At 67.3% G+C, this 208,631-nt stretch carries 193 protein-coding genes and 6 tRNA genes; 55 read left to right on the forward strand and 144 right to left on the reverse strand.

Going from position 1 to position 208,631, the window contains the following annotated elements:
• Positions 1-56 precede the first annotated feature (56 nt).
• From ABD683_RS00415 to ABD683_RS00455, 9 genes are all read right to left on the reverse strand, one after another.
• Positions 57-129 (reverse strand) — tRNA-Asn (locus ABD683_RS00415).
• Positions 120-710, reverse strand: a complete 591-nt coding sequence (locus ABD683_RS00420) for a sigma-70 family RNA polymerase sigma factor (protein ID WP_344766313.1) — start codon at positions 708-710, stop codon at positions 120-122. Before ABD683_RS00420 ends, ABD683_RS00415 begins: the two co-directional genes overlap by 10 nt.
• Positions 711-782: 72 nt before the next feature.
• Positions 783-2,663, reverse strand: a complete 1,881-nt coding sequence (gene dnaG / locus ABD683_RS00425) for a DNA primase (RefSeq protein ID WP_344766314.1) — start codon at positions 2,661-2,663, stop codon at positions 783-785.
• Positions 2,664-2,704: 41 nt separating this feature from the next.
• The gene (locus tag ABD683_RS00430; protein ID WP_344766316.1) at positions 2,705-3,937 is read right to left on the reverse strand and encodes a deoxyguanosinetriphosphate triphosphohydrolase; all 1,233 of its coding nucleotides are present in this window, start codon (positions 3,935-3,937) and stop codon (positions 2,705-2,707) included.
• The gene (locus ABD683_RS00435) at positions 3,934-4,404 is read right to left on the reverse strand and encodes a GNAT family N-acetyltransferase (RefSeq protein WP_344766317.1); all 471 of its coding nucleotides are present in this window, start codon (positions 4,402-4,404) and stop codon (positions 3,934-3,936) included. Before ABD683_RS00435 ends, ABD683_RS00430 begins: the two co-directional genes overlap by 4 nt.
• Before the next feature lie 88 nt (positions 4,405-4,492).
• Entirely contained in the window at positions 4,493-5,344 is an 852-nt protein-coding gene (gene mutM / locus ABD683_RS00440; protein WP_344766319.1) for a bifunctional DNA-formamidopyrimidine glycosylase/DNA-(apurinic or apyrimidinic site) lyase, read from the reverse strand.
• 5 nt (positions 5,345-5,349) lie between these two features.
• Positions 5,350-6,057, reverse strand: coding sequence for a ribonuclease III (rnc, locus tag ABD683_RS00445; protein ID WP_425548524.1), 708 nt, complete (start codon positions 6,055-6,057; stop codon positions 5,350-5,352).
• The gene (gene rpmF, locus ABD683_RS00450; RefSeq protein WP_344766321.1) at positions 6,057-6,242 is read right to left on the reverse strand and encodes a 50S ribosomal protein L32; all 186 of its coding nucleotides are present in this window, start codon (positions 6,240-6,242) and stop codon (positions 6,057-6,059) included. The genes rnc and rpmF overlap by 1 nt, the downstream gene beginning before the upstream one ends.
• Positions 6,243-6,245: 3 nt before the next feature.
• Entirely contained in the window at positions 6,246-6,791 is a 546-nt protein-coding gene (locus ABD683_RS00455) for a YceD family protein (RefSeq protein ID WP_344766323.1), read from the reverse strand.
• Positions 6,792-6,946: 155 nt separating this feature from the next.
• Here ABD683_RS00455 and dinB point away from each other — a divergent pair, with 155 nt between their 5' ends.
• Both dinB and ABD683_RS00465 read left to right on the forward strand, forming a co-directional pair.
• The gene (dinB, locus tag ABD683_RS00460; RefSeq protein ID WP_344766325.1) at positions 6,947-8,146 is read left to right on the forward strand and encodes a DNA polymerase IV; all 1,200 of its coding nucleotides are present in this window, start codon (positions 6,947-6,949) and stop codon (positions 8,144-8,146) included.
• Between the two features lie 87 nt (positions 8,147-8,233).
• Positions 8,234-8,620: a hypothetical protein gene (locus ABD683_RS00465; RefSeq protein WP_344766327.1), complete on the forward strand. Its 387-nt coding sequence runs from the start codon at positions 8,234-8,236 to the stop codon at positions 8,618-8,620.
• 12 nt (positions 8,621-8,632) lie between these two features.
• Here ABD683_RS00465 and coaD read toward each other — a convergent pair whose 3' ends face one another.
• From coaD to ABD683_RS00495, 6 genes are all read right to left on the reverse strand, one after another.
• Positions 8,633-9,106: a pantetheine-phosphate adenylyltransferase gene (gene coaD / locus ABD683_RS00470; RefSeq protein WP_344766329.1), complete on the reverse strand. Its 474-nt coding sequence runs from the start codon at positions 9,104-9,106 to the stop codon at positions 8,633-8,635.
• Between the two features lies 1 nt (position 9,107).
• A complete protein-coding gene (gene rsmD / locus ABD683_RS00475; protein WP_344766330.1) occupies positions 9,108-9,653 on the reverse strand; it encodes a 16S rRNA (guanine(966)-N(2))-methyltransferase RsmD in 546 nt (181 codons plus the stop codon).
• The gene (gene recG / locus ABD683_RS00480; RefSeq protein ID WP_344766332.1) at positions 9,650-11,788 is read right to left on the reverse strand and encodes an ATP-dependent DNA helicase RecG; all 2,139 of its coding nucleotides are present in this window, start codon (positions 11,786-11,788) and stop codon (positions 9,650-9,652) included. Before recG ends, rsmD begins: the two co-directional genes overlap by 4 nt.
• Complete coding sequence (locus tag ABD683_RS00485; RefSeq protein ID WP_344766333.1) at positions 11,788-13,374, reverse strand: DAK2 domain-containing protein; 1,587 nt, start codon at positions 13,372-13,374, stop codon at positions 11,788-11,790. Before ABD683_RS00485 ends, recG begins: the two co-directional genes overlap by 1 nt.
• A gap of 64 nt (positions 13,375-13,438) precedes the next feature.
• Positions 13,439-14,272: a S8 family serine peptidase gene (locus tag ABD683_RS00490; protein WP_344766334.1), complete on the reverse strand. Its 834-nt coding sequence runs from the start codon at positions 14,270-14,272 to the stop codon at positions 13,439-13,441.
• Positions 14,269-14,775, reverse strand: coding sequence for a GAF domain-containing protein (locus ABD683_RS00495; protein ID WP_344766337.1), 507 nt, complete (start codon positions 14,773-14,775; stop codon positions 14,269-14,271). Before ABD683_RS00495 ends, ABD683_RS00490 begins: the two co-directional genes overlap by 4 nt.
• A gap of 88 nt (positions 14,776-14,863) precedes the next feature.
• Between ABD683_RS00495 and ABD683_RS00500 the strand changes: the two genes are divergently transcribed.
• The gene (locus ABD683_RS00500; protein WP_344766340.1) at positions 14,864-15,097 is read left to right on the forward strand and encodes a hypothetical protein; all 234 of its coding nucleotides are present in this window, start codon (positions 14,864-14,866) and stop codon (positions 15,095-15,097) included.
• A 133-nt stretch (positions 15,098-15,230) separates the two neighbouring features.
• Here the strand turns inward: ABD683_RS00500 and ABD683_RS00505 are convergent, their stop codons facing one another.
• The 3 genes from ABD683_RS00505 to ABD683_RS00515 form a co-directional block, all read right to left on the reverse strand.
• A complete protein-coding gene (locus tag ABD683_RS00505; RefSeq protein ID WP_344766343.1) occupies positions 15,231-15,929 on the reverse strand; it encodes a Crp/Fnr family transcriptional regulator in 699 nt (232 codons plus the stop codon).
• A gap of 112 nt (positions 15,930-16,041) precedes the next feature.
• Positions 16,042-19,587: an ATP-binding protein gene (locus tag ABD683_RS00510; RefSeq protein ID WP_344766346.1), complete on the reverse strand. Its 3,546-nt coding sequence runs from the start codon at positions 19,585-19,587 to the stop codon at positions 16,042-16,044.
• Entirely contained in the window at positions 19,584-21,251 is a 1,668-nt protein-coding gene (locus tag ABD683_RS00515) for an MFS transporter (protein ID WP_344766348.1), read from the reverse strand. The genes ABD683_RS00510 and ABD683_RS00515 overlap by 4 nt, the downstream gene beginning before the upstream one ends.
• A gap of 369 nt (positions 21,252-21,620) precedes the next feature.
• Here ABD683_RS00515 and rpmB point away from each other — a divergent pair, with 369 nt between their 5' ends.
• The 3 genes from rpmB to ABD683_RS00530 all read left to right on the forward strand — a co-directional run bounded on the left by rpmB (position 21,621) and on the right by ABD683_RS00530 (position 23,880).
• Positions 21,621-21,806: a 50S ribosomal protein L28 gene (gene rpmB, locus ABD683_RS00520; protein ID WP_309972351.1), complete on the forward strand. Its 186-nt coding sequence runs from the start codon at positions 21,621-21,623 to the stop codon at positions 21,804-21,806.
• 62 nt (positions 21,807-21,868) lie between these two features.
• Positions 21,869-23,287 carry an amidase gene (locus tag ABD683_RS00525; protein ID WP_344766351.1) on the forward strand — a complete coding sequence of 473 codons (1,419 nt, stop codon included), beginning with the start codon at positions 21,869-21,871 and terminating at the stop codon, positions 23,285-23,287.
• 95 nt (positions 23,288-23,382) lie between these two features.
• Positions 23,383-23,880: a GNAT family N-acetyltransferase gene (locus ABD683_RS00530; RefSeq protein WP_344766354.1), complete on the forward strand. Its 498-nt coding sequence runs from the start codon at positions 23,383-23,385 to the stop codon at positions 23,878-23,880.
• On the opposite strand, the gene ABD683_RS00535 is transcribed toward ABD683_RS00530, so the two are convergent.
• Positions 23,868-24,743 (reverse strand): class I SAM-dependent methyltransferase, encoded by an 876-nt coding sequence (locus tag ABD683_RS00535; protein ID WP_344766356.1) that lies wholly within the window; start codon positions 24,741-24,743, stop codon positions 23,868-23,870. The genes ABD683_RS00530 and ABD683_RS00535 overlap by 13 nt on opposite strands.
• A 45-nt stretch (positions 24,744-24,788) precedes the next feature.
• A complete protein-coding gene (locus tag ABD683_RS00540) occupies positions 24,789-25,745 on the reverse strand; it encodes a thiamine-phosphate kinase (protein ID WP_344766358.1) in 957 nt (318 codons plus the stop codon).
• A gap of 85 nt (positions 25,746-25,830) precedes the next feature.
• Here ABD683_RS00540 and ABD683_RS00545 point away from each other — a divergent pair, with 85 nt between their 5' ends.
• Both ABD683_RS00545 and ABD683_RS00550 read left to right on the forward strand, forming a co-directional pair.
• Entirely contained in the window at positions 25,831-26,067 is a 237-nt protein-coding gene (locus ABD683_RS00545; protein WP_344766361.1) for an Lrp/AsnC family transcriptional regulator, read from the forward strand.
• Positions 26,068-26,070: 3 nt separating this feature from the next.
• On the forward strand, positions 26,071-26,505 hold the full coding sequence (locus ABD683_RS00550; RefSeq protein WP_344766363.1) for a DUF3515 family protein: 435 nt from the start codon (positions 26,071-26,073) through the stop codon (positions 26,503-26,505).
• A gap of 137 nt (positions 26,506-26,642) precedes the next feature.
• Here ABD683_RS00550 and ABD683_RS00555 read toward each other — a convergent pair whose 3' ends face one another.
• The gene (locus ABD683_RS00555; protein WP_344766365.1) at positions 26,643-27,701 is read right to left on the reverse strand and encodes a D-alanine--D-alanine ligase family protein; all 1,059 of its coding nucleotides are present in this window, start codon (positions 27,699-27,701) and stop codon (positions 26,643-26,645) included.
• Between the two features lie 50 nt (positions 27,702-27,751).
• On the opposite strand from ABD683_RS00555, the gene ABD683_RS00560 reads away from it, so the two are divergent.
• A complete protein-coding gene (locus tag ABD683_RS00560; protein WP_344766368.1) occupies positions 27,752-28,822 on the forward strand; it encodes a trans-sulfuration enzyme family protein in 1,071 nt (356 codons plus the stop codon).
• Positions 28,823-28,919: 97 nt separating this feature from the next.
• On the opposite strand, the gene ABD683_RS00565 is transcribed toward ABD683_RS00560, so the two are convergent.
• Both ABD683_RS00565 and ABD683_RS00570 read right to left on the reverse strand, forming a co-directional pair.
• Positions 28,920-29,921, reverse strand: coding sequence for an NAD(P)H-dependent glycerol-3-phosphate dehydrogenase (locus ABD683_RS00565; RefSeq protein WP_344766370.1), 1,002 nt, complete (start codon positions 29,919-29,921; stop codon positions 28,920-28,922).
• 2 nt (positions 29,922-29,923) lie between these two features.
• Positions 29,924-30,661, reverse strand: a complete 738-nt coding sequence (locus tag ABD683_RS00570; RefSeq protein ID WP_344766372.1) for a lysophospholipid acyltransferase family protein — start codon at positions 30,659-30,661, stop codon at positions 29,924-29,926.
• A gap of 43 nt (positions 30,662-30,704) precedes the next feature.
• Between ABD683_RS00570 and ABD683_RS00575 the strand changes: the two genes are divergently transcribed.
• Positions 30,705-30,890 carry a hypothetical protein gene (locus ABD683_RS00575; protein ID WP_344766374.1) on the forward strand — a complete coding sequence of 62 codons (186 nt, stop codon included), beginning with the start codon at positions 30,705-30,707 and terminating at the stop codon, positions 30,888-30,890.
• Between the two features lie 74 nt (positions 30,891-30,964).
• On the opposite strand, the gene leuD is transcribed toward ABD683_RS00575, so the two are convergent.
• Together leuD and leuC are read right to left on the reverse strand one after the other, a co-directional pair.
• Positions 30,965-31,564 (reverse strand): 3-isopropylmalate dehydratase small subunit, encoded by a 600-nt coding sequence (gene leuD, locus ABD683_RS00580; RefSeq protein ID WP_344766376.1) that lies wholly within the window; start codon positions 31,562-31,564, stop codon positions 30,965-30,967.
• Between the two features lie 2 nt (positions 31,565-31,566).
• Complete coding sequence (leuC, locus tag ABD683_RS00585; RefSeq protein ID WP_344766378.1) at positions 31,567-32,988, reverse strand: 3-isopropylmalate dehydratase large subunit; 1,422 nt, start codon at positions 32,986-32,988, stop codon at positions 31,567-31,569.
• A gap of 59 nt (positions 32,989-33,047) precedes the next feature.
• Between leuC and ABD683_RS00590 the strand changes: the two genes are divergently transcribed.
• On the forward strand, positions 33,048-33,764 hold the full coding sequence (locus ABD683_RS00590; RefSeq protein WP_309970699.1) for an IclR family transcriptional regulator: 717 nt from the start codon (positions 33,048-33,050) through the stop codon (positions 33,762-33,764).
• Here the strand turns inward: ABD683_RS00590 and ABD683_RS00595 are convergent.
• Genes ABD683_RS00595 through ABD683_RS00605 form a run of 3 tightly spaced genes read right to left on the reverse strand, consistent with a single transcriptional unit; the run spans position 33,761 to position 36,101 of the window.
• A complete protein-coding gene (locus tag ABD683_RS00595) occupies positions 33,761-34,135 on the reverse strand; it encodes a Rho termination factor N-terminal domain-containing protein (protein ID WP_344766383.1) in 375 nt (124 codons plus the stop codon). The genes ABD683_RS00590 and ABD683_RS00595 overlap by 4 nt on opposite strands.
• Before the next feature lie 56 nt (positions 34,136-34,191).
• Positions 34,192-34,659: a methylated-DNA--[protein]-cysteine S-methyltransferase gene (locus ABD683_RS00600; protein ID WP_344766385.1), complete on the reverse strand. Its 468-nt coding sequence runs from the start codon at positions 34,657-34,659 to the stop codon at positions 34,192-34,194.
• Positions 34,656-36,101, reverse strand: a complete 1,446-nt coding sequence (locus ABD683_RS00605) for a DNA-3-methyladenine glycosylase 2 family protein (RefSeq protein ID WP_344766387.1) — start codon at positions 36,099-36,101, stop codon at positions 34,656-34,658. Before ABD683_RS00605 ends, ABD683_RS00600 begins: the two co-directional genes overlap by 4 nt.
• 133 nt (positions 36,102-36,234) lie before the next feature.
• Here ABD683_RS00605 and ABD683_RS00610 point away from each other — a divergent pair, with 133 nt between their 5' ends.
• Positions 36,235-36,654 carry a RidA family protein gene (locus ABD683_RS00610; RefSeq protein WP_344766389.1) on the forward strand — a complete coding sequence of 140 codons (420 nt, stop codon included), beginning with the start codon at positions 36,235-36,237 and terminating at the stop codon, positions 36,652-36,654.
• A gap of 130 nt (positions 36,655-36,784) precedes the next feature.
• Here the strand turns inward: ABD683_RS00610 and ABD683_RS00615 are convergent, their stop codons facing one another.
• The 7 genes from ABD683_RS00615 to ABD683_RS00645 all read right to left on the reverse strand — a co-directional run bounded on the left by ABD683_RS00615 (position 36,785) and on the right by ABD683_RS00645 (position 42,082).
• Positions 36,785-37,186, reverse strand: coding sequence for a DUF1761 domain-containing protein (locus ABD683_RS00615; protein ID WP_344766391.1), 402 nt, complete (start codon positions 37,184-37,186; stop codon positions 36,785-36,787).
• A 94-nt stretch (positions 37,187-37,280) separates the two neighbouring features.
• Entirely contained in the window at positions 37,281-38,192 is a 912-nt protein-coding gene (locus ABD683_RS00620; RefSeq protein WP_344766393.1) for a hypothetical protein, read from the reverse strand.
• A 279-nt stretch (positions 38,193-38,471) separates the two neighbouring features.
• Positions 38,472-38,547, reverse strand: a tRNA-Glu gene (locus tag ABD683_RS00625).
• A 63-nt stretch (positions 38,548-38,610) separates the two neighbouring features.
• Positions 38,611-38,682, reverse strand: a tRNA-Gln gene (locus ABD683_RS00630).
• Positions 38,683-38,932: 250 nt separating this feature from the next.
• Positions 38,933-40,408, reverse strand: coding sequence for a glutamate--tRNA ligase (gene gltX, locus ABD683_RS00635; protein ID WP_344766395.1), 1,476 nt, complete (start codon positions 40,406-40,408; stop codon positions 38,933-38,935).
• Complete coding sequence (locus ABD683_RS00640; RefSeq protein WP_344766398.1) at positions 40,401-41,198, reverse strand: fumarylacetoacetate hydrolase family protein; 798 nt, start codon at positions 41,196-41,198, stop codon at positions 40,401-40,403. Before ABD683_RS00640 ends, gltX begins: the two co-directional genes overlap by 8 nt.
• Positions 41,199-41,254: 56 nt before the next feature.
• Positions 41,255-42,082, reverse strand: coding sequence for an NAD(P)/FAD-dependent oxidoreductase (locus ABD683_RS00645; protein ID WP_344766400.1), 828 nt, complete (start codon positions 42,080-42,082; stop codon positions 41,255-41,257).
• A 51-nt stretch (positions 42,083-42,133) separates the two neighbouring features.
• Between ABD683_RS00645 and ABD683_RS00650 the strand changes: the two genes are divergently transcribed.
• Positions 42,134-42,553, forward strand: a complete 420-nt coding sequence (locus tag ABD683_RS00650; RefSeq protein ID WP_344766402.1) for a MerR family transcriptional regulator — start codon at positions 42,134-42,136, stop codon at positions 42,551-42,553.
• A 70-nt stretch (positions 42,554-42,623) separates the two neighbouring features.
• On the opposite strand, the gene ABD683_RS00655 is transcribed toward ABD683_RS00650, so the two are convergent.
• From ABD683_RS00655 to ABD683_RS00665, 3 genes are read right to left on the reverse strand one after another with little or no spacing between them, the layout of a single operon-like run.
• Complete coding sequence (locus ABD683_RS00655) at positions 42,624-43,379, reverse strand: isoprenyl transferase (RefSeq protein WP_344766404.1); 756 nt, start codon at positions 43,377-43,379, stop codon at positions 42,624-42,626.
• Positions 43,376-44,104 (reverse strand): DNA repair protein RecO, encoded by a 729-nt coding sequence (gene recO / locus ABD683_RS00660; protein ID WP_344766406.1) that lies wholly within the window; start codon positions 44,102-44,104, stop codon positions 43,376-43,378. Before recO ends, ABD683_RS00655 begins: the two co-directional genes overlap by 4 nt.
• A gap of 47 nt (positions 44,105-44,151) precedes the next feature.
• Positions 44,152-45,186, reverse strand: coding sequence for an SGNH/GDSL hydrolase family protein (locus tag ABD683_RS00665; protein WP_344766408.1), 1,035 nt, complete (start codon positions 45,184-45,186; stop codon positions 44,152-44,154).
• A gap of 86 nt (positions 45,187-45,272) precedes the next feature.
• On the opposite strand from ABD683_RS00665, the gene ABD683_RS00670 reads away from it, so the two are divergent.
• A complete protein-coding gene (locus ABD683_RS00670) occupies positions 45,273-45,665 on the forward strand; it encodes a DUF3052 domain-containing protein (protein WP_344766411.1) in 393 nt (130 codons plus the stop codon).
• On the opposite strand, the gene ABD683_RS00675 is transcribed toward ABD683_RS00670, so the two are convergent.
• The 8 genes from ABD683_RS00675 to ABD683_RS00710 form a co-directional block, all read right to left on the reverse strand.
• Positions 45,662-46,096, reverse strand: coding sequence for a VOC family protein (locus tag ABD683_RS00675; RefSeq protein WP_344766413.1), 435 nt, complete (start codon positions 46,094-46,096; stop codon positions 45,662-45,664). The genes ABD683_RS00670 and ABD683_RS00675 overlap by 4 nt on opposite strands.
• Before the next feature lie 36 nt (positions 46,097-46,132).
• Positions 46,133-46,930: an MBL fold metallo-hydrolase gene (locus tag ABD683_RS00680; protein WP_344766416.1), complete on the reverse strand. Its 798-nt coding sequence runs from the start codon at positions 46,928-46,930 to the stop codon at positions 46,133-46,135.
• Positions 46,931-47,017: 87 nt separating this feature from the next.
• The gene (amaB, locus tag ABD683_RS00685; protein ID WP_344766418.1) at positions 47,018-48,520 is read right to left on the reverse strand and encodes an L-piperidine-6-carboxylate dehydrogenase; all 1,503 of its coding nucleotides are present in this window, start codon (positions 48,518-48,520) and stop codon (positions 47,018-47,020) included.
• Position 48,521: 1 nt separating this feature from the next.
• The gene (locus ABD683_RS00690; protein ID WP_344766420.1) at positions 48,522-49,601 is read right to left on the reverse strand and encodes a saccharopine dehydrogenase C-terminal domain-containing protein; all 1,080 of its coding nucleotides are present in this window, start codon (positions 49,599-49,601) and stop codon (positions 48,522-48,524) included.
• Positions 49,602-49,742: 141 nt separating this feature from the next.
• Positions 49,743-51,473, reverse strand: coding sequence for a 2-isopropylmalate synthase (gene leuA, locus ABD683_RS00695; protein WP_344766422.1), 1,731 nt, complete (start codon positions 51,471-51,473; stop codon positions 49,743-49,745).
• 130 nt (positions 51,474-51,603) lie between these two features.
• Complete coding sequence (locus ABD683_RS00700; RefSeq protein WP_344766424.1) at positions 51,604-53,751, reverse strand: transglutaminase TgpA family protein; 2,148 nt, start codon at positions 53,749-53,751, stop codon at positions 51,604-51,606.
• Between the two features lie 40 nt (positions 53,752-53,791).
• Entirely contained in the window at positions 53,792-55,012 is a 1,221-nt protein-coding gene (locus tag ABD683_RS00705; protein WP_344766426.1) for a DUF58 domain-containing protein, read from the reverse strand.
• Positions 55,009-55,947, reverse strand: coding sequence for an AAA family ATPase (locus ABD683_RS00710; protein WP_344766427.1), 939 nt, complete (start codon positions 55,945-55,947; stop codon positions 55,009-55,011). The genes ABD683_RS00705 and ABD683_RS00710 overlap by 4 nt, the downstream gene beginning before the upstream one ends.
• 91 nt (positions 55,948-56,038) lie before the next feature.
• On the opposite strand from ABD683_RS00710, the gene ABD683_RS00715 reads away from it, so the two are divergent.
• Positions 56,039-56,764 carry a hypothetical protein gene (locus ABD683_RS00715; protein ID WP_344766429.1) on the forward strand — a complete coding sequence of 242 codons (726 nt, stop codon included), beginning with the start codon at positions 56,039-56,041 and terminating at the stop codon, positions 56,762-56,764.
• Here the strand turns inward: ABD683_RS00715 and ABD683_RS00720 are convergent.
• Positions 56,747-57,766: a PHP domain-containing protein gene (locus tag ABD683_RS00720; protein WP_344766431.1), complete on the reverse strand. Its 1,020-nt coding sequence runs from the start codon at positions 57,764-57,766 to the stop codon at positions 56,747-56,749. The genes ABD683_RS00715 and ABD683_RS00720 overlap by 18 nt on opposite strands.
• A 311-nt stretch (positions 57,767-58,077) precedes the next feature.
• On the opposite strand from ABD683_RS00720, the gene ABD683_RS00725 reads away from it, so the two are divergent.
• Both ABD683_RS00725 and ABD683_RS00730 read left to right on the forward strand, forming a co-directional pair.
• On the forward strand, positions 58,078-59,352 hold the full coding sequence (locus ABD683_RS00725) for an HNH endonuclease signature motif containing protein (RefSeq protein ID WP_344766433.1): 1,275 nt from the start codon (positions 58,078-58,080) through the stop codon (positions 59,350-59,352).
• Positions 59,353-59,457: 105 nt separating this feature from the next.
• Entirely contained in the window at positions 59,458-59,856 is a 399-nt protein-coding gene (locus ABD683_RS00730; RefSeq protein WP_344766435.1) for a hypothetical protein, read from the forward strand.
• A 335-nt stretch (positions 59,857-60,191) separates the two neighbouring features.
• On the opposite strand, the gene era is transcribed toward ABD683_RS00730, so the two are convergent.
• From era to ABD683_RS00760, 6 genes are read right to left on the reverse strand one after another with little or no spacing between them, the layout of a single operon-like run.
• Positions 60,192-61,109 (reverse strand): GTPase Era, encoded by a 918-nt coding sequence (gene era, locus ABD683_RS00735; RefSeq protein WP_344766437.1) that lies wholly within the window; start codon positions 61,107-61,109, stop codon positions 60,192-60,194.
• On the reverse strand, positions 61,106-61,444 hold the full coding sequence (locus ABD683_RS00740) for a cytidine/deoxycytidylate deaminase family protein (RefSeq protein WP_344766439.1): 339 nt from the start codon (positions 61,442-61,444) through the stop codon (positions 61,106-61,108). Before ABD683_RS00740 ends, era begins: the two co-directional genes overlap by 4 nt.
• A complete protein-coding gene (locus ABD683_RS00745; protein WP_344766441.1) occupies positions 61,431-62,714 on the reverse strand; it encodes a hemolysin family protein in 1,284 nt (427 codons plus the stop codon). Before ABD683_RS00745 ends, ABD683_RS00740 begins: the two co-directional genes overlap by 14 nt.
• Entirely contained in the window at positions 62,714-63,190 is a 477-nt protein-coding gene (gene ybeY / locus ABD683_RS00750) for an rRNA maturation RNase YbeY (protein WP_344766443.1), read from the reverse strand. The genes ABD683_RS00745 and ybeY overlap by 1 nt, the downstream gene beginning before the upstream one ends.
• Positions 63,168-64,163 carry a PhoH family protein gene (locus ABD683_RS00755; RefSeq protein WP_344766445.1) on the reverse strand — a complete coding sequence of 332 codons (996 nt, stop codon included), beginning with the start codon at positions 64,161-64,163 and terminating at the stop codon, positions 63,168-63,170. The genes ybeY and ABD683_RS00755 overlap by 23 nt, the downstream gene beginning before the upstream one ends.
• 44 nt (positions 64,164-64,207) lie before the next feature.
• Positions 64,208-64,687 carry an RrF2 family transcriptional regulator gene (locus tag ABD683_RS00760; protein WP_344766447.1) on the reverse strand — a complete coding sequence of 160 codons (480 nt, stop codon included), beginning with the start codon at positions 64,685-64,687 and terminating at the stop codon, positions 64,208-64,210.
• A 90-nt stretch (positions 64,688-64,777) separates the two neighbouring features.
• On the opposite strand from ABD683_RS00760, the gene ABD683_RS00765 reads away from it, so the two are divergent.
• Positions 64,778-65,512, forward strand: a complete 735-nt coding sequence (locus ABD683_RS00765) for an SDR family oxidoreductase (protein ID WP_344766449.1) — start codon at positions 64,778-64,780, stop codon at positions 65,510-65,512.
• Positions 65,513-65,517: 5 nt separating this feature from the next.
• Here ABD683_RS00765 and ABD683_RS00770 read toward each other — a convergent pair whose 3' ends face one another.
• The 3 genes from ABD683_RS00770 to hrcA are packed head-to-tail and all read right to left on the reverse strand — an operon-like array spanning position 65,518 to position 68,067.
• The gene (locus tag ABD683_RS00770) at positions 65,518-65,868 is read right to left on the reverse strand and encodes an HIT domain-containing protein (RefSeq protein ID WP_344766451.1); all 351 of its coding nucleotides are present in this window, start codon (positions 65,866-65,868) and stop codon (positions 65,518-65,520) included.
• Complete coding sequence (gene dnaJ / locus ABD683_RS00775) at positions 65,865-67,010, reverse strand: molecular chaperone DnaJ (RefSeq protein WP_344766453.1); 1,146 nt, start codon at positions 67,008-67,010, stop codon at positions 65,865-65,867. The genes ABD683_RS00770 and dnaJ overlap by 4 nt, the downstream gene beginning before the upstream one ends.
• 40 nt (positions 67,011-67,050) lie before the next feature.
• Entirely contained in the window at positions 67,051-68,067 is a 1,017-nt protein-coding gene (gene hrcA, locus ABD683_RS00780) for a heat-inducible transcriptional repressor HrcA (RefSeq protein ID WP_344766455.1), read from the reverse strand.
• A gap of 58 nt (positions 68,068-68,125) precedes the next feature.
• On the opposite strand from hrcA, the gene ABD683_RS00785 reads away from it, so the two are divergent.
• On the forward strand, positions 68,126-68,542 hold the full coding sequence (locus ABD683_RS00785; protein WP_344766457.1) for an MBL fold metallo-hydrolase: 417 nt from the start codon (positions 68,126-68,128) through the stop codon (positions 68,540-68,542).
• Entirely contained in the window at positions 68,535-69,374 is an 840-nt protein-coding gene (locus ABD683_RS00790; protein WP_344766459.1) for a DUF3097 domain-containing protein, read from the forward strand. Before ABD683_RS00785 ends, ABD683_RS00790 begins: the two co-directional genes overlap by 8 nt.
• Positions 69,375-69,486: 112 nt before the next feature.
• Here ABD683_RS00790 and hemW read toward each other — a convergent pair whose 3' ends face one another.
• From hemW to lepA, 4 genes are all read right to left on the reverse strand, one after another.
• Entirely contained in the window at positions 69,487-70,677 is a 1,191-nt protein-coding gene (hemW, locus tag ABD683_RS00795; protein ID WP_344766461.1) for a radical SAM family heme chaperone HemW, read from the reverse strand.
• A 3-nt stretch (positions 70,678-70,680) separates the two neighbouring features.
• Entirely contained in the window at positions 70,681-72,513 is a 1,833-nt protein-coding gene (locus ABD683_RS00800; RefSeq protein WP_344766463.1) for an AMP-dependent synthetase/ligase, read from the reverse strand.
• Positions 72,514-72,576: 63 nt separating this feature from the next.
• Positions 72,577-73,212, reverse strand: a complete 636-nt coding sequence (locus tag ABD683_RS00805; RefSeq protein ID WP_344766465.1) for an MOSC domain-containing protein — start codon at positions 73,210-73,212, stop codon at positions 72,577-72,579.
• 151 nt (positions 73,213-73,363) lie between these two features.
• Positions 73,364-75,217 (reverse strand): translation elongation factor 4, encoded by a 1,854-nt coding sequence (gene lepA / locus ABD683_RS00810; protein ID WP_344766467.1) that lies wholly within the window; start codon positions 75,215-75,217, stop codon positions 73,364-73,366.
• 278 nt (positions 75,218-75,495) lie between these two features.
• Here lepA and ABD683_RS00815 point away from each other — a divergent pair, with 278 nt between their 5' ends.
• The 4 genes from ABD683_RS00815 to ABD683_RS00830 are packed head-to-tail and all read left to right on the forward strand — an operon-like array spanning position 75,496 to position 79,073.
• The gene (locus ABD683_RS00815) at positions 75,496-76,656 is read left to right on the forward strand and encodes an efflux RND transporter periplasmic adaptor subunit (RefSeq protein WP_344766469.1); all 1,161 of its coding nucleotides are present in this window, start codon (positions 75,496-75,498) and stop codon (positions 76,654-76,656) included.
• Positions 76,653-77,339, forward strand: a complete 687-nt coding sequence (locus ABD683_RS00820; RefSeq protein ID WP_344766471.1) for an ABC transporter ATP-binding protein — start codon at positions 76,653-76,655, stop codon at positions 77,337-77,339. The genes ABD683_RS00815 and ABD683_RS00820 overlap by 4 nt, the downstream gene beginning before the upstream one ends.
• Positions 77,336-78,529, forward strand: coding sequence for an ABC transporter permease (locus ABD683_RS00825; RefSeq protein ID WP_344766473.1), 1,194 nt, complete (start codon positions 77,336-77,338; stop codon positions 78,527-78,529). The genes ABD683_RS00820 and ABD683_RS00825 overlap by 4 nt, the downstream gene beginning before the upstream one ends.
• Positions 78,530-78,557: 28 nt before the next feature.
• Positions 78,558-79,073, forward strand: coding sequence for a hypothetical protein (locus ABD683_RS00830; protein WP_344766475.1), 516 nt, complete (start codon positions 78,558-78,560; stop codon positions 79,071-79,073).
• Between the two features lie 11 nt (positions 79,074-79,084).
• Here the strand turns inward: ABD683_RS00830 and ABD683_RS00835 are convergent, their stop codons facing one another.
• On the reverse strand, positions 79,085-79,423 hold the full coding sequence (locus ABD683_RS00835) for a hypothetical protein (RefSeq protein ID WP_344766477.1): 339 nt from the start codon (positions 79,421-79,423) through the stop codon (positions 79,085-79,087).
• A 210-nt stretch (positions 79,424-79,633) separates the two neighbouring features.
• Between ABD683_RS00835 and rpsT the strand changes: the two genes are divergently transcribed.
• Positions 79,634-79,894 (forward strand): 30S ribosomal protein S20, encoded by a 261-nt coding sequence (rpsT, locus tag ABD683_RS00840; protein ID WP_344766479.1) that lies wholly within the window; start codon positions 79,634-79,636, stop codon positions 79,892-79,894.
• Positions 79,895-79,909: 15 nt separating this feature from the next.
• On the opposite strand, the gene ABD683_RS00845 is transcribed toward rpsT, so the two are convergent.
• The 10 genes from ABD683_RS00845 to ABD683_RS00890 form a co-directional block, all read right to left on the reverse strand.
• Positions 79,910-81,085: a heparan-alpha-glucosaminide N-acetyltransferase domain-containing protein gene (locus tag ABD683_RS00845; RefSeq protein ID WP_344766481.1), complete on the reverse strand. Its 1,176-nt coding sequence runs from the start codon at positions 81,083-81,085 to the stop codon at positions 79,910-79,912.
• Positions 81,085-82,056 (reverse strand): DNA polymerase III subunit delta, encoded by a 972-nt coding sequence (gene holA, locus ABD683_RS00850; RefSeq protein ID WP_344766483.1) that lies wholly within the window; start codon positions 82,054-82,056, stop codon positions 81,085-81,087. Before holA ends, ABD683_RS00845 begins: the two co-directional genes overlap by 1 nt.
• Positions 82,057-82,065: 9 nt before the next feature.
• Positions 82,066-84,279, reverse strand: coding sequence for a ComEC/Rec2 family competence protein (locus ABD683_RS00855; protein WP_344766485.1), 2,214 nt, complete (start codon positions 84,277-84,279; stop codon positions 82,066-82,068).
• The gene (locus tag ABD683_RS00860; RefSeq protein WP_344766487.1) at positions 84,279-84,977 is read right to left on the reverse strand and encodes a helix-hairpin-helix domain-containing protein; all 699 of its coding nucleotides are present in this window, start codon (positions 84,975-84,977) and stop codon (positions 84,279-84,281) included. The genes ABD683_RS00855 and ABD683_RS00860 overlap by 1 nt, the downstream gene beginning before the upstream one ends.
• A 185-nt stretch (positions 84,978-85,162) precedes the next feature.
• A complete protein-coding gene (locus tag ABD683_RS00865; RefSeq protein WP_344766489.1) occupies positions 85,163-86,011 on the reverse strand; it encodes a DegV family protein in 849 nt (282 codons plus the stop codon).
• Positions 86,012-86,020: 9 nt separating this feature from the next.
• Entirely contained in the window at positions 86,021-88,804 is a 2,784-nt protein-coding gene (gene leuS / locus ABD683_RS00870; protein WP_344766491.1) for a leucine--tRNA ligase, read from the reverse strand.
• Positions 88,805-88,821: 17 nt separating this feature from the next.
• Entirely contained in the window at positions 88,822-89,088 is a 267-nt protein-coding gene (locus ABD683_RS00875; RefSeq protein WP_344766493.1) for a hypothetical protein, read from the reverse strand.
• Positions 89,089-89,097: 9 nt separating this feature from the next.
• On the reverse strand, positions 89,098-90,792 hold the full coding sequence (locus tag ABD683_RS00880; RefSeq protein WP_344766495.1) for a sodium:solute symporter family protein: 1,695 nt from the start codon (positions 90,790-90,792) through the stop codon (positions 89,098-89,100).
• Between the two features lie 78 nt (positions 90,793-90,870).
• Positions 90,871-91,548: a potassium channel family protein gene (locus tag ABD683_RS00885; RefSeq protein ID WP_344766496.1), complete on the reverse strand. Its 678-nt coding sequence runs from the start codon at positions 91,546-91,548 to the stop codon at positions 90,871-90,873.
• Complete coding sequence (locus ABD683_RS00890) at positions 91,541-92,896, reverse strand: TrkH family potassium uptake protein (RefSeq protein WP_344766498.1); 1,356 nt, start codon at positions 92,894-92,896, stop codon at positions 91,541-91,543. Before ABD683_RS00890 ends, ABD683_RS00885 begins: the two co-directional genes overlap by 8 nt.
• 51 nt (positions 92,897-92,947) lie before the next feature.
• Between ABD683_RS00890 and ABD683_RS00895 the strand changes: the two genes are divergently transcribed.
• The 4 genes from ABD683_RS00895 to ABD683_RS00910 all read left to right on the forward strand — a co-directional run bounded on the left by ABD683_RS00895 (position 92,948) and on the right by ABD683_RS00910 (position 98,267).
• Entirely contained in the window at positions 92,948-94,771 is a 1,824-nt protein-coding gene (locus ABD683_RS00895) for a CDP-glycerol glycerophosphotransferase family protein (protein ID WP_344766500.1), read from the forward strand.
• Positions 94,772-94,884: 113 nt separating this feature from the next.
• Positions 94,885-95,859, forward strand: coding sequence for a glycosyltransferase (locus ABD683_RS00900; RefSeq protein WP_344766502.1), 975 nt, complete (start codon positions 94,885-94,887; stop codon positions 95,857-95,859).
• Positions 95,849-97,066: a UDP-galactopyranose mutase gene (gene glf, locus ABD683_RS00905; protein ID WP_344766504.1), complete on the forward strand. Its 1,218-nt coding sequence runs from the start codon at positions 95,849-95,851 to the stop codon at positions 97,064-97,066. The genes ABD683_RS00900 and glf overlap by 11 nt, the downstream gene beginning before the upstream one ends.
• Entirely contained in the window at positions 97,056-98,267 is a 1,212-nt protein-coding gene (locus ABD683_RS00910) for a CDP-glycerol glycerophosphotransferase family protein (RefSeq protein WP_344766506.1), read from the forward strand. The genes glf and ABD683_RS00910 overlap by 11 nt, the downstream gene beginning before the upstream one ends.
• On the opposite strand, the gene ABD683_RS00915 is transcribed toward ABD683_RS00910, so the two are convergent.
• Genes ABD683_RS00915 through ABD683_RS00925 form a run of 3 tightly spaced genes read right to left on the reverse strand, consistent with a single transcriptional unit; the run spans position 98,245 to position 101,718 of the window.
• A complete protein-coding gene (locus ABD683_RS00915) occupies positions 98,245-99,633 on the reverse strand; it encodes a DUF6716 putative glycosyltransferase (protein ID WP_344766507.1) in 1,389 nt (462 codons plus the stop codon). The two genes, ABD683_RS00910 and ABD683_RS00915, sit on opposite strands and share 23 nt — an antisense overlap.
• On the reverse strand, positions 99,630-100,523 hold the full coding sequence (locus ABD683_RS00920; protein WP_344766508.1) for an N-acetylneuraminate synthase family protein: 894 nt from the start codon (positions 100,521-100,523) through the stop codon (positions 99,630-99,632). Before ABD683_RS00920 ends, ABD683_RS00915 begins: the two co-directional genes overlap by 4 nt.
• The gene (locus ABD683_RS00925) at positions 100,516-101,718 is read right to left on the reverse strand and encodes a cytidylyltransferase domain-containing protein (protein WP_344766510.1); all 1,203 of its coding nucleotides are present in this window, start codon (positions 101,716-101,718) and stop codon (positions 100,516-100,518) included. Before ABD683_RS00925 ends, ABD683_RS00920 begins: the two co-directional genes overlap by 8 nt.
• 246 nt (positions 101,719-101,964) lie before the next feature.
• Between ABD683_RS00925 and ABD683_RS00930 the strand changes: the two genes are divergently transcribed.
• Complete coding sequence (locus ABD683_RS00930) at positions 101,965-103,215, forward strand: DUF6716 putative glycosyltransferase (protein WP_344766512.1); 1,251 nt, start codon at positions 101,965-101,967, stop codon at positions 103,213-103,215.
• Between the two features lie 87 nt (positions 103,216-103,302).
• On the opposite strand, the gene ABD683_RS00935 is transcribed toward ABD683_RS00930, so the two are convergent.
• Both ABD683_RS00935 and ABD683_RS00940 read right to left on the reverse strand, forming a co-directional pair.
• Positions 103,303-104,727 carry an SDR family NAD(P)-dependent oxidoreductase gene (locus ABD683_RS00935; protein WP_344766514.1) on the reverse strand — a complete coding sequence of 475 codons (1,425 nt, stop codon included), beginning with the start codon at positions 104,725-104,727 and terminating at the stop codon, positions 103,303-103,305.
• A gap of 29 nt (positions 104,728-104,756) precedes the next feature.
• On the reverse strand, positions 104,757-105,599 hold the full coding sequence (locus ABD683_RS00940; protein WP_344766516.1) for a siderophore-interacting protein: 843 nt from the start codon (positions 105,597-105,599) through the stop codon (positions 104,757-104,759).
• A 17-nt stretch (positions 105,600-105,616) separates the two neighbouring features.
• Between ABD683_RS00940 and ABD683_RS00945 the strand changes: the two genes are divergently transcribed.
• Both ABD683_RS00945 and ABD683_RS00950 read left to right on the forward strand, forming a co-directional pair.
• A complete protein-coding gene (locus ABD683_RS00945) occupies positions 105,617-107,566 on the forward strand; it encodes a M13 family metallopeptidase (protein WP_344766517.1) in 1,950 nt (649 codons plus the stop codon).
• Positions 107,567-107,743: 177 nt separating this feature from the next.
• Positions 107,744-108,958, forward strand: a complete 1,215-nt coding sequence (locus ABD683_RS00950; RefSeq protein WP_344766519.1) for an MFS transporter — start codon at positions 107,744-107,746, stop codon at positions 108,956-108,958.
• Between the two features lie 52 nt (positions 108,959-109,010).
• On the opposite strand, the gene ABD683_RS00955 is transcribed toward ABD683_RS00950, so the two are convergent.
• The 7 genes from ABD683_RS00955 to ABD683_RS00985 all read right to left on the reverse strand — a co-directional run bounded on the left by ABD683_RS00955 (position 109,011) and on the right by ABD683_RS00985 (position 115,481).
• A complete protein-coding gene (locus ABD683_RS00955) occupies positions 109,011-110,090 on the reverse strand; it encodes an HTTM domain-containing protein (RefSeq protein ID WP_344766520.1) in 1,080 nt (359 codons plus the stop codon).
• 1 nt (position 110,091) lies between these two features.
• Positions 110,092-110,835, reverse strand: a complete 744-nt coding sequence (locus ABD683_RS00960) for a DUF5819 family protein (protein ID WP_344766521.1) — start codon at positions 110,833-110,835, stop codon at positions 110,092-110,094.
• A 76-nt stretch (positions 110,836-110,911) separates the two neighbouring features.
• A complete protein-coding gene (locus tag ABD683_RS00965; RefSeq protein ID WP_344766523.1) occupies positions 110,912-112,243 on the reverse strand; it encodes a hypothetical protein in 1,332 nt (443 codons plus the stop codon).
• A gap of 163 nt (positions 112,244-112,406) precedes the next feature.
• Positions 112,407-113,336, reverse strand: coding sequence for an HTTM domain-containing protein (locus tag ABD683_RS00970; RefSeq protein ID WP_344766525.1), 930 nt, complete (start codon positions 113,334-113,336; stop codon positions 112,407-112,409).
• Positions 113,333-114,082 carry a DUF5819 family protein gene (locus ABD683_RS00975; RefSeq protein WP_344766527.1) on the reverse strand — a complete coding sequence of 250 codons (750 nt, stop codon included), beginning with the start codon at positions 114,080-114,082 and terminating at the stop codon, positions 113,333-113,335. Before ABD683_RS00975 ends, ABD683_RS00970 begins: the two co-directional genes overlap by 4 nt.
• A 72-nt stretch (positions 114,083-114,154) precedes the next feature.
• Positions 114,155-114,427, reverse strand: a complete 273-nt coding sequence (locus tag ABD683_RS00980; protein WP_344766529.1) for a hypothetical protein — start codon at positions 114,425-114,427, stop codon at positions 114,155-114,157.
• A 355-nt stretch (positions 114,428-114,782) separates the two neighbouring features.
• A complete protein-coding gene (locus ABD683_RS00985) occupies positions 114,783-115,481 on the reverse strand; it encodes a hypothetical protein (protein WP_344766531.1) in 699 nt (232 codons plus the stop codon).
• A gap of 157 nt (positions 115,482-115,638) precedes the next feature.
• Between ABD683_RS00985 and ABD683_RS00990 the strand changes: the two genes are divergently transcribed.
• Entirely contained in the window at positions 115,639-117,162 is a 1,524-nt protein-coding gene (locus tag ABD683_RS00990; RefSeq protein ID WP_344766533.1) for a sigma-70 family RNA polymerase sigma factor, read from the forward strand.
• A 293-nt stretch (positions 117,163-117,455) separates the two neighbouring features.
• Here ABD683_RS00990 and ABD683_RS00995 read toward each other — a convergent pair.
• From ABD683_RS00995 to ABD683_RS01055, 13 genes are all read right to left on the reverse strand, one after another.
• Positions 117,456-117,528, reverse strand: a tRNA-Ala gene (locus ABD683_RS00995).
• A 61-nt stretch (positions 117,529-117,589) separates the two neighbouring features.
• Positions 117,590-118,237, reverse strand: a complete 648-nt coding sequence (locus ABD683_RS01000; protein ID WP_344766535.1) for a histidine phosphatase family protein — start codon at positions 118,235-118,237, stop codon at positions 117,590-117,592.
• Complete coding sequence (gene rsfS, locus ABD683_RS01005) at positions 118,234-118,584, reverse strand: ribosome silencing factor (protein ID WP_344771550.1); 351 nt, start codon at positions 118,582-118,584, stop codon at positions 118,234-118,236. Before rsfS ends, ABD683_RS01000 begins: the two co-directional genes overlap by 4 nt.
• Positions 118,581-119,168: a nicotinate-nucleotide adenylyltransferase gene (nadD, locus tag ABD683_RS01010; protein WP_344766537.1), complete on the reverse strand. Its 588-nt coding sequence runs from the start codon at positions 119,166-119,168 to the stop codon at positions 118,581-118,583. Before nadD ends, rsfS begins: the two co-directional genes overlap by 4 nt.
• Positions 119,169-119,203: 35 nt before the next feature.
• Complete coding sequence (locus ABD683_RS01015; protein ID WP_344766539.1) at positions 119,204-119,347, reverse strand: hypothetical protein; 144 nt, start codon at positions 119,345-119,347, stop codon at positions 119,204-119,206.
• A 10-nt stretch (positions 119,348-119,357) separates the two neighbouring features.
• On the reverse strand, positions 119,358-120,614 hold the full coding sequence (locus tag ABD683_RS01020; protein WP_344766540.1) for a glutamate-5-semialdehyde dehydrogenase: 1,257 nt from the start codon (positions 120,612-120,614) through the stop codon (positions 119,358-119,360).
• Between the two features lie 10 nt (positions 120,615-120,624).
• Positions 120,625-122,223 carry a helix-turn-helix transcriptional regulator gene (locus tag ABD683_RS01025; RefSeq protein ID WP_344766541.1) on the reverse strand — a complete coding sequence of 533 codons (1,599 nt, stop codon included), beginning with the start codon at positions 122,221-122,223 and terminating at the stop codon, positions 120,625-120,627.
• 23 nt (positions 122,224-122,246) lie between these two features.
• Positions 122,247-123,335 carry a glutamate 5-kinase gene (gene proB / locus ABD683_RS01030; protein WP_344766543.1) on the reverse strand — a complete coding sequence of 363 codons (1,089 nt, stop codon included), beginning with the start codon at positions 123,333-123,335 and terminating at the stop codon, positions 122,247-122,249.
• Positions 123,335-124,843 (reverse strand): GTPase ObgE, encoded by a 1,509-nt coding sequence (gene obgE, locus ABD683_RS01035; protein ID WP_344766545.1) that lies wholly within the window; start codon positions 124,841-124,843, stop codon positions 123,335-123,337. The genes proB and obgE overlap by 1 nt, the downstream gene beginning before the upstream one ends.
• 88 nt (positions 124,844-124,931) lie before the next feature.
• Positions 124,932-125,195 (reverse strand): 50S ribosomal protein L27, encoded by a 264-nt coding sequence (gene rpmA / locus ABD683_RS01040; protein WP_309968506.1) that lies wholly within the window; start codon positions 125,193-125,195, stop codon positions 124,932-124,934.
• 9 nt (positions 125,196-125,204) lie between these two features.
• Entirely contained in the window at positions 125,205-125,513 is a 309-nt protein-coding gene (gene rplU / locus ABD683_RS01045; RefSeq protein WP_309972304.1) for a 50S ribosomal protein L21, read from the reverse strand.
• A gap of 93 nt (positions 125,514-125,606) precedes the next feature.
• Complete coding sequence (locus tag ABD683_RS01050) at positions 125,607-128,078, reverse strand: Rne/Rng family ribonuclease (RefSeq protein WP_344766547.1); 2,472 nt, start codon at positions 128,076-128,078, stop codon at positions 125,607-125,609.
• A 165-nt stretch (positions 128,079-128,243) separates the two neighbouring features.
• Positions 128,244-129,008 carry a TIGR03936 family radical SAM-associated protein gene (locus tag ABD683_RS01055; protein ID WP_344766548.1) on the reverse strand — a complete coding sequence of 255 codons (765 nt, stop codon included), beginning with the start codon at positions 129,006-129,008 and terminating at the stop codon, positions 128,244-128,246.
• Positions 129,009-129,049: 41 nt separating this feature from the next.
• On the opposite strand from ABD683_RS01055, the gene ABD683_RS01060 reads away from it, so the two are divergent.
• Positions 129,050-130,237: an MFS transporter gene (locus ABD683_RS01060; protein ID WP_344766549.1), complete on the forward strand. Its 1,188-nt coding sequence runs from the start codon at positions 129,050-129,052 to the stop codon at positions 130,235-130,237.
• On the opposite strand, the gene ABD683_RS01065 is transcribed toward ABD683_RS01060, so the two are convergent.
• From ABD683_RS01065 to ABD683_RS01110, 10 genes are all read right to left on the reverse strand, one after another.
• On the reverse strand, positions 130,234-130,758 hold the full coding sequence (locus tag ABD683_RS01065) for an HIT family protein (protein ID WP_344766551.1): 525 nt from the start codon (positions 130,756-130,758) through the stop codon (positions 130,234-130,236). The two genes, ABD683_RS01060 and ABD683_RS01065, sit on opposite strands and share 4 nt — an antisense overlap.
• A gap of 86 nt (positions 130,759-130,844) precedes the next feature.
• On the reverse strand, positions 130,845-131,036 hold the full coding sequence (locus ABD683_RS01070; RefSeq protein WP_344766553.1) for a hypothetical protein: 192 nt from the start codon (positions 131,034-131,036) through the stop codon (positions 130,845-130,847).
• Between the two features lie 152 nt (positions 131,037-131,188).
• Positions 131,189-134,056, reverse strand: coding sequence for a helix-turn-helix transcriptional regulator (locus ABD683_RS01075; protein ID WP_344766554.1), 2,868 nt, complete (start codon positions 134,054-134,056; stop codon positions 131,189-131,191).
• A gap of 40 nt (positions 134,057-134,096) precedes the next feature.
• Positions 134,097-134,291, reverse strand: coding sequence for a hypothetical protein (locus tag ABD683_RS01080; RefSeq protein ID WP_344766555.1), 195 nt, complete (start codon positions 134,289-134,291; stop codon positions 134,097-134,099).
• A 100-nt stretch (positions 134,292-134,391) separates the two neighbouring features.
• A complete protein-coding gene (locus ABD683_RS01085; RefSeq protein WP_344766557.1) occupies positions 134,392-136,323 on the reverse strand; it encodes a TIGR03960 family B12-binding radical SAM protein in 1,932 nt (643 codons plus the stop codon).
• A 34-nt stretch (positions 136,324-136,357) separates the two neighbouring features.
• A complete protein-coding gene (locus ABD683_RS01090; protein ID WP_344766559.1) occupies positions 136,358-137,326 on the reverse strand; it encodes a carbohydrate ABC transporter permease in 969 nt (322 codons plus the stop codon).
• Positions 137,323-138,246, reverse strand: a complete 924-nt coding sequence (locus ABD683_RS01095) for a carbohydrate ABC transporter permease (protein WP_344766560.1) — start codon at positions 138,244-138,246, stop codon at positions 137,323-137,325. The genes ABD683_RS01090 and ABD683_RS01095 overlap by 4 nt, the downstream gene beginning before the upstream one ends.
• 64 nt (positions 138,247-138,310) lie before the next feature.
• Positions 138,311-139,678: an ABC transporter substrate-binding protein gene (locus tag ABD683_RS01100; protein ID WP_344766562.1), complete on the reverse strand. Its 1,368-nt coding sequence runs from the start codon at positions 139,676-139,678 to the stop codon at positions 138,311-138,313.
• Between the two features lie 37 nt (positions 139,679-139,715).
• Positions 139,716-141,356 carry a glycoside hydrolase family 13 protein gene (locus ABD683_RS01105; protein WP_344766563.1) on the reverse strand — a complete coding sequence of 547 codons (1,641 nt, stop codon included), beginning with the start codon at positions 141,354-141,356 and terminating at the stop codon, positions 139,716-139,718.
• Between the two features lie 122 nt (positions 141,357-141,478).
• Positions 141,479-142,492 (reverse strand): LacI family DNA-binding transcriptional regulator, encoded by a 1,014-nt coding sequence (locus ABD683_RS01110; protein ID WP_344766565.1) that lies wholly within the window; start codon positions 142,490-142,492, stop codon positions 141,479-141,481.
• Between the two features lie 154 nt (positions 142,493-142,646).
• Between ABD683_RS01110 and ABD683_RS01115 the strand changes: the two genes are divergently transcribed.
• From ABD683_RS01115 to ABD683_RS01135, 5 genes are read left to right on the forward strand one after another with little or no spacing between them, the layout of a single operon-like run.
• On the forward strand, positions 142,647-143,636 hold the full coding sequence (locus tag ABD683_RS01115) for an ABC transporter ATP-binding protein (RefSeq protein ID WP_344766566.1): 990 nt from the start codon (positions 142,647-142,649) through the stop codon (positions 143,634-143,636).
• Positions 143,633-144,397, forward strand: a complete 765-nt coding sequence (locus tag ABD683_RS01120) for an ABC transporter permease (RefSeq protein ID WP_344766568.1) — start codon at positions 143,633-143,635, stop codon at positions 144,395-144,397. The genes ABD683_RS01115 and ABD683_RS01120 overlap by 4 nt, the downstream gene beginning before the upstream one ends.
• Before the next feature lie 11 nt (positions 144,398-144,408).
• Positions 144,409-145,515 (forward strand): sensor histidine kinase, encoded by a 1,107-nt coding sequence (locus ABD683_RS01125; protein ID WP_344766570.1) that lies wholly within the window; start codon positions 144,409-144,411, stop codon positions 145,513-145,515.
• Positions 145,512-146,165 carry a response regulator transcription factor gene (locus ABD683_RS01130; protein WP_344766572.1) on the forward strand — a complete coding sequence of 218 codons (654 nt, stop codon included), beginning with the start codon at positions 145,512-145,514 and terminating at the stop codon, positions 146,163-146,165. The genes ABD683_RS01125 and ABD683_RS01130 overlap by 4 nt, the downstream gene beginning before the upstream one ends.
• A gap of 24 nt (positions 146,166-146,189) precedes the next feature.
• Positions 146,190-146,816: a hypothetical protein gene (locus tag ABD683_RS01135; RefSeq protein ID WP_344766574.1), complete on the forward strand. Its 627-nt coding sequence runs from the start codon at positions 146,190-146,192 to the stop codon at positions 146,814-146,816.
• A 2-nt stretch (positions 146,817-146,818) separates the two neighbouring features.
• Here ABD683_RS01135 and ABD683_RS01140 read toward each other — a convergent pair whose 3' ends face one another.
• A complete protein-coding gene (locus tag ABD683_RS01140) occupies positions 146,819-147,466 on the reverse strand; it encodes an NADPH-dependent F420 reductase (RefSeq protein WP_344766576.1) in 648 nt (215 codons plus the stop codon).
• Positions 147,463-147,873 carry a nucleoside-diphosphate kinase gene (gene ndk / locus ABD683_RS01145; protein WP_344766577.1) on the reverse strand — a complete coding sequence of 137 codons (411 nt, stop codon included), beginning with the start codon at positions 147,871-147,873 and terminating at the stop codon, positions 147,463-147,465. Before ndk ends, ABD683_RS01140 begins: the two co-directional genes overlap by 4 nt.
• Positions 147,874-148,029: 156 nt before the next feature.
• Between ndk and ABD683_RS01150 the strand changes: the two genes are divergently transcribed.
• From ABD683_RS01150 to ABD683_RS01165, 4 genes are read left to right on the forward strand one after another with little or no spacing between them, the layout of a single operon-like run.
• The gene (locus ABD683_RS01150) at positions 148,030-149,322 is read left to right on the forward strand and encodes an extracellular solute-binding protein (protein WP_344766579.1); all 1,293 of its coding nucleotides are present in this window, start codon (positions 148,030-148,032) and stop codon (positions 149,320-149,322) included.
• A gap of 16 nt (positions 149,323-149,338) precedes the next feature.
• Positions 149,339-150,256: a carbohydrate ABC transporter permease gene (locus ABD683_RS01155; protein ID WP_344766581.1), complete on the forward strand. Its 918-nt coding sequence runs from the start codon at positions 149,339-149,341 to the stop codon at positions 150,254-150,256.
• A 1-nt stretch (position 150,257) separates the two neighbouring features.
• Positions 150,258-151,085 carry a carbohydrate ABC transporter permease gene (locus ABD683_RS01160; protein WP_344766583.1) on the forward strand — a complete coding sequence of 276 codons (828 nt, stop codon included), beginning with the start codon at positions 150,258-150,260 and terminating at the stop codon, positions 151,083-151,085.
• A 3-nt stretch (positions 151,086-151,088) separates the two neighbouring features.
• The gene (locus ABD683_RS01165; RefSeq protein WP_344766585.1) at positions 151,089-152,252 is read left to right on the forward strand and encodes an ABC transporter ATP-binding protein; all 1,164 of its coding nucleotides are present in this window, start codon (positions 151,089-151,091) and stop codon (positions 152,250-152,252) included.
• Between the two features lie 174 nt (positions 152,253-152,426).
• Here ABD683_RS01165 and ABD683_RS01170 read toward each other — a convergent pair whose 3' ends face one another.
• The 4 genes from ABD683_RS01170 to ABD683_RS01185 are packed head-to-tail and all read right to left on the reverse strand — an operon-like array spanning position 152,427 to position 155,645.
• Positions 152,427-153,278 (reverse strand): ParB N-terminal domain-containing protein, encoded by an 852-nt coding sequence (locus ABD683_RS01170; protein ID WP_344766587.1) that lies wholly within the window; start codon positions 153,276-153,278, stop codon positions 152,427-152,429.
• Complete coding sequence (locus tag ABD683_RS01175) at positions 153,278-153,892, reverse strand: metallophosphoesterase family protein (RefSeq protein ID WP_344766589.1); 615 nt, start codon at positions 153,890-153,892, stop codon at positions 153,278-153,280. Before ABD683_RS01175 ends, ABD683_RS01170 begins: the two co-directional genes overlap by 1 nt.
• 39 nt (positions 153,893-153,931) lie before the next feature.
• Complete coding sequence (locus ABD683_RS01180; protein ID WP_344766590.1) at positions 153,932-154,285, reverse strand: DUF4233 domain-containing protein; 354 nt, start codon at positions 154,283-154,285, stop codon at positions 153,932-153,934.
• Positions 154,286-154,307: 22 nt separating this feature from the next.
• The gene (locus tag ABD683_RS01185; protein ID WP_344766591.1) at positions 154,308-155,645 is read right to left on the reverse strand and encodes a bifunctional folylpolyglutamate synthase/dihydrofolate synthase; all 1,338 of its coding nucleotides are present in this window, start codon (positions 155,643-155,645) and stop codon (positions 154,308-154,310) included.
• A 131-nt stretch (positions 155,646-155,776) separates the two neighbouring features.
• Between ABD683_RS01185 and ABD683_RS01190 the strand changes: the two genes are divergently transcribed.
• Together ABD683_RS01190 and valS are read left to right on the forward strand one after the other, a co-directional pair.
• Positions 155,777-157,891 (forward strand): MMPL family transporter, encoded by a 2,115-nt coding sequence (locus tag ABD683_RS01190; RefSeq protein WP_344766593.1) that lies wholly within the window; start codon positions 155,777-155,779, stop codon positions 157,889-157,891.
• 99 nt (positions 157,892-157,990) lie between these two features.
• Positions 157,991-160,552, forward strand: coding sequence for a valine--tRNA ligase (gene valS, locus ABD683_RS01195; protein ID WP_344766594.1), 2,562 nt, complete (start codon positions 157,991-157,993; stop codon positions 160,550-160,552).
• An 8-nt stretch (positions 160,553-160,560) separates the two neighbouring features.
• On the opposite strand, the gene ABD683_RS01200 is transcribed toward valS, so the two are convergent.
• The 12 genes from ABD683_RS01200 to ABD683_RS01255 all read right to left on the reverse strand — a co-directional run bounded on the left by ABD683_RS01200 (position 160,561) and on the right by ABD683_RS01255 (position 172,833).
• Entirely contained in the window at positions 160,561-161,565 is a 1,005-nt protein-coding gene (locus tag ABD683_RS01200; protein WP_344766596.1) for a cytochrome d ubiquinol oxidase subunit II, read from the reverse strand.
• Positions 161,562-162,962, reverse strand: coding sequence for a cytochrome ubiquinol oxidase subunit I (locus tag ABD683_RS01205; protein WP_344766598.1), 1,401 nt, complete (start codon positions 162,960-162,962; stop codon positions 161,562-161,564). The genes ABD683_RS01200 and ABD683_RS01205 overlap by 4 nt, the downstream gene beginning before the upstream one ends.
• Before the next feature lie 87 nt (positions 162,963-163,049).
• Entirely contained in the window at positions 163,050-164,201 is a 1,152-nt protein-coding gene (locus tag ABD683_RS01210; RefSeq protein ID WP_344766600.1) for a saccharopine dehydrogenase family protein, read from the reverse strand.
• Positions 164,202-164,227: 26 nt separating this feature from the next.
• Positions 164,228-165,502, reverse strand: coding sequence for an ATP-dependent Clp protease ATP-binding subunit ClpX (gene clpX, locus ABD683_RS01215; protein ID WP_344766602.1), 1,275 nt, complete (start codon positions 165,500-165,502; stop codon positions 164,228-164,230).
• Between the two features lie 152 nt (positions 165,503-165,654).
• Positions 165,655-166,257 (reverse strand): ATP-dependent Clp protease proteolytic subunit, encoded by a 603-nt coding sequence (locus ABD683_RS01220; protein WP_344766604.1) that lies wholly within the window; start codon positions 166,255-166,257, stop codon positions 165,655-165,657.
• Positions 166,254-166,829: an ATP-dependent Clp protease proteolytic subunit gene (locus ABD683_RS01225; RefSeq protein WP_344771551.1), complete on the reverse strand. Its 576-nt coding sequence runs from the start codon at positions 166,827-166,829 to the stop codon at positions 166,254-166,256. Before ABD683_RS01225 ends, ABD683_RS01220 begins: the two co-directional genes overlap by 4 nt.
• 109 nt (positions 166,830-166,938) lie before the next feature.
• The gene (locus ABD683_RS01230) at positions 166,939-167,415 is read right to left on the reverse strand and encodes an SRPBCC family protein (protein WP_344766606.1); all 477 of its coding nucleotides are present in this window, start codon (positions 167,413-167,415) and stop codon (positions 166,939-166,941) included.
• Positions 167,415-167,876, reverse strand: coding sequence for an SRPBCC family protein (locus ABD683_RS01235; protein ID WP_344766608.1), 462 nt, complete (start codon positions 167,874-167,876; stop codon positions 167,415-167,417). Before ABD683_RS01235 ends, ABD683_RS01230 begins: the two co-directional genes overlap by 1 nt.
• 19 nt (positions 167,877-167,895) lie before the next feature.
• Entirely contained in the window at positions 167,896-169,155 is a 1,260-nt protein-coding gene (locus ABD683_RS01240) for an esterase/lipase family protein (protein WP_344766610.1), read from the reverse strand.
• An 87-nt stretch (positions 169,156-169,242) separates the two neighbouring features.
• Entirely contained in the window at positions 169,243-170,682 is a 1,440-nt protein-coding gene (tig, locus tag ABD683_RS01245) for a trigger factor (protein WP_344766612.1), read from the reverse strand.
• A gap of 204 nt (positions 170,683-170,886) precedes the next feature.
• On the reverse strand, positions 170,887-172,524 hold the full coding sequence (locus tag ABD683_RS01250) for an alkaline phosphatase D family protein (protein WP_425548525.1): 1,638 nt from the start codon (positions 172,522-172,524) through the stop codon (positions 170,887-170,889).
• A gap of 235 nt (positions 172,525-172,759) precedes the next feature.
• Positions 172,760-172,833, reverse strand: a tRNA-Pro gene (locus ABD683_RS01255).
• A gap of 31 nt (positions 172,834-172,864) precedes the next feature.
• Here ABD683_RS01255 and ABD683_RS01260 point away from each other — a divergent pair.
• Positions 172,865-173,410, forward strand: coding sequence for a nucleoside/nucleotide kinase family protein (locus ABD683_RS01260; protein WP_344766616.1), 546 nt, complete (start codon positions 172,865-172,867; stop codon positions 173,408-173,410).
• 302 nt (positions 173,411-173,712) lie between these two features.
• Here ABD683_RS01260 and ABD683_RS01265 read toward each other — a convergent pair whose 3' ends face one another.
• From ABD683_RS01265 to ABD683_RS01275, 4 genes are all read right to left on the reverse strand, one after another.
• Positions 173,713-175,224: an SIR2 family protein gene (locus ABD683_RS01265; RefSeq protein WP_344766618.1), complete on the reverse strand. Its 1,512-nt coding sequence runs from the start codon at positions 175,222-175,224 to the stop codon at positions 173,713-173,715.
• Between the two features lie 116 nt (positions 175,225-175,340).
• Positions 175,341-176,273: a restriction endonuclease gene (locus ABD683_RS01270; protein ID WP_344766619.1), complete on the reverse strand. Its 933-nt coding sequence runs from the start codon at positions 176,271-176,273 to the stop codon at positions 175,341-175,343.
• A gap of 724 nt (positions 176,274-176,997) precedes the next feature.
• The gene (locus ABD683_RS18580) at positions 176,998-177,129 is read right to left on the reverse strand and encodes a hypothetical protein (protein WP_486303576.1); all 132 of its coding nucleotides are present in this window, start codon (positions 177,127-177,129) and stop codon (positions 176,998-177,000) included.
• Between the two features lie 116 nt (positions 177,130-177,245).
• A tRNA-Gly gene (locus ABD683_RS01275) sits at positions 177,246-177,319 on the reverse strand.
• Positions 177,320-177,457: 138 nt separating this feature from the next.
• On the opposite strand from ABD683_RS01275, the gene ABD683_RS01280 reads away from it, so the two are divergent.
• Positions 177,458-178,303 carry an oxidoreductase gene (locus ABD683_RS01280; RefSeq protein ID WP_344766621.1) on the forward strand — a complete coding sequence of 282 codons (846 nt, stop codon included), beginning with the start codon at positions 177,458-177,460 and terminating at the stop codon, positions 178,301-178,303.
• Here the strand turns inward: ABD683_RS01280 and ABD683_RS01285 are convergent.
• The 6 genes from ABD683_RS01285 to ABD683_RS01310 form a co-directional block, all read right to left on the reverse strand.
• Positions 178,236-179,399, reverse strand: a complete 1,164-nt coding sequence (locus ABD683_RS01285; RefSeq protein WP_344766623.1) for a PP2C family protein-serine/threonine phosphatase — start codon at positions 179,397-179,399, stop codon at positions 178,236-178,238. The two genes, ABD683_RS01280 and ABD683_RS01285, sit on opposite strands and share 68 nt — an antisense overlap.
• A gap of 10 nt (positions 179,400-179,409) precedes the next feature.
• Positions 179,410-180,222 (reverse strand): Fpg/Nei family DNA glycosylase, encoded by an 813-nt coding sequence (locus ABD683_RS01290; protein WP_344766625.1) that lies wholly within the window; start codon positions 180,220-180,222, stop codon positions 179,410-179,412.
• Positions 180,215-180,673, reverse strand: a complete 459-nt coding sequence (locus ABD683_RS01295; protein ID WP_344766626.1) for a ribose-5-phosphate isomerase — start codon at positions 180,671-180,673, stop codon at positions 180,215-180,217. Before ABD683_RS01295 ends, ABD683_RS01290 begins: the two co-directional genes overlap by 8 nt.
• 12 nt (positions 180,674-180,685) lie before the next feature.
• Positions 180,686-182,272, reverse strand: a complete 1,587-nt coding sequence (locus ABD683_RS01300; RefSeq protein WP_344766628.1) for a CDP-glycerol glycerophosphotransferase family protein — start codon at positions 182,270-182,272, stop codon at positions 180,686-180,688.
• A 12-nt stretch (positions 182,273-182,284) separates the two neighbouring features.
• Positions 182,285-182,908, reverse strand: a complete 624-nt coding sequence (locus ABD683_RS01305; RefSeq protein ID WP_344766630.1) for a mycothiol-dependent nitroreductase Rv2466c family protein — start codon at positions 182,906-182,908, stop codon at positions 182,285-182,287.
• Between the two features lie 80 nt (positions 182,909-182,988).
• Positions 182,989-184,131 carry a glutamate--cysteine ligase gene (locus tag ABD683_RS01310; RefSeq protein ID WP_344766632.1) on the reverse strand — a complete coding sequence of 381 codons (1,143 nt, stop codon included), beginning with the start codon at positions 184,129-184,131 and terminating at the stop codon, positions 182,989-182,991.
• A gap of 184 nt (positions 184,132-184,315) precedes the next feature.
• Here ABD683_RS01310 and pepN point away from each other — a divergent pair, with 184 nt between their 5' ends.
• The gene (gene pepN, locus ABD683_RS01315; protein ID WP_344766634.1) at positions 184,316-186,835 is read left to right on the forward strand and encodes an aminopeptidase N; all 2,520 of its coding nucleotides are present in this window, start codon (positions 184,316-184,318) and stop codon (positions 186,833-186,835) included.
• Here the strand turns inward: pepN and ABD683_RS01320 are convergent, their stop codons facing one another.
• The gene (locus ABD683_RS01320) at positions 186,836-187,351 is read right to left on the reverse strand and encodes a DoxX family protein (protein ID WP_344766636.1); all 516 of its coding nucleotides are present in this window, start codon (positions 187,349-187,351) and stop codon (positions 186,836-186,838) included.
• A 1-nt stretch (position 187,352) separates the two neighbouring features.
• Positions 187,353-187,634: a hypothetical protein gene (locus ABD683_RS01325; protein ID WP_344766638.1), complete on the reverse strand. Its 282-nt coding sequence runs from the start codon at positions 187,632-187,634 to the stop codon at positions 187,353-187,355.
• 32 nt (positions 187,635-187,666) lie between these two features.
• Between ABD683_RS01325 and ABD683_RS01330 the strand changes: the two genes are divergently transcribed.
• Together ABD683_RS01330 and ABD683_RS01335 are read left to right on the forward strand one after the other, a co-directional pair.
• Positions 187,667-188,584: a mechanosensitive ion channel family protein gene (locus tag ABD683_RS01330; protein ID WP_344766639.1), complete on the forward strand. Its 918-nt coding sequence runs from the start codon at positions 187,667-187,669 to the stop codon at positions 188,582-188,584.
• The gene (locus ABD683_RS01335) at positions 188,581-188,961 is read left to right on the forward strand and encodes a globin (protein ID WP_344766641.1); all 381 of its coding nucleotides are present in this window, start codon (positions 188,581-188,583) and stop codon (positions 188,959-188,961) included. The genes ABD683_RS01330 and ABD683_RS01335 overlap by 4 nt, the downstream gene beginning before the upstream one ends.
• A 76-nt stretch (positions 188,962-189,037) precedes the next feature.
• On the opposite strand, the gene ABD683_RS01340 is transcribed toward ABD683_RS01335, so the two are convergent.
• The 3 genes from ABD683_RS01340 to ABD683_RS01350 are packed head-to-tail and all read right to left on the reverse strand — an operon-like array spanning position 189,038 to position 191,545.
• Entirely contained in the window at positions 189,038-189,772 is a 735-nt protein-coding gene (locus tag ABD683_RS01340) for a thioesterase family protein (RefSeq protein ID WP_344766642.1), read from the reverse strand.
• Between the two features lie 25 nt (positions 189,773-189,797).
• Positions 189,798-190,025 carry a biotin/lipoyl-binding carrier protein gene (locus ABD683_RS01345; protein WP_344766645.1) on the reverse strand — a complete coding sequence of 76 codons (228 nt, stop codon included), beginning with the start codon at positions 190,023-190,025 and terminating at the stop codon, positions 189,798-189,800.
• Complete coding sequence (locus tag ABD683_RS01350; protein WP_344766647.1) at positions 190,025-191,545, reverse strand: acyl-CoA carboxylase subunit beta; 1,521 nt, start codon at positions 191,543-191,545, stop codon at positions 190,025-190,027. The genes ABD683_RS01345 and ABD683_RS01350 overlap by 1 nt, the downstream gene beginning before the upstream one ends.
• 207 nt (positions 191,546-191,752) lie before the next feature.
• On the opposite strand from ABD683_RS01350, the gene fabG reads away from it, so the two are divergent.
• The 4 genes from fabG to ABD683_RS01370 all read left to right on the forward strand — a co-directional run bounded on the left by fabG (position 191,753) and on the right by ABD683_RS01370 (position 195,334).
• Positions 191,753-192,508 carry a 3-oxoacyl-ACP reductase FabG gene (gene fabG, locus ABD683_RS01355; protein WP_344766649.1) on the forward strand — a complete coding sequence of 252 codons (756 nt, stop codon included), beginning with the start codon at positions 191,753-191,755 and terminating at the stop codon, positions 192,506-192,508.
• The gene (locus tag ABD683_RS01360) at positions 192,508-193,536 is read left to right on the forward strand and encodes a phosphotransferase family protein (protein WP_344766651.1); all 1,029 of its coding nucleotides are present in this window, start codon (positions 192,508-192,510) and stop codon (positions 193,534-193,536) included. The genes fabG and ABD683_RS01360 overlap by 1 nt, the downstream gene beginning before the upstream one ends.
• Before the next feature lie 10 nt (positions 193,537-193,546).
• Positions 193,547-194,167 carry a TetR family transcriptional regulator gene (locus ABD683_RS01365; protein WP_344766652.1) on the forward strand — a complete coding sequence of 207 codons (621 nt, stop codon included), beginning with the start codon at positions 193,547-193,549 and terminating at the stop codon, positions 194,165-194,167.
• Positions 194,168-194,341: 174 nt separating this feature from the next.
• Positions 194,342-195,334, forward strand: a complete 993-nt coding sequence (locus ABD683_RS01370; RefSeq protein WP_344766654.1) for a type IV toxin-antitoxin system AbiEi family antitoxin domain-containing protein — start codon at positions 194,342-194,344, stop codon at positions 195,332-195,334.
• Between the two features lie 84 nt (positions 195,335-195,418).
• Here ABD683_RS01370 and acpS read toward each other — a convergent pair whose 3' ends face one another.
• The 5 genes from acpS to ABD683_RS01395 all read right to left on the reverse strand — a co-directional run bounded on the left by acpS (position 195,419) and on the right by ABD683_RS01395 (position 208,140).
• A complete protein-coding gene (acpS, locus tag ABD683_RS01375) occupies positions 195,419-195,814 on the reverse strand; it encodes a holo-ACP synthase AcpS (protein ID WP_344766656.1) in 396 nt (131 codons plus the stop codon).
• Positions 195,805-204,804: a fatty acid synthase subunit beta domain-containing protein gene (locus tag ABD683_RS01380; protein WP_344766658.1), complete on the reverse strand. Its 9,000-nt coding sequence runs from the start codon at positions 204,802-204,804 to the stop codon at positions 195,805-195,807. Before ABD683_RS01380 ends, acpS begins: the two co-directional genes overlap by 10 nt.
• A gap of 193 nt (positions 204,805-204,997) precedes the next feature.
• Positions 204,998-205,753 carry an SDR family oxidoreductase gene (locus ABD683_RS01385; protein ID WP_344766660.1) on the reverse strand — a complete coding sequence of 252 codons (756 nt, stop codon included), beginning with the start codon at positions 205,751-205,753 and terminating at the stop codon, positions 204,998-205,000.
• Positions 205,750-206,970, reverse strand: coding sequence for an acetyl-CoA C-acetyltransferase (locus ABD683_RS01390; protein ID WP_344766662.1), 1,221 nt, complete (start codon positions 206,968-206,970; stop codon positions 205,750-205,752). Before ABD683_RS01390 ends, ABD683_RS01385 begins: the two co-directional genes overlap by 4 nt.
• 24 nt (positions 206,971-206,994) lie before the next feature.
• The gene (locus ABD683_RS01395; RefSeq protein WP_344766663.1) at positions 206,995-208,140 is read right to left on the reverse strand and encodes an acyl-CoA dehydrogenase family protein; all 1,146 of its coding nucleotides are present in this window, start codon (positions 208,138-208,140) and stop codon (positions 206,995-206,997) included.
• Between the two features lie 96 nt (positions 208,141-208,236).
• Here ABD683_RS01395 and ABD683_RS01400 point away from each other — a divergent pair.
• On the forward strand, positions 208,237-208,631 hold a 395-nt coding region (locus ABD683_RS01400; RefSeq protein ID WP_344766664.1), incomplete at its 3' end, for a TetR/AcrR family transcriptional regulator.

The following is a 208,631-nucleotide window of genomic DNA, read 5'->3' on the forward strand; positions in this document are numbered from 1 at the left end:
GAGGTCGCACACATCAGCATGTGTGTACTAATGTGTGGACCTACCCCGGATTCTTGCTCCCCCGATTGGACTCGAACCAATAACCTGCCGATTAACAGTCGGCTGCTCTGCCAATTGAGCTACAGGGGATCGGCCCCACGGTGTGGAGCACGGTGCACAACCTTAGCAAGTACCAGGCGCAGATGCCGCATCGCCTTCGCCTCTCGCAGCCTGACCTGTGCGACGCTCAGCCCGCAGGTGTGCGCGACCTCGCTGAGCGTCATCGGTATGGGGTCTCCAGCGCCCAGCCCGTAGCGAAGTCGGAGCACCTCGGCGAGCTCGTCGGGCAGTCCGTCGAGCAGGTCGTCGTGGTATTCGATCGGCTCCTGAGCGGAGACACCGGCCGGCGCCGTGACCGGCTCGGGACGGCGCGACTGCCTCATTGCGGCACCGATCCAGTGCCATGCGTACGTCGCCAGACGCGTGCCGCAGTCGGGGTCGAACCGGTCGACGGCCCGGATGAGGCCGACCGCGCCCGACTGCACGGCGTCACGCATCTCGTCGCCGCGGAAGCCCAGCAGCATCGCTCGCAGAGCCACCGCGCGCATCCCTGCGGTGATCAGCTCGTCACGCGCCGCCTGGTCGCCGCCGCGCGCCCGTCGCGCCAGCGTCCGCTCATCGGCGAGGGCGAGCTGGGGCTGGTCGAGCAGGCTCTTGATGAAGGCGTCCACCACGCCAGCCTGCGATGCGTCGCACCGAGTGCGCACGAGGCTGCGGCCGGTTGTGGACGCACCGGCGCAGAATCAGAGGGTGGGGATGCCGATCGACCGGTCACGCAGCGAGCGGTGCTGCTGCTCCAGAGCGATGAGCTCACCGAACATCCGGTTGTAGGGCTCAGCCTCGTCGATCGGGTTGGTGCGCTGCAGCTTGGACTTGACCTCGTTGATGCGCCGTGCCGTGGTGAGGAGCTGGAGGCGTACGATCACCGACTCGACGACCGCCGCGGTGTTGCGCTCGCCCGCGCGCATCGGTTCGACCGCAGCGACGGCCAGGACACGCTTGAGCTCGTCGCTCGCGACCGAGTCAGACAGCTTGGGCAGCCAGTTGGCGTCGGGACCGTCGGGCCACGGCATCGCCTTGATGAATCCCCAGAGCTCTTGGGAGATCGGATGCGTGAAGTCGTTCTCGTCGAGGTCGTCGATCAGGCTCTTGGCCAGGTGTGGATGCTGCACGATCGCCTTGAGTGCCTCACGCTCGTCGAAGAACTGGGGAGCGCCGAAGCTCGAGACCTGGATGGTCGGCACGTCGCCGGTCGGCGCCGCGGCGCGCGTCGACGTGGTGGGAGTCGCCTTGGGAGCGGCGGCACGCTTGCGGTGCTCGGCGCGTACCTGCTCGATGTCGACGCCGACGCGCCCTGAGATCTCGCGGAGCAGCTCATCGACCTTGGACTTGTCGCGGATCGACGAGGCCAGCGTCACGGCCTCGCGCACGGCGTCGACGCGCTGGTCGCCGCGGTCGAGGTCGTAGCGGCTCAGCATGTTGTCGAGAACGAAGCGGTAGAGCGGGATGCGAGACGCGACGAGCTCGCGTACGGCGGCGTCACCGTCGGCGAGGCGGAGGTCACAGGGGTCCATGCCGCGCGGCTCGACGGCGACGTAGGTCTGGGCGACGAACTGCTGATCGCCGCTGAACGTCTTGAGCGCCGCACGCTGGCCGGCTTCATCACCGTCGAACGTGAAGATGACCTCGCCGTGGAACGCGTCGTGGTCAAGCATGAGACGTCGCATGACCCGTGCGTGGTCTTCGCCGAACGCCGTGCCGCAGGTCGCGACGGCGGTCATGACACCGGCTTGGTGGCACGCCATGACGTCGGTGTAGCCCTCGACGATGACGGCCTGGCTCGACGACGAGATCGCCTTGCGGGCCATGTCGAGGCCGTAGAGCACCTGGCTCTTCTTGTAGATCGGGGTCTCGGAGGTGTTGAGGTACTTGGCCTCGACCCGGTCGTCGTCGAACATGCGACGGGCGCCGAAGCCGATGATCTCGCCGGTCATCTCGCGGATGGGCCACAGCAGCCGCCCCCGGAACCGGTCGTAGAGCCCTCGCGAACCCCGGGCCGCGAGTCCGCCGATCGTCAGCTCGTCGTCGGTGAATCCCTTGGCCTTGAGGTGGGAGACGAGCGCCTCTCCCCCGCGCGGCGCAAAGCCCATGCCGAATGTCTCGGCGGCCGCCTGGTCGAAGCCGCGGTCCTTGACGAACTGACGGCCGACCTCGGCGTCGGCCGACGACTGCAGTGCGGCGGCATAGAACGCGCCGGCCTCGCGGTGCGCCTCGAGCAGCCGGTTGCGCTGCTGCGGGTCGCGGCGGGGGCCGGAGTCGCCGTCCTCGTAGCGAAGCGTGATGCCGTACTTGGCGGCCAGACGCTCGACCGCCTCGACGAACGTCAGGCCCTCGATCTCCATGAGGAACTTGTAGACGTCGCCGGACGCGTCGCAGCCGAAGCAACGGTAGAAGCCCTGCACCGGCCGTACGTTGAACGACGGCGACTTCTCGTCGTGGAACGGGCACAGGCCGATGCGGTTGCCGCCCGCGTTGCGCAGCGTGACGTATTGCTCGATGACCTCGTCGATGCGGGCGCGTTCGCGAACGAGCTGGATGTCCTCGTCCTTGATCCGCCCTGCCATGTGGTGAATGTTAGTCGGCCGGTCCCACACCCATGCGGCGGTCAGCTGAGGAGGCGCAGGCCCCAGGAGCGGGCCGAGACATCCGTGAGGCTGGCGACCTGGTCGATGATGGCCCGGCGGCGACCGGCGTCATCGGCGGCGCGGGCAAAATCGGCGGCGAACTCCGGCTCAAGGTCACGCCCTTCGCCGCGGTCCAGCACCTCGACCAGGGCGTGCAGCAGCTCACGCTGTCGGCCCTGCGGTCCGACGCGGTCCTCCGCCCGCATGACGTAGTGCGCCGCGATCGACTTGAGCACGGTGATCTCGTCGCGGGTGTCACCTGGCACCTCGAGGTCGGCGTCGAACCGTATGAGGGGCCCTTCGCCCCACCGCTCCTTCGTCGCGAGCTCCGCGGCGTGGGCGAAGCGACCGATCAACGCACTCGTCAGGCTCTTGAGGACGGCGCCTTCGACACGGCTGCCGTCGAACCGCGACGTCGGCCACTCCGGCATCTCCTGCAGCCGCAGCGATGCGGCGTCGAGGCGGTCGTCGGTGACGGTGGCGTCGTACCAGTCACGTGCCACCTCGTGGATCGCCGTACGGTCGAGCTCACCCGTGCCGAGCGCGAACCAGCCACCCACGACCCCGTCCTCGACGTCGTGCACCGAGTAGGCGATGTCATCGGCAAGATCCATGACCTGGGCTTCGATCGGGCGGCGCTTCGCGGGCGCGCCGTCGCGGAGCCACTCGAACACCGGTAGGTCGTCGGCGTACGCGCCGAACTTCGCACCGCCGTCGGGTGCCTCGCCGCGAGCCCACGGGTACTTCACGCACGCCGACAGCGTCGCCCGTGTCAGGTTGAGCCCGACGCTGGAGCCATCGGCGTCGAACGCCTTGGACTCGAGCTTGCTCAGGATGCGCAGGGTCTGGGCGTTGCCCTCGAAACCGCCGCACGACGCCGCTGCGTCATCGAGCGCGACCTCCCCGTTGTGGCCGAACGGTGGATGACCGAGGTCGTGGGCGAGAGCGGCCGAGTCGACGATGTCGGGATCGCAGCCGAGCGCCTTGCCCAGCTCACGGGCCACCTGGGCAACCTCGAGCGAGTGCGTGAGCCTGTTGCGCACGAAGTCGTCGAAGCCTGCACCCAGCACCTGCGTCTTGGCCGACAACCTGCGCAGCGCGGCCGAGTGCACGACACGGGCGCGATCACGCTCGAACGGCGTACGACCCGCACGCTTCGGTGGCTCGTCGACGAATCGCTCGGACGCCTCGGGACCGTACGGCGCGTCGGTCAACGGATGACCTTGGCCATGTTGATGTTGGTCGCCTCGAAGCCGGCGGACTCGTACAGGCTCACGGCGGTCGTGTTGTGGGCGAACACGTGGAGCTTGAGCAGGCCGATGCTGTGGTCGGCGCACCACTCCTCGGCGGCGGTCAGGAGCTCTCGACCGAGCCCCTTGCCGCGGTGCTCCTCGGCGATCTCGATGTCGTAGATCATGGTCTCGGGCACCTGGTGCGCGGGATCGGTGAACAGCCACAGCACGCCCACCTCCTCGCCGTCGACGAGGCCGACGAAGATGTCATGGCCCGGGGTCTCGAGACCCCGCGGCAGGTCGGCGGCATTCTCCCTGGCGGAGCGTTCAAGGGCGCCCTCGGCGGGCCAGTTGCCCGAGTCGACCTTCTCCTTGGCGAACTCGACGATGAGTCGCTCGTTCCACGACACGTACCGCTCGGCGGTCATGGGCTGCAAGGTGACGGGCACGGGGATCAGGCTATCTCTGGTTGTCAGCGGTGCCTGAGCGTCCACCGTAGATCGTCCGGTGGACGCTCAGGCACCGCTCCCGGGTGGGCTAGAACTTGCCGTTGCGTGGCCGGGGCTGGCAGGACGGGCACCAGTAGGACGAGCGGTTCATGAACGCGTCTCGGCGCATCGGCGTGCCACAGCGCTGGCACGGCTTGCCCTCCTGCCCATAGGCCTGCAGCGAGCGGTCGAAGTAGCCGCTGGTGCCGTTGACGTTGACGTAGAGCGCATCGAACGACGTGCCGCCCTGCTGCAACGCCTCACGCATCACCTGGGTGATGTTGCCGAGCAGCGCCTCGACCTCTCGGGCTCTGAGGTGGCGCGTGTTGCGGGCGTAGTGCAACGGCGTGCGCCAGAGCGCCTCGTCGGCGTAGATGTTGCCGACCCCCGAGATCAGGGTCTGGTCGAGGATCGCGCGCTTCACGCCGGTCTCACGCCTGCCGAGGCGTACGGCGAACTCCTCCGCGTCGAAGGCAGGGTCCAGCGGGTCACGGGCGATGTGGGCGATCTCGTCGGGCAGCTCGGCGCCGTCCTCGCTGAACGACATGCCGCCGAAGATCCGCTGGTCGGCAAACCGCAGCTCGCGCCCGTCGTCGAGCGCCAGCGACACACGCAGGTGGCGGGGTGGCTCGTCACCGGCGTCGGCGATGAGGAACTGCCCGCTCATGCCGAGGTGGCAGAGCACGGCGTCACCGTGGTCGAGCTGCATCCAGAGGTACTTGCCACGACGGGCGGCGCCGACGACGGTACGGCCCTCGAGCCGGGAGACGAAGTCAGCCGGTCCGGCGAGGTGGCGGCGTACGGAACGGACGTCGAAGACCTCGGCTCCCGTGATGGTGCGACCAACCACGTGGTCGTGGATGCCGAGGCGGACGACCTCGACCTCAGGCAGTTCGGGCATTGCGCTCAGGCACTGGCTTCGAGGTCGGCGGTGATGGCGCGCCAGGCGATCTCGGCGACCATCTGCTCGGCTTCCTTCTTGGACGAGCCGGTGCCACCGTCGAACAGCCGCTCGCCAACGTGCACCTTGGCGGTGAAGGTCTTGTCGTGGTCGGGACCCGTGCCCTCAAGCACGTATTGCGGGACTCCGAGATCGTTGTTGGCGGCGATCTCCTGCAGGGACGTCTTCCAGTCGAGACCCGCACCGAGCTTGGCGGCCTCGGCGATCACCGGGTCGAAGATGCGGTGGATGACCTCGGCGGAGCGTTCGATGCCGAACTGTACGTAGATCGCGCCGAGCAGGGCCTCGACGGTGTCGGACAGGATCGAGGCCTTGTCACGGCCGCCGGTGGCCTCCTCGCCGCGACCCAGTCGTACGTGCTCGCCGATCCCGAGCGTACGGGCGACGACGGCCAGCGCCTTGGCGCTCACGACGGCAGCGCGGAGCTTGGCCAGCTGGCCCTCGGGCAGATCGGGGTGATTGGTGAAAAGTGTGTCGGTAACGACGAGCCCCAGCACCGAGTCGCCGAGGAACTCGAGGCGCTCGTTGTTGGGCACACCGCCGTTCTCGTAGGCGAACGAGCGGTGCGTCAGGGCGTGCTGAAGGAGCCCGGGATCAAGATCCTGGACACCCAGGATCTCCCGGAGCGCGTCAGTGTCGACTGACGCGGATATTAGAGAACCTGGCGGCTCTCGCCGCGAGCTCCGTACTGACCGCACTTGGGGCACGCGTGGTGCGGCTGTGTCTTGGAGTCACACGCCGGGTTGGCGCAGTCGACGATCTGGGTTGCGGTCGTCTTCCAGGCTGAACGGCGGTGGCGCGTGTTGCTGCGCGACATCTTCCTCTTCGGGACTGCCACGATCTACTCCTTGCTGTCGTCGGGAGTGTTGCCCGACTCTGATGTCTCGGCTGTGCTGACCGGTTGGTCCGCCAGCTGGCTCAACGCCGACCAACGAGGGTCGATCGCCTCACCGTGTGTGTGATCTGGATCGTCCGCGAGCCGTGCGCCACACTCGGCACACAATCCCGGACAGTCCGGACCACACAGTGGGTTGTGCGGCAGTGCAAGCACCACTGCGTCCCGCAATGCGGTTTCGAGGTCGAGTAGCTCTCCCTCGAGGATGAAGCTGTCTTCAGATTTTTGATCCTCGGGCGCATCGTCGTAGAGGTAAAGCTCCTGGAATCCCACGGCAATCTGGTTGTCGATCGATTCGAGGCACCGTACGCACTCACCTGTTGCTCGCGCCGAGGCGGACCCTGTTGCCAGGATGCCTTCCATGATGGCCTCGAGCCGGAGCTCGATGTCCACCGGGGAACCCTCGGGCACGCCGTAGACGTCGTACCCAAGATCTGCCGGTGCTTCGATCGTGACGGTGAAGCTGCGTTCGGCGCCCGGTTTGCGACCCATCTCATGGGTATCGAAAACCAGAGGTCCCGACAACACGTTTGACCATCCATCCAGATGCACGACAAATCTTCGACCTGCAAGCAGGCCGAAGAGAATCCTAACCCGCGGAGCCACACCGAGGCCAATCGGTCAGACCCCGCTGGGACGATTCGATCATGGCTGACAGCACCGTGACCGAGGGCACCGTGCTGCACGCCGACCTCGACGCGTTCTTCGCCTCGGTCGAGCAGCGTGACGACCCCTCGCTGCGGGGCCGTCCGGTGATCGTCGGAGGCGGTGTCGTGATGGCCGCGTCCTATGAGGCCAAGCGTGCCGGCGTACGTACGGCCATGGGCGGGCGTCAGGCACTGCGCATCTGCCCCGACGCCATCGTGGTGCCACCTCGGATGCATGCCTACACGCAGGCGAGCCGTGACGTGTTCGACGTCTTCCACGACACCACACCGATGGTCGAGGGCCTGTCGATCGACGAGGCGTTCCTCGAGGTCGGCGGGTTGCGGCGCATTCGCGGACTGCCCTCCTCGATCGCCGCCCAGCTCCGGGTCGACGTGATGCACCGGGTCGGGCTGCCGATCTCGGTCGGTGTGGCGCGTACGAAGTACCTCGCCAAGGTCGCCAGCGCCGTGTCCAAGCCGCAGGGGTTGCTCGTCGTGCCGATCGAGCAGGAGCTCACGTTCCTGCACGCGCTGCCCGTCGAGCGGCTGTGGGGCGTCGGCAAGGTCACCTCCGGCAAGCTCCGCGCGGCACGCATCAACACCGTCGGTGACGTCGCGGCGATGTACGAGCAGGAGCTCGTCCAGCTCCTGGGCCCCGGCAGCGGCCACCACCTCCACGCACTCGCCCACAACCGTGACCCGCGGCCGGTCGTCACCGGCAAGCGCCGCGGCTCCATGGGAGCCCAGCACGCCATCGGCCGTGGCCATCACACCGCGGAAGAGCTCGACCTGACGCTGCTGGGTCTCGTCGACCGCGTCGCCGGCCGCATGAGGTCGGCCGGTCGTACGGGCAGCACCGTCACGATCCGGCTCCGGTTCGGCGACTTCACCCGATCGACGAGCTCTCACACGCTGCCGCGTCCGACCTCCCACACGCTGACGATCCTCGACGTCGCGCGTCACCTCCTGGCGTCGCGGGCGGGCGTGATCGCCGAGAAGGGCATCACGTTGATCGGCGTCTCGGTGGGATCGCTCGACGACAACCCGATGCAGCTCACACTCCCGCTCGACGTCGTCGGCGGGGCAACGATCGACGACGCAGTCGACGCGATACGCGACAAGTTCGGCTCGAAGGCGCTTCGCCGCGCGGTCCAGGTCGGTCGGACGGAGCGAGACGCCATGCCCATCCTGCCCGACTGATCCCTGCCAGTGCTTGTGTCGATTTCTGCGCGACGATACGAGCCCAAACGCCGATATCGTGGGTTCAACGCGTCCTACCCTTGGTCGATGGAGGCCGAGGACGGCGAGCTTCTGGCAGCAGAGGGAGCATCACCCAGCATCGAGGGCATCGTCCTTGCCCTGCGTCGCGTCATCTACCGCTGCGAGCTCCTGCAAAACGCTGAGTTCTCCGACGGTGATCGTCAGGCCCTGTGGGAGTCGATCGTCGTCGCCCTGGCTGACATCAAGCAGCTCGACGGATGCAATCGAGCAACGCACGACGTGATCGTCCATGAACGCAGCCGCCACGGCGCCCAACCCGGCGCCATGTCCGTCATCCCTGATGGCGTCTCGCTGGAAGATCTGGAGACGGGTTGCCTCGCACCCCCGTACGTCGATCCAAAGGCAGCAAGATCACTCGCCGAAGCCCTGATCGAACAGCTCACCGGGCGCTAGGCCGCGGGCGGCTCAGGCGAACTTGGCCTTGAGCTTGTCGAGGACGAAGTCGGGGACGAGGCCCGAGACGTCGCCGCCGTGCTTGGCGACTTCCTTGACCAGGCTGGAGGCGAGGAATGAGTACTCGGGAGTCGTGGGGATGAACACGGTGTCGACCTCCGTCAGGCTGCTGTTCATCTGGGCCATCTGCAGCTCGTAGTCGAAATCCGTGACGGCGCGCAGGCCCTTGACGATCGCCGAGATGGCGTTCGCGCTGCAGAAGTCGACCAGCAGCCCGTTGAAAGACGAGACCGAGACATTGGGCAGGTGCTGGGTGGCCTCGGCCAGCAGGTCCTGACGCTCATCGATCGTGAAGAGGCCCTTCTTGGCCTCGTTCACGAGCACCGCCACGACGACTTCGTCGAACAGGCGCGCAGCACGCTCGATGATGTCGAGGTGACCGTTGGTCACGGGGTCGAACGAGCCGGGACACACGACCTTCGTCATGTCAGCGACCGTACCAAAGCGATGTCTCGCCGTACGCCTTGCTCCTGAGAGGTTCGACACCCTCCGGCCACGTGAACGGATCCCGGGTGGACCGCTCGACCACGAACAACGCATCGGGTGCGGTCCACCCGTCAGCCAGGGCAGAGACCTGGGCGGAGACATTGTCGGTCGATAGGGCGTACGGCGGGTCGAGGAACACCAGGTCGAATGGTCTGCCGGGCGTGGTGCCCAGGAATCGCTCGACCGTCGTACGCAGGACGACCCCGGCTGCACCGAGGGACGTCACGTTCTGCTTGACGACGTCTGCCGCCCGCGAGTCCGACTCGACGAACGTCGCATGATCCGCACCGCGCGAGAGTGACTCGAGACCGAGTGCACCCGAGCCCGCGTACAGGTCGAGCACCCGCAGTCGGTCGAAGCCGCCGAGCTCGGACTGCAGCGACGAGAACAACGCCTCGCGCACCCGGTCGCTGGTGGGTCGGGTGCCGTCGCCCTTGGGTGTCTTGATCTGCCGGCCGCCGTACTCCCCCGCGATGATCCGGGTCATGTGCGCTCCAGGTAGTCGGCCTGCTCGGAACGTTCGAGCTCGGCGACGGCATCCGCCAGTGCCGGATGGTTGGCCAACAACGGGTCCGCCGCGACGATCAGCTCGGCGGCAGCACGTGCCTCATCGATGACCTCGCCATCGCGTACGACCGACAGCAGCCGCAGGCTCGAACGCACCCCCGACTGACGGGCACCGAGCACGTCGCCCTCGCGGCGGAGCTCGACGTCCAGGCGTGAGAGCTCGAACCCGTCGTTGGTGCCGGCGACGGCATCGAGGCGCTCCCTCGTCGGCGTGCCCTCCTCCGCCGAGGTCACCAACAAGCACAGGCCCTTCTCGCTGCCTCGGCCGACGCGGCCGCGCAGCTGATGGAGCTGGGACATGCCGAACCGGTCGGCGTCCATGATGACCATCACGGTGGCGTTGGGCACGTCGACGCCGACCTCGACGACGGTCGTTGCCACGAGCACATCGAGGGTGCCGCCGCCAAAGGCATTCATCGCCGAATCCTTCTCCTCCGGCGTCATGCGCCCGTGCAGCGTCCCGACCCGCAGGCCCTGCAGCGGGCCGGCGATCAGCTCGTCGGCGAGCTCGACCAGCGAGCGGGTGTCCTTGTCATCAGCCGCACCGTCGTCGCCGATGCGCGAGACCACGACGTACGCCTGGCGGCCGTTGCCGACCTCCTCGCGCACGCGTTCCCACGCTCGGTCGAGCCACGACCGTCGATCGGACGGCACCACCGTGGTCTGGATCGGCTGGCGGCCTGCCGGCAGCTCACGCAGCGTCGAGACCTCCAGGTCGCCGAACACGCTCATCGCGATCGTCCGCGGGATCGGGGTGGCCGTCATGACGAGGACGTGCGGCGTCACCTCGGCGCGGTCGACCAGTGCCGAGCGCTGCTCGACGCCGAAGCGATGCTGCTCGTCGACCACCAGCAGACCCAGCTCGGCGAACTGCACGTGGTCCTGGATCAGCGCGTGCGTGCCGACGACGATCCCGGCTTCACCAGACGCCGCATCGAGGAGTGACTCGTTGCGCGCCTTGGCGCCCATCGAACCGGTGAGCAGGCGTACGCGGGTGGCTCCGTCTGCGCCGCCGAGCATGCCGCCCTTGGCGAGATCTCCGAGCAGGCCCGTGATGGCGCGGTAGTGCTGCGATGCGAGGACCTCCGTCGGCGCGAGCAGTGCTGCCTGACCACCGGAGTCGATGACCTGCAGCATCGCCAGCAGCGCCACGATCGTCTTGCCGGAGCCGACCTCGCCCTGCAGCAGCCGGTGCATCGGGTGCGGCTTCTCCAGATCGGCCGCGATCTCGTCGAGCACGGACTGCTGCCCAGCGGTCAACCTGAAAGGCAGCTGCTTCTCGAAGCGTTCGCGCAGCCCACCCGCGGCGACCGGCCGAGCCTTGGCGCGCTCGTTCTCGACCGCGAGTCTGCGCTGCGCGAACACGGTCTGCACGACGAATGCCTCCTCGAACCGGAAGCGGTCGCGTGCGCCCTGCCAGTCACGGGAGTTGCGGGGTCGGTGGATCGCCTCGAAGGACCCCACCAGGTCGTAGAAGCCGCGGGAGTCGCGCACCTCGGCCGGCAACGGATCGGCCATCGGGTCGATCGCGTCGAGGCACATGCCGACGCAGCGCTCGATCTTCCAGGTCGCCATCTTGGCGGTGGCCCGGTAGATCGGGATGATGCCGCGACTCAGCCGGCTCGACTCGGTCGGGTCATCGGAGGCCTCGATCGACTCCCAGTCGGGATGCGTCAGCTGGAGCTTGCGGTTGAACTCCGTCACTTCTCCAGCCGCGAGGCCGAGCGTGCCGGGGATCATCGACTTGAGCCGCCAGGCCTGCTGGAAGAACGTCAGCGTGAGCTGGCCGGTGCCGTCGGTCACGACGACCTCCGTACGGGTGCGCCGTCCTCCCGGCCCGAACGAGTGGTTCTTGACCGAGGCGATGCGAGCCATGATCGTCACGTGCTGGCCGACGACCAGCTCAGACAGGTCCGTCAGCTTGCCCAGCTCGGCATAGCGGCGCGGATAGTGCCGGAGCAGGTCGCCGACGGTCGTGATCTCGAACGCCGTCGCCAAGGGCTTCGCGGTCTTGTCGCCGAGGACGTTGACGAGCTTGGTGTCGAGATCGACCATCACTCGACCGCGATGAAGAGCGGGTAGTTCTCCTGGCCCCCGTCGTAGACCACGAGATCGACGTCCGGGCGGGCCTGGCGCAGGTGCTCGGTCAGGTGCGCCTCGACGCCTTCGGCGCCACCTTCGCCGAGCACGACGGTGACCATCTCGCCGCCGGGCGACAGAATGCGATCGAGCACCGCGACGGTCACCTCGAAGACGTCGTCACCGACGACGGCGAAGTCGCCGGCGATCACGCCGAGCACGTCGCCGGGCTTGCAGGGTCCGACCATGGTCATGCCGGGCTCGGTCGCGATCGTCACGGCGCCGTGCTGCGTGTGGGCGGCGGCGCTCGACATGGCCACCACGACCTCGTCGAAGCCGAGTCCGGGATCGTGAACCGCCAGTGCGGCGAGGCCCTGCACCTGCGCCGTCGTCGGGATCACCGCAACGCGTACGCCGTCCTGGCGTGCAGCCTGCGCCGCGGCCTCGAACTGGCCGATGTAGCGGTGGTTGTTGGGCAGCACGATGATCTCGTCGGCGCCGGAGTCCTTGAGGGAGGCGCCCATCGCGGCAACCGTCAACGGCTCGTCGCGGGTGAACGCGAGGGCCAGCGCACCCGCCTCCTCGCACAGAGCCGTGAGCCCGGTGCCCGTCGTGGCCGCGATGACGACGCGACCGCCCTGGGGGCGCTGGGCGATCTGGTCGGCGAAATGGGTGACCGTGATGCGGTAGGGCCGCCCGGCCGCGATGCCCGCCTCGATCGCGGCACCGACGTCGTCGACGTGCACGTGGATGTTCCAGAGCCGATCGCCGCCCACCACGACGAGCGAGTCCCCGAGCGGCAGGAGGCTGGCTCTCAGGGCCGGGATCGCCGTGTCGTCGGCCTCGAGGAGGTACATGACTTCGTACGAGGGCCCATCGGCGCTGAGATCGTCTCCTGGCACCAGCACCGGCACCGGGACCGGGGCCGTGACGCGTTCGGGCACCCGTCCCGTGAGCGCCTGCTCCGTGGCGTCGAGCACCACGACGAGGGCTCGCCCTCCGGCGTCGACGACTCCCGCTCGGGCCAGCACCTCCATCTGCTGCGGCGTGCGGGCAAGGGCGACACGGGCTGCGTTGGCGGCCTTGCCGAAGACCGTACGACCATCGATCCCGGCCTCGGCGGCCTCCGTCGCACCGACCGCGGCGGCGCGGGCCACCGACAGGATCGTGCCCTCGACGGGTATGCCGACCGCGGCGTAGGCCGCATCGGATGCCGCGACGAACGAGGCGGCGACATCGGCGGCCGTCACCTCGCCTGCCAGGTCGAGACGGGAGAAGCACGCCCGCACGAGCTGCGACAGGATCACGCCGGTGTTGCCCTTGGCGCCCGTCAGCAGTCCGTCGGTGTAGGCCTTGACCAGCTCCGGGAGATCGGTCCCCCGGGGAAGCCCGCTGACGGCGTCGGCGCCGGAGACGAACGTCAGGTAGGCGTTGGTGCCGGTGTCACCATCTGGCACCGGGAACACGTTGAGCGCGTCGATCTCGGCACGGGCGACCGACAGCGCCTCGGCACACAGCTGGGTCCACGCCCGAAACGCCGTGGAGTTGAGGGTGAGGCCCATGTGGCGAGGTTATCGGTCGGCGACCCACACCCGGCGGACCCACGGCGCGTGGCCGGCACGGCAGTCATGCATCGTGCGCACTGCCGGTCCTGCTGCTGTTGTCGCTCACAGCCTGCAGCACGGCTTTGACCTGATAGGGCACCAGACCCGGATGCTTGGCGAGGATCAGCGCGGCCATCGCGGTGACGTGCGGAGCCGCAAAGCTGTTGCCGGTTGCGACGGTGCTGCCGCCGTCGAGCCACGCCACCTCGAGGTCGATCCCCCGAGCACCGAACTCGACGGGTGGCTGGGGATTCGCCGACAGCGTCCAGGGGTCGTCGCTGGGCCTGCACGCGACCGAGACGACCGACGCGAACTCCGACGGGTACGTCGGACCGGGCTGGTTGTTCGCCGCACAGACCAGCAACGTACGGGCGAAGTAGGCGATGTCGGCCACCTCGTGCAGCGGCGCGTACATCGACTCGCTCTTGCTCGACAGCGACAGGTTCGCGACATGGAAGCCGTGATCCACTGCCCAGAGGAGACCGGCATGGAACAGGAGCCCGCGACCCTTCAGGTTCGAGCCGAGGACCCGGATGCTGTGCAGCTCGACGTCGGGCGCCATGGAGCGGACGATCGCCGCGCACGCGGTGCCGTGGCCGTACAGGTCCTCGTGCGGCCCCTCGACTGCCCGATAGCCCTCGCTGCGGGTGTCGTCCGACTCCATGGCGACGGCGGAGGCCACGCCGCCGACATCGGGGTGATCGGCGTCTATGCCGCTGTCGACGATCGCGACAGACACGCCGGCGCCGGTCGAGCCGCCGAAGGCCCATTCCCGCGCGTCCTCGAGCGGAAGCGAGGGAAGATCAGGGAGGTGGTCCGAGGCGAACGCCTCCGACCAGGCCGGGAGCCCGCTCATCCGCGGTTGTTCTCCACCAACTGGGCGACTCGGCGACCGAGGTCCAGGAACCGTCGATCGGACTCTGACGGCCCATCACCTGCAACGATCGCCCCGAGCTGCGAGGCGAGTGTGCCCAGCACGGCCAATGGCCAGTCACCCGAGAGGTCGATGCCCGGATCGAGGACCTCCATCACTCCGATGACCTCGCCCCCCGAGTCGAAGAACGGCGCAGCCAGAATCGTCGTCGGCACGTAGCCGGTGCTCTCCGCGATGTCACGAGCGAACCTGGCATCGCTGCGGACGTCTCGTACGGCAATCGGCTGGCCCGACATCGCCGTCCAACCCACCAGCCCGCGCCCGACGGGCACCTCGATGCCGATCACCTCGGCGGACCCGACACCGTCGGCCGCCGTGAAGGTCAGGCTCGCACCGTCCGGGCTCGCCAAGGCGCAGGAGCACGCCGCGGCGTCGAACAGCACGCGTACGGCTGCCACCGAACGGGTCAGATCCTCAGTGCTCACAGTCCGTGCCTCCGGTCATCGGTGACAACGGTACGAGGCCCCACCCGAGCCGGGGCCTCGTACCGCAGAGCAATCAGCGGAGAACGCGATGGCCCTCGGTGTCGTCCCCGTCGTCCTTGTTCGGGGCGCGGAGAACGCGGTGACCCTCAACTTCGGAGTCCTCGTCAGGGCTGACTCGAAGGACGCGGTGCCCCTCGACGTCGTCGTCGCCGGGCTCCTCGTCAGAGCTGGCGCGCAGTACGCGGTGCCCCTCGACGTCAGTCTCCTCGCCGAGCTCCTCATCAGTGCTGTCACGCAGTACGCGGTGGCCCTCGACGTCTGAATCGTCGGGTCGTCGTGGATTGACCATGATGTTCTCCTGGGGTTGTGGGAGATCGGGACTCTCCCGCTGGTTGATACCTTCCTCGGACTTCTCGGGTGGTTCCGTCGGGCAGCCGACACAAGAACCGTCGACTTCATGACGCTAGTTGGCCCAGGCTGCTGGGCTGGTGGACCACGATCCGGCCACGCCCCAACTCGACGACGCCGCGGCGGGCCAGCCTCTGGAGTACTTCGTTGACGCTCGGCCGGGTCCCACCCACGAGTCCGGCCAGCTGTTCCTGCGTCAACGGCACAGTCACCGGATGCCCGGGATCGCCGTCGCCGTAGACCCTGACCAGGTCCAGCAGCCGGCGGTGTACGCGCCGGTCGAGATTGTCGTACATCGTCTCCACCAGCCGGATGCTCAGCTCCTCGACGCGGCTCGACAGCAGCGAGAGCAGAAGCTCTCCACTCGCGGGATAACGCTGGCGAAGATCGGCGAAGGCGGAGGTCGTCAACGCCCGCGTCGTCGCGGGTTCGAGCGCGACGACGGTTGCGGTACGCGTTGGATTGCCGTTCCCGAGCAGGGAGAGCTCTCCGAACCAGTCACCTGGACCGATCACGTTCAGCAGTGCGGTGTCCCCGGCGGCTGTGTCGACCCGTATGGCGAGCCGACCCTGCTCCACGAGGTGGAGGCTGTCAGATGGGTCGCCTTCGCGGACCAGCACCTCGTTGCGCGCGTAGCCACGCCGACGGGTCCGGGCGAGCAGCTGCTCGCGCTCGACCTCGGGCAGTGATGCGAGGAGCGCCCAGTCGATCGATCGCGGTATGGCGCCAACGCTCGAGACGGCCATCGTGCGCTCCCGGAAGTCGGAGTTTCCCGGCTGCCCGGGTTCGGTGTCGTGCTGTGCTCAGTTCTACGCCTGCGCCGTTCCCCTGTCGTCCGTGCTGGCACGGATGCTGGACTCAGAATCGCTGAGGGAGGTCGTCCCGCCACCGTGTTGCGCCGATCCGCCGGTAGACCTCACGGGCTTGATCCACCAGGTCGTTGCTCTCGTCGTGTCGCCCCTGGCGTGCCACCCACCTCCCCAGATCGGCAGCGACGTGCGCCTCGAACAGCGATGCGCCCCATCCGCGCGCGCTTGAGAGCGCGTCCCGATAGGCCTCTTCGACCGCTTCGTCGGTGAGCGATCCGTCTTCACCGGCGAACGCACGGAGGCGGGCATGCTGCGCGCGAACACCTTGCGGCAGCGGGCCGCCGCGTACGGTGGCGAGCTCCAGCAGTGCAACAGCGGACTCCCGATCCCCCTGCGCCCTGACAACCTCGGCCGCGATGATCCAGATCAACCAGATGTCGATCGAGGTGGACGCCGACTCGACGATGCGGCGTACCCCCTCCATGGCCAGCCGAGCGGCATCAGCGCGACCGGCTCCGAGCGACTCGAGAGCCCTGTCGGTGTAGTACTCGGCGAGAACTGTCGGGTCCTCGATGCCTTCCGGCGCCTGGTCTGCCATCTCGACGACCGGCGCTCGGTCCTCGCCGCGGGCGATCGCCTGGTAGCGCAGGGCGATGTCAGACGTGAATGCGAGGAACTTCTGTACGTCCTCGCGCCCGGCCAGAAGTGCGGCCTCCTCCCACTCACCGTCGAGAAGCAGAGCCGTGGCGAGGTTGCTGGTGGCGAAGGCGAGCACGATCTCCTCACCGATCTCCCGACCGCTCTCCATGGCCTCCCGGCCGGTCAGGATCGCCTCCGACACGTCCTCGAACGTCTTGAGGGCCGTGAGGTTGAGCAGCGCCGCGCTGCGTTCGCGAACTGCGCGGTGCTCCCCGGCCAACGTCGCGGCCTGTTCAAACAGCAACGCCGCCAGGTGCGGCATGGAGTCACTGCAGCTGAGCGCCTGCACCGACCAGCTGTCCGCAATCCTGCGCGGATCCCCTGTCAGCTCGCCCAGGGTCAGGGCTTCCTGCGCCACCGCCGCGAGACCCGAGCCGCCCGTGCTGAGCAGCACGGTTGCCAGCGCGCCCACCAGGTCGAAACGAGCCTCGAGCACCGGTGGGTCCGTGGGCACCTCCGGCAGCCGCTCGAGCATGTCGCGCACCAGCTGTTCGGCACGGCCGAGGTCGCCCTCGTCGTAGACGAGCGCTCGGGCGAGATCCTCGGTCGCGGTTGCCATGCCGAGGAGGTCTCCGGCCGCCTCGAAGCCGATGACGGCCTCCCCCGCGTGCTCGATGGCTGCGCCGTGATCGCCACTCAACCGGAGCTGGCGGGCCAGCCGGCTCTGCACCGCGAGCCGACGTTCGGGCGCGCATCGCTCCAGCGCCAGCGCCAGATAGGCAGCCGCCTCGCGCGGCGCCCCGAGACCGGCGGCCCGATCAGCGGCAAGCTCGAGGTGCTCGGAAGCCGCCTGGGTCAGCTCGGGCACATCAGGATCGCCGGGCACCGCGTCGATCGCGTCGAGGTAGTGCTGGGCGATGATCGGAGCGAGCTCGTACGCCTCGCTGCGCACTGCCAGCTCCGCAGCGAGCTTGGTGGCGACGTTGAGGTGGCTTGCCTTGCGGTCGCGCCGGGCCAACATCCCGTACGCAACCTGCCGTACGACGCCCTGCACGAACCGGTAGCTCCCGAACTCAGAGTTCATCCGATCCGTCTCGCGGCGCAGCACCTCGCGTCGGAACAGGTTGGCGAGGGCGTGCTCGAGGTCGGGTACGTCCTCGCAGATGGCGGTGATCCCCTGATCGGTGAACACCAGGCCCAGCACGCTTGCGCGGTCCACCACGCGGCGCTCGTCCTCGGGCAGTGTGTCGAGCCGGGCAGCGATCAGGGCCTGCAGGGTCTTCGGCGCGGCCAGCGTCGTCAGGTCGACGCCATCCGGATCTGCGAGCACGTGCGCGCCGTCACGCAGCACGACGACCTCCTGGTCGATCAGTGAACGCACGGTCTCGATCGCGAACAGCGGCACACCCTCGGCGCGAGAGACCAGCTCTGACCGGATCTCGTCCGGCACGCCGGTGACGAGCTCGTCCACCAGCTCAGCCATCTCGGCGTCGGACAGTGCCTCCAGGTGGACCACCGTGACACGCCGATTGCCGACCAGCCCAGCGTGCTCGGCGAGCAGCTCCGGCCGAGCGAGGACCAGCACGAACACGGAGAAGTCCGCGGCGGTGAGCAGGTGCTCGAGGAAGTCCACCAGCGCGTCGTCGGCGTACTGCGCGTCGTCGACGACCAGCACCACCGGCGCGTCCGCCGCCTCGCCGGCGTACCTGAAGAACGTCGTCCAGGCCAGGAAGAGGTCGTCTCGGGTGAACGCCGTGCTCGTGTCCTGCCCGAGGAGGGCGGCCAGGCGCGGTTCGAGCCACTCGCGGTCGGACTCCTCGTGCACGCAGGCCACGAGCGCCTCGTGCAGCGGCGGGCGTCCGTCCGGGTCCTCCGCGCCCGAACCCGCCAAGGCGCTGATCCGGCTGCGAACGGCTTCGGCAAGCGCGTAGTAGGCCACACCCTCCCCGTACGACAGGCAGCGCCCGCGATGCCAGAGCACGTCGGCGTCGAGGCCGTCGACATATTTCTCGAACTCCCAACCCAGTCGTGACTTGCCGATCCCGGCTTCGCCGTCGACCACGAGCATCCCGGGGCGCAACGAGGCCTGGATCCCGTGGAAGACCTCCTTGACGAGCCGGAGCTCGCGGTCGCGACCGATCAGTGGGGCCTCGAGCCCGTCGTCGCGTCGATCCCCGCCGATGTTCGCGACCACCGCGCGTACGGACCAGAGCGGGACGGGCTCTGCTTTGCCCTTCATGGCGTGCGAGCCGGCGTCGTCATACGTGATGGCCGATGAGGTGAACGTACGCGTGGTCTCGTCGATCCACACCTGGCCGGGCGCGGCGGCGGCCTGGATCCGGGCGGCGGTGTTGACCGGATCGCCGGCCACCATCCCCTGACCCGTTGCGCCGAGGGTGACCGCCACCTCGGCCGTGGTGATGCCGACCCGCATGGACAGCCCCGGCACGTTGATCCGCTCGCCGAGCGCAGAGACTCGCTCGACCAGCTCCAGGCCGGCCCGGACGGCGCGCTCGGCGTCGTCCTCCCGGGTCACCGGCAGGCCCCACACCGCCATCACGGCGTCGCCGATGAACTTCTCCAGCTCACCGCCGTACCGTGCGACGACGGCGCGGCACTCCTCGAAGTAGTCCGTCAGCAGCTCGCGGACCTCTTCAGGGTCCCTGCTCTCCGACAGCGTCGTGAACCCGACGAGGTCACCGAACAGCACGCTGGTGATCTTTCGCGCCATGCCCTGCGGCTGAGCCGGCTCGCGCGTCGCCTCGGGAGCGCCGGCAGGTGCGCCGCTGGGCGTGCCGCAGGCCGGGCAGAACCGAGCACCCGGGGGCAGATCGGCACCGCATGACACGCAGGCCGCCGCCGGGAATGCCGTTCCGCAGGAAGAGCAGAAGGCGGCATCGGCCTGACCGGTTGCGCCGCACGCCTCACACGTCCTCGACGCGTCTCCAACGCTCACGCGCGGAGCCTACGCGCAATCACGTCGTCGAACGCGCTGATCGAATCGGCTGTCTGACTGACCGCCGCAAGGAGGTCCTCGCGCTCGATGACCAGGAACTCTGAATCCACCGTGGTCTTCACGGTGGCCGTACGCGGGACGTCCCGAAGCAGGCCGATCTCGCCGAAGAACTCCGACGGTCCCTCGGTACGCAGCAGCCGTCCCTGTTGGGTGACCTCGACCTCGCCGGTGACGATCAGGTAGAACCGATCGGACGCATCACCTTCAGCGAGAACCGTTGTCCCGGCGGCCTCCCGTACGCGATCCGCGGCGTGTGCGAGAAGCTCGAGTGCCGGTGCCGGCAGCTCGGCGAATGCGGGGACGTCGCGCAGCAGGGCCATCTCCGCCGGCGCCGTCAGTCGCTCGTCGAGAGCGCGCATCCGCGACTGCCGTGTCACGCCGACCACCAGGGGAATCGCAGCGGTGACGGCCAGCGCTCCGCGCAGTCCGAGCCAGTCAACGAGCGCCGGCGTGACGAACGCACCGGCCGCCATCGGAGCAACCAGGCAGGTGTCGATCGCCGAGAACACGCGAGAGACCATGGCCGAGGGCGTGAGCCGCTGCGGGATGGTGTCGATCCCGAGTGAGCCCAGTGGTTCGCACAGGCCGATCACCACGATTGCTGCGACGGCGGTGACGGCCGACGGGAACGCAGCCAGCGCGAGCAGGGGCAACCCCCAACCCACGACGACTCCCAGGACCAGGTCCTGGCCGAGACGAGAGCTGCTCAGTCGACCGAGGATCAGGAGGCTGCCCGCCACGGTGGCGACACCGAGCACCGAGTTGAGATAGCCAAGCCCCTTCGGTCCCGAGTCGAGCGTGTCGATGGCGATCAGCACCATGAAGACGGTCATCGCGCCCCACGCGTACCCGATCGAACCGGCGAGGATCGCCACGCTGCGCAGGTCCCGGTCGCGCCCGATCAGCCCGAACCCGGACGACAGCTGCTTCCAGAAGCCCGCCTTGGCCTCCCCGTCCTCCGGATCCGCCGGCCCTGCACTGATGTCGCTCGGCTTGGCCCGTACGCCGAGGAGCATCACGGTCGACCAGACGAACGTTGCCGCGTTGAGCCAGAACACCTCCTCCACGCCGGACACGCCGATGATCACGCCGGCCAGCGCGGGCCCGACGAAGATCATGACGCTCTCGATGTTCGAGGAGAGCGCATTCGCCGTCGTGAGCTGCGAGGGCGACTCGACCAGCTCCGTCAGCAGCCCAGCCTCCGCGGCACGGAAGGGAGCACCGATGATGGCGGCCGTGATCGCCAGGACGTACACGGCCCAGGACGGTCCGTCGGCCACCACGATCAGCCCAGCCCCGCCGACCAGGACCGCACGGAGCACGTCGGTCGTGATCATGAAGAGTCGCCGCGACATCCGATCGGCGAGCACGCTCCCGATCGGCCCGGCCACCGCGAGGACGATGAAACGCACGGCCTGGTAGACGCCCACCGCTGTGGCGCCACCGTCCTGGTAGGCCCAGACGACCATCGCCGTCGCGAAGGCCCAGTCGCCGAGCGTCGAGCCCAGGAAGGCGAGCTGCAGACGACGTACGCGCGGGTTGCGCAGGACAAGCATGATCCGCTGACGGTTGGTCTCCGCCTTGGCCTCAGAGGTCTCGGTCATCGACGCCCCCACAGACAGACGGGGTGTTGTCCACGAGGATCATCCGGAGCACAGCCACGAGCCGATTGTCTCGCGAGATCCGACGGCCCCGCAGCGGAACTCGAGCGTTGGATGGCGACCTCACCACGTTTCGCCGTCCACGGACCGTGGATCCTGAGGCGCGTCGGGGAATCATCTTCACGAGGTTTCACGGTGGCGGTTTCGCCGCGGGACGCTCAACCCGCGTCAACGCTCGGCCGCGGGCGGCCTCGGCTTCGGCGGATTCGCGTTGGCGTTGGGTGATCGGCTATTCTTGAGCGGTTGTCTTCCGACGGACTCGTCAAAGGCACCCTCAAACGTCCAAGCAATCTGATTCAACAGGAGTTCGCCGTGGCTGCGGTCTGTGATGTGTGCGGCAAGGGACCTGGCTTCGGCCACAACGTCTCCCACTCGCACCGACGCACGAAGCGTCGTTTCGATCCCAATATCCAGCGTGTTCGCGCTGTCGTCGAGGGCACCCCGAAGCGCGTCAACGTCTGCACGTCGTGCCTCAAGGCCGGCAAGGTCAGTCGCTAAAGGCCGACCTGCCCTTCGTACGAACCCGGACGGCGTGCGGGATCGCCGTCTAGAGTCTTCTCGTGACCAACGAGACCAGCTCCCGCATCCACGCTTTCACCGATGACGCACTCGGCGACCTCGACGCGGTCGGGGTCGCCGCTGCCATTGCAGCCGGCAGCATCAGCGCGCGTGAAGCCGCCGAAGCCGCGATCGCCCGCGCCGAGGCCGTCAACCCAGCCATCAATGCGATCCAGGTCCCGGACTTCGACCGCGCCCTGAAGGCGTCCGAGGCGCCGCGCCCCGGGCCGCTGTCGGGCGTCCCCAGCTTCGTCAAGGACAACACGGAGTACGAGGGCCTCACGACCGACCAGGGATCCCTCGCGGTCAAGTCGCGAGTCGCCACCGCCAACGAGCCGTTCACCGACCAGTTCCTCGCCGCTGGCTTCACCGTGCTGGGCAAGTCGACGATGCCGGAGTTCGGTTTCAACGCCAGCACCGAGTACGCGACCCTGCCGCCGACTCGCAACCCCTGGAACACCGCCTACTCCGCCGGGGCGTCCTCCGGTGGCTCCGCAGCACTGGTGGCCGCCGGCGTCGTGCCGATCGCGCACGCCAACGACGGCGGTGGCTCGATCCGCATCCCCGCCGCCGCATGCGGCCTCGTCGGCCTCAAGCCGACGCGGGGTCGTGTCGTCCAGGCTCACGCAGCGGCCGCCCTGCCGGTCGACATCATCTCCAACGGGGTGGTGTCCCGCTCCGTACGCGACACCGCGTACTTCCTGGCCGCGACCCAGACCCATCAGCCGGCCGCCGGGATGCCGGAGCTCGGTCTGGTTGAGGGCCCGTCGGATCGCCGGCTCAGGATCGGCCTGATCCTGGACTCAGTCACCGGGGTCGCCACCGACGACGAGACGCGCAAGGCGGTCGAGCACACTGCCGGGCTGCTCACGTCGCTCGGCCACGACGTCGTCGAGGTCGGCCTGCCGGTCGACCAGAAGTTCATGGACGACTTCAAGCACTACTGGGCATTGCTGGCGTTCTCGACGCAGCACTTCGGCAGACGCGTCATGAGCCCCGACTTCGACAAGACCCTGACCGATCCGTTCACCCGCGGCCTGGCCAAGACGTTCAAGCGCAACGCGTGGCGGACACCGGCGGCGATCCGCGGGCTCAAGAGGTCGGAGCAGATCTACCACCAGGCATTCGCCGACGTCGACGTCATCTTGTCGCCGACCCTCGGCTACGTCACGCCGGAGCTGGGCCACCTTTCCCCCGCCGTCGACTTCCCGGTCGTGTTCGAACGTCTCATCCAGTACGCCGCGTTCACGCCGCTCAACAACGCCTCGGGCGGTCCCGCCGTCTCGCTGCCGCTGGGTCGCTCGTCCGCCGACATGCCGATCGGCATCCACATCTCGGCCGACCACGGCGACGAGCAAACCCTGCTGGAGATCGCGTACGAGCTCGAAGCCGCCCAGCCGTTCGCACGGATCCAGGCTTGACCGACGACCGAGCGAGCTCTGCTGGGGATACCTCCCGCTTCCTGAGGTCGCTGGCGAAGCGGGAGCGTCCCGCGCCGAAGGCGCCATCTGGCGAAGTGATCCTTCGACGCATCGAGGTCGGCGACGAAGCGCAGATTCGTGCCGCGATCAGCGAGTTCGAGGCCGAGGGCGGCCACTGGTCCTATCGCTTCCGGCCCGACCTGCCATGGGACGAGTACGTATCCCTCGTGCACGGGTGGGAGGACGGCATCGACCTGCCCGACGGCTTCGTGAAGCATGCCGAGCTGGTCGCCGTCGAGGGCGACGTCATCGTCGGCCGTACGTCGATCCGGTTCGAGCTCAACGAGTTCCTCCGCACGCTCGGTGGACACATCGGCTATGCCGTACGGCCACCGTTCCGGCGGCGCGGCCACGCCACCGAGATCCTGCGACAATCGATGGTCGTCGCCCGCGCCCACGGCATCGACCCCGTGCTGGTCACCTGCGACGACGACAACATCGCGTCGGCCAAGGTGATCGAGGCCAACGGCGGCGTGCTGGACGACATCATCCCCGGCGAGTCCGACGTGCCCAAGCGTCGCTACTGGTTGTAGTCAGCCACCACGACCCGACCGTTCTGCAGGCTGCTGCGCTGCAGGACCGTCATGTCGGTGTCGCCTGCCAAGGTCAGCAGATCGTGGTCGGACGTCACGGGGAATCCGTGGGTCGACAGCTCTGCGGCCATGTCGTCAGGGCTCCAGGTCGATCGCGTCGGCTCGCCGGCCAGCGGATTGTGCTGGCGCGTGATCGTCGTGAGCGCGCCCACCACCCAGCGTCCGACTGATGCCTTCAGCGACGGCGCCTGGTAGTTGATCACCACTCGACTGCCGGGCGCCGACCGAGCCGTGATGACGGCCATCGTGCTGATCACGTCTGCCCGTGCGAGGTAGGAGACCACGCCCTCCCAGATCCAGGTCGTGGCGACTGCCGGATCGTGTCCGGCGGCGGTCAGCTCGGCGGCCAGGCCGTCACGCCCGAAGTCGACCGGCACGAAGCGCAGACTGGCGGCCAGCGGCGTCAGCGCGGCAGCACGCTCCCGCTTGTCCTGCTGCGACGCCGGATGGTCCACCTCGAGCACATTCGTCAGCTCCGGCATGCGCCAGGCCCGTCCGTCGAGACCAGCGCCGAGGATCACGACCTGCGGATTGGCACGCTCACGTACGGCGTCATCGATTGCGATCGTGCGCGGCACCATGACCTCTGCCGTCGCGCGCAGCATCTCCCACTGCATGCGTGAGCGGGCGCCGTCCGGTGGGGTGTCGGACCGGGCCTCCTCGACGGCCACGCGCTCGTCGTCGTTCAGGAGCCGCGCGGCGACCGGATCATCGAACCGGCCGGGTGCCAGCCGCCCATCGGCCACGGCTCGCGCCTGGCACACCAGCACAGCCGTACGGCTGGCGACGTTCCCCGATCTCATGGCTCGACGCTACGTCGACCGACCGGATGTCGACCATGACATTCGTCAGCGCCAGTGCTGGTGACCGGCAGGACCGTCGTACGACTTGCCGTCAACCGTCACCCCGGACCCGTCGTCGACGACGCCGATGCGGGTCCAGCCCTTCGGCACGGTCGTCTCGGAGCTGAAGGTCGCGACCAGCGCGTAGTCGTCACCCCCGGTGAGGACGAACGCCAGCCCGTCAGTGCCAAGCGCCTCCCCGACCGTCACGACGGGCTCGGGGATCGTGAACGCCGAGGACTCGAGGTTGATCGCGACCCCGCTGGACTCCGCGATGTGGCCCAGGTCGGCGAGCAGACCGTCGCTGACGTCCGTCATGGCGGTCGCGCCCACGTTGGCAGCCTGCGGACCGGCGGCGTACGGCGGGCTCGGGATCCGGTGGGCGTCGACAGCAGCCCGGGGAGACCGGAACCCGCGGCTGAGCGCGGCGAAGCCCGCACCCGCCAGACCCAGGTGCCCCGCGTACGCGACGACGTCGCCCGGCAGAGCACCGTCGCGACGCACGGGGCGTACGGCATCGCCCATCGCCGTGACCGCGAGGATGACCAGGTCGGAGGAGGTGACGTCGCCGCCGACGATGTGCGCGCCGACCTTGGCGCACTCCTCCTCGAAGCCACGCACCATGTCGACCGCCCACGACACTGGCAGGCTCGCCGGTGCCCCGAATCCGATGGTCAGCGCCGTCGCGACGCCACCCATTGCGTTGATGTCGGAGAGGTTGCATGCAGCGGCCTTGCGGCCGATCTCGTAGGCGCTCGACCAGTCGCGGCGAAAATGCCGGTTCTCGACCAGGAGGTCGGTCGACACCAGCATGTTGCCGTCGTTCGTGGCGACGTGCGCGGCATCGTCGCCGGGGCCGATCAGGATGTGGGGATTGGTGCCGATCCCCTTGCGGATCAGCTCGATCAGACCGAACTCGCCGACCTCGCCAACCGTCGGCTCACCGCCCGTACCTGAGTTCATGAAGGCATTGTCGCGCAGGTACCGGGTCGCATGGTGCATCCCATCCGTTACGTTGGGGTTCTCGCCCACACGAAGGAGTTCCACGATGGCTGTTCAGGCCTACATCCTCGTCCAGACCGAGGTCGGCAAGGCCGCCGACGTCGCCCGGGCGATCTCAGACATCGAGGGTGTCACGATGGCCGAGGACGTCACCGGCCCGTACGACGTGATCGTCCGCGCCGAGGGCGCCAGCGTCGACGAGCTCGGCGCCATGGTCGTCACCAAGGTGCAGGGCGTGCCCGGCATCACCCGCACACTGACCTGCCCGATCGTGCGCATCTGAGCCGTGAAACGACTCCTGCCCGCGCTGCTCCTGCTGGCGGGCTGCAGCTCGGGGCTCGTCGTCGACACCTACCCGACGGCACCTGACACCGAGGACGACTGCAAGGCGTTGTACGCCGACGGCGCGCAGAAGGTCGCCGGCCAGTCGCAGGTGCTCGTCAAGGGCACCAAGGCGACCGCGTGGGGCGACCCGGCCATCATCCTGCGCTGCGGTGTCACGCCACCGGCCGACCTCCAGCCCACCTCACGCTGCGACATGGTCGCCGACGTCGGATGGTTCACCGAGAAGATCGCCGACGGCTATCTCTTCACCACGATCGGCCGACGGTTCTACATCAGCGTCGAGGTCCCGAGCGACTACGATCCCGCTGCCGACGCCCTGGTCGACATCGCGCCGTCGGTGGAAAAGCACGACCCGGTCGTCAAGCCCTGCGTCTAGGGCGTGCCGCTTCACTCCAGGTCGATCAGAGAGTGCGGCATCCGCGCCCGATCCGGAAAGGCAGAGCAGGGAGACGCACCGGGGTTGTGCGGCGTCGTCCCCTCAGACCGCGTTCACAACCTCACTGGGAACCACACCTAGCGGAGTCCGGTGTCGCGGTTGAGTGCCAGCTGGATCAGCCGGTCCACCAGCTCCGGGTAGGACACACCGCTCGCCTCCCACAGCAGGGGGAACATCGAGAACGGCGTGAAGCCGGGCATCGTGTTGATCTCATTGATGATCAGCCCGTCCGACGTGTCGAAGAAGTCGACACGGGCCAGCCCTTCGGCGTCGATCGCCTCGAACGCCTGCACGGCGTACGTACGGATGCGCTCGCTCAGCGTCGTCGGGATGTCTGCCGGCACGATGTTGACGCTGGTGCCGTCGAGGTACTTCGCCTCGAAGTCGTAGAACTCGTGGCTGGACTCCTCGGCGACCGTGATCTCGCCGACCACCGAGGCGACGGGGGTGCCGTCGGGCTGCTGCATGACGGCGCACTCGAGCTCGCGCTTGTTCTTGGCGGCTGCCTCCACGACGACCTTGGGGTCGAAGTCGCGGGCCTTGGATATCGCCTCGCCGAGCTCATCCCACGACTCGACCATCATCACGCCCGAGCTGGAGCCGGCACGGGCCGGCTTGACGAACACCGGCAGGCCCAGCGCCTTGATGCGGGCCACGACGCGGTCGCGCTGGCCGTTCCACTGCCACGGCTGCACCGTGACATAAGGGATCTGGGGTAGCCCCGCAGCCGAGAACACGGCCTTGGTGAACGGCTTGTCCATGCCGACGGCACTGGCGAGAACGCCGGCACCGACGTACTTGACGTCGGCCATCTCGAACAGGCCCTGGATCGTGCCGTCCTCACCCCATGGGCCGTGCAGCAAGGGGAACGCGACGTCGAAGCCGTGCAGGTCCTCCCACTGGAACGCGGGAAGGCCCTCACGCACCTCGGGCAGGGTACCGGGACCGAGGCCGGTCCAGTCGGCCGTCTCGACGACCCAGTCGCCGTCGCGCGTGATGCCGATCGGCTGCACGTCGTACTTGTCGCGGTCGATCGCGGCGAGCACCTCACGTGCTGTGAGGCACGAGACGCCATGTTCGCTGGAACGGCCGCCAAAGATCACTGCCAGGCGGGGCTTGTCGACTGAAGGGTCCATCGAGAGGCTCATTGCCGAGCACGATACCGGTCAGTGTCACAATGGGGCGCATGCACGGACACGAACTCTCGCCCTCGACCATCGCGGTCGGCGCGGGACGTCCCAACCGCGTGCCCGGGGGACCACTCAACGCCCCGATCACGATGGCCAGCGCGCTGATTCCCGGCGGCCAGTCCGAGTACGCACGCCACGGCAACCCGACATGGGACTCCTTCGAGCAGGTGCTCGGTGCCCTCGAAGGCGGACGCGCCCTGGCGTTCGCCTCCGGTATCGCCGCCACCACTGCGCTTTTCGACCTGGTGCCCGCCCATGCGACGGTGGTCGCGCCGCGCGGCGCCTACTACGGCACCGTAGGCCAGCTGCAGGAACGCGCCCGTCGAGGCCAGATCGACCTGCGCCTGGTCGACATGGACAACACCCCCGAGATCATCAGCGCCTCCGAGACCGCCGCGCTCGTGTGGCTGGAGTCGCCGACCAACCCCGGGCTCCAGATCGCAGACATCGAGGCCATCACCCGAGCGGCCGCCCGTGCGGGCACGGCCGTCGCGGTCGACAACACCTTCGCCACTCCCCTGCGTCAGCGACCGCTCGAGCTCGGCGCCGACTTCGTCGTCCACTCGGCGTCCAAGCTCCTCTCCGGCCACAGTGACGTCGTCCTGGGCGCGATCGTCACCAACAGCGAACGTGCCCACAAGGCCATCGAGCAGCGGCGTTCGACGCTCGGTGCCATCCCGGGCGCCATGGAGACCTGGCTAGCCGCTCGCGGCATCCGCACGCTCCACGTACGGCTCGACCGCGCGGAGGCCAACGCGAAGGAGCTGCACAAGCGGCTCTCGGCGCACCGCCTCGTCGCGTCGTCACGCTATCCCGGGTTTGGAACGATCATCGGGCTCGAGGTCGTCGCCGGAGCGCAGGCTGCGCAGAAGATGACCGAGCAGAGCGACATCATCACCTATGCCACCAGCCTCGGCGGTGTCGAGTCGACGTGGGAACGGCGTCGCAGGCACCCTGGTGAGTCCGAGACGGTCCCCGAGGGGCTGATCCGGCTCTCGGTCGGCATCGAAGACGTCGAGGATCTCTGGGACGACATCCAGAACGTCCTCGCCGCCACCAGCGCCTGACCCAACCGCGAGCGGTGCAGATTCGGGGTTCCGGGACGGCGTGTTGCGCAGATCTGCACCAGTCGCGCTCCGGTTTGCACCGGTCGACAAGTGGCGGCTAGACCTTCTCGGGCTTGGCCTGGCGTGAGATGAGGGCCGACACCAGCTCGCTCGGCGTCGTCTTGCCGGCGATCAGGGCGGCGACATGCTCGACGATCGGCATCTCGACGCCATGCATCGCCGCCAGCTCGCTGACCGACTGGCACGACTTCACGCCTTCGGCGACCTGGCGGGTCTGGGCAGTGACCTCCTCGACCGACATGCCCTCACCGAGCTTCTCGCCGAACGTACGGTTGCGCGACAGCGGCGACGAGCACGTCGCCACGAGGTCGCCCATACCGGCAAGGCCCATGAACGTGACCGGGTCGGCGCCGATCGCGACGCCGAGGCGTGCGGTCTCGGCGAGCCCGCGGGTGATGACGGAGGCCTTGGTGTTGTCGCCGAAGCCGAGGCCGACGCAGACACCGACGGCGAGGCCGATGATGTTCTTGGCCGTGCCGGCGAGCTCGCAGCCCACGACATCGGTCATCGAGTAGGGGCGGAACGCGGCGGTGTGGCAGGCCTTCTGGATCCGCTCGGCGACGGCTTGGTCGGCACACGCCACGACGCTGGCGGCCGGCTCGCGGTTGGCGATCTCCTTGGCGAGGTTGGGGCCGGAGACGATGGCGATGCGCTCGGGCCCGGCACCCGTGATCTCGGCGATGACCTCGCTCATGCGCTTGTGGGTGCCGAGCTCGACGCCCTTCATCAGGCTCACCATGACGGCGTCGTCCGGGATGTGCTCGCTCCACGACTCGAGGTTGGCCCGCAGCTGCTGCGACGGGACGGCCAGGACGACGATCTCAGCGCTCTCGAGCGCCTCAGCCGGGTCATGCGTGGCCGAGATGGCGTCGGGCAGCTCGATGCCCGGGAGGTAGTCGGTGTTCTCGTGCTTGGTGTTGATCGTCTCGCAGAGCTCTTCGCGGCGGCCCCACATACGGACGTCGTTGCCGGCGTCGGCGAGCACCAGAGCGAACGCGGTGCCCCAGGACCCTGCACCCATCACGGCTGTCTTGGCCATTGTCAGGAGTCCAATCGCTTGTAGTTCGTCTTGGGCTTGCTCAAGGTATGTACATCGATGCGCGGCGTCGAGGGAAGCTCTCCGCGGACCTCCGCCATCATGGCAGTCAGCGTGTCCATCAGCTCGTCGGTTGCCGCGTGGAGCAGCTCCTCCGTCAACGGCTTGCCCTCGTACGCGCTCAGGTCCATCGGTGGGCCGACCCGCACCTGGAAGGTCTTGCGCGGGAAGATCTTGGGCCATTTCGTGTAGGGCCAGAGGATCGCCTGCGGGCCCCACTGCATCACAGGGACCAAGGGCTTGCCGCTCGCCAGAGCCACGCGTACGGCCCCTGTGCGGCCGCTCATGGGCCAGGCGGCCGGATCGCGGGTGATCGTGCCCTCGGGGTAGATCGTGACGACCTTGTCGTCGTTGACCGCGGCGATCGCTGCGCGAAGTGACTCGGCTGCGCCCTCGGTGCTGCGGTAGACCGGGATCTGTTCGGCGTTGCGCAGGATGCGGCCACCAAGGGGCAGCGACATCAGCGTGTCCTTGGCGAGGAACCGCGGCGGCACGTTGTTGTCGAGCATGAACAACGAGATCAGGAACGGATCAAGGTGAGAGAGGTGGTTGGGGGCGAGGACGAAACCGCCTTCGGGGAGGTTGTCCATGCCGCGCCAGTCACGCTTGGTGATCGCGAGGAGGAACGGGCGGAGGAAGAACCGGATGACCCGCGTGGTGCGCGGGACGACGCGTTTCTGCATGAGGGGGAGTCTATGACTGCACGGCGCCACTACTGTGAAGGCCATGCAAGGCACTGTCTCCCAATTCGACCCCGCTGTGCGATCTGGTCAGCTGCTGACCGATGAGGGCATGCCGCTGGAGTTCGGCGCCGACGCCGTGGCCGAGCACATCCGGCACCTGCGGGTCGGGCAACGCGTGTTCGTCGAGACCGACGGCGACACCATCACCAGCATCAAGATCTGGCGCTGATCCCCGCGATTTGTGTCCTTATAGGCGTCAAATCGCGTCGATGACGCTCACAACGACACAAATCGCGGTCGGGGTCAGAGCGTGACGGGCTTGAAGCTCGGACGGGTCGATTCGTACGCCACGATGTCGTCCTCGTGGCTCAGCGTGATGCCGACGTCGTCGAGTCCTTCAAGCAGGCGCCACCGCGTGTAGTCGTCGATCGTGAACGAGTCCTCGATCGCGTCGACGCCCTCGCCCGCCTTGACCGTACGAGTCTCGAGGTCGAGCGTGATCGACGCGCCGGGGTTGTCGTCGAGGTAGTCCCACAGCCGCGCCACGACCTTCTCGTCGACCTGTGCGGCGAGCAGCCCGGCCTTGCCCGAGTTGCCGCGGAAGATGTCACCGAAGCGCGGCGAGATGACGGCCTTGAAGCCGTAGTTCTGCAGCGCCCACACGGCGTGCTCACGGGACGAGCCCGTACCGAAGTCAGGACCCGCGACGAGGATCGTCGCGTTCTTGTACGCGTCCTGGTTGAGCACGAAGCTGGGGTCGTTGCGCCAAGCCGAGAAGAGTCCCTCTTCGAACCCGTCGCGGGTGACCTTCTTGAGCCACACGGCGGGGATGATCTGGTCGGTGTCGACGTTGCTGCGACGCAGCGGAGCGCCAACGCCTGTATGACTCGAAAACTTCTCCATGATCAGGCTCCTGCCTTTTCGAGCTCGGCCAGGTCGGCGGGGCCGGCGAGGTGTCCGAGGATTCCGGTGGCGACCGCGACGTCGGGCGAGACGAGGTGCGTACGACCGCCCTTGCCCTGACGGCCCTCGAAGTTGCGGTTGGAGGTCGACGCGCTTCGCTCGCCGACCGCAAGCTGGTCGGGGTTCATGCCCAGGCACATCGAGCAGCCTGCACCGCGCCACTCGGCTCCCGCGTCCTTGAAGATGACGTCGAGACCTTCCTGCTCGGCCTGCAGGCGTACGCGAACGGAGCCGGGCACCACGAGGATGCGGGTGTCAGGGGCGACCTTGTGGCCCTCGATCAGCGAGGCGGCGACGCGGAGGTCCTCGATGCGGCCGTTGGTGCAGGAACCGATGAACACCGTGTCGACCTTGATGTCCTTCATCGGCGTGCCGGCCTCGAGGCCCATGTAGCGCAGGGCGTTCTCGGCGGCGATGCGCTCGTTGTCGTCCTCGAACGACGCCGGGTCGGGAACGTTGCCCGACAGCGGCACGCCCTGGCCGGGGTTGGTGCCCCAGGTGACGAACGGCGTGATGGTCGAGGCGTCGATCGTGATGACCTTGTCGAACTCGGCGTCGTCGTCGGTGACCAGGCTGTCCCAGTGCGCCACGGCGGCATCCCAGTCGGCGCCGGTCGGCGCGCTCGGCCGACCCTTGAGATAGTCGTACGTCGTCTGGTCGGGCGCGATGAGCCCCGCCTTGGCGCCCCACTCGATCGACATGTTGCAGATCGTCATGCGCGCTTCCATCGACAGCTTGCGGATGGCCTCGCCGCGGTACTCCACGATGTAGCCCTGGCCGCCACCCGTGGTCTCCTGCGTGATGAGCGCGAGGATCAGGTCCTTGGCGGTCGAGCCCACCGGCAGGTCGCCGACGACCTCGACGGCCATCATCTTGGGCTTGGCCTGCGAGAGCGACTGGGTGGCGAGCACGTGCTCGACCTCGGACGTGCCGATCCCGAACGCGATCGAGCCGAACGCACCGTGCGTCGAGGTGTGCGAGTCGCCGCACACGATCGTCATGCCGGGCTGGGTCAGACCGAGCTGCGGGCCGACCACGTGCACGATGCCCTGGTCGATGTCACCCATCGGGTGGAGCCGTACGCCGAACTCTTCACAGTTCTTGCGCAGCGTCTCGACCTGCGTGCGCGACACCAGGTCGGCGATCGGCTTGTCGAGGTCGGTCGTCGGGATGTTGTGGTCCTCGGTGGCGAGTGTCAGGTCGGGCCGACGGACCGTGCGACCGGAGAGCCGGAGGCCATCGAATGCCTGGGGACTGGTGACCTCGTGAATGAGGTGGAGATCGACATAAAGGAGGTCGGGCTCGCCTTCATGGCTGCGTACGACGTGCTCATCCCAGATCTTCTCGGCAAGCGTCTTGCCCATGACTCTCCTCGGCTGTTCTCAGACTTGCGTCTCACTATGCGATACGGCAGTATCAAGACATGGACAACTCTAGCGGAGTCGGCGTTCTCGACAAAGCGGCACTCGTCCTGGCTGCGCTGGAGCCAGGACCCGCCACGCTGGCCGGGCTCGTCACGAGCACCGGTCTCGCCCGCCCGACGGCCCACCGACTCGCGGTCGCCCTCGAGCACCATCGCCTCGTCGCGCGCGACATGCAAGGCCGCTTCATCCTCGGCCCGCGCCTCGGTGAGCTTGCCGCTGCTGCCGGTGAGGACCGCCTCCTCGCGGCCGCCGGCCCCGTGCTCGCCCGTCTGCGCGACATCACGGGTGAGTCGGCCCAGCTGTTCCGTCGCCAGGGCGACTTCCGCGTGTGCGTCGCCGCCGCCGATCGTCCGACCGGCCTGCGTGACTCGATCCCCGTCGGCGGCCAGCTGACGATGAATGCCGGCTCGGCAGCGCAGATCCTGCTCTCGTGGGAAGACCCCGAGCGCATGAACAAGGGGCTCCTCAAGGCCACCTTCTCGGCAGCGGAGCTGTCGGCCGTACGACGTCGCGGTTGGGCACAGAGTGTCGGCGAGCGCGAGAACGGCGTCGGCTCGGTGTCAGCGCCCGTCCGCTCCCCCTCCGGCAAGGTCGTCGCCGCGGTGTCGGTGTCCGGCCCGCTCGAGCGCCTCACGCGTCAGCCCGGACGCATGCACGCCCCAGCGGTCGTCGCTGCCGCCGAGCGACTGTCGCAGACGCTCCGCCGCAGCAGCTAACCGTCGAGCGCGGCGACCAGCTGGTCCTTGCGCATCGACGAGTAACCCGCGATGCCCTTGGTCCTGGCAGCTGCCCGGAGCTGAGCGACCGTACGCGGATCGCCTGAGGGCGCTGCCCTCTTGGCCGGTGCAGCCTTGACGGCTGCCGGCTTCGCTGCGGCGGGCTTCGGCGCGATCGTGGTGGCCTTGACCGTCGGCGCCTTGGCCTTGGTCTTCTTGGAGGACTTCGCCGCCTTCTCGAGCTTGGCGATCGTCGCCTTGAGCTTCTTGATGGTTGCCTTGGCGTCCTTCAGCTCTGACTTCGCCTTGTCGGGCTTGTCTGAGTTCTTGGTCTTCTTGTCGGCTTTCTTCGCCGGCTTCGACTTCGCCATGAGGCTCCTTCGCTAGGAATGGCCGAGATCATGGCACGTCAAGATGAACAGCGACGTCAGAACAGTCCCGGCTGCTCCAGATCGAGCAGGGTCTTCTTGCGGTCGAGCCCGCCGGCATACCCGGTCAGTGAGCCGTCCGCGCCGATCACGCGGTGACACGGGACGATGATCGGGATCGGGTTGGCGCCGTTGGCGGCGCCGACCGCCCGCGAGATCACCGGCTCGTAGCCGAGACGTCGGGCAATGTCGCCATAGCTGGCGGTCTCACCGTACGGGATGCGCCGCAGCTCGGCCCAGACCTTCTTCTGGAACTCCGAGCCCTCGCTGGCGAGCGGGAGGTTGAAGTCCTTGAGCTCGCCGGCGAAGTACGCCGTGAGCTGCGCCTCGGCCTCGTCGAGCAGCGAGTCGCTGACCCGCTCCTTGCGAGGCTTGGTGGCGCCGAAGTCGATCGCGGTGATCAGACCGGCCGACGCGTGAATGCGCAGACCGCCGATCGGTGAGTCCATCCATCGTGTGGAGGTCATGCTGGTGTCCTTTCGTAGGCTGCGGAGGCACGCCACAGGTGCATGCCGGCGTAGGAGCGCCATGGGCGCCAGGCTTCGGTGTGCTCGGCCGAGATGCCACGTCGGTCGAGCTCGCGCTGGAGCACGAGGTCGGTGTCCAGGAGGATGTCGGGGTGCGCGAGGGCTCGCATTGCGATGTAGTCGGCGGTCCACGGGCCGATGCCGCGCATCTCCAGCAGCTGCTCGCGCACGGCCTCGCGGTCGACGCCCGGATCGAGCTCGAGCTTGCCGTCGGCAACGGCCTGCGACAGGTCGATGATGGTGCGGGCGCGCGACTGCGGCATGCCCATCCTGGCGGAGTCGGCCTCGGCGAACGCCTCGGCCTCCGGGAAGGCGTGGGTGAGTCCGTACGTCTGCGCCATCGCGAAGTCGACCTCCGTGCCCTTGGTCGGGATGTGACGCCCGAGAACCGTGTTGGCACCGGACACCGACACCTGCTGGCCGACGATCGTGCGTACGGCGACCTCGAAGCCGTCGACGTGCGACGGGACCCGCAGGCCCGGGGCCTCGGCGACCATCGCGCTGAGCGCCGGATCTGCGCCCAGCACCGTGTCGATAGCGACCGGATCGGCGTCGAGGTCGAGCATCCGGCGGGCTCGACCGATCGCCACTGCGGTGTCGCGCAGGTCGGCCAGCTCGAGCTCGCAGTCGACGCGGTCGTCGTGGAGCGTCAGGGCCATGACGCCAAGCCCGTGCGGCAGGCGAAGCACGCGGGCGTACGTGCGGTCGCGCACCGCCTCGACGCCTGGCAACACGTGGGCGGCCAGGAAGTCGATCAGCGCCTCGGCGTGGAACGGCTGGCGTACGGCCAGTCTCACCGTGACGCGCCCGGTCGGCGTACCGCGGCGCCTCCCCCGCATCTCGGTCGGTGACAGCGCATATGCGTGACGCACCGAGTCGTTGAACTGTCGGATCGAGGCAAAGCCCGAGGCGAACGCGATGTCGGACATCGGCATGTCGGTGGTCTCGATCAGCACACGTGCCGCGTGCGAGCGGTTGCTGCGGGCCAGCGCGAGCGGGCCGGCGCCGAGCTCCTGGGTCAGCATGCGGGTGACGTGGCGCTGGCTGTAGCCGAGACGGCTCGCGAGTCCCTCGACACCTTCACGTTCCACCACCCCGTCGCCGATGAGCCGCATCGCCCGGCCGACGGCATCGGCGCGTACGTTCCACTCCGGCGAGCCGGGTGTCGTGTCGGGCCGACAGCGACGACAAGCACGGAAGCCGGCGTCCTGCGCGGCGGCGGCCGTGGCGTAGAACAACACGTTCTGCGGTTTCGGGGTCACGGCCGGGCAGGACGGACGGCAATAGATGCCGGTCGTCTTGACGCCGGTGTAGAAGACGCCGTCGAACCGTGCGTCGCGGGACTGAACTGCCCGATAGCAGCGTTCGTGGTCGGTGTGCATACGTCCATCATGACCGCTGGTTCAGACACTTACTGGCGGCTTTCAGACATGGACAGATGCCCGACCTCAGCAGGTAGCTCCCGCCGTAGTATGTCGGAGCCAAAGCCGTTGACACCAAGCGCGGGAGCGACCTGTGGAACGCAACGTGATCTTCACTCCGGATGCACCGTCAGATCCCGAGAGCGCCAGCCAGGCGATCGCCTACAACGGTCTGCTGTACACATCGGGCCAGCTCCCGATCGACCCAACGACCGGGCAGATGCTGCCTCGACCGCTGAACCCATCGTTCGGCGGCGGCGACCAAGCGATCAGCGATCAGACGAGACAGTGCTTGAAGAATCTGAACGCAATCTGCAAGGCCGCAGGGACTGACCTGTCCAACGCGATCAAGCTCACCATCTACACGCCTGTGCTGATCAAGTTCGGCCGCGTCATCGATCGTGTCTGCCTAGAGTTTTTCACCGATGTGCCGCCCGCGCGCACGATCATCGGCGTCGCGGTGCTCGAGGGCAACGCCCTGGTGCAAATAGAAGCCATCGTCCCCCTCACCTGACCCCTCCGTCCGCTAACGAGGCCGCCCGCGGCCGAGTTGGATGGGCCTTGGGGGTCCCCCAGCGAGCGCAGCGAGCGAGGGGCGGAACGAGGGCCCCGAAGCGACGCAAGCCGAAAGACTCGCGCGACCCCTAAGCCGCCTGGAACGCTCCAATGATGGTGCCCATGACTCCGAGGCCGACGATCACGTAGCCCGCGTTGATGAGCCAGAACTTGAGCGACTTCGACTCATACACGTAGTTCTGGGCGAGGATCGCGGCTCCCACACCAGCGCCGACTCCCAGGCCGACCTTCAGGCCATAACCCACACTGGATTCGCTGATCAGCTTCGCGAGGGTGAATGCAACAACGAGCGACACGAGGATCGAGTAGACGAACATGAGTGGGTTGGGGCTAGCGCCCGCCGCCTCCTCCTCGGAGATTCCCATCTCGGCGCGCCATTGCTTGCCGAACAGGAAGGTGTACCAGGCACCGCCGAGGAAGAAGAACGCGAGTGCCGCAACGATGACGCCGACGATCGAGATGTTGTCCATGCGCTGAACGTACTCCCGCAGGGACTCGGAATGGCCGAAATCAGAAGGAGGGCCAGCGCAATCCGCGCTGACCCTCCCCCTGCTCATGCCTGGATCAGGAAGCGCCCTGAAGGTCCTTCACCGCGTCCTTGAGCGTGTCGAGGTCACCACCGGTCGGCGCTCCTTCAACGCCGGACCAGTCGGGCGACGGGAGCACCTGCTCGGTGGCGTTGCCCTGCTGAACCTCACGGATGGCGGCGACGATCTCGTCGAGGTTGTTGGGCACGGCGCGACCGCACTTCTCGAGCTCCGATCCGAGTTTGAGGGTCAGACGGGGCTTGCCTGCAGCGACGGCATCCGCGGTCGTACCGGACGTGACCTCGCTGCCCGAGAGGTCGGAGACGTCGCCACAGACGTGGTAGACCTCGCCACCGCCGGCGTAATAGACCTTGTCCTCGCCGAGGAGCTGGATCACGGCCTGCTTCTCAGCGGTGTACTTCTCGACCGATGCCGGGTTGAAGTCGACGCCCGCGACGGCGGCGAGCAACGCGACCACGATGGCGACAGCGCCGGCGATGCCCTTCTGCGTCTTGCCCATGTCCTTGTTGAGGAAGATCAGGATGATGATCGGCAAGAAGGCGACAATCGGGATGAAGGCACCGAGCTGGTTCTGGATGAAGAACTTGACCTTGTCCTTCTCCGATGCCGGATCGAGGTGGTTGGCCTTCTTCCACAGCTGCGAGCCGATGATCACGAAGATGGCGTCGAGAACCAGCAGGCCGATCAGCAGTGCGAAAGCCCAGGTCGGGAACGAGTTGTCGGTGACCAGCACGCCCTTGGAGTCGACGGAGGCCTTCTCCTCGAGGATCGACTTGTTGAGCAGCAGACCGAAGATCGCCCCGATCTCGACCGCAATGCCGAGCACCCACAGCAAGACGGCGTAGAGGCGCAGCTTCTTGGCTTTTGACTCCGACTCCGCGGAGGCCTTCCAAGCGCCTGTGTCGGCACCCTTGTCCGAGCTGGTCATGAAATCTCCTAGTGATCGAGGATCGGCGATCCGAATGCTATCGCTACACGCACCTCCGCCGCGCAACCGTCGCTTCGCATCGTGAAGATGCCGACAATCCTGATGGAGCCCAGTCATCGTCAGCGAGTGCCGCACGGTCACCGACGGCGGAATGACCCGCCGCGATGAGGGATGTCGGTCCAGAACACACAGACTGTCATCGACGGCGCGCCGGCACGACCAACGACAAAGAGCGACCCTCCGACCGGCATTGCTGCTGGTCAGAGGGTCTTTTGTCCATGGTAGCCCCGACGGGATTCGAACCCGCGCTACCGCCTTGAGAGGGCGGCGTGCTAGGCCGCTACACAACGGGGCCATGGGTGGTCTTGCGACCGGAGACACCATATCGTGCGCAACATTCACACCCGAAATGGCCTCGCTGGGATACTAGGACTCGAACCTAGAATGGCGGTACCAGAAACCGCTGTGTTGCCAATTACACCATATCCCAATGGCTCTGCCTGGGGCCGAGCCGATCACCGACTTTACCCGACTCCCCCGCCTGCGCCCAAACCGGGATGGCCGTTGAGCGAGTCGGGTTGCGTGGTTTCGATACGGGCTCGTTCCTCGCCCTACTCAACCACCAGGTGGGCGCGTTGATGAGTTCAATCACTACGCTTCGGTCGCTCGTTCCTCGCTCCCTCCCAGTCGGCCGCGGGCGGCCTCCTTAGCGAGCGGAGGGTGGGCTCCTCGGCGGGCGGTTAGGCGAGTGCGGCGTCCAAACGAGCCAGTGACTTCTCTTTGCCCAGCAGCTCCAGGGACTCGAACAACGGCGGGGAGATGCGGCTGCCTGTTACGGCAACACGTACGGGGCCGAATGCCAGACGCGGCTTGAGCTCGAGACCTTCGATGAGGCTCGTACGCAGGGCCTCTTCGATCGCCGACGTCGACCAGTCGGACAGGTCGGCGAGCGCTGAGCGAGCAGCTCGTACGACATCGAGACCCTTCTCGTCGAGGTTCTTGGCGGCATCCGCCTCGTCGATCGAGAAGTCATCATCGGCGATGAACAGGAAGCGCAGCATGTCGACCGCTTCGGTCAGCAGCGCCATGCGCTCGTGCACCAGTGGCGTCGCTGCGGCGAGCGTCGAGAGCTGCTCGGGGGTCGGCGGATCGGCGATCAGCCCGGCGTCCTGGAAGTACGGCACCAGCCGCTCGCGCAGGTCGTCCTCGGCGAGCAGGCGGATGTGCGATCCGTTGATTGCCTCGGCCTTCTTGATGTCGAAGCGTGCGGGGTTGGGGTTGACCCGGGTGACGTCGAACGCCTCCACCATCTCCGGGATCGTGAACACGTCACGATCATCGGCGATCGACCAGCCCAGCAGCGCCATGTAGTTGAGCAGCGCCTCAGGCAGGAAGCCCTTGGGCTTGTAGTCGAGCAGGTTGGACTCGGGGTCACGCTTCGACAGCTTGCGGTTGCCCTCGCCCATCACGAACGGCAGGTGACCGAACTCGGGCGTGAACCCGCCGCCGATGCCGATCTCGGCGAACGCCTCGTACAGCGCGATCTGGCGCGGGGTCGAGCTCAACAAATCCTCGCCGCGCAGCACGTGGGTGATGCCCATCATGGCGTCGTCGGTGGGGTTGGTCAGCGTGTAGAGCGGCTGGCCGTTGGCGCGCACGATGACGTAGTCCTGCACGTTGGCCGAGTCGAAGGTGATCTCACCGCGCACGAGGTCATTGAACGTGTAGGTCTTCTCCGGCATCTTGAACCGGATCACCGGCTCGCGGCCCTCCGCCTCGTACGCAGCCTGCTGCTCGGGCGTCAGGTCACGATGCAGGCCGTCGTAGCCGCTGGGCTTGCCGGCGGCTCGGGCGGCGTTGCGGCGTTCCTCGAGCTCCTCGGCGGTGTCGTACGCCTTGTAGGCGTGCCCGGAGTCGAGGAGCTTCTGGGCGACGTCGGCGTAGATGTCCATGCGCTCGGACTGCCTGTACGGCCCGTGGTCGCCGCCGACCTCTGGGCCCTCGTCCCAGTCGAGGCCGAGCCAGCGCATGACGTCGACGAGGAGGTGATAGGACTCTTCGTTGTCGCGCGAGGTGTCGGTGTCCTCGATGCGGAACACGAACGTGCCGCCGTTGTGGCGGGCGAAAGCCCAGCTGAACAACGCCGTACGGGCCATGCCGACGTGCGGGTTGCCCGTTGGTGAGGGACAAAAGCGGGCGACCACTGGCCTAGTCATTGGCGTTCACCACCGGATTCGTGAGTGTGCCGATGCCCTCGACGGCGACGCTGACCGAGTCACCGACGTGCATCGGGCCGACGCCGTCGGGTGTGCCCGTCAGGATCACGTCGCCGGGCAGCAGCGTCATGAAGGACGAGATGTATTCGATGATCTCGGGCACCTTGAAGAACATGTCGGACGTGTTGCCATTCTGCTTGAGCTCGTCGCCACCACCGAGGCTCTCGAGCCGGGTCGTCACGTCGACGTTGCCGGGATCGAAGTCGGTCTCGATCCAGGGCCCCAGCGGGCAGAACGTGTCGAAGCCCTTGGCGCGCGCCCACTGGCCGTCCTTGGCCTGCAGGTCACGGGCGGTGACGTCGTTCGCCACGGTGTAGCCGAAGATCACCTTGGCCGCGTCCGCCGCGGAGATGTCGCGGCAGATGCGGCCGATGACCACGGCGAGCTCGGCCTCGTAGTGCACGTCCTCGCTCTGCGAGGGGTAGAAGATCGGGTCGCCGGGGCCGATCACGCTGGTGTTGGGCTTGAGGAAGATCAGCGGCTCTGCCGGGACCTCGCCACCCATCTCGGCGGCGTGTGCGGGGTAGTTCTTGCCGACGCACACGACCTTGCTGCGCGGGATCACCGGAGCCAGCAGTCGTACGTCCGCCAGCGGGATCTTCTGGCCACTCAGGTTGAGCCCGGCGTACAACGGATCACCGTTGAGCACCGCGATCGTGGGGACCCCGTTGTCGTCTCCGATGACTCCAAAACGGGGATCGTCGTCACCCGCGAACCGTGCAATGCGCATATGCCCCATCCTATGGGTCGTGCGCTGACCGCCCGGCGGCACGCCTTGCCGCCCGCTCAGGTCTGGGCGAGCTCCATGTTGCAGACGGAGCCGGCGATGGCTCCTGCAGCAATGGCGGTCGCCACCGACGGCATGGGTCCCGGAAGAGCCGCGATGTGGGCCAGGTCGCCGGCGGCGTAGACCCCCGGCACGTTCGTACGGCCCATTGGGTCGACCTCGACGAAGCCTGACTCGTACCGGGTGACGCCGAGCTGCTCGGCGAAGGGCGCCGACTGCGTGACCTCCGTGCCGATGAACATTCCACCGACCCCGATCGTCTCGTCATCGAGCATGATGCGGAGCCCGAAGCCGGTGCGCTCGACCTCGCGTACGGTGTCCCGCTCGAGCACGATCAGCTCGCTCGCGATGTTGCCGAGCAGCGCGCCGAGGTGCTCGGCACGCTCCGTACCCAGGATCGCGACGCGCTCGCCGGCGAACTCGTGGCCGTGGCAGTAGGGGCAGTGCGCGATCTCGCGCCCCCAGGCCTCCGCGATGCCCGGGATGTCCGGGAGGGTGTCGCGCACGCCGGTGGCCAGGATGATCCTGCGCGCGGCAAGCACCTCATCACCGACGAGCACCTCGAAGGTGTCGCCGGTGCGACGTACCTCGTCGACCGTGGCCTCGCGGATCTCAGCGGTGTCGTACGCGGCGATGTCCTTGCGCGCGAGCTCGCGCAGCTCGGCGGGGTCACGGCCGTCGTGCGTGATGAGGTTCTGCATGTGCTCGACCGTGGCGTTGCGGTAGGCGCCTGAGTCGAGCAGCAGGACGTCGCGATGCATCCTGCCGAGGGTGAGGGTGGCTTGCAGTCCGGCGGGACCTCCGCCGACGACGATGGCGTCGAGCATGATTTCTCCTTCAGATTTGTGTTCGCCTCCATCGTGCGACTTAATGTCAACATGAAGTCAAATCTGCGATCCATCGGGGAGACCGCCGCCCGTTTCGGCCTCGACACACACGTCCTGCGCCACTGGGAGAGCGTCGGACTGCTCGCACCCGAACGTGACGGCGCAGATCGGAGGTTGTACGGCGACGACGACCTCGTACGCATCGCCGTCATCCTGCGCAGCAAGGCCGCCGGGATGAGCCTCGAGCAGATCGCGGTGCTGATCGACGACGATCACGGGCCGAAGCGGCACGCCGTCCTCCAGGAGCACATCGCCGACCTCGACCGGCGGATGGAGGACATGAGGCGGTCCCGAGAGATGACGGTGCACGCGTTCGAGTGCCGGGCGCACGACATCACGACCTGCCCGCATTTCCGCGCCAACATCCAGGACGTGCTCGACGGCACCCGCGACTGGTCGCTGACCAGCTAGCCCCGCGATTTGTGACCTTGAGGGCGTCATCGCCGAGATTTGACGCTCTTTAGGTCACAAATTGCGGTCGTCAGGCCGATCCGTAGCGGCGGTTGCGGGCGGCATACTCCTCGATCGCGGCCCACAGGGCGCGCCGGTCGACGTCGGGCCAGGCGATGTCGGAGAACACCATCTCGGCGTATGCCGACTGCCACAGCAGGAAGTTGCTGGTGCGCTGCTCCCCCGAGGTGCGCCAGAACAGGTCGACGTCGGCCATGTCGGGCTCGTCGAGATAACGGGCGAACGTACGCTCCGTGACCTTGTCGGGGTTGACCTTGCCTGCGGCGACATCACGGGCCAGGGCGGCAGCGGCATCGGCGATCTCGGCCCGGCCGCCGTAGTTGACGCACATCGTCAGGGTGAGGACCGTGTTGTGCTTGGTCATCTCCTCGGCGACCTCGAGCTCCTTGATGACGCTGCGCCACAGCCTCGGTCGGCGGCCCGCCCAGCGGACGCGTACGCCGAGCTCGTGCATCGAGTCGCGCCGACGCCGGATCACGTCGCGGTTGAAGCCCATCAGGAAGCGCACCTCGTCGGGCGAGCGCTTCCAGTTCTCGGTCGAGAACGCATAGGCCGACACCGCCTTGACGCCGACCTCGATCGCGCCCTCGACGACGTCGAACAGCGCCGCCTCACCCATCTCGTGGCCGGCAGTACGCGGCAGGCCCCGGGCCTTGGCCCAGCGGCCGTTGCCGTCCATCACGATCGCCACGTGCCTGGGCACCTGCTCGACGGGGATGGCGGGCGGCTGGGCACCCGACGGGTGCGGCGTGGGCTTGCTGGTCATCGATCGACGTGACTGAGTGATCGGAGACCTCGCTCGAGGTGCCACGAGAGATAGGTGCTGACGATGCCGCTGGCCTCGCGGCGGCTGCGGTCGTCAGAGGCCCCGACGGTCTCCCAGTCGCCGCTGAGCAGCCCGGCGAGCAGCGTCACGGTGAACGGGGACGGAGCGGCCGAGCCGGCGACGCGGCAGTCATCGCACAACATGCCACCAGAGGCGGCATTGAAGTTGCGGTGTGGACCCTCGGCGCTGCAGCGGGCGCAGCCGTCGAAGGTCGGTGCATAGCCGGCGATCGACAGCGCCCGCAGCTGGTAGGAGTCGAGGATCAGGCTGGGTGTCATCCGGCCCTCGGTCAGGGCGCGCAGCGCACCCGTGAGCAGCTGGAACTGCTGGATCGCGGGTTCGCCGTCCTCCTGCACGAGCCGCTCGGCGGTCTCGAGCATCGCGGTGCCGGCGGTGTAGGCGGCGTAGTCGGCGCCGAGATCCTTGGCGAACGCGTTGACCGTCTCGACCTGCGTGATGATGTCGAGCGACCGGCCCTCGGCCAGCTGCAGGTCGACGTGCATGAACGGCTCGAGGCGCCCACCGAAGCGTGAGGTGGTCTTGCGGATGCCCTTGGCGACAGCGCGTACGAGTCCCCGTTCGCGGGTCAGCAGCGTGATGATGCGGTCTGCCTCGCCGAGCTTGTGGACGCGCAGCACGATGCCAGCGTCGCGGTAGAGACTCACCCCCTCATTGTGCCGTGTGGGGACGACGAAAGCCGTACGCGGCGCGCCTAGCCAGCCGCCTGAGCCTCCGCGTACAGACGATCGAACCGGTCGATGCTGGCGCGACTGGTCAGGTCAACGCCGGCACGCCTGGCCGCCGCACGGATCTCGGGGCTGGACAGGTCCGGCACCACGAACACCTCAGGTCGGATCCTGGCGTCCTTCGTCGCGTACGTACGTTGCTGCGCGGCGAGCTTGCCGCTTGCGGCCTCTGCCCGGGTCATGACTGCCGCGTTGACCAGGACCGCCGCACCGACCAGCTTCGTGCTCACCAGCGGGGTGTAGCCGCTCGAATGGCCGAGCTTGTTGGGGTGATAGGACTCCGAGATCGGGTTGGACAGGCCATTGAGCCACTCGGTGCTGTCGCACACCGCGTGCCCGACGAACGCGCTGACAGGGTTGACGAAGGTGAAGCCCTTCGCGGTTGCTGCCGCTGAGATCTTGGTGTTGATCAGGTCGGCCGTGGCGTTCAGACGCGACTCGTCGTCGGGTGAGAACCAGGTGAGGGCATTGCAGTCCTCGCCGTTGAACAGCCGCGGATAGCCGACCGCCACGACCTTCGCGTTGGGCGCCTTGGCCTTGATGCTCGCGTAGAGCGTCGCCAGCGACCCCGGCAACGTGTTGTTGATGTAGCTCTGCGCCGTGGCGACCCTCCCGGAGCAGTTGCTGGCCCACGCCGGCTTCGCGCATTCGGTGAGGACACTGGTGAATCCGGCATCGTTGCCGCCGACCGAGATCGTCACGTAGTTCGTGCTCGTCGACAGGGCGCTCAGCTGGCTGCTCGTGACATCGGAGACCTTGGCGCCAGAGCAGGCCCGGAAGTTGAGCGCATAGCCCTTCGCCGAGGCGATCAGGGACGGGTACGCGTACACGGACCGCTGACAGCTCGTGCCGTCGCTGATGTAGGTGCGGGTGCCGACGCCGGACGAGTACGAATCGCCGAGCGCCACGTACGAAGCGGCTGCTCCGCTCGCTCCCGGTTGCCAGCCGAATGTTGGAAGGACCGCTAGGACGACAGCAGCAAGACCAAGACGACGAAACATGAACGGAACCCCCGTGATGTGACCTGTGTCACTCGGGATCAACGTAGGGGATCTACGCGTATGCGTCCACCACTACGCTGCTGGCCATGACCGAGGGCTACTCCGGCACACCGCAGCTCAAGAAGCTCGGCATCAAGCCGGGTCTACGGCTGGTGATTGAGGGACGACCGGACGACTGGGAGTTCGCCGAACCGCTTGAGGGCGTGGAGCTGGTCGAGGCGGGCCCGACGGATATCGCGCTGGTGTTCGTGAGATCTGCTTCGCAGATCGACTTCGACCGCTGGGGCCAGTGGATCTTCCCATCCGGCTCCGTATGGGTCGCGTGGCCGCGCAAGGCCGCGGGTCACGTCAGCGACGTCGACGAGAACGCGATCCGTAATGCTGCGCTCGAGCTCGGCCTGGTCGACGTCAAGGTCGCGGCGATCGACACAGACTGGTCAGGGCTGAAGATCGTCTGGCGCAAGGAGAACCGCGGCTAATCGAGGCAGAACTCGTTGCCCTCTGGGTCGTACATCACGATGATGCCTTCGTCCATCGCGTTGCCCTCCAGCCGATACCACTCGCTCGCACCAAGCGCCTTGAGACGCTCGGCCTCCACCGATAGCGCTGCCATGCGTTCGTCGCCCTTCAAACCGGGCGCGGCACGTACGTCGAGGTGCACACGGTTCTTGGCAGTCTTGCCCTCAGGCACCCGCTGGAAAAAGATCCGTGGTCCATCGCCATCGGGGTCGATCAGAGCTGAACGAGAGTTGCGTTCCTCGGGCGGAACACCCCATGCGTCGAGGGCCTCGTCCCAGGTCGTGAAGTCGCCTGGCGGAGGCTGCAGCACATAACCCAGCACCTCGGCCCAGAAGGCCGCTAGCGCCGCGGGGTCGGCGGCGTCGAACGTGATCTGAACTTCTCTGGACATGCCGCAAGTCTGGCTCACGCCACCGACAACGGCGACCTACGAGGCCGGGCCGAACTGCGCGCGGTGCCACTCATAGATTCCGGGCACCCAGTCCTGGCCGTACGTCGTGTCGGGCCCGATGCGCGGGTCGTCAGGACGCGTGCCTCCCTGGAGCGCGTCGACGTACGCACGATCCAGCTCGATCCGAGCACGTACGTCTGAGCCCACCGACCCGTGCCCCGGAACGACCCGGTCGACCTGGTCGGCGACGTCCTCGAGCATCTGCAGACCCGCACGGTAGTCGCCCAGGGGATCTGCAGCTGCCGGCGAAGGAAACGGCATCAGGATGTCGGACAGCATGTCGCCCGCGACGAGGACGCGGTCGACCAGCAATGACGCGTGGCCGCGTTCATGAGCCGAGTGCTCGATGATCTGCACCTCGGGCCCGTCCCAGGGCACCCGGTCGGCGCCGGATGGCAGTGCGGTGATGAGTCCGTACAGGTCCATGGGTACGTCGTCGGCGATCTCCGGCGGGAGGTCCTCGGCCTCCTTGGTCCTCCAGTCGGGGTCGGACATCTGCTCACGCAACGCCTCGGCGCACGCGACGGTGCCATGGCGCGGCGCATCGCCGAGCTCGTCGATCCAGAGCACGTGGTCCCAATGGGGATGCGTGGCAAACCCGGCGACCACGGTCTGGCCCAGCCCGCGGATGTCGCCCGCCAAGCACGCCATCTCGTCGCGCGTGATGCCGGGATCGACCACAAGCACCCCGTCCCGGCCCTGGATGACGACCGAGTTGTTCTGCAGCACCGGGCTCTGGTGGACCCAGATGCCGTCTGCCACCGTCGTCAGCATCAGACGAACTCGCAGCGCAGCGGCTTCGCCGCGTCACGCTCACGCTTCGCTGGCATGCCTTCGCGCTCGGCCGCGGGCGGCCTCGGCTCAGACAAACTCGACGCCTTGGGCGAGGGGCAGCTCGGTCGAGTAGTTGACCGTGTTGGTCGACCGGCGCATGTAGGAACGCCAGGCGTCAGAGCCCGACTCACGACCGCCTCCGGTCTCCTTCTCGCCGCCGAACGCCCCGCCGATCTCGGCGCCAGAGGGGCCGATGTTGACGTTGGCGATGCCACAGTCCGAGCCGACGACCGACAGGAACGTCTCGGCCTCACGCACGTTGAGCGTGAAGATCGACGACGAGAGACCCTGGGCCACGTCGTTGTGCAGCGCCAGCGCCTCGTCGAAGTCGGAGTAGGTCAGCACGTACAGCAACGGCGCGAAGGTCTCGGCCTTCACGATCTCGGTCTGCTTGGGCATGTCGATGATCGCGGGGTGCACGTAGAAGCCGCCCTCGCTCTCGGCCTGCGAACCACCCGTGACCAGCTCGCCACCGTCAGCCTGCGCCTGCGACACAGCGGCGCCGAACGCGAGAAACGCCTGCTCGTCGACGAGCGGGCCGACCAGTGTCGACGACTCCAGCGGCGAACCGATCGGGAGCGTCTCGTACGCGGCCTTGAGGCCCGCGACCAGCTCGTCCTTGATCGACTCGTGCACGATGATGCGGCGCAGCGAGGTGCACCGCTGGCCGGCGGTGCCGACGGCGGAGAACACGATGCCGCGTACGGCGAGATCGAGGTCGGCCGACGGTGCGACGATCGCGGCGTTGTTGCCGCCGAGCTCCAGCAGCGATCGACCCAGGCGCGCAGCCACGCGCGGCGCGACCTCCTTGCCCATGCGGGTCGAGCCGGTGGCGGAGACGAGCGCGACACGTGGGTCGTCGACCATGGTCTCGCCGACAGCACGGTCACCGATCAACAGTGCCGACAGGCCGTCGGGCACACCGGCGCGGCGTCCAGCCTCGGCAGCCAGCGCCTGGCAGCCGATCGCGGTGAGGATCGTCTTCTCCGACGGCTTCCACACGACCGCGTCTCCGCACACGAACGCCAGCGCCGCGTTCCAGGACCAGACGGCGACCGGGAAGTTGAACGCGGAGATGACCCCGATGACTCCCAGCGGGTGCCACTGCTCCATCATCCGGTGTCCGGGACGCTCGGTGGCGATCGTCAGACCGTGCAGCTGGCGCGAGAGGCCGACGGCCAGGTCGCAGATGTCGATCATCTCCTGGACCTCACCGAGGCCCTCCGACACGATCTTGCCGGCCTCGATCGAGACCAGGGCGCCGAGATCGTCCTTGTGCTCGCGCAGCAGCTCTCCGAGCTCGCGGACGAACTGACCGCGTACGGGAGCCGGCACCGTGCGCCACTGCTCGAACGCCGACTGGGCGCGACCGATCAGGTCGGACGTCTCGGCAGCGCTGTGCGACGTCAGGCGGCCGATCTCGCTGCCGTCGATCGGGGAGTGGCAGATCAGGTCGCCGTCGGCGGTGAACGGGTCACCGACGCCGAGGCGGCCGAGGATGTCTTTCGTACGAGTTGCGATGTCAGTCATGTCAGATCCGTCCCTGCTCGGCGAAGTGCCGGCCAGCCTTGGTCGAGTAGAGCTGCTCGAGCGTGATGTCTTCCTGCTTGATGAAACCAGAAGAGGGCAACACGCCCTCCGCGACCAGCTCGACGACGCTGACCGCCGAGGCGGCGGTGGTCCACGAGATCGCCCGCCAGATGCGCCCGGAGATGTCGAGCGGCTTGTAGCCACGTACGTAGTTCTCGCGGAACGGCTGGCCGTTCTTGCGTCCCTCGACGGCGGCGTGGATGTAGACGACGTCGTCGTTGACCGGCGGCTTCGCGTCGACCAGCATCTTGCCGACGAGCTCGCGCTGGTCACGCAGGTTGAGCTCGTCGAACAGGAAGTGCATCTGGTCGAAGTGGCCGGGATAACGCAGCGTCTTGTAGTCGAGGCGGTGCACAGTGCCCTCATACGTCGCGCACATCGTGCCGAGGCCGCCCGACGTCAGCGCCGCCTCCAGCTCGATGCCGCCGATGAACACCCGTTCCTTCTCGGTCATGGCCGGCACCATCTGCCGGTTGCCCGAGCGGAGGACCTCGCAGTCGTTGATGTATTCGTTGACCACGCCCTCCGGCGACCAGTTGATGGCGTAGCCGAGCAGGCCGGTCGGGTTCTGCGGCAGTGCGCCGACCTTGAGCTCGATCGAGCGGATCTCGTCGAACGTCGTGGCGATCGAGGCGCCGATGATGCCGATCAAGCCCGGCGCGAGCCCACACTGCGGCGCGAACGCGACGGCAGACCCCTCGGCGAGCTCGATGACGCGGTTGGTCGTCGGCACGTCCTCGGTGAGGTCGAAGTAGTGCACGCCGGAGTCGGCGGCGGCCTCGGCGACCGGCACGTTGAGGTTGTAGGGCAGGCACGAGATGATCGCGTCGACCCCGCGCAGCGCCTCGCGCAGTGCCGCGTCGTCCTTGACGTCGAGAGCGCGTACCTCAAACCCCAGGTCGTCGCGTGGCGCCGAGTCAAAGCCGATGACCTTGAAGCCCGACTCCCCCAGCATGACGGCCACCAGCTCGCCGACCTTGCCCAAACCGAATACGGCCACCTGATTGATGATGCGCGCCACGGATCCTCCTCAACCTGGTCGCGATGGGTCGCACCGCAACGTCATGATGCGCCGAACGGTGATCGGCGTCACGTCGAGCGTATCGCGTGACCGGCTCATTTACTGTACCGGCGGGTACAGTAAATGAGCCGAGTCGGCGGATCAGTCGGGAAGCGTCGTCGCGACGGCACGGTTGGCCGCCGACACCACCGCCCGCAGCGACGCCGTGACGATGTTGGCGTGGATGCCGACACCCCACACGGTCTCCCCCGCCACGTTGCACTCGACATAGGCGGCAGCGAGCGAGTCGCCTCCCGTCGAGAGCGCGTGCTCGGAGTAGTCGAGGACCTGGATGTCGGCGCCGGCCTGGCGCATGCCGTCGACGAACGCCGCGACGGGACCATTGCCCTCGCCCTTGAACGAGCGCACCTGACCACGTACGCGCAGGTCGACGACCTGTTGGTCACGACCGTCCTCGGCCGTGATCGAGCTGAAGCTCTGCAGCTCGTAGGGCTCGTCGCGGTCGAGGTACTCGCGCTGGAACGCCGCCCAGATCTCCTGCGGCTCGATCTCGCCGGCCTCACCCTCGGTGAGCTCCTGCACGACCCGGCTGAACTCGATCTGCAGACGGCGCGGCAGGTCGAGGTGGTGGTCGTTCTTGAGGATGTAGGCGACGCCGCCCTTGCCCGACTGGCTGTTGACCCGGATCACGGCCTCGTACGTGCGGCCGACGTCCTTGGGGTCGATCGGCAGGTAGGGCACGCCCCACTCGTGCTCGTCGACGTCGTGGCCGGCCTCCGCCGCGTCCTTCGCCAACGCCTCGAAGCCCTTCTTGATCGCGTCCTGGTGTGAGCCGCTGAACGCGGTGTAGACCAGGTCGCCGCCGTACGGGTGACGCTCCGGCACGGGCAGCTCGTTGCAGTACTCCACCGTGCGGCGGATGCCGTCGATGTCGCTGAAGTCGATCTGCGGGTCGATGCCCTGGCTGAACAGGTTGAGGCCCAGCGTCACCAGGCACACGTTGCCGGTGCGCTCGCCGTTGCCGAACAGGCAGCCCTCGATGCGGTCGGCTCCGGCCATGTAGCCCAGCTCGGCCGCGGCAACCCCGGTCCCGCGGTCGTTGTGCGGGTGCAGCGACAAGATGATGCTGTCGCGACGGGGCAGGTTGCGGTGCATCCACTCGATCGAGTCGGCGTAGACGTTGGGCGTCGCCATCTCGACCGTCGCGGGCAGGTTGATGATCAGCGGCCAGTCGGGGGTCGGGTCGATGACCTCGATGACGGCCGAGCAGACCTCGAGCGCGTAGTCCAGCTCGGTGCCGGTGTAGGACTCCGGCGAGTACTCGTACGAGATCTTCGTGTCAGGTGTGTGGATCTCGGCGTACTTCATGCACAGCCGCGCACCCTGTGTCGCGATGTCGGTGATGCCGTCCTTGTCGAGGCCGAACACGACACGTCGCTGCAGCGTCGAGGTCGAGTTGTAGAAGTGCACGATGGCCTGCTTGGCGCCGACCAGCGACTGGTACGTACGGTCGATCAGCTCCTCGCGACACTGCGTCAGCACCTGGATCACGACGTCGTCGGGGATGTGGTCGCCCTCGATCAGCTGGCGTACGAAGTCGAAATCGGTCTGGCTGGCGCTCGGGAAGCCGACTTCGATCTCCTTGTAGCCCATCTCGACGAGCAGCTTGAACATCGCCAGCTTGCGCGGCGGGGTCATCGGGTCGATCAGGGCCTGGTTGCCGTCGCGGAGGTCGACAGCGCACCAGCGGGGCGCCTCCGTGATCACGGTGGAGGGCCAGGTGCGGTCGTCGAGCGCGATCGGCACGAACGGTGTGTAGCGGCCGTAGGGCATGCCACTGGGTTGCTGCGGGGTGTTGGCGTAGGTCGTCATCGGAGATCCTCGTGAAGTTTGTCGGGGGCTGTCAGGCGGCCGGTACGTGACAAACTCCGCGCCGAGGGGTCCGACCTAGAGGACCTCGACGCGGCAACGAAGGAGCAGGCTCTTCATCCGCATGATGGATTCAGGCTAGCACCTCAGGTCGGAGCACCACATAGGCTCTCCGGCCCGCGAGCGAACGAGGCAGCGCTGCGGCCCTCAGGCGCTCCCCCCGCGAGGCCGAGGCCGCAAGCGAGTGGAGGACGGACCGCAGGTCCGCGACATCGGTGCTGTGCTCGCCGGTGCGCGAGAACCGGGCCGCCTCGACCTGCCGGAGCAACCGGTCGAGCGCCTCGACGTCGACGCCCTGGCGCGCCCGCAACCGGGCGGCGAAACCACGCGGGGTGTCGCCGCGCGAGGTCGGGACTCCGTAGTCCTGCGCGGTGTCCTCCAGCTCGCGCCACAACGCGTCCGGGGCCGAGCCGCGCATGCGCCACATGCGGCGAAGGCGGCGCAGCAGCAGGGGCGCGAGTCCGAGGAACAGCAGGCCGGAGCCCGTGGCGATCAACGTGCGGGTCGTCGTGGTGTCCTCGGGTGCCGTCGTCGGGGTGCCGGCCGATCCGAACTCCTGGCCGTCGAGACCGCCCGGACGCTGGGTCGCGTCGCTCTCGTTGCCCGTCGACTCGGTGGGGGTGCCGTTGGCCTCGGCGAACGCGGTGGCGGAACCCACGCCGGGAGTCGGCTCGAAACCGACCCAGCCGGCGCCCTCGAAGTAGAGCTCGGTCCAGGCGTGCAGGTCGTCCGACGTGTTGCCGTAGACGTTCCGGCCGCCACGGGTGTCGACGACGTCGCCGGGGGCGTAGCCGACCGCGATGCGCGACGGGATGCCGAGCGTACGGGCCATCACCGCCATGGCGGACGAGAAGTGCACGCAGTAGCCCTGCTTCTTGTCGAGGAACTGGGCGATGACGTCGACACCATTGCCGTCATAGCCGTCGGCAACCGGTGCGGTCTCGGAGTAGCGGAAGCTGCCGTTGCGGAGGAAGTTCTGCAGCGACATCGCCTTGTCGTAGTCGGTCGAGTCGTCTTTGGTGACGTCGAGGGCCGTGTCGGCGATGACGTCGGGCATCTTGTCCGGAAGGACCAGGTAGGACTCCAGTGACGGCCGGAACTTGCTCGAGAACTCCCGCATCTGGTCGGCAGTTGGTGCGATCTTGATGCTGTCGACGGTGTAGGTCTGGCCGCGGGTGTCGTCGCGCGCGGAACGGATCGTCAGCCCCATCCGCTGGATCTGCCACGGACCCTTGAGGCCGGAGATGCCCAGCGCGGGATAGGGCGCCGGGACCAGCGAGCTGCGGAGGTTCTTGATCGTGATTCGCGTGCTCGTCTCGGTGGTCTTGACGTCGGGGTCGAGGCCGATCTGCCCCTCGAAACGGTCATTGGCGATCGACTCGCCCGGCTTCCACGTCTTGCCGGAGAAGTCGCGCAGCGTCGAGACCTTGAGGTAGGACGCGGACCCTGAGTTGGTCGTGTAGGTGAGCGCCAACGACGTGCTGTTGCGGCGGAGATTCTGCCCAAGCTCGAGCATCGGGTTGATGCCGCGGCCGAACACCGGGGTGGGCGCCTTGCCCCACGACGCGGCGACGGCGCGGATGTCGGGTAGCACCGGCGGCAGCAACGCACTCACGACCAGCGCGAGCGTGGCGACGATGAGAGCCGGCGAAAGACTCCTCCAGCCAGGGCCGGTGCGCTGACGGGTGCGCGTACGGAGGAAGACGAGCCACAACGCCGCGACGGCCAGGAAGATCCACAGAGCCGGGGTGTCGCCGGCCGTGAGCGCCGGAGCCACGAAGATCGCCGTGAACATCACGCCGATCGTCTGGGCGGCGCGCGCATGCTCGAGCAGCCAGTCTCCAAGGATCGCCAGCAAGCCGAACGATGCGGCGATCACCAGGATGACCGGCTCGGCGGCGGCCACCGGGGCACGCTCCTCGACCATGATGGTCTGGGCTCGCCCCAGCATCCGCCCCAGCTCGACGAGCGTGTCAGGCGTGGGGATGAAGCCGATCACGGTCGACGGGACGAAGATCCACGCGAGTGCCAGCAGCTCGACCAGGATCGCGACCGGCGCGACGCGGCGCACCCCGACCGACCGGAGCACGGCACACGTCGCGCCCGTGAGGGTGGCGACCAGGAGGGCCGAGACGTACCACTCACGTCCTTCGATGACAGTCGTGAATCCCCAGAGCAGCACCGCGAGCGCAACGGCGAGCAGGACATGATCTGTCCACACCGCACGGACCGTACGGCGGGCCGTCGTCCTGGCAGCGGGCCTAAGCACGCGCCCTCGCAGCGTCGAACAGCATCCACATGGCGGCCAGGTCGTCGTTGGGACGGTATGTGACGACCTTCCACCTGGCGCCGTCGAGCACGTCGAGCGCGGCCGCGGACGTGCCGGACGCCACGAACGCGTGCACGTCGCGGGCTCCGCCCACCGCGTGGATCCAGTGCTCGGCGCGCGGGATGTCGAGTCGTCCGAGGATCGCGAAGGCGGCCCGCTCCGGCGCCATGTACCTGTTGTGCTCCGTCTCGTCGGGCTCGAGCACCGCCAGGTCGACCATGGCGTCCTCGACGGAGTCCTGGCCGTCGGAGATCTCACGATCGATCGCCGGGCTGCTGGTCTGGAACGACACGACATAACCGTTGCGGGCGAGGTGGTGGACGATCGACGCCGCCGCGACGATGCCCCACTCGAACGTCGGCGAGTGCTCCCACACGCCCTTGCCGTCGCGCGCGGTGCCCTGCGAGCGCGGCTCGCAGTCGAGGAAGACGCCGGCTCGCGGGTTGATCTGCTGCTCCTCCTGGCGAACCATCAGCTGACCGCGGTGGGCCGTGGCCTTCCAGTGGAGACGCTTCATGGCGTCCCCGGGGAGGTAGGCGCGGGCGATGACGTCGTCGTCTCCGACGCCGACGTGCTGCGGAGCGGGCCGGGTCGCCCCGTCGTCACTCTCGCCACGCGGCGCCAGGGCCAACAGGTCGATGCGCCTGGGCAGCACGATCAACGGCTCCTCAGCGCCGAACGAGTGCTTGCGGTAGACGAGGCCGAACGGGTCGAGCACCTGCACCTTCAGCGGCCCGATCGGGTGACGCCCGCGTCGCAGACCCTGCAGGGCGTACGAGAACGAGACCCGCGAGTCGGACTGGCGACTTCCGCCCAGCGCCGGGAGCGTGCCCGAAGCGTCACCCGAGATGCCCGACGGCAGCACATCGGCCCATTGCGCCTCGAGGCACGGGATCATCGAGAGGTTGGTGACGCGTACGGTCGCCTTCGCCGTGAGACCCGGGCCGACGACCTGCGGCGAGAACGACCGCTCGATGCGGACGTTGGAGTGGCCGCCGAACACGAAGATGGTCGAGAACACCACGAGCCCGACCAGCAGCACCGTGACGTACAGCAGCGCGGGCAGCGACAGGATCGGTGCGGCGACGAAGCAGACCACTGCGGCAACCAGGAAGCCGATGCCGCGACTCGTGAGGACGACCGATCTGTTCACGTCGGCTGGACAGCCCCAGCCGGCACCGGCGTCTCGGCCACGATGCGTTCCATGACATCGGCCGCACTGGCCACTCCGCGCATCGGGATCAGGCGGTGCGGCAGCACGACCGGGATCAGCACGTCGATGTCATCGGGGAGGACGAAGTCACGCCCCTGCACCGCGGCGCGGGCCTTGGCGGCGCGGACGAGCTGCAGCGTGGCACGGGGACTGGCGCCCAGACGCAGCTCGGCGTCATCGCGCGTCGCCTGGGCGATGTCGACGGCGTACTGCTCCACTGCGGGCGACACGTAGATCGCACGCGCGGCGGCGATCATGCTCTGCACGTCCTCGATCGACGCCACCGAGTCGAGCAGGTCGAACGGGTTGGCGGTGTCGCGACCCTGCACCATCTCGAGCTCGGCGGCCGGCGACGGGTAGCCCATCGAGATGCGAGCCATGAAACGGTCACGCTGCGCCTCGGGGAGCGCATAGGTGCCCTCCATCTCGAAGGGGTTCTGCGTCGCGACGACCGTGAACGGGCTGCCCAGCTCGTACGTCGTGCCGTCGACCGTGACCTGGCGCTCCTCCATGGCCTCGAGCAGCGCCGACTGCGTCTTGGGCGAGGCGCGGTTGATCTCGTCGCCGATCACGATGTTGGCGAACACCGCGCCGGGCTTGAACTCGAACTCGCGATCGGCCTGGTTGTAGACCGAGACACCCGTGATGTCGGAGGGCAACAGGTCGGGCGTGAACTGGATGCGGCGCACCGAGCAGCTCACCGACCGGGCGAGCGCTTTGGCGAGCACGGTCTTGCCGACTCCGGGGACGTCCTCGATCAGCAGGTGGCCTTCGGCGAGGAACACGACGAGCGCGGCTTCGGCCGCTTCTGGTTTGCCATCGATGACCTTCTCGATGTTGGCGAGAATGGCTCGAGAGGCTGTCTCAAACTCCATACGTGATGGTAGTCACACCGGGTCAAACCCGCACCAAACGCACGGCGAATTATCAGGCTGACGTCAGGCTGCCTGGGAGATAATCGATGGCATGCAGATCCCCGATGCCCTGCCGACCCTGTCGGCCGGATCCCACGACGCCCAGCACGGCGAGGCCTGCGTCATGGAGTACGTCTCCCTGCTCGCCGGCGAGGAATGGAGCGACCGCCCCGAGTGCACGCATCCGCTGCTGGCCCACGAGGCGCGTACCGCCAACGACCTGTTGCGTGAGAGCGACCGTGCGCGGCTGGTGCCCCTGATCGGGCGGCTCTTCGGCACCGCCGACGACTCCCCCGAGATCCGCGCCCGGCTCCGTATCGCGCAAGCCCGCCAGCTCATCTCGCTGCTGGAGCCGGCTTCGCGCGCCCAGGCGCTGGCCGCTGTCGAGCGCGCCGAGTCGTGGATCGGTCGCACCGGCGACGAGAACGACGTGCGCCAGGCGTTCGCGGAGGCCATGGCGTTCCCGCTGTCCTCCGGTGACCTCGATCCCGATCACGTCGACTTCCACGTCGGCGCAGCCCGCATGTTCCCGTTCGCGCTGTCGCCCGAGCTCGAGGCCGCAGAGGCGTACGCACTCACGGCCTTGGTGATCGCGCACCGCATCGCGGGGTCGGGCGAGTGCCGAGCCGACTGCGGCAACGGTCCAGCCCGGGCTCGCCGCATGGTCAAGGACCTGGGTGGCCTGATCGACGTCTACGACGAGGTCACGGGTCGTACGGCGAGCGAGATCACGATCGATGACGTGCGCGAGCTCGCAGCATCAGCGCTTGGCGTGTGACCAGTCGAGGAGCTTGTCGACCGGCCAGGTCGTGACGATGCGATCGGCCGGTACGTCGTTGGCGTCGGCGCGCTCGGCCCCGTAGTCGAGGAAGTCGAGCTGCCCCGGTGCATGGGCGTCGGTGTTGATCGCGAACAGGCAGCCCGCGTCGAGCGCCATGGCGATCAGCTTGTCGGGAGGGTCCTGGCGTTCGGGCCGCGAGTTGATCTCGACCGCGACGTCGTTGGCGGCACAGGCGGCGAACACCTTCTTGGCATCGAACCTCGACTGGTCGCGCTTGCCCCGCGAGCCCTGGACGAGGCGCCCGGTGCAGTGGCCCAGCACGTTGGTGTGCGGATTCTTGACCGCGTTGACCATCCGCCGCGTCATGCCGATCGAGTCCATCTTGAGCTTGGAGTGCACGCTGGCCACCACGACGTCCAGCCTGTCGAGCATGCGGTCCGTCTGGTCGAGGCTGCCGTCGTCCAGGATGTCGACCTCGATGCCGCTGAGGAGGCGGAAGTCGTCGTACGACGCGTCGACCTTCGCGACGACCTTGAGCTGCTCGGCGAGGCGTTCGGCAGTGAGACCGTTGGCGACGGTCAGCCGCGGTGAGTGATCCGTCAGGACTTGGTACTCGCGGCCGCGCCAGTGCGCAGCACGCGCCATCTCCTCGATGGGTGATCCGCCGTCGGACCAGTCGGAGTGGCTGTGCAGGTCACCGCGGAGCTTGGCCCGCAGCGCCGTTCCACCCTGGGCGAGCGGCTCGGTCGAGCGCGATCGCAGGTCGGCGAGGTAGTCGGGCACATCGCCCTCGACGGCCTGCCTGATCACGGCGAAGGTACGGTCGCCGATGCCCTTCGTACGTTTGAGGGCGCCGCTCTCGAGCCGCCTCTCCAGCTCCTCGGCCGAGAGGCCGTCGATGATCCCTGCCGCCTTGCGGAACGCCTCGACCTTGTAGCTCACGGCACGCTCACGCTCGAGCCAGAACCCGATCTCCTTGAGGGCCTCCGCCGCGTCCATGTCGCCAGTCTGCCCCAGGCCCTCGCGGCGGGGTGTCACGTTGTCGCGGGGTTCGCCGTGAGGTCGGAAGGCTTGCCGCAGGAGGGCGCCGAGCTCAGTAGGTACTTCTGGACCATCGCCCCCGATGGGATGTTGGTTGGTGACACGCTGCGGCCTCCGTTCCGTGGTTCCACAAGCCCGAATCGTCCGGCGAGTTATCCACAGGTTTTCACTGTTATTTCAGTGAAATAGTTGGGTCATCCTCTTGCGTCCGGTGGGCGTTTCTGGATAGAATCGAACATACGTTCCAAAGACTGACCGGGGGGTCGAAGATGCTGATCGAGCAGCTTGAGTCGTTGACCGACGACCTCGCCACGTTCGAAGCATGGACACTCACCGGTTCTGAGGTTCGTGAGGTTGCGATCGCTCTGCAGAAGGCCCGCACCACCATGGATGCGGCCCTGGCCCGGGTGGCTGGTGCGGCCGAGGACATGGGTCTCGCCACAGATGACGGCGCCACCTCGACGACCGCGTGGTTGGCCAACCTGACCGGGATCCACAAGGGTGAGGCAGCCAGGCTCGTGGGCCTGTCGAAGGTGACGACCGAGCTGACGGGTGCTGCGTGGATGCGCGGTGACGTCACCACGGAGCAGGCGGGTGTGATCATGAAAGCCATCCACGCGCTTCCTGAGTGGGTTGGTGACGAAGAACGCGCCGACGCCGAACAACACCTGATTGAGCTGGCGGGTGAACACAACCTCGACGACCTCAAGAGGTTGGCCAACCACGTCATGGAGGTCATCGACCCCGACGGTGCCGACGAACTACTCGGCAAGAAGCTCCAGGCCGAAGAAGCCCGCGCGTGGGACGCCACCCGGTTGACGATGCGTCGTTGTGGTGATGGCACCACGGACGGCAGATTCAAGCTCCCCGACGCCGACGTCCTGCAGGCTGCGATCGAAGGGATCATCGCCCCCAGACGGTCCAGTCTGAACGAGACCCGCCACGGTGTGGATGACTTCAACGCCCTGCCCCGTGCCCAGCGGATGGGGCTCGCCTTTGCTGAGCTGATCACCCACCTGCCCACCGAGTCACTGCCCAAAGCCGGTGGACTGGCCGCCACCGTCGCGGTCACGGTCGACATCGATGACCTCCGCACCGGGCGTGGTGTTGCGACCAACACGTCAGGCACCACCATCAGCTCAACCAAAGCCCAGCGACTGGCGTGCAACGCGCACCTCGTCGCCCTGTACCTCGACTCCGAGTCCCGGGTCCTCGACCACGGCATGACCAAAAGGTTGTTCGACCGCCACCAAAGACTTGCACTCGCCGTCCGCGACGGTGGTTGCGTCTGGCCCGGCTGCGACAGACCACCCGCCTGGTGCGAAGCCCACCACCTGAACTTCTGGTCTGAACAGGGGTCCACAGACCTCGACAACGCGACCCTGTTCTGCCACTTCCACCACGTCAAGCTCCATGAGGGCGAGTGGACAGCCCGAATGGCAGCTGACGGAGTCATCGAAGTCATCCCACCCCGAAGAGTCGACCCCAACCAACAACCCAGACGCCACACCAGATTCACCAAACAACAACCCCGCGCCGCCTAAAGTCGGCGGAGCGTGAACACATGCCGGCTTGCCCAATGCAGCCAGCTTTGGGTAGAAGTTCGTGCAATCCCAGCCGCACACGCAGGCGGTGAGTACATTCGATCCATGAGCATCGCTCCGACCGAGCAACTACGGCCAGCAAGGCATGTTTGGGCATTGGGGGGTTTGACTGCTCTCGCGTTCGCGAGCATCGTCCAGTTCGCTTTGCAGGTCATCGGGCTCGCGTATTCGCTGCTGTTTGGGTTTCAGGGACTCGCAGACGAGTTGGGTGCGACCGAATTTACGTTCAACCGAGCGCGTGTCGCTCTCGTGCAAGATGTCTTGCCTTTGCTCCTGACCACGCTGGCTATCTCGGCCGCCTGCTCGTTCGTGATCGTTCGAAGGCATGGTTGGAGAGCAGTGATGGAGGAACGGGCAATAGCGCGAGCAGCAATTCTTCTCGTGCCCGCCTTCGTCATCGTAGGACTGCTCAGTACCGGCGTTGCCTATCTATGGTCCCGCTGAGATTCGGCACAAACCCGACTAGGTGTATTAGGAGTTTGCGGGCTTGCCGTCTGCCGTTGGTCCCTGCGGTCTACGGCCCGACGTGCGGGCGTTCGATCGCCAACGGTCCGATCGCCGTAGAAGGTACCCTGATCTGTGCGCATGTCGGGTCCAAGGCGGGACCGCCCCAAGCGGCACGGGCGTCGCCCGTGAGTGCCAGGCGTGGCGCTGGCCGGTCCACCGTACAGGCCCGGCATGTCGCGCGACTATCCGCATCTACCGCACTCAGGGCCTCACGTCACACTAGGTGTACCGGGAGTTTGCGGGCTTGCCGGCCTGCGGACACGGCACAAGCGCTAGAAGCCGAGCTTGCGGAGCTGCTTGGGGTCGCGCTGCCATTCCTTGGCGACCTTGACGTGGAGGTCGAGGTAGACCGGCGTTCCGAGGATCGCCTCGATCTGGGCGCGCGAGTTGGAGCCGATCTCCTTGAGACGGGCGCCCTGCTTGCCGATGATGATGCCCTTCTGGCTGTCGCGCTCGACGTAGACGTTGACGCGTACGTCGATCAGCGGCTTGTCCGCGGGGCGATCGGGCCTCGGCACCATCTCGTCGACCACGACGGCGATCGAGTGCGGCAGCTCGTCACGTACGCCCTCGAGCGCAGCCTCGCGGATGATCTCGGCGATCAGGGTCTCTTCGGGCTCGTCGGTCAGCTGGCCCTCGGGGTAGAGCGCAGGGCCCTCGGGCAACGTCTTGACCAGCAGCTCGGCGAGCAGGTCGACCTGCTCGCCGGAGACTGCCGACACCGGGATGATCTCCTGCCACTGCAGGCCCGCATCGGCGCCGGCCTGCTGGATCGACAGGAGGTGGTCGCGCAGCTTGTCACCCTTGACCAGGTCGGTCTTGGTGGCGATCGCGAACACCGGCTTGCGGCTGATCTGCGCCAGCTCGCGGATGAGGAACTTGTCGCCCTCGCCGACCGACTCGTTGGCCGGCAGGCACATGCCGATCGTGTCGACCTCGGACCACGTGGTGCGCACGAGCGCATTGAGGCGCTCGCCCAGCAGCGTGTGCGGCTTGTGCAGGCCCGGCGTGTCGATCAGCACGAGCTGACCGTCCTCGCGGTGCACCAGTCCGCGAATCGCATGACGCGTCGTCTGCGGCTTGGACGAGGTGATCGCGATCTTGCCGCCCACCAGCGCGTTGGTCAGCGTCGACTTGCCGGCGTTGGGCCGGCCGACGAAGCAGGCGAATCCGGAACGGAACGTGCTCACGTCACTCCCACGCGGATGACGTCACCGTCGGGATCGGCGATGTAGACGTTGATGCCGTGCCCGGACAGGTCACGTACGGCGGTGCCGTCGACGATCGGCTCGGGGTGCCGCTCGGCGACCAGTGCGGCCGCCTCGATGTCCTTGGAGCCGGACGACACTGCCATCGCGACGGCGAGGTCGAGGGCGTCGAAACGCATCGCGCCGAGGACCACGGTGGACGCGGCGTACGTACGGCCGTCCTGGTCTCGCACCGCCGCACCGTGCTGGGCGTTGGTGCGCGCCCTGGCTGAGCGCGCCAGCGTGATGAGCTTGGCGTCCTCGTCACTGAGAGTCATGGTCGTTCCCTTCCGCGGCTTCCAGCCGGCTGACCAGCACGCGGCCGATGCGGTTGCGTCGGCCGGTGGGTCCTTCGGCCTCAAACCGTAGGCCCTCCACCTCGACGACGCTCCCCCGGATCGGCACCTTGCCGAGGTGCTTGGCCATCAGGCCGCCCACCGAGTCGACGTCCTCGTCCTCGATCGGAATGCCGAACAGGTCCTCCAGGTCGTCGACCTCGAACCGCGAGCTGAGTCGCCACGACCCATCGGCGAGCTCCTCGTCCTCCTCGGGCTCGGAGTCGTACTCGTCGGTGATCTCGCCCACGATCTCCTCGAGGATGTCCTCGATCGTGACCATCCCCGACGTGCCGCCGAACTCGTCGACGACAATCGCGACGTGGGTGCGCTGCGCCTGCATCTCCTTGAGGAGGTCGTCGATCGGCTTGGTGTCGGGGACGTACAGCACCTCTCGGGCCAGTGACTCGATACGTTCGGTCGTCTCGGCGTCGTGGTTGTCGAAGACGCGCTTGGTGACGTCCTTCAGGTAGGCCATGCCGACGATGTCATCGAGGTTGTCCTCGATGACCGGCATGCGGGAGAAGCCGCTGCGCAGCGCCAGCGACATCGCCTGGCGGAGGGTCTTGTTCTTCTCGACGAACACCAGGTCCGTACGCGGCACCATCACCTCGCGGACGATCGTGTCGCCCAGCTCGAAGACGGACTGGATCATCTTGCCCTCTTCGGACTCGATGACCGAGCTGGCCGCGGCGAGGTCGACGAGCTCGCGGACCTCGACCTCGGAGGCGAACGGTCCCTCGCTGAATCCCTTGCCGGGTGTGACGGCGTTGCCCAACAGGATGAGCAGCTTGGGCAACGGACCCAGCAGCTTTGTCAGCGCGATCACGGGCAGCGTGGAGCGCAGGGCGATCGACTCCGCATGCTGGCGGCCGAGCGTACGAGGTCCGACACCGATCAGCACGAAGCTGACGACGACCATGATCGCCACCGCCACCGTGAACCGGGTCCAGAGCCCCTCGAGGTCGTCAGCGACGACCAACGCCACCAGCACGATGCTCGAGGTCTCGGCGAGCACACGCACGAGCAGCACCGAGTTGAGGTAGGGCGCGGGGTCCTGGAGGATCTGGACCAGCCGGGCCGCACCGCCACGACCTTCGTCCTCGAGCTCCTCGGCGCGCGCCTTGGAGAACGACGACAGTGCGGCGTCGACGCTGACCAGCAGGCCCGCAACCACCGCCAGCACGGCTGACACGACGATCGGCAGGACCATCAGGCGCTCTCGGGGTCGACGCCCTCGGCGGCCTGCTGCCATTCCAGGAGCACGCGGCCCTGGATGCCGAACATCTCCTTGTGCTCGGCAGGCTCGGCGTGGTCGTAGCCCAGCAGGTGCAGGATGCCGTGCACCGTCAGCAGGTTGACCTCGTCCTGCGTCGTGTGGCCGGCGGCGGGTGCCTGTTGCTCGGCGACCTGCGGGCAGAGCGCAATGTCGCCGAGGTAGCCCTCGGGGCTCTCCTCGCCCTCACGACCGGGCGTGAGCTCGTCCATGGGGAACGACAGGACGTCGGTCGGGCCGTCCTTGTCCATCCACTGCTTGTTGAGCACGGCAATGGTCTCGGGGTCGACGAGACGCAGGGTCAGCTCGGTCGCAGGGTGCAGACGCATCCGCCGCATGGTGAACCGGCAGAGTCGGGTCAGCGCGACGACGTCGACGTCTGCGCCGGACTCATTGAGTACGTCGACGTTCATGCGTCTCTGCACCCGCCTCGTACTCGCCGTAGGCGGCGACAATGCGACCGACGAGCTTGTGACGTACGACGTCTGACGCCGTGAGCACGGAGAAGTGGATGTCGCGGACGTCTTCGAGCACGTCCTGCACGATGCGCAGACCGCTCTTGGCGCTGCTCGGCAGATCGACCTGCGTCACGTCGCCGGTCACGACCATGCGCGAGCCGAAGCCGAGTCGGGTGAGGAACATCTTCATCTGCTCCGGCGTGGTGTTTTGCGCCTCGTCGAGGATGATGAACGCGTCGTTGAGGGTGCGACCGCGCATGTAGGCGAGCGGTGCGACCTCGATGACGCCCGAGGCCAACAGCTTGGGGATCGTCTCGGGGTCGATCATGTCGTGCAGCGCGTCGTAGAGAGGGCGGAGATAGGGGTCGATCTTTTCGCCGAGCGTGCCCGGCAGGAAGCCCAGGTGTTCACCGGCCTCGACCGCGGGGCGCGTGAGGATGATGCGGGTGACCTCTTTGGCCTGCAGGGCCTGCACGGCCTTGGCCATCGCCAGGTAGGTCTTGCCGGTGCCGGCAGGGCCGATGCCGAAGACGATGGTGTGCTTGTCGATCGCGTCGACGTACTTCTTCTGGTTGACCGTCTTGGGACGGATCGTGCGGCCACGGTTGGACAAGATGTTGAGGCTGAGGACCTCGGCGGGCTTCTCCTCCGTCTCGGTCTGCAGCATCGTGATGCTGCGCTCGACCGTCTCGGGGGTCAGGTGCTGGCCCGTACGCACGATGGTCACGAGCTCGTCGAGCAGGCGCTCGACCATGGCCGCCTCGGCCGGCGATCCGGTGACCGTGATCGTGTTTCCGCGCACGTGAATGCGCGCCTCGAAGGAATCTTCGATGAGGCGCAAGAATTCATCGGCAGGCCCGAGCAGGGAAACCGCCGGAACGCTCGACGGAATCGTGAACGTGTGGGCAGGTGCGGTGTCATCAGTCATGTGGCGTCAATCGTACGCAACGCGTGCGACCCCGCGCGAATTCCTCAGACGGCGGCACCCGAGAGCCACTGACGCACGGTGTCCCACGTGCCCGGCAGGTCGGCGTCGACCGTGGCCGAGAGATCGGCGATCGTGACCGACCGCAGGGAGTCGCGCCAGGCCCGCTCAGCCGCGGCCATGACCTTCGCGATGCCACATGGGACCTTGCATGCCTCACCGGTCGTGGGCAATGGACCCTGCTGCCGGATCTCGGTGCAACGAAATGCGGCCTCTGGACCGTCTATGGCACGGACGATGTCGTAGACCGTCACGTCCGTGCTCGGGCGCGACAGCTGGTAGCCGCCATCACGTCCTTCAACAGCATGGATGATCCCGGCTCGCGACATCGCCTGCATGTGCTTGGCGAGGTAGGTCCGTGAGACGCCGTGCAGCTCGGCCAGCTTGTTGACGGGAACGGGTTCGCTGGACGTGCTGAGCACGGTGCACGAGTGCAACGCCCATTCAACGCCCGCTGACATCTTCATGCACCCGACTATACCCGGACAAGAGTTATCTGAGTATGATCGGATCCACTCGGACAAAAGTTGTCTTAGTTACGGAAGAGGAGCTAGAACATGCGCATTGCAATTGCCGGGTCCACCGGCTTGGTCGGACGCAACGTCGTCGCAGCAGCAACCGCCGCCGGGTACGAGGTCGTGGGGCTGGCCCGCGAGAACGGTGTGGACCTGCTGAACCCCGAAGGCCTGGCCGAGCGCCTCGCCGGCGTCGACGCAGTCGTCGACGTCACCGCAAGCCCCGGGATCGACGGGGATGAGGCGCGGACGTTCTTCACCACCGTCGCCCGCAACCTCGGCGAGGCCGCGAACCAGGCAGGAGTCTCCCGCAGCGTCGTGCTCTCGATCATCGGGGTCGACACCATGCCCGACTACGGCTACTACGTGGCCAAGCTGGCACAGGAGCAGGTCGTCTCCGACGTCGCCCCCGGCGCTCGCATCCTCCGGGCCGCTCAGTTCCTCAACTTCCCGGCACAGATGCTGGAGTGGAACCGGCAGGGCGACACCGTCAGCCTGCCCGCCATGAAGACGCAGCCCGTGGCTGTCGAGGAGATCGCCAAGCTGCTGCTCGCCCTGGCTGACGGCAGCGAGACGCGTACACGCCTCGAGCTCGCCGGCCCGAAGGCGGAAGACCTCGCGGACCTGGTTCGTCAGGTCGCGGCACACCGCGGTGACGACGTGACGATCGAGACCTCCGTGCAGAGCGAGGCCATGGCGGCCGGCGCGTGCCTGCCGGGTCCCGATGCGGTGATCGCCGGACCCGACTTCGCCACCTGGCTCGCGGCGCAGGACTGAACGAGCTAGCCGGGGGGCCAGCCCATGGACCGGCCGGCCAGCACGTGTCCATGGCAGTGGAACACGGTCTGGTTGGCATCGGCCCCGGTGTTGAACACCAGGCGGTAGGTGCCGTTGCCCTCGGTGTCGGCGATCGCCCTGGCCTCGTGGAGCAGCGCGAGCGCGGCATCGGGGTCGGCCGCGGCCAGGCTGCCGATGTCGGGCTCGTGACGCTTGGGGATGACGAGCACGTGGGTCGGCGCCTGCGCGTTGATGTCGCGGAACGCGATCGTGTGCTCCGACTCGCGCACGATGTCGGCCGGTATGTCGCCCGCGACGATCTTGCAGAACAGGCAGTCGGGATCGGTGCTGGTCATTTGAACGCATCCTTGATCTTGCCGAAGACACCCTTGTGGTTGACACCCATCAGCGCCTCGGGCCGTTCTTCGTCGCGGAGCCTGGCGAGCTGTGCCAGCAGGTCGCGCTGCTCGTCGTCCAGGCGGGAAGGCGTCTCGACGATGACCTGCACGTTGAGGTCGCCACGTCCCGACCCGCGAAGGCGCGGCACCCCCTTGCCCTTGATCGTGATCGTGTCACCCGACTGCGTACCGGCGGCGACGTCGAGGGCGACGGTCCTGGCACCCTCGTCGGCGTCGGCGATGTCGGCCTCGAGCGTCGGCAGATCGAGGTGCGCACCGAGTGCAGCAGCGGTCATCGGCAATGTCACCTGGCAGAACAGCTGGTCACCCTTGCGGGTGAACATCGGGTGTCGCGTCACGTTGATCTCGAGGTAGAGGTCTCCGGCCGGTCCGCCACCGGGACCCACCTCGCCCTCGCCGGAGAGCTGGATGCGGGTGCCGTGGTCGACGCCCGGAGGGATCGAGACCGAGATGGAGCGACGCGAACGTACGCGACCCTCGCCGGCGCACTCGGCACACGGCTCGGGGATGACGGTGCCGAAGCCGTGGCACGTGGGGCACGGCCGGGACGTACGGATGTCACCGAGCAGCGAGCGCTGGACGTGCTGCACGTCTCCGTGGCCGTGGCACGTACGGCAGGTCACCGGCTCGGAGCCGGCCGCGGCACCGCTGCCGTTGCAGGTGCTGCAGGTGACCGCCGTGTCGACCTTGATCTCCTGCTCGACGCCGAACGCGGCCTCGGCGAGGTCGATCGTCAGACGCAGCAGCGCGTCCTGGCCGCGCTGCGTGCGCGGACGCGGTCCGCGGCCGGTGTTCTGGCCGAAGAACGCATCCATGATGTCGTCGAACGAGAACCCTTGGCCGAAACCGGACGGGCCGCCACCGCGCAACGGGTCGCCGCCACGATCGAACGTCGCGCGCTTCTGCGGATCGGAGAGTACCTCGTAGGCGACCGTGATCTCCTTGAAGCGTTCGGAGGCGTCAGGTGCATCGTTGACGTCGGGATGCAGCTGACGCGCCAGCTTGCGGTAGGCCTTCTTGAGCTCTTCCGCAGTCGCGTCGCGCCCGACGCCGAGTGTTGCGTAGTAGTCCTGTGCCATGAGTCCTGGGTTCTTTAGTGGGTTCAGTCTGTGTGGTGATTTAGGTGTCCGCCAGCGATCGCCCGACGTAGCGGGCGACGGCGCTCACGGCGGCCATGGTTGCGGGGTAGTCCATGCGAGTGGGTCCGACCGTGCCCAGTGTCGCGAGCGCCTGGTCGTCGGCGCCATAGGCGGTCGAGACCACGGCAGTGCCGACGAGGCTGTCGTTGCCGGTCTCGGCGCCGATGCGGACCGTCAGGCCCGAGGTCGCCTCGCCGAGCAGCTTGAGCAGCACCACCTGTTCTTCGATCGCCTCGAGCACCGGCCTGATCGCGGTGTCGAAGTCGCTGCCGAACCGTACGAGGTTGGCGGCGCCTCCGACGGCGATGCGCTCGTCGGAGCGCTCATTGGTGAAGGTCTGCGACAGGGTCGTGACGATCGCGGTGACGACGGGTCGGTCGTTGACGTCGAACGTCTCGATCATGTCGGCAAGTCGCAGCGACGCCTCGGGGAGCCGCTCGCCGAGCGTGGCCCGGCCGATGCGCGCGCGAAGATCGGACAGCAGCTGGTCGCTGGGGGTCTCGACGAGCTCGACGATGCGCTGCTCGACGCGTCCACTGCTGGTGATGACCACCAGGAGCACGCGTGAGCCCTCGAGCGCAACGACCTCGATGTGCCGGACGGTCGAACGGGTCAGCGAGGGGTATTGCACGATCGCGACCTGGTTGGTGAGCTGCGCGAGCACTCGTACGCTCCGCTGCACCACGTCGTCGACGTCGACCGCTCCGGTCAGGAACGTCTCGATCGCGCGGCGCTCAGCCGGCGACAGGGGCTTGACCGTGGCCAGCCGGTCGACGAACATCCGGTAGCCCTTGTCGGTCGGGATGCGACCTGCGCTGGTGTGGGGCTGGGTGATGTAGCCCTCGTCCTCCAGCGCGACCATGTCGTTGCGGATCGTGGCCGGCGAGACACCGAGATGGTGGCGTTCGACGAGCGAGCGGGAGCCCACGGGCTCCTGGGTCGCGACGTAGTCCTCGACGATGGCGCGGAGCACGTCGAGGCGTCGATCGTCAGACATGTCGCTCCTTCCGCGCGTCGCGTTGGCACTCCCCTGGGTCAAGTGCCAGTCTACTGATGTGACAGACAATGCCGAATCTCCATACGAGGTCAGCGGCACGGATCACACCCTGAGCTACTGGCCGCGTCGCGTCACGGTCGACGACGGCACCGAGCTCATCCACGAGTCCCTCGGCGGCACGCTGTCGTCGGTCTGGGCCGGCGACCTGGGTGACCAGTACGTCGAGGTGCTCCACGTCGGCGACGGCCCGAGCGGCGGTGAGCTCGTCCTCGTCGTACCCGGACTCGACACCATCGCGGTCGGTGACCTGTACGCGCCCAGCCCCGACGGCGCCACGCCGACGTGGGCGGAAGCCGTCGACCTGACCCTCGGACTCACTACTCTCACCACGACGATCCTCTCGAGCGCCGGCCCCGTCACACGGGACGAGCTCGAGGCCTTCCATCAACGACTTCTCGGGGTTCTGCATGGCTGACAGGTACGGCACCGACGTGCTCTCGGGCGACTGGCGCAGGCCGCCGCGTGGCCGCTCCGTCGAGGTGGTCGCCGAGCGCGGCATGGTCGTCGAGGACGCCACCACCGGCTTCGTCGGCGAGATCATGGTCGTCGAGAAGGATCTCGGCATGATGGTGCTCGAGGACCGCCGCAACACCCGCCGCTCGTTCCCGTTCGGCCCGGGCTTCCTGCTCGATGGAGCACCCGTCGTCCTACGCCCCTCCGCCGCCAAGGCACCCAAGACCAGCTACCGCACCGCCTCAGGCTCGATCATGGTCGAGAACACCCGCGCCCGTGTGGCCTTGCCGAGTCGCATCTACGTCGAGGGCCGTCACGACGCCGAGCTCGTCGAGAAGGTGTGGGGCGCCGACCTGCGGGTCGAGGGGGTCGCCGTGGAGTACCTCGGCGGCATCGACGACCTCGTCAGCGTCGTCGACGAGTTCGATCCCTCGTACGACCGCAGGCTCGGAGTGCTCGTCGACCACCTCGTACCGGGCTCCAAGGAGACCCGGCTCGCGCAGCAGGTGTCCGACCGTGAGCACGTCCTCGTCGTCGGCCACCCGTACGTCGACGTGTGGCAGTCGATCAAGCCCGACCGGCTGGGCCTCAGCGCCTGGCCCGTCATCCCGCGCGGCACCGACTGGAAGCACGGCATCTGCGAGGCACTCGGCTGGCCGCACGCCGACCAGGCCGACATCTCCCGCGCCTGGAAGCACCTGCTGAGTCGCGTCGACTCCTACGCCGACCTCGAGCCGTCCTTCCTCGGCCGGGTCGAAGAACTCATCGACTTTGTGACGACTGCGGGCGCCTAGCGCCCGAACGTCGTCGCACGCCAGGGCGAAGCCCGTGACGGGAACACGCCGAAGGCGTCGGACTCGGAGGCGTCGTGAGTTGTCCCGACAACGTGACGGTGCCGTCCTGCAGCTAGTCCACCAGTTCGCGAATGACCGCGTCGGCGAGGAGCCGGCCCCGGAGAGTGAGCACGAGGCGGTCGGCCGCGACATCGGCGAGCCCACGGGACACCAGGTCCGGTATGGTCACCGTCGCGCTCGGGCTGAGCGCATCGAGGCCGAGGCCGCCGCGAAGCCTGGTCTCGAGCATGATCCGCTCGACCCGAGCCGTCTCGGTGTCGATCGTCTCGCCGTCGTGACGCGGCGACTCCCCCGCCGCCAGCCGTTGCGCATATGCCGCAGGATGCTTCACGTTCCACCAGCGCTCGCCGTCGACGTGCGAGTGCGCTCCTGGCCCGATGCCCAGCCAGTTGTCGCTATGCCAGTACAGGACGTTGTGACGGCACTGCGAGGTCGCATCGCGCGCCCAGTTGGACAACTCGTACCAGCTGAGGCCCGCAGCGCCGAGCAGCTCGTCGGCGAGGAGATACTTGTCGGCGGTCTCGTCGTCGTCAGGCATCACCACCTCGCCGCGGTTGACCTTGCGCGCGAACGCCGTGCCCTGCTCGACGATCAGCGCGTACGCGCTCACGTGGTCGGGCTGCAGCGCAATCGCCTGCTCGACGCTCGTACGCCAGTCGTCCATCGACTCGCCCGGCGTGCCATAGATCAGGTCGACGCTGAGCTGGTCGAACCCGGCCTCGCGCGCCCATTTCACGGCTTGCGGCACGTTGGCAGGGTCGTGCGTACGGTCGAGCGTCGCCAACACGTGCGGCACCGCGGACTGGACGCCGAACGAGATGCGGTTGAAACCGCCCTCGCGCAGGGCTGCCAGTGACTCCGGCGTCACACTGTCGGGGTTGGCCTCCGTCGTCACCTCGACGCCGTCAGCCAGCCCGAACGTGTCACGCAGGGTGCTGAGCATGCGTACGAGGTCGGCCGCCGGCAGCTGCGTCGGCGTTCCCCCGCCGAAGAACACCGTCTCGGCCTCAGGCAGGTCGGAGAAGGCGCGGCGCTGCAGCCCGATCTCGCTGATCGCAGTGTCGGCGTACGACGCTCTCGTCGCTCCGTCACCCAGCTCGTCGGCGGTGTAGGTGTTGAAGTCGCAGTAGCCACAACGCACCGAGCAGAACGGGATGTGGACGTAGACGCCGAAGGCGGCCGGCGAAGGCTCAATGACGCCGAAGGGCCGATCACCTCGGGAGGTGATCGGCCCTGTCGTCATCTGCTAAGCGTAGAAGCCGTCAAGGATCGCCTTGTTGTTGGCTTCGACGACGTTGCGCTTGACCTTCATGCTGGGCGTGATCTCACCGTTCTCGACCGACAGGTCGTGGTCGAGGATCGCGAACTTCTTGATCGTCTCCCAGCGGTTGACCTTGGAGTTGAGCTCCTCGATCTGGCTCTCGATCAGGTCGTGGATCTCCTGGGAGCTGACGACCTCGGCGTACGACTTGCCGGCCATGCCGTTGTTGGCGGCCCACTCGGCGACTCCGTCGGGGTCGAGCGTGATCAGCGCGGAGCAGAAGTTGCGCTCGTTGCCGTGCACCAGGATCTGGCTGGTCAGCGAACTGATGCCCTTGAACATGCCCTCGATGTGCGGCGGAGCGACGTACTTGCCGCCCGATGTCTTGAAGAGCTCCTTCTTGCGACCCGTGATGTAGAGGAAGCCGTCCTCGTCGATGCGGCCCTCGTCGCCGGTGTGCAGCCAGCCGTCCTCGAGCGACGACGCGCTCTCGCCCTCGAGGTTGTGGTAGCCGCGCATGATGTGCGGGCCCTTGATCAGCACCTCGCCGTCGGCGGCGATGCGTGCTTCGCTGCCGGGGAACGGGAGGCCGACCGAGCCGAGCTTGAAGTTGTCGGGCTGGTTGACGAACGCGCCGGCCGACGTCTCGGTGAGGCCATAGCCCTCGAGGATCAGCACACCGGCCGCGTGGAACCACTCGGCGATGTCGGGCGACAGCGCCGCGGCGCCGGAGATGAAGAAGCGGACGCGGCCGCCGAAACGGTCACGGACCTTGGAGAACACCAGCTTGTCGGCGACGGCGTGCTGCGCCTTGAGCACCGGCGACACCGACTTGCCCGAGCGAACTGCCCGGGAGTATTCGATGCCGACCTTCTCCGCCCAGCGGAAGATCTTGAGCTTGGCTCCGCCCTCGGCCTCGGTCATGCCGACGATCCGGCCGTAGGCCTTCTCGAAGATGCGAGGCGCCGCACCCATGAACGTGGGCTTCACGATCGCGAGGTTGTCGACGATCTTGGGCACACGTCCGTCGATCGCGGTGGCGAAGCCGACCGCCAGCTGCGTCGTGAGGAGCACCTTGCCGAACGAGTGCGCCATCGGCAGCCAGAGGAACTGCAGGTCGTCGATGCTGAGGAACCCGCCGGCAACCATCACGGCACCTTCGTACGTCCAGCCGTCGTGGCTCAGGCGCACACCCTTGGGGCGCCCCGTCGTGCCCGAGGTGTAGATCAAGGTCGCGAGCGAGTCGCCCGTCGTCGCGGCGACTCGCTCCTCGATGACCGTGGGGTGGTCGAGGAGGTAGGCCTCGCCGGCCTTCTCGAGGTCGTCCAGGCCGATGACCCAGTCGCCGTCAGTCGTGCCGTCGAACACGACGACCTTGCTGATCGAGGGCAGCTCGGAGTGCTTCTCACGCAGTTTGGCAACCTGATCGTCGTCCTCGGCGAACACGATGCGGCTGTCGGAGTCGGCCAGGATGTAGGCGACGTCGTCGGACATCGTGCTGGGGTAGACCGTGGTGGTCGCGGCGCCGGCGGCGTTGATCGCGAGGTCGGCCAGGATCCACTCGAGACGCGTGCCGGAGGCGATCGCCACTCGCTGTTCGGGCTCGATGCCGAGCGAGACGAGTCCTGCGGCAAGGTTGGTCACCCGTACGCCGGTCTCGGCCCAGGTGAGCGAGTGCCACTTCTCGTTCTCGTCGGGGTAGCGGTAGGCCTCGTGGTTGCCCGATTCGTTGACGCGGTTGTAGAACATCGCGGCGACGCTGCGAGCACGATTGTTGACGATCTCAAGCTGTTCGGGGGTGGCAACTACGGCACTCATGAAAGTCCTTCACACGGGCATACTGACGGGATGTGGTGCGGATCACCCTAACCTACCCGCAGGTCACATGCTGAGGGCTTCGTAGCGTTCACCAAGACGTCTGCGGACAAATGGTTCGAGCCTCGGTTCGGCGCTCAGCGCCGGGAGCAGATGACGCTCGGTGGTGAGTGCGCGGAACAAGAAGTCGATCGTGATCTGGTGGTTGCGTTGTTCAACGATTTCTATCGTGTCACCTGCGGCGATGTCACCTTCTTCGATGACGCGGAAGTAGGCTCCCGGAAGGCCTCCCAGGGTGAATCGCTTGACCCACTGGGGCTCGTCGAGGAACCCCTGGAACACCGAGCACGGGATGCGTACACCGGACACTTCCAGCAGGGTCGTGCCGACCCGCCACCGGTCCCCCGCATGGACCGAGTTGAGGTCGATTCCCTGCGTCGTGAGGTTCTCGCCGAACTGCCCTGGCACGAGCTCGCGGCCGAGCTGATCGGCCCACGCGTCGAGGTCCTCGCGGGCGTACGCGTAGACCGCCTGGACCTCGGTGCCGTGGTTGACCAGATCGGCGATCTCGTCGTCACCCACACCCAGCGTATGGACACGTACCGGACCCTCGACGGGCCGCTTGTCGATCGCGGTGCGCTTGAGCTGCCCCCACGGGACGTCAACAGCGGTTCCGACATTGACCGACTCGACGATTGGCACATCGCCAAACGTAGCCGGGACCGGCGTCAGCATCCCAGGTTGGCGGTGAAGATTTCGGCAGCCAAGGCCATCCGAGAGCGGCATACCTCTTCCGAACGCGGGAAGTTTCCCCCGCCCGGACGGGGTTTACCACGCCGACGTGGTAAACCGCCTACTTCTTGGCGTCGTCGCCGGTGGAGAGGGCGGCGATGAACGCCTCCTGCGGGACTTCGACGCGGCCGACCATCTTCATGCGCTTCTTGCCCTCTTTTTGCTTCTCGAGCAGCTTGCGCTTGCGGCTGATGTCGCCGCCGTAGCACTTGGCGAGGACGTCCTTGCGGATCGCCCGGATGTTCTCGCGGGCGATCACGCGGGCACCGATGGCTGCTTGGATCGGCACCTCGAACTGCTGGCGTGGGATGAGCTCCTTGAGCTTCGAGGCCAGCGAGACGCCGTACGCGTACGAGTTGTCGCGGTGCACGATCGCGCTGAACGCGTCGACCACCTCTCCTTGAAGCAGGACATCGACCTTGACCAGGTCGGAGGCCTGCTCGCCGGTCGGTTCGTAGTCGAGCGAGGCGTAGCCCTTCGTACGGCTCTTGAGCGCGTCGAAGAAGTCGAACATGATCTCGCCCATGGGCAGGGTGTACTTGATCTCGACGCGGTCCTCCGACAGGTAGTCCATGCCGATGAGCTGTCCACGGCGTGCCTGGCAGAGCTCCATGATCGTGCCGATGTAGTCGGTCGGGCTGAGCACGGTGGCGCGTACGACTGGCTCGTAGACCTTGTCGATCTTGCCGTCGGGATACTCCGACGGGTTGGTGACGACGATCTCCTTGCCGTCCTCCATCTCCACCCGGTAGACGACGTTGGGCGAGGTAGAGATCAGCTCGAGGTTGAACTCACGCTCGAGGCGCTCACGCACGATCTCGAGGTGGAGCAGACCGAGGAAGCCGATGCGGAAACCGAAGCCCAGCGCTCCCGACGACTCGGGCTCGTAGACCAGCGCTGCGTCGTTGAGCTGGAGCTTCTCGAGGGCATCGCGCAGCGTCGGGTAGTCATCACCGTCGAGCGGGTAGAGCCCGGCGAACACCATCGGCACGGGGCTCTTGTAGCCACCGAGCGGTTCGGTGGCGCCGCGAATGTGTGAGGTGACGGTGTCACCGACGCGGGACTGGCGGACTTCCTTCACACCGGTGATCAGGTAGCCGACCTCACCGACCCCCAGATCGGCTGCCTTCACCGGTTCGGGCGAGATCACGCCGACCTCGAGCATCTCGTGCACGGCACCGGTCGACATCATCTTGATCTTGTCGCGGTGCGACAGCTTGCCGTCGAACACCCGGACGTACGTGACGACACCGCGATAGGTGTCGTAGACCGAGTCGAAGATCAGCGCCCGCGGCGGAGCATCGGGATCACCCTTGGGTGGCGGGATCTCGTCGACGATCAGGTTGAGGAGCTCCTCGACGCCCTGTCCCGTCTTGGCCGACACCCGCAGCACGTCGTCGGGGTTGCCGCCGATGATGCCGGCGATCTCCTCGGCGTACTTCTCGGGCTGGGCGCCCGGCAGGTCGATCTTGTTGAGGACCGGGATGATGTCGAGGTCGGCATCGATCGCGAGGTAGAGGTTGGCGAGCGTCTGCGCCTCGATGCCTTGTGCCGCATCGACGAGCAGGATGGCGCCTTCGCACGCCTCGAGGCTGCGGCTGACCTCGTAGGTGAAGTCGACGTGACCCGGCGTGTCGATCATGTTGAGGATGTAGACCTTGCCGGCGTCATCACCGCTGGACTTGGTGAACGGCATGCGTACGGCCTGGCTCTTGATCGTGATGCCGCGCTCGCGCTCGATGTCCATGCGATCGAGGTATTGCGCCTTCATGTCGCGACCGTCGACCACGCCGGTGTGCTGCAGCATGCGGTCGGCCAACGTCGACTTGCCGTGATCGATGTGCGCGATGATGCAGAAGTTGCGCAGGATCTGCGGATCGGTGGCCCCGGGCTGGGGTACGGGGCTGGTGCTCATGGTGCTCCCATTGTCCCATCTCACGGGGCAGGTCTCCCCATTGGCCGCCGATTGCGAGCGCGGCATCCGTGCCCGTCTGACACGGCCGAGGACTGAGGCGCACCGGGGTTGTGCGGCGAAGGACGAGAACACCGTCAGGCGGGATGCGGGGGCGTGCTCGTCGGTGGTGAATGGGGAGGCCTGCCCCCGGGGGGCAGGACAGGACACCCTTCACTCTCACAGGCGTCTGACAGGTCCAGCACACGATCCCCTCATGCGGCGACCCGAGCATCATCGCCATGCCCATGATCTTTCGGCGCCGCATCAGCGCGCTCAACCTGATACTCGCGGCCGTGCTGGTCGCACTCGCGGGAACCGGCTCGTGGCTCCTGTGGGGTCCAGACGGTGCGGCCGCCGACGCAGCCACCACCACGACCAAGGTCACCTCGACCGACGTGACGGCCACCGTCACGGCGTCGGGCACGGCCGCCGCCAAGACGGTGCGCGACGTGACGTTCGAGAGCGAGGGCACGGTCGACGACATCGAGGTGAAGGTCGGTGACACGGTCAAGAAGGGTGACACCCTCGCCACGGCCAGCAGCCCCGGTTCGGGTACGAAGGTGGCTTCGGCGCAGGCGTCCTACAACGCAGCACAGGCGAACTACTCCGCCGTCGTCAAGAAGACCAAGAAGGCCAGTGCCACCGACAAGAACCAGCAGCGCACCTCCGCGTACGCCCAGGTGGAGCAGGCACGACTGTCGCTCGTCGAGGCGCAGAACGCGTACGCGGGTCTCACCCTCAAGTCGCCGATCAACGGCACGGTCACCGCGGTCAACGGAACCGAGGGCGGCAGCACCACCGTCAGCGGCTCAGACGGTGCGTCGAGTGGATTCATCACGATCTCCAACCTGTCGAAGTTCGTCGTGACCGGGTCGTTCTCCGAGGCGGACGTGTCGAAGGTCAAGGTGGGCGACACCGCCTCGATCACGTTCAACGCGGTCGCTGGCCAGACGTTCACCGGCAAGGTGAGCGCGATCGACCTCACGGCGACGTCCACCGACGGCGTCACCAGCTACGGCGTCACGATCTCGATCGACAAGCCCCCGTCGAACCTGCGTGACGGGGCCACGGCGACCGTGACCGTCACGACGGCCAAGGCCGAAGGCGTCATCGCCGTACCGGCTTCCGCTGTCACCACGTCCAACGGCGTCTCGACGGTCAAGGTCGTCAAGAACGGCAAGAGCAAGGCCACGACGGTCACGATCGGCGTCGAGGGCGACACGTACACCGAGATCAAGAGCGGCTTGAAGGTCGGCGACACGATCGAGCTCGGCGCGGTCAGCAGCTCCTCCGGCAATGGCTCCCGGTTCCCGGGCGGTACGTTCCCCGGCGGCGGCGTGCAAGGCGGCGGCCCCGTCATCCGCATGGAGGGCCCTTCGATGAGCAGTGGCAAGGGATGAGCACCGTCATCGACCTGCGCGGCGTGTCGAAGGTCTACGGATCGGGTGATGCGGCCGTCACAGCTCTCAACGGCGTCGACCTCACGATCGGCCACGGGGAGTATGTCGCGATCATGGGTGCCTCGGGATCGGGCAAGTCGACCCTGATGAACATCATCGGTTGCCTCGACCTCGCCACGACCGGCAGCTACACGCTCGACGGGCACGACGTGTCGGACCTCGACGAGGACACGCTGGCGCTGGTGCGCAACCGCATGATCGGCTTCGTGTTCCAATCGTTCCACCTCATCTCGCGCATGACGGCACGCGCCAACGTCGAGATGCCACTGATCTACGGCGGCACGCCGGCCACGGAGCGTCGCGAGATCGGCGCGGAGCTGCTCGAGCTCGTCGGCCTGAGCGATCGCGCCGAGCACCGGCCCAACGCCCTGTCCGGCGGTCAGCAGCAGCGCGTCGCGATCGCACGCGCCCTGGCGATGAGTCCGTCGCTCCTGCTTGCCGACGAGCCGACCGGCAATCTCGACAGCACCTCGAGCCAGGACGTGATGGGACTCCTCGACGACCTCAACGCGCGTGGTCGCACGATCGTCCTCATCACGCACGAGCCTGACGTTGCGGCTCACGCATCCCGTGTCATCCGCGTCATGGACGGACGCGTCACCGAGGATGCGTACGCATTGTGAACCTCCTCGACACGTTGCGAGCCGCCTGGCAGGGCGTCACCGCCAACCTCATGCGCTCGGTGCTGACCACGCTCGGCATCCTCATCGGCGTCGCCGCCGTCATCGTGCTCGTGGCGGTCGGCAACGGCTCAGCCAAGGCCGTCGCCGATCAGATCGAATCGCTCGGCACCAACACCCTCACGGTCACAGCAGGGCGCGGCAGCTCGACCTTCACGCTGACGACCGACCTCGCGCGCCAGCTCACCGACAAGACCCTGGCCCCCGATGTCGCCAGCGTCTCCCCCACGACGACGACGTCCGGCACCGGGGCCGCCGACCAGAAGAGCACGACGATCCAGCAGGTGATCGGCACGTACCCGAGCTACTTCAAGGCGACCAACTCTCCCGTGTCGTCGGGTACGTACTTCACCAACGACGACGTGCTCAGCAACGCCAAGGTCGTCGTGCTCGGCAAGGCGACCGCGGAGGACCTGTTCCGTACTGCAGACGCCGCGGTCGGCAAGACCGTCATGATCGGTGCGACCAACTTCACGGTGGTCGGCATCCTCAAGGACCAGGGTTCTGAGGGACCCGGCAGCTCCGGCAGCATCGCGGTCGCGCCACTGTCGACGATCCAGGCATCGCTCGCCGGCTATGGCGCCTTGTCCTCGATCATCGTCGAGGCGTCCTCGTCAGACACCGTCGATGCGGCGCAGGCCCAGATCGAGACGGTGCTCAACAACGCCGGGCACGTCACCGACACCACCAACCTCCCCTACAACGTGCAGAACGCCTCCGCGCTCCTCGAGACACAGGAGGAGTCGGGCCGCACGTTCACGATCCTGCTCGGCGTCGTCGCCGGCATCAGCCTGCTGGTCGGCGGTCTCGGAATCACCAACATCATGTTGGTGACCGTCACCGAGCGGACGCGGGAGATCGGCGTGCGCAAGGCGCTCGGTGCGCCGCGGCGATCCATCCTCGGACAGTTCCTGGTCGAGTCGAGCCTGCTGAGCCTGGCCGGCGGCATCCTCGGCGTCGTCGTCGGGCTGATCGTCAGCCAGGTCACGATCATCGGCATCGAGCCGGTCGTCGTACCCGCCTCGGTCGCCGGCGCCCTCGTCGTCTGCCTGCTCATCGGCGTGTTCTTCGGCAGCTTCCCGGCGAACCGCGCTGCGGGATTGCGTCCCGTCGAAGCCCTCCGCCACGAATGACCTCATCACCCACCACGAAGGAAATGACATGACCGAATCCCCCACTCCCGATCCCACCCTCGACGCCGCGCTGCAGCGGGCCCGACCGTCAGGACCCGAAGGACGGAGCCCGGCCAAGGCCACACTGGTGCTCGGCGGGGCCGTGCTCACGGCGGCCGGCTTCCTCGGCGGCTACCTCGTCAACGGCGGCGATGACGCATCCGCGGCCGGCCCCCGGTTCGACGGCTCCGGTCCCACCCGCGTGGAGGGCGGACCCGGCGGCGTCAACGTCGATCCGGGCAACATCACGTTCGGCACCGTGGTCTCGGTCGATGGCACCACCGTCACCGTCAAGACCCAGGACGGCAAGACGGTCAAGGTCGAGACCAGCTCCGACACCGACATCACGGTGACCGACAAGGGCACGGTCGACGACCTCGCGAAGGGCGACAGCGTGGTCGTGAACGGGGAGACGGACGGTGACACGGTCGATGCCGAGTCGATCACGGAAGGCGGGATGCGTATCGGTCGCGGCGACGAAGGTCCGAAGACCAGTGGGAAGTGACGGCGGTCAGGTCACCAGAGGTAGGCCAACGCGACGTTGACCAGGACCAACGCGGCGATCACGTGCGCGACCGGGTTGGGCGCCGGCTTCTTGCGCGTCGAGTGCGCGAGACCCACGGCGACCAGGGCGATCACGAGCTTGACGCCCACCTTGGCGTTGTTGGGGTCGGCCACGTCGTCGCTCATCGAGGCGATGGCAGTGAGCGTCAGGCCAAGCACGAACGCCGCCGTGAGGCCCTGCGCCATCCACTGGTTGACCTTCGGTCCGCTGATGTCCTTGAGGTAGCCGAGGAGCACCACCACCCAGCTCGCCACATGGATCCACACGAGAACGTCATAGAGCGTCTGCATGCGAGCAGGATAGTGGTTGCGTGGGGCAGCGTGGCGCCCCCGGTGCGGCGCGCTCCCACGTCGTCGGCGCGCCTCGCTGTTTGGCCATTGGCGGCCTCAGCTTCGGCGATTTGGGCTGACCGCGGCTGCGCTGATAGAGTTGGTGGTCGCGTGCTTTGGCACGTCACCCACACTTTTCACACGATCCTTCAAGAGAAACAGGTTTGCCCCGTGGCGAATATCAAGTCGCAGATCAAGCGCAACCGGCAGAACGAGCTGGCTCGCGAGCGCAACAAGTCGGTTCGCTCCGCCCTCAAGACCTCGATCCGTCGTTTCACCGAGGCCGTCGAGGCCGGCAACACCGACGACGCCAAGCGTCTCGCGGGTGAGGCCACCAAGAAGCTCGACAAGGCAGCCTCCAAGAAGGTCATCCACAAGAACCAGGCAGCCAACCGCAAGTCGGCCATTGCCAAGAAGGCCGCGTCGCTCTGACCTACGGTCCCTGGATCAAGCGCCCTTCGGGGCGCTTTTTTCATTTCTGCCCAGGTAACTGCTGACCCAGGGCCAGGCGGAGACCGAGACCAGGCGAACGAGCCACTCGAGAGGTCCCTTGCCGATCGTCAGGCTCCAGATCGTCGCGGCGGCACCCAGCGCCACGACCTGCACCAGCCAGTCGCCGTAGTCGTGCGGCTGGAAGACACCCGGGTGCGCATCCTCGTAATCGACTCGCGCCCGCCACGACCACAGCACGTGGACCGTGTAGAGCGTCAACGTCATGGCGCCTGCCGCCCGCACGGGCATCAGGGCGATCCGCGACCACGGCATACGCACGAGCAGCGCGCACAGGCCGATCACAAGGGCGGCGGATCCGATCGTGCTGAGCATGCCGAGGGGACGTGACGTGTGCTGGCCGACGAGCCACAGCTCGTCCCATGACGGGCGCTGACTCGGATAGGACGGCCCCGCGAACAGGATGCGCCACCCGCCCTCGAGCCGGTCGTCGAACACGCCCCGGTTGATCGCGACCAGGCCTGCGGCAAGCGTCAGGGCAACCAATGCCGCCCCGGCCGTCACGAGCCGCCAGGCCACGACGATGCGGTGAAGATCCAGCCGCCCGATCGCCATGCCGACCAGGACGTACGCGATCCACACGCCGACCGGATAGATGCCCCAGACGACGACCTCCATGAAGAGCTCCCCCGGGTGTTGCAGGTCGGACCACTCGGTCTGCAGCGCGTGGACGGTCTCGTGCTGTCGCTGGGCCCAGAGCAGGCCGATCGGGGCGACGACGGCCCACACCGCACCGAGCCCGAACAGCGACGCGGTCGACAAGCGCCGGAACGGCAGGACGATCACGATCATCACGCCGTAGTAGGCGAGGATGATGTAGACCGGAACCCGGTCGAGTGACCCCAGGGCCAGCCCCAGCAGCACCAGGAGGACGGCCCGGATCCACGTGGCACGCACCGATCCGGCTCCGCCTCGATCGCGTCGTTGGACGATCGTCAGGGCGACTCCGGCCAGCATCGCGAACAGCGGTGCTGCTCGGCCGCCGGCGAGCATGTCACCGACCGGCGGGTTGTCACCAGTCCAGCGTGGGCCGATGTGGGTGAACATCATCCCGATCAGCGCGAATCCGCGGGCGAGGTCGACCGCCTCGATGCGACCGCCGGTGCGTGGCATCAGCGGCGCCGTTGGGCGGCGACCTTGAGCACCATCCGCTCAACGGCGTAGGCGGGATCGGCAGCGCCACCCTTGACGTCGAGATCGGCCTGGGCGACGGCGTCGAGAGCCTCGGCCAGCCCGTCGGGATCCCACGACCTCAGCTGCTGCCGCATGGCACGGAGCTTGAACGGGGGTGCCCCGACACGAGCCGCGAGCTCGTTGTCGCGCAGGCCGGCGGGCGCACTGGCCAGCTTGGCGAGTGATCGCAGCCCGCTGGCGAGGGCGCTGGTGATGAGGACGGGGGCCACCTTGGCGGCCTCGGCCCAGCGAGCCTGCTCCAGCGCGACGTTGATGCGGCCCTCGATCGCGGCGTCGGCGATCTCGTAGCCGCGTACGTCAGCACGCCCCCCGAAGTAGCGGCGAACGGTGCTCGCACCGATCTCGGTGCCCTTGTCGATGCTGGCGACCAGCTGGTCGGCGGCGCCGGCGAGGGCCCGCAGGTCCTGCCCGACCGAGGCGACGAGAAGGGCCGCAGCCTCCTGGTCGATGCGAACGCCGAGATCGCGGAACTCGTTGTGCACCCATTGTGCGTAGTCGCGCTCGTACTTGGGCGCCTCGAGCTTGACCTCGCTGACTGAGGCCTGCTTGCGGAGCTTGTCGAGGAGTCCCTTGCCCTTGGCGCCACCACTGTGCACCAGCACGAGGGCGATCTCGGGCGACGGGCCCTCGGCGTACGCCAGCAGCTCGGCCTGGGCGGCATCGCCGAGCTCCTGGAGGTCGGTGATGACGAGCAGGGTGTTGTCGCTGAAGAGCGAGGCACTCGTCAGCCCGGCCAGCTCACCGGCCTGGAGTCCGCTGGCGCTCGCCTCAGACAGCTCGCAGTCGGGGTGCTCGGACGTCACCGCGGCGACGGCGCGCCTCCTGGTGCGCTCGGCGAGGAACTCGGCGTTGCCGGAGATGAGGAGGATCTTGCCGAATGCCGAAGCCACGTGGACACACTAGTCACTTGTGGCCACAAGAAGGTGCCCGTCGCGGAGCACCACGGCGATGTCACCGTCGGTGTCGGTGCGCCACCACTGCGCACCCCTCGCTCGCAGCATCGACAGCGCGGACGCCGCCGGATGTCCGTAGTCGTTGTCGACGCCCGCGCTGACCGTGACGATGCGGGCACCGACGGCATCGAGGAACGCCTCAGACTGATGGGCGCTGCCGTGGTGCGGCATCTTCATGACGTCCGCGGCGACGTCGGGGTGCTGCAGCAGCAAACGGGTCTGCGCCTCAGGCTCGATGTCGCCGGTCAGCAGGATGCGGGCTCCCTTGATGCGTACGGCCAGCACGATGCTGGCGTTGTTGGCCACCGAGCCGTCGGTGGCGGGCCGAGGCGGTGAGGCCGGCGGCCACAGCACCTCCGCCGACACTTCGCCGAGCGTAAACGACTCCCCCGGCACGGCGACGTGCGGCGCAGGACCCGGGCCTCCCGTCGGTCCGACCGCGACCTGATCGACCCTTCGTCCTCGGGCGACGCCGGGCCAGCCGTCGATGTGGTCGGCGTGTCCGTGCGTGAAGACCATGAGACGCACGCGGTGGACATCCAGCCGGTCGAGGCACCGATCGACCGCCGCCGGCTCGGGGCCGGCGTCGACCACCACCGCCGTGCCGTCACCCACGTTGAGCACGGTGGCGTCGCCCTGGCCGACGTCGCAGGCGACCATGAGCCACGACTCTGGAGGCCAGCCCGGATGGGGTGGCCTCCACATCGCGGCCATCAGGCCCAGCCCGAGCCCGGCGAACAGCACGGGCCGCGCCGAGATGCGCACCAGGGCCCACGCGATGAGCGGTGTCAGGACGACGAGCAGCTGCCAGGGTGCCCGCCACCCGAGCGATGCCGCCTCGAGGGACGCCGCTCGGTGACCGACCGCCAGGATCCAGCTCGCGCAGGCTCCGGCGACCCACCCGATCAGCTGGCCAACAGGCTCGACGACGAGCGTGACCAGCCCACCCAGCAGTCCCGCAACCGTCGCCGGCGCCACCGCTGGTCCGGCCAGGAGGTTGGCGACCACTGCCACGAGCGAGACCTGGCCTGAGATGGCAGCGATAGCGGGTGTGCAGGCAAGCTGGGCAGCAAGCGGCACCGCGATGGCCAGGGCACACCAGCGCGGCATCCATCGCAGCAGCGGCCGGACGAGCATCGGCGCGAGCAGCAGGATGCCCGCGGTGGCGCACACCGACAGCACGAAACCCGCCGACCGCGAGAGCCAGGGGTCGATGAACAGCAGCGCGATGATCGCCCACGCCAGCGCTCGTACGCCTCCGCGCTGGCCGTAACCGAGTGCAGCCACGCCAACCGCCCCCATCGCAGCGGCACGGACGACGCTCGGGTCGGGTCGCGCCAGCACCACGAACCCGACGATCGAGAACGCTCCGAGGATCCAGAGCCCACGCCGCCGCACGCCTGTGGCGCGACCGATCACGAGCACCACTGCGAGCACGATCGTGAGGTTGGTGCCCGACACCGCCATCAGGTGGGTCAGGCCCGACCGGCGGAAGTCCTCCTCGACCGCGTCGCTGATGCGGCTGTCATCACCGTCGACCAGCGCAGGGACGAGGGCACGCGGTTCGGTGGGGGTGTGCTCGACCGACGTACGTACGCCTTCGCGCACGGTCTCAGACACCTCCCACCACCACCCCGCCCGATGTGTCGGGCCACGACGAACGACATCGATCAGTGCGACCTCGTCGGTCGCGTCCGACGGTGCGAGCCGGCCGAGGACCGTCAGCCGTCGGCCCACTACGAGGTCGTCGGCACGCCCGTCGACAAATGCGGTGGCCCGGCCGCGGGTTCGCAGGTCGACGTCGCGGGTGACGACACGGCGTACGAGAACCTCGACCACCACGGATTGCTGGCCGTGCTGCTGGAACGACGAGGCGTCTCGGCGCACCTCGAGCTCGAGCGTCGCGAGCCGGTGGTGGTCGGCAAGTGTCGTCACCGGCGAGCTCTGGATCGCGGCCAGTCGCCATGCACACGAGGCCGCCACGGCCGCGAGCGCGATCATGCCGACGGCGATCGCGGTGCGTCGCAGCCCGACCGCCAGACCGCTGAGGAGCACGGCGACCAGCGTGACGACCAGGGCCGTACGTGCACCGCACAGGACCAGTCCAGCGGCCGCCAGCCAGCAGGACACGGCCGCGGGGACCATCCGCAGGTCGTGCATCACACCGTGACGAGATCGCGCAGCTCCGCCAAGGTCGCCTCGCCGATGCCCTTGACGTCGAGGAGGTCATCGACCGACGAGAACCGCCCGTTCTCATCGCGCCAGCTCAGGATCGACTGGGCGGTGACGGGCCCGACCCCGGGCAAGGTGTCGAGCTGCTCGACGGTCGCGGTGTTGAGGTTGACCTTGGACGTGCCGGTGCCTGATGCCCCCGCGCCCGGGACTGCCGCCGGCTCGAGGCCGACGAGCAGCTGTTCGCCGTCGGTGAGGACACGCGCCATGTTGAGCCCTGTCGTGTCGACCTTGCCCTTCACTCCCCCGGCCGCCTTGATCGCCTCGTAGACCCGCGAGCCCTTGGGCAGGGTCACGATGCCGGGCTTGGCGACCTTGCCGACGACATCGATGACCAAGTCTTCGGCAGGCGCCTTTGCCGTTGCCGAGCTTGTCGCGAAGGCGAGCGGTGCGTCCGGATCGGTCGTCTGCGGGCGCGACGACAGCAACCACCACACGAGCAGCACCGAGGCTGCGATCGCCAGCGTGGCCACGACCTTGACGTGCGGGACCTCGAGACGCCGGCGCGGAGTCTCGACGTCCGGTGGGTCGTCGGCTGGTGGCAGCTCGGCGTCGAACGATGCCGCCAGCTGCGCGAGTCGACGCCGGGCGATCTCGGCTCGCGTCTCTTCCCGCTCGACTCTCACATGATGACGCTAGGTCGGTGCATCGCGCCTTCGGCGCGTGGAAAGAGCGGCTGTGGAGGAGGGCGCCTGGTCCAGCGGGCGTGGAAAACCCCTTCCTGCGTGGAGCGGTGACCTGGCGTCCAGAACCCCGGACGGAGTGGACGCCAACTCACCGCCCTACCAGGGAGTGGACGCTAGGTCACCGCTCAGCAGCGCGGAGTGACGGTCACGGAGATCATTCCGGGACCGACGTGGGCACCGATCGACGCGCCGACCTCGTCGACGCCGATCGTGTCGAGCTCGAGCGCGACCGCCAGGCGGTCGGCGACGGCATGGGCGACCGCGGGGTTGGCGAGGTGCTGCACGCCGATCTGGAAGCCGTTGTCGCACGCCTGAGCGCCCTCGACCGCCAGCGCCTCGACCCGCGCCAGCGCCTTCGCCGCGGTACGCACGCGTTCGAGCGGCACGACGACGCCGTCCTTGATCGTGAGGATCGGCTTGACGGCGAGCGCGGAGCCGATCAGCGCTGCGGCGGGACCGACCCGACCACCGCGCTTGAGGTATTCGAGGGTGTCGACGTACAACAGGATCGTCGACGACTCCCCCGCACTGCGGGCTGCATCGGCGATCTCGGCCGCACCCTTGCCGGCATCACGGGCCTCCGCGGCCCTGCCAGCGGCGAATCCGGTGGCAATGCCGACCTGCGCCGAGTCGACCACCGTGACGGGCACGGGTGACTCCTTGGCCGCGAGCAGCGCCGAGTCGTACGTGCCCGACATCTTCGAGCTCAGGTGCACCGAGACGATCGCCTCGGCCCCCTCGTCGGCCAGGTCGTTGTAGACCCGCAGGAAGTCGTCGGGCGTCGGGCGGGACGTGCTGACGGGTACGAACGCGGCCAGCGCCTCGGCGATCATGTCGGCCGTGACGTCGACGCCCTCGGTGTGCACCGCCGCGCCGATGATGACCTGCAACGGCACGACCGTGATGCCTTCGCGTGCGGCGTCCGTGGGATCGAGCGAGGCCGTCGAGTCGGTGACGATCGCAACGTTGGACATGCCGCGACTCTAGACGACGATCGAGACCAGCTTCGGCGCCCTGACGATCACCTTGCGCACCTCACGACCGTCAATCGACTTCACGACGTTGGGCTCGGCCAGGGCCAACGCCTGCAGCTCCTCGTCGCTGATGTCGGGGCTCACCTCGAGCTTGCCGCGCACCTTGCCCAGCACCTGGACGACGCAGGTGACGGACTGCTCGACCAGGTGAGCCGGGTCCGCGACCGGGTAGGGGGCGCGGGCCAGCGACTCGGCGTGACCGAGCTTGGCCCACAGCTCCTCGGCGACATGTGGTGCCAGCGGCGCCGTCATCAGGACCAGCGGCTCGAGCGCGTCACGGCTACGTACGCCGGCCTTGGTCAGGTGGTTGGTCAGCTCGATCAGCTTGGCGATGGCGGTGTTGAACCGCATCTCGTCCATGTCGGCACGGACGCCCTCGATCGTCCTGTGCAGGACATGGAGCGTCTCGGCATCCAGCGCGTCGTCCGAGGCCAGCGACTCGCCGCTGTCCTCGTCGACCAGCAGGCGCCACACACGCTGCAGGAATCGCTGCGCACCGACGACGGCACGCGTCTCCCACGGGCGGGACACGTCGAGCGGCCCCATCGACATCTCGTAGACCCGGAACGTGTCGGCACCGTAGGCGTCGTACATCTCGTCGGGCGTGACGATGTTCTTGAGGCTCTTGCCCATCTTGCCGTACTCGCGACTGACGGGCTTGCCGTCGTACGTGTAGGTCGTGTCGGAACCATCGACGTGCTCGATGACGTCCTCGGCGGGCACGTAGACACCGCGCGAGTCGGTGTAGGCATAGGCCTGGATGTAGCCCTGGTTGAACAGGCGGCGGAACGGCTCCTCGCTCGACAGGTGCCCCAGGTCGAACAGCACCTTGTGCCAGAAGCGGGCGTAGAGCAGGTGCAGCACGGCATGCTCGACGCCGCCGATGTAGAGGTCGACTCCGCCGGTGTCGCCCGCCTGGCGCGGGCCGAGCCAGTAGGCCTCGTTGGCGGGATCGACCATGGCCTCGGTGTTGTGCGGGTCGGCGTAGCGCAGCTCATACCAGGACGATCCGGCCCAGTTGGGCATCGTGTTGGTCTCGCGGCGGTACTTCTTGAGGCCGTCGCCCAGGTCGAGCTCGACGTTGACCCAGTCAGGCACGCGGGCCAGCGGAGGTTCGGGCTCGCTCTCGGCGTCGTCGGGCTCGAACGTCTTGGGGAGGTAGTCGGGCACCTCGGGCAGCTGCACCGGCAGCATCGAGTCAGGCAACGCGATCGGCGACCCGTCCTCGTCGAAGACGATCGGGAACGGCTCGCCCCAGTAGCGCTGGCGGCTGAACAGCCAGTCACGCAACCGGTACGTGGTGGTGCCGTGTCCGGCCCCGTGCTGCTCCAGCCAGGCGATCACGGCAGCCTTGGCCTCGGCGATGCCCAGTCCGTTGATGTCGAGATCGCCGTGCGAGGAGTTGATCGCCGGCCCTTCACCCTTGTAGGCGTCTCCGTCGAAGCCGTCGGACGGCTGGACCGTACGGATGATCGGCAGGTCGAACTTCTCGGCGAACTCCCAGTCGCGGTCGTCCTGCCCCGGCACCGCCATGATCGCGCCCGTGCCGTAGCCCGTGAGGACATAGTCGGCGATGAACACCGGGATCGACTCGCCGTTGACCGGGTTGACCGCGTAGGAGCCGGTGAAGACGCCGGTCTTGTCCCTGTTTTCCTGGCGCTCGACATCGCTCTTGGAGGCGGCAGCAGCACGGTAGCCGGCGATCGCCTCGGCGGGCGTCGCCGCTCCACCGGTCCACGACGGTGTGACGCCCTCGGGCCAGGCGTCGGCCGTCAGGGACGCCACGAGCTCGTGCTCGGGGGCCAGCACGACGTACGTGGCACCGAACAGCGTGTCGGGACGCGTCGTGAACACGTCGATCCGCGAGCCGGAGCCCGCGACCGCAAAGCTGACCTCGGCGCCGTGCGAACGGCCGATCCAGTTGCGCTGCATCAGCTTGACCGACTCGGGCCAGTCCATCCGGTCGAGGTCGTCGATCAGGCGGTCGGCATAGGCCGTGATGCGCATCTTCCACTGGCGCAGGTTGCGCGGGAACACCGGGAAGTTGCCCCGCTCGCTGCGTCCCTCGGGCGTGACCTCCTCGTTGGAGAGGACGGTGCCGAGTGCCGGGCACCAGTTGACGGGCGACTCGTCGATGTAGGCCAGCCGATGCTGGTCGATGACGTGGGGGTCGCTGGTGCCGAGCTTCTCGATCAGCTCGCTGATCGGACGTGCCCTGCCGGCCTCGACGTCGTACCAGGACTCGAAGATCTGGATGAAGATCCACTGCGTCCAGCGCATGAACTCGGGGTCGATCGTCGCGAACGAACGCCGCGGGTCGTGGGCCAGGCCGAGGCGGCGCAGCTGGCGGCGCATGTTGACCATGTTGGCCTCGGTGTTGGTGCGCGGGTGCTCGCCGGTCTGCACCGCGTGGATCTCGGCGGGCAGGCCGAACGCGTCATAGCCGAGCGCATGCAGCACGTTGTCGCCCTGCATGCGGCGGTAGCGGCCGATCACGTCCGTCGCGATGTAGCCGAGCGGATGTCCGACGTGGAGCCCCGCCCCGGAGGGGTAGGGGAACATGTCCATGATGAAGAACTTCTCGCCGGTGACATCACCCGCGAGATCGCCCGTGGGGTTGGGGGCCTCGAACGTGCCCTCGGCCTCCCAGCGGTCCTGCCAGCGACGCTCGATGTCGCCTGCGAGGTCGCTGGAGTAGCGGTAGGCGGACGGGCTCGGTTCGGGCGTGCTCACTGCCCGAATGTTACCGGTCAGGCGGGCGGTGCCGTGGAGGCGGCATCAGGCGGTACGACGAGGGGTCGCCAGCGTGCCCATGCGGCGAACAGCAGGCCGACCACGAGCATGCCGATACCGGCCCAGAGGTTGATGTTGAACCCGTCGCCGCGGGCCAGCTCCTCGTCCGTCGCGTTGAAGATGCCGAGCAACGTCAGGATCAGTCCGTAGACGGTCAGCAGTCCTCCGATGATGAATCGCAGGTCGAACAAGCCCGCTACTGCCGCCTTCTTCTCGTGAGCCATGTGCGTCTCCTAGAGGAACAACAGGTTGAGGACGATGACCATCACCAGCGCGATGCCGGCGAGCTTGGTCGGTGACTGGTACCACGAGGTGTCACCCTCGTCGGGGTCGATTCGCTGATCCTTGGGCGTCAGCGAGTAGACGAGACCCTTGAGGTCTGCCTCGGCCTTGGGTCTCGTACGCAGCGACACCAGGACGCTGACGACGATGTCGACGACGAACGCCGCGCCCGCGGCGACGAAGCTCGCTCCCTGCCCCGATATGCCGAGGACCCCGGTGCTGGCTGAACCGAACGAGTCCTCGCTGAGGAACGCGACCGCCACGGCGGCGAGCGTTCCGGAGATCAGGCCGACCCAACCGGCGGTGGCCGTCATGCGCTTCCAGAACATGCCGAGGATGAACGTGGCGAACAGCGGAGCGTTGAAGAAGCCGAACAGCGTCTGCAGGTAGTCCATCAGGTTGGAGTAGTTGGACGCGATCGCGGCGGTGCCGATCGCCAGCAGCGTCGCCGCGACGGTCGCCAGGCGGCCGATGCGCGTGTAGTAGCCGTCCTCGCGGTCCTTGACGACGTACTGCTGCCACAGGTCGTACGAGAACACCGTGTTGAACGCCGAGATGTTGGCGGCCATGCCTGCCATGAAAGCAGCGAGCAGACCGGCGATCGCGACGCCGAGCATGCCGTTGGGCAGCAGGTCTCTCATCAGCAGCAGGAGTGCGTCGTTGTACTTCACGTCTCCCCCGCCCTGACCCGACTTGAGGTCGGCGATCTCGGGGATGATGATCGCCGCGATGATGCCGGGCACGATCACGATGAACGGGACGAACATCTTGGGGAAGGCGCCGATGATCGGCGTACGACGCGCGGCCGACACCGACTTGGAGGCCATGGCGCGCTGTACCTCGACGAAGTTGGTCGTCCAGTAGCCGAAAGAGAGCACGAAGCCGAGTCCGAACACGATGCCGATGACCGAGAGCACGGGGTTGTCGATGCCGGTCAGGTCCGTGGCGGGCCAGGACGAGAGCTGCTCCTGGTTGGGCTGGACCTTGTCCTTGATGCCTTCCCAACCGCCGACCTTGTGGAGCGCGATCAGGGTCAACGGGAGCAGGGCAGCCACGATGACGAAGAACTGCAGGACCTCGTTGTAGATCGCCGCCGACAGTCCACCGAGTGCCGTGTAGGACAGCACGATCGCCGCCGCGACGACCAGCGAGACCCACAACGGCCATCCCAGCAGACGGTTGACGATCGTGGCGAGCAGGTAGAGGTTGATGCCGGCGATCAGCAGCTGCGCCACGGCAAAGCTGATGGCGTTGACCAGGTGCGCGCCCGTACCGAAGCGTTTGCGCATGAACTCGGGCACGCTGCGCACGCCGGAGCCGTAGTAGAACGGCATCATCACGACGCCGAGGAACAGCATCGCGGGAATGGCACCGACCCAGAAGTAGTGGACCGTGGCGATGCCGTACTGCGCGCCGTTGGCAGACATGCCCATGATCTCGACGGCACCGAGGTTGGCCGAGATGAAGGCCAGGCCCGTCACCCACGCGGGCAACGAACGGCCCGAGAGGAAGAAGTCGAGGCTGGTCGAGATCTGCCGTCTCGCCATGACCCCGATGCCGAGCACGACACCGAAGTACAGCGCGATGATCGTGTAGTCGAAGACGTCGGCGTCGAGCCTGAAGGTGCCGTCAGCTGCAGGAAGCACGTCCCACTCCGTTCACCGGCCACCCCCCTGGCGACCCGTTTCGGAGGCTACTCCCGGTTGTCGGGACCCGCACCCTGGTCAGTGCATCGCGCAGAAGGCCTCGACCTTGGCGGTCGGACCCGAGACGACCAGCTCGTCGCCGGGCGAGATGTAGGTGTCGGCCTGACCGTACGAGAAGTCGTGGCTCCCGTGCGCCTTGACCGCGACGATCGTGACCCCGAACTCGGCGCGAAGTGCGGCGTCCTTGAGCGTCTTGTCCTGCGCCCGCTCGGGTGCGCGCGTACGGGCGATCGCGAAGCCCTCGTCAAACTCGATGAAGTCGGTCATGGTGCCGGTGACCATGTGTGCCACCCGCTTGCCCATCTGCGACTCGGGGCGGATGACGTGCGTGGCACCGACCCGTTCGAGGATCGCGGCGTGCTTGCCGCTGATCGCCTTGGCCCAGACCTCCTTGACCCCCAGGTCGAGCAGGCCCAGCACCGTGAGCACGCTGGCCTCGATGTCGGTGCCGATGCCGACGACGGCGACCTCGAACTGCTCGGCGCCGATCTGCCGGAGCGCCTCGGTGTCGGTCGTGTCGGCCGTGACGACGTGGGTGAAGTCGCTGGCGTACTTCTGCACGATGTCGGGCTGCTCGTCGACCGCGAGCACCTCGTGACCGAGCGCGACGAGGGAGCGGGCGACGGCGTAGCCGAATCGACCAAGCCCCAGCACGATGACCGGGGTGGTCGGAGAGGTCTTGCGATCTCTAGCCAATGATCGGTTGCTCCTCAGGAAGGTGATAACGCGGAATCCTACGCCGGAGCACCAGGGCGCCCGCCGCGGCAATCGTGCCGACACGCCCCAGGAACATCAGCACGATGATCACGAGCTGGGCGTCGGCCGGCAGCCGGGGTGTGAGGCCCGTGCTGAGGCCGACCGTGGCGAACGCCGACGTGCACTCGAAGAGCACCTCGTCGAACTCGAAGTCGGTCATCAGCATGACGAGGAACGTCGTCACGGTCACCAGCATCACCGCGAGCAGGGCGATCGTGATCGCGGTGCGCACGACGCGGGGTCCGATCGAGCGGGTGCCGACCGTGATGTCGGGATCGCCGCGCAGCTCGGCCCAGATGACGTAGGCCAGCAACAGGAACGTGGTGATCTTGATGCCGCCGGCGGTGGACGCACTGCCTCCACCGATGAACATCAAGATGACGCCGATGTTGAGCGTCTCGGGTCGTACGGCTCCCCAGTCGAAGCTGTTGAGGCCTCCGGATCTGGGCATGATGCCGCCCTCGATGCCGGTCACGAGCTTGTGCCCGAAGGCCGAGCCGCCCAGGGTGTCGGGGTTGTTCCACTCCAACAGCAGGAAGGCGGCCGCGCCGATCAGCAGCAGCCCGAACGAGCCCCACACGGTCAGCCGGGTGTGGATCGTCCACCGCGCGGGCGTACGCCATTCCTGGAACAGCTCGGCGAGCACGGGGAAGCCGATCGCGCCGACGAACACCGCGATCGAGATCGGGATGATGATCAGCCCGTCTCCGGCATAGCCCGTCAGGCTGTCGCGGTTGAGCGAGAAACCGGCGTTGTTGAACGCCATGATGGCGTCGAACACGCCGTGCCAGATCGCCGTCGGCAGGTCGCTGAAGTAGGCGCCGCGATAGCGGATCGTCAGCACCACCGCAGTGATCGTCTGGAAGAACAGCATCGTGATCGCGACACGACGAAACAGTGGACGCACCTCGCCGATGTTGACGACGTGCATGTCGGCCTGGGCGACCAGTCGCGTACGCAGCCCGAGGCGCCCGCCGATGAACAGACCGAGCACCGTGGCGAGGGCGATGATGCCGAGGCCGCCGATCTCGACCAGCGCCAGGATGATGCCCTGACCCGTCGGCGACCAGTAGGACGATGTGTCGACGGTGGCGAGGCCCGTGACCGTGACGGCCGACGCCGAGGTGAACAGCGCCGCCATGAAGCTCGGCGATCCTTCACCGGCGCGTGCCACCGGGAGGAGAAGCAACAGCGTGCCCACGACGATCAACGCGGCGAACGTCAGCGGCAGCAGACGCACGGGATGGGAGATCGAGGCCGGGATCTTCAGCCTCAGCGGGCGGAGCACGGCACGACGTTACCGCAGGGGGTCGTGCGCACCCCGTGTAAATTCGCCCCCATGGTCTCGCCCGTCAGCACTGCCAAGGCAACCCTCGACAGACTGGGCAAGACGGAAGAGCTTCCCGGTTTTCTCCTCACGGTCGGCACCCTCTTCCTCGCCATCGGGTGCGCGGTGGTCGGCCTTGAGATCGCCGCGATGGCGATGCTGTTCGTGTCGGTCATCGGCGAGCTGGTGTTCGAGCAGCGCTCGTCCAAGGCCTCCGAGCTCCTCGACCAGGGAGCACTCGGCATGCCGATGCGGTTTGCGTTGCGGGTGATCGCCGGACTGGTGGTCGCCGCCGACCAGATCGACGGCATCGCCGCCTGGCGCTTCTTCACGCTGATGTGCGTCGTCTATGCGCTCGCGCTCTGCGCACGGGCGTTGCACCAGGAGTACCGGCGCGTGGGCCCGCTCAAGCCGATGGAGACCCGCAACATCCCCGGCGACCCCCAGATCCATGACGCCCCCCGCCGCCGCAGCGTCCACGTCGCGGCGACCCAGCTGCTGGTGCTCGCGCCTGCCCTGCTCGGCTGCCCGTGGGTCGTGGTGCTCCTGCTCGGCATCGGGGCGGTGGCGATCCTCGCAAGCGTGACGATCCCCGACATGAGGGTCTCGTGGGCCCTGCGCCAGCAGAAGCGCGCGACGGGGTTCACGGCACCGTTGCGTCAGGTCCAGGACTTCATCGACGACTACCGGCCCGAGGTCATCGTGCACCTCAGCGGCCCCGAGACCGCTGCCTATCAGATCAACACGTGGCTGGAGAGCCTCGAGTCGCTCGATCGGCGCGTCTTCATCGTGATCCGCGACCACGCGTTGTTCACCAAGATGGGATCGACCACCATTCCGTCACTCGAGCTCTCCGATGCGGGCGAGCTGCTGATGCTCGACTTCTCCGGCGCCAGGATCGCGCTCTACCCGTCCAACACCGGCAACAACATCCATCTGTTGCGCCTGCCCACCCTGATGAGTGCGTTCATCGGTCACGGCGACTCCGACAAGAGCGCCTCCAACAACCCGTTTTCACGCGCGTACGACGAGCTGTGGGTTGCGGGAGCCGCCGGTGCCGACCGCTACAGGAGGTCCGGGCTCGGGATCCACGAGGACCAGTACCGATTCGTCGGGCGGCCGCAGGTTCACGCGATCTCACGTGAGCCCGGGCTGGGTGACGCACCGGTGCCCACCGTGCTCTATGCGCCGACCTGGGAGGGCGTCAACCTCGAGCAGGAGTATTCCTCGGTGTCCGCGGTCGGCCAGAAGATCGTCGAGTCGCTGCTCGCCGCCGATCCACCCGTGCGCATCGTCTTCAAGGCGCACCCGTTCACCGGCCAGCGCGACGCGAAGTACCGCGCCGACCTTGCCCGCATCGCCGACCTCATCGACGAGGCCGCATCCCGTACGGGAGTCGACCACCGCGTCATCAAGGGCGGCTCGATCAACGAGTGGTTCAACCGGGCCTCCGCGATGATCACCGACATCTCCAGCGTCGTCAGCGACTTCCTCGCCAGCGAGAAGCCGTACGCCGTGTTCAATCACACCGATCTCGACGACGCGGCGTTCCGTGAGGACTACCCCTCGACCAGCGCCGGCACGATCATCGGCCGCGACGGCCGAGGTATCGCGGAGTTCATCGCAGTCGTGACCCAGCAGGTCGCCGACGAGCAGGCGAGCCGACGAGCCGAGCTGGCGACCTATCTCCTGGGGCCGCAGGAGCAGCGAAGCCTCCAGGCGTTCCGAGAGGCCATCGACGCGTTCATCGAGCGCTCCGACACCGACCGCGCGTCCTACCGCGACGGCACCTCCACACCTGAGCAGGAGATGCCGTCGGCCGAAAGCGAGCAGTAGCAAGCAAGGCGTCCCGGCGACAGCTGGGACGCAGTGAGGAACGAGCCGCACGCCGCACGGACGTAGTCTGAGCGCGGTCAGGCCGTGTGCGCAGACCCGGTAGACTTGCTCGGGTGAATTCGGCTCCTGGCAAGATCGCCATCGCGATCGTGACGTACAACCGATCGACGTTTCTCAAGGAGCTCCTGGCCAGCGCGGCGACGATGAAGTCCGTGCCGTTCGCGATCGTCGTGGTCGACAACGCCAGCACCGACGACACGCAGCAGGTCATCGAGAACGCGCGCGAATCCTTCCCCGACGGAGTGCTGATCAACCACCGTCTCGACACCAACACCGGCGGTTCCGGCGGGTTCAGCGAGGGCACCCGCGTCGCGCTCGAGCGGGGCGCTGACTGGGTGTGGCTGATGGACGACGACGTCGAGATCCTCCCCGACGCGATCGGCCGGTTCGCGCCCTGGATGGAGCGATTCAAGGTCATCCACGGCCGGCGCTACGACTTCGACGGCACCCCGTTCTACTGGCAGGCCAAGTTCAACGAGTTCCTCGGAGTGCCGCTGCCCTACAGCGGCCGGCAGTTCAACCGCGAGGGATTCGCGATCACCAACTCCGGCACGTTCGAGGGGATGCTGATCCACGCCGACATCGTCCGTCAGATCGGCCTGCCCGACCCGCGCTTCTTCATCTCGTGGGACGACGCGGCGTACGCCTGGCTCGCCGCCCAGCACACCGAGGTCGCGTACGTCGACGCGTTCGTGCTCAAGCGCAAGCGTGAGCAGAAGCAGGTCAACCTCGGCATCCGCCACCTCAATGACGGCAGCCCCCTGTTTCGCTTCCACGTGATCCGCAACCGCGCCTACGTCGGCAAGTACTTCGCGGAGTACGGCAAGCTCAACCGGCTCGGGTTCGGCCTCGGCACGGCGCTCACGTTCGCCAAGGAGATCTTCCGCCTCGTGGTGGTCCAGCACACGCTCAAGGGCATCGGTGACCTCCTACGCGGGTTCCGCGCCAACCGCGCACTCTGGCGCGACAAGACGTGGCGCCCGATGGATCCGGCCGACGTTCCGGCACCATTGACCCATGGACGCTGACTCTGCAGGCTCGGCAGAGCCGGATCTGTTGGTCGTGGGCTCGGGCTTCTTCGGGCTGACGATCGCCGAACGTTGCGCCACCCAGCTGGGACTTCGTGTCCAGGTGATTGACCGACGAACCCACATCGGCGGCAACGCCTACAGCGAGGTCGACCCCGAGACCGGCATCGAGGTCCATCGCTACGGTGCGCACCTGTTCCACACGTCCAACAAGCGCGTCTGGGACTACGTCAACCAGTTCACCGACTTCACGCCGTACGTGCACCACGTCTACACGAACTACCTCGGTGAAGTGTTCCCGATGCCGATCAACCTCGGCACGATCAACCAGTTCCAGCGCGCCGCCTACACGCCCGACGAGGCGCGCGCCTGGGTCGCCGAGCAGGCCGCGGTGCTCGACGGCGAGCCGACCAATCTCGAGGAGAAGGCGATATCGCTGATCGGGCAGCCGCTCTACGAGGCCTTCATCAAGGGCTACACCGCCAAGCAGTGGCAGACCGATCCCACGGAGCTGGCCCCGGAGATCATCAGCCGCCTCCCGGTGCGCTACACGTACGACAACCGCTACTTCTCAGACACCTACGAGGGGTTGCCGACGGGCGGTTACACCGCCTGGCTGGAGAAGATGGCCGAGCACCCCAACATCACGGTGACACTCGGGACCGACTTCTTCGACGAGTCGCAGCCATACAACAAGGCCGGCGTCGTGGGCCGGATCCCGGTCGTGTTCACGGGCCCGATCGACCGCTACTTCGACTTCAAGCACGGCGACCTGTCGTGGCGCACGCTCGACTTCGAGTCCGAGGTGCTGCCGATCGGAGACTTCCAGGGCACCCCTGTCATGAACTACGCCGACGAGTCGATCGACTACACGCGCATCCACGAGTTCCGCCATTTCCATCCCGAGCGCGACTATCCCGCCGACAAGACGATCATCATGCGCGAGTACAGCCGCTTCGCCGAGACCAACCTCGACGGGTCCGGCGACGAGCCCTACTACCCTGTCAACACCGCGCAGGACCGTGAGCGGCTGCTGTCATACCGGGAGCTGGCCAAGAACGAGTCCGACGTGCTGTTCGGCGGTCGTCTCGGCACCTACCAGTACCTCGACATGCACATGGCGATCGGATCGGCCCTGAGCATGTACGACAACAAGCTCGCCCCGCACTTCACCGACGGCGCCACCTTGGTCGACGATGGCGTCTGAGCCCAGGGTCGGCCTCACCCGTCGCCTGCAGCTGTGGGCGATCAAGCGCCTGCGCCGTTCGCGCTTCCTGCCGGCCGGAATGCCCGACAAGGTCACCGACGAGGACCGGCTCGGCAAGCGGTTCGACCAGCAGGTGATGGTCTACTTCCCCACCACCAAGGACAGCCTCTACCAGCTGCGCCCCTGGTACCACGCACTCAAGGCGCTGAGTGCGGTCCACCCGATCGTGATCGTGTTCAAGGACTCCCGCACCGCCAAGGTCGTGCGCAAGGAGACCGACTTCGAGTGCGTGACCCTGGCCCGCTACGGCCAACTCGACGAGATCCTGTCGCTGAGCGAGGTCAAGCTCGCGCTCTACGTCAACCACGATCCGGTCAACTTCGAGTCGCTGCGGTTCAGCTCGATGGTTCACGTCTACCTCGGGCACGGCGACAGCGACAAGGGCGTGTCGGTGTCCAACCAGGTCAAGGCCTACGACCTGTGCTTCCTCGCGGGCCAGGCAGCGCTTGACCGTACGTTGTCCGCCGTGATGCAGTACGACGCGGAGGCCCGCAGCGTGCTGATCGGTCAGCCGCAGCTCGATGGCGTCGAGAAGTTCGAGCCCGAGCCGTCCCCCGACGGTCGCAAGACGGTGCTCTACGCCCCGACGTGGGAGGCCTCACAGCCGTCGGTGTCCTACGGGTCGCTCGAGACGCACGGCGAGAAGATCATGCGGGAGCTGGTCGGCCACTACCGGGTGATCTACCGGCCCCACCCGCTCAACGGTGTCATCAGCGCGTCCTACGGCGAGGCCGACAAGGCCGTACGCCTGCTCGCCGAGCGCATCGACACCGACGTGCCGCTGGAGAAGTCGTTCGCAGACGCCGACCTGTTGATCACCGATGTGTCGGCGGTGACGCTCAACTGGCTGCCGACGGGCAAGCCGATGCTGGTCACCACCCCGCAGGTGCCCTATCCCCCGAGCCGGCTGATGATCATCGTCCCGCAGCTGGCCGCCGTCGACGACGTCATGGCCGCGGTCGACGAGCAGCTGACCAAGGACCCGACCAAGACCCAGCGCAAGAAGCTCATCACCTACTACCTCGGCAACCCCAGGCGCGGCGTCGCCACCAAGAACTTCGTGAAGGCGTGCAAGGACGCCATGGCCGTACGCGACCGCGAGTGGGCCGAGAAGCAGATCACCGGCGCCACCGGCCCCTGACCCCCGAGATTTGATGGGTTTTGGCCCATCTCTCGCGCTCGAACGGGCCAAAACCCATCAAATCTCGGCAGTGGTCAGCGGCGCGGATGAGCTCGCCGCGGCGACGGTTGCCCCAGATGCCTATCGCGAGCAACCGGGACTCCATGATCTCGACCCTGCTGCCCTGCTCCGAGGCGAATGCGAAGTGCCGGTAGAAGAACTCCCTCGTCCTGTTCAGCAGCGTCGCGGGCAGCTCCGGATAGGGCGAGAGGCCGTACGTCGCGCGCTGCTCCAGCAGCCGCTCGACGGCCGCGAGCCAGGTGTTGTCGGCGAGGTCGTGGAAGTAGTTGTCGTCGAGCCATTCGGGCTCGGGGTGCTGGAACGACCCTGCGACCAGGTCACGCGCCGTTCCGAGGAGCCCGCTCCTGAGCAGGACGAGGTTGATCTGGTCGGCACCCACGCCGAAGTCGGTGAGACCGAGCACCGGGACGCCCTCCGCGATGGCCTCGAGGAGCGAGGTCGAGCTGACCGAGACGAGGCCGACCGCACGCTGCAGGTGGCGGCTCATGGCACCGCTCTCCACCACGAGGTTGGCTGGGATCAGCTCGCCCTCGTGTGCCAGCCCGGCGAGCAGCTCCTCGTACGAGAAGTGCTCGGCATGCGTCTGTGGCTCGCCGGCGCGGGCGCGAACCTTGATCACGACCTCGAGGTGCGGATGAGCACGTGCCGTCTCGATGAGCTGGCGCAGCAGCCAGGTGCGCTGCTTCCTGGGCGCAGGGACCAGTGCTTGCGCGGCGAAGATGATGCGATCGCGTACGGGTTCGACCCGATCGCGCCGACGCATCGAGTCGGACTCGGCCGGCTTCGGCGCCGATGCGAGGAACGGCAGCGTCGCGAGCTCGTACGTGTGCGGGATGCCGAGCCGCTCACTGGCCTCGGCGAACTCACGGAGCTCGCGTTTGCTGTGCAGGACGAACAGGTCGACGGCGCGCCGGAAGCCGAGCCCGTACGGGATCACCGGAACGGCGATCCCGGCGAGGCCACTGACGATGACCGGGCGATCCGGCTCGTTCGCGATCAATCCGATCATCGCCTGAACGGCCGGGCCGCGGGTGGCCGCGACCAGCACGTCGGGCTGCCACTCGCTGAGCAGCCGGCGAAGGTCGGCAAGACCCACGCGGGTGGGCTCGTCACGGTCGAACCGCGAGCCCTCCAGCGCCTCGGCGAGCTGGCGCCGGCTCGGCTCGGCGTTGCTCCGCGCCAGCACGAGGCGCACCGACCAGTCCTTGGGAATCTGGTTGGCCAGCGACGCACCCCACTTGACGTAGGAGTCGGAGTCGGTGACGACGAGGACACGCGGGGTGTCCCCGTCGTCCCCTCGACTCATGCGGAGATGACCGTCGCGTCCGGGTCACGGCGCAGGCGCTGCATCGGCTTCAGCTCGCCAGGCATGACGCGCTTCACGCCGTCGCCGAGAGCCTTCTCGATGACGCGTACGTCGCGTACCAGGCTCATGAACCCGTGCGGCTCCAGGCTTGCCGCCTGGTCCGAGCCCCACATCGTGCGATCAAGCGTGATGTGGCGCTCCACGGCCACGGCGCCGAGCGCGACCGCGGCGACCGAGATCTGCAGGCCTCGCTCGTGTCCCGAGTAGCCGATCGGCACCCGGTAGCGCGCTGCGAGCACCGGGATCATCAGGAGGTTGGCCTCCTCGGGCGGCAGCGGGTAGGTCGACGTCGCGTGCATGATGACGAGGCGCTCGGTGCCGAGGATCTCGACGGCACGGTCGATCTGCTCCATCGTGCTCATGCCGGTCGACAGGATGATCGGCTTGCCGGTGCCGGCGAGCTCGCGGAGCAGCGGCAGGTCGGTGACGGAGGCCGAGGCGACCTTGTGGGTGGAGACGCCCATCGACTCGAGGAACTCGACCGAGGGGATGTCCCACGGTGACGCGAACCAGTCGACGCCCTGCGACGACGCATACGCGGCGATCTCGGTGTACTGCTCGCGCTCGAACTCGACCCGGTAGCGGTAGTCGAGGTAGCTCATCTCGCCCCACGGCGTCTCACGCCGGGTGTGCTTCATGTCCTCGGGTGTCGAGATGTGCGGAGTGCGCTTCTGGAACTTGACGGCCTGCGCGCCGGCGAGGGCCGCGACATCGATGAGCTTCTTGGCGACGGCGATGTCACCGTTGTGGTTGATGCCGATCTCGCCGATGACGTACGTGGGTCGGCCGTGCCCGACGATCTCCTCGCCGATCTGGATCCATTCAGCCATGATCATGCCCCTTCGTTGGTGCGATGGAGTCGAGCACGCGGTCAGCGAGCTCGCGGACTGCACCTTCGCCGCCGTTGCGACGAAGGACGATGCGGGAGGCGGCACGCGCCTCGTGGTGGGCGTCGGCGACCACCACGGGCCAGCCGACGCTGTTGAGGCACGCGACGTCGTTGACGTCGTTGCCGAGATAGGCGATGTCGCCGAGGTCGATCTGTCGTCCGGCGGCCCAGCGGGCGAGGGCGGCACGCTTGTCGTCACACGCCGCGATGACCTCGACACCGAGCTTGGTGCCGCGAGCAGTGACCACGGGATTGCGTTCGGTCGACAGGATCAGGACGGGTATGCCGGCGCGACGCAATCGGGCGATGCCCATGCCGTCGGAACGGCTGACCGTGACCGACTCGATGCCGAATTCGTCGACCGTGACCCGGTCGTCGGTGTGCACGCCGTCGAAGTCCGTGACAACGGCCCGGGCGCCGATCGGTGCGTCCGTGGCCGCGGCGAGGAGCCTGGCCAGCCGCAGGTCGTGCTCGGTGTCGATCTCCAGCGCACCGACCGGGTCGACCTCGACCATCTCGACGCGGCCGAAGAACCGGTGCCCGTGCTCGAGAAACCCGGTCGTGCGCATCACGTAGAACGCACCCGTCTCGGCGTACTCCGGTGCACGGTCCTGGCGCCGCAGCCGGCCGCTCGCGTCGTGGTTGACTCCCTCGGGCCCGTTGACGCCGGCTCGCCACAGGTGGACGTCCGAGCGGGTCACGCTGAACGCCACGTCGCACTCGTCGGCGCGGACCAGGTCGATCGCGCCTTCCAGCGCCTCCCGGTCGATGAACGGGCTGGTGGCCTGGACGAACACGGTGACCTCGGGAACTGCCTCCAGCTTGCCGAGCGCGTGCTGCAGAGCCGCTTCCGACGAGGCGGTGTCGCCGGCGATGTCGGTTGGACGGTCGATGACCCGTGCTCCGGCATTCCTGGCGGCATCGGCGATCTCGGCGTCGTCGGTCGACACGTACACGGCGTCGACCGTCGACACACCGGCGACCGCACGTACGGCCCGCGCGATCAGCGACTCACCGCCGACGAGCCGGAGGTTCTTGCGTGGCACCCCCTTGGAGCCACCGCGCGCAGGGATCACGGCACACACGCCACCGAGCTCCACGAGCTCGCTCTGCGGGTTCATGAGGTCCTGGCTCACGCGGTTCCTTTCGCGTCCATCTGGCGGTTGCCGAGTCGATGCATCTCGCTGCCTGCTGTCCTTCTCGACGCTAGGAAGCGACAACGACCGGCCGATGAACACGACACCTCGTGTCAGGGAACGTCGTGGGTCCTGACAGGGACATCCGGGTCCTGCGGCGACGAGGGCGGGAACGACGAGCCAACAGTCGGTGAACTGGCATACGACACCGCGTTCGAGGCGGTTTCATCCGGTTACGGTCGTGGGGTGACCCGATCAGCGCTGCTCATCGCTGCGTTCGACTCGCAGCTGAAGTGGTGTGCTGGCATACGCGACGAGCTGGTCCAGCGGGGCACCGAGTGCCGTGTCGTCGTGCCCGACACTCGATCGGCGTTGTCGGTCCAACAGATCAAGGACGCCGGTTTCGAGCATGTCGACCACCTCGCGTGGGACGACCTGGTCGCCGAGGCGCTCCGCAGTGACATCGTGGTGTGCTCGTTGGCCGGGCCGATGACGCAACGCCTCAGCATCGACATGGCCACGGCGCGTCGGCCGGGCGTGGCAGGACCGATCGTGGTGTCGGGATGGGTCGGCATCATCATCGAGAAAGTCACGGCGGGCTACCTCGACCGGGCCGGCACGGATGTCATCGCGGTCAACTCCGCGCACGACCTGGAGTACTTCCGCGACACCGCCGGCACGCTTGGACTGCCCAGCGACAACCTGGTGCTGACCGGGCTGCCGTTCCTGTCGTCATCTCCGCAGCCCGAGCGAGGCGGCGAGATCAAGCGCGTGCTGTTCGCCGACCAGCCGACCGTGCCGTCGACGCCGGTCGAGCGGTTGCACGTCTACCAGCGGCTGATCGCGTATGCACTCGAGCACCCGGACCGCGACGTCATCCTCAAGCCGCGACACCGGCGGGGCGAGGACACGTTCCACCGGATGGCCCACCATCCCGCGGACCTGCTCCGGGGTCGGGAGCTGCCGCCGAACTTCCACCTCGACTACACCCCCATCACCGAGCAGCTGCCGACGACCGACCTGCTGCTCACGATGTCGTCGACGGCGTGCCTCGAGGCTCTCGACCGGGGCTGCCGGGTGGCGCTGGTGCTCGACCTCGGCGTGCACGAACGCTTCGGCAACCACGTGTTCCTCGACAGCGGCCTGCTGCGCACGTTCGAGGAGATCAGCAAGGACGAGATCGGTACGCCGTCTGCCGAGTGGATGAGCGGCTACTTCGGCGGCCGTACGCGGCCCGCGAACCAGACGATCGCCGACCGCATCGAAGCCTTGATCGTCTCGGGCGAGCGACCGTCACACGCCGTGTGGGACACGTCGTACTTCCGTGGCGCCACCGACGTGTTCCTGGCCCGTGAAGCCGCGCAACCCGCGTTCATCTCGGCGCCCTGGGCGCGACGCATCCGCCAGCACGGACGCGTGTTCGGCACGGCCGCCCAGGCGGGCCACTACTTCCTGCCACCAGTCATCCTGCGCCCGATCCGCCGCTTGTTGCGCTGACCTTGGCCGGATCGGTGGAATCACAACCGAATACGCCACCTTTCGGTTGCGACGTCACCGCCAACCAGGTGGTCAGCTGCCCGCGAGCTAGCTGCCGCCGCCGATCGCAGCGGGGCCGTCTTCGCGGCGGATGTCGATGATGTGCCCCGTCTGCTGGGCCAGCAGGATGTCGATCGACTGGCGGGCGACCTCCATCGAGCTGAGCAGCGTGCCCTCGGGCTCGTCGCCGAACGCCTTGGTGCGCATCGGGGTGCCCGTACGTTCGGGGTTGATGCAGTTGACCCGCACCTCCCCCGCCCACTCGTCGGCGAGCGCCTGGGTCAGGTTGACGACGGCGGCCTTGGCCGAGCTGTAGAGCGAGTAGCCCTTGCGACCGCGCGTGTAGGAGGACGAGGTGAACAACAGCAGTGATCCGTTGGACGCCGCGAGGTGCGGGTAGAACTCCTGGGCGATGAAGATCGGTGCGAGGTAGTTGATCTCGGTCGCCGCAAAGATCGTCTCCTCCGTCGTGTCGGCGAGATCGCCGATCGGGAGCACGCCGGCGGTGTTGACGACGAAGTCGATCGTGTCGGAGTCCTTGAGCACCGTCTGGGCGGCGGCAGCAATGTCGTCGCGGCGGTCGACGTGCGTGTTGGTCGTCGAGCGCGAGAACGAGTGCACCGTCGCGCCGAAGCCACGGGCCAGCTCGGCGATGTCGCCACCAATGCCGTACGAGCCGCCGAACACGACCATCGTCTTGCCGGCGAGAGCCGCACGGTAGTCGTCATCGCTCAGCTGGTCGGGTGCATCGGCGGAGTGCAGCTGGAAGAGCTTGTCGGCGATGTAGACGTCGATCGGCTCGGTGACCTTCATGTTGCGCTCGTGGCCGAGCACGACGGCGATCGGCACGTCAGGCAGGTAGCGCAGCACGACGGTGCAGTCGTCGGTCGCGGTGAAGTCGGGGTCCTTCCACGCCAGCTCGTAGGCCTTGCGGATCACCGAGAGGCGAAAGGCCTGCGGCGTCTGTCCGCGGCGCAGCAGCGAGCGCTGGAGGACGTCCTCGATGACATCATGCCCATCAGCCCCGGGCTCAGGGTGGACCTGGACGATCGTGTCGGCCGACGGGATCGCCGTGTCGACAGCCTCGTGCGTACGCAGTGCCTCCACGCAGTCGGCGATGATCGTCTGCGACACCAGCGGGCGAACGGCGTCATGGAACAGCACGTTGCACTCGTCGGTGCCCAGCGCCTCGAGCGCCCGGCTCGTCGAGTCGTTGCGGGTGACGCCACCCTCGACGATCTGGGTGACCTTCTCGTAGCCGCCAGCCGTGACGATCGCGCGTACGGGATCGAGGTGGCCCGGGGTCATCAGGACCACGATCTCGTCGATCACCGGCGAAGCCTCGAAAGCCGCGATGGTGTGCTCGATGATCGTCTTGCCGGCGATCTTGATGAGCTGTTTGGGGATCGAGAGACCGACCCTCGTACCGGTGCCACCGGCAAGGATCACGGCCACATTTCGCAGTTCAGTCACCCGTAGAGGTTAGCGGCACGGCGGGCTGCTCAAGCCCCCGGCCGGACGACCGCCTCGGTCTGCTGCGACTTCCAGACCCGGAAACCCTCCTCAGTCGTGCCACGTCGCCAGTAGCCCGAGATCGAGGCATCGCTGCGTGGCACGCCACGGTCGTTGAGGACGTACGGGCGCACGCTCTTGAGCAACGCCGACTCACCGTGGACGAACACGTGCGCGCGTCCCTCACGCCACGGCCAGGCACGCAGGGCGTCGTCCAGCAGGGTCGTGGTTCCCGGTCCGGCGCTGCCGCGGTGCAGCCAGTGCATCTCGAGGTCCGCCGCGGTCGTGAGCAGCAGCTCGTCGTCGGGACCGTTGACCTCGACGAACGCCACGGCCCGGGCGCCCGGCTCCAATGCCTCGAGCGCCGAGCTGATCGCGGGCAGCCCTGCCTCGTCGCCGACGAACAGGTGCCAGTCGGCGGTCGGGTCGGGAGCGTACGCGCCGCTCGGGCCGCGCAGGTGCAGCACGTCTCCGGGCTGAGCCGCAGCGGCCCATGGTCCGGCGAATCCCTCATCGCCGTGGATCACGAAGTCGACGACAACCTCCCGGGCCCCGTGATCGACCTTGCGGATCGTGTAGGTGCGAAGCACCGGCCAGGCCTCTTGCGGCATCGTCTCGCGCACCTGCTCGAGGTTGAGCGGCTCGGGATAGTCGAACTCGTCGGAGAGGAAGACGAGCTTGACGTACTTGTCGGTGAAGGCTCCCCCGTTGAGGGCGAGATCTCGCTCGGCGAACTCGCTGAACCCGTCGCCGCCGAACACCACCCGGCGCAACGTCGGCGTCAGCTGCGAAGTCCGGAGCACGGTCAATCGGGCGGGAAGAGTCTTGCTCACCTGTGTAGCCTACTGGCGTGACCCACGGCATCGACACGACACAATTCGACCCTGAGATCCGCGCCCAGGACGACCTGTTCCGATACGTCAACGGACCCTGGCTCCGCACCGCCGAGATCAAGCCGGACCGGGCCACCGCCGGAGCTTTCGTGGTGCTCGTCGACGAGGCCGAAGCCAAGGTGCGCGAGATCATCGAGGCCGCCAGCAAGGCGCCGGAGGACGACGAGCAGCGCAAGATCGGCGACCTCTATGCCAGCTTCATGGACGAGGAGCGCGCCGAGGCCCTCGGCGCCGCACCCCTCGAGCCGGAGCTCGCCAAGGTCGACGCGATCGCCGACATCGCCGCATTCGTCTCGACCCTCGGCGAGCTCGACCGCCAGGGCGTCGCCAGCGTGTTCGGCATGTACATCGGCCCGGACAGCGGCAATCCTCATCGCTATGTCACGCATCTCAACCAGGGTGGCACCGGACTGCCCGATGAGTCCTACTACCGCGAGGACGCGACGGCCGACATCCGCACGGCGTACGTCGCCCACATCACGACGATGCTCGGACTCGCCGGGCTCACCGATGCGGCAGACCGCGCGGCACGGATCATGGACCTCGAGACGCGTCTCGCCAGTCACCACTGGGACCGGGTTGCGTGCCGCGACGCCCAGAAGACCTACAACCTGCTCAATCGGGACGACCTTCAGGCGCTCGCCCCGACGTTCGACTGGACGACCTGGTCGACCGGCGCCAAGGTGCCCGTTCCCGTTCTCGCCGAGGTCGTCGTCGGTCAGCCCTCCTTCCTCGAAGGGCTCGAGACCCTCCTGGTCGCCGACGAGCTCGAGGGCTGGAAGGACTGGCTGCGCTGGCAGGTCGTCCGCAGCGGCTCGCCCTACCTCTCGTCCGACTTCGTCGACGCCAACTTCGAGTTCTACGGCCGTACGCTGAGTGGCACCGACGAGCTGCGTCCCCGCTGGAAGCGTGGCGTCGGCTTCGTCGAGGGCGCGATGGGTGAGGCCGTCGGCCGCATCTACGTACGCACCGAGTTCCCGCCCGCCTCCAAGGAGCGGATGACCGAGCTGATCGACAACCTGATCGAGGCCTATCGCTCCAGCATCTCCGCGCTGCCGTGGATGAGCGACGAGACCAAGAAGCGCGCCCACGACAAGCTCAACTCGTTCGACCCCAAGATCGGGCACCCCGAGAAGTTCCGCGACTACTCGGCCCTCGAGACGGCGCCAGATGACCTGTTGGGCAACGCCCGCCGCGCGCTCGCAGTCGCGACCGACCGTGAGCTGGCCAAGATCGGATCTCCGATCGACCGTGACGAGTGGTACATGACGCCGCAGACCGTCAATGCCTACTACAACCCCACGATGAACGAGATCGTCTTCCCGGCCGCGATCCTGCAGCCCCCGTTCTTCCACGCCGATGCCGACGACGCGGTCAACTACGGAGCCATCGGTGCCGTGATCGGCCACGAGATCGGCCACGGCTTCGACGACCAGGGCTCGCACTACGACGGCACAGGTGCACTCAACAACTGGTGGACCGATGAGGACCGGACCGCCTTCGAAGAGCTCACCTCAGCCCTGATCGCCCAGTACGACGCCCTCTCACCCGAGGGGGCAGACGGCAAACCTGTCAACGGTTCATTGACGATCGGTGAGAACATCGGCGACCTGGGTGGCCTCGGCATCGCCTACAAGGCGTTCAAGATCGCGCAAGGCGCCTCGGCGGGCGAGCCGATCGATGGTCTGACACCCGATCAGCGGTTCTTCATCTCGTGGGCCCAGGCCTGGCAGTCCAAGGTACGTCCCGCCGAGACCGTGCGCCGCCTCACGGTCGACCCCCACTCTCCGCCGGAGTTTCGCTGCAACCAGGTCGTCCGCAACATCGACGCGTTCTATGACGCGTTCGGCGTCACGGCCGACGACCAGGCCTGGCTCGACCCGGCGCAACGCGTGAGCATTTGGTGAAGCGCGACTCGCCTGTCCGCCAGTGAGGCCGCCCGCGGCCGAACGTGAGCGAAGCGAGGCGAACCACCGTCCATTCCCAACACTGGGAGCACCTCACCCCGCCTCGGCCTTCGGCCCCACGGTCGCTCAGCTCCCTGGCGAGCAGGATCGCGTGGTCGGCTCCGCTACGTTGCTCTGGTGAATGACCTGACGACAGACCCGGCGCAGAAGCGGATTGTCACGATTCTCTCGCTGGTGCAGGTGATCGGCGGCATCGGCAATGGCGCGGGGCTCGCGGTCGGCGCACTGCTGGTCAAGGACGTCAGCGGATCGTCCGGCTGGTCCGGCATGGCCGTCGTCATGCTGACCCTTGGGGCGGCGGCGTTCACGATCCCGATGGCCTCGATCGCAGCGCAGAGGGGCCGTCGGCCCGCCCTGACCCTCGGCTGGCTCAGTGGTGCCTCGGGCGCCGCAGTCACGGTGCTCGGCGCCACGGCGGACTCGTTGCCAATCGTGCTGTTGGGTCTGGTCCTGTTCGGCGCCAGCACGGCCGCCAACTTGCAGTCCCGATTCGCTGCCGTCGACCGGGCCGATCCCGCCCAGATCGGACGTGCGCTCTCACTGGTGGTCTGGTCGACCACCGTGGGCGCCGTGATCGGGCCCAACCTCACCGACCCCGGCGCCGCGGTGGCCGACCGCGTCGGCATCCCTGACCTCGCCGGCCCCATGTTGTTCTCGGCGGCCGGTTTCGCCATCTCGGGCGTGATGACGTTCGTGCTCCTCCGCCCGGACCCCCTGGTCCACGCGGCCGATGCGGCTCCCGTACGGCGTGGCGTACGGGCTGCGCTCCCCCACGTACGCGGCACGACGCTCACCGCGATCCTGGCCATTGCCGCCTCGCACGCCGTCATGGTGTCGGTCATGGCGCTGACCCCGGTCCACATGCAGGACCACGGCTCGGCGCTGAAGATCATCGGACTCACGATCAGCCTGCACATTGCCGGCATGTTCGCGCTGTCGCCGCTGATGGGCGTGCTCAGTGACCGGTGGGGTGCTGGCCAGACGATCCTGCTCGGACAGTCGATCCTGCTGCTCGCCACGTTCGTCGCCGGGACCTCAGGCCACTCCGAGGGACAGATCATGGTGGGCCTCACCCTTCTGGGCGTCGGCTGGTCCGCATCGGTGATCGCCGGCGCGGCGATGCTGAGCGCCTCGTTGGAGCCGTCGGTCAGACCGCTCGTCCAGGGCTTCTCCGACTTGTCGATGAATCTCGCCGGCGCCTTCGGCGGGCTGCTGGCCGGTGTCGTCGTCGCGACCGCCGGCTACGGCACCCTCAACGCCGCCGCCGCGATCCTCACGCTCCCCGTGATCGCGCTCATCGCATCAGGGCGGAGAGTCGCTGCACGCGTCTAGGCCATGCCTCCCAATTCGATGGTCGGCTCGCGCACCAATGGAGAGACACGGCCTAGCGCCGGAAGATCGTGAAGCGCACCCAGTCCGTCACCGGGTAGACCAAACGGTGCAGGCCACTGTCCACCACGTCGGCGACACTCGCGCCGCGTCGCCCGATCCATCTGGTGATCGGGCGGAACCGATCCCTGATCCACTCATCGATCGACTCGAACGCCTCATCGGAGGCGAACAGGCACGTCACCGCAATCACGGCAAGCGATGACCATGGTGCGGCGAACAGGATGGCGAACACGACGTTGACCGCGATCGCCAGTCCGATCACGGCGCGGCGCGATGACGGGTTGAGGAGAAGTGGCGCAAAGAACAGCTGCACCAGCAGCACGGTGTAGGTCACGATCGCGAGCACCACCGTGCTCGAGCTCAAGAGGTCGGACAGCGATGGGAACGGACGAAACTCCGGGAGCTGCATCGTGTAATAGAGCGCAGTGCCGTGCTGCCACGTCTGCTGCGAGATCTTGTCGAGCCCTGCGGCGGTGTAGACGAGGATTGTCTGGACGGCCAGTGCCACCAGAGCGAGGTTGTGCAGGCTCGTCGACAACCAGCGAGGCAGCGCCTCTTCACCCCTGGACCGCTTGGATGCGCGCGAGAGCCGACGCGAGTCGAGCGACCAGTGCTCGGCGGTGCGCATCAGCAGGAGCCACAGCAGCGTGAGCCGGATCAGGTTGTCGCCCTGACCGCCGACCACGGGATTCTGGCCCACGATCGCGATGAAGCCGACGAACGTGATCACGTTGGCCGCCTTGGTGCGCCACCCCAGGACGAAGGCCAGCGCCGCCAGCATCGTGACGACGTAGACGACGGTGAGCACGTCAGAGCTGACGTCCTTGAGGATCGCGAGCTCGGGGAAACGGCTGATCGCGCGCGCCGGCTCCGCCCAGATCGAGGCCTGACCGACCCAGAGGTCACGGGTCGTGAAGTTGGCGATCAGCAGCCCGAGCACCGCGAGACCCGTCCCGATCCGGCAGGCCGCGGCGGCATACAGCGAATGCTTCCTGGTGAGCACCCACTCCTCGATCTGGTCGCGGAGCACCGCGACCGAGTCGATGCGGTTCCACACGAAGTCGCGCAGCATGTCAGCCCTTCACGAATGAGTCGAAGGGAGCCTGAGCCTCGAGGGACCCATGAAAGGCCGGATGCCAACCAAAGCTGAACCACAGGTAGGAGACGTCCTGGATCGTGGTGTCGTGCCTCTTGGAGAATGCCGGAACACTCCGACGACCGACCTTGAACTGCACTTGCAGGACCGTACCCTTCCATTTCGATGCGGCATACAACGAGGCGAACTGCGTCGCCATCTGGTCGTACGCGAGGTAGTTCTGGACCACGGCCGAGCTGTCGCCAGCGGCGTTGAGGGCCGCCGCCCGGTCCGAGGTGGTGTCAGTGACCTTGGACTCGCGCACGATCTTGCGCTGCGCCGGCTCGAGCGCGAACATCGACCGGTTGAGGTTGGTTGCGAGCCGCCGTGCGATCAGGTGGACGCGAGCCGGGTTGGGGTCGTAGCGCACGTCCTGCACGTCGTCCTTCGTCAGGTCCACCCACTCGGTGACCTGGGACTTGGGCGTGCCCTCCTTCACGAGCGCACGGACCTGGAACGACTCGTCAACGAACTGGACGCTCGGATCGACCGTGTCGACGTCCTGCTGGAAGTAGGGGTCGACGTACGACGCGAGGTTGCGCGAGCCGACCAGGTCACGGATCGGGCTGGACGGCGCCAGCCACAACATCAACAAGGCCGAGTGCACCAGCACGAGAAATCCGAGCGTCAGCACCACTCGCCGTTGCCACGGACGCACGGGCTCGAGGTCGGCGTCAGGCATGGGCTCCACTCTAGTAGCCGGACGAACAACTGCCGGTGACCCCAGGGGCCACCGGCAGTTGTTTTAAGCGTTGCTATCAGACCTGAAGGCGACGCTTTTCGTTCAGCAGGACCGTTGCGCCGAAGAGCAGCAGTCCGAGACCCAGCATCCAGAACGGAAGCAGGTTGGGCGAGCCCGTGGCCGGCAGCGTGGTGGTCACGTCTGCATCGGCCTGGCTGTCGGCGTCAGCGGCTGCGTCAGCATCCGCCTGCGTGTCGACATCAGCCTGGTTGTCGACGTCAGCCTGCGTGTCGACGTCAGCCTGCGTGTCCGTGTCGGTTTCGACGTCAGCCGGTGCATCTTCATCGGCCTGAGCCTGGGCATCGTCGTCATCAGCAGCGGCGAGCGTGTTCGGGCCACAGCTGGTGCGTGCCAGAGCGAGGTGAGCACCCGAACCGAGGACGTTCAGCTCCAGTGCGGTGACCTCGATGGACTCGCCACCGTCGCCGGCGACCTGCTTGTTGACGGTGCCGTTGACGAGCGGAGTGAGGGCCTCGCCCACCGGATCCAGCAGAGCCGGGCCGATCGCATCGAGAAGAGTGTCGACGACCTGCGCCTTGACGGTGTCCGTCAGAAGGGCGATCGGTCCGAGGACACCGTTCAGGCTGTTCGTCAGCGTGTCCGAGAGACCATCGAGGAGTCCGTCAACTAGCTGCTTGGGAGCAACCGAGCCCACGACAGCGGAGTTGGGATCCGTGGCCAGGGCGATCGGGATCACGATGTCGTTGTCGCCCGGAAGCACGACCGTGATGTCGATGCTCGAGACGGTGGCGTTGCCAGTCGCGCCTTCACCGGCAGTGGCGTCGCACGTGCTGGTGACTGCACCGATCTTGGCAGTGACCGGGATCGCACCCTGCAGGGCAGTGGTGAGCGGTCCGACGAGGGCCGTCTGGAGGTTCGTGAGAAGCGGGTCCAGGAGGGGACCCAGCAGCTGCGCGAGCGGTCCGAGGATCGGGTCGAGGATGGTGCCGGTGTTGATGGCGTCGAGCTCGTCCACCACGGACGAGAGGTCGATCGTCGTCAGGGCGGCGATGTCGGTGCCGGCAACCTGCGCGTCGGCAGTGGAGACACCCTTGTTGCCGTCGAGGCTGGTCGAAGCCGTCTGGTCGAACGTGCCAACCGCAGGCGCGCTGGCGGTCAGGCCAGTTCCGCAGACTTCACCGGTGCCGTCAGTCGGCGTGCCGGTCGGCGAGGACGCGGTGCACTCCTTGCTGTCGACGATGCCAGTCAGGCCCGAGGCCGTGATGGCGCTCGCGTTGGACTGTGCGACGTCACCAGGCGCACCCTGGGCGGAGAACGAGAGACCAGCGGTGATGATCAGGGTGACCAGACCAACCGCGATCGAGTTCTTGGCGAGCTTGTTCCTCATCCGAGATGACTCCTTGTTGATGAACGTTCGGGCGCCCAGAAGGACGCCCGAGTAAAAACATTGGGACAGCGACTGGGAGATCGCTGAGGATAGTCAACCACATTCTCAGGTTGTTTAGGACAACACGGCCTGTTACGAGACGGTAAATCCACGCTTTTTCCCATCATGAGGCGGAAACCGGCGTCCTACGGCGATTTTTGAGCCACTCGAATCCGCGGATCCACGACCGGTCGCTCACCAGGATCATGTCGACCGCGATCATCACGAGGGAGAAGTACAAGATGCCCATGAAGATGCCGATTCCCAGATGCATGCCCGTGATGAGCACGAGCGCCACCATGCGGGTCGGCCGGTAGATCAGCAGCACGGGAAAGAACAGCTGCACGACGACGGCCATGTAGGTCGCGCCGGCAATGATCGGCGCGATCGCGTACACCGGGTGCAGCAGGTCGTGCCACGGCGAGTACGCGTCGGTCTGCAGCGGGTAATAGACCGCCGTGCCGTCGCGCCACACCTCGCTCTGCACCTTCCAGAACGCCGAGCCGACATAGACCATGACGACCTGGTGGATGATCAGGATCACCGCAAGGTTGTGCAGCGTCGCGCTGAACCAGTCAGGCATCAGCGGCCGGACGTCACCGCGGTCGGCCCGCAGCCGCGCATCGACCGACCATCGCTTGCCCGCGTCGGTGAAGCACAGGTAGAGCAGCACCATTCGGAGCACGGCGTCGCCACCCGAGCCGACGAACGGATCGGAGACATACAGCGACAACCACAGGAACAACGTCATGACGGCAGAAGCCCGGGTGTAGAGCCCGACCATCAGCAACAGCCCGAACACGATCGTGACGACGTACACGAGATCGAACACGTGTCCGTCGACCTGCTTGAACAGTCCCAGGAAGGACGGCCAGCTCTTGGACTCGCGGACCAGCTCGGTCCACGCGGCGCCGTCGCCCCACGTGTAATGACGGTCGGGCCAGTTGACGATCAGCTGGCTGGCGACGATGAAGCCCAGGATCATCCGGGTGACGGCCAGCCCGTACGTGGACCGCTTGTCACCCGTGAGCCAGTCCCACGCCTGCCGGATCATCGGTGCCTCCGGTCGAAGTCGGCGATCGCGGCACGCTCGGCGGCATCGCCGACCTCGGGCGTGCGCCACCCGCTCACCCGCTTGATCTCCGCGGGTCGGGCAGCCTCACGCTCGCGCTCGGTGCCGTTGCGCGCGTCGTACGGCGTGACTCGTTGGCGGTTGAGGGAGTAGCGGACGGCGGTGAACGTACGGTCGGGCCAGCGCGCCTCCAGCACCTCGGTGGCCAGGCGGATGGTTGCCCGCTCGTAGCGCAGGAACGTCGCGGTCGACACGGGTCGGCTCGGACCGGCCTTCAGCAGCAGGTCGCTCAGCTCGGCCCAGCTCGGCGGGTCCTTCTCAGCCGTCGTGGTGGCGGCTTCACGCTGCGCCGGCAGCAGCGAGCCGTACCTGGCGCCGAGCGGGCTGAACAGCTTGTTGGTGACATATCCAGCGCGTCCGCCGATCAGGCGGTGATGCACCAGGTCGAGCTCGACCTCGGTCCAGTCGACCCAGTCGGTCTGCTTCAGGGTGCCGTCGGGGCCGACGTACGAGCCCTGGAACAGGATGCGGCGGTCCTCCGCGATGGGGTTGGGCGCGAAGAGCCGCCAGTTCTGCGTGAACATGGGGCTCAGGTACGTCGTGTGCGGTGCCGCGGCGTCGGAGTAGCGGTTGGGGGGCAACGCGGCCAAGGTGACGGCGACCAGCTGGAACAGCGCGACCGCCGTGACGGCGGAGACGAAGAACGTCTTGAGCGTCAGCCGGGGCACGCGGTTACGGTACAACGCCGGCGTTCTGACGTGCTGGTGGCGCGGCACCGCGGGTGACTCACCGCCTCGATGTCACGATCCACCGAGTGGTCCCCCACCTGCCAGGAGGCGGAGCATCCGCTCTTCCGGCACGTCGAGGGCCCGACTCACCTGAGCAAGTCCGTGCAGATCCACCAGTTCTGCCAGCGTCTCGCGACGGACGCGCTTCACGAGCTGCGCGAGTGCCGCGACGCCGTCATGAACATCGGAAAGAGCGTCGATCCGATCGGCAGGATCCATTGAGGCAAGCCAACGGTCCAGGCGCTTGTTCAGCGTGGCCAGATGTTCGACAAGTTGATTCGCCATGGTCGTCAAACCTGGCTTGCTCTGACATGTGAGGAGACCTCGCGGCGCGACCGGGAGGGACAGCCATGTTCCAAGGCCTGGGTAGCCCCGGCACGGACATTCCCCTGCCGAGCCGGGGCTACCCAGACCTTGGAACACGGACCCCGAGATTCATCCGAGCAAGTCCGTGTCTGGTTGTGGCGCCGAGGTTTGGTTGTTCCCGCCAACGCCGAGTGCCCGGACTCCGGGATTGCAGAGGCCGACACGGTGACATCACCAGCGGAACGGCTCATGCATGTTGAGACAGTTGACTGTCCGATGCATAACGCGCGGCGACGTACCTTTTTTTTCAGAATCTGACTCCTGATGCTTCGCGTCAGCGGCTGAGCTCGTCGATCAGCGCCGCAGCCTGCGCCGGCTCATCAGGGAGCCGCTCGATCCAGATTCGATTCTCGCCGGCACGGTTGCCAATCCGTCGGTCCATCCGGGTGGCGAGCCCCGACGCCTCGGCCTGCGGCACAAGGGCGGCGCAGCGTCGCGAGGTGAGGCGAGCGGCCGTGACGTCAGCGCTCAGCTCTCGTGCCATGAGATCGGCAACGTCTGACAGGTTGATCAGCTCGAGCATGACGGGAGGGACCGGTGCCGCGCCGAGCAAGCTCATCTTCGATGCGACCTCGACGACGACCAAGGCCCACGCGTCTGACGTGCGCGTATGGACCAGGCCGACCACCTGCGTCTGAAGGTGCTGAGCCGTGGCGAGCCCCGTCAGCGGATCGGTACAGGTCAATCGCACATATCGGCTGAGGGCCGCCTCGGACCACGCCAACGCCAGCGCGCGCACCAGGTCGACGTCAGGTGGCGGAAGGCGGCATGCCGTGCGTGTCATGTCCACGTCGTCCAGCAGCACCTGCAAGCTCTCACCGTCGAGCGCGTACACGCTGCCGGCGTCCCAGACTGCTTCGTCAATGTCGCCATCTTCTGTCCATGCGGCCCACAGACCGGCCATCCTCAATGGCAGGACCTGACCGTGCATGGCGTCAGTCGACGCGTTGGGCGCATGCTTCTCGCGAAACACCTCACACTCCATCCAGCAGCCCGGGCCGCAACGGGTCACTCATCTAGAGACAACGTGCGGGTCGATCCATGACGTACCGGCGCCGCCACCTTCGAAACTTGGCATCGATTCCCCGTCATCGTGTCCACATAAGGTTGTCCCTCGTTAGGGAGGCATCATGCACACCGACGACGAGGTCACGGACGCGGAGCTCATCACGCGCTACCGTGCGGGCGATGACCGGGCCGCGTCGGTGCTGTTCACCCGGCACCACGAGGCCGCCGTCCGTTTCGCGGCCAGGCTCGCGGGTCGCAGCTCGGCTGACGACCTCGCGGCTGAGGCGTTCAGTCAAGTCCTGGCAGCGCTCCGGAACGGGCGAGGACCTGATCTTGCATTTCGCGCCTACCTGATCACTTCGGTTCGCAACGCCCACATCAACTCCGGCAAACGCGACGGGCGCCTCACCTGGGTCGATGACTACGAGAACATCGGCACCCTGGCCGCCGCGGCGGACGAGTCCGCGTTGCGGTCGGAGTCAAAGCTGCTGGCACAAGCGTTCGCGTCGCTGCCCGAACGCTGGCAGACGGTCTTGTGGCACACCAGCGTCGAGGACGACTCGTCCACCGAGGTCGGGCGCCTGCTCGGCATCACGCCGTCCGCGGTGGCTGCCCTCGCCTACCGAGCCCGCGAGGGGTTGCGCCAGGCCTACTTGTCAGCCCACGTCGCAGCCACCAACGATCACACGTGTCAGCAGACCCGCGAAAGTCTTCCGGCGTACTCCCGCGGCCGGCTCGGCCCACGCGACACGGAGGCGGTCGAGCAGCACCTGGACGACTGTGCTGCCTGTACGGCCGTGCTCGCCGACCTGCGCAGCATCACCAGCGACCTGCCCGCGCTGCTCATCCCAGCCCTCCTCGGCGGCACCGGTGTAGCGATCCGCGGCGACGGGTCCCGCAAGGAGAAGCGGCGACGACCACGCAACAACGATCCCGCCGGGACAACATTGCGTCGCAGCCTTGGGCGCGGTCCTGGACGTCCCACCGACCTCGGCTCTCGATTGCTGGCAAGCACTGGAGCGGTTCGGGGCATCGTCGCCGTCACCGGGATCGCTGCGATCTGCCTCGTAGCCGTCATGCTCACCCATGGTTCGAGCAGGGGCCACGACGATGGCCCCTTCTCGGCCCTCGGCAGCGGTGAAATTCTCACCCTGATCGACCAGCAGCCCACTGTGCCAGTCGTGCCCCCCGTCGAGGAGGACGCAGCCGCTCCCGCACCGTTGGTCGAGCTGCCGATACCAGCTCGCAAACCCGCGAAGTCCACGCCGCCGCCGGTTCCAGATCCCGACCCGGGGACGACATACGACCTCGTCCTCGGCCTCGCGAACATCAACGACCTGGGCGACGACATGAGCTTCGACCTGGACGTGTCATCGCCCGACGCCGCATCGACACTCGTCATCGACATCACCTCAGGCGGCGCCTGGAACTTTTCCGCCGCCCCTCCAGAAGGTGCGGAATGCTCGGCACCGTCGGGAGCGACACCCGTACAGATCACCTGCGAATTCACGGCACCCTTCACCGGAACGCTCAGCCTTCTCCTCCTGGACACCGGCGGCACGAAGGCGTTCGCCGCGTCACTCACCGCCGTTGACAACACCGACCCCACACCAGGCGACGCCGCCGTCTCGTACGCTTCGCCCTGACCTGCGCGAGCCGTGGCTGAACCCGAACGACACAAGACCGGGAGACGGTTCGCGCACTCCTCCTCGCATCACCCGCTTGATAGACAACGGAATGGCCCGCGGCAATCAGGAAAGACGAACGGCCCGCAGAAAGTCCGCGGGCCGTTCCATCATCTGTGGAGCATAGGAGACTCCGTCGCTCGCCAGGGCTCGCTCCTCCCCGAATCACCAATCTTGATTCGAGACCTGAGGGCCCCGCACATCCCGAAACGACGAAAGGTCCCGCCTCGATGGCGGGACCCTCAGTTCTCGAGTGGAGCATAGGAGATTCGAACTCCTGACCTCTTCCATGCCATGGAAGCGCGCTACCAACTGCGCCAATGCCCCGCTGTTGCCCGTGAAGGCCTCGCCAATGTTAGCCGTTCAAGCCGTTCGATCCCAAACCGGGTCACTCGTCGTCGGACATCACGGGCTCTGGCAGCGTACCGGCGTTCCACTCGGTGAGGCGCCACTGCGACCAGTCGTCGCGGCTCCACTCCTCCAGCACCGACCACGAGCAGTTGCCGAGCCCGCCGAAGGTGCCCCAGTGGTCCTCGGGGATGTCGAGGAACGCGCACGCGCCCGTACGAAGAACCGCCCCGTGCGCCACGACGACCAAAACGCTCTCGGGCGGCAGATCCTCCAACAGGTCGTGCAGGGCGGCGGCAAACCGCTCCCCGGCCTGGCGGTGCGTCTCGCTGTCGGGGATCTGCGTCTCGTCGCCATCGATCCACGCCTGCATGCCGTCGGGGAACTGTGCCCAGGCTTCGTCCCACGTGAGTCCCTCGCGGGCACCGAAGTCCATCTCGCGGAGCCGTACGTCGAGCTCGACCTCCTGGCCCGTGAGCCCACCGAGGATCTGCGCGGTCTCGGCAGCCCGCATCAAGTCGGAGCTGACGATCCGGTGGGGCTTGAGTGCGGCAAGTCTCGCCGCTGCCTCGCGGGCCTGCTGGCGGCCGACGTCGTCGAGGGGTACGTCGCTTTGACCCTGGACGCGGCCGGCGACGTTCCACTCGGTACGGCCGTGGCGCCACAGGACGACCTGCCGCCAGCTCACAGCTCCACGACCGGGCAGTCGCTCCAGAGCCGCTCGAGCGCATAGAACGCCCGCTCCTCCTGATGCATGATGTGCACGACGATGTCGGCGAAGTCGAGCAGGACCCAGCGACCCTCGCGCATGCCCTCGCGGCGAACAGCCTTGGCGCCGAGATCGATCATCTTGTCCTCAACGGCATCCTGCACCGCGCGCACCTGACGCGGGTTGGCCGCCGAGCAGAGCAGGAACACGTCGGTGATCGCCAGCTGGTCGGACACGTCGAATGCGATGATGTCGACCGCCAGCTTGTCCTCGGCGGCCATCGCCGCTGCACGCGTGAGCTCGACCGCCCACTCGGTCGCGCTCAGGAGGCTGACTCCGGCTTGGCGTACAGGCGGTGCTTGCCGATGTACTGGACGACGCCGTCAGGCACGAGGTACCAGACCGGCTCTCCGCGGACGACCCGGTCGCGGCAATCGGTCGACGAGATCGCGAGGGCGGGGATCTCGACCAGGGTGATGCGGTCCTTGGGCAGGCCCTCGAGCGTCGACTCGTCCATCTCGTGGCCAGGACGCGTACAACCCACGAAGTTGGCGAGCGTGAACAGCTCGTCGTGGTCGCGCCACGTCAGCAGCGCAGCCATGGCATCGGCGCCGGTGATGAAGTAGAGATCAGCATCCGGGTGCAGCGCGGCCAGGTCACGCAGCGTGTCGATCGTGTAGGTCGGCCCGTCGCGGTCGATGTCGACGCGGCTCACCGCGAAGCGCGGGTTGGCAGCCGTCGCGATGACGGTCATCAGGTAGCGGTCCTCGGCGGGCGAGACATCGCGGTCGGCCTTCTGCCAGGGCTCGCCGGTCGGAGCGAAGATGACCTCGTCGAGGTCGAACCACGACTGGACCTCGCTCGCCGCCACGAGGTGACCGTGATGGATCGGGTCGAATGTGCCACCCATGACGCCGATCCGGCGACGCGGAGTGTTCACGTTGCTCAGGAGTGCTCGCGACCCTTGCCGAACTGCAGCAGCGCCAGCATCGAGAGAGTCAGGATGGCCAGGGCGATCGCGCCGACAGCGTAGGGATCGATGCCGATGTCACGCAGGTGCTCTTCGGCCGTAGCAAGGGTGTTCAGCATGGGCCTCAATCTACCTGACGTGCCCGTTGCCCGTGACGACGTATGTCGTCGTCGTCATCTCGGGCAGTCCCATCGGGCCACGAGCATGCAGCTTCTGCGTCGAGATTCCGATCTCGGCACCGAACCCGAACTCGCCGCCGTCGGTGAACCGGGTCGACGCGTTGACCATCACGGCCGCCGAGTCGACGCCCATCGTGAAGCGGCGTGACGCCGCCAACGACGAGGTGACGATCGCCTCGGTGTGGCCTGACGAGAACGTACGGATGTGGTCGACGGCGTCGTCGAGGGACTCCACGACCTTGGCGGAGATGTCGGCCGAAAGGTATTCGGTGGCGTAGTCGTGGTCGGTTGCCGGCACGACCTCACCGTCGATCGCGCAGAACGCGGGATCACCGTGAACCGTGACGCCCTGCTCGTGCAGTGCAGACACGACGCGCGGCAGAAACGCGTCCGCGACTGCCTTGTGCACCAGCAGGGACTCGGCGGCGTTGCAGACGCTGTTGCGTTGGGTCTTGGCGTTGAGGACGATGTCGAGCGCCATGTCGAGGTCGGCATCGGCGTCGACGTACACGTGACAGTTGCCCACCCCGGTCTCGATGACGGGGACCGTCGATTCGCTCACGACCGCGTTGATCAGGCCCGCTCCCCCGCGTGGGATCACCAGGTCGACGAGCCCGCGGGCCTGCATCAGGTGCGTCGCGGACGTACGGTCGTCCGCCGCGATCTGCTGGATCACGTCCGGCGGGATCGAGGTGCCGGCGAGTGCCCCGCGCATCACGGTGATGATCGCCGCGTTGGACTCCGACGCCGACGACGAGCCGCGCAGCAGCACGGCGCTGCCCGCCTTGAGGCAGATCGCGGCGGCATCGGCGGTGACATTGGGGCGGCCCTCGTAGATCATGCCGATGACTCCCATCGGCACCCGGACCTGCTGGAGGATCAGGCCGTTGGGAAGGGTCGAGCCGCGTACGACCTCGCCGATCGGGTCAGGCAGCGCCGCGATGTCGCGCACACCGTTGGCGAAGTCGCGAACGCGCGCGTCGTCAAGGCTCAGCCGGTCGATGACGTTCTCGCCGGTGCCGGCGTCTCTCGCGGCGGCGACGTCCTTGTCGTTGGCGGCGATGATGTCGGCGGACGCGGCGACCAGCGCGTCTGCCATGGCGTGCAGCGCCTCGTCCTTGGCTGCCCTCGGCGTCAGCGCAAGAGCCGCGGCGGCCACCCGCGCGCGCCGGGCCGCATCGTGCACCTGCTGCTTCACGTCGGTCATGCCGTCAATCCTAGGGCGCGTGCTCAGAGCCGATCGACGCGGAGACACCGCGTACGCGGGCAGCGAGCGCCGAGCGACTGCGCACCTGCAGGCGGGCGAACAGGTCTCCGAGATGCTTTTCGACGGTCTTCTCACTGATGGCGAGCTCACGGGAGATCGCACCGTTGGACATCCCGCGAGCGACCAGCAGGGCCACATCGCGTTGCCGCGGCGTCACCTGGGCGGCGAACACCGGATCAACCTCGTCGCCTCCAAGCTCACGTCCGATGCCGACGCGGTTCGTCGTGCCGAGTGCGCCGAGGACCGCAGCGACGTGGCTCTCGACGGTCTTCTCCGACACGTACAGCGCCGTGGCGATCTCGCGGTTGCGCAATCCGGCGGCGGCAAACCTGGCAATGACCTTCTGGGTCGGGGTGAGGGAGTCCCAGCCGATACCCGGCACGTTGCGCAGCCGTCGGCCGTGCGCCGCGAGCTCACGCTCGGCCCAGGCCTTGACGGCGGCCGCACCCGTCGTCTCGGCACGACGCGCCGCCTCCTCCAGCTCGTCGATCCCCCGCGCACGGTCACCCGACGCCGCTCGCGCGGATGCCTCGATGATGCGGGCGCGGACGACCTCGAGATCGCCCCCGACGAGGGCCGCGAGCATTCCGGCATCGGCCGACTCGCGAATACCGGACTCGTGATCGCTCAACGCGTTCGCGACACGCGCTTTGATACGGCCGAGCGCCGCGCCAGCCATGTTGTGGCCGTGGATGGGGAGAGAAGCGGCCTTTTCGGACCACGTGAGCGCCAGTGCCGCATCGTTCTCGGCGAGTGCCGCTTCGACGAGCATCTCGTAGCCGTACACGCGATCGACCACCTGCAGGCGGGGCAGGTTGTCACCTCCGCCACCATGCAGCATGAGCTTCGCCGCATCCTCGAGGTGGCCCAGTGCGTTGACCCCAAAGGCCGCGAGGACATAGGCCCCGGCATGGACGTAGTCGGGCTTGACGGTCTGCGGGTATGAGTCCGCGAGCCAGGCCAAGCCCGCGTCGACCGCATCGACGCGACCGAGGTGCCCATCGACGAAGATTCGCGTGCCGCGAACCAGCAGGACCAGCTGAGGCAGGCCGACCAGCGCGGGTGCCGTCTCGATCCGGGTCAGCAGGTCATCGGCATCGGTGAATCGTCCGGCAAATCCTCGCGCTCGCACCAGCGCGATGCCCGCCCAGATCTGCTCGATCGAGGCGGGCACCTCGTCAGCACCGATACGGGTGGCAATCTCGCTGGCGGCTGCGATCTGGCCGCTCGACATTGCCGTCTCCAGCTCCAACATCGACGTGAGACCGGAGAACCGGTCGGCTGCGGGCACGTCGTCGGGAAACTGCCATGCCAGGCCGGTGCCGACGGCGCGAGCCATCGCAACCGCAGCGGCCGCCAACCGGCCAGTTGCACGCATCGCGTCGGCACTGTCGAGCGCATCGTCGAACCGGCAGCTCAGGATCTGCAGGAAGATCGCAGCCGCTGCCGCGTCGTCGTCATCCCGGATGCCTAGAAGTGCCGCGAGCGCCGTATCGGCATCGTGCGTGAGACCGCGCAGGGTGACGCGCACGACCTCGTCGGGATGCATGACGAACAGACTACGGCCTGTTGTCAGGTCAGCATCAGGTCGTCGCGGTGAATGACTTCGCGCTCGTACTCCTCGCCGAGCTCGGCAGCGAGATCGCGGGTCGATCGTCCCAGCAGCGACGGCAGCTCGGCACTGTCGTAGTTGACGACGCCGCGGGCGATGACCACTCCGTCGGGACCGATGACGTCGATCGGGTCGCCGGCCTTGAACGATCCGGTGACGTCGGTGATGCCGGCAGGCAGCAGCGACGCCTTGCGCGTCGTCAGCGCACGTACGGCGCCCTCGTCGAGATGCACGCCGCCCTTGGTCTCACTGGCATGGGCCAGCCACAGCAGACGGGTGGGACGGCGGCGACCGGTCGGCTCGAACCTCGTGCCGACCTTGCCGCCCTCGAGAGCCGTCGCGGCATGGGCGGCCGACGTCAGGATGACCGGGATGCCGGCCGCCGTGGCGATGCGTGCTGCCTCGACCTTCGTGACCATTCCGCCGGTGCCCACCTTCGACGCGCTGACGCGGGCGATGTCGAGGCCCTCGACATCGGCGGGATCCGTGACGACCTCGATGAGCGTCGCGCCGGGCTTGTCGGGCGGCCCGTCATACAACCCGTCCACGTCGGACAGCAGGACGAGGCGATCGGCGTGGACCAGGTGGGCGACCAGCGCCGCGAGCCGATCGTTGTCGCCAAAACGGATCTCGGTCGTCGCGACCGTGTCGTTCTCGTTGACGATGGGCACGACGCCGAGCTCGCTGAGCCTGGCGAACGTCTGGTGGGCGTTGCGGTGATGGCTACGCCGGGTCACGTCATCGACCGTCAGCAGCACCTGACCCACGAGGAAGCCGCGGGCGGCGAACCGCTCGCTGTAGCTGGCGATCAGCGCACCCTGGCCGACACTCGCAGCGGCCTGCTGCGTGGGCAGGTCGCGGGGGCGCGTCCTCAGGCCGAGCGGACCGAGACCTGCGGCGATCGCGCCGGAGGAGACGAGAACGACCTCGTCACCCCGGTCACGTGCATCGCAGATCGCGGTGACGATGCCATCGAGCCGTTCGGGATCGATGTGGCCTGCCGAAGTGGTCAAGGACGACGAACCGACCTTGACGACGACGCGAGACATCAGTCGTCCTCGGCCAGGGGATCGTCTTCGGGGAACGTCCAGTCCGGCTGCGGGTCGCGGCCCTCCGCACGGGCCTCGCGGGCACCGGCCTCGAACGCACGCTTGGCGGCGAGCTCCTCGCGGCGCTGCACGTTCGTACGGCGATCTGACTGGTCGATGCGGAGATCCTCACCGCGCCGGCCGAGCACCTCGGCGCCGGCGGAGACCTGCGGATCGAAGTCGAACACGACGGCATTGTCCTCGTCGCCGATGACGACGTCGTCGCCTGCCTTGGCGCCGAGCTTGAGCAGCTCGTCCTCGACACCGAGACGGTTGAGTCGGTCGGCGAGGAATCCGACGGCCTCGTCGTTGCTGAAGTCCGTCTGGCGTACCCAACGCTTGGGCTTCTCGCCGCGTACGACCCACTGCTCGTTGATCAGCGTGATCGTGAACTCGCGGCCGACACCAGCCTCCGCCGGAGGCCGCAGCACGATGCGCGTGGCCTCGGACACCGGAGTCTCCGCGCGGCGCGAGGCGACGATCTCGGCCATCGCGAACGACAGCTCCTTGAGGCCGGCCTGGCTGGCCGCCGAGACCTCGTAGACGTCGAGACCGCGTGCCTCGAGGTCGGCGCGGACGAAGCCGGCGATTTCCTTGGCGTCGGGGACATCGGTCTTGTTGAGCGCCACGAGGCGGGGGCGATCTTCAAGGCCGCCGTACGCCGCGAGCTCGGCCTCGATCACGTCGAGGTCGCTGAGCGGGTCGCGGCCGGGGTCGACCGTCGCGCAGTCGATGACGTGGACGAGCGCAGCACAGCGCTCGACGTGGCGCAGGAAGTCGTGGCCCAGACCGCGCCCCTCGCTGGCGCCCTCGATGAGCCCGGGTACGTCGGCGACCGTGAAGGTCGTCGAGCCGGCCGTGACGACACCGAGGTTGGGGATCAGCGTGGTGAACGGGTAGTCGGCGATCTTGGGCCGGGCGCGCGAGATCGACGCGATGAGGCTCGACTTGCCGGCGCTCGGGAACCCCACGAGGCCGATGTCGGCGACGACCTTGAGCTCCAGCGTGATGGTGAGCGCGTCTCCGGGCTCGCCCTTGAGCGCGAATCCGGGGGCCTTGCGCTTGGCCGACGCCAGCGCGGAGTTGCCCAGGCCGCCTCGACCGCCGGCAGCGATGACGATCTCGGTGCCGTGCCCGATCAGGTCGGCCAGCACCTCGCCCGACTCGTCACGTACGACCGTGCCGTCGGGCACCAGGAGCACGAGGTCTTCACCGTGCCCGCCACTGCGGTTGTTGCCGGCACCCGGAGCGCCGTTGGTGCCCTTGCGGTGCGGCTCGTGGTGGTAGTCGATCAGCGTCGTGACATCGGCGTCGACCTTGAGGATGACGTCACCGCCGTGACCGCCGTTGCCGCCGTCGGGACCCCCGAGCGGCTTGAACTTCTCACGGTGCACCGAGGCGACGCCGTCGCCGCCGTTGCCGCCGGCGACGTGGAGCGTCACCTGGTCGACGAAGCTGGGAACAGCCACGGTGTCGCTCCTTTCGGTGAGTGTCGAAAACAAGAGATGGGACAGCCCGCTGCTGCGGACTGCCCCACCTGCGTGAGTGTGCGCCTGGTCAGTCCGCCGGCGTGCCGGGGACGATGTTGATGACCTTACGGCCGCGACGGCGGCCGAACTCGACGGCGCCGGCCGACAGGGCGAACAGGGTGTCATCGCCACCGCGACCGACGTTGGTGCCGGGATGGAAGTGGGTGCCACGCTGGCGGACGATGATCTCGCCGGCGTTGACGAGCTGACCGCCGAAACGCTTCACGCCGAGGCGCTGAGCATTGGAATCGCGGCCGTTCTTGGTGGACGCTGCGCCCTTTTTGTGTGCCATGTCAGTCCCCTACTTCTTGATTCCGGTGATCTTGACCTGGGTGTACTTCTGGCGGTGACCCTGGCGCTTCTTGTAACCGGTCTTGTTCTTGTACTTCTGGATGACGATCTTGGGGCCCTTGGTGCCGCCAAGCACCTCGGCCGTGACCTTGACCTTGGCGAGCGAGTCGGCGTCAGCCGTCACGGTGTCGCCATCGACGAAGAGCACAGCGGTCAAAGACAGGGTCTCACCCTCGGCCTGCGTCACCTTGTCGATCTCGATGACGTCGCCGACTGCAACCTTGGTCTGGTTGCCGCCACTGCGCACGATTGCGTACACCACGGGAATCCTCACTCATTTCACAGCTGGGGCGCTCCCACCGATGGGCAGGACACGCGAATATCGGCGCGCGAGGCGCACCAAGGGACTAGTTTACGGAGCCTGACCCTCGCTGGTCAAAACGGGGCCCGTGCTGCCGTCTGCTGACGGTGCTGCTGCGGTGGTCTCGGCGGTCGTCACGACCGCTTCGGCGCCCACGGCGGGGGGTCCGGCAGGCTTGGAGGCCGAGCGCTTGCGCGTGGCCTTCTTCACGCCGGTGGGGGCACCTCCCGCGCCGGTTTTGCGCGAGGGATTGTCGGTAGCCGGCGCAGCCTCGGGATCGTTCGCCGCCGGCTGCAGGTCGGCCACGACGTCGTCCTTGGCCTCGGCCTTGGCGTCGTCGGCGGGCTTGGAGCCACCCTTGGCGTCGTTGGCGTCGTCGTTCTTGCGACCTCCGCTGCCACGACCGCCGGGACCGTTGGCGGCACCCCCACGGCCTCCGCCGGCGCCGCCCCCGTTGCCGCTTCCGCCACCGCGGCCACCACGGCTGCCGCGACGCTGCTCGTCCTTCTTGGGCTCGACCGGCGCGTCGGCGATGACGACTCCGCGGCCGTTGCAGTGCTCGCACTCGTGGCTGAACGACTCGAGCAGACCCGTGCCGATGCGCTTGCGCGTCATCTGGACCAGACCGAGCGAGGTCACCTCGGCGACCTGGTGACGCGTACGGTCACGGCCCAGGCACTCGACGAGACGACGCAGCACGAGCTCACGGTTGCTCTCGAGGACCATGTCGATGAAGTCGACGACGATGATGCCGCCGATGTCGCGCAGCCGGAGCTGGCGCACGACCTCTTCTGCCGCCTCGAGGTTGTTCTTGGTGACGGTCTCCTCGAGGTTGCCCCCGGAGCCGGTGTACTTGCCGGTGTTGACGTCGACGACCGTCATGGCCTCGGTACGGTCGATGACCAGTGAGCCACCCGACGGCAGGAAGACCTTGCGCTCGAGCGCCTTGTGGATCTGCTCGTCGAGGCGGTAGGACGTGAACGCGTCCGTGTCGTCATCGCTCCAGCGCGTGACGCGCTCGGCGAGATCAGGTGCGACGTGGTCGATGTAGCCCTTGATCATGTCCCAGGCGTCGGCGCCTTCGACGACGAGTCCGTGGAAGTCCTCGTTGAAGAGGTCACGGACGACCTTGATCATCAGGTCAGGCTCGGCGTAGAGCAGGTCGGGTGCCTTGCCTGCGGCGACCTTGCGCTCGATGTCTTCCCAGCGGGCCGTCAGCGCGGTGACGTCACGGGTGAGCTGGTCCTCCGTGGCACCCTCGGCGGCGGTACGCACGATGACGCCGACGTTCTCGGGCAGGACCTCCTTGAGCAGCGCCTTGAGGCGGGTGCGCTCGTTCTCGGGCAGCTTGCGGGAGATCCCGGAAGTTTGCCCATTGGGCACGAGCACCAGGAAGCGGCCGGGAAGGCTGATCTGGCTGGTGAGACGCGCACCCTTCTGCCCGATCGGGTCCTTGGACACCTGGACGAGGATCGTCTGGCCGGGCTTGAGCACCTCTTCGATCTTGCGAGCCTTGCCGTTGCCGAGCGTGGTCCAGTCGACCTCGCCGGCGTAGAGGACGGCGTTGCGCCCGGCCCCGATGTCGACGAAGGCGGCCTCCATGCTGGGCAGGACGTTCTGGACCTTGCCCAGATAGACGTTGCCGATGATCGAGACCTGCGACTCGCGGGCGACATAGTGCTCCACCAGGACGTTGTCCTCGATGACGGCAATCTGCGTGTAGTCGTCGCGCTGACGCACGACCATCTCGCGTTTGACCGACTCGCGGCGGGCCAGGAACTCGGCCTCCGACACGATCGGCGCGCGGCGGCGACCGGCTTCACGGCCCTCGCGGCGGCGCTGCTTCTTGGCCTCGAGGCGGGTCGAGCCGGCGACGCCGGTGATCTCGTCCTCAGGGCTGCGACCGCTGCGTACGCGGACCACCGTGTTCTCGGGATCGTCAGGCGAGCCGTCGACGCCCTCGCCGGCGCGCGCACGGCGGCGACGGCGGCGGGTGTTGCCGCTTCCGTCGTCGTCGGACTCGTCACCGTCGTCGTTGCTGTCGTCGTCGTTGCCGTTGTCGTCGCCAGCACCCTTGCTGCGGCGGCGGCCTCCACGACTGCGGCGGCGGCGTTTGGGTGCGTTGGGATCGTCGTCGTCATCGCCGTCGCTGTCGTCGTCGTGCGACTCAGGGGCGGGCTTGGGACGAGCGGGGGCCAGACCTGGTTCAGGAGCCTTGAACATCGCGGCCGTCGCGGACGCGGCAGGTTTCGCAGGAGTCTCGTCAGCCGCATCGTCCTTGTTGGTCGCGGCCTTCTTGGCTGCAACCTTCTTGGCTGTGGCCTTCTTGGGAGCCGGCGCCTCGGAGGCTGCTCCGTCCTTGGAATCGTCCTCGGCCTCAGGCGCGGCGGTGGCCTTCTTCTTGGGTGCTTCAGGTGGCGCGAAGCTCACCGCTGCTGGCGGTCCGGCGGGACGACCGGCAGCGCGGCGTCGAGCGGGAGCGGATTCGGTGTTTGCCTCGGATGATTCGTTGTCGTCGAGCATGTGCTCTCCTTCGCCCGGGCCGATCGAGATCGTTCCGGACACGTCTGCGGCCCGCACGCGGACCTAAAGCCTTCGGTCATCCCCGGCGCCACGCGTCGGGGTGTTGACGACGATCAGCGGCTTGTCACATCAGCTTTCGCACCCGCCGCCGCGGTCAGCTTCCGGTCAGGAAGCGTCGCGGTCGAACGCAAGTGGATCGCCTACCGTGCCGGTCTCTTTGTCCAGAGGACCCTGGGCCAAACGAGTCGCCATGGGCGTCTGCTTGAGCTCGAGGCCACCGCTGGACGCGAGTCCGGCGAGAACGTCATCTGGTCGAACTGACGGTGTCACGTGCAGCACAACCATGGCCAGTATCGCACATGGCACCCCATTGCTCACATCCGAACGCGCCACGAGATCGACGACGGGCTCGCGGCAGTTGAGGGTTCGCGGGCCCTGTTTCATCATCCGTTGGATCGGTACGTCGTCCTCAGCGAGGAACGTCCGCACCGCGTTCTCGGCGTCCTCGAGCCCCACTCCCGGCAGCAAGATGTCCCACGTGCTGGCCTCCAGACGGTCGGCCAGGGCGCCGGGCCGGGCGACCACCACGTCGACGATGTCGAGGCCGTCCGGGAGCGCCGAGTCGAGCAGCGTACGCACCTCGTCGGGGTCGCACTCGCGGGTCATCCCGATCTCGAGGTACTCCGCCTCGCTCGCCGCACCCGTCGGTGAGGCGTTGGCGTACGAGATCTTGGGGTGAGGCGTGAAGCCCGACGAGTGGCCGATGGGAATGCCGGAGCGGCGGATGGCTCGCTCGAAGGCGCGGGCGAAGTCGCGGTGGCTGGTGAAGCGAAGCCGGCCGCGCTTGGCGTAGCGCATCCGCAACTTCTGCACGATCGGCAGCTGCGGATTGGGGGCCTCCGGATTGGGCGTCCCCTCGAGCGTCGTCACCCGACGAGACTACCCGCGAGGGCGACACGCAGAATGGTTCGGTGCCGACTACCAGCAAGTCAGGACGCTGGCTCGTCGGCGTCGCGATCGTCCTCCTCGCCGTCAACCTCCGACCCGCCGTCGGCAGCGTCGGCGTCGTGCTCGACGCCCTGCGCGGCGACCTCGGCATGTCGGTCACCACGGCCGGGCTCCTGACCACCCTGCCGGTGCTCTGCTTCGCCGCCGCCGGCATCGCCGCGCACAGTGTCATCGCCAAGCTCGGCCTGCACGTCACGACGGTGCTGGTGCTGGGGCTCGCCGTGACCGGCATCGTGGTGCGATCGGTCGTCGACTCCCCCGCCCTGTTCCTGGTGTTCTCGGTCGTGGCGCTGTCAGGCTGCGCGATCGGCAACATCCTCCTTCCACCGCTGGCCAAGCGGCACTTCCCCGACCACATCGCCGGAATCAGCGCCGCGTACGGCGCCGCACTCATGGGCGGTGGCGCGATCTCCTCGTTCACGACGGTGCCGCTCTCGTCGGTCCTGGATGACTGGCGGTGGGGCACGGCGGCGTGGGCCCTACCGGCACTCCTGGCACTGCTGCTGTGGCTCCCCTACCTGCGCGACTCGGTGCACGTCGATCCGGTCGCCGACTCGCACCACAGGCTGCGGGACCTGGCGAGGTCACGCTTCGCGTGGACCATGGCGCTGCTGTTCGGCGTGCAGTCGGCGCAGGCGTACGCACAGTTCGGATGGCTCCCGGCGATCCTGGTCGACGCGGGTCTGAGCGACTCGTACGCAGGCGCGATGCTCGGTCTGCTTGGCGCGGTCGGCGTGCCGCTCACGCTCTCGCTGCCGTACCTCATGATGCGCGTCGGCGATCGGGCCTGGCTGCCGTGGGCGTTCTCAGCCGTCACCGTCTGCGGTTGGCTGGGTCTGATGATCTGGCCGGAGCAGGCGCCGTGGCTGTGGGCGGTACTGCTGGGCCTCGGCGGAGGAGCGTTCACCTGGACCCTGACGATGATCGGCCGGCGCTCCCGGACGCCGGGTGGCACCGCAGCGCTCTCGTCGTTCGTCCAAGGCACCGGCTACGCGATCTCAGCCATCGGCCCGTTCGGCACCGGACTGCTCCACGACCTCACGGATGACTGGCACGCCTCGATCTCGCTGATGATCGTGCTGGCGGCGCTCATCGCGGTCTTCGGCACTATCGTCGCGAGGCCGGCGTACGTCGAGGACACCCTTCACTAGTCGGCGAGGGCGCGAGCGATGGCGAGGTGCGCCTGGTCGACCTGGTCCTCGTCGAGGGGTGGGAGTGCATCCATCCAGGCCATGAGGGCTGGCCCTCGCATCTCCATCACGCCGAGCGGCCGAGGCATGATCCACGTGTGGAAGTGTGCGATGCCCTCACCCCAGCGCGACACATGCACGCGGCCGACATCACCGATCGAGAGCACGGCCTTCTCGATGCGGGCGAGCACAGGCCCGTACGCCGCGGAAACGTCACGCGGGAGGTCGGAGAACGAGTCGACGTGGGTGCGGCTCTCGAGGATCACGCACCCGCGGAGCGGAACGCCCTTGTAGGGAAGGAGCCGCCAGTGCTCATCGGTCCAGAGGTAGGCGGCGTCGGTCTGGAGGCAGAGCGGACAGATCGCGCGCTCGACGCCGCCACGGGTGGGTTCGGGCACCACCGGGGCAGCAAGGCTCTTGGGATGGAGCTCGCGGGTCCACGGGAATCGGGGATCTGCCACCAGCTCGTCTGGCGTCGGCATGGGACCACCCTAGGGTTCAGGACATGAAGAAGCTCCCCTCCTGTGCCCGATGTCTCAGGGGCTGGAGGGGAGCTTCTGTGAGGCCCTCAATGGGCCGGGTGGGCAACCGCGCGAGTTGCGCGAGCCTGGCGGGCGATGTGTGCCATCAGTGCGAGACGGTCGCCGTTGAAGTTCTTGGCGGCGGCACGCTCTGCGGCGACCCGGCGACGCTCGGCTGCGGTGACGAGCTCGCGCTCACGGTTGTGGATCTCCTGCTGGGCGATGTATTCGCTGATCATGTCGGTTTCCTTTCGAGTGGTCGTGCTGACATGACCCAATCTCGTCGATGAGGTAGCCCCCACACATCGGGCGGATGCCCTAACTTCCGCTCGGGTCCTACCTCAGAAACCCGTCTGAGGTACCTCACTCCGACAGGGACGTCTTAGACGCCTCAGACCCCTTGGCGGGACCTGCCGGCGATCACGGCCGCCTCGGTGCGACTCGACGCCCCGAGCTTGCGCAGGATCGCGGAGACGTGCACGCTCGCGGTCTTGACGCTGATGAACAGTCGCTCGCCGATCTGGCGGTTTGTCAGCCCCTCCGTGATGAGCTCCAGCACCTGCTGCTCGCGGGCGGTCAGCTCGACGGATCCTGCCTCGCGCCGCGCCGCTGTGCCTTCGAGGGCGAGGCCCGCTCGCTCGGCGAATGCCCGCGCCTGGGAGGTGACCAGGCCGGCTCCCAATGTCTCAGCATCCTCGATCGACCGGGCCAGCGTTGCGGTGGCGTCGGACCGCATGCCCGAGGCGTGCTGTGCCGCGGCCAGCCGCATGAGGGCGTAGGGGCGTACCTGCGCCGGCAGGACGTCTGAGGCCTCGAGCGCTCGCTCCCACTCGGCGACCCCGTCTCCCGTACGCGCCGTGCCGCCGAGCTCTGCGTCGGCCACCGCTGCCCATGGGGCGGCGGTGGGCCAGAACGCGTCGGCGCGGATCCTCTCGCGCAGGCGCTTCTCCGCGTCGTCGACGTCGACCTCGGTGGCGGAGTCGGCCCGGAGGCGGGCCAGAGCCCGGGCGGCCTGCGCGTAGATCATCACCGAGTGGCCGGGGAGCGAGTGGAACTCCTCGGAGATGACGTGGGAGAGGTGGCCCCACGCCGCGGGGACGTCGTCGCGGGCCAGGGCGAGCTCGCCTGCCACGCGTACGTACTCGAGCCGCGACTGGACCTCGACCTCGGCGAGAGCGAGCAGGTGAGGTCCGGAGTGCTTGAACAGCCTCTCGGCGTCCTCCAGGTCACCGCGCCACAGGGTCGACCAGACCTTGGCACGCTGGAGATAGATGCGGAACGTCAGCGGCGGTGAGAGGGCGATCACCCGGTCGAGCAGCCGTGACGCGCGCTCCCACTCACCCAACGCGAAGAGCGGGTCGATCATGTTGGAGGCGAGGACGGCTCCCGAGCTGCGCTCAACTCCGAACTCGCGTGCCCGGTCGAGGCCCTCGTCGGCGACCGCGACCGAGTCGGCGTAGCGCCCCAGCAGGTTGAGCATGTCGGAGTAGTTGACCCGGAACCGCAGCATGGCGTCACGATCGCCGTCGGCGAGGTCCTTGGCGCGCTCGAGATCGGCGACGCCGTCGTCGACCTCGCCGGAGTGCGCGCGCGAGACACCGCGGATGTTGGACGCCACCGATGCAGCCGCCCGGAAGTCCAGCCGGAGCGCGAGCTCAAGGGCTTGACCGGCCATCTCGGCGCCGAGGGTCAGGTGTCCCTCGAGCATGTAGCGGGCCGCAAGCCGATGGAGCGCCCGCGCTCTCAGCGGGTCGTCCGCACCCGGCGGAAGCATCGACAGCGCCTGCTCGAGCAACGGGATCGAGCCGGGTCTCGCCGCGTTGTCGATGCATCGTCCCTTGAGCAGCAAGTGGCGGGCGAGCTCGGGTCCCGGCTCGGCAGACATCCCGATCGCCAGGTCGATCGTGGCGAGGGCTCGCTCCGGCTCACCTGCGGCCAGCAAATAGGCGGACACCTTGCCCGTCAGCATCGACCGCGAGATGCCGGCGAGCTCCTCGGCGCCATCGACGGCATCCCAGAGCTCGAGGGCGCGCTCCCCCATCTGGGCAGCCGTGAGGAAGGCATAGGACCCTGCAGCGTGATGCATCGCCGCCAACATGGCGGGAAACGCCTTGGCATGGTTGCTGGCGGAGTGCCAGTGGTAGGCGATCTCGGTGACGTTGCCGGGCTCGTCGGCGGCGGCGAGCACCTCGGCGTAACGCGCATGGAAACGGGTTCGCTCACCCGGCAGCAGGTCACCGTGCACCGCTTCGCGTACGAGCGCGTGGCGGAAGGCGTAGGCACTGTCGTCGACGACCAGGACGTTGGCGACCAGCGCTGCGCGGGCCGCGACGTCGAGCTCCTCGGTACCGCGGTCGAAGACCTCCTCGACGAGCTCGTGCTCGATGCGCACACCGCCGGCAGAGAGCACACGGAGGAAATAGCGGGTGCCTTCGTCGAGTCGTTCGTAGCGAGCCAGGAGCACGTCACGGAGCGTCTCGGGCAGGACCTCCCCCTCGCACTCCACGAGCTCCTCGACGAAGAACGGCACGCCTTCGCTTCGCTCGAAGACGCTCTCCACCAGGTCGAAGTCAGGCGTGCGCCCGAGGATCGAGTGGGCCTGCTTGCGTACTTGGGCGCGGCTCAGCCGACGCAGCTCGAGGCGCTTCGCCAGCCTGCCACGCTCGATCTCGGTGAGGAAGACGCGCAAGGGGTGACCGCGGTGCACATCGTCGCTGCGATAGGTGAGGACGATCATGATGGGTCCGGAGGCCACGGCGCGCAGGAGGAACTTCAGCACCGTGAGCGTCGCATCGTCGGCCCAGTGCAGGTCTTCGATCACCACGATCAGCGGACGTTCGCGGGCGAAGTGCTCCAGCAGAATCGCGACAAGCTCGTGCAGACGGTTGGCGCTGGCACCACCGGCCGAGTCGCCACCGAGCTCGGGGAGCAGGACGCCGATCGCCTCCCGCCCGGGTCCGGCCGCCTCGATCACGGCGTCGGCGCCCGCCTGGTCGACCAGCTCGCGAAGCAGCGCCGCGATCGGCGCGTAGGGCGGAGCCACCTCGCCCAGGTCGACGCATTGTCCCCGGAGAATGCGGGCCGACATGGATGCGCGAGTGGTGAACTCCGTCAGCAGCCTGGTCTTGCCGATGCCGGCCTCACCTGCCACGACGACGGCCCGGGGCTCCCCCTCCACGACCTGGGCGTAGACCGCATCAAGCTCCCGGAGATCGGCATCGCGACCGATCATCGTGGCGCTCGACGCTGGCTGGTGCACCCCCTCATCGTGCCACTTGGCCCCGACGACTCGCCGCGCGTCACCCACGTACGGGGACCCGCGTCACCAGCGTGTTGAGGCGGGCCCGAAGCGATCGAATCAGGTGTGTGCGCGGGTCACGGCCTTCCGCGCCTGCAAGGCGCTCGAGGGTGACCCGACGACGCTCGTTGTGGAGCATCATCGCCCGCTCCCGCTGCTGGTGGAGCACGACGTGTGTGTAGTCCGATGCGGTCATGGTGGCCACTCCTTCAATCTCGATGTCTCCATCGTGATTTCTGAGGTGGGGTGCCTACATCCGGCACCTGCCCTATCTTTGCGCCCGCCCGCGGCCTAGGTCAGACGACGCTGAGCGGCAGCAAGGTCTTGCCAGTGGGGCCGATCTGGATCTCGGTGTCCATCTGCGGGCAGACGCCGCAGTCGAAGCACGGGGTCCAGCGGCAGTCCTCGACCTCGAGGGCTCCGTCGGGGTTGAGCGAGTCCTGCCAGTCCTCCCACAACCAGTCACGGTCGAGACCCGCGTCGAGGTGGTCCCACGGGAGCACCTCGGCGTACTCACGCTCACGGACGGTGTACCAGTCGAGGTCGATCGGCTCGTCGGCCAGGACTTCGGCGGTCTGGGTGGCCCAGCGGTCGTACGAGAAGTGCTCGCTCCAGCCGTCGAAGCGGCCGCCATCACGCCAGACGGCCTCGATGATCCGGCCGACGCGGCGATCGCCACGTGACAGCAGTCCCTCGATGATTCCGGGCTTGCCGTCGTGGTAGCGGAAACCGATCGCCTTGCCGAACTTGCGATCAGCGCGCACCTCGTCACGGAGCTTCTTGAGGCGCTCGTCGGTCGTCTCGTGGTCGAGCTGGCTGGCCCACTGGAACGGCGTGTGCGGCTTGGGCACGAACCCGCCGATCGACACGGTGCAGCGGATGTCGTTGCGACCCGAGACCTCACGGCCGGTCTGGATGACGCGTTTGGCGAGCTCGCCGATCTGCATGACGTCTTCGTCGGTCTCGGTCGGGAGACCGCACATGAAGTAGAGCTTCACCTGGCGCCAGCCGTGCGAGTACGCCGCGGCGACGGTGCGGATCAGGTCTTCCTCCGTCACCATCTTGTTGATGACCTTGCGGAGGCGCTCGCTGCCCCCCTCGGGCGCGAACGTCAGGCCCGAGCGGCGGCCGTTGCGGCTGAACTCGTTGGCGAGCGTGATGTTGAAGGCGTCGACGCGGGTCGACGGCAGCGACAGCGAGGTGTTGGTGCCTTCGTAGCGGTCGCCCAGCTGCTTGGCGACCTCACCGATCTCGGTGTGGTCGGCGCTCGACAGTGACAGCAGGCCAACCTCCTCGAAGCCGGTCTTGTCGAGGCCGTTCTGCACCATCGCCCCGATGCCCGCGATCGAGCGCTCGCGTACGGGACGCGTGATCATGCCGGCTTGGCAGAAACGACAGCCACGGGTGCAACCGCGGAAGATCTCGACGCTGAAGCGCTCGTGCACCGTCTCCGCGAGCGGGACCAGCGGGTTCTTGGGGTAGGGCCACGAATCGAGGTCCATCAGCGTGTGCTTGGCGACACGCCACGGGACACCCGGACGGTTGGGAACGACACGCTGGATGCGGCCATCGGGGAGGTAGGTGACGTCGTAGAACTTCGGGACGTAGACACCGCCGGACTTCGCGAGGCGCATCAGCACCTCGTCGCGGCCACCGGGACGGCCTTCGTCCTTCCACTCGCGGACGACCTCGCTGATCGCGAGGACGATTTCCTCACCGTCGCCGAGCACGGCAGCATCGAGGAAGTCAGCAATCGGCTCGGGGTTGAACGCCGAGTGGCCACCGGCCAGCACGATCGGGTCGTCATCGCCGCGGTCGACCGCGTGCAGCGGGATGCCGCTGAGGTCGAGCGCGGTGAGGAAGTTGGTGTAGCCGAGCTCGGTCGAGAACGAGATCCCGAACAGGTCGAACGCCTTGACGGGGCGATGGGCGTCGACAGTGAACTGCGGGATGTCGTTGTCACGCATCACCTTCTCCATGTCGGAGAAGACGGCGTACGAGCGCTCGGCAAGGATCCAGTCACGCTCGTTGAGCACCTCGTACAGGATCTGCACGCCCTGGTTGGGGAGGCCAACCTCGTAGGCGTCGGGGTACATCAGGGCCCAGCGGACCTTGGCGGAGTCCCACGGCTTGGTGGTCGCGTTGAGCTCGCCGCCGACGTACTGGATCGGCTTGCCGACGGACGGCAGCAGCGGTTCGAGGCGGGGGAAGAGGGACTCGACGGACATGGCATCAAGGGTAACAACGGCCGGAGGAGCCGATTTACCCCTTCACCGCGCCGTCGAGGCCGCCCCCTCGGAGGAAGAACCGCTGGAAGATCAAGAAGAACGCGATCGGGATCGTCGTCGAGATCAGCAGGGCAGCCAGGAAGATGTCGAGCTCGGTGACCTGTGACAGTGCCGGCAGCCGTACGGACAGCGGCTGCTTGGCCGGATCGGGCAGCACGAGCAGCGGCCAGATGAAGTCCTTCCACGCTGCCAGCACCGCGAAGACCGACACGACACCCAGGACGGGCTTGGACATCGGCAGCACGATCGACCAGAACAACCGGAAGTCGCCGGCACCGTCGATGCGGGCCGCCTCGATGATCTCGGTCGGCAGGTTGTCGAAGAACCGCTTCATGATCGCGACGTTGAACGCGCTGGCACCCGCAGGCAGGAACGCCGCCCAGTACGTGTTGATCAGCGACACATTGGTGAGCGGCATGTCGAGCACCGTGAGGTAGAGCGGTACGAGCAGCACCACCGTCGGCACGAACATCGTCGCGAGCACGGCGCCGTAGAGGAAGCGCCCGTAGCGCGGCTTGAGGATCGACAGGGCATAGCCCGCGGTCGTCGCGACGATCATCTGGACCAGCCAGGAGCCGCCCGCGATCACGAGTGTGTTGACGAAATAGCGGCCGAGCCCGAGGTCGACCCAGGCGGTCCTGAGGTTGGCCCAGTCGGCACCGTTCGGCCACAGGTCCAGCGGGTGGCGCAGCGTGTCCTGCGTCGGCGTGACAGCCGACTTCGCGAGCCACAGCAGCGGGCCAAGTGCGCCGATGATGAGGAACAGAAGGAGACCGACCAGGACGGCTCGCCGTACCCATCTGACGACGGGGCGGCGATGATCGAATGCGGAGACGTAGCCGCGGTTGTCGGGCTCCTGGGGTGCGCGGCGGTGCTTCTGCGGCGCACCCTGGTCGCCGGGCTCGATGACGACCATCGGCCGCGATGTCACGTCGATCGTCATGAGTCGCTCCAGGAACGGGTGACCCGGAAGTAGATGAGAGACAGGATCGCCAGCGTGCCGGCGAGCAGCAGGCTGAGAGCCGTGGCGTCGCCGTACGACGAGTTGCCCGTCGTGCTGCCGAATGCGTAGTTGTAGATCAGCAGCAGCACCGTGAGTGAGGAGTTGTCGGGGCCGCCGTCGGTGAACAGGTAGGGCTCGAGGAACACCTGGGCCGTGCCGATGATCTGCAGGATCAAGGTGATGAGCATGATGCCGCGCAGGTGCGGCAGCGTGACGTACCGAATCTTGCGCAGGATACCGGCACCATCGACCTCCGCGGCGTCATACAGCTCAGCCGGCACGCTCACCAGCGCAGCAAGGTAGATGATCACGGTTCCACCAGCCGCGGCCCAGGTCGCCTCGAGCACCAGCGACGGCATGACCGCGTTGGTCGACTCCAGCCACGGCACGGGGCCGATGCCGATCCACCCGAGGACCGTGTTGAACACGCCATCCGGCGACGGCTCGTAGAACACCCGCCAGAGCAGCACCGCGACGGCCGGCGGCACGACGACCGGAAGGTACGCCAGCGCCGTGTAGAGGCCCTTCATCCGCCGTACGTCGCTCATGATGACCGCCATGACCAGCGGCACCGGATAGCCGAACACGAACGCCAGGAGTGCGAAGTACACCGTGTTGCGGATCGCCGTGAGCAGCAGCGGATCGCCCAGGACGTTGCGGAAGTTGTCGAGGCCGACCCACGTCGCCGGTTCGACGAGGTTGGTCTCCTGGAAGCTCATCACGATCGTTCGGACGATCGGCCACCACGAGAACAGGCCGAAGACGAGTAGCAACGGCAGCAGGAACGCCAATGCTCCCGCTCCTCCGCGTCCCCGCGCCAGGAGACGGCGAGGACTCGAGACCGGTGGAGCGAGAGTCATGGGCGTCCTTTCGAGGTTTGAGCGGACCGGCCGGTGCTGGAGACCACCGGCCGGTCCGAGACTGTCACGACTTGTCGAGGATTCCCTGGACGTTTTCGTTCGCCGTCTTGAGCAGTGCGTCGATGTCCGCGTTCTTGTCCGCGAGCACCTTCTGCACCGCCGGGTCGAGCGCGGCGTACAACGCCTGGGTCTGTGCCGCGGGCTCTGCGATCAGCTGCTGCTCGAACATCCCGGTCAGGAACGAGCTCATCTGCGCCGTGGGAACGTTGACGTACGGCTTGAGCCAGGCCTGCTGCTTCTGCCACGTCTCCTCGTCGAACTGCGGGAACGTCGGCGTACCGATGGGCTGCTTCGAGGCCGCCAGGGTCTTCGCGTCCTCGATGCCGCGCTTCTCGTCGACCAGCTTGCTGACCCGGAAGAAGTCGATCCACTTGACCGCGGCCTTCTGCTGGGCCTTGGTCGCCTTGGCGCTCACCAGGTTGATCGAGCCGCCGCCGAGTGCGCCGACGTCGGCACCGCCGTTGGTCGGGATCGCCGCGAGTCCGTACTCGTCGGGGTTGATCTTGTTGGTGGTGACGAGGGCGTTGTAGACGTCCGAGCCACTGACGTACATGCCGATCTTGCCGGCGGAGAACGCCTCGTTGATCGTGCCCCAGTTGTAGGACGTGTTGCCCGAGATCGACTTGTCCTCCCAGCGCATCGCCTTGATGAGCTCGAGGGCCTGCTTGGTGGCGTCGTTGTCGACCGTCGCGGTGAACTTGTCACCGTCCTGCTCCTCCATCCGTCCGCCCATCGCATAGCTGAGCGTCGTGAGGATCCAGCCGCCCTGGTTCTCCTTGGTCATCGTGGCGTACCCGGTCTGACCCGTCTTGTCGTGGATCGCCTTGGCCGCAGTACGGACCTCGTCCCAGGTCGTCGGGGGCTTGTCCGGGTCGAGACCTGCCTTGGTGAACAGCTCACGGTTGTAGTGCAGGCCGTTGGCGTAGACGTCGCTCGGCAGTCCGTAGACCTTGCCGTCAGTGCCCTTGGCCGCCTCCATGACAGTCGGGTTGAGCTGTTTCGCGTACGGCAGCGCCATGATCTCGTCGTTGACGTCGGCGACCTGCTTGCGCGCGACCAGTCCCTTGGTGTCGGTGAACGGCACGCGGAACGTCGTGGGCAGGGTGCCGCCGGCGAGCTGCGCGGGGAACGTATCGGACTTCCACTGCCATTCCTTGGGAACGACCTTGATGTCCGGGTTGGCCTTCATGAACTCGGCGGCCTGCGCCTTGACCGAGTCGATCGTGGCCTGCTGGTCACCAGGGCGCCAGCCCTCGACCGTGATCGTGACCTTGCCGGACCCCGAGTCGCCCGAGCTGTCGGACGAACAGGCCGTGAGGACACTGAGTGATGCGACGGCGGCGATCGCTGCCGCCAGGCGGTTGGTTCTCATGGTGATTCTCCTACGTGATGGTGGGTTCAGGTCCTGGTCACGACGCCAGTCGGAGCCAGGCTGTGGCATCAGCCGGAAGTCGTCCTCCTTCGTGCATCGCGCTGGCAAGCCAGACCTGGTCGTGTGGTGGTAGCTCGACGGCGTGGTCCGTCAGGTTGGTGACGCAAGCGAAGCTCGCTCCACGCCGGAAGGCGATGACGCCCGGCCCGGCGTCGAGTCGCGCCATAGGCCCGTCGCCCAGGTCAGGGTGCGTACGACGGATCAGCAGTGCCATCCGGTAGAGCGAGAGCATCGACTGCGGATCGGCCGACTGCGCCTCGGCGGTGAACGCCGCCCAGTCCTTGGGCTGGGGCAGCCAGGTGTCGACCTGCCGCGGGCTGAACCCGTACGGCGGCTCGGTGCCCGACCAGGGAAGAGGCACACGGCAGCCGTCACGACCGGGGTCGATCCCGCCGGAGCGGCCATGCATCGGGTCCTGGAGCTTGTCGAGCGGGATGTCCTCGACCTCCGGCAGGCCGAGCTCCTCGCCCTGGAACAGGTAGTACGACCCCGGCAGCGCCATCGCCAGCATCGCCGCCGCTCGGGCACGGCGACGGCCCAGCTCGAGGTCGGTCGGCGTGCCGAACCGCTTGGTCTCGAACGCGAACGCGGTGTCCGCCCGGCCATACCGGGTGACGGGACGCGTGACGTCGTGGTTGGACAGCACCCAGGTGGCGGGGGCGCCGACAGCGCTGTGGAGCCTGGTCGTGGTCTCGATCGAGGACCAGAGCCGATCGGCGTCCCACGCCGCGGCAAGGAAGTCGAAGTTGAACGCCGAGTGCAGCACGTCGGGTCGCAGGTAGCGCGCGAACCGCTCGGCGTCGGGCAGCCAGATCTCGCCGATCAGCGCGCGATCGCCGCCGTACGACTCGGCGATCCGGCGCCAGGACCGGTAGATCTCCTGGAGGTCCTCGCGGTCGATGTACGGGTGGCCGCCGGGACCGTGCGTCGGTTGCAGGTCAGGCAGCTCCGCATCCTTGGCCAGCAGAGCCGCGGAGTCGATACGTACGCCCGACACCCCGCGGTCGAACCAGAAGCGCAGGATCTGCTCGTACTCCTCGCGCACGTCGGGGTGTCCCCAGTTGACGTCGGGCTGGCCGGCAGCGAACAGGTGCAGGTACCACTGCTCCGGTACGCCGTCGGGACCGACGACGCGAGACCACGGTGTGCCGCCGAACTCCGAGATCCAGTTGTTGGGCGGCTCGTCGCCACGACCGTCCCTGAACCAGAATCGCTCACGCTCGGGTGAGCCGGGCCCGGCGGCCAGCGCCTCCTGGAACCAGCGATGGTTGGACGAGATGTGGTTGGGGACGATGTCGATGATCGTGCGGATGCCGTACTCAAGAGCGTCGGTGATGAGTGCCTCGGCCTGGGCGAGTGTGCCGAACATCGGGTCTATCGCGCGGTAGTCCTCGACGTCATATCCGCCGTCGGCCATGGGCGACGGGTACCACGGCGTGAACCAGACGGCGTCGATGCCGAGATCCCGGAGGTAGGGCAGCTTGCTGCGCACGCCGTCGAGGTCTCCGGTCCCGTCGCCGTCAGCATCGGCGAAGCTGCGCGGGTAGACCTGATAGATCGCGGCATCGCGCCACCACTCGGTGGTCGCCCGGCGGGGCGTTGCCAATGTCTCGCTCACGCGTTCCTCACGGTTGGCTGCCTGGGTGAGGCAGGTCACAAATGGTGGAGGGAACGTTACGCAGCGTTAACAGATGATTGCAAGAAATGAACAGATGTAATTAATTGCATGACTTTTCAGAGTCATGACTCCTTCTTGCAAGGGCCGGTGGATCGCCGGACCACCAGCTCGGGCTCGAACAGCAGCTCCTCGACCGCAGGAGTGTCGCCCGAGATCTGGGTCACGAGGAACGACACGGCAGCCTGGCCCATCGCCTCGATCGGCTGGCGGACCGTGGTCAGTGGCGGCTCGGTGCAGCTCATGAATGCCGAGTCGTCGTAGCCCACCACGGACACGTCCTCCGGCACGCCGAGCTGCGAGCGTCGTACGGCCCGCACGGCCCCGAGCGCCAACGGGTCACTCGCACAGATCAGTCCCGTGGCACCGCGGTCGATGAGCTTCTGAGCGGCCGCCTGGCCGCTCTGCAGCGAGTAGAGACCACGTACGACGAGGTCCTCGTCGAGCATCGTGCCGTGGCGTGCGGCGACGGCGTGTGCCGAGGCGAGCTTCCGTTCGGACGGCACGTGGTCGGGCGGGCCCAGGACCAGACCAATTCGCTGGTGTCCCAGTGAATACAGGTGCTCCAGCGACTGCTCCATGGCAATCGCATCGTCGCAGACCACCCGTGGGAACGGAAGGTCGTCGATAGCCGCGTTGATGAGCACGGCCGGCAGGTTGCGCTTGACCAGCCGCTCGTAGTGGCTGTGGTCGGCGTCGGCCTGGCTGTAGAGGCCGCCCGCGAACACGACGCCGGCGACCTGCTGCTCGAGGAGCAGGTCGATGTACGCCGACTCGGGCACGCCGCCGGTCGTCTGCGTGCAGAGGACCGGCGTGAGGCCATGCTGCGCCAGGTTGGCACCGAGCACCTCGGCCAACGCCGGAAAGATCGGGTTCTGCAGCTCCGGCAGCACCAGGCCGACGAGTCGCGCCCGCTCCCCGCGCAGCTTGGTCGGGCGCTCGTAGCCCAGGACGTCCAGCGCGGTGAGCACCGACGACCTCGTGGAGTCCGAGACTCCGGGCTTGTCGTTCAGCACGCGGCTGACGGTTGCCTCGCTCACCCCGGCGCGGGACGCCACCTCAGCCAGTCGTCGTGTCATGGACCCACTCTAGAGCGCGAGGCTGCAAATTGCTGCAAGAACTGTGCAAGAACTTGCGGCTGCGGGCCCATCGCCACCCTCCCTCCACGGACAGAGACGAAGTTCTGCCCAGGGGTCGATGTGCCGGGCCGTCGATCTCACCAGCATTGAGGTCATGAATCGACTCCACGAAGTCCCCGCCGACGCAGACATCGTCACGGTCCGCGGGCTGTCCAAGTCCTACGGCGATCGCGTCGCCGTGGACCACCTCGACCTGGATGTCGCCGCCGGCGAGGTCCTTGGCCTGATCGGTGCGAACGGCGCCGGCAAGACCACCACGGTCGAGTGCATCCAAGGTCTGCGCCGTCCCGACGCGGGAACCGTACGCGTCCTCGGTCTCGATCCCGTCCGCGACGCCGACCGCGTCCGCCAGCTCGTCGGCAGCCAGCTGCAGAGCTCGGCGCTCCCCGACCGGTTGCGGGTCAGTGAGGCCATCGAGCTCTTCTCCACCCGACGTGCGAAGGACGCCGACGGGCTGGTCGAGCGTTTCGGCCTGTCCACCAAGTTGACATCGCACTTCGGCTCGATGAGCGGCGGCGAGCAGCAGCGACTGTTCCTCGTGCTCGCGCTGCTCAACCAGCCGCGGCTCGTCATCCTCGATGAGCTCACCCAGGGACTCGACCCGGCAGCGCGTCGGGAGGTCTGGGCCTCCGTCGCGCAGCTGCGCGACGCCGGCACGACAGTCCTCCTCGTCACGCATGAGCTGGATGAGGCCGAGGTGCTGTGCGACCGCGTCGTTGCCATCCGCTCGGGGCGAGTCCTCGACGCCGGCACGCCCGCCGAGCTCGTGGCACGTCACGCCGGGATCGCCACGACCCGGTTCGGCGTACACACCGCTGACCCTGCGCCGATCGTCCGGGAGCTGCTGGGCGTACGCGGGGTGCATGACGTGACCGCCGCGCCAGGAGGCTCGAGCACGCAGATCACAGTCCGCGGCGAACGGTCGAGCATCGCCCATGTCGGTGCCTGGCTCGCCGATCGCGGCGACATCCCGGCGGACCTGCGAGTCGACGTACCAGACCTCGAAGCCGCCCTGCTGACCCTGCTCGACGGGCCCGACGTCCTTGAGCCTGCAACCTCCGTACTGACAGGAGCACACCGATGACCACCATGACACAGCCCGTTCGCACTCATCGATCGGCGACCCGCCGACTCGTGACCTCGGAGCTCCGGCTGCTGCGACGCGACCCGTTGACCCTGACGTTCGTCCTCGCGTTCCCGATCGTGTCGATGCTGATCATCGGTGGATCGTTCGGCACCGAGGCCGACGAGGCGTTCCCGGTCAACCCCACACACTGGTACGTCGCGTCGTACTTCGCGACCGTGATCGGCGCAACCGGGCTGATCATGCTGCCGGTCCACATCGCGTCCTACCGCGAGCGCGGGGTCCTGCGTCGTCTCTCCGCGTCCGGCTTCCCCCGGTGGTCGTTCGCGCTGGCCCAGCTCGTGATCGGTGTCTCCGCGATCGTGGTGTCCGGAATCCTGCTGCTCGCGGTGGCGGCACCCGTCTACGGCGTACCCGCCGTCGAGGATCCCGCTCGAGTCGCCGCGGGCATCCTGGCCGGCTCGGTTGCCTTCGTCAGCATCGGCATCCTGCTCGGCACGCTGTTGCCGTCGGCGCGTGCAGCCCAGGCGGTCGGCCTGATGCTGTTCTTCCCGTCATTCCTGCTCGGTGTCGGAGGTCCCCCGCCGGCTGTCCTGAGCGACGCGCTGCGATCGATCGCCGACGTCCTGCCGCTCAAGCTCGTCACCGACGCGGTGCGTGAGCCGTGGCTGGGCATCGGCGACGGCACGGGTCCGTTGCTCGTCGTCGTCGCGATCGCCGTTGTTGCGACAGCTCTCGCCGCCCGGCGTACGGCTCTGTGACAATTGCGGCCATGACGGTACGAGCAGGGCGTGTCGCAGCTCCGGCCGCGGTCGCCCTGTTCGTCGTCATCGGGATCATCGGTTCGGAGCAGCGGCTCTCCCTCTCTCTCGTGGCCGGCGCCGTCACGGTGGGCACGTGCATCCTCCTCGTCGCAGCGTCCGTACGAGGCTGGCTGCTGGTCGCTGGCCTCGCAGTGGCCGCGGCCGGCATCACGGTCATCTGCAACGCCAGCTCGTCCAACCTCGGCTGGTTCGGGATGTGCGTGCTGGCCGGTTGGTGTGTTCTGCGCGCATCGACCCTGCACGCGATCGTCCTGGCCGCGGGAATCATCGTCGTCCAGTGCGTCGAGTGGCTCGTCATCAACGACGACGCCGGCGGTGGCGCCTGGGCCGCCGGTACGACCTTCACCGTGATCGTGTGCATCCTGACGCGGCGCCAGGGCGAGCTGATCGACCAGCTCCGCGCCGCCCAGGCCGGCCTCGCCGAGCGATCCCGGGCCGAGGAACGCAATCGGATCGCCGGCGAGATGCACGACGTCATCGGGCACGCGCTCACCGTCTCGCTGCTCCACGTGACGAGCGCACGCCTCGCCCTCGACGAGGATCCCGACGAAGCACGCGCTTCGCTTGCCGAGGCAGAGCGGCTGGGCCAGCAGAGTCTCGCCGAGGTCCGTCAGGCGGTCGGCCTCCTGCGCGCCGACGCAGCGCGTACGACCGCGCCCAAGCCTGATGCGGCACAGGTGCCGGAGCTCATCGAGTCATTCCGCCGGGCCGGACTGGATGTGTCGCTCGAGGTCGAGGGCGACCTCGGGACCTTGACCGCGGCCGCGGGCCTCACGGTCTATCGGATCGTCCAGGAGGCACTCACCAACATCGCACGGCACGCGCCGTCAGCTCGTGGCCTGATCCGGGTGCAGGCCTTGCCGGATCAGACCCGACTCACGATCGAGGACGACGGCGGCGGCAGGGCCGCCGGTGGCGGCGACGGCACCGGCGTCGGCGTCATCAACATGCGTGAGCGGGCCGAGGCGGCCGGAGGACGGCTGCGGGCCGGTCCGACCCGCGTTGGCTGGCAGGTCGAAGCCGTGCTGCCGACCACGCGTCGGGAGGCCGGATGATCCGCGTGCTCCTGGTCGACGACCAGGAGCTGATCAGGGCGGGTCTGCGTGGCATCCTGCGCAGCAGCTTCGGCTTCGAGATCGTCGGCGAGCTCGGCGACGGCACGGACGTGGTCATGAGCGCCGAGGAGCTGCGGCCGGATGTGGTCGTGATGGACGTACGCATGCCCGGCACCGACGGCGTGACCGCGACCCGGCTGCTGCGTGCCGAGGCCGACGCGCCGCCCGTGCTGGTCCTGACCACGTTCGAGGACGACGAGATCCTGGCCGCTGCCCTTCGCGCCGGCGCGGCGGGATTCCTCCTCAAGGGCGTACCCGCCGAAGACCTCCAGCGGGCTGTCCGAACCGTGGCTGAGGGCGGCTCGTGGCTCGATCCTGCGGTCACCGGGCGGGTCCTCACGGCTTATCGCGAGGGCACCGCGTCACTGCCTTCCGGTGCGCTCGACGTCCTGACACCACGCGAGCGCGAGGTGCTCGAGCTGATCGGCAACGGGCTGAGCAACACCGAGATCGCCGAGCGGCTCACGCTGGGCGAAGGGACGATCAAGACACACATCGGTCACGTGTTCGCCAAGCTCCAGCTGCGCGACCGGTCAGCCGCCGTGGTGTTCGCGTTCGATCACGGCCTGGTACGCCCCGGGCCACGCTGAGGGTTCCTCCCCTAGGCTTTTGGGGTGGCCCGCCGATCTCGCACCAAGCGTCCGTTCTCGATCAAGTACGTGCCCGTCGCCACCGACGGCGGGCCCGACCAGGTCCTCACGATCGAGAACCACACCGACGTCTCGGTGCTGCCGACCCTGGCGTTCACGACCCGCGACATCTGGGGCCGTGAGCTGCCCCGCGTGGTGACCCAGACGGTGCACGGCTCGCACCGCGGGGGCCCGCTCCTTCCAGCCGGAGGAACGTTGCGCGACATCCTGCGCTTCGACGGTCCCGGCGCCAGGGACGTACGCGTGGTCGACGTGACCCTTGCCGACGTCGAGGAGATCGAGCACCCCGCCCTCGAGGCCGACATCAAGAGCGTGATGATCGACCTCGAGCAGAAGGCCACCGACGAGCCGGCCGACTTCTGGGGCATCGGCCTGGTCAACCCCAACCCGTTCGGTGTCGCCGTACGCATCTCGCTGCTGGAGTTCGAGGAACGCGAACGCGACTACCCCCGGCAGGTCGTCGACGTGGCGACGCTCGAGGAGGACGTCGACCTCGCCTCGATGTCCAACCACGTCATCTGGCTGCCGGAGGACGTACGCGGGCAGTTCCACGAGGTGAGCCACCACCTGCGGCAGGTCACCTACACGTAAGGTCAGCGCGAGTTGATCGCCCAGTTGAAGCGTGGCGCATCGTGCCCACGCGCCACGGTGACGCGCATCCACAGCGCCATCGTCATCTCGACCGCAGCGGCGGTGTCGATGCCACCGAGGTCGATCATCTGCTCGGCACGCCAGCCCATCAGCGCCAGGAGCTCGCGCGTACGGTCCTTGGCGGCCGCGTCGTCACCGCTGAGGAAGACCACGTGGTCACCGGGCACGATCGACGGATCCGCCATGACGGTGCAGTTCATGGTGTTGAGCGACTTCACGACGTAGAGGTCGGGGAACGCCGCCTGGATGCGCTGACCCAGCGAGTTGTCGGCCGACGCCACCGGCTTGGGGAATCCGCCATCGACGGGCTCGAGCTCGTTGGACACGTCGACCAGTGTCTTGCCGGCGAGCGGCCCGGCACTCTGCAGCGCCGCGATCGAGCTGCTGCCGTTGGTCGCGTTGATCAGCAGATCGGCGTGCGCCGCGGCGTCGGCGAACGATCCCGTGTCCACGCCGAGGGCGGTGAACGGCTCGAGACTGTCGGACCGTGCCGTACGGGCACCGACCATCACGTCGGCGCCCACCTCGGCCAGCCGTGCCGCGAGCGTACGACCGACGATGCCGGTGCCCAGCACGCCGACCGCGGTCATGGCAGGGCGGGGAACCAGAGGGCGATCTCGCGGGCCGCCGACTCCTCGGAGTCGGAGGCGTGCACGAGGTTCTCGCGGTTGGAGAGCGACAAGTCGCCGCGGATCGTGCCGGGTGCGGCCTGACGCCCGTCGGTTGCGCCGTTGAGCAGGCGGACGACGGCGATCGCCTCGTCGCCCTCCAGCACCAGCGAGACGAGCGGACCCGAGATGGCGAACTCACGCAGCGGCGGATACCACGGCTGCTCGGTGTGCTCGGCGTAGTGCGCATCGGCCTGGGCCGCATCGATCGAGCGGTGCTCCATCGCCACGATCGTGAGTCCTTTTGACTCGAAACGGGACAAAACCTCACCCACGAGACCACGTCGTACGGCATCGGGCTTGATCAGGACGAGAGTGCGTTGAGCCATGCTCCACAACCTACTGTGCGGTGGCGTGCACGCGGAGGAGGCACCCGTTCGCTCTGTTGCGTCATCTCGATGGCGGTGGTTAAGTTCGAACCGTCCCTGTGACCCGCGTCACCTCGTGTGGTCCACGTCCGGGCGAAGACTGGTGGAGGTATGACCGTGAGTCGTTTCCGGCGAATGGTGACCGGCGCAGCAGGAGCAGTCCTCGCAGCCAGCGTCCTGACCGCCTGTGGCGGCAGCGGCAGCGGCAAGACCGAGCTCGTCTGGTACACCAACCCCGACTCGGCACCGCCTGCCGGCTTCAAAGGTGCCTTTGGCCAGGCCGGCATCGCCGCGCGATGCAGCACTGATGACTACACCATCACGACGCAACAGCTCCCCGGCGACGCGAGCCAGCAGCGCATCCAGCTCGCCCGACGCCTCGCCGCCGGTGACAAGGGCATCGACCTGATGAGCCTCGACCCGGTGTTCGTGGCCGAGTTCTCCAACGCCGGATTCCTCGCCGACATCCCCGAGGACCAGGCCGCCGACCTCACCGCCGACACCCTGGCGGGTGCGAAGGATGCGGCGAGCTGGGACGGCAAGCTGGTCACCGCTCCCCTGTGGGCCAACACCCAGCTGCTCTGGTACCGCAAGTCTCTCGCCGAGAAGGCCGGGCTCGACATGACCCAGCCCGTCACGTGGGACCAGATCATCGACGCGGCAGCCGACAACGACGCAACGGTCGGCGTACAAGCCAACAAGTACGAGGGCTACTCCGTGTGGATCAACGCCCTGATCCAGGGCGCTGGCGGAGACATCGTCTCCGATGTCGAGAAGGGCGTTGACGCCAAGATCGACGTCAACTCCGCCGCGGGCAAGGCTGCTGCCGGCGTGATCGAGAAGCTTGCCAAGTCCCCGGCGAAGATGCCGGACCTGTCGGTCTCGAACGAGGGCACCGTGCTCGGCCCATTCGCGAGCCCCAAGGGCGGATTCATCGTCAACTGGACGTTCATCTTCTCGCAGTACAAGGCCGACAAGACCGTCTCCAAGGACCTCGGGTTCACCCGCTATCCGCGAACGACGGCCGACCAGCCGTCCCGTCCCCCGCTGGGCGGCATCGACATCGGTGTCAACGACGCGACCTCGCACAAGACGGAGGCGCTCGACGCGCTGACGTGCATCACCTCGGCCGAGAACCAGGCCCAGTACGCCGCCGAGACGGGCAACATGCCGTCGAGCTCGGCCGCGTACGACGACCCGGTCCTGACCAAGGCCTACCCGGCGGACCTGCTCGAGGCATTCCAGAGCAGCATCGAGGATGCCGGGCCACGGCCCATCACGCCCTACTGGAGCGACATCTCCAGCTCGCTGCAGAGCACGTGGCACCCGGCGAGCGCCGTCTCGCCGTCGACACCCGGACGGTCCGCCCGCTTCATCAAGGACGTCCTCGACGGATCAAAGCTCCTGTGAACGAGAGGAATCGCGCATGACCGCGACAGCCACCGCCACCACGGAGCGCTCCGCGGCCGAGAACCGTCTCGGTCGACAGCTCGTCCTGCCTGCCGTCATCCTGATGCTCGTCGTCACGGCGTACCCGATGTTGCGGGCGCTCTACCTGTCGCTGTTCCGCTACCGCCTGACCACCCCTGACGATCGCGAGTTCGTGGGACTGTCCAACTACCTGACGGTGCTGAGCGACGGCCTGTTCTGGCGCGACATGTGGAACACCGTGCTGATCATGATCGTGACGGTCGGTGTCGAGCTGGTGATCGGCTTCGCCTTCGCCATGGTGATGCACCGGATCGTCTTTGCCCGCGGCGCGATCCGTACGTCGATCCTGATCCCGTACGGCATCATCACGGTCGTCTCGGCGTTCGCCTGGCAGTTCACGTTCAGCCTCAACAACGGCTACGTCAACAGCTGGTTCGGCTGGTTGCCGGGTATCGCCGCCGACACCAACTGGTTCGGCGAGCACTGGACGGCGATGTTCGCGATCATGGTCAGCGAGATCTGGAAGACGACGCCGTTCATGGCTCTCCTCCTGCTCGCCGGGTTGTCCCAGGTGTCGGAGGACATGCTCGAGGCCGCCAAGGTCGACGGCGCCACCTGGTGGCAGCGGCTCTACAAGGTCATCCTGCCCAACATGCGCGCCGCCATCATGGTCGCCGTGCTGTTCCGCGCTCTCGACGCGTTCCGCATCTTCGACAACATCTTCGTGATGACCAAGGGCGCCCAGAACACCGAGTCGTCGTCGTTCCTGACCTACCGCCAGGTCATCGAGCAGTTCCAGCTCGGCATGGGCTCGGCCCTGTCCGTCCTGCTGTTCCTGTCGGTACTGCTGCTGGCCTGGGTCATCGTCAAGCTGTTCCGCGTCGATCTTGCCCAAGCCCGAGGGGAGGCCTGACATGGACCGCACGAAGATCGGGACCGGCGCCGGGTTCGTCGTGATCCTGGTGTGGTGCCTGCTGCCCATCGCCTGGATCCTGTCGCTGTCGTTCAAGCCGGTGGCAGAGACCACGACCGGCAGCCCGCAGTTCCTGCCCAAGGACTGGACGCTCCAGAACTACAAGGACGTCGTGCAGAACGACGACTTCACCCGAGCGTTGCTCAACTCCGCGGGAATCTCGCTGATCGCGACGCTCCTCGCGGTGATCTTCGCGACCCTCGCGGCTTACGCCATCGCGCGCCTGGAGTTCCGCGGCAAGCGCCTGGTGCTCTCGCTGGCACTGGCGATCGCGATGTTCCCGGTGGTCTCGCTCGTCGGCCCGTTGTTCGACCTGTGGCGCACGCTCCACCTGTTCAACACCTGGCCGGGACTGATCATCCCCTACATGTCGTTCACCTTGCCGCTGGCCATCTGGACCCTCTCGGCTTTCTTCCGGGAGATCCCATGGGAGATGGAGCAGGCCGCACAGGTCGATGGGGCCACGTCCTGGCAGGCGTTCCGCAAGGTCATCGTGCCGCTGGCGGCCCCGGGCGTGTTCACGGCGGCGATCCTGACGTTCTTCTTCGCGTGGAACGAGTTCGTCCTCGCGATATCGCTGACCTCCACGACGGGAGCCCGTACGGTGCCCGCCCAGCTGTCGTTCTTCGTCGGCTCGGACCAGTTCAATCCGCCCTACTCCCAGCTCGCCACAGCCTCGGTGGTCGTGACGGTCCCGATCGTTCTCCTCGTCCTGTTCTTCCAGCGCAAGATCGTCGCCGGCCTGACCGCCGGCGCAGTGAAGGGTTGATCCATGGCAGCCATCGAGATGAAGCACATCGTCAAGAAGTACGGTGACGGCTTTCCCGCCGTCAACGACGTCAGCATCGACGTCGCCGACGGGGAGTTCATGATCCTGGTCGGCCCCTCCGGATGCGGCAAGTCGACGCTGTTGCGGATGATCGTGGGCCTGGAGGACATCACTTCGGGCGACATGATCATCGGCGGCGAGCGCGTCAACGACCTCGCACCGCGTGACCGCAACCTCTCGATGGTGTTCCAGAACTACGCGCTCTACCCCCACCTCACGGTCTACGAGAACATCGCGTTCCCGCTGCGACTGGCCAAACGTCCCGAGAAGGAGATCGACGAGAAGGTGCGCGAGGCGAGCAAGACGCTCGACCTCGACGAGCACCTCGAACGCAAGCCCGCCAACCTCTCGGGCGGCCAGCGCCAGCGCGTCGCCATGGGCCGCGCCATCGTGCGCGAGGCGAAGGCCTTCCTGTTCGACGAACCGTTGTCCAACCTCGATGCCAAGCTCCGCGGCCAGATGCGCACCGAGATCGCGCGCCTCCAGAAGCGCCTCGGCATCACCACGGTCTACGTCACGCACGACCAGACCGAGGCCATGACGCTGGGCGACCGGGTCGCCGTGATGAAGCGCGGCGTCCTGCAGCAGCTCGCGACACCGCGTGAGCTGTACGAGCAGCCCGCCAACCTCTTCGTCGCGGGCTTCATCGGCTCTCCCCCGATGAACTTCCTGCCCGCCACGGTCGAGGGCAATCAGGTCACGCTGCCGTTCGGTACGTTCCCGATCCCACAGGCCAAGGCGGAGAAGGCCGCCGGCAAGGGACTCCTGATGGCCGGCATCAGGCCCGAGCACTTCGAGGACGTGTCGGTTCTCGATGACAGCAGGGTCGACTCGACGCGTACCTTCCCGGCGCACATCGACGTACGCGAGTGGCTGGGCGACCAGCAGTACGCGTACGTCCCCTACGAGGCCGAGGCGAAAGTCCAGGACCAGCTCAAGGAGCTCGCGCGTGAGATCGACAGCGACTCGCTGCGCACACAGCTCGTCGTGTCCCTGGACTCCGAGAGCAAGGTCAAGGAGGACGACGAGGCGACATTGTTCATCGACACCGACAAGATGCACCTGTTCGACCCGGCCACCGGCGACAACCTCACCGTCGGCCTCTGAGGAGTCCGGGTCCGCCAGGGAGGCCGTCCACGGCCGACCGTGAGCGAAGCGGGGCGACCCACCGTTCCGCGCTCGCGCGAGCACTCGTCCTCACGACGCTTCGCCGCGTGGCGGCTTCGCCGCGGGACGCTCACGCTTCGCGAGCGCACCTCAAGGTGCGCGCGCGGAGCGCACTCACTTTCGGCGCTTGCCCTTCTTGACGGCCGCCATGACTTCGGCGTTCCATTCGTGCTCGCGGATCAGCCGGTAGCGCTCACACGCGACGCGCAGGTAGGCCTCGGCGGGTCGCTCGTCGCCACCGCGTACGCCGGCCTCCTCGATCATCTCGACGACCGGCTTGAACTCCTCGGCGTACCACCGTCTCGCCATCGTGTCGGGGTCCATGTAGGCACCCTCGGCCTGCATCGTCCGGGTCGCCCAGGCCTCCACCGCCTCGGCGATCTCGCCGTAGTCGGCGGGATCGTCGACCGCGACCGCCGCTCGGGCCTCACCCGTGAACGGGACGCGCTGCAGCATGAGGCGCCGCCAGAACTTCAGCTCGAGGTCGCGGCGCGCGTCAATGCCGACAGGCGTCAAGAACGTCTCGATCGCGGTCACCCGTGCCTCGATCAGCTTCACACCCAGGCTCCGGGCGACCGAGACACGGTGGTGCCCGTCGCGTACGAAGTAGTAGTCGCCGATCTGGTAGACGTCGATGGGCGGGATGACCTCGCCGGTCCTGGTGGCGCGGGCAAGCCGCTCCCACCGTTGTCGGTTGACCGCTGAAGTGGGACGGAAGCGCCGGTCGAAGTCGCGCACCTTGTCGACCGAGCCGACAATCGCGTCGAGCGGGATCACCTTGGTGCCGACGTAGTTCTCGGCCTTGCGACCCAGCGCCCCGACGACCTCGTCGAACGACATCGACTGCACGACGTCCTCGACATCGTTGCGGAGCCGGGCAGCGAGACTCGACAACACCTGGTGCCGACGCGCCTTCATGAAGTCGCTCTCGGCATCCACCCGCGGCGATCCTGAGCTGCTGGCCATCACGTTCTCCGTCCTGCATGTGCGACCGCGGGTTGCGGCTCGATCTCGAGCACCTGCCAGGGGATCACGTTGCGGATCGTCGTCACGCCCAGCTGTCGGTCGGGCTTGTGCATCCCGTACGGGTGGATGTGTCCGTGCAGGTGCCAGGTGGGGCGCAGCGCCTCGATCACCTCGTGCAGCGCCTCGATGCCGACATGCGAGGGATCAGGCTCGTCACCCAGGCCGAGCGGCGGCGCGTGGGTCAGAAGTATGTCGATCGGTGGTCCAGCGACCTTGATGAGCCGCCTGGCCCGCTGGTCGTACTCCTTCTGCGTGTACTGGTGGTGCCCGTCGTTGTAGCGCACACAACCACCCAGCCCCGCGATCCGGAGACCTGCAATGCCGACGACCTGATCGTCGACGCTGACCATGCCGCGCGGCGCGGCACCCGGACGGATCTCGGGGTCGTGGTTGCCCGGCACGTACGCGCCCGGCACCCCGAGCACGGACATGATCGACTCGAGGTAATCCCAGGGGAGGTCGCCTGCCGCAACGACCAGGTCGACCTGCAGATCCTGGACCCGCGACTGCACCGCGGGTACCTCTTCGTCGGCCACTGCCAGTACGCGGACCATCTCACGACACTAACCCGCCATCAGCCGGATGACACGCCCTCAGGAGCCGCCGGACTCAGCTTCTGCCTCGGCGGCCCATCGCGCCTTGTCGGCCTCGATCTTGCGACCGAGGAAGTACGCGCCGAACCACAAGGCGGCGAACATCACACCCACGAAGAACATCACCGGCACCAGGAAGCCCAGGCAGATCGCGCCGACCTGGATCAGGTGGCCGAGGACGTACGCCTCCGGACGCCTAAGGGCCCCTGCGGTCAGCAGGCAGAGCGCGGCGAGGCCGAGGCCCAGGGACAGCGCCAACGGCGTTGAGACGTCCTCGACCGAGATCATCACGGGTACGGCCAGGGCAAGGATGATCGCCTCGAGCGACAGCATCGCCGCGCACATGCCCCTCATGAGTCGCTCCCGCTCCGGCGCCTCATGCCGGACCACCACCGAGGAGCACGCGCGCCTCGCCGACCGTGATCACCGAACCCGTGACGAGCACGCCACCGCTGCCGATCGCATCGTCGTGACCCTCGGCTGCGTCCGCCATGAGGACGGCGCGCTCGATGGCGTCGTCGAGACGGGTGACGACCGTGACGCGTTCGGCGCCGAACATGTCCTCGGCGACCTCGGCGAGGTCATGCGCACTCATCGAGCGCGGCGTGCTGTTCTGCGTGCAGATGATCTCGGCCATCACCGGTTCGAAGATCCGCAGCATCTCCTCGACATCCTTGTCGGCCATGACACCGACGACCCCGATCAGCGGGCTGAACGTGAACGCGTCCTGCACGGCCTCGACCGTGGCGCGGGCACCGTGCGGGTTGTGCGCGGCGTCGAGCAGCACGGTGGGGCTGCGTCGTACGACCTCCAGCCGCCCGGGCGACGTGACCTGCGCGAACGCCTCGCGAACCAGTTCCTCGTCGAGCTGCTTGCTGCCGGTGAACGCCTCGACGGCCGCCAACGCGTAGGACGCGTTGTGGGCCTGGTGGGCGCCGTGCAGCGGCAGGAATATCTCGGAGTACTGCGCGCTGAGACCCTGCAGAGAGATCTGCTGGCCGCCAAGAGCCGTGGCACGGCTGGTGACACCGAAGTCGGTGCCCTCGTGCAACGCGATCGAACCGACGTCGAGCACGCGGCGCATCAGCACGTCGAGCACGTCTTGCTCCTGCTCGGCGATCACGGCGTGCGATCCGGGCTTGATGATGCCGGCCTTCTCGACCGCGATGATCTCGGGCCGGTCACCGAGGTAGCTGGCATGGTCGACGCCGATCGGAGTCACGACCGCCACCTGGCCGTCGGCAACGTTGGTGGCATCCCACGAGCCACCCATCCCGACCTCGATCACGGCAGCATCGACCGGTGCGTCCGCGAACGCGGCAAACGCCATCGCGGTCATCATCTCGAAGTAGGACAGCGGATGGGTCGACGAGTCGTCGACGATCTGCGCATAGGCCGCCACGTCGGCGAACGCGTCGACGAACAGCTGCTCCGAGAGCGGCTCGCCGTCGAGCACGATGCGCTCGGTCATCGACTGCAGGTGAGGGCTGGTGAACCGGCCCGTACGCAGGTCGAGCGCGCGGAGCAGCGTGTCGATCATGCGGCTCGTCGAGGTCTTGCCGTTGGTGCCGGTCAGGTGGATGACCGGATAGGCGTGCTCGGGGTCTCCCAGCAGCCTGCAGAGGGCGGCGATGCGGTCGAGGGAGGGCTGGAGGCGGGTCTCGGGCCAGCGGCCGAGGAGGGCCCGTTCGACCTCGGCGTACGTGGGTGTCATTGGTCCCAAGTATCGCATCGCTCAGGGACGCTCTCAGGGTCGACACCTATGGCGAATCTGTCAGTCAGTTCCGGCATGATGTGATCACCGCACCCCACACCGTTTCCGTTCGTCCTGAGGAGAACTCTCACATGAACCGCAGCATCGCTGGTTGGGTCACCCACCACTGGACCAAATGGGTCATTCTGGTCCTCTCGCTCATCCTCATGATGGGCATGGGCATGCTGGGCAGCAAGCTCACGAGCGTCCAGGAGAACGACATCAGCTCGTGGCTCCCCGGAGACGCCGAGTCCACCAAGGTGATCGACAAGGCGTCGGAGTTCTCCGACCCGGACGCGATCCCCGCGGTCGTCCTGTACGTCAACGACTCCGGAATCACGCCCGACGACGTCGCCAAGGCAACCGCCGACGCTGCGGAGTTCAAGGAGGTCGACTCGGTCACCGAGGTCAGCCCCCCGATCCCGTCAGAGGACGGCAAGGCCCTGCAGGTCATTCCAACCATCTCGATGGGCTCCGACGGGTGGGACAAGCTTCCCGGCCTCGTCGACGACATCAAGGGCATCGCCACGAAGGACGCCGGCGACCTCAAGGTCAGTCTCGCCGGACCTGCCGCCCTCGGCGCAGACCAGGCAGAGGCGTTCTCCGGCATCGATGGCGTTCTGCTGCTCTCCGCACTCGCGATCGTCTTCGTCATCCTGTTGATCACCTATCGCAGCCTCCAGCTCGCCATCTTGTTCCTGCTCTGTGGTGGCGCAGCGGTCGGCGTCGCGCAGGGCGTCGTCTACCTGCTCGCCAAGTACGCCGATCTCACGGTCAACGGTCAGAGTGCGGGCATCCTGAGCGTGCTGGTGCTGGGCGCGGGCGTGGACTACGCGCTCCTGCTGGTGGCTCGCTACCGCGAGGAGCTGCACAACTACGAGGACCGCCACGAAGCCATGGCGCACGCGCTGCACCGCGCGGCGCCGGCCATCCTTGCGAGCGGTGCCACCGTCATCATCGGCCTGCTGTGCCTGATGTTCGCCCAGATGAACTCCACCGCTGGCCTCGGACCGGTCGGTGCTGCAGGCATCGCCTGCGCCCTGTTGGTCATGATGGTGACGCTGCCTGCGTTGCTGGTGATCGTCGGTCGCTGGATCTTCTGGCCGTTCGTTCCCCGGTTCGGCGACCCGATCAAGTCCGAGAAGGGCTTCTGGGCCAAGGTCGGCCAGCGCATCGCCAAGGCCCCGCGGGCCGTCTGGGTGACCACGACGCTCATCCTGATCGCACTCGGCCTCGGCATCACCCAGCTCGGTGCCAACGGCATGAGCAACGAGGACAGCTTCACCAAGGAGCAGCCGTCCGTCGTCGCCGAGAAGAAGCTCGCCGAGCACTTCCCCGGCGGTGCGGGCAGCCCGGTCGCGGTCGTCAGCAACACCCAGCAGGCCAACGAGGTCAAGGAAGCGCTGTCGGGCGTCAAGGGTCTCGATCCGGCTTCGGTGGCCGAGAAGGGCGCCGGCGGCGGCACCACGTACTTCGAGGCGACACTGACGTCTGCCCCTGACTCCACCGAGGCATTCGACACGATCGATCGGGCACGCGACGCCGTGCACGACATCGCCGGTGCCGACGCGCTGGTCGGTGGCAACACCGCGGTCAACAAGGATGTCCAGGAGGCCTCGGCAGCCGACAATCTGCTGATCATCCCGATCATCCTCGTCGTCGTGCTCCTCGTCCTGGGGGTCCTGCTGCGTGCGATCGCTGCACCGTTGATCCTGCTGCTCACCGTGGTCGTGTCCTTCGCGGCCGCCCTGGGCATCAGTGGTCTGGTGTTCAAGTACGTCTTCGGGTTCGAAGGTGCCGACTCCTCGTTCCCGTTGTTCGTGTTCGTGTTCCTCGTGGCGCTCGGCATCGACTACAACATCTTCCTGATGACGCGCGTCCGCGAAGAAGCGCTCAAGCTCGGTACGCGACGAGGCGCGCTGGTCGGCCTCGCAGCCACCGGAGGGGTCATCACGTCTGCCGGCTTCGTGCTCGCGGGCACGTTCGCAGCGCTCGCAACGCTGCCGATCGTGTTCATGGCCGAGCTCGGCTTCGCGGTTGCCGTCGGCGTGCTGCTCGACACGATCATCGTGCGATCGGTGCTGGTGACGGCGCTCAACCTCGACATCGGCAAGAAGATCTGGTGGCCGAGCAGGCTCGCCCACAAGGACGATGTTCCCGAGGGACCAGCCGGCGACGACGTGATCGAGTCCAAGGTCTCGGTCTAGCGCGAGCTGAGCGTCGCGGGTCACCCACGTGGCCCGCGACGCTCCCACGTAAACTCGACTGTCGTGACCTCGGATTTGAGAAAGACACAGTCCTCGCCGTTGGGTGTTCCCGAGAAGCCCGTCCTCGAAGGCCTGGAAGCGACCTGGACGGCTCGTTGGGCCGAGCAGGGCACCTACACGTTCGATCGCAGCAAGACCCGCGACGAGGTCTTCTCGATCGACACTCCCCCGCCGACCGTCTCGGGCTCGCTGCACGTCGGCCACGTGTTCTCCTACACGCACACCGACGTGATCGCTCGCTACCAGCGCATGCGCGGCAAGGAAGTGTTCTACCCCATGGGGTGGGACGACAACGGCCTGCCGACCGAACGTCGCGTCCAGAACTACTTCGGCGTCCGCTGCGACCCGTCGCTCCCCTACGAGCCCGACTACACGCCACCCGCCGAGCCGGATCCGAAGCGTCAGGTGCCCGTCAGCCGGCAGAACTTCATCGAGCTGTGCAACCAGCTCGTGATCGAGGACGAAAAGGTCTTCGAGCAGCTGTGGCGCACGCTCGGCCTGAGCGTCGACTGGAAGCAGACCTACACCACGATCGGCGACGAGTCGCGAACCGTCGCGCAGCGCGCGTTCCTGCGCAACCTCGCCCGCGGCGAGGCCTACCAGCAGGACGCACCCACGCTCTGGGACGTCACCGACCAGACGGCGGTCGCCCAGGCTGAGCTCGAGGCGCGCGAATACCCCGGCGCCTACCATCGCGTGTCGTTCCACGCAGCTGATGGACCGGTCTACATCGAGACCACCCGCCCCGAGCTGCTCGCCGCCTGCGTGGCCCTGATCGCCCACCCCGACGACGAGCGCTACCAGGGGCTGTTCGGCACGACCGTCGTCTCCCCGCTCTACAGCGTCGAGATTCCCGTCGTCGCCCATCCCGCCGCCGAGATGGACAAGGGTGCCGGCATCGCGATGTGCTGCACGTTCGGTGACCTCACCGACGTCATCTGGTGGCGTGAGCTGCAGCTGCCCAACCGTACGATCATCGGCCGCGATGGCCGCATCCTCGCCGACGCTGGTGACTGGATCACGTGCCAGCTGGGCAAGGAGCGCTACGCCGAGATTGTCGGCAAGACGACGTTCACCGCCCGTGAGCTGACCGTCGCGGCCCTGCGCGAGACGGGTGACCTCGACGGCGAGCCCAAGCCGACGCAGCGCATGGCCAACTTCTACGAGCGTGGCGACAAGCCGCTCGAGATCGTGTCGACCCGCCAGTGGTACATCACCAACGGCGGCCGCGACGCCGACCTCCGCCGTGCCCTCGTGGCCCGCGGCGACGAGATCAACTGGGTGCCGAAGTACATGCAGTCGCGCCTGACCAACTGGATCGACGGCCTCAACGGCGACTGGCTCGTCTCACGCCAACGGTTCTTCGGCGTCGCGTTCCCGGTCTGGTACCGCCTGGACGCCCATGGTGAGCCCGACTACGACGCACCGATCCTCGCCGATGAGGCCTCGTTGCCGGTCGACCCTGCTGCCCAGGCACCGCCGGGGTTCGATGAGTCGCAGCGCGGTGAGCCGGGCGGCTTCATCGCCGACCCCGACGTGCTCGACACCTGGGCCACGTCCTCGCTCTCACCGCAGATCGCGTGCGGGTGGGAGCGCGACAACGACCTGTTCGAACGCACCTTCCCGATGGACATGCGCCCGCAGGCCCACGACATCATCCGCACCTGGCTGTTCTCGACTGTCGTCCGCTCACACCTCGAGCACGGTGTCGCGCCGTGGCGCAATGCCGCGATCTCCGGCTTCGTCGTCGACCCCGACCGCAAGAAGATGAGCAAGTCCAAGGGCAACGTCGTCGTCCCCGACGAGATCCTCGACAAGTACGGCGCCGACGCCGTTCGCTGGCGCGCCGCCGGTGCCCGGCCCGGCACCGACTCACCGTTCGACGAGACCCAGATGAAAGTCGGCCGCCGTCTCGCGATGAAGGTCCTCAACGCCAGCAAGTTCGTCCTGGCGCCCGTCGACCAGTACGGTCTCGGCGCCGACGCCGCCTACCTCGACGCCTCACTGGTGACCGAGCCGCTCGACCGGGCCATGCTCCAGCGGCTCCGCCTCGTGGTCGACGAGGCAACCGCACGCTTCGACGAGATGGACTACGCCACCGCGCTCGAGGTCACCGAGAAGTTCTTCTGGGAGTTCTGCGACGACTACCTCGAGCTGGTCAAGGAACGCTCACGCGGCGACGACACCGGCGGCAGGTCCGCCAAGGCGGCCTTCGTGCTCGCGCTGTCGGTCCAGCTGCGCCTGCTCGCACCTTTCCTGCCCTACGTCACCGAAGAGGTGTGGTCGTGGTGGCAGGAGGGCTCGATCCACCGCTCGCGCTGGCCGGTCAACGACACCGACCTGGCCACTGCAGCCCACGATCCGGCCCTGCTGGCATCCGCGGCGACGGTCCTGGCCGCGATCCGCGGTGCCAAGTCGACCGCCAAGGTCAGCCAGAAGACCGAGGCGACCGCCGTGGTCGTCCGCGGACCGCAGGAGCAGCTCGACGCGCTCGACGCGGCACTGGACGACGTGAAGGCCGCCGGCAAGGTGACCGGCGAGCTGACGGTCACCAGCGAGGCGCTGGAGCACCTCGCAGTCGACGTGACCCTCGCGGAGTGAGACCTGCCTCAGTGGCTCGTGGTCCAGCGTTCGCTCTGGGTGAGCCTGAACAGGTAGACGAGCGCAGGTAGCACGACCACCGCGGCGAGTCCCACGACGACCAGCAGTCCAGCGAGTGTTGCGTCGGCGCCGGCAGCGTCGTCGATCTTGACCTCGTCGACCAGCATCCAGGGATACTGCGCCACGCCCCAACCGAGCACGACCGCGGCCACGGCGGCGACCGCCGTCACCCGGGCGGCGGGATAACGCCGACGGACCAGCAGCACGAGCGTGGCGAGGCCCGCCAGCGCGGACACCACGATCACCGGCATCGCAGGTCCCAGCAACCGGTCGCTGAGTGTCGGTGCGTCGTGCTTGATCGGGATCAGGGCGGCAAGCACCACGGCGCCCGTCACGATGCCGACGCCGAGCGTGCGGATCCGCAATGTCTCGCTCAGCTGCCGTTGGTCGGCGCGGAGGGCATCTGCGGTGAGGAAGACCCCGGCGAGGAACGCGCACGTACCGACCGCGATGACTCCCCCGAGCATCGACGTGGGGTGGAGCCATGAGCTGAGCTGGTCGCCGTTGCCCTCCGCCGGCACGCGACCCGACGCGACAGCCCCGGCAGCAGCACCGAGGAAGAACGGTGTGATGAGGGATGATCCCGCGAAGACGATCCCGAACAGGCGGGCCTGCGCCAGGGTTGCGGAGTACTTGCGAAACGCAAAGCTCGCGCCGCGCAGGACGATGCCGACAAGCGCGAGGGCCAGCGGAAGCGTCAGGGTAGTCGTCGCCGCGGCGAACGTCTCGGGGAATCCCGTCCACCAGATCACGAGCACGTAGATGAGCCAGACGTGATTGGCCTCCCACACCGGCCCGATGCTGTGGTCGATCAGGGCGCGCAGCTCCCCGCCGCGCTCGGAGCCACCCGCGGTCAGGTCGAAGAAGCCTGATCCGAAGTCGGCGCCACCGAACAACGCGTATGCCAAGATGCCGGCGAACATTGCCACGGCCACGAGGACGGCGAGGCTCATCGGGAGGCCCCGTCGATCGTCGCCGTCTGCGGGCCATAGGGACTGGGCAGGTCCTCCCGGCCGTCTCGCCATCGCCGAGCCATCGAGCGCAGGACGATCAAGGCGCCGATCGTCATGCCGACGTAGATCACGACGGCGATCGCATAGCTCCACCACAGACCCTCGCTGTGGCTGGCCGCGTCGGTGGTGCGCAGGATCTGCCACACGGTCCACGGCTGGCGTCCGACCTCGGTCGCGATCCAGCCGCACTCCATCGCGATGACCGCCAGAGGTCCGGCCACCACGGCGCCCCGCAGGAACCAACGCCGCGGCAACAGGTCATGCCCACGCCAGCGCGCGAGCCAGAAGAGCACGACCACGATGGCGAGGAGCGTCCCGAGGCCGACCATCGACTGGAACGCCAGGTGCGTGATGTTGACCGGTGGCCGGTCCGCCGCCGGGATCGTGTCGAGCCCCGGTACGGGCTTGTCGAACGAGTTGCGGGCGATCAGGGAGCCGATCTTCGGGATGTCGAGTGCACCGTGCACCTTGCCATCGATCAGCACGCCGCCCAGGCGCAACGGCGCCGGTTGCTCGGTCGTCGTCGCCAGCTCGAACGCGGCGAGCTTCGACGGCTGGGTGTCCCCGACGCGAAGACCCAGGATGTGGCCGATGAACGGCTGCACGACGGCCGCCACCGTCGCGAACACGAACGGCACCGTGAAGCCGAGACGGTGATGGGCGTCAACCCGACCCTTGAGCATGCCGGCTGCGTAGACACCCGCCACGACGAAGCCGACCACCATGAACGCGGCGAACCACATGTGCGCGAACTGCAGCCAGACCCCGTCGTTGAACATGGCCCGCCAGGGGTTGACGTCCGTGACCTCGCCGTCGACCAGGGTGAATCCGGTCGGGTTGTTCATCCAGGCGTTGACCGAGATGACGCAGAACGTACCGACGACCCCGGCCGCTGCCATCGGGATGAGCATCGCGAGGTGGCGCCGCGGTGGCATGCGGTTCCAGCCGTAGAGATAGATGCCCAGGAAGATCGCCTCGACGAAGAACGACAGGCCCTCGAACGCGAACGGCAGACCGAGCACGTCACCGAACGTGCCCATCAACCCCGGCCAGAGGATGCCCATCTCGAAGCTCAGCACGGTGCCCGAGACCGCGCCGATGGCAAACAGCACGGCCGAGACCTTCGACCAGCGCCTGGCCAGGCCGAGCGCGACCGGATCGTCGCGGACGATGCCTCGGCGATGGACCACGTAGATCATGGCGGGGAACGCGACTCCGAAGCAGGCCAGGATGATGTGCCAGCCGAGCGAGAGGGCCATCTGCTCGCGAGCCGGGAGCAGACCGGGAGGTACGTCACCCGATGCCAGGACGTGGTGTGCGACTCCGACGAAGTCCATGATTTCAGCCTACGACGAAGTAGCTGCCTGCAGCCGTGGCGGAGATGTGAGAAGAATCGACCGACGAATGTGTCACATTTCGAGGGGTCAGAGCGTCTCGAAGGTGATGCCGGCCTTCTGCAGTCGGGCGATGAGCACGTCGCCCATCGCCACCGCCGTGGTCGTCTGTCCGGAGACCTTCGGGAGGTCGTCGAACGCCAAGCACATCGCCGCCTCGCCGAGCATCTTGGACGTCTCGGTGTAGCCGGGATCGCCGCCGCTGACCTGGGTCGTGACGGTCTTGCCGCCACCCTCGCCGATCAGCTTCAGCTTGAACCAGGAGGAGGCGCGCTTGGCCTCGTCCGGCCCGTCTCCGGGGTCCTTGAGCTTGAGGAGCAGGTTGCGGGTCAGGCTGAGCTGCGATCCGGCGAGCAGCACGCCGCCGCCCACGACGGTGCCGACCATCATCGGCAGGCGCTTGAACTGGGCGAAGTGCGAGTAGGTGAACTCCGGGCCATAACGCTCCAGTGCCCGTGCCGAGCGCAGCACGATCTGGGGGTCGATGGTCGGCAGCGGCAGCGCCCAGCCGTTGCCGTCGGCGCCACGGCCGATCTTTCCAGATCCCTTGATGCGGCGACCCGACGGCCGACCCTCGGACTTCTTGCGCTCGGCGGCCGTCCTGCCCGCCTGGCGCACGCGGGAGAACGCGCCGATCGCGGAGTGGTAGGTGCCACCGGACGGACCGCCACCGGCCCGGATGTAACCCTTGACCGAGATCGGAACCCCTTCGGGCAGCTGCTCGACGGTGTAGAGCACCCCGAGGTCGTACGGGATCGAGTCGAAGCCGCAGGCGTGGACGATCCGCGCTCCGCTGGCCACGGCGGTCTCGTGGTACTTGAGCCACATCGAGTCGACGAACTCCGGCTCGCCGGTGAGGTCGGCGTACGCGATGCCGGCCTCGGCGCACGCCCTGACGGCTGCCTCGCCGTGCTTGATGTAGGGCCCGACGGTCGTGACCAGGACGCGGGTCTGTGCCGCCAGCGCCGCCATCGAGAGCTCGTCGTCGACGTCGGCCTCGACGATGTGCGGGCGGATGCCGCCATTGCCCTCGATACGCTCCGCGACAGCCTTGAGCTTGTCGGGGTTGCGACCCGCGATGACCCAGCTGGAGCCGGTCGGAAGGTGCTCACCGAGGTAGTCGGCGGTCAGGGAGCCCGTGAACCCGGTCGCCCCCAACAGTGCAAGGTCGGCGATGGCCACTGGCGTGTCCCTTCAAACTGTCGTGCTTAAGAAGCCTTCTTGGCCACTTCGTCGTGGGTGAGGATCGTCGGTCCGGCGGCGCCCGCCACGGTCTCGGCGGTGACCACGACCTTGGCCACGTCGTCGCGGCTCGGGATCTCGTACATCACGGGCTCGAGGACGGCCTCGATGATCGAGCGCAGGCCACGAGCGCCCGTGCCGCGGGTCAGCGCGAGGTCGGCCATCGCCTCGCAGGCGTCATTGCTGAACTCGAGCTCGACCCCGTCGATCTCGAACAACCGGACGTACTGCTTGGTCAACGCGTTGCGCGGGGTCGTGAGGATCGCGACGAGCGCGGCCTTGTCGAGGTTGTCGACCGCTGCGATGACGGGGAGACGACCGATGAACTCGGGGATCAGGCCGAACTTGAGAAGATCCTCCGGCAGCACCTTGGAGTAGAGCTTGTGCGGCTCGTCCTTGAGCTTGGCGACCTCGGCCTGGCCGGTGTTGAAGCCGAGGCTCATCTTGCCGCTGCGCTGCTCGATGATCTGGTCGAGACCCGCGAATGCTCCGCCGACGATGAACAACACGTTGGTCGTGTCGATCTGGATGAACTCCTGGTGCGGGTGCTTGCGGCCACCCTGCGGCGGGACGGAGGCGGTGGTGCCCTCGAGAATCTTGAGGAGTGCCTGTTGCACGCCCTCGCCCGACACGTCGCGGGTGATCGAAGGGTTCTCGCTCTTGCGCGAGATCTTGTCGACCTCGTCGATGTAGATGATCCCGGTCTCGGCCTTCTTGACGTCGTAGTCGGCAGCCTGGATCAGCTTGAGCAGGATGTTTTCGACGTCCTCGCCGACATAGCCGGCTTCGGTGAGCGCGGTCGCATCGGCGATCGCGAACGGGACGTTGAGCATGCGGGCGAGCGTCTGGGCGAGATAGGTCTTGCCGCAGCCGGTCGGGCCGACCAGCAGGATGTTGGACTTGGCCAGCTCGACCTGGTCTTCCTTGTTGCGGCTGCTTGAGGCCTGCGACTGGACTCTCTTGTAGTGGTTGTAGACCGCGACGGCTAGGGACTTCTTGGCGCCGTCCTGGCCGATCACGTAGCCGTTGAGGAAGTCGTAGATCTCTTGCGGCTTCGGCAGCTCGCCGAGGCTGAGCTCGGCGCCTTCGGCGAGCTCCTCCTCGATGATCTCGTTGCACAGATCGATGCACTCGTCACAGATGTAGACACCCGGACCAGCAATGAGCTTCTTGACCTGCTTCTGGCTCTTGCCGCAGAAAGAGCACTTCAGCAGATCGGCGGTCTCACCAATGCGTGCCACGTGAAGAGTCCTCTCGATCGCGCAATTCGTCCCGAGACGTCGACGGCGTCAAATTCACCCTAGCGGCGAAAACCCGCATCGTCTCGGTCATCCGTTCTGTCGGCCTCTCGCATGTCGCGTGCCGGGCGCCCGAAAGGAGCGCCCGTCACGTGTCAGGGAACCGGAACCTTGAGGGTCTCGAGGACCTCGTCGACGAGTCCGTACTCGACGGCCTGCTGCGCCGTCAGGATCTTGTCGCGGTCGACATCCTTGCTGACTTCCTCGATCGGCTTGCCCGAGGCGTCGGAGATCATCTTTTCCATCAGCTCGCGCATCCGGAAGATCTCGTTGGCCTGGATCTCCAGGTCGGAGATCTGGCCGCCGGTGCCCTCGGTGTAGGGCTGGTGGATCAGGATGCGGCTGTTGGGCAGCGCCAGACGCTTGCCGGGGGTACCGGCTGCGAGCAGGACCGCGGCGGCGGATGCCGCCTGTCCGAGGCACAGGGTCTGCACGTCCGGCTTGATGTAGCGGATCGTGTCGTAGATCGCCGTGAGCGCCGTGAAGGAGCCGCCGGGCGAGTTGATGTAGATGCTGATGTCACGATCGGGGTCCATCGCCTGCAGGCACATGAGCTGTGCCATGACGGCGTTGGCGACGTCGTCGCTGATCGGGGTGCCCAGCATGATGATGCGGTCCTCGAAGAGCTTGGCGTAGGGATCGATGCGACGGAAGCCGTAGGACGTGCGCTCTTCCCACTGCGGAATGTAGTAGCTCATTTGAGGTCTCCTGCGTTCGACACGACGTGATCGATCAGTCCGTACTCCTTGGCCTCGTCCGGCGTGAACCACCGGTCGCGGTCGGAGTCGAGCTCGATCTGCTCGACGGTCTGCCCACTGTGCTGGGCCTGCAGCTCGTTGAGCTGCTTCTTGAGCAGGATGCTCTGCTGTGCCTGGATCTTGATGTCGGACGCGGACCCGCCGATGCCGCCCGAAGGCTGGTGCATCATGATGCGCGCATGCGGCAGGGCGTAACGCTTGCCGGCCGTGCCCGCGGCGAGCAGGAACTGGCCCATCGAGGCCGCGAGTCCCATGCCGAACGTGGCGACATCGTTGGAGATGAACTGCATCGTGTCGTAGATCGCCATGCCCGCGTCGACGGAGCCGCCGGGCGAGTTGATGTAGAAGAAGATGTCGGCCTGCGGGTCCTCCGCGTTGAGCAGCAGCATCTGGGCCGCGATCGCGTTGGAGTTTTGGTCGCGCACCTCGGAACCGAGGAACACGATGCGTTCCTTGAGCAGGCGCTGGTAGATGTGCCCGTCGAGATCGGAGGGTCCGGCCTCGCCGGCCATGGCCGTCGGATGGGGGTTCGCTGAGTTGGTCACCCTGCAAACCTAGACGGCGCGCTCGCGCGACACACGCGAAAACGCGGCTGTTCGCTGACAGCGTGACGGTTGAGCCTCAGCTGCCGTGCTCAACCTCGGCCTTGAGCGCGGCCAGCGTGGCCTTCATGCCGGCCAGCAGCTCGACGTCGTGGTTGTCGGCGCCTCCGAGGGCGAGCTTCGCGGTCAGCCGTACGGACAACGAGGGGGCGACCAGGGCGGTACGACGCTCGACGACCCGGGTGCCGCTCGAGGTGGGCTCGAGGTCGTAGGACCACTCGACATCGGTCGGCCACACGTGGAAGGCGAACGCGCCGTTGCCGTCGTCGTTGGCCGGAGGCTTCCAGCGAGTGATCCGTGCCGTCGTGGGCCAGGCGAAGCCCTTGCGTCGGTTGAGGTTGACAACCCGACGACCGACCCGGGGCCTGCCGAGCGTACGCATCACGACGAGCTCGGGGCTGCGCCTCTTCATCGCCGACACGTCCGACAACGCGGCCCACACGTCATCCGGCGTGGCGGCGATCTCGATCTCGGCCTCGAGTGGTGGCTGGCCCATCAGCCACGCTCCGCCGCGGCCTTGATGCGCTCCAGCGTCGTGCTGATGCCGGTACCCAGGGAGTCCTCGAACGACTCCATGCCGCCGAGTCCCTTCTCGACGCCGAAGTCGGAGAACCTGGTCGTGCCGTGAGGTGTCGTGCGCGACTCCGTCAGCCGGGTGCCCGTCGCCGTCGGCTCCAGCTCGTAGGTCCAGATCGAACGGTTCTCGATGATCTTGAACGCGAGCTTCTTGTGGGGCTCGAACGCCACGACCTTGGCGGTCGTCGGCCAGCGCAACCTGCCCTGCCCGTTGATGTTGAACGTGCGAGTTCCTACCTTGACGCCGCGGCCCAGCACGAACTGCCTGCGTACCTGCGGACTCCACTCGCGCATGCGCCTGAGGTCGGACACGAGGGCCCAGACCATCTCGGGCGGTGCTGTGATCTCGACGCTTCCCTCGATCAGCTGCTTGTTGGACACGGGGCTCCTCAGGTCGGGACTAGGCCTGTCGTGGCGTAGCCGGGAGTGCTCGCATGGTCCGCGTGCGGGCGTTGAGCCACGTGACGAGCCAGTCTCCCACCTGCGGGTGGTTGAGCAGGGCGAAATGGTGGGCGCTGGGGAGGTACTCAAAACGGGCGCCGTCGACGATCGCGCCGTTCTTGCCGACGCCCGTCGCCGACGAGAAGTGCACCAGCAGGTCACCGAGCACCGAGCTCAGCGGGTGACCCTGTGATGCACCGAGCGTGGCGGCGACGAAGTGGTATTCGGCGTGCGGAAGGGGCGCAGCAGCGATGCGGTCGAGGCCCCACTGACCCGTGAGGTCCTGGCCTTCCCACTCGTCCTGCGTGATGTAGCCGTGGCGCAGGTCGACGATGCCGGCTGAGCGGTTCTCGAGGATCGAGCTGAACGGTGCCGACTCCGGCCAGAACCGCAGGAGCCGTGAGCCCAGATGCGCGACCTTTTCGAGGTTGGCGCCGGCGTGCGGGGTGCCGAGGCACACGACATCGCGGACGAGGTGCTGCCATGTCTGGCCCGAAGCCGTGGCGTGGTTGGTTGCGGCGCGTACGACGAGTCCGCCCATCGAGTGACCGACCAGCGTGATGCGGGTGACGGCAGTGGGCCACGACGCCACGAGCTGCTGCAGCAGGGCGTCGAGGTGCTTGCCGTTCTCGGAGATGTGGAGCCCGGTGTTGTAGCGGAGCAAGACTGGCGTGCCATCGGTCTCGGCGCTGACGCGCTGCGCGTACGTCGTGCCCCACTTCTCGGCGGAGTTGTTCCACGACTCGTCGTTCTCGCACAATCCGTGGACGAACACGACGGGGTGGCTGGTGGCGCCACGGAACGCCTGGGCGAGCGGCCAGCCTGTTGCCGGGATGTCCTCACCGTCGACCCGGATCGACATCGTGATCGCCTGCGGGTCGTCGAGCATGCGGAGCTCGTCGCCGATCAGCCCGTTGACGGCCGCGACGATGAGCCGGCCGCGCCTCGAGCTCTCGATCGGACGCCCGACACCCTTGGTCGACAGGGCACGGATCGAGCCGCTCGAGAGCCGCAGGATGCCGGAGATCGCGCCATAGACGCTGGTCACGGCCGCGTCGTGCAGAGACTCGGGGACCTGGCTGCCGATCATCCGGGTGGCCCTGAATGCGCGCGACGAGACCGCCTGGTGCAGGTCACGGATCGTCCCGACGATCAGTCGATCGCCGTAGTCGAGCGCGAGTGCAGCGACGTCAGTCGTGCGTGCGGTGTCGGCGGGCATGACACCATACTGCCGGTATTGCCACGCGAAGTGGCAATTCCGGCAGCGCGTTCTTGGTCACTTCACAGCCGCACGCCCAACGGCGAGCTACTTGGGCGCGGCCTTCTTGGCGGCCTTCTTGGCCGGAGCCTTCTTGGCAGCGGCCTTCTTGGCCGGAGCCTTCTTGGCGGGCGTCTCGTCCGCCTCGGGCTCTTCGTCGCTGTAGGTGCCGTCAGCCATCAGCCGCGACAGCTCGATCGCGTTGCCGGACTTGTCCGTGACCTGCGCCGACTCCACGAGCGATGCCAGCGCCTTGCCCCGGAGCACCTCGCTGACCATCTCGGGAACGTGGTTGTGCTCCATGATGTGCTGGATGTAGGCGCTGGGCTCCTCACCCGACTGCTGCGCGCGGCGCATGATGTGGGCCGACAGCTCGGCGTCGTCGATGCCGAACTCCTCGGTCGCGACGACCTGGTCGAGCACGAACTGCGCGATGAGCGCCTCGCGGACGCGCTTCTCGAGATCGGCCTCGAACTCTTCCTTGGTCTGCTCCTCGTCGGCGAGGAACGTCTCGAACGGGATGCCCGCGTACTCGAGCTGCTGCTCGATCTGGGCGCGGCGCGAGTCGAGCTCCTCGGTGACGAGGTTCTCGGGCAGCGGGGCGTCGATCTTGCTGACGATCTCGTCGAGGATCAGGTCGCGGGCCTCGTTGGCCTGCTCCATGCGCTTGCCGCGGGTCACGCGGTCGGTGAGGTCGGCGCGGAGCTCCTCGAGCGAGTCGAACTGTGATGCGGTCTGGGCGAAGTCGTCGTCGAGGTCAGGCAGCTGCTGCTCCTTGACGTCCTTGAGGACGACCGTCACGTCGGCATCCTGGCCGGCCAGCTCACCGCCGGCGAGCTGGGTGGAGAACGTGTTGGACTCCCCCGCCTTCATGCCGATGATGGCCTCGTTGAGTCCGTCGAGCATCGTCGCCGAACCGATCGTGTAGGGCATCGACTCGGCCTGGGCGGCCTCGATGGGCTCGCCGTTCTGTGCGGCAGAGAGGTCGATCGTCACGAAGTCGCCGTCTGCGGCCGCACGGTCGACCTCGGCGAATGTCGCGAAGCGCTTGCGGAGCTCCTCGATCTGCTCCTCGACGTCGTCGGGGGTCACCTCGGCGTCGGCCACCGTGACGGCGATCTTGGAGACGTCGGGGAGGTCGAGCTCGGGACGTACGTCGAGCTCGGCGGTGATCTCGATCGGCTCGCCGTCGTTGAACTTCGTCAGGTCGATGTCGGGCTGGCTCAGCGGCTGGATCTTGGTGTCCTGCAGCGCCTGCGAGTACCAACCGGGGAGCGCGCTGTTGATGGCCTCGTCGAGGACCGCCGGGCGACCGATGCGCTGGTCGACGATCGCGTTGGGGATCTTGCCCTTGCGGAAGCCGGGGATCGTGATCTGCGAAGCAATGGTCTTGTAGGCCGTCTTGAGGTTGGGCTCGAACTCCTCGAACGGCACCTCGATGGTGAGCTTGACCCGCGTCGGGCTCAGGGACTCGGTGCTGCTTTTCACGTGACTGACTCCTGCGTATGTGAGAACTGGCGCTTAGGGGGCTGGCCTGCTCGCATTCGGCGGCGCAGCGACACAACAGTCTCTCATGCCACCGCGTCCGCGAGCGAAGCACGGTATCGACGAAAGCGGCACCAAACGGACGCGGACACGTGAACCCGGCACCAATGATTCGCTCGTGGCACGACCAATGTGGCGTCAGGCGGTTCAGGCAAGGATGGCGCGCGTGGTGGGCTGCACCCGTGCGGTGCCGGACGCGACGGTCCACGACGTCAGCTGACGCGACGTGGCGTGCTCGTCAGCACGGTCGCTGATGGCGTACCAGTCCATCTGGACCTTCGCCGCCGTCACCTGCAGGACGCAGTATCCATGCTCGTCGAGGTTGACGAATCGTACGTGTGGGTTCTCCGTCTGGATCGCGGCCTCGAGCGACAGCGACAGCGTGCGCGGGGCCACCCCGATGAAGTCGTCGACGTTGTTGCTGGTGATCGAGCTGCACACGAACTCGGTGGCGACCGACGTGCCACCCGCCGCCGGTACGTCGTTGGCCCACGCCGTGTGCACGTCTCCGCTGAGGAACACGACGTCCTCGATCTTCTCCTCCACCAGGTGGTCGAGGAGCTTCCTGCGGTCGGCCGTGTAGCCGTCCCACACGTCGGTGTTGGGTGCTGACGGCTCAAGCGGCGTGAAGCTCACGGTCTGGCTCAACGCGTACTGCTCGGCGGTCGGCCGCGGAGGCAGCATGACCGGCGCGACCATGACCGGGTTGCCGATGAGCTTCCACCGGACCGGCGTCCTGGAGAGGTGCTCCTCGAGCCAGCCGAGCTGGCGCCTGCCGGTGATGGTGCGGTCCGGGGAGTCGATCGCGGGGTCATCGGGGTCGACGCGCTCGCTGCGATACGTCCGCAGGTCGAGCATCGACAGGTCGGCCAGGGTGCCGAACTGGAGCCGCCGGTACATCCGGGAGCCGTCGCCGATGATCGCGGTGCCCGAGATGCGCACCGGCATCCACTCGTCGTACGCCCGCTGCGCCGCCCTGCGGCGTGCAGCGAACGAGCCCTCGTTGCCCTGGTGCTCGAACGCGCCGTTGGCCCAGTTGCCGTCGCAGACCTCGTGGTCGTCCCACGTCACGATGAACGGCAGCACCGCGTGCAACGCCTGCAGGTCGGGGTCTGTCTTGTACTGGCCGTGCCGCTCGCGATAGTCCGCGAGGGTGATGATCTCGCGCGGTGGCTCGTGGCGGCGGATGTCACGGTTGTTGTGGCCGTACGAGTACTTGCCCGGCTGGTACTCGTACAGGTAGTCCCCGAGGTGGATGATCGCGTCGAGGTCGCCGCGTTCGGCCAGGTGGCGGTAGGAGGTGAAGTATCCCGCCTGCCAGTTCGCGCACGAGACGACGCCGAACCGCAGCTCGCCGGGATCGGAGTCGGGTGCCGGCGCGGTGCGCGTACGGCCGACCGGCGACTCGTGCCCGTCCGCGATGAAGCGGAAGTAGTAGTCCGTGCCGGGCTTCAGCCCCTGCGCGTCCACCTTGACCGTGTGATCCCGCGCCGGGCCGGTCGACAGGATGCCACTGTCGGCCACCAGGCTGAAATCGGACAGCTCGGAGATCTGCCAGCGCACCGACACGTTCGGACCGACGCCCGAGCCTGGAGTGGCGAGCGGAACCGGAGTCACCCGTGTCCACAGCACGATCGCATCGGGGAGCGGATCACCCGAGGCCACGCCGTGCGCGAAGAAGCGGGAAAGGGTCGCCGGCGCCGGTGACGGCAGCGCCGCCGGACCCAGCACGCCCAGACCGACGGCGATGCCGATGCTGCCGCCCACGAACTGGCGGCGATTCAGGTTGGGAGGTCCACCCGCGAGCTCTGGGGGGCCTACTAGCGTCCGGGCGAGCCGGGGGCCTGTCGCTGCGCTGTTTCGCACATACCCCATTGCCGCGGAACCAGATGTCTCAACGTCATGGTGAAGGTGAACGTCGTCTGACGTCTGGTGGTACGTCTGGTGCTCATGTGGCACGCGTTGATTGGAGAATCCGGGGTCCCGGCCGCCTGCGGCTCAGGGGAGCATCCCTCGTACGTCGGGATGACAGGATTCGAACCTGCGACCCTCCGCTCCCAAAGCGGATGCGCTACCAAGCTGCGCTACATCCCGTAGCCAGATCACTCTAGTGGACACTGGGACTGTGAACCGCCACCGGTACGCGGAGCTGAGCGCGCTGATCGCGCAGCGTGAGCCTGCGTGCGGCACCACCACCGTGGTCGCGCTCGACGGTCCGAGCGGCTCGGGCAAGACGAGCCTCACCAAGCAGCTTGCGGTCGAGACCGGTGGCGACGTCCTGCACCTCGAGGACCTGTATCCCGGCTGGCACGGACTCGAGGCGACGCCGCCGATGGTGCGCCGAGTGCTCGACCAGATCGCCGCCGACGAGATCGGGGAGACGCGCCGATGGGACTGGGAGGCGGACCGGCCGGGTACGGTGCTGCGCGTACCGCCCACTCCCCTGCTGATCCTCGACGGTGTCGGCAGCGGTGCGGCGACACTTCGTCCCTACCTCAGCCTGCTGCTGTGGGTCGACGCGCCGCTGGAGCGTCGCCGTGAACGGGCCCTGGCCCGCGATGGTGACGTCTATGCGCCGTTCTGGGACGTGTGGGCGGAGCAGGAGGCCCGGCATTTCGTCGCCGAGCAGACCCGGATGCACGCCGACCTCATCATCGACACGGGTGCCTGAAGCGCCTTCGGCGTGAGGGTGGGGCCCAGGAGCCTTCGGCGCGGGGGGTGGGGCCCAGGGAGTGGATGCGTCCGCTCTCGGGACGCCTACGGCGTGATTGGAGCGGACGACGAGACTCGAACTCGCAACATTCTGATTGGAAGATTCTGAGGACCGCTCAAACATACGTGCAGGTCAGGGAGATTTTACGTGGTCTGAACTGCGCAAACAGTAACACTCTCAATAGTGCCGAGTGGTCTGGAATACCCCCACGTTGGCTCCCCCTTATGGCACGTAGTGGCACGAATGCCAGATACCCCGTCCTAGCTTTCGACATCAATGTCGAAGGTTTCCGGTGTGGCACCGTCGAGACGATCGCCGTAGATCGACAGCTTGGAGACGTCGGAGACTGGGCCTCGCGCAAAGACCTCGACCTCCGACCCACTGACCCAGTGTTCGAAGCTCGCGACTTTCCAGGAGCTTCGGTTTTGAGGTTCGTCCTGGACTTCGGCGGCGGTCTTGAACGTGTCGACTCCCCATCCAGAGAAGCCATCCCTCGCCACATTGATTCTTGCCGCATAGAGATCGGGGCCATGAAGCCGTATCGACACCCGAACCAGGTTCTCTTGGGCTTCGACCGCCTGAACAGTCGCATAGGGGTCGGATGACTCGTCAGGCAATCGCACGAGCGCTTCCCGAATCCGGTCTTTCGTCGTCCCAGGCAGGGCCACAACCCGTGATCGCCTGCCTGAAGTCGATCCGTACTCCCGCAGTAGAGCTGTGCGGAACTCTCCGAGATTTCGCCGGTCCCATTGAGTATCAACAATTCCTATCGTCCGTTTCGCGTTGCCAAGCATCCAGTTACGAACGAGCGAATTGATGTGAGCGTCACTGAACGAGTACCCAATGACGACCAAATGCGTGGTGCGGCGTAAGGCATCTTCCGCCGCGCGAAGGAGAGCGAGAGTGGGACCATCGGTGGCCAACTTCTCCCGGTCCCCCACAACGATCCATGGCTTCTGGTGGTACGAGCGGTAGGAACCGGGCTCTTCTTCGCCGTCGACAGACTTGACTTCAATCTCCGGTGCGGCCATTCCATCTGCGGCGCGACGTTCTACCCAGTCCAATGAGCCGTGGAGCTTGTAGAGATTGATGCGGCCGTCGACGGATGGAAACCTCAAAGGGGAGCCAGGCTTCCAACCGCCAATTCCGCGCTCAATCTCGGTGTCCGTGTCGGTCGCCATCTGCTCGACCGCGAGGTCGTAGTTGAGAGTGACGACGTCAAGACCGCCTGGTTGATTGAGAGCCAACTCGGCCAGTGGAGCCAAGTATTCGACTGTTTTGAGGTCGCCAAGCAGTTCGGAAAGGCTCTCAAGGATCATGTTCTCAGCCTTGACGAACGCCTCTGGATTGCCCTTGCGCGTCGCGGCTCGCGCGATGTCGGAGACGCCGCTCACAACGTCTCTTCTGCCTACCGTCGCTCCGACTCCACCAGATGCGACCTTCTCAATCGCAGTTACGAGTGATTGGCCCATGTTGCCCGCAAGCCTTCCCCCACCGACCCCCAGTGCTCCCGGTTTCCACGCCGAAACGAACGGGGCCACTTCATGTTCGGCCGAATTCTGCAGGAGTCGGAGGGCCGAGATAAGGCGCTCAATGTTGACGGCCTGGAGAGGGTTGCCACCGTCCTCAGCCTGATATCCGACCATCGCACCGTAGACAAAGTTGAGCGCCGAAACCCAGTCGGCCCGAATCACACTGCTAGGCGCTGTTCGATTGGCTTGATCAACGACCCTCTCCGCCAGTTCGACGGTGAGAGGGAGGCCAGCGTCCACCGATGCTCCCGCGCCAAGCAGGACCGTCGTTCGGGATCGCATTTTCACATCATGCCTGAGGGGCCCTCAATCATTCTCAATCGTCGGGAAATGCCCAAGCCAGGCGGTGCAGATACTCACGGTTCGAAGGTTGTTCCTTCGATTGAAAGAGAAGACGTTCCGTCCTCGATACCGCGAACTATCGCGACCACTTCATCTCCGTTCCGAACGAGACTCACGGTGACGTGACTCCCGCCCACGTCTCCGGCGAATTCGACAGCCTGTAGCGCTTCAAGGTCAGGTCGGCCGTAGGTGCTGACACGTTGGAACGGCAGGATGTGCTGCTCGCTGCTGACTTCCATTCGCATACTCAGGCGCGCTAGTGGAAACGGCCCATCGATAGTCACAATCGCGAGGTTTGGCGATTCTGGTCCAGACATATGCACGAGGCCTTCGCCGGACACGTTGTCCCAGTTGTCTTGTCCAACGAGTTGAATCGCTAGGTCCCGCAGTTCCCCATGGGTAGTCGACTTGCGAGACGGCCAAAAGGTGAACATCACATCATCAACTGACGTCAACGAGTCGGCCCTACGCCCAGAACTGTCGATAGCAGGGGTGTCGCTGAAGTAGTCAATCTCAGTATCGATCACAGCAATTGATGTCTGAATAACGTCGATGTGGGATAGCTGGACCCAAGACGCGGTGTCACCGTCGGTGACCGTCGTCATTGTCCGGAGTTCAATCGACTCCGATTCCGCGAGTCGCTTTGCCGCGGCCGAGTAGCCGGATGACGACACCGCGACGATCTTGTTAGCGCCGACGTCCTTCCCCTTGGACGCGAGTTGTTCAATCCAAGTGACGTCTTGGGTCGTATTGCGGTCCCGGCATTCGAAGATGACAAGAAGGTCGAGACTCCCGACCATGCCACGGAGAGTCACGTCTACCTCACGTGATGCACCGGAGCGCCTGCCGACGATCGAGTCTGGCGACGTGACACGCACTGGAAGTTCCGATGTCGCTGCCTCCAGGGCCGCGACCAATTCCTCAAGCTCTCGACCGGCCCTGGGCATGGTCTGAGACTATGCCGGATGTTAGCTGGCTCCACACTCAACGTGAATCCAGCCGTCGTCATCCTTGTTGACGATCGTCGTACCGGGAAAGTAGTCGTGGCCGCATCGGCCGCATCGGCCGGGATGAATCGCCACCACGCGCGCGCCGGTCGCTCGCCGTAGTCCACTCCGGCCCTTTCCGGCACGTGCTTTGGTGCGAGAACGACGAGGCTTGCGGGGTTGCCGTGGCTTCCCTTGTCGCCCTTCGGATTTTGGCTTGATCTCTCTGCCGTCGCTCGGTTCTTCGGAGTTCTCGTTGTTCATTCGTCCGATTCCCTTCGAGCTTGCACGTTCTTGTCGCAATCTGAGATTTTTTACAGGCGAAATATCTAAAATCGAAGCCTGGGCGGGGGCTTCAAAGCTCTCAAGAAAAACGGATTGGCCTGATGCTTGGCCGACCGCAGGTAAGACACTACGACTCTGAGCTGTGCCGCTCATGCACCTTCTCCGTTGCCGCGCCGAAGGCGCTGACGTCTTTGTGTCGGTGGCTGGTGGGAGGCCTTGTCCACAAGTTCGGCACTCCAAGTGAGTGGTTGAGTTTGCCTGATCTATTCATGTCTATTCCTACGTACTTCTGAGTTCTCCTAGGGGTGCTGCTCAGCGTCACCCACTGGGTACCGCTGAACGTCACCCACTGGGTACCGCCTGCTGTCCCCTTGTGGGTGTCACGACGCGACACCCATAGTCACCACGTGGGTGATATCAGGTGACCGCGGTAGCGCACTTGGAAGCGGCCGGAGGGCAGTTTGCGGACGGCTCCAAAGGAGCGGCGGGAGGTCTTGCGAGAACGCTTTGAAGCGGTGGCTGAACTGGTCATTTGGATGGTCCTTACGGATCGCTATGGCACGTAGTGGCACGAATGCCAGATACGCACCGCCGTAACTGTCATCAACAATGGATTCCAAACCACGGCTGACCAGCGGTTATATCGAGAGCGGACGACGAGACTCGAACTCGCAACATTCTGCTTGGAAGGCAGAGACTCTAACCAATTGAGTTACGTCCGCGAAGCCTTGCGGCAACGACAACCATCTTGCCACATGGCCAACACGTTCCTGCACCATGTGCACGCGCGACAGGCGGTCTCTCTGCGCAGATTTCCTTTACGACGTACAGCCATGACCTTTCTTGCCTAGAATGCCGGGATGACTGATCGCGTCGTCCTGATCACCGGCTGTTCCTCCGGCATCGGCGAGGCCACCGCCGCGCGGCTCGCCAAGGCAGGCTGGACCGTCTACGCGACCGCGCGCAAGCCCGAGACACTCGAGGGCCTCAAGGCCGAGGGGTGCCGCACGCTCGCCCTCGACGTCACCAGCGAGGAGTCGATGAGCGGTGCCGTCACGACGGTCCTCGAGGAGGCAGGCCGCATCGACGCGCTCGTCAACAACGCCGGCTACTCGCAGTCCGGAGCAACGGAGACGCTTGACCTCGACGAGGTGCGCCGCCAGTTCGAGACCAACGTGTTCGGGCTGCTGCGCCTCAGCCAGCTGGTCCTCCCGACGATGCGCCAGCAAGGCTCGGGCCGCATCGTCAACATCTCCTCGATGGGCGGACGTCTCGTGTTCCCGGGCGGCGGCGTCTACCACGCGACGAAGTTCGCGGTGGAGGCGTTGTCGGACGCAATGCGGTTCGAGGTCGCCGGGTTCGGCGTACAGGTCGTGATCGTCGAGCCCGGCCTGATCACGACCAACTTCGAGAACGCGGCCGTCGCCTCGATGGGGAGCAACAACGACGGACCGTATGCGGAGTTCAACGCCCAGGTCGCAGCGTCGACCAAGGAGGCCTACTCCGGACCGATGCGTCACCTCGGCGGCGGACCGGACTCCGTGGCGAAGGTCATCGAGAAGGCGCTCAAGGCCAGGCGGCCCAGGATCCGTTACACCGTGACGGCGTCGGCGAAGATGTCGATCGCAAGTCGCCGGCTCATCGGCGCGCGCGCCTGGGACGCAGCGATGAGGAGCCAGTTCCCGCAACCGAGAGCGCGCGACTGACGATCAGCACGGCGCGATCGTCGTCGCCGGACTCGACCTGTGCGAGGATCCGCTTCGCCGCTTGGTCGAACCCCGTCGAGATGACGTTGGCCGCCACCCCGCGGAGCCACTGGATCCCGTCGGTGAAGTCCTTGGTACGGCTCTCGACCACTCCGTCGGTGTAGAACATCAACGCGTCGCCGACCCCGAGGTTGCCGACAGTCTGGTGGAACTCCGCGGCATGCGTGATGCCCAGCGCCGTGCCGCGCGCACCATCGACGATCCAGTCGCGCTGTTCGGTCGCCCACCTCAGTGCCGGGGGGTGTCCGGCGTTGATGATCGCGTAGTCACCGCTCTCGAGATTGATCAGGACGTGGACCGCGGTGGCGAAACCCTCGTCCCAGTCCTGTCTCAGGAGGAAGTCGTTGGCAGCAGCGAACAGGCCAAGGGGCGGCAGTGCACCGATCAAGCCGCCCAGGGCGCCGGCGAACTGGAGCGACTGCGTGCCTGCACTGACGCCCTTGCCACACACATCCACCAGGACCATCTCGAGCCGGGTCTCGTCGTCTGACAGGTTGGCGACCAGGAAGTCGCCGGCGAACTTCACCCCACCGGCGGTCAGCATCGCGGACTGGGCGCTCCAACCCGTCGGAAGAGTGGGTACGACGCCCTGTGCCTGAAGGCGGTCGCGCAGGTCGACCAGCATGGCCTCGCCGACCGGTCCCGGCAGGCCGCTGCGCCGGCGACTGGAGTCGAACAGCACGATGGCGACGATGATGGCGATCGCCGCAAGCGTTCCCAGGCGGCCGACCACCAGTCCTGAGCTCGAGATCTCCTTGACCACCGTGATCCCGATGCACACGACCGTGAAGAGCACGAGGGCCAACAGAGGTCGAAATCGCAGTGCGAGCATGCCGAGCAGGATGGGGACGATGAACGTTGCGGCGGGCACCGCCGCATACGACACGAGGGATATCAGCGTCAGACCGAGCGTCACGCCGATCAGTGCGGCGAGGACCAGAAACTGGCCCTCGTTGGAGCCCGTGCGCCACCGCACGATGCGGTCGTCGAGATAGCGCGCCATGGTCGGCGCTGCACGACGAAACCTGTTTGCCACCCGGTCGAGCCTATCCACCTTGCTGACACGACGGACACCAAAACAGGTTTCTGCCGGCAAGCACCCGCGTACGGATCGCGGTGCCGCACACCAAGCACGCCTGGTCCGTCCGGCGATAGACATAGACCTCGCCGCCATGGTCGTCGACGCGCGGGTCACGGCCCATCGCCGCGGGCTCGTGCTCAGGATCCACGGTGTCGATACGGCCCGTACGTTCGCCGGCGCTCATCAACGTCGTCAGGTCGTCCCACATCGCCGCGAACGTGCCACGGTCGAGCCGTCGACCCTCGAGGTCGGGATCGACGCGATGCCGAAACAGCAGCTCGGCGCGATAGACGTTGCCGACACCGGACAGCACCCGCTGGTCCATCAGCAGCGTGGCGATGGGAGCGCGCGACGCAGTGATGCGCTGCCACGCAAGCTCCGGGTCGGCGTCGGGGCGCAGCGGGTCGGGTCCGAGACGGGCGATCAGCTCGTCGGCGGCGTCGGGCTCAAGCAGCTCGCACACCGTCGGGCCGCGCAGATCGGCGACCGCCCGACGGGAGGCGACCCGCCACCGCACCTGGCCGACCACGGGGTGGTCCGAGCGCGCGATGACGAACGAGCCGTAGATGCCGAGGTGGACGTGGACACGTTCTCGCACCCCGGTGAAGTCGATCAGCAGGTGCTTGCCCCAGGCTTCGGCGCGCCACAGCACGTGGCCGTCGAGACGGGAGGCTCCCGCGTCGAAGCGGCCCTGCGGACTGGTGGACGACACCGCTTGGCCACCGAAGGTCGCCGTCAGGTCGGTGGCGAGCCGGTGGAGCGTGTGGCCCTCAGGCAAATTCGCCGGTTTCCTCGAACGCCAGCAGCATGTCGATCCGGCGCTGGTGACGTGCCTCGCCGCTCCACGGGGTGGTCAGAAACGCCTCGATGATCGCTGTCACGTCGTCGACCGTGTGCATGCGGGCGCCAACGGAGACGATCTGGGCGTTGTTGTGCTGGCGCGCGAGGGACGCCGTCTCGACACTCCACGCCAGTGCAGCGCGGGCGCCCCTGACCTTGTTGGCCGCGATCTGTTCACCGTTGCCGGAACCGCCGATGACGATCGCCAACGACTCAGGATCGGCGACGGCTGCCTCGGCGGCCGCGACGCAGAAGGGCGGATAGTCGTCGTCGGCGTCGTACGCGTGGGCACCGTGGTCCAACGGCTCGTGGCCGTGGGCGGTGAGCCATTCGATCAGGTGGGCCTTGAGCTCGAAGCCGGCGTGGTCGGCAGCAATGTGTACGCGCATGGGGAAAGTCTCTCAGCCCTTCATGCCGAAGCGGTCGAACATCTCATGGAAGTAGGCAGCGAACGCCTCAGCCGAGCCGTTGCCCTCGAATCCGCCCAGCACCTTGGTCCGCAACGTCATGCGCTCATCCGCGAGGCTGTCGGGTCCCAGCATGTCGCCGAGAACCTCATCGACGTTGGAGAGGTCGCCAAGGAGGACGTACGCTCCACGGGCTGCCGGGAACTGTTCACGGTAGGCGGACTCGTCCCAGCTCATGCTGACCATCGCGTAGGGCTTGCCCGACTGGAGCCAGTCCGAGACGACACTGGACACGTCGGACACGAGGGCATCGGACCGGTTCATGCACTCGAACACCGACCAGGTCCGTGTCGGCAGCTCGCCCCACATGTGCGAGCCGGGAGTCGAGGGGTCCGCCGTGTCGGCCGCCAGGATCGCGTCGATCTCCTCGACGAGCGGCTTGAAGGACGGGAAGCGGCTCGAGACCGGGTGCGGGCGGAACATCACATCGGCCCTGACTGCGAGCGCGCGGACGATCTCGGCACCGATCTCGAGGGACGACAGGCCGATCGCGTCCTTCTTGCCCTGCCAGGTCGGCGCATAGAGCACCACCGGACGCTCGACGCCGGTGATGTCGCGCGAGGCCGTCTCGATGCCCTGCACCTGAGGCCGCCCCAGAACGACGAACTTCTCGCCCGGGATGCGCACGCCCGCCTCGGCGTATCGGTCGATCGCGGCGGTGCCGGAGACCACCAGGAGGTCGTACAGCGAGTGGCGGGCAAGCGCACTGCCCGGCTTGTCGGAGTCGCCGTGGCCGAGCCAGACGTGCTTGACCTGTGACATCGACATGAATCGCAGGTTGGTCCAGGCGTTGTGGACGTAGAAGAACGCGCCGAGGCCCGGGACGATGAGGTGCCTCAGGTCGCGGGGTGGGTCCGTGCTCATCTGGACGAACGGCGAGCCGAGGTCGGTGTTCTCGCGCAGGTAGGCGCAATAGGACTCGCGGAAGTTGAACACCACGCCCGGGAATCCCGAGCTGCGCAGCGGCCCCTCCCACATCGACAGGTGGGTCGGTCCTCCACCGTGGCCGGCGTACGCGATCGCGAACCGAGGGCCGTGATCTCGCAGCGCCGCGGCGATGACTGCCGTACGCCGCCACACCCACCATCGGTAGGCGATGACGCGACCGGCGGCAACTGCCACCACGCCCAGGACGACCAGCACGACCCATGCGGGCAGGTTGACGGCGAAGGCGATCAGCGCGGCTGCGCCCGCCCACCGGGCTGCGACGACCCAGGGCCCGAGGTCGGCTGGCTCGGACTCGCACGGCCCGTCAGGGGCCCCCGGCAGGTCGTGCGCATGGGGCGGTGGTGCCGGGCGGGTCAGTGCGAGGACCGTCGCTATGACACCGGCACCGACGAGTGCGAGAAGCACACCGTCGGAGCCGCCGCCGAAGAGCCAGCGGAGCAACCACGCACCGGCGAGCAGGAGCGCGGCAGCGCCCCACACGCCGGCACGGACCTGACGCCGGAACGTCGCGTTGATGCGATGACGGTGGATGAAGGACTTGCGAAGACGCTCGTAGTCGGCTTTCACATCCACGCCGACATCATCTCAGGTGAAGTCGAGGTCTCCGGTACGGGTGCGCTTCAGCTCGAAGAAGTAGTCGAAGCCCGCCAGCTGACGCGTGCCGTCGAAGATCACGCCGGCATCCTCGCCGCGCGGGATCTTGGTCAGCACGGGTCCGAAGAACGCCGTGCCGCCGACCGAGACGACGGGCGTACCGACCTCTTCGCCGACGCGATCGATGCCGTCCTTGTGTGAGGCGCGCACGGCGTCGTCGAGCGACGTGTCATCAGCGGCGCCGGCCAGCTCCACCGGGAGCCCGATCTCCTCCAGCACCTCTTCGTACAACGCCTTGTCGAACTCGCGGCCCTCGTTGTGATGCTTGGTGCCGATCGCGGTGTAGAACGGCCGCAGCGCCGCGTTGCCGTGCTGCTGCTCGATCGCGATGGCGAGTCGTACGGGGCCCCAGCCGCGCTCCAGCATGTCCTTGTAGCGCTGCTCGACATCCTTGTCCTCGTTGAGCACCGAGAGGCTCATGACGTGGAATGACGTCTCGACGTCGCGGACCTTCTCGACCTCCAGCATCCAGCGCGACGTGATCCAGGCGAACGGGCAGAGCGGGTCGAACCAGAAGTCCACCGTCTCGGTCGTGGTGGAGGTCGTGTCGGGCACAGGCGTGTCAGTAGAGGTCATACAAGTTTCAACCACGCAACGATCCGCGTATTCCGCATCGGCCGAGAAATCTTCGCCCGTCAGCCGGCACGCACTGGACGACCGGCCCGCATCTCCTCCACGAGCAGCCGCGCCACGGCGTCGAGGTTGGTGCCGTCTCCGCCGACGGCGACCTGACGCTGGTAGGACGCGCCCCCTCGGACGATCTCGGCGATCCCGGCGAGCTCCTCGGCGCACTCGAGCTTCTCGGCGACCGGCTCGAGTCGTTTGAGGAGTCGGGCCAGGTCGGTCGTGACGAGCTCCTCCTCGGCGGACTTGTCGAGGATCAGGATCGCGTCCATGCCGTAGCGGGCCGAACGCCACTTGTTCTCCTGTGCGAACCACGGCGGTACGGTCGGCAGCTCACGGCCGGCATCGAGCTCCTGCGAGAAGTACTCGACCAGGCAGTGGGTCAGGGCCGAGATGCTCAGCAGCTCCGACATCGTCGGGATGCCATCGCAGATGCGCACCTCGAGGGTGCCGAACTTGGGTGACGGACGAAGGTCCCAGCGGATCTCGTCGAACACGTCGATGACACCGGTCTTCATCATGTCGGCGACATAGCCCTCGAGCTCGTCCCACTCCTCGAACTGGAACGGCAGTCCGGCGGTCGGCAGCTGCTGGAACATCAGCGCCCGGTTGGACGCATATCCGGTCGCCTTGCCACCCCAGAACGGCGACGATGCGCTGAGTGCCTGGAGATGACCGTAGTACGTCAGCATCGCCCGGCTGATCGGCAGCACCTTGTCGCGGTCCTCGATGCCGACGTGGACGTGGACGCCGTAGATCAGCATCTGGCGGCCCCACCACTGCGTGCGGTCGATCAGTGTCGCGTAGCGCTCCTTGTCAGTGACCTTCTGGTGGTCCCACGCGGCGAACGGGTGGGTGCCGGCGCACATCAGCTCGACCCGGAGCGGATCGGTGATGACGCGGATCTCGTCGATCGCCCGCTGCAGGTCGGCGCCAGCCTCCGCCACCGTGTGACACACGCCGGACACGATCTCGACCGTGTTGAGGAGCAGCTCCTGGCGGATGTGCGGGTGCTCTCCCCCGTCCTTCGGTGCGACCGCGTCAAGGACCGTCTGTGCGACCTGACGCAGGTCACCCGAATCGGTGTCGACGAGGGCGAGCTCCCACTCGATGCCGATCGTCGACCGCTCCGACTCCGCGAACGGGATTCTCATGCACGTACTCGCTCGACTGTCGATCGGCGTCCCGAGACACCTCGCGTCGCTCCGTGCGCGCATGAGGCACAAAGATCACCGTGCGTGTTGACGCCCTCGCTTCGCTCGTGCATGTGCACATCCTGCCCGAGAACGGCGACCTGCCCGACTCGTCTCGTGAACCAGTGCGTGAAAGCATGGCGACATGCCTGGAACCAACCTCACCCGCGAAGAAGCCAGCGAGCGCGCGTCGGTCATCTCCACAGAGACGTACGACATCGCGCTCGACCTCACCCTCGACTCCGACACACGATTCGGATCGACCACGACGATCACGTTCGGGGCGACCCCCGGAGCGTCGACGTTCGTCGACCTGGTCGACGGCGAGATCACCTCGATCACGCTGAACGGCGAGTCGATCGATCCGTCCGTGTACGCCGACAGCCGCATCCCGCTGGACGGCCTGGCGGACCAGAACGTGCTCACGGTCGAGGCGAGCTGCGCCTACTCCCGCTCGGGCGAGGGACTGCACCGCTTCGTCGACCCCGTCGACGGCCGCGTCTACCTCTACACGCAGTTCGAGGTGCCGGATGCCCGCCGCGTGTTCACGACGTTCGAGCAGCCCAACCTCAAGGCGACGTTCGAGTTCCACGTCACCGCCCCGTCCGGCTGGCAGGTCGTTTCCAACTCGCCGACCCCCGAGCCGGAGCCCGCCGCCGAGGGAACCAGCACGTGGCACTTCGCGCCGACCAAGCGCATGTCGACCTACATCACCGCGCTCATCGCCGGCGAATACCACCAGGTCACCGACACCTACAAGGGCGCGTACGACGAGATCGCACTCGGCGTGTTCTGCCGCCAGTCGCTGGTCGAGCACCTCGACGCCGACGACATCTTCCTGATCACCAAGCAGGGCTTCGAGTTCTTCGAGGGCGCCTTCGAGATGGGCTACCCGTTCGGCAAGTACGACCAGCTCTTCGTGCCGGAATACAACATGGGCGCGATGGAGAACGCCGGAGCCGTGACGTTCCGTGACGAGATGATCTTCCGCAGCCGGCAGACCGTCGCAGCGTACGAGCAGCGCGCCAACACGATCCTGCACGAGATGGCCCACATGTGGTTCGGCGATCTCGTGACGATGAACTGGTGGGACGACCTGTGGCTCAACGAGTCATTCGCGGAGTTCGCGGCTTCCCACTCGGCGACGCACGCGACCCGCTTCACCGACTCGTGGACGAGCTTCACCAATGCCCGCAAGAACTGGGCCTACCGCCAGGACCAGCTCCCGTCGACGCACCCCATCGCGGCGGACAACTACGACCTGCACGCGGTGGAGGCCAACTTCGACGGCATCACGTACGCCAAGGGCGCATCGGCGCTCAAGCAGCTCGTCGCCTGGGTCGGCGAGAAGGACTTCTTCGCGGGGCTGCGCGCCTACTTCACGAAGCACGCGTACGGCAACACCGAGCTGACCGACCTCCTCGACGAGCTGGAGGCCGCCTCGGGCCGTGAGCTCGGCGACTGGGCCAAGGAGTGGCTGCAGACCTCGGGCGTCAACACGCTCAAGGCGGTCTTCGAGACCGACGAGGAGGGCGTGTTCACCTCGTTCGCGATCGAGCAGACCGCGATCGAGGCCTACCCGACCCTGCGCCGTCACCGCATCGCGATCGGCCTCTACAACCAGGTCGAGGGGCGCCTCGTACGCACGGAGCGCATCGAGACCGACATCCGCGGCGCCTCGACGCCGATCGCCGAGCTGCTGGACCATGCGCAGCCCGACCTGATCCTGCTCAACGACGACGACCTGACGTACGCCAAGATCCGGCTCGACGAACGCTCGTTCAACACCCTGCTCGAGAGCATCGCGACGTTCGACGAGTCACTCCCCCGCGCCCTCTGCTGGGGATCGGCGTGGGACATGACCCGCGACGCAGAGCTGCCCGCGGCCGACTTCGTGTCGCTCGTGCTCGCGGGTGTCGGGTCGGAGTCGGACCTGACGGCCGTCTCGTCCTTGCTTCGCCAGGCGCAGACCTCGGTCAACATCTTCACCGCCGACGACGCCCGGCCCGAGCTCGCCGAGAGGTGGGAGTCGGGTCTCCGCGCCCTGGTCGACGAGGCCGAGGCCGGAAGCGACCACCAGCTCGCACTGGTCCGCGCGTACGCCAACGCGGCGTCCGGGCCCGGTCGGCTGCGTGAGCTCCTCGACGGCCAGCTCGAGGGACTGATGGTCGACACCGACCTGCGATGGACGCTTCTCACTGCACTCGCCCGCCTCGGCGAGGCCGGCGAGGCCGAGATCGTCGCCGAGCTCGAGCGCGACAACACGATCTCCGGCCAGGAGCACGCCGCGGCAGCGCGGGCGATCCAGCCGCTTGCCGACGCCAAGGCGGCGGCGTGGGAGGCCGTCGTCAGCGGCGACATCCCCAACGAGACGCGCCGCTCGATCGCGCACGCGTTCCAGGTCCCGGGCCAGGGTGAGCTGCTCGAGGCATATGTCGACCGCTACCTCACGATGGCCGAGACGGTGCTGGAGGAGAAGGGCGTGTGGATGGCCCAGGTTGCCCTGATCCCGCTGTTCCCTCTCGCGAACCCGTCGCAGGCAACTCTCGACAAGGTCGATGCCTGGCTCGCCGGCACCCAGGCGGGAGCAGCAACCGTCCGCTACGTGTCGGAGGGACGTGACGACCTCGCCCGCGCGCTGCGGGCCCAGTCGGTCACGGCCTAGTCAGTCGTCCTCACCAGCCCGGGCGGGCGGGCGCCAGCTGGTGAGGAGGAGCAGCGCGGCACCCAGCACTCCCGCGGCAGCGGCGCCGAGGCCGACGCCGACGCCGTGGAGCTCGATGTCGAGCGCGTGGTCGAGGGAGATCTTGCCGGCGCCGAGAGCGGCCAGTGCCGTGAGGGCGAACGCGACGGTGACGACGTACTCGTAGCCCTCACCCGGGTTGAAGATGAAGAAGCCGTTCTTGCGATGCACCGTGATGAACGCGACCGTCATGGTGCCGATGCCCGCTGCGGCGGCGAATGGCACGAAGATGCCCACCAGCAGCGCAAGGCCGGCGGCGACCTCCATGTATGCGCTGATCGCGGCGTGCAGCTTCGCCGGGCGCAGCCCGATGCTGTCGAACCAGCTCGCCGTACCGGCCAGTCCGCCCGCCCCCCAGCCGTGGTTGCGGCCGTGCATCAGCAGCACGACGCCGAGCACGACCCGAAGGAGCAACGAGGCCAGATCGGGCCCGGTCATGTCAGTGGTGCGCAGCGGCGCTTGACGGAGCCTTCTCGAGATCGGTGCTGGGCGGCGCGGGTACGAAGTTGCGGCGCGCCGTCATGAGGCCGAACAGCGAGATCACGACGAACAGGACCACCGTGCCGCCCACGAACAGCAGCAGCGTGTCGAGGACGCTGCGGCCCTCGCCGTCGGGCCAGGCCGGGCTGTTGGGCTCATCGGCCCACGCGGACGCGGCGCCGAGTGCGACATAGGTGACGGTGCCGAGCAGCACGGCGAAGACACGGGTAGGAGTCGTCATGGCGCCATCATAGTGACCCGTAGGCTGGAGGAATGCCGTACCTCGACGTCAACTGGGACCTGCCGGCGGGACGTGCGTACGACTGGTTCGTCGCCGCACCGCTGTCGATCCTGCTGATCCTCTTCATCGGCCTGCTGTTCCGCTGGTTTGTCTGCCGCGCCATCGACCGTCTCGTGAAGCGCGCGGCGCAGGGGGCGATACCCGGGATCATCGCCAACACCAAGGCCGGCGAGATGCTGGCAGACCTCAAGCCCGGTTCGCACGAGCGCCGCAAGCAGCGCGCCGAGACGATGGGGTCGTTGCTCAAGAGCATCACCACCGGCGTGACGCTCGCGATCGTCATCGTGATGATCCTCGACAAGCTCGGTCAGCCGGTCGGACCGATCCTTGCCAGTGCCGGCATCGCCGGTGTGGCGTTCGGCTTCGGCGCGCAGAACCTCGTCAAGGACTTCCTGTCGGGCGTCTTCATGATCCTCGAGGACCAGTACGGAGTCGGCGACGTCGTCGACCTCGGCGAGGCCAGCGGCACGGTAGAGGCCGTGGGTCTGCGCGTCACGCGACTGCGCGACGTCAACGGCACCGTGTGGTACGTCCGCAACGGTGAGATCCTGCGTGTCGGCAACCAGAGCCAGAACTGGGCTCGTACGGTCCTCGACATCACGGTGGGCTACGAGGCCGACCTCGACCAGGTGCAGGCGATCCTCCAGGAGGAGGCCACCGCGATGTTCGAGGACCCGCGGTTCCACGACGTCATCATCGAGGCGCCCGAGGTGTGGGGCGTCGAGCGCTTCGACAAGGACGGCGCCGTCGTACGCGTCGTGCTCAAGACCGCGCCGCTCGAGCAGTGGCAGGTGGCGCGGGCGATGCGCCAGCGCATCAAGGTGCGCTTCGACGCCGCCGGCATCCGCATACCGACTTCCTTCCAGACCACGACGGACCCCGAAGCATGAGCCAACAGACCTTTTACGACGCCATCGGCGGGCACGACACGATCAAGCTGATCGTCGACACGTTCTATGAGGGTGTCGAGACCGACGAGGTGCTGCGGCCGCTCTATCCCGAGGAGGATCTCGGGCCTGCCAACGTACGGTTCCGGATGTTCCTCGAGCAGTACTGGGGCGGCCCCACGACCTACTCCGAGCTGCGTGGCCATCCGCGGCTGCGCATGCGTCACGCACCGTTCGAGGTGACGACCGAAGCGCGTGACCGGTGGCTGGTGCACTTTCGTGCCGGGCTCGACAAGGCAGCCCTGCCACCCGAGCTCGACGAGCAGTTCTGGGACTACGTCCAGCACGCAGCCCAGTTCATGGTCAACTCGGCTCGATAGCTCACGCTGAGCACTGCGACTGGCGCAAAATGCCCGATTCCGAGGTGTCGACCAGGCAGCCTTGCGCCACTCGCTGCTAGCGGGCTGATTTGAGGCCGTCGAAGACGGCACGCTCCTCGGCCGAGAACGCCCGGGACTTCTGGGCCGCGAGGTCAAAGCCCACGAGGAACGTCGTACCCCGCGCCAGCAGGGCGTCCCCGTCGGACAGCTCCGACTCGATCGTGAGCGAGCCCGCGCCGACGCGGCTGACCCAGCTGCGCGACTCGTACGGCTCACGCCGCCAAGCGATCGGCGAATGGAAGTCGACGCCGACCGTGCCCACGACGAACTGCCCGGCCTTGAGCCCGCCGAGGTGGTTGGAGATGAAAAGTACGCGCCCCTCCTGGAACAGCTCGAACGTCTTGATCAGGCTCACGGCGCCGCTGGCGTCGATGTCGCTGCGCCGGATCCTCGACGGCAGTGGGTCGGTCTCGACAGCCGAGCGGTCCTGCGGAATCGGCGTACCGAGCGTCGTGACGAGCTTGCAGTAGACCGTACGCTCGCCGTCGCGGTCCGAGCAGATCTGCTGCGTCAGCTTGTCTCCATCGATCAGGGAAGTGACCACGACGGGATGACGGCTCAGCAGCATCGGTCGGGCATACCGGACCGACATCGAGCTCACCCCGCGATCATCCAGGAGCCCGTCCTCGACGAGCAGGCTGCGCACCTCGGTGGCGTAGTCGACATAGACGACGTTGTTGACGTGCTTGAGCGAGTCGAGGTCGGCCCAGCGCATGGGCAGCTCATGAACGATCTCAGCTGAGGAAGACACCCGCCGATGATGGCAGACAGGAGGCCTAGGCGCTGGCGGTCTCGTCGATCTCGATCAGCGGGTCGCCCTCCTGGACGATCTGGCCGACCTCGACGAGGATCTTGCTGACGAAGCCGGGAGCCTCGGCATAGACCGGGATCTCCATCTTCATGGTCTCGAGGATCGCGAGGACGTCGCCCGCCCCGACCTGGTCACCCTCGCGGGCGACGATCTTCCAGACGTTGGCGACGATCTCGGCTCGTGCCGCGAACATCAGTCGGTGCCGGCGGTCAGCATGCGAAGCGCCGCGGTCATGCGGTCGCGTGTCTCCTCGGGATGGATCACGTCATCGACGATACCGGCCTCGGCGGCCAAGTAGGGGCGAGCGACCTCCTCGCGGTAGACCGCCGCCAGCTCGTCACGCAGCACGGTCGGCTCCTCAGCCTCCTTGAGCGCGCGCCGGTGGAGCAGTGCCACCGCCCCGCCGGGCCCCATCACGGCGATCTCGGACTGGGCCCACGCCCAGTTGACGTCGGCTCCGAGCGACGCCGCGCCCATCGCGATGTAGGCGCCGCCGTACGCCTTGCGCACCACGACCGTCAGCTTGGGCGACGTCGTCTCGACATACGCCTTGAGGAGCTTGGCACCATGCGTGATGATGCCGCGTCCCTCCTCGACCGTGCCGGGCAGGAAGCCGGGCACGTCGACGAACGTGACGACAGGCAGGTCGAAGCGCCCGCAGAAGTCGACGAAGCGCGCAGCCTTGACGGCGGCCTTGGAGTCGAGGATCCCGCCGCGGGCGTTGGGCTGGTTGGCGATGACGCCGACCGCATGACCGTCGAGGCGGGCGAACAACGTGAGGATGCTCGGCGCATGCGTTGGCATGAGCTCGAGGCGCGCGCCGTTGTCGAGCACGCCGTCGATCACGGCGTTCATGTCGAAGACGATGCTGGACTTCTCCGGGACGATGCCGGGCAAGCGCTCGACGGCTCCCGGGTTGGCTGGCACGGAGCTGTGGCGCTTCTGGGCGCCGCCCTTGTGCGTCGGCAGGAACGACAGCAGCAGGCGGGTCGCGTGGAACGCCTCCTCCTCGCTGTCGACCTCGAGGTGTGCGACACCGCTGACGCGCGTGTGCAGGTCGGATCCGCCGATGTCCTCGGCGCTGGCGTCCTCACCCGTGGCCGCCTTGACGATGTCGGGGCCGGTCAGGAACATCTGTCCCTGCTCCTTGACCATGATCGTCCAGTCGGTCAGCGCCGGCGAGTAGGCCGCGGCTCCGGCGCACGGGCCGAGGATCAGGGAGATCTGCGGGATGCGCTTCTGCGCCTCGATGTTGAGCGCGAAGATCCCGCCACAACCGTGCAGCGCGAAGATCCCGTCGTGGATGCGAGCTCCACCGGAGTCGTTGATGTAGACGATCGGGTAGCCCTTGTCGATCGCGAAGCGCTGGGCCTTCTGGATGCTCTCGGCCATCACGGCGCCGATCGCGCCCGAGGCCACTGCCGCGTCGTGCGAGACGACGACGAGCGGGTGACCGTCGGTCGTGCCCCAGCCCGCAACGACACCGCTCCCCTGGCCCGCGCCCGCCGAGCGCAGCGGGGTCATGGCCACGAAGGAGCCGTCGTCGACGAGCATCTCTGCCCGCTGCAGCGCGGTGTAGACGCGCTTGCCCTTGGGCTCGACGTGAGCGAACCGGTCGGCACGACGCTGCGTGAGCATCGAGCGGTGACCCTGCTCCTCGACGGGCCCGGCGTCAGGCGCTGAGAGCACCGAAGGTGTTTCGCGTTGCGACACGACGTCTCCTAAAACATGAGGTTTTCCTCAACTATACACAAACATGAGGAAATCCTCACTTTTGATTCCGGGTGTTTTGCGGGAGCTGAGCTTTTTCACGTACGTGGCTCTCGCGTGCGCGGTGGGTCTGCGATACCGTTCTGATGGACTTGCTAAGCAAGCGCTTAGCCCTCGATCCTCAAGACAGCACCCTGAAGGAGCAGAACCGTGAGTGAACCCCGTACCGCGATCGTCACCGGTGGAGCCCGAGGCATCGGAGCCGGTGTCGCCCAGCGACTCGCCGCCGACGGACTCAAGGTTGCCGTCGTCGACCTCGATGAAGCGTCCTGCGCGGGCACCGTCGAGGCGATCACCGCAGCAGGCGGTTCTGCCCTCGCCGTGGGAGCCAACGTGGGTGACGAGGAGCAGGTCAAGGCGGCGTTCGCACGCATCGAGTCCGAGCTCGGCGCACCGACCGTCCTCATCAACAATGCGGGCGTCATCCGCGACAACATGCTGTTCAAGATGACGACGGACGACTGGGACACCGTCATGAACGTGCACCTGCGTGGCGCCTTCCTGATGTCGAAGGGCGCACAGAAGTACATGACCGAGGCCAAGTGGGGACGCATCGTCAACCTCTCCAGCAGCTCGGCGCTCGGCAACCGCGGCCAGGCCAACTACTCCGCAGCCAAGGCCGGCATCCAGGGCTTCACCAAGACGCTCGCGATCGAGCTGGGCAAGTTCGGCGTGACCGCCAACGCGATCGCCCCCGGCTTCATCCAGACCGACATGACCGCCGCGACCGCCGAGCGCCTCGGCATCGGCTTCGACGACTTCATCAAGTTCAGCGCCGAGCAGATCCCGGTGCAACGGGTCGGACAGCCCGAGGACATCGCGCACGCCGCATCGTTCCTCGTGAGCGAAGGCGCCGGCTTCGTGTCGGGCCAGGTCATCTACGTCGCCGGCGGGCCACTCGGCTGATGACTGACCCGCAGGGACTCGATCTCGCCGCATTGCACGCCTGGCTGACGCAGGTCGAGCCGACACTCGCCAAGGGGCCACTGTCGGCGAGCCTGATCACGGGCGGCAAGTCCAACCTCACCTACCTGGTGACGGACGGGACGAGCAACTACGTCGTACGCCGTCCGCCCATGGGACACGTGCTCGCCACCGCCCACGACATGGGGCGCGAATACACCGTGATGGCCGCACTGGCTCCGACCGACGTGCCCGTGCCACAGATGCTGGCCCGCTGCGACGACCCGGACGTCATCGGAGCACCGTTCTACGTCATGGCCAAGGCTGACGGGACGCCCTACGGCCGAGCGCAGCAGCTCGAGCCGCTCGGCGCCGACCGTACCCGGGCCATCACCGAGCAGCTCGTCGACACGCTCGCGACACTGCATTCGGTCGACCACGCGGCCGTGGGCCTGTCCGACTTCGGCCGTCCCGACGGCTACCTCGAACGCCAGGTGGCGCGGTGGAAGAAGCAGCTGGCCGCGTCGACCAGCCGCGAGCTGCCCGGCATGGACGAGCTCATCGCCAAGCTCGACTCCAACATCCCGACGACCAGCGACGGCACGATCGTGCACGGCGACTACCGCCTCGACAACGTCCTCGTCGACGCCTCCGACCAGATCACGGCGGTGCTCGACTGGGAGATGAGCACGCTCGGGGATCCGCTGACCGACGTCGCGGTGCTACTGGCCTACCAACAGCTCGCTGAGGAGGCGCCTCCGGCGAGCATGGGAGCCTTCATGGTCACGGATGCTCCACTCGCGCCCGGCTATCTCGGGCGTGACGAGATCCTCCAGCGCTACGCAGCCCAGTCAGGTCGCGACGTCAGCAACATCTCGTTCCACCTCTCGCTGGCGTTCTTCAAGCTTGCGGTGATTCTCGAGGGCATCTATTTCCGGCACTCCGCCGGTCAGACCGTCGGGACGGGCTTTGACGGGATCGGCGACATGATTGCTCCGCTGATCGCCGCAGGACGCGCCGCTTCCCGCTAATGTGGCGCGGGTGACGGCCGAGATCCTCGAACCCAGGCGCCGCCCGACCCAGGAGCGCAGCCACAAGAAGTTCGACCACCTGCTTCTGGTGGCGCGTGAGCTGCTCCTGGAGGTCGGGTTCGAGTCGTTCACGTGCGAAGAGGTCGCCAACCGCGCCGGGCTGCCGATCGGCACGCTCTACCAGTTCTTCCAGAACAAGTACGTCATGGTGTGCGAGCTCGATCGCGTCGACGCCGTCGCCGTACGCATGGAGCTGGCGTCGTTCGCCGAGGCGATCCCGTCGCTCGACTGGCTCAAGTTCCTCAACCGGCTGGTCGACCACATGGCCAAGATGTGGGTCGACGACCCGTCACGCCGTGCCGTGTGGCTGGCGGTCCAGTCGACGCCCGCGACGCGTGCGACAGCCGCCGTCACCGAGCGAGAGCTGGCTGCCGAGGTGGCCAAGGCGCTCGCGCCCTTGACGCCTGGCACCCCGCGCGAACGCCGCACGATCATGGCGGAGGTGCTGGTGCACATCGTCTACTCGATGCTCAACTTCTCGATCCGCGACGGGCAGGAGCACAGCGAAGCGATCATCGAGCTCAAGCGCCTCGTCACGGCCTACCTGCTGAGCGCCGAGCATTCTCCGTAGCGATGGTTTACCACGCCAGCGTGGTAAACGTCGTCCCGACGGGGAAAGCTTCCAACGCCCGGACGACGTTTGCCGCGCTGGGAGGAACTCCACACCGAATGACTGAGCCGTGATGAGTCCACAAAGTCGCGATCAAAGTGACCAGGAAATAGCCGCGCCGGGAAGTCTGCCTACGTGGACCAATATTTGACCGAGACAGCCGAAGCCAACGGTGGCTACTTGATGCGTCACCAACTCATCGATCTCGGCCTATCCGATGCGCAGATCCGCAGCGGAATGCAATCCAAGGTGCTCAGGCGCATTCGGCACGGCACGTACGCGATGGCACACGAATGGACAGCAATGACTGCCACAGAGCGTCACTGCGTGTTGGTGCGATCGGTGCTCGACAAGCTCGGCGATCGAGTCGTCGCATCCCATCATTCCGCCTCCGCGCTGTACGGCCATGATCTCTTCGGCGTCGACTTGGACACGGTCCACGTCACGCGAATCGATGGCGGTACGAGCCGACGCGAAGCCGGCATCGCGTTTCATCATGGTGCCGTCGTTCCCACGCGAGACATCCGTGAGATCGATGGGCGTTTGGTGGTAGAGCCAATGCGCGCGGTCTTCGAGACGTGCAGTCACGTATCCATCGAGTCCGGGATGGTGCTGGCCACCTCAGCACTACGATCTGAGCAAATCACCGTGGAAGAGCTGATTGAAGCTAGATCGCAATTCGCCCATTGGATGGGCACGCGCAAAGCGCGAATTGCCATCCGCCTCGCGGATGCGCGACTCGAGTCCGTCGGGGAGGTCCGCTCGCTTCACATGATGTGGCGCCATCGACTGCCGCATCCTGAGCTGCAGCACCAGATCTGCGACGTCCGGGGGCAGATCATCGCGCGCACCGACTTTGCATGGCTGGATCACCGCCACACCGGGGAGTTCGATGGGCTCATGAAGTACGGGCGACTCAACCCCTACAACCAGGACCCGGGGCAGGCGATCGAAGACGAGAAGATCCGCGAGGATCGTGTACGCGACGAGTCTTACGGCATGACGCGCTGGGTGTGGGCGAGCCTTGCACCATCACAACAAGCCAAGACCGCCGCGATGATCCGACTCGGAATGGAGCGATCTAAGCGGCTCTACCTTCGGAACCGCACCGTCATACCCCTGACCTGACGTCCTGACTCGGCAAACCCTCTCCGGACGCGGAAAGCTTCCCGCGCCTGGACGAGGTTTACCACGCCAACGTGGTAAACCGCCCTAGTCGGAGAGCACGACGTACGCGGTGGCGTAGTCGCCGTCGTGGCTCAGCGACACCTCGAGGGTGCGACCGGCAAGGCGTTTTGCCACCTCGCCGTGCAGGCGAATGCGGGGGCGGCCCCACGCGTCCGTGACGACCTCGATCAGGTGATGGATGTTCTCGTCCATCACGGGCGCCTCGCCGTACATCGACGCCGACCATGCCTTGATGACGGCTTCCTTCGCGGCCCAGCGAGCGGCGAAGTGACGCGCGGGATGGGAGGGACCACTCCGCGCATCACCCCGCTCGCCAGGTGAGAATGCCGTGGCAAACCTCGTACCGGGCAGGTCGAGCTGTTCCTCGAACGAGGGAACGTGGACCAGATCGACACCGACCCCGAGGATCGTCATTGGCATGACACCGACTGGTACATGTCTCCCTCACCCAGTCGTGCTTGCGGATCCAGGAGCATCGCAGCCTCCCGGGCCCGCACCCCCTCGCTGCCAAGGCGGCGATCAGGGCGTTCGTACAGCGAGGGGCCGCCGTACATCGCCCGGACGATCCGCATCCGGCCCTCGATCGTGCGAGTCTGCGCGCGCTCCTCATAGGAGGCACGCTCCTCGTCGGTCAAGGTTGCAAGGAAGGCTTGTGGGTGGACCAGCGCGATCAGGCCAGCGACATGGCCGAAGCCCAGGCTGGTCACCAGACCAGCCTTGAGCTGGCCGGTCGCGAGCGGCTCGCGCAGCCACACGAGGTGTTCGTGCTCGGCGAGGTCGTCCATGACGCAGTCGAGGCTGCGGTTGGGGGGTACGACTCCTCCGGTGAGCACCTGGCTGAGACCGATGAGCTGGAACGCCGCTGCGCCGCCCTTCGCGTGACCCGTGAGGGTCTTCTGCGAGATGACGTAGAGCGGGTTGCCCTCGCTGCGACCAATGGCCGCGGCGAGACGCTCGTGGAGCTCGGACTCGTTGCGCTCGTTCACGCCGGTCGACGTGTCGTGCTTGGACAGCACGCCGATGTCGTCGGCGGTGAGGCTGACCTGCGCCAGCCCCTTGGCGAGCGCCGACTCCTGGCCACCCCGGCCGGCTGCCAGGGCGCCGATGCCGGGCGCGGGGATCGACGTGTGCACGCCGTCGGCGAACGAGCCGGCGTACGCCACGACTGCGAGCACGGGCAGACCCATACGGGCAGCGACATCGCCGCGCGCCAGCAAGATCGTGCCGCCACCTTGTGACTCGACGAATCCGCCGTAGCGACGGTCGTTGCCGCGGCTGAAGTAGCGGTCCTCGATGCCCTTGGCACTCATTGCCGCCGAGTCGGCAGTGGCCGACATGTCGGCGAATCCGACGATGCCCTCGACGCTCAGGTCGTCGAAGCCGCCGGCGACGACGAACTCCGCCTTGCCGAGCTTGATCTTGTCGACGCCTTCTTCGACCGACACCGCGGTCGTGGCACAGGCTGCGACGGGGTGAACCATCGCGCCGTACGAGCCGACGTACGACTGCACGACGTGGGCCGCGATGACGTTGGGCAGCGCCTCCTGGAGGATGTCGTTGGCCTTGTTCTCGCCCAGCAGCGTGTCGAGGTAGAGCGACTGCATCGACTGCATGCCGCCCATGCCGGTGCCCTGTGTGTTGGCGACCAGCGCGGGGTGGACCCAGCGCATCAGCTCCGACGGCTCGAAGCCGCTGGAGAGGAACGCGTCGACCGTGCAGATGAGGTTCCACAGGCCGACCCGGTCGATCGACTCGACCATCTCGGCGGGGATGCCCCACACGGTCGGGTCGAAGCCGGTCGGGATCTGGCCGCCGACCGTACGGGTCAGCTTCATCCGGCGCGGCACGCGGATCTCGGTGCCGGCCTTGCGGGTCACGGTCCAGTCGCCGTCCGCGGTGGCCACGATGGTCGTACGCTCGGGGTCCGCGTCACGCAGCGCCTTCGCCTCGGACTCGTTTGACACCGTGAACGACAGGTCCTTGTCGAGGAAGATCGATGTCAGCAGCGGTGCTGCGTTGTCGACCATGTTGCCGTCGTCGACGTAGCGGCGGACACCGACGGCGTCACGAACTGCGTCCTCGTAGCGATCAGCAAGGTCGGCCTCGTCGACGCTCTCCTGTGTCGCGGTGTCGTACCAGCCGCCGGCGTTGTTGTCCCAGGCCACCATCCCGGTCGTCCACGCCAGCTCGAGGATGCCGGCGGCCGACAGCTCGTCGGACACCTCCATCTCGAAACGCGTGCGGGAGGATCCGTACGGGCCGAGCTCACCTGCTCCGACCATCACCACAAGGTCCTCGGGACGAGCGCTGACGGGTTCCCACTCGAGGCTGTCGACGCGGTCCAGCTGCGCCGGCGACGCGGCCAGGGCGGAGATCGTCCCGGTCTCGTCGACCTCCTCGGCGACGGGACGCTCGACGCCTTCGGCCAGCGCCCGCAGGTCGAGGTTGACGCCACCGAGTCCGCCGGTGAGGTCGACCGTGAGCGGCTCGATCAGCGCCGAGGCGCGGGCCGCGGGCGTGCAGGTCTCGAGGAGCGCCTGTGCCATCTCGTCGGGCGTCCACGTACGGACGCCGGCCGCCTCGACGGCATCGACCAGCGGGTCGTTGCCGCCCATGAGGCCCGTGCCCTTGACCCAGCCGATGATGGCGTGGCTCAGCGTGACCCGGTCGGCCCAGGCGGGCTCAGCCTTCCAGCGCGTGACGAGGGCGTCGAGGGCCGACTTGGCCTCGCCGTAGCCACCGTCGCCGCCGAACATGCCGCGGTTGGGCGAGCCCGGGAGCACCACGTGCAGGGTTGCGTCGATGTCGTGGTCCTGACCGTGCTCCGACAGCGAGGTGATCAGCCGCTCGACCGACCAGAGCAGGATGCGCATGTCGACCTCGGTACGGCTGCCCGCGTCGCTCATGTCACCCGCAACGCGTCCCGCAGCGAACGGGAACAGCAGCGTCGGGGTCATGGCCGGCTTGAGCACCGTCGTGGCGCCCGCACGGGTCTGGGTCTGCTCGGCGCCGATCCACGCGGCGAGCGCGTCGACGTCGGCGAACGACGCCATGTTGGCGGGGACGACCCACAGCTCGGCGCCGTGGACGGCGTGCGAGCGGTAGAGGTCGCGATAGAACGCCAGGCGCTGGGAGTCCAGGCTCGAGGTCGTCGCGATGACGGTCGCTCCCCCGGCCAGCAGCTGTCCGGTGATGCCGGCCGCGATGGAGCCCTTGCTGGCACCCGTCACCACGGCGGTCTCGCCTGCCCACTGGTTCGCGGGTTCGGTGAGAGCATCGGCAGCGATCTGCAGGAACCGATCGCGCTTGGCCGGGTCACCATGCGCGGCGTGCCACGTGGCCTGCGCTGACAGGGCCTTGCCGGCACCGACGAAGCTGACCTCGAGGTCGTCGCCGTGGACGATGCGGGCGAGGTCTTCGCGGGCACTGGCCCAGCGGTCGTCGAGCTGCACGGCCTTGGCCTCGTCGAACGCCGGGGCCGTGAGCTTGGCCCAGTCGCCGCCCAGCTCGGTCTCGACGCGCGACAGGATCTCGGCCTCGTCGGCGTCCGGCTCGATGACGGTCGCCTGCCCGGTCAGTCCGAGCTGATCCAGCACCAGTCGTGCCGCCGACGCCAGCACGCCATCGGGCCCGGTGATCTGGGCGGTGAACTCGCCGAGAGCGGCGGCATCGATGGTCGCCTCGCCGCCGCCGGTCGACGGCAGGTCGACACTGACGCCGTGGCGCCCGGCAACCGCCGCGACGCTGGCATCGATCGCGTTGTCGACGTCCGAGCCGGTGGCCAGACCGCTCAACGTTCCGAAGTCACCGCCGCGGACGCTGGTGCCCTCACGGCTCGACATCGCGAGCTCGGCGAGCACGTGGCTGGCCCAGCCCGGGCCGAGCTGCCACACGTCGGTGACGCGCTCGGCGATGTAGGCCTGGCGCTTGCCGGTCGGGCCGAGCACCTTCTTGAGGTGGTCGCCGAGTGCTTCGGTGAGCACTTGGCCGAATGCCTTGTAGCCGCGGGCGAGGCCCTTGACCTGGCCCGAGAGCGTCGGCAGGTCGGCATCGGCGGCACCGTCGATCGCGCCGAGGCTGAGCTCGCCGCCGAGGTCCACCAGCAGCTGGTTGCGTCGCGACGACGCACCGTCGCACAACGACTCGATCGAGTCGGCGGCGCCGATCTGGTCAAGGCGCATCTTGGTCCACCAGGCGATGAGCACGGTGGTCGCGTCGGCGGCGTCGAACGTGAGGTCGGCCGGACGGGGTCCGCTGCTGGCGGCGGGTGCAGGAGCTGCGGGAGCGGCCGAGTCGGCGACCGGAGCCTCGGTCGGCTGGTCGTCCTCCTCGCCCTGTTCATCGAAGCTGGCCTGGTCTTCGTCGGTGCTGAACACCGCAGCGCTGTCGCGCTCGAAGTTGAGCACCTCGACCGCTCCGCCGTGTCGACCGGGGAGCTTGAGCGTCTGTGAGGCGAGGTTGGCCACGGTCGGCGCCTGTCCGACACCGATCTCGACGAACCGCTCGACCCCGAGGCCTCCGTCAGCCTGGGGCAGGAACATCAGGTCCTGGGTCTCGATCCAGCGCACCGGGCTGGCGAACTGCCACGCGAGGAGCTCGATGAGCACCACGCGGCAGAGCTCACCGGGCTTGGTCGACCATGCGGCGAAGTCCGCGAGAACCGCCTCGAGCGGCTCGGACGGCACCAGGTCGGCGATCTCCCGGATGAAGGCACGATCGAGCGAGAACGGCTTCGGCACCAGGTTGGGGACATAGCGACCGGCCAGGATCGCAGGATCGATCGAGGGAGGCAGCAGCTCCTCGAGACGCGCCCGGAAGTCCGGAACCCCGCCCCGCAGGACCGTCGAGTGGAACGGGACGTCGATCCCCGGGATCAGGATGAAGGCACCCTTGCCGCCGAACTCCTCGCGGCGCCGGTTGACCTCGGTCTCGAGGACCTCGAGGCCGCGTACGCTGCCCGCGATGGCGTACTGCGAGTCGCGCAGGTTGTAGTTGACGATCTGCAGGAACTCGCCGGACTTCTCGGCGACGCCGTCGACGAACTCCTTGACGTTGTCGTCGACGAGCCCGATCTGGGACGGACGGATCGCGGCGAGGCGATAGTCGCTGCGCCCCTCGGCGTCACGCTCGACGAGAGTGTGCATCACCGAGCCACGCTGGAACACGACCTCGACGACGCCTTCGAGTGCGATGACTCCCGATACGGCGGCAAGCGCGTTGTATTCGCCGACTGAGTGACCAGCAAGGATCGAGCCCTCGACGAACGCGCCCGACTCGCGGAGCTCGGCCATCTGCGCGGCCCCGAGGACCGCCATCGCGACCTGCGTGAACTGCGTCAGGAAGAGCACGCCGTCGGGGTGCTTGTGGGTGACGCCCTGGGCGACCAGCACCGTCGGGTTGTCACGGACCACCGTGAGGATCGAGAAGCCGAGGGCCTCACGCGTGTGGGCGTCGGCGCGGTCCCAGATCTCGCGGGCCGCCTTGGAGCGCGCATAGGCTGCCATGCCCATGCCCTGGTGCTGGATGCCCTGGCCCGGGAAGGCGTACGCGGTGCGGGGCGCCTCGAGTCGGGCCGTCGCGGCCATGACGACCTCGCCCTCGACGCGGCAGCTGATGTCGAGCACCTCAGCGCCGGCATCGAGGCCGACGCGGTCGGCACGGATGTCGACCGTGGCACCCGGGCGTACCGGCGCCATGAAGCGTGTCGTCCAGCCGGTGATGCGACGCCCGCTGACGACCTGCTGGGCCGCCGCCGACACCCACATGCCGTGGACGATCGGACCGCCGAGCCCGGCGAGGCGTGCCGCGGCGACGCTGGTGTGGATCGGGTTGTGGTCGCCCGTCACCGCAGCAAAGGCGCGCAGGTCGGTCGGTGCGACGACGGACGCCGCGCCGCGCGACTTGCGCGGCGTGTCGTGCACGTCGTCGCCGAGGGCGCCGCCGGCACGAGCCGGATCAGCCAGCTCGGCAGCACCGGTGCGTCCGCGGATCGCGAAGCGCTCCCGGAGCGTCGCGATGGGACCGTTCGACGTGATCGTCACGTCAACCGTGACGACGCGGCCGTAGTCGGTGTCGGACACCGAGTCGACGAACGCCTCGATCGTCAGCTCGGCAGGAGCCGCGGGCAGCACGCCGTCGAGGGCGATCGCGTGGTCGAGGTGGACCAGGTCGAGCATGCCCTCGATGACCGGCACGCCATCAGCGGTCGTGACATCGCCGAGCACGGCGAACACCGACGGCCAGGCAAGTCCGACGAGCACATCGGGCACAGGGTGGACGGGGACGTCGGCACCCGTGACGCCGGCATGATCGGCGACCACGTCGGGGTCCCATTCGACCGTGGCGGTCGCCTTGCCGGCGGAGATCGTCGGCACGACGCCGCCAGCGGCGCCGGCCACCAGGGCACTCATGGCCTCGGTGGCGATCTCGGTGGTCACGACCGGCGCTGCGCCACTGGCGGCGTCGCCGAGGTCGATGCGCAGGGTCAGCGGACGCGCGAGGGGCACGTGGAGCTCGGCGGTACGCGCGTCGACCGTGACGAGCGACGCGCCGGTCTCAGGATGCTCGGCGCGCTCGGCGTCGACGATGACCCAGTCGGCGCCCAGGCGGTGCACGGGATTGCGGACCGTACGACCTGCCCACACCAGGTCGGGAGCCGCGAGCACGAGCGACAGCACGTCGCCCGCACCGTCGACACGACGGCGTCCGGCGACACGCTGCGGAGCGCGGCCGGAGGCGAGCAGTCCGTCGATCGTGGCGTCCTCGAAGCGGCGGAGGAGCTCGGCGACCGGCTCGTCGACGCGATCGATGCCGCCGACCGAGACCGGACCGGGGATGATGCAGACCGCGTCGGCGCCGTAGCGGGCGTCATGCGCCTGCCACAGCGAGTCGGAGCGCCACCAACGGCGTACGTTCTCGTCGAGCACAGGGACGAAGTTGACCGGCTTGCCGGCGATCTTGCACTGCTCGACGAAGAACACGACGTCGCCGGGGTGCAGCACGACCTCGGCGGCCGAGGGGTACGCACGCAGCAGTGCGTCGAGCGCCGTGGCACCGGCGGCCACGCTCTCCGGCTCGGCGAACAAGGTCGGGATCGAGCCGCGATCGGCGGTGTGGAGGCGGGCCTCGGCGCGCTGCAGCATCGCGGTGAACCGCTGCTGCATCGTGATGTCGAGCCACTCCGGCGTGCCGGTCAGCTCGAGGTAGCGGCTCAGCCACTGCGCGTAGGTCATCGACGCGACGTCGCCGAAGTAGGGCTTGGCGGTCCGATCGAGGGCCTCGATGATCTCTTCACGTCGATCCGCGACGGCCTCGGCATCGCCTGCGACCTCGTCGAGCAGACGACCCGTGCGTGACGCGGTGTTGTCGATCTCGTGGATGTCGGCACCGAGCTGGCTGAGGCTGGACGCCATGCCGCCCTTGGCCGTGCCGGCGCCGATCCAGGTGCCGGTGCCACGGGTGTCGACGAGCAGCTGCTTGACGTCAGGAGCCGTCGTGGCCTCGAGCGTCGCCATCGCAGCGGTACCGACCAGGATGCCGTCGAGCGGCATCAGCGGGAAGTCGTGGCGGCGAGCCCACTCGCCGCTGAGGTAGGCCGCAGCAACCTCAGGCGTACCGATGCCTCCGCCGACACAGACCACCACGTTGTCGAGCGCGCGGAGCTCGCCGTACGTCGTGATCAGCAGGTCGTCGAGGTCCTCCCACGAGTGGTGGCCACCGGCCTTGCCGCCCTCGATCTGCACGATGATCGGCGTCGGCGCGACCTCCTTGGCGATCGCGACGACCTGGCGGATCTGCTTGACCGTGCCGGGCTTGAAGACGACATGCGTGATGTCGGCGTCGCGCAGCTCGGCGACCAGTGCGACGGCGTCCTCGAGCTCGGGGATGCCGGCTGTGACGACCACGGCGTCGATCGGCGCACCCGCGGCACGCGCACGCTGCACGAGGCGCTTCTGGCCGAGCTGGAGCTTCCAGAGGTACGGGTCGAGGAACAGCGAGTTGAACTGGAACGTGCTGCCGGGCGTCAGGAGCTCGTCGAGCTCGGCGATGCGGTCGGCGAAGATCTGCTCGGTGACCTGCCCACCACCGGCGAGCTCGGACCAGAAGCCGGCGTTGGCTGCCGCTGCGACGATCTTGGCGTCGACCGTCGTCGGGGTCATGCCGGCGAGCAGGATCGGGGACTTGCCGGTGAGGCGGGTGAAGCGGGTCTCGGCGTGGATGCTGCCGTCGGGCAGCGTGACGACGCTCGGCGCGTACGCCGACCACGGCGTGGCGAGGCGCGGAGCTGCTCCGGCAGCGACCAGCTCGCGGTGGCCGCGGCGGGTCGTGGTGGCGATGATGCCGACGCCGCGCGTACGCAGCTCACGGGCCGACAGCCGCGCCGCGAGGTCACCGGGGCCAAGATCGAGGATCCAGCTCGCGCCGGAGTTCATGGCGGTCTCCAGCGACTCGACCCAGTCGACGGGGTCGACGATCGAGCGCATCGTCAGGTCACGGGCGCGTTCACTGTCGAGGCCGCACGCCGCGGCCCAGGTTGCGACGAGATCGGCGGCTGCGGCGAGGTCAGGGTGATGGAACGCGAGCTGTGCCGTCAACGGCTCGATGACCGGAGCGAACGGTGTGCCACCGGTGACCTTGCGATCGCGCTCGGTCTTCTCGGCGGCGGCGATCTCCTCGAGGCGGGCCTGGACGGCCGGCAGACTGGTGGCCGGGCCGCTGATGACCACGCTGCGACGGCCGTTGCGCATGCGCGAGACGACCCGGAGCGAGGCTGGCAGGTCGGCGATGACCTCGTCGATGCGCGCGGGGCGGACGTTCGAGACGCTGAGCATCGTGTCGCCGAGCAGTCCCCGACGACGGCCGACGAGCTGGGCGGCGGCGCCGATCAGGCGTGCGGTGGCGAGCAGCTCGACGTCGTCGGCACCCGCGAGCGACTGGGCAGCGAGCAGTCCCTGCGAGTGACCGATCACGGCAGCGGGCTGGAGCACGGCGGTGTCGATGCCCTGACGATGCAGCGCGCGGATCCCGGCGAGCTGGGTCAGGAGGATGCCGGGCAGCGAGACACCGGGGGTGCCGAGCATTCCGGCATCGGGCAGCTCGGGAGCGTCGTCGTCCTCGGCAGACTCCCCCACCGCGATGATGTCGACCCACGCCAATGGCGTGAAGGTGACACCCGCACGGGCCAGCTCACTCGCGACCGGAGCGAGCCTGGCCTCAGCCTGGGAGACCAGTGACTCCAGGTCTGCCTCGAGCGCGTAGTCGCGTACGAGGTCAGCCAACGGCTCAAGCCACTCGGCACCTTGTCCGCCGAAGCCGACGGCGTAAGGAGCTCCGTCAACGATGCGATCGACCAGGGCGCCGCGGCGCTCGGTCGTACGGTTCGGGGCAAGCGGTGTGTCGATGGTCGTCACGTGGTTTCCCTCGGGTGCTGCCGTCTCGGGATCGACGGGCGGTACCAACCATCTTCGCAAAACATGAGGGAAACCTCAACTTTAATGCGAGGTTTTCCTCATGTTTTTCAAGAGATGTGGATCACGCGACAGACGTCATCCCGAACGAGCTCCACGAGCTGCGTCCGGGATGACGTCTTGGGGTCCGCGACGCTCAGACTCCGCCGGTCAGCAGCAGCCCGCCGTCGACCGTCAGCGTCTGCCCCGTGACCCAGGCAGCGTCGTCCGACAGCAGGAACGCGACGACCGACCCCACATCCTCGGGGACGCCGAGCCGCTTCAACGGGTAGGCGGCCGAGACCTCGTCCTCCTTGCCCTCGTAGAGGGCGGCAGCGAACTTCGTCTTGACCACGGCCGGGGCCACGGCGTTGACGCGGATCGTGGGGCCCAGCTCCACTGCGAGCTCCTCGGTCACATGGATCACCCCGGACTTCGAGGCGCCGTAGACACCGATGCCCGGTGCCGGCTTGAGCCCGGCGACCGAGGCGACGTTGACGATCGCTCCCCCGTGCTCACCCATCCACCCGTGGTAGACCTTTTGCGCCCACGCGATCGACGAGATCACGTTGACCCGGAACGTCTTCTCGGCAGCACCGAGATCGACGTCGATCATGCGACCGTACGTCGGGTTGATCCCGGTGTTGTTGACCAGGAAGTCGACCCGCCCGAACGCGTCGAGCGTCGCCGCGACAGCCTGATCCTGGTGCGCCTCGTCGTCAGCCGCCCCGGCCGAGAAGATCGCGTTCTCAGGACCTCCCAGAGCCTCCACCGCCTCGGCGAGCGCGTCAGCCTTGCGGGCCGTGATGCAGACGCGCGCGCCGTCGGCGACGAGACGCTCGGCGATGGCAAAGCCGATGCCGCGGCTGGCGCCGGTGACGATCGCGACCTTGCCGTCGAAACGCTTGCTCAAGACAGTCGCTCGATGACCATGGCCATGCCCTGCCCACCGCCGACGCACATCGACTCGACGCCGAACTGCTTGTCATGGTGCTGCAGCGAGTTGATCAGCGTGCTCGTGATGCGGGCACCGGTCATGCCGAACGGGTGGCCGACGGCGATCGCACCGCCGTTGACGTTGAGCTTGTCCATCGGGATGCCAAGCTCCTTGGCTGAGCCCCAGGACTGGACCGCGAACGCCTCGTTGATCTCGTAGAGGTCGATGTCGTCGATGCCCATGCCGGCGTTGCGCAGTGCAGCCGGGATCGCCTCGACCGGACCGAGGCCCATGATCTCGGGCGAGAGGCCCGTGACCGCGGTCGACACGATGCGGGCGAGTGGCGTGAGGCCGAGCTCCTTGGCCTTGGTGTCGCTCATGATCACCACGGCGGCGGCGCCGTCGTTGAGCGGGCAGCAGTTGCCTGCCGTGACGGTGCCGTCGGGACGGAACACCGGCTTGAGCTGGGACACGGCCTCGAGCGTGACGCCGGCACGAGGTCCGTCATCCAGGCTGACGACGGTGCCGTCAGGAAGCGTGACGGGGGTGATGTCCTTGGCCCAGAATCCGTCGGCAAGAGCCTTCTCGGCGAGGTTCTGACTGCGTACGCCGAACTCGTCCTGCTCCTCGCGGCTCATGCCGATCTTCTGCTGCACGTTCTCGGCGGTCTGGCCCATCGCGATGTAGACGTCGGGGACGTCACCGTCGGCCCGCGGATCGGTCCAGGTCGGCGCACCGCCCTCTTCGCGCTTGGCGGTACGGGCGACGGCCTCGTCGAACAGCGGGTTCTTGGTGTCGGGCATGCCGTCCGAGCTCCCCTTGCCGAAACGGCTCACGGTCTCGACACCGGCAGAGATGAACACGTCGCCCTCGCCCGCCTTGATCGCGTGGAATGCCATGCGGGTGGTCTGGAGGCTGGAGGAGCAGTAGCGGTTGACGGTCACGCCGGGCACGTGATCGAAACCGGCCTGCACCGCGACGACACGACCGAGGTTGTAGCCGCTCTCACCGGCAGGCTGACCGACACCGAGGTGCAGGTCGACGATGTCCTTCGGGTCGAGACCCGGCACCTTGGCCAGCGCGGCCTGCACCATCTGGACCGTGAGGTCGTCAGGACGCATGTCCTTGAGCGAGCCCTTGAACGCGCGCCCGATCGGCGAGCGAGCGGTGGAAACGATAACTGCTTCGGTCATCAGATAGTGCCTTCCCTAGTGGACTCAGAAGCCGAGGTCTCGGCCGATGAGCTCTTTCATGATCTCGTTGGAACCAGCCCAGATCTTGCTGACGCGGGCATCCCGCCAGGCCCGAGCGACACGGTACTCGTTCATGTAGCCGTAGCCGCCGTGGATCTGTACGCAGTGGTCCAGGACGTCGTTCTGGATCTCCGACGACCACCACTTGGCCTTGGCGGCATCCGTCGCCGTCGCCTCGCCACGGGTGTGGGCCAGCACGGCAGCATCGACGAACGACTCGGCGACCTCGATCTTCGTGACCAGTTCGGCGAGCAGGAACTTGTTGTGCTGCAGGCTGCCGATGGACTGCTTGAACGCCTGGCGGTCGTGCGCGTACTGGATCGTCTCGGCGAGGATCTGCTTGGCGTGTGCGACGTTGGAGACCGAGCAGCTGATCCGCTCCTGCGGGAGTCGCTGCATCATGTAGATGAAGCCCTGGTCGACCTCGCCGATGACCCGGTCGTCGCCGACGCGTACGTCCTCGAAGAACAGCTCGGCCGTGTCGGCCTCACCCTGGCCGACCTTGTCGAGCTTGCGCCCACGGCTGAACCCCGCGTCGGTGGCCTCGAGAGCGAACAGGCTGATGCCCTTGGCGCCCTTGTCGGGAGATGTTCGCACCGCGGTGATCACCAGGTCGGCGGAGAAGCCGTTGGTGATGAAGGTCTTGGAGCCGTTGATGACCCATCCGTCGCCGTCACGGACGGCGGTGGTCTTGAGGGCGGCGAGGTCGGATCCGCCGCCGGGTTCGGTCATGGCGATCGCGGTGAGGATCTCGCCAGAGGCGCAGCCGGGGAGCCAGCGCGCCTTCTGCTCGTCGGTGCACAGGTCGACGAGGTACGGCACTGCGATGTCGGTGTGGATCGCGACGCAGGAGGCGAGCGCGGCGTTGAGCTTGCTCAGCTCCTCGTCCCAGACCGCGTTGAACCGGAAGTCACCGGCGTCGGCGCCACCGTGCTCTTCGGGGATCTCGAGGCCGAGGAAGCCTTCGGCTCCGGCCGCGAGCCAGAAGTCACGCGGGAGAGCCTTGTCCTCGAGATACTTCTCGAGGTTGGGCTCGACATGCTTGGCAAGGAACGCCGCACAGGAAGCGCGGAACGCCTCGTGGTCTTCGTCAAAGATCGTTCGCTGCACAATCAGGCCTTCAGTTACACGGGCGGGACTCGCGCGCTAAGCGCTTGCTTAGCATGCAAGCACTCCGGCATGCTGTCAACACAAAGGAGGCCCGGCATGACCACGATCACAGCGCGCGAACGGCTGATCAACGCTGCCGTCGAGGCGTTCGCCGAAAAGGGCTTCGCCGCGACCACGACGCGCGACATCGCGTCACGGGCCGGGATGAGTCCGGCCGCGGTCTACGTGCACCACGACTCGAAGGAGAGCCTGCTGTTCTCCGTCAGCCTCGACGGGCATCGCAAGGCACTCGACGTCATCAGCTCAGCCGCCGCCTCCGCCACCGACCCCGTGGACCGGCTGCGCGCCATGGTCTACGACTTCAGCCTGTGGCACGCCGACAACAGCCGGGTCGGCCGCATCGTGCAGTACGAGTACCACGCGCTCACCGACGAGCACCGAGCCGAGGTCGCCACCTACCGCCGCGAGATCGAGAAGACCATGCAGGACGT

The sequence above is a fragment of the Aeromicrobium panaciterrae genome (assembly GCF_039537165.1).
Taxonomy (GTDB): domain Bacteria; phylum Actinomycetota; class Actinomycetes; order Propionibacteriales; family Nocardioidaceae; genus Aeromicrobium; species Aeromicrobium panaciterrae.

Excerpts from the sequence above, each read along its gene's own strand:
- dnaG (WP_344766314.1), bottom strand. The coding sequence starts at position 2,663 with ATGGCAGGGCGGATCAAGGACGAGGACATCCAGCTCGTTCGCGAACGC.
- mutM (WP_344766319.1), bottom strand. The coding sequence starts at position 5,344 with ATGCCCGAACTGCCTGAGGTCGAGGTCGTCCGCCTCGGCATCCACGAC.
- ABD683_RS00455 (WP_344766323.1), bottom strand. The coding sequence starts at position 6,791 with ATGGGTCGCAAACCGGGCGCCGAACGCAGCTTCACCGTCACGATCGAA.
- dinB (WP_344766325.1), top strand. The coding sequence starts at position 6,947 with ATGGCTGACAGCACCGTGACCGAGGGCACCGTGCTGCACGCCGACCTC.
- ABD683_RS00465 (WP_344766327.1), top strand. The coding sequence starts at position 8,234 with ATGGAGGCCGAGGACGGCGAGCTTCTGGCAGCAGAGGGAGCATCACCC.
- coaD (WP_344766329.1), bottom strand. The coding sequence starts at position 9,106 with ATGACGAAGGTCGTGTGTCCCGGCTCGTTCGACCCCGTGACCAACGGT.
- rsmD (WP_344766330.1), bottom strand. The coding sequence starts at position 9,653 with ATGACCCGGATCATCGCGGGGGAGTACGGCGGCCGGCAGATCAAGACA.
- recG (WP_344766332.1), bottom strand. The coding sequence starts at position 11,788 with ATGGTCGATCTCGACACCAAGCTCGTCAACGTCCTCGGCGACAAGACC.
- ABD683_RS00485 (WP_344766333.1), bottom strand. The coding sequence starts at position 13,374 with ATGGGCCTCACCCTCAACTCCACGGCGTTTCGGGCGTGGACCCAGCTG.
- ABD683_RS00490 (WP_344766334.1), bottom strand. The coding sequence starts at position 14,272 with ATGAGCGGGCTCCCGGCCTGGTCGGAGGCGTTCGCCTCGGACCACCTC.
- ABD683_RS00500 (WP_344766340.1), top strand. The coding sequence starts at position 14,864 with ATGGCCCTCGGTGTCGTCCCCGTCGTCCTTGTTCGGGGCGCGGAGAAC.
- ABD683_RS00505 (WP_344766343.1), bottom strand. The coding sequence starts at position 15,929 with ATGGCCGTCTCGAGCGTTGGCGCCATACCGCGATCGATCGACTGGGCG.
- ABD683_RS00515 (WP_344766348.1), bottom strand. The coding sequence starts at position 21,251 with ATGACCGAGACCTCTGAGGCCAAGGCGGAGACCAACCGTCAGCGGATC.
- ABD683_RS00535 (WP_344766356.1), bottom strand. The coding sequence starts at position 24,743 with ATGAGATCGGGGAACGTCGCCAGCCGTACGGCTGTGCTGGTGTGCCAG.
- ABD683_RS00540 (WP_344766358.1), bottom strand. The coding sequence starts at position 25,745 with ATGAACTCAGGTACGGGCGGTGAGCCGACGGTTGGCGAGGTCGGCGAG.
- ABD683_RS00545 (WP_344766361.1), top strand. The coding sequence starts at position 25,831 with ATGGCTGTTCAGGCCTACATCCTCGTCCAGACCGAGGTCGGCAAGGCC.
- ABD683_RS00555 (WP_344766365.1), bottom strand. The coding sequence starts at position 27,701 with ATGGACCCTTCAGTCGACAAGCCCCGCCTGGCAGTGATCTTTGGCGGC.
- ABD683_RS00560 (WP_344766368.1), top strand. The coding sequence starts at position 27,752 with ATGCACGGACACGAACTCTCGCCCTCGACCATCGCGGTCGGCGCGGGA.
- ABD683_RS00565 (WP_344766370.1), bottom strand. The coding sequence starts at position 29,921 with ATGGCCAAGACAGCCGTGATGGGTGCAGGGTCCTGGGGCACCGCGTTC.
- ABD683_RS00570 (WP_344766372.1), bottom strand. The coding sequence starts at position 30,661 with ATGCAGAAACGCGTCGTCCCGCGCACCACGCGGGTCATCCGGTTCTTC.
- ABD683_RS00575 (WP_344766374.1), top strand. The coding sequence starts at position 30,705 with ATGCAAGGCACTGTCTCCCAATTCGACCCCGCTGTGCGATCTGGTCAG.
- leuD (WP_344766376.1), bottom strand. The coding sequence starts at position 31,564 with ATGGAGAAGTTTTCGAGTCATACAGGCGTTGGCGCTCCGCTGCGTCGC.
- leuC (WP_344766378.1), bottom strand. The coding sequence starts at position 32,988 with ATGGGCAAGACGCTTGCCGAGAAGATCTGGGATGAGCACGTCGTACGC.
- ABD683_RS00590 (WP_309970699.1), top strand. The coding sequence starts at position 33,048 with ATGGACAACTCTAGCGGAGTCGGCGTTCTCGACAAAGCGGCACTCGTC.
- ABD683_RS00595 (WP_344766383.1), bottom strand. The coding sequence starts at position 34,135 with ATGGCGAAGTCGAAGCCGGCGAAGAAAGCCGACAAGAAGACCAAGAAC.
- ABD683_RS00600 (WP_344766385.1), bottom strand. The coding sequence starts at position 34,659 with ATGACCTCCACACGATGGATGGACTCACCGATCGGCGGTCTGCGCATT.
- ABD683_RS00605 (WP_344766387.1), bottom strand. The coding sequence starts at position 36,101 with ATGCACACCGACCACGAACGCTGCTATCGGGCAGTTCAGTCCCGCGAC.
- ABD683_RS00615 (WP_344766391.1), bottom strand. The coding sequence starts at position 37,186 with ATGGACAACATCTCGATCGTCGGCGTCATCGTTGCGGCACTCGCGTTC.
- ABD683_RS00620 (WP_344766393.1), bottom strand. The coding sequence starts at position 38,192 with ATGACCAGCTCGGACAAGGGTGCCGACACAGGCGCTTGGAAGGCCTCC.
- gltX (WP_344766395.1), bottom strand. The coding sequence starts at position 40,408 with ATGACTAGGCCAGTGGTCGCCCGCTTTTGTCCCTCACCAACGGGCAAC.
- ABD683_RS00640 (WP_344766398.1), bottom strand. The coding sequence starts at position 41,198 with ATGCGCATTGCACGGTTCGCGGGTGACGACGATCCCCGTTTTGGAGTC.
- ABD683_RS00645 (WP_344766400.1), bottom strand. The coding sequence starts at position 42,082 with ATGCTCGACGCCATCGTCGTCGGCGGAGGTCCCGCCGGACTGCAAGCC.
- ABD683_RS00650 (WP_344766402.1), top strand. The coding sequence starts at position 42,134 with ATGAAGTCAAATCTGCGATCCATCGGGGAGACCGCCGCCCGTTTCGGC.
- ABD683_RS00655 (WP_344766404.1), bottom strand. The coding sequence starts at position 43,379 with ATGACCAGCAAGCCCACGCCGCACCCGTCGGGTGCCCAGCCGCCCGCC.
- ABD683_RS00665 (WP_344766408.1), bottom strand. The coding sequence starts at position 45,186 with ATGTTTCGTCGTCTTGGTCTTGCTGCTGTCGTCCTAGCGGTCCTTCCA.
- ABD683_RS00670 (WP_344766411.1), top strand. The coding sequence starts at position 45,273 with ATGACCGAGGGCTACTCCGGCACACCGCAGCTCAAGAAGCTCGGCATC.
- ABD683_RS00675 (WP_344766413.1), bottom strand. The coding sequence starts at position 46,096 with ATGTCCAGAGAAGTTCAGATCACGTTCGACGCCGCCGACCCCGCGGCG.
- ABD683_RS00680 (WP_344766416.1), bottom strand. The coding sequence starts at position 46,930 with ATGCTGACGACGGTGGCAGACGGCATCTGGGTCCACCAGAGCCCGGTG.
- amaB (WP_344766418.1), bottom strand. The coding sequence starts at position 48,520 with ATGACTGACATCGCAACTCGTACGAAAGACATCCTCGGCCGCCTCGGC.
- leuA (WP_344766422.1), bottom strand. The coding sequence starts at position 51,473 with ATGACGACCTACGCCAACACCCCGCAGCAACCCAGTGGCATGCCCTAC.
- ABD683_RS00710 (WP_344766427.1), bottom strand. The coding sequence starts at position 55,947 with ATGGAGTTTGAGACAGCCTCTCGAGCCATTCTCGCCAACATCGAGAAG.
- ABD683_RS00715 (WP_344766429.1), top strand. The coding sequence starts at position 56,039 with ATGCAGATCCCCGATGCCCTGCCGACCCTGTCGGCCGGATCCCACGAC.
- ABD683_RS00720 (WP_344766431.1), bottom strand. The coding sequence starts at position 57,766 with ATGGACGCGGCGGAGGCCCTCAAGGAGATCGGGTTCTGGCTCGAGCGT.
- ABD683_RS00725 (WP_344766433.1), top strand. The coding sequence starts at position 58,078 with ATGCTGATCGAGCAGCTTGAGTCGTTGACCGACGACCTCGCCACGTTC.
- ABD683_RS00730 (WP_344766435.1), top strand. The coding sequence starts at position 59,458 with ATGAGCATCGCTCCGACCGAGCAACTACGGCCAGCAAGGCATGTTTGG.
- ABD683_RS00740 (WP_344766439.1), bottom strand. The coding sequence starts at position 61,444 with ATGACTCTCAGTGACGAGGACGCCAAGCTCATCACGCTGGCGCGCTCA.
- ABD683_RS00745 (WP_344766441.1), bottom strand. The coding sequence starts at position 62,714 with ATGGTCCTGCCGATCGTCGTGTCAGCCGTGCTGGCGGTGGTTGCGGGC.
- ybeY (WP_344766443.1), bottom strand. The coding sequence starts at position 63,190 with ATGAACGTCGACGTACTCAATGAGTCCGGCGCAGACGTCGACGTCGTC.
- ABD683_RS00755 (WP_344766445.1), bottom strand. The coding sequence starts at position 64,163 with ATGACTGATGACACCGCACCTGCCCACACGTTCACGATTCCGTCGAGC.
- ABD683_RS00760 (WP_344766447.1), bottom strand. The coding sequence starts at position 64,687 with ATGAAGATGTCAGCGGGCGTTGAATGGGCGTTGCACTCGTGCACCGTG.
- ABD683_RS00765 (WP_344766449.1), top strand. The coding sequence starts at position 64,778 with ATGCGCATTGCAATTGCCGGGTCCACCGGCTTGGTCGGACGCAACGTC.
- ABD683_RS00770 (WP_344766451.1), bottom strand. The coding sequence starts at position 65,868 with ATGACCAGCACCGATCCCGACTGCCTGTTCTGCAAGATCGTCGCGGGC.
- dnaJ (WP_344766453.1), bottom strand. The coding sequence starts at position 67,010 with ATGGCACAGGACTACTACGCAACACTCGGCGTCGGGCGCGACGCGACT.
- hrcA (WP_344766455.1), bottom strand. The coding sequence starts at position 68,067 with ATGTCTGACGATCGACGCCTCGACGTGCTCCGCGCCATCGTCGAGGAC.
- ABD683_RS00790 (WP_344766459.1), top strand. The coding sequence starts at position 68,535 with ATGGCTGACAGGTACGGCACCGACGTGCTCTCGGGCGACTGGCGCAGG.
- hemW (WP_344766461.1), bottom strand. The coding sequence starts at position 70,677 with ATGACGACAGGGCCGATCACCTCCCGAGGTGATCGGCCCTTCGGCGTC.
- ABD683_RS00800 (WP_344766463.1), bottom strand. The coding sequence starts at position 72,513 with ATGAGTGCCGTAGTTGCCACCCCCGAACAGCTTGAGATCGTCAACAAT.
- lepA (WP_344766467.1), bottom strand. The coding sequence starts at position 75,217 with ATGAGCACCAGCCCCGTACCCCAGCCCGGGGCCACCGATCCGCAGATC.
- ABD683_RS00815 (WP_344766469.1), top strand. The coding sequence starts at position 75,496 with ATGCCCATGATCTTTCGGCGCCGCATCAGCGCGCTCAACCTGATACTC.
- ABD683_RS00820 (WP_344766471.1), top strand. The coding sequence starts at position 76,653 with ATGAGCACCGTCATCGACCTGCGCGGCGTGTCGAAGGTCTACGGATCG.
- ABD683_RS00830 (WP_344766475.1), top strand. The coding sequence starts at position 78,558 with ATGACCGAATCCCCCACTCCCGATCCCACCCTCGACGCCGCGCTGCAG.
- ABD683_RS00835 (WP_344766477.1), bottom strand. The coding sequence starts at position 79,423 with ATGCAGACGCTCTATGACGTTCTCGTGTGGATCCATGTGGCGAGCTGG.
- ABD683_RS00845 (WP_344766481.1), bottom strand. The coding sequence starts at position 81,085 with ATGCCACGCACCGGCGGTCGCATCGAGGCGGTCGACCTCGCCCGCGGA.
- ABD683_RS00855 (WP_344766485.1), bottom strand. The coding sequence starts at position 84,279 with ATGCACGACCTGCGGATGGTCCCCGCGGCCGTGTCCTGCTGGCTGGCG.
- ABD683_RS00865 (WP_344766489.1), bottom strand. The coding sequence starts at position 86,011 with ATGTCCAACGTTGCGATCGTCACCGACTCGACGGCCTCGCTCGATCCC.
- ABD683_RS00875 (WP_344766493.1), bottom strand. The coding sequence starts at position 89,088 with ATGGCTCACGAGAAGAAGGCGGCAGTAGCGGGCTTGTTCGACCTGCGA.
- ABD683_RS00895 (WP_344766500.1), top strand. The coding sequence starts at position 92,948 with ATGGTCTCGCCCGTCAGCACTGCCAAGGCAACCCTCGACAGACTGGGC.
- glf (WP_344766504.1), top strand. The coding sequence starts at position 95,849 with ATGGACGCTGACTCTGCAGGCTCGGCAGAGCCGGATCTGTTGGTCGTG.
- ABD683_RS00910 (WP_344766506.1), top strand. The coding sequence starts at position 97,056 with ATGGCGTCTGAGCCCAGGGTCGGCCTCACCCGTCGCCTGCAGCTGTGG.
- ABD683_RS00915 (WP_344766507.1), bottom strand. The coding sequence starts at position 99,633 with ATGAGTCGAGGGGACGACGGGGACACCCCGCGTGTCCTCGTCGTCACC.
- ABD683_RS00920 (WP_344766508.1), bottom strand. The coding sequence starts at position 100,523 with ATGGCTGAATGGATCCAGATCGGCGAGGAGATCGTCGGGCACGGCCGA.
- ABD683_RS00955 (WP_344766520.1), bottom strand. The coding sequence starts at position 110,090 with ATGCTGCGCGACTTCGTGTGGAACCGCATCGACTCGGTCGCGGTGCTC.
- ABD683_RS00960 (WP_344766521.1), bottom strand. The coding sequence starts at position 110,835 with ATGCCTGACGCCGACCTCGAGCCCGTGCGTCCGTGGCAACGGCGAGTG.
- ABD683_RS00965 (WP_344766523.1), bottom strand. The coding sequence starts at position 112,243 with ATGAGGAACAAGCTCGCCAAGAACTCGATCGCGGTTGGTCTGGTCACC.
- ABD683_RS00970 (WP_344766525.1), bottom strand. The coding sequence starts at position 113,336 with ATGATCCGGCAGGCGTGGGACTGGCTCACGGGTGACAAGCGGTCCACG.
- ABD683_RS00980 (WP_344766529.1), bottom strand. The coding sequence starts at position 114,427 with ATGGCGAATCAACTTGTCGAACATCTGGCCACGCTGAACAAGCGCCTG.
- ABD683_RS00990 (WP_344766533.1), top strand. The coding sequence starts at position 115,639 with ATGCACACCGACGACGAGGTCACGGACGCGGAGCTCATCACGCGCTAC.
- nadD (WP_344766537.1), bottom strand. The coding sequence starts at position 119,168 with ATGGGTGGCACATTCGACCCGATCCATCACGGTCACCTCGTGGCGGCG.
- ABD683_RS01015 (WP_344766539.1), bottom strand. The coding sequence starts at position 119,347 with ATGCTGAACACCCTTGCTACGGCCGAAGAGCACCTGCGTGACATCGGC.
- ABD683_RS01020 (WP_344766540.1), bottom strand. The coding sequence starts at position 120,614 with ATGACCGACGTGAAGCAGCAGGTGCACGATGCGGCCCGGCGCGCGCGG.
- ABD683_RS01025 (WP_344766541.1), bottom strand. The coding sequence starts at position 122,223 with ATGCATCCCGACGAGGTCGTGCGCGTCACCCTGCGCGGTCTCACGCAC.
- proB (WP_344766543.1), bottom strand. The coding sequence starts at position 123,335 with ATGTCTCGCGTCGTCGTCAAGGTCGGTTCGTCGTCCTTGACCACTTCG.
- rpmA (WP_309968506.1), bottom strand. The coding sequence starts at position 125,195 with ATGGCACACAAAAAGGGCGCAGCGTCCACCAAGAACGGCCGCGATTCC.
- ABD683_RS01050 (WP_344766547.1), bottom strand. The coding sequence starts at position 128,078 with ATGCTCGACGACAACGAATCATCCGAGGCAAACACCGAATCCGCTCCC.
- ABD683_RS01065 (WP_344766551.1), bottom strand. The coding sequence starts at position 130,758 with ATGCCGACGCCAGACGAGCTGGTGGCAGATCCCCGATTCCCGTGGACC.
- ABD683_RS01070 (WP_344766553.1), bottom strand. The coding sequence starts at position 131,036 with ATGATCAGCGAATACATCGCCCAGCAGGAGATCCACAACCGTGAGCGC.
- ABD683_RS01080 (WP_344766555.1), bottom strand. The coding sequence starts at position 134,291 with ATGACCGCATCGGACTACACACACGTCGTGCTCCACCAGCAGCGGGAG.
- ABD683_RS01085 (WP_344766557.1), bottom strand. The coding sequence starts at position 136,323 with ATGTCCGTCGAGTCCCTCTTCCCCCGCCTCGAACCGCTGCTGCCGTCC.
- ABD683_RS01090 (WP_344766559.1), bottom strand. The coding sequence starts at position 137,326 with ATGACGATCGACGTGACATCGCGGCCGATGGTCGTCATCGAGCCCGGC.
- ABD683_RS01095 (WP_344766560.1), bottom strand. The coding sequence starts at position 138,246 with ATGACTCTCGCTCCACCGGTCTCGAGTCCTCGCCGTCTCCTGGCGCGG.
- ABD683_RS01100 (WP_344766562.1), bottom strand. The coding sequence starts at position 139,678 with ATGAGAACCAACCGCCTGGCGGCAGCGATCGCCGCCGTCGCATCACTC.
- ABD683_RS01110 (WP_344766565.1), bottom strand. The coding sequence starts at position 142,492 with ATGACACGACGACTGGCTGAGGTGGCGTCCCGCGCCGGGGTGAGCGAG.
- ABD683_RS01115 (WP_344766566.1), top strand. The coding sequence starts at position 142,647 with ATGAATCGACTCCACGAAGTCCCCGCCGACGCAGACATCGTCACGGTC.
- ABD683_RS01120 (WP_344766568.1), top strand. The coding sequence starts at position 143,633 with ATGACCACCATGACACAGCCCGTTCGCACTCATCGATCGGCGACCCGC.
- ABD683_RS01125 (WP_344766570.1), top strand. The coding sequence starts at position 144,409 with ATGACGGTACGAGCAGGGCGTGTCGCAGCTCCGGCCGCGGTCGCCCTG.
- ABD683_RS01130 (WP_344766572.1), top strand. The coding sequence starts at position 145,512 with ATGATCCGCGTGCTCCTGGTCGACGACCAGGAGCTGATCAGGGCGGGT.
- ABD683_RS01140 (WP_344766576.1), bottom strand. The coding sequence starts at position 147,466 with ATGACCGCGGTCGGCGTGCTGGGCACCGGCATCGTCGGTCGTACGCTC.
- ndk (WP_344766577.1), bottom strand. The coding sequence starts at position 147,873 with ATGGCTCAACGCACTCTCGTCCTGATCAAGCCCGATGCCGTACGACGT.
- ABD683_RS01155 (WP_344766581.1), top strand. The coding sequence starts at position 149,339 with ATGACCGCGACAGCCACCGCCACCACGGAGCGCTCCGCGGCCGAGAAC.
- ABD683_RS01160 (WP_344766583.1), top strand. The coding sequence starts at position 150,258 with ATGGACCGCACGAAGATCGGGACCGGCGCCGGGTTCGTCGTGATCCTG.
- ABD683_RS01165 (WP_344766585.1), top strand. The coding sequence starts at position 151,089 with ATGGCAGCCATCGAGATGAAGCACATCGTCAAGAAGTACGGTGACGGC.
- ABD683_RS01170 (WP_344766587.1), bottom strand. The coding sequence starts at position 153,278 with ATGGCCAGCAGCTCAGGATCGCCGCGGGTGGATGCCGAGAGCGACTTC.
- ABD683_RS01175 (WP_344766589.1), bottom strand. The coding sequence starts at position 153,892 with ATGGTCCGCGTACTGGCAGTGGCCGACGAAGAGGTACCCGCGGTGCAG.
- ABD683_RS01180 (WP_344766590.1), bottom strand. The coding sequence starts at position 154,285 with ATGAGGGGCATGTGCGCGGCGATGCTGTCGCTCGAGGCGATCATCCTT.
- ABD683_RS01185 (WP_344766591.1), bottom strand. The coding sequence starts at position 155,645 with ATGACACCCACGTACGCCGAGGTCGAACGGGCCCTCCTCGGCCGCTGG.
- ABD683_RS01190 (WP_344766593.1), top strand. The coding sequence starts at position 155,777 with ATGAACCGCAGCATCGCTGGTTGGGTCACCCACCACTGGACCAAATGG.
- ABD683_RS01200 (WP_344766596.1), bottom strand. The coding sequence starts at position 161,565 with ATGAGCCTCGCCGTCCTCGTGGCCGTGGCAATGTTCGCCGGCATCTTG.
- ABD683_RS01205 (WP_344766598.1), bottom strand. The coding sequence starts at position 162,962 with ATGGACTTCGTCGGAGTCGCACACCACGTCCTGGCATCGGGTGACGTA.
- ABD683_RS01220 (WP_344766604.1), bottom strand. The coding sequence starts at position 166,257 with ATGAGCTACTACATTCCGCAGTGGGAAGAGCGCACGTCCTACGGCTTC.
- ABD683_RS01225 (WP_344771551.1), bottom strand. The coding sequence starts at position 166,829 with ATGGCCGGCGAGGCCGGACCCTCCGATCTCGACGGGCACATCTACCAG.
- ABD683_RS01230 (WP_344766606.1), bottom strand. The coding sequence starts at position 167,415 with ATGGGCCAGCCACCACTCGAGGCCGAGATCGAGATCGCCGCCACGCCG.
- ABD683_RS01240 (WP_344766610.1), bottom strand. The coding sequence starts at position 169,155 with ATGCCCGCCGACACCGCACGCACGACTGACGTCGCTGCACTCGCGCTC.
- ABD683_RS01270 (WP_344766619.1), bottom strand. The coding sequence starts at position 176,273 with ATGCCCAGGGCCGGTCGAGAGCTTGAGGAATTGGTCGCGGCCCTGGAG.
- ABD683_RS18580 (WP_486303576.1), bottom strand. The coding sequence starts at position 177,129 with ATGACCAGTTCAGCCACCGCTTCAAAGCGTTCTCGCAAGACCTCCCGC.
- ABD683_RS01280 (WP_344766621.1), top strand. The coding sequence starts at position 177,458 with ATGACTGATCGCGTCGTCCTGATCACCGGCTGTTCCTCCGGCATCGGC.
- ABD683_RS01295 (WP_344766626.1), bottom strand. The coding sequence starts at position 180,673 with ATGCGCGTACACATTGCTGCCGACCACGCCGGCTTCGAGCTCAAGGCC.
- ABD683_RS01310 (WP_344766632.1), bottom strand. The coding sequence starts at position 184,131 with ATGAGAATCCCGTTCGCGGAGTCGGAGCGGTCGACGATCGGCATCGAG.
- pepN (WP_344766634.1), top strand. The coding sequence starts at position 184,316 with ATGCCTGGAACCAACCTCACCCGCGAAGAAGCCAGCGAGCGCGCGTCG.
- ABD683_RS01320 (WP_344766636.1), bottom strand. The coding sequence starts at position 187,351 with ATGACCGGGCCCGATCTGGCCTCGTTGCTCCTTCGGGTCGTGCTCGGC.
- ABD683_RS01325 (WP_344766638.1), bottom strand. The coding sequence starts at position 187,634 with ATGACGACTCCTACCCGTGTCTTCGCCGTGCTGCTCGGCACCGTCACC.
- ABD683_RS01330 (WP_344766639.1), top strand. The coding sequence starts at position 187,667 with ATGCCGTACCTCGACGTCAACTGGGACCTGCCGGCGGGACGTGCGTAC.
- ABD683_RS01335 (WP_344766641.1), top strand. The coding sequence starts at position 188,581 with ATGAGCCAACAGACCTTTTACGACGCCATCGGCGGGCACGACACGATC.
- ABD683_RS01345 (WP_344766645.1), bottom strand. The coding sequence starts at position 190,025 with ATGTTCGCGGCACGAGCCGAGATCGTCGCCAACGTCTGGAAGATCGTC.
- ABD683_RS01360 (WP_344766651.1), top strand. The coding sequence starts at position 192,508 with ATGACTGACCCGCAGGGACTCGATCTCGCCGCATTGCACGCCTGGCTG.
- acpS (WP_344766656.1), bottom strand. The coding sequence starts at position 195,814 with ATGCCAATGACGATCCTCGGGGTCGGTGTCGATCTGGTCCACGTTCCC.
- ABD683_RS01390 (WP_344766662.1), bottom strand. The coding sequence starts at position 206,970 with ATGACCGAAGCAGTTATCGTTTCCACCGCTCGCTCGCCGATCGGGCGC.